Annotated in this window: 192 protein-coding genes, 2 tRNA genes, 2 pseudogenes and 1 other annotated feature (1 of these 197 cut by a window edge); of the genes and pseudogenes, 19 read left to right on the forward strand and 177 right to left on the reverse strand. The window is 41.5% G+C overall.

The window, feature by feature from the left end; genetic code table 11:
- Positions 1–151 precede the first annotated feature (151 nt).
- Positions 152–640 (reverse strand): 3-isopropylmalate dehydratase small subunit, encoded by a 489-nt coding sequence (gene leuD / locus ACDD58_RS15400; protein WP_118208795.1) that lies wholly within the window; start codon positions 638–640, stop codon positions 152–154.
- A 23-nt stretch (positions 641–663) separates the two neighbouring features.
- Positions 664–1,926, reverse strand: coding sequence for a 3-isopropylmalate dehydratase large subunit (gene leuC / locus ACDD58_RS15405; RefSeq protein ID WP_370778290.1), 1,263 nt, complete (start codon positions 1,924–1,926; stop codon positions 664–666).
- A 226-nt stretch (positions 1,927–2,152) separates the two neighbouring features.
- On the opposite strand from leuC, the gene ACDD58_RS15410 reads away from it, so the two are divergent.
- Positions 2,153–3,043: a LysR family transcriptional regulator gene (locus ACDD58_RS15410; protein ID WP_370778292.1), complete on the forward strand. Its 891-nt coding sequence runs from the start codon at positions 2,153–2,155 to the stop codon at positions 3,041–3,043.
- Between the two features lie 92 nt (positions 3,044–3,135).
- On the opposite strand, the gene ACDD58_RS15415 is transcribed toward ACDD58_RS15410, so the two are convergent.
- The 23 genes from ACDD58_RS15415 to ACDD58_RS15525 form a co-directional block, all read right to left on the reverse strand.
- Positions 3,136–4,479: an MATE family efflux transporter gene (locus ACDD58_RS15415; RefSeq protein WP_370778294.1), complete on the reverse strand. Its 1,344-nt coding sequence runs from the start codon at positions 4,477–4,479 to the stop codon at positions 3,136–3,138.
- A gap of 1 nt (position 4,480) precedes the next feature.
- Positions 4,481–6,898, reverse strand: a complete 2,418-nt coding sequence (gene leuS / locus ACDD58_RS15420; RefSeq protein WP_370778296.1) for a leucine--tRNA ligase — start codon at positions 6,896–6,898, stop codon at positions 4,481–4,483.
- Positions 6,899–7,015: 117 nt separating this feature from the next.
- Positions 7,016–7,262, reverse strand: a binding site (T-box leader).
- A 116-nt stretch (positions 7,263–7,378) separates the two neighbouring features.
- On the reverse strand, positions 7,379–8,401 hold the full coding sequence (gene ilvC, locus ACDD58_RS15425; protein WP_117918928.1) for a ketol-acid reductoisomerase: 1,023 nt from the start codon (positions 8,399–8,401) through the stop codon (positions 7,379–7,381).
- Positions 8,402–8,471: 70 nt separating this feature from the next.
- Positions 8,472–8,996 (reverse strand): acetolactate synthase small subunit, encoded by a 525-nt coding sequence (gene ilvN / locus ACDD58_RS15430; RefSeq protein WP_006858753.1) that lies wholly within the window; start codon positions 8,994–8,996, stop codon positions 8,472–8,474.
- Between the two features lie 115 nt (positions 8,997–9,111).
- Positions 9,112–9,288: a permease gene (locus tag ACDD58_RS15435; RefSeq protein WP_241070681.1), complete on the reverse strand. Its 177-nt coding sequence runs from the start codon at positions 9,286–9,288 to the stop codon at positions 9,112–9,114.
- Positions 9,289–9,461: 173 nt separating this feature from the next.
- Positions 9,462–11,609: a YhgE/Pip domain-containing protein gene (locus ACDD58_RS15440; protein WP_117918930.1), complete on the reverse strand. Its 2,148-nt coding sequence runs from the start codon at positions 11,607–11,609 to the stop codon at positions 9,462–9,464.
- Positions 11,606–12,028 (reverse strand): hypothetical protein, encoded by a 423-nt coding sequence (locus ACDD58_RS15445; protein ID WP_117918932.1) that lies wholly within the window; start codon positions 12,026–12,028, stop codon positions 11,606–11,608. Before ACDD58_RS15445 ends, ACDD58_RS15440 begins: the two co-directional genes overlap by 4 nt.
- A 55-nt stretch (positions 12,029–12,083) precedes the next feature.
- Positions 12,084–14,303, reverse strand: coding sequence for a YhgE/Pip domain-containing protein (locus ACDD58_RS15450; RefSeq protein WP_118208791.1), 2,220 nt, complete (start codon positions 14,301–14,303; stop codon positions 12,084–12,086).
- Positions 14,304–14,417: 114 nt separating this feature from the next.
- Complete coding sequence (locus ACDD58_RS15455; RefSeq protein WP_370778300.1) at positions 14,418–14,870, reverse strand: hypothetical protein; 453 nt, start codon at positions 14,868–14,870, stop codon at positions 14,418–14,420.
- On the reverse strand, positions 14,867–16,396 hold the full coding sequence (locus tag ACDD58_RS15460) for a DNA methylase (protein ID WP_370778301.1): 1,530 nt from the start codon (positions 16,394–16,396) through the stop codon (positions 14,867–14,869). Before ACDD58_RS15460 ends, ACDD58_RS15455 begins: the two co-directional genes overlap by 4 nt.
- Before the next feature lie 246 nt (positions 16,397–16,642).
- On the reverse strand, positions 16,643–17,077 hold the full coding sequence (locus ACDD58_RS15465) for an HI0074 family nucleotidyltransferase substrate-binding subunit (RefSeq protein WP_118208789.1): 435 nt from the start codon (positions 17,075–17,077) through the stop codon (positions 16,643–16,645).
- Positions 17,058–17,339, reverse strand: coding sequence for a nucleotidyltransferase family protein (locus ACDD58_RS15470; protein ID WP_117918942.1), 282 nt, complete (start codon positions 17,337–17,339; stop codon positions 17,058–17,060). The genes ACDD58_RS15465 and ACDD58_RS15470 overlap by 20 nt, the downstream gene beginning before the upstream one ends.
- Positions 17,340–17,483: 144 nt before the next feature.
- Positions 17,484–18,494: a GGGtGRT protein gene (locus tag ACDD58_RS15475; RefSeq protein ID WP_006858744.1), complete on the reverse strand. Its 1,011-nt coding sequence runs from the start codon at positions 18,492–18,494 to the stop codon at positions 17,484–17,486.
- An 18-nt stretch (positions 18,495–18,512) separates the two neighbouring features.
- On the reverse strand, positions 18,513–19,205 hold the full coding sequence (locus ACDD58_RS15480; RefSeq protein WP_006858743.1) for an iron-sulfur cluster assembly scaffold protein: 693 nt from the start codon (positions 19,203–19,205) through the stop codon (positions 18,513–18,515).
- Positions 19,206–19,352: 147 nt separating this feature from the next.
- Positions 19,353–20,915 (reverse strand): YARHG domain-containing protein, encoded by a 1,563-nt coding sequence (locus ACDD58_RS15485; RefSeq protein WP_370778303.1) that lies wholly within the window; start codon positions 20,913–20,915, stop codon positions 19,353–19,355.
- Between the two features lie 21 nt (positions 20,916–20,936).
- The gene (locus tag ACDD58_RS15490; protein ID WP_117918944.1) at positions 20,937–22,433 is read right to left on the reverse strand and encodes a methyl-accepting chemotaxis protein; all 1,497 of its coding nucleotides are present in this window, start codon (positions 22,431–22,433) and stop codon (positions 20,937–20,939) included.
- A gap of 85 nt (positions 22,434–22,518) precedes the next feature.
- A complete protein-coding gene (locus ACDD58_RS15495) occupies positions 22,519–23,190 on the reverse strand; it encodes a UDP-N-acetylglucosamine pyrophosphorylase (RefSeq protein ID WP_182384816.1) in 672 nt (223 codons plus the stop codon).
- Positions 23,191–23,366: 176 nt separating this feature from the next.
- A complete protein-coding gene (locus tag ACDD58_RS15500) occupies positions 23,367–27,353 on the reverse strand; it encodes a type IA DNA topoisomerase (protein ID WP_117918950.1) in 3,987 nt (1,328 codons plus the stop codon).
- Positions 27,354–27,486: 133 nt separating this feature from the next.
- The gene (asd, locus tag ACDD58_RS15505) at positions 27,487–28,578 is read right to left on the reverse strand and encodes an aspartate-semialdehyde dehydrogenase (RefSeq protein WP_118208787.1); all 1,092 of its coding nucleotides are present in this window, start codon (positions 28,576–28,578) and stop codon (positions 27,487–27,489) included.
- Between the two features lie 181 nt (positions 28,579–28,759).
- Positions 28,760–30,145 (reverse strand): argininosuccinate lyase, encoded by a 1,386-nt coding sequence (gene argH / locus ACDD58_RS15510; protein ID WP_118209024.1) that lies wholly within the window; start codon positions 30,143–30,145, stop codon positions 28,760–28,762.
- Positions 30,146–30,249: 104 nt separating this feature from the next.
- On the reverse strand, positions 30,250–30,915 hold the full coding sequence (locus tag ACDD58_RS15515; protein WP_117918954.1) for an epoxyqueuosine reductase QueH: 666 nt from the start codon (positions 30,913–30,915) through the stop codon (positions 30,250–30,252).
- Positions 30,897–32,069 carry a glycosyltransferase gene (locus ACDD58_RS15520; protein ID WP_370778306.1) on the reverse strand — a complete coding sequence of 391 codons (1,173 nt, stop codon included), beginning with the start codon at positions 32,067–32,069 and terminating at the stop codon, positions 30,897–30,899. The genes ACDD58_RS15515 and ACDD58_RS15520 overlap by 19 nt, the downstream gene beginning before the upstream one ends.
- 80 nt (positions 32,070–32,149) lie before the next feature.
- Positions 32,150–32,536, reverse strand: coding sequence for a hypothetical protein (locus ACDD58_RS15525; protein WP_117918958.1), 387 nt, complete (start codon positions 32,534–32,536; stop codon positions 32,150–32,152).
- 190 nt (positions 32,537–32,726) lie between these two features.
- On the opposite strand from ACDD58_RS15525, the gene ACDD58_RS15530 reads away from it, so the two are divergent.
- Complete coding sequence (locus ACDD58_RS15530) at positions 32,727–33,929, forward strand: GDSL-type esterase/lipase family protein (protein ID WP_370778308.1); 1,203 nt, start codon at positions 32,727–32,729, stop codon at positions 33,927–33,929.
- On the opposite strand, the gene udk is transcribed toward ACDD58_RS15530, so the two are convergent.
- Positions 33,915–34,544, reverse strand: coding sequence for a uridine kinase (udk, locus tag ACDD58_RS15535; protein WP_186898705.1), 630 nt, complete (start codon positions 34,542–34,544; stop codon positions 33,915–33,917). The genes ACDD58_RS15530 and udk overlap by 15 nt on opposite strands.
- 117 nt (positions 34,545–34,661) lie before the next feature.
- A tRNA-Thr gene (locus ACDD58_RS15540) sits at positions 34,662–34,734 on the reverse strand.
- Positions 34,735–34,955: 221 nt separating this feature from the next.
- Here ACDD58_RS15540 and ACDD58_RS15545 point away from each other — a divergent pair.
- From ACDD58_RS15545 to ACDD58_RS15570, 6 genes are all read left to right on the forward strand, one after another.
- Complete coding sequence (locus ACDD58_RS15545; protein WP_186898704.1) at positions 34,956–35,495, forward strand: cupin domain-containing protein; 540 nt, start codon at positions 34,956–34,958, stop codon at positions 35,493–35,495.
- A 71-nt stretch (positions 35,496–35,566) separates the two neighbouring features.
- On the forward strand, positions 35,567–36,640 hold the full coding sequence (locus ACDD58_RS15550) for an ABC transporter ATP-binding protein (RefSeq protein ID WP_117918966.1): 1,074 nt from the start codon (positions 35,567–35,569) through the stop codon (positions 36,638–36,640).
- Positions 36,633–37,457 (forward strand): ABC transporter permease, encoded by an 825-nt coding sequence (locus tag ACDD58_RS15555; RefSeq protein WP_118208784.1) that lies wholly within the window; start codon positions 36,633–36,635, stop codon positions 37,455–37,457. Before ACDD58_RS15550 ends, ACDD58_RS15555 begins: the two co-directional genes overlap by 8 nt.
- Positions 37,451–38,218, forward strand: a complete 768-nt coding sequence (locus ACDD58_RS15560) for an ABC transporter permease (RefSeq protein WP_118208783.1) — start codon at positions 37,451–37,453, stop codon at positions 38,216–38,218. Before ACDD58_RS15555 ends, ACDD58_RS15560 begins: the two co-directional genes overlap by 7 nt.
- Before the next feature lie 79 nt (positions 38,219–38,297).
- Positions 38,298–39,353, forward strand: coding sequence for a PotD/PotF family extracellular solute-binding protein (locus ACDD58_RS15565; protein WP_118208782.1), 1,056 nt, complete (start codon positions 38,298–38,300; stop codon positions 39,351–39,353).
- Between the two features lie 151 nt (positions 39,354–39,504).
- The gene (locus ACDD58_RS15570) at positions 39,505–40,518 is read left to right on the forward strand and encodes a DUF5688 family protein (protein WP_118208781.1); all 1,014 of its coding nucleotides are present in this window, start codon (positions 39,505–39,507) and stop codon (positions 40,516–40,518) included.
- On the opposite strand, the gene glgA is transcribed toward ACDD58_RS15570, so the two are convergent.
- The 26 genes from glgA to aroD form a co-directional block, all read right to left on the reverse strand.
- Positions 40,508–41,965, reverse strand: coding sequence for a glycogen synthase GlgA (gene glgA, locus ACDD58_RS15575; protein WP_117918976.1), 1,458 nt, complete (start codon positions 41,963–41,965; stop codon positions 40,508–40,510). The genes ACDD58_RS15570 and glgA overlap by 11 nt on opposite strands.
- 93 nt (positions 41,966–42,058) lie before the next feature.
- Positions 42,059–42,853, reverse strand: a complete 795-nt coding sequence (gene spo0A / locus ACDD58_RS15580; protein ID WP_015520632.1) for a sporulation transcription factor Spo0A — start codon at positions 42,851–42,853, stop codon at positions 42,059–42,061.
- Between the two features lie 115 nt (positions 42,854–42,968).
- Positions 42,969–44,435 carry a tetratricopeptide repeat-containing diguanylate cyclase gene (locus tag ACDD58_RS15585; RefSeq protein WP_243102823.1) on the reverse strand — a complete coding sequence of 489 codons (1,467 nt, stop codon included), beginning with the start codon at positions 44,433–44,435 and terminating at the stop codon, positions 42,969–42,971.
- A 49-nt stretch (positions 44,436–44,484) separates the two neighbouring features.
- Positions 44,485–45,711, reverse strand: a complete 1,227-nt coding sequence (gene spoIVB, locus ACDD58_RS15590) for a SpoIVB peptidase (protein ID WP_118208780.1) — start codon at positions 45,709–45,711, stop codon at positions 44,485–44,487.
- Positions 45,712–45,865: 154 nt separating this feature from the next.
- A complete protein-coding gene (gene recN, locus ACDD58_RS15595) occupies positions 45,866–47,536 on the reverse strand; it encodes a DNA repair protein RecN (RefSeq protein ID WP_370778312.1) in 1,671 nt (556 codons plus the stop codon).
- Positions 47,537–47,603: 67 nt separating this feature from the next.
- Complete coding sequence (gene argR, locus ACDD58_RS15600) at positions 47,604–48,056, reverse strand: arginine repressor (RefSeq protein ID WP_117918982.1); 453 nt, start codon at positions 48,054–48,056, stop codon at positions 47,604–47,606.
- Positions 48,057–48,087: 31 nt separating this feature from the next.
- Positions 48,088–48,948: an NAD(+)/NADH kinase gene (locus ACDD58_RS15605; protein WP_117918984.1), complete on the reverse strand. Its 861-nt coding sequence runs from the start codon at positions 48,946–48,948 to the stop codon at positions 48,088–48,090.
- Positions 48,949–49,761, reverse strand: coding sequence for a TlyA family RNA methyltransferase (locus tag ACDD58_RS15610; protein WP_117918986.1), 813 nt, complete (start codon positions 49,759–49,761; stop codon positions 48,949–48,951).
- A gap of 21 nt (positions 49,762–49,782) precedes the next feature.
- On the reverse strand, positions 49,783–51,648 hold the full coding sequence (gene dxs / locus ACDD58_RS15615; protein ID WP_370778315.1) for a 1-deoxy-D-xylulose-5-phosphate synthase: 1,866 nt from the start codon (positions 51,646–51,648) through the stop codon (positions 49,783–49,785).
- 82 nt (positions 51,649–51,730) lie between these two features.
- Positions 51,731–52,621, reverse strand: a complete 891-nt coding sequence (locus tag ACDD58_RS15620; protein WP_370778317.1) for a polyprenyl synthetase family protein — start codon at positions 52,619–52,621, stop codon at positions 51,731–51,733.
- 29 nt (positions 52,622–52,650) lie between these two features.
- Positions 52,651–52,869, reverse strand: a complete 219-nt coding sequence (gene xseB, locus ACDD58_RS15625; protein WP_006857649.1) for an exodeoxyribonuclease VII small subunit — start codon at positions 52,867–52,869, stop codon at positions 52,651–52,653.
- The gene (xseA, locus tag ACDD58_RS15630) at positions 52,862–54,064 is read right to left on the reverse strand and encodes an exodeoxyribonuclease VII large subunit (protein ID WP_117918995.1); all 1,203 of its coding nucleotides are present in this window, start codon (positions 54,062–54,064) and stop codon (positions 52,862–52,864) included. Before xseA ends, xseB begins: the two co-directional genes overlap by 8 nt.
- On the reverse strand, positions 54,061–54,456 hold the full coding sequence (gene nusB / locus ACDD58_RS15635; protein ID WP_186898694.1) for a transcription antitermination factor NusB: 396 nt from the start codon (positions 54,454–54,456) through the stop codon (positions 54,061–54,063). The genes xseA and nusB overlap by 4 nt, the downstream gene beginning before the upstream one ends.
- A gap of 92 nt (positions 54,457–54,548) precedes the next feature.
- Entirely contained in the window at positions 54,549–54,926 is a 378-nt protein-coding gene (locus ACDD58_RS15640; RefSeq protein WP_006857647.1) for an Asp23/Gls24 family envelope stress response protein, read from the reverse strand.
- A gap of 123 nt (positions 54,927–55,049) precedes the next feature.
- A complete protein-coding gene (locus ACDD58_RS15645; protein ID WP_370778320.1) occupies positions 55,050–55,778 on the reverse strand; it encodes a Fic family protein in 729 nt (242 codons plus the stop codon).
- A 424-nt stretch (positions 55,779–56,202) separates the two neighbouring features.
- Entirely contained in the window at positions 56,203–57,138 is a 936-nt protein-coding gene (gene metA / locus ACDD58_RS15650) for a homoserine O-succinyltransferase (RefSeq protein ID WP_118208772.1), read from the reverse strand.
- A 130-nt stretch (positions 57,139–57,268) separates the two neighbouring features.
- Positions 57,269–59,293, reverse strand: a complete 2,025-nt coding sequence (ligA, locus tag ACDD58_RS15655; protein WP_118208771.1) for an NAD-dependent DNA ligase LigA — start codon at positions 59,291–59,293, stop codon at positions 57,269–57,271.
- Positions 59,290–60,045, reverse strand: coding sequence for a 23S rRNA pseudouridine(2604) synthase RluF (gene rluF / locus ACDD58_RS15660; RefSeq protein ID WP_370778323.1), 756 nt, complete (start codon positions 60,043–60,045; stop codon positions 59,290–59,292). The genes ligA and rluF overlap by 4 nt, the downstream gene beginning before the upstream one ends.
- A gap of 115 nt (positions 60,046–60,160) precedes the next feature.
- Positions 60,161–61,540, reverse strand: a complete 1,380-nt coding sequence (locus tag ACDD58_RS15665; RefSeq protein WP_370778324.1) for an SH3 domain-containing protein — start codon at positions 61,538–61,540, stop codon at positions 60,161–60,163.
- Between the two features lie 85 nt (positions 61,541–61,625).
- A tRNA-Arg gene (locus tag ACDD58_RS15670) sits at positions 61,626–61,697 on the reverse strand.
- Positions 61,698–61,860: 163 nt separating this feature from the next.
- Positions 61,861–62,973, reverse strand: coding sequence for a DUF4422 domain-containing protein (locus ACDD58_RS15675; RefSeq protein ID WP_186900437.1), 1,113 nt, complete (start codon positions 62,971–62,973; stop codon positions 61,861–61,863).
- Positions 62,974–63,039: 66 nt separating this feature from the next.
- Positions 63,040–64,005 (reverse strand): L-lactate dehydrogenase, encoded by a 966-nt coding sequence (locus ACDD58_RS15680; RefSeq protein ID WP_117919008.1) that lies wholly within the window; start codon positions 64,003–64,005, stop codon positions 63,040–63,042.
- A gap of 155 nt (positions 64,006–64,160) precedes the next feature.
- Positions 64,161–66,014 carry an ABC transporter ATP-binding protein gene (locus ACDD58_RS15685; protein WP_186900438.1) on the reverse strand — a complete coding sequence of 618 codons (1,854 nt, stop codon included), beginning with the start codon at positions 66,012–66,014 and terminating at the stop codon, positions 64,161–64,163.
- Complete coding sequence (locus ACDD58_RS15690; protein WP_186900439.1) at positions 66,007–68,328, reverse strand: ABC transporter ATP-binding protein; 2,322 nt, start codon at positions 68,326–68,328, stop codon at positions 66,007–66,009. The genes ACDD58_RS15685 and ACDD58_RS15690 overlap by 8 nt, the downstream gene beginning before the upstream one ends.
- 3 nt (positions 68,329–68,331) lie before the next feature.
- Complete coding sequence (locus ACDD58_RS15695; RefSeq protein ID WP_117919014.1) at positions 68,332–68,826, reverse strand: MarR family winged helix-turn-helix transcriptional regulator; 495 nt, start codon at positions 68,824–68,826, stop codon at positions 68,332–68,334.
- Positions 68,827–68,950: 124 nt separating this feature from the next.
- A complete protein-coding gene (gene aroD / locus ACDD58_RS15700; protein ID WP_186900440.1) occupies positions 68,951–69,703 on the reverse strand; it encodes a type I 3-dehydroquinate dehydratase in 753 nt (250 codons plus the stop codon).
- A gap of 171 nt (positions 69,704–69,874) precedes the next feature.
- Here aroD and ACDD58_RS15705 point away from each other — a divergent pair, with 171 nt between their 5' ends.
- The gene (locus ACDD58_RS15705) at positions 69,875–70,906 is read left to right on the forward strand and encodes a 3-deoxy-7-phosphoheptulonate synthase (RefSeq protein ID WP_370778328.1); all 1,032 of its coding nucleotides are present in this window, start codon (positions 69,875–69,877) and stop codon (positions 70,904–70,906) included.
- A 91-nt stretch (positions 70,907–70,997) separates the two neighbouring features.
- On the opposite strand, the gene xerD is transcribed toward ACDD58_RS15705, so the two are convergent.
- The 23 genes from xerD to ACDD58_RS15820 all read right to left on the reverse strand — a co-directional run bounded on the left by xerD (position 70,998) and on the right by ACDD58_RS15820 (position 101,561).
- On the reverse strand, positions 70,998–71,882 hold the full coding sequence (gene xerD / locus ACDD58_RS15710) for a site-specific tyrosine recombinase XerD (RefSeq protein WP_117919020.1): 885 nt from the start codon (positions 71,880–71,882) through the stop codon (positions 70,998–71,000).
- A gap of 73 nt (positions 71,883–71,955) precedes the next feature.
- Entirely contained in the window at positions 71,956–72,519 is a 564-nt protein-coding gene (locus tag ACDD58_RS15715) for a hypothetical protein (RefSeq protein WP_370778331.1), read from the reverse strand.
- Between the two features lie 27 nt (positions 72,520–72,546).
- The gene (locus ACDD58_RS15720; protein ID WP_117919024.1) at positions 72,547–73,101 is read right to left on the reverse strand and encodes an NUDIX hydrolase; all 555 of its coding nucleotides are present in this window, start codon (positions 73,099–73,101) and stop codon (positions 72,547–72,549) included.
- A gap of 493 nt (positions 73,102–73,594) precedes the next feature.
- On the reverse strand, positions 73,595–74,329 hold the full coding sequence (locus tag ACDD58_RS15725) for a response regulator transcription factor (protein WP_117919026.1): 735 nt from the start codon (positions 74,327–74,329) through the stop codon (positions 73,595–73,597).
- Positions 74,330–74,355: 26 nt separating this feature from the next.
- The gene (locus tag ACDD58_RS15730; RefSeq protein ID WP_117919028.1) at positions 74,356–74,829 is read right to left on the reverse strand and encodes a hypothetical protein; all 474 of its coding nucleotides are present in this window, start codon (positions 74,827–74,829) and stop codon (positions 74,356–74,358) included.
- 328 nt (positions 74,830–75,157) lie between these two features.
- Positions 75,158–76,696: a ribonuclease Y gene (gene rny / locus ACDD58_RS15735; protein WP_006857696.1), complete on the reverse strand. Its 1,539-nt coding sequence runs from the start codon at positions 76,694–76,696 to the stop codon at positions 75,158–75,160.
- A gap of 209 nt (positions 76,697–76,905) precedes the next feature.
- Positions 76,906–77,529: a regulatory protein RecX gene (locus ACDD58_RS15740; RefSeq protein WP_117919030.1), complete on the reverse strand. Its 624-nt coding sequence runs from the start codon at positions 77,527–77,529 to the stop codon at positions 76,906–76,908.
- Positions 77,530–77,532: 3 nt separating this feature from the next.
- Positions 77,533–78,684: a recombinase RecA gene (gene recA / locus ACDD58_RS15745; RefSeq protein ID WP_117919032.1), complete on the reverse strand. Its 1,152-nt coding sequence runs from the start codon at positions 78,682–78,684 to the stop codon at positions 77,533–77,535.
- Between the two features lie 1,317 nt (positions 78,685–80,001).
- Positions 80,002–80,388 carry an NAD(P)H-dependent oxidoreductase gene (locus ACDD58_RS15750; RefSeq protein ID WP_370778335.1) on the reverse strand — a complete coding sequence of 129 codons (387 nt, stop codon included), beginning with the start codon at positions 80,386–80,388 and terminating at the stop codon, positions 80,002–80,004.
- A gap of 228 nt (positions 80,389–80,616) precedes the next feature.
- Entirely contained in the window at positions 80,617–81,453 is an 837-nt protein-coding gene (locus tag ACDD58_RS15755; RefSeq protein ID WP_370778337.1) for a LysR family transcriptional regulator, read from the reverse strand.
- Positions 81,454–81,533: 80 nt separating this feature from the next.
- Entirely contained in the window at positions 81,534–82,304 is a 771-nt protein-coding gene (locus ACDD58_RS15760) for an adenosylcobinamide-GDP ribazoletransferase (RefSeq protein WP_370778339.1), read from the reverse strand.
- A 19-nt stretch (positions 82,305–82,323) separates the two neighbouring features.
- Positions 82,324–83,040, reverse strand: coding sequence for a bifunctional adenosylcobinamide kinase/adenosylcobinamide-phosphate guanylyltransferase (locus ACDD58_RS15765; protein ID WP_370778341.1), 717 nt, complete (start codon positions 83,038–83,040; stop codon positions 82,324–82,326).
- On the reverse strand, positions 83,037–84,104 hold the full coding sequence (gene cobT / locus ACDD58_RS15770; protein ID WP_370778343.1) for a nicotinate-nucleotide--dimethylbenzimidazole phosphoribosyltransferase: 1,068 nt from the start codon (positions 84,102–84,104) through the stop codon (positions 83,037–83,039). The genes ACDD58_RS15765 and cobT overlap by 4 nt, the downstream gene beginning before the upstream one ends.
- A 1,153-nt stretch (positions 84,105–85,257) precedes the next feature.
- The gene (locus ACDD58_RS15775; protein ID WP_370778345.1) at positions 85,258–86,886 is read right to left on the reverse strand and encodes a cobyric acid synthase; all 1,629 of its coding nucleotides are present in this window, start codon (positions 86,884–86,886) and stop codon (positions 85,258–85,260) included.
- A gap of 78 nt (positions 86,887–86,964) precedes the next feature.
- Positions 86,965–88,707 carry an ABC transporter substrate-binding protein gene (locus ACDD58_RS15780; RefSeq protein ID WP_370778347.1) on the reverse strand — a complete coding sequence of 581 codons (1,743 nt, stop codon included), beginning with the start codon at positions 88,705–88,707 and terminating at the stop codon, positions 86,965–86,967.
- 50 nt (positions 88,708–88,757) lie between these two features.
- On the reverse strand, positions 88,758–90,548 hold the full coding sequence (locus ACDD58_RS15785; protein WP_118209148.1) for a sensor histidine kinase: 1,791 nt from the start codon (positions 90,546–90,548) through the stop codon (positions 88,758–88,760).
- A gap of 50 nt (positions 90,549–90,598) precedes the next feature.
- Positions 90,599–92,080, reverse strand: coding sequence for an alpha-L-fucosidase (locus ACDD58_RS15790; RefSeq protein WP_370778349.1), 1,482 nt, complete (start codon positions 92,078–92,080; stop codon positions 90,599–90,601).
- A 30-nt stretch (positions 92,081–92,110) separates the two neighbouring features.
- Positions 92,111–94,141, reverse strand: a complete 2,031-nt coding sequence (locus tag ACDD58_RS15795) for a beta-galactosidase (protein WP_117922535.1) — start codon at positions 94,139–94,141, stop codon at positions 92,111–92,113.
- 97 nt (positions 94,142–94,238) lie between these two features.
- Positions 94,239–94,862 carry a YesL family protein gene (locus ACDD58_RS15800; protein ID WP_370778351.1) on the reverse strand — a complete coding sequence of 208 codons (624 nt, stop codon included), beginning with the start codon at positions 94,860–94,862 and terminating at the stop codon, positions 94,239–94,241.
- Positions 94,863–95,083: 221 nt separating this feature from the next.
- Positions 95,084–96,877, reverse strand: a complete 1,794-nt coding sequence (locus ACDD58_RS15805; protein ID WP_118209219.1) for a hypothetical protein — start codon at positions 96,875–96,877, stop codon at positions 95,084–95,086.
- Positions 96,878–97,036: 159 nt separating this feature from the next.
- Positions 97,037–98,002 (reverse strand): carbohydrate ABC transporter permease, encoded by a 966-nt coding sequence (locus tag ACDD58_RS15810; RefSeq protein ID WP_117922533.1) that lies wholly within the window; start codon positions 98,000–98,002, stop codon positions 97,037–97,039.
- A gap of 13 nt (positions 98,003–98,015) precedes the next feature.
- Positions 98,016–99,485, reverse strand: a complete 1,470-nt coding sequence (locus tag ACDD58_RS15815; RefSeq protein ID WP_370778353.1) for an ABC transporter permease — start codon at positions 99,483–99,485, stop codon at positions 98,016–98,018.
- A gap of 300 nt (positions 99,486–99,785) precedes the next feature.
- Positions 99,786–101,561 carry an ASKHA domain-containing protein gene (locus ACDD58_RS15820; protein WP_370778355.1) on the reverse strand — a complete coding sequence of 592 codons (1,776 nt, stop codon included), beginning with the start codon at positions 101,559–101,561 and terminating at the stop codon, positions 99,786–99,788.
- 230 nt (positions 101,562–101,791) lie between these two features.
- Here ACDD58_RS15820 and ACDD58_RS15825 point away from each other — a divergent pair, with 230 nt between their 5' ends.
- Positions 101,792–102,547 (forward strand): exodeoxyribonuclease III, encoded by a 756-nt coding sequence (locus tag ACDD58_RS15825; protein WP_117922531.1) that lies wholly within the window; start codon positions 101,792–101,794, stop codon positions 102,545–102,547.
- A 1,062-nt stretch (positions 102,548–103,609) separates the two neighbouring features.
- Here ACDD58_RS15825 and ACDD58_RS15830 read toward each other — a convergent pair.
- The 20 genes from ACDD58_RS15830 to ACDD58_RS15925 all read right to left on the reverse strand — a co-directional run bounded on the left by ACDD58_RS15830 (position 103,610) and on the right by ACDD58_RS15925 (position 127,324).
- The gene (locus tag ACDD58_RS15830; protein ID WP_370778357.1) at positions 103,610–104,797 is read right to left on the reverse strand and encodes a MalY/PatB family protein; all 1,188 of its coding nucleotides are present in this window, start codon (positions 104,795–104,797) and stop codon (positions 103,610–103,612) included.
- Positions 104,798–105,005: 208 nt separating this feature from the next.
- Positions 105,006–105,281: a cell division topological specificity factor MinE gene (gene minE / locus ACDD58_RS15835; RefSeq protein ID WP_006857669.1), complete on the reverse strand. Its 276-nt coding sequence runs from the start codon at positions 105,279–105,281 to the stop codon at positions 105,006–105,008.
- An 11-nt stretch (positions 105,282–105,292) separates the two neighbouring features.
- The gene (gene minD / locus ACDD58_RS15840; protein ID WP_118210614.1) at positions 105,293–106,084 is read right to left on the reverse strand and encodes a septum site-determining protein MinD; all 792 of its coding nucleotides are present in this window, start codon (positions 106,082–106,084) and stop codon (positions 105,293–105,295) included.
- A 21-nt stretch (positions 106,085–106,105) separates the two neighbouring features.
- Positions 106,106–106,804 (reverse strand): septum site-determining protein MinC, encoded by a 699-nt coding sequence (gene minC, locus ACDD58_RS15845; protein WP_117922303.1) that lies wholly within the window; start codon positions 106,802–106,804, stop codon positions 106,106–106,108.
- A gap of 100 nt (positions 106,805–106,904) precedes the next feature.
- Complete coding sequence (locus tag ACDD58_RS15850) at positions 106,905–107,516, reverse strand: thiamine phosphate synthase (protein ID WP_370778360.1); 612 nt, start codon at positions 107,514–107,516, stop codon at positions 106,905–106,907.
- On the reverse strand, positions 107,509–108,717 hold the full coding sequence (thiH, locus tag ACDD58_RS15855) for a 2-iminoacetate synthase ThiH (RefSeq protein WP_370778362.1): 1,209 nt from the start codon (positions 108,715–108,717) through the stop codon (positions 107,509–107,511). The genes ACDD58_RS15850 and thiH overlap by 8 nt, the downstream gene beginning before the upstream one ends.
- Positions 108,718–108,876: 159 nt before the next feature.
- A complete protein-coding gene (locus ACDD58_RS15860) occupies positions 108,877–109,656 on the reverse strand; it encodes a thiazole synthase (protein WP_117922300.1) in 780 nt (259 codons plus the stop codon).
- Between the two features lie 117 nt (positions 109,657–109,773).
- On the reverse strand, positions 109,774–109,983 hold the full coding sequence (gene thiS / locus ACDD58_RS15865) for a sulfur carrier protein ThiS (protein WP_241070691.1): 210 nt from the start codon (positions 109,981–109,983) through the stop codon (positions 109,774–109,776).
- A gap of 285 nt (positions 109,984–110,268) precedes the next feature.
- Positions 110,269–114,081, reverse strand: a complete 3,813-nt coding sequence (locus tag ACDD58_RS15870; protein WP_370778364.1) for an AAA family ATPase — start codon at positions 114,079–114,081, stop codon at positions 110,269–110,271.
- A 65-nt stretch (positions 114,082–114,146) separates the two neighbouring features.
- Entirely contained in the window at positions 114,147–115,343 is a 1,197-nt protein-coding gene (locus ACDD58_RS15875; RefSeq protein WP_117922298.1) for an exonuclease SbcCD subunit D, read from the reverse strand.
- Between the two features lie 87 nt (positions 115,344–115,430).
- Positions 115,431–116,675 carry an erythromycin esterase family protein gene (locus ACDD58_RS15880; protein ID WP_370778366.1) on the reverse strand — a complete coding sequence of 415 codons (1,245 nt, stop codon included), beginning with the start codon at positions 116,673–116,675 and terminating at the stop codon, positions 115,431–115,433.
- Between the two features lie 106 nt (positions 116,676–116,781).
- Positions 116,782–117,555: an EFR1 family ferrodoxin gene (locus tag ACDD58_RS15885; protein WP_370778367.1), complete on the reverse strand. Its 774-nt coding sequence runs from the start codon at positions 117,553–117,555 to the stop codon at positions 116,782–116,784.
- A 25-nt stretch (positions 117,556–117,580) separates the two neighbouring features.
- Positions 117,581–117,685, reverse strand: coding sequence for an FMN-binding protein (locus tag ACDD58_RS15890; RefSeq protein ID WP_334294428.1), 105 nt, complete (start codon positions 117,683–117,685; stop codon positions 117,581–117,583).
- A 6-nt stretch (positions 117,686–117,691) separates the two neighbouring features.
- Positions 117,692–117,871: a hypothetical protein gene (locus ACDD58_RS15895; protein ID WP_241070692.1), complete on the reverse strand. Its 180-nt coding sequence runs from the start codon at positions 117,869–117,871 to the stop codon at positions 117,692–117,694.
- Positions 117,872–117,908: 37 nt separating this feature from the next.
- Positions 117,909–118,544 (reverse strand): TetR/AcrR family transcriptional regulator, encoded by a 636-nt coding sequence (locus ACDD58_RS15900; protein WP_117922296.1) that lies wholly within the window; start codon positions 118,542–118,544, stop codon positions 117,909–117,911.
- Positions 118,545–118,790: 246 nt separating this feature from the next.
- Complete coding sequence (ppdK, locus tag ACDD58_RS15905; RefSeq protein WP_117922295.1) at positions 118,791–121,427, reverse strand: pyruvate, phosphate dikinase; 2,637 nt, start codon at positions 121,425–121,427, stop codon at positions 118,791–118,793.
- Positions 121,428–121,643: 216 nt separating this feature from the next.
- Positions 121,644–121,805 carry a hypothetical protein gene (locus ACDD58_RS15910; protein ID WP_117922294.1) on the reverse strand — a complete coding sequence of 54 codons (162 nt, stop codon included), beginning with the start codon at positions 121,803–121,805 and terminating at the stop codon, positions 121,644–121,646.
- A 223-nt stretch (positions 121,806–122,028) separates the two neighbouring features.
- Positions 122,029–123,246, reverse strand: a complete 1,218-nt coding sequence (locus ACDD58_RS15915) for an iron-containing alcohol dehydrogenase (protein ID WP_117922293.1) — start codon at positions 123,244–123,246, stop codon at positions 122,029–122,031.
- A gap of 196 nt (positions 123,247–123,442) precedes the next feature.
- Positions 123,443–126,283 (reverse strand): hypothetical protein, encoded by a 2,841-nt coding sequence (locus ACDD58_RS15920; RefSeq protein ID WP_243103006.1) that lies wholly within the window; start codon positions 126,281–126,283, stop codon positions 123,443–123,445.
- Between the two features lie 12 nt (positions 126,284–126,295).
- Entirely contained in the window at positions 126,296–127,324 is a 1,029-nt protein-coding gene (locus tag ACDD58_RS15925; protein WP_243006924.1) for a stealth family protein, read from the reverse strand.
- A 302-nt stretch (positions 127,325–127,626) separates the two neighbouring features.
- Here ACDD58_RS15925 and htpG point away from each other — a divergent pair, with 302 nt between their 5' ends.
- Positions 127,627–129,732, forward strand: a complete 2,106-nt coding sequence (htpG, locus tag ACDD58_RS15930) for a molecular chaperone HtpG (RefSeq protein ID WP_370778370.1) — start codon at positions 127,627–127,629, stop codon at positions 129,730–129,732.
- 121 nt (positions 129,733–129,853) lie between these two features.
- On the opposite strand, the gene hydF is transcribed toward htpG, so the two are convergent.
- The 7 genes from hydF to hypB form a co-directional block, all read right to left on the reverse strand.
- Positions 129,854–131,062, reverse strand: a complete 1,209-nt coding sequence (gene hydF, locus ACDD58_RS15935; RefSeq protein ID WP_370778372.1) for a [FeFe] hydrogenase H-cluster maturation GTPase HydF — start codon at positions 131,060–131,062, stop codon at positions 129,854–129,856.
- A 78-nt stretch (positions 131,063–131,140) separates the two neighbouring features.
- Positions 131,141–132,562, reverse strand: coding sequence for a [FeFe] hydrogenase H-cluster radical SAM maturase HydG (gene hydG, locus ACDD58_RS15940; RefSeq protein WP_370778374.1), 1,422 nt, complete (start codon positions 132,560–132,562; stop codon positions 131,141–131,143).
- 179 nt (positions 132,563–132,741) lie between these two features.
- Positions 132,742–133,860, reverse strand: a complete 1,119-nt coding sequence (gene hydE, locus ACDD58_RS15945; RefSeq protein ID WP_118210620.1) for a [FeFe] hydrogenase H-cluster radical SAM maturase HydE — start codon at positions 133,858–133,860, stop codon at positions 132,742–132,744.
- A gap of 81 nt (positions 133,861–133,941) precedes the next feature.
- A complete protein-coding gene (locus ACDD58_RS15950; RefSeq protein ID WP_117922287.1) occupies positions 133,942–134,196 on the reverse strand; it encodes a TM1266 family iron-only hydrogenase system putative regulator in 255 nt (84 codons plus the stop codon).
- Between the two features lie 421 nt (positions 134,197–134,617).
- Complete coding sequence (locus ACDD58_RS15955; protein ID WP_370778377.1) at positions 134,618–134,980, reverse strand: hydrogenase maturation nickel metallochaperone HypA; 363 nt, start codon at positions 134,978–134,980, stop codon at positions 134,618–134,620.
- 5 nt (positions 134,981–134,985) lie between these two features.
- Positions 134,986–137,715 (reverse strand): FAD-dependent oxidoreductase, encoded by a 2,730-nt coding sequence (locus tag ACDD58_RS15960; protein ID WP_370778378.1) that lies wholly within the window; start codon positions 137,713–137,715, stop codon positions 134,986–134,988.
- On the reverse strand, positions 137,712–138,392 hold the full coding sequence (hypB, locus tag ACDD58_RS15965; protein ID WP_118210622.1) for a hydrogenase nickel incorporation protein HypB: 681 nt from the start codon (positions 138,390–138,392) through the stop codon (positions 137,712–137,714). Before hypB ends, ACDD58_RS15960 begins: the two co-directional genes overlap by 4 nt.
- A 247-nt stretch (positions 138,393–138,639) precedes the next feature.
- Here hypB and ACDD58_RS15970 point away from each other — a divergent pair, with 247 nt between their 5' ends.
- Positions 138,640–139,572 (forward strand): site-specific integrase, encoded by a 933-nt coding sequence (locus tag ACDD58_RS15970; RefSeq protein ID WP_118210623.1) that lies wholly within the window; start codon positions 138,640–138,642, stop codon positions 139,570–139,572.
- Between the two features lie 125 nt (positions 139,573–139,697).
- Here ACDD58_RS15970 and ACDD58_RS15975 read toward each other — a convergent pair whose 3' ends face one another.
- The 10 genes from ACDD58_RS15975 to ACDD58_RS16020 all read right to left on the reverse strand — a co-directional run bounded on the left by ACDD58_RS15975 (position 139,698) and on the right by ACDD58_RS16020 (position 149,058).
- Positions 139,698–142,652 carry an HsdR family type I site-specific deoxyribonuclease gene (locus ACDD58_RS15975; RefSeq protein ID WP_118210624.1) on the reverse strand — a complete coding sequence of 985 codons (2,955 nt, stop codon included), beginning with the start codon at positions 142,650–142,652 and terminating at the stop codon, positions 139,698–139,700.
- A gap of 16 nt (positions 142,653–142,668) precedes the next feature.
- Positions 142,669–142,902 carry a hypothetical protein gene (locus ACDD58_RS15980; RefSeq protein WP_147403020.1) on the reverse strand — a complete coding sequence of 78 codons (234 nt, stop codon included), beginning with the start codon at positions 142,900–142,902 and terminating at the stop codon, positions 142,669–142,671.
- Positions 142,903–143,001: 99 nt separating this feature from the next.
- Entirely contained in the window at positions 143,002–143,565 is a 564-nt protein-coding gene (locus ACDD58_RS15985) for a restriction endonuclease subunit S (protein ID WP_243103007.1), read from the reverse strand.
- A 35-nt stretch (positions 143,566–143,600) separates the two neighbouring features.
- Positions 143,601–144,074, reverse strand: a complete 474-nt coding sequence (locus ACDD58_RS15990) for an NADAR family protein (RefSeq protein ID WP_118210627.1) — start codon at positions 144,072–144,074, stop codon at positions 143,601–143,603.
- A 1-nt stretch (position 144,075) separates the two neighbouring features.
- Entirely contained in the window at positions 144,076–144,492 is a 417-nt protein-coding gene (locus tag ACDD58_RS15995) for a hypothetical protein (RefSeq protein ID WP_118210628.1), read from the reverse strand.
- 10 nt (positions 144,493–144,502) lie between these two features.
- Positions 144,503–145,150, reverse strand: coding sequence for a DUF3990 domain-containing protein (locus ACDD58_RS16000; protein WP_118210629.1), 648 nt, complete (start codon positions 145,148–145,150; stop codon positions 144,503–144,505).
- A 14-nt stretch (positions 145,151–145,164) separates the two neighbouring features.
- Positions 145,165–146,409, reverse strand: a complete 1,245-nt coding sequence (locus ACDD58_RS16005; RefSeq protein ID WP_370778382.1) for a restriction endonuclease subunit S — start codon at positions 146,407–146,409, stop codon at positions 145,165–145,167.
- A 2-nt stretch (positions 146,410–146,411) separates the two neighbouring features.
- Positions 146,412–148,007, reverse strand: coding sequence for a type I restriction-modification system subunit M (locus tag ACDD58_RS16010; protein WP_118210785.1), 1,596 nt, complete (start codon positions 148,005–148,007; stop codon positions 146,412–146,414).
- Positions 148,008–148,010: 3 nt separating this feature from the next.
- Positions 148,011–148,535 (reverse strand): hypothetical protein, encoded by a 525-nt coding sequence (locus ACDD58_RS16015; protein WP_118210784.1) that lies wholly within the window; start codon positions 148,533–148,535, stop codon positions 148,011–148,013.
- A gap of 97 nt (positions 148,536–148,632) precedes the next feature.
- Positions 148,633–149,058, reverse strand: coding sequence for a pyridoxamine 5'-phosphate oxidase family protein (locus ACDD58_RS16020; RefSeq protein WP_118210783.1), 426 nt, complete (start codon positions 149,056–149,058; stop codon positions 148,633–148,635).
- 121 nt (positions 149,059–149,179) lie between these two features.
- On the opposite strand from ACDD58_RS16020, the gene ACDD58_RS16025 reads away from it, so the two are divergent.
- Positions 149,180–149,644: a TspO/MBR family protein gene (locus ACDD58_RS16025; protein WP_118210788.1), complete on the forward strand. Its 465-nt coding sequence runs from the start codon at positions 149,180–149,182 to the stop codon at positions 149,642–149,644.
- A gap of 93 nt (positions 149,645–149,737) precedes the next feature.
- Here ACDD58_RS16025 and ACDD58_RS16030 read toward each other — a convergent pair whose 3' ends face one another.
- From ACDD58_RS16030 to ACDD58_RS16040, 3 genes are all read right to left on the reverse strand, one after another.
- On the reverse strand, positions 149,738–150,598 hold the full coding sequence (locus tag ACDD58_RS16030) for a carbohydrate ABC transporter permease (protein WP_118210787.1): 861 nt from the start codon (positions 150,596–150,598) through the stop codon (positions 149,738–149,740).
- A gap of 5 nt (positions 150,599–150,603) precedes the next feature.
- Positions 150,604–151,518: a carbohydrate ABC transporter permease gene (locus ACDD58_RS16035; protein WP_118210782.1), complete on the reverse strand. Its 915-nt coding sequence runs from the start codon at positions 151,516–151,518 to the stop codon at positions 150,604–150,606.
- A 260-nt stretch (positions 151,519–151,778) separates the two neighbouring features.
- Positions 151,779–153,227, reverse strand: a complete 1,449-nt coding sequence (locus tag ACDD58_RS16040; RefSeq protein WP_118210781.1) for a carbohydrate ABC transporter substrate-binding protein — start codon at positions 153,225–153,227, stop codon at positions 151,779–151,781.
- A gap of 223 nt (positions 153,228–153,450) precedes the next feature.
- Between ACDD58_RS16040 and ACDD58_RS16045 the strand changes: the two genes are divergently transcribed.
- The gene (locus ACDD58_RS16045; RefSeq protein WP_117922621.1) at positions 153,451–154,191 is read left to right on the forward strand and encodes a helix-turn-helix domain-containing protein; all 741 of its coding nucleotides are present in this window, start codon (positions 153,451–153,453) and stop codon (positions 154,189–154,191) included.
- Between the two features lie 16 nt (positions 154,192–154,207).
- On the opposite strand, the gene ACDD58_RS16050 is transcribed toward ACDD58_RS16045, so the two are convergent.
- The 14 genes from ACDD58_RS16050 to ACDD58_RS16115 all read right to left on the reverse strand — a co-directional run bounded on the left by ACDD58_RS16050 (position 154,208) and on the right by ACDD58_RS16115 (position 172,713).
- A complete protein-coding gene (locus tag ACDD58_RS16050) occupies positions 154,208–156,916 on the reverse strand; it encodes a GH36-type glycosyl hydrolase domain-containing protein (protein ID WP_370778386.1) in 2,709 nt (902 codons plus the stop codon).
- Positions 156,917–156,964: 48 nt separating this feature from the next.
- Complete coding sequence (locus ACDD58_RS16055) at positions 156,965–159,379, reverse strand: GH36-type glycosyl hydrolase domain-containing protein (RefSeq protein ID WP_370778388.1); 2,415 nt, start codon at positions 159,377–159,379, stop codon at positions 156,965–156,967.
- A gap of 149 nt (positions 159,380–159,528) precedes the next feature.
- Positions 159,529–160,428 carry an AraC family transcriptional regulator gene (locus ACDD58_RS16060; protein ID WP_370778390.1) on the reverse strand — a complete coding sequence of 300 codons (900 nt, stop codon included), beginning with the start codon at positions 160,426–160,428 and terminating at the stop codon, positions 159,529–159,531.
- A 44-nt stretch (positions 160,429–160,472) separates the two neighbouring features.
- Complete coding sequence (locus ACDD58_RS16065; protein WP_370778392.1) at positions 160,473–161,792, reverse strand: MATE family efflux transporter; 1,320 nt, start codon at positions 161,790–161,792, stop codon at positions 160,473–160,475.
- A 1,369-nt stretch (positions 161,793–163,161) separates the two neighbouring features.
- Complete coding sequence (locus ACDD58_RS16070; RefSeq protein WP_117922134.1) at positions 163,162–163,416, reverse strand: heavy-metal-associated domain-containing protein; 255 nt, start codon at positions 163,414–163,416, stop codon at positions 163,162–163,164.
- 18 nt (positions 163,417–163,434) lie between these two features.
- Positions 163,435–163,917: a Fur family transcriptional regulator gene (locus ACDD58_RS16075; RefSeq protein ID WP_118210562.1), complete on the reverse strand. Its 483-nt coding sequence runs from the start codon at positions 163,915–163,917 to the stop codon at positions 163,435–163,437.
- Between the two features lie 14 nt (positions 163,918–163,931).
- Positions 163,932–164,069, reverse strand: a complete 138-nt coding sequence (locus tag ACDD58_RS16080; protein WP_117922132.1) for a FeoB-associated Cys-rich membrane protein — start codon at positions 164,067–164,069, stop codon at positions 163,932–163,934.
- Between the two features lie 134 nt (positions 164,070–164,203).
- Entirely contained in the window at positions 164,204–166,396 is a 2,193-nt protein-coding gene (gene feoB, locus ACDD58_RS16085; protein ID WP_117922131.1) for a ferrous iron transport protein B, read from the reverse strand.
- A 133-nt stretch (positions 166,397–166,529) separates the two neighbouring features.
- Positions 166,530–166,751 (reverse strand): ferrous iron transport protein A, encoded by a 222-nt coding sequence (locus tag ACDD58_RS16090; protein WP_117922130.1) that lies wholly within the window; start codon positions 166,749–166,751, stop codon positions 166,530–166,532.
- A 53-nt stretch (positions 166,752–166,804) separates the two neighbouring features.
- Positions 166,805–167,017: a FeoA family protein gene (locus ACDD58_RS16095; protein WP_117922129.1), complete on the reverse strand. Its 213-nt coding sequence runs from the start codon at positions 167,015–167,017 to the stop codon at positions 166,805–166,807.
- A 269-nt stretch (positions 167,018–167,286) separates the two neighbouring features.
- Positions 167,287–169,638, reverse strand: coding sequence for a sensor histidine kinase (locus ACDD58_RS16100; RefSeq protein ID WP_370778396.1), 2,352 nt, complete (start codon positions 169,636–169,638; stop codon positions 167,287–167,289).
- Positions 169,607–170,311 carry a response regulator transcription factor gene (locus tag ACDD58_RS16105; protein ID WP_117922127.1) on the reverse strand — a complete coding sequence of 235 codons (705 nt, stop codon included), beginning with the start codon at positions 170,309–170,311 and terminating at the stop codon, positions 169,607–169,609. Before ACDD58_RS16105 ends, ACDD58_RS16100 begins: the two co-directional genes overlap by 32 nt.
- Before the next feature lie 319 nt (positions 170,312–170,630).
- The gene (locus tag ACDD58_RS16110; RefSeq protein ID WP_370778397.1) at positions 170,631–171,824 is read right to left on the reverse strand and encodes an ATP-binding protein; all 1,194 of its coding nucleotides are present in this window, start codon (positions 171,822–171,824) and stop codon (positions 170,631–170,633) included.
- A 307-nt stretch (positions 171,825–172,131) separates the two neighbouring features.
- A complete protein-coding gene (locus ACDD58_RS16115) occupies positions 172,132–172,713 on the reverse strand; it encodes an isoprenylcysteine carboxylmethyltransferase family protein (RefSeq protein ID WP_186900172.1) in 582 nt (193 codons plus the stop codon).
- Positions 172,714–173,004: 291 nt separating this feature from the next.
- On the opposite strand from ACDD58_RS16115, the gene ACDD58_RS16120 reads away from it, so the two are divergent.
- A complete protein-coding gene (locus ACDD58_RS16120) occupies positions 173,005–173,241 on the forward strand; it encodes a DUF6061 family protein (protein WP_186900171.1) in 237 nt (78 codons plus the stop codon).
- Between the two features lie 159 nt (positions 173,242–173,400).
- Here ACDD58_RS16120 and ACDD58_RS16125 read toward each other — a convergent pair whose 3' ends face one another.
- From ACDD58_RS16125 to ACDD58_RS16165, 9 genes are all read right to left on the reverse strand, one after another.
- Positions 173,401–175,845: an ABC transporter permease gene (locus ACDD58_RS16125; protein ID WP_370778400.1), complete on the reverse strand. Its 2,445-nt coding sequence runs from the start codon at positions 175,843–175,845 to the stop codon at positions 173,401–173,403.
- Entirely contained in the window at positions 175,842–176,516 is a 675-nt protein-coding gene (locus tag ACDD58_RS16130) for an ABC transporter ATP-binding protein (protein WP_008368866.1), read from the reverse strand. Before ACDD58_RS16130 ends, ACDD58_RS16125 begins: the two co-directional genes overlap by 4 nt.
- Positions 176,517–176,689: 173 nt before the next feature.
- Positions 176,690–177,955 carry a sensor histidine kinase KdpD gene (locus tag ACDD58_RS16135; protein ID WP_118210568.1) on the reverse strand — a complete coding sequence of 422 codons (1,266 nt, stop codon included), beginning with the start codon at positions 177,953–177,955 and terminating at the stop codon, positions 176,690–176,692.
- On the reverse strand, positions 177,931–178,620 hold the full coding sequence (locus ACDD58_RS16140) for a response regulator transcription factor (protein ID WP_005427500.1): 690 nt from the start codon (positions 178,618–178,620) through the stop codon (positions 177,931–177,933). Before ACDD58_RS16140 ends, ACDD58_RS16135 begins: the two co-directional genes overlap by 25 nt.
- 67 nt (positions 178,621–178,687) lie before the next feature.
- Positions 178,688–179,557, reverse strand: coding sequence for a radical SAM protein (locus ACDD58_RS16145; RefSeq protein WP_370778404.1), 870 nt, complete (start codon positions 179,555–179,557; stop codon positions 178,688–178,690).
- 113 nt (positions 179,558–179,670) lie between these two features.
- Positions 179,671–180,966 (reverse strand): group II intron reverse transcriptase/maturase, encoded by a 1,296-nt coding sequence (gene ltrA / locus ACDD58_RS16150; RefSeq protein ID WP_370778405.1) that lies wholly within the window; start codon positions 180,964–180,966, stop codon positions 179,671–179,673.
- A 490-nt stretch (positions 180,967–181,456) separates the two neighbouring features.
- Positions 181,457–181,900, reverse strand: a complete 444-nt coding sequence (locus ACDD58_RS16155; RefSeq protein WP_370778406.1) for a GNAT family N-acetyltransferase — start codon at positions 181,898–181,900, stop codon at positions 181,457–181,459.
- A 151-nt stretch (positions 181,901–182,051) separates the two neighbouring features.
- Positions 182,052–182,429, reverse strand: coding sequence for a hypothetical protein (locus tag ACDD58_RS16160; protein WP_055039029.1), 378 nt, complete (start codon positions 182,427–182,429; stop codon positions 182,052–182,054).
- Positions 182,430–182,575: 146 nt separating this feature from the next.
- Positions 182,576–182,971, reverse strand: coding sequence for a hypothetical protein (locus ACDD58_RS16165; RefSeq protein WP_370778407.1), 396 nt, complete (start codon positions 182,969–182,971; stop codon positions 182,576–182,578).
- Positions 182,972–183,152: 181 nt separating this feature from the next.
- Between ACDD58_RS16165 and ACDD58_RS16170 the strand changes: the two genes are divergently transcribed.
- Positions 183,153–184,052 carry a DegV family protein gene (locus tag ACDD58_RS16170; protein WP_370778408.1) on the forward strand — a complete coding sequence of 300 codons (900 nt, stop codon included), beginning with the start codon at positions 183,153–183,155 and terminating at the stop codon, positions 184,050–184,052.
- A gap of 39 nt (positions 184,053–184,091) precedes the next feature.
- On the opposite strand, the gene ACDD58_RS16175 is transcribed toward ACDD58_RS16170, so the two are convergent.
- The 31 genes and pseudogenes from ACDD58_RS16175 to ACDD58_RS16325 all read right to left on the reverse strand — a co-directional run bounded on the left by ACDD58_RS16175 (position 184,092) and on the right by ACDD58_RS16325 (position 216,048).
- Positions 184,092–185,459 (reverse strand): GNAT family N-acetyltransferase, encoded by a 1,368-nt coding sequence (locus ACDD58_RS16175; protein WP_370778409.1) that lies wholly within the window; start codon positions 185,457–185,459, stop codon positions 184,092–184,094.
- 34 nt (positions 185,460–185,493) lie between these two features.
- A pseudogene (locus ACDD58_RS16180) lies at positions 185,494–185,682 on the reverse strand (YbaK/EbsC family protein); the annotation flags it as partial.
- 56 nt (positions 185,683–185,738) lie between these two features.
- On the reverse strand, positions 185,739–186,041 hold the full coding sequence (locus tag ACDD58_RS16185) for a Dabb family protein (protein WP_117922115.1): 303 nt from the start codon (positions 186,039–186,041) through the stop codon (positions 185,739–185,741).
- Between the two features lie 123 nt (positions 186,042–186,164).
- A complete protein-coding gene (locus ACDD58_RS16190) occupies positions 186,165–187,817 on the reverse strand; it encodes a Na+/H+ antiporter NhaC family protein (RefSeq protein ID WP_370778410.1) in 1,653 nt (550 codons plus the stop codon).
- Between the two features lie 238 nt (positions 187,818–188,055).
- On the reverse strand, positions 188,056–189,735 hold the full coding sequence (locus ACDD58_RS16195) for an amino acid ABC transporter ATP-binding/permease protein (RefSeq protein WP_370778411.1): 1,680 nt from the start codon (positions 189,733–189,735) through the stop codon (positions 188,056–188,058).
- Complete coding sequence (locus ACDD58_RS16200; protein ID WP_370778762.1) at positions 189,735–191,480, reverse strand: ABC transporter ATP-binding protein/permease; 1,746 nt, start codon at positions 191,478–191,480, stop codon at positions 189,735–189,737. The genes ACDD58_RS16195 and ACDD58_RS16200 overlap by 1 nt, the downstream gene beginning before the upstream one ends.
- A gap of 74 nt (positions 191,481–191,554) precedes the next feature.
- Positions 191,555–191,905: a nitrous oxide-stimulated promoter family protein gene (locus ACDD58_RS16205; protein ID WP_370778412.1), complete on the reverse strand. Its 351-nt coding sequence runs from the start codon at positions 191,903–191,905 to the stop codon at positions 191,555–191,557.
- A gap of 200 nt (positions 191,906–192,105) precedes the next feature.
- Positions 192,106–192,378 (reverse strand): spore coat protein, encoded by a 273-nt coding sequence (locus ACDD58_RS16210; RefSeq protein WP_006856858.1) that lies wholly within the window; start codon positions 192,376–192,378, stop codon positions 192,106–192,108.
- 23 nt (positions 192,379–192,401) lie between these two features.
- On the reverse strand, positions 192,402–192,587 hold the full coding sequence (locus tag ACDD58_RS16215; RefSeq protein ID WP_117922111.1) for a hypothetical protein: 186 nt from the start codon (positions 192,585–192,587) through the stop codon (positions 192,402–192,404).
- Positions 192,588–192,721: 134 nt separating this feature from the next.
- Positions 192,722–194,311: an ATP-binding protein gene (locus ACDD58_RS16220; RefSeq protein WP_370778413.1), complete on the reverse strand. Its 1,590-nt coding sequence runs from the start codon at positions 194,309–194,311 to the stop codon at positions 192,722–192,724.
- A 124-nt stretch (positions 194,312–194,435) separates the two neighbouring features.
- The gene (locus ACDD58_RS16225) at positions 194,436–195,140 is read right to left on the reverse strand and encodes an ATPase (protein WP_370778414.1); all 705 of its coding nucleotides are present in this window, start codon (positions 195,138–195,140) and stop codon (positions 194,436–194,438) included.
- A 175-nt stretch (positions 195,141–195,315) separates the two neighbouring features.
- Entirely contained in the window at positions 195,316–196,008 is a 693-nt protein-coding gene (locus tag ACDD58_RS16230; RefSeq protein WP_370778415.1) for a cell wall hydrolase, read from the reverse strand.
- A gap of 321 nt (positions 196,009–196,329) precedes the next feature.
- Complete coding sequence (locus tag ACDD58_RS16235; RefSeq protein ID WP_370778416.1) at positions 196,330–196,953, reverse strand: hypothetical protein; 624 nt, start codon at positions 196,951–196,953, stop codon at positions 196,330–196,332.
- Complete coding sequence (locus ACDD58_RS16240) at positions 196,954–197,211, reverse strand: cysteine-rich small domain-containing protein (RefSeq protein WP_117922106.1); 258 nt, start codon at positions 197,209–197,211, stop codon at positions 196,954–196,956.
- 2 nt (positions 197,212–197,213) lie between these two features.
- Positions 197,214–197,951 carry a precorrin-2 C(20)-methyltransferase gene (gene cobI, locus ACDD58_RS16245; protein ID WP_370778417.1) on the reverse strand — a complete coding sequence of 246 codons (738 nt, stop codon included), beginning with the start codon at positions 197,949–197,951 and terminating at the stop codon, positions 197,214–197,216.
- A gap of 39 nt (positions 197,952–197,990) precedes the next feature.
- Entirely contained in the window at positions 197,991–199,457 is a 1,467-nt protein-coding gene (locus ACDD58_RS16250; protein ID WP_370778419.1) for a cobyrinate a,c-diamide synthase, read from the reverse strand.
- Positions 199,454–201,496, reverse strand: coding sequence for a precorrin-6A reductase (gene cobK, locus ACDD58_RS16255; RefSeq protein WP_370778420.1), 2,043 nt, complete (start codon positions 201,494–201,496; stop codon positions 199,454–199,456). Before cobK ends, ACDD58_RS16250 begins: the two co-directional genes overlap by 4 nt.
- The gene (gene cobJ, locus ACDD58_RS16260; protein ID WP_117922103.1) at positions 201,493–202,224 is read right to left on the reverse strand and encodes a precorrin-3B C(17)-methyltransferase; all 732 of its coding nucleotides are present in this window, start codon (positions 202,222–202,224) and stop codon (positions 201,493–201,495) included. Before cobJ ends, cobK begins: the two co-directional genes overlap by 4 nt.
- Positions 202,214–203,464 (reverse strand): cobalt-precorrin 5A hydrolase, encoded by a 1,251-nt coding sequence (locus ACDD58_RS16265; RefSeq protein WP_370778421.1) that lies wholly within the window; start codon positions 203,462–203,464, stop codon positions 202,214–202,216. Before ACDD58_RS16265 ends, cobJ begins: the two co-directional genes overlap by 11 nt.
- Before the next feature lie 3 nt (positions 203,465–203,467).
- The gene (gene cobM / locus ACDD58_RS16270) at positions 203,468–204,226 is read right to left on the reverse strand and encodes a precorrin-4 C(11)-methyltransferase (RefSeq protein WP_370778422.1); all 759 of its coding nucleotides are present in this window, start codon (positions 204,224–204,226) and stop codon (positions 203,468–203,470) included.
- Complete coding sequence (gene cbiD, locus ACDD58_RS16275; protein ID WP_370778423.1) at positions 204,223–205,359, reverse strand: cobalt-precorrin-5B (C(1))-methyltransferase CbiD; 1,137 nt, start codon at positions 205,357–205,359, stop codon at positions 204,223–204,225. The genes cobM and cbiD overlap by 4 nt, the downstream gene beginning before the upstream one ends.
- A gap of 53 nt (positions 205,360–205,412) precedes the next feature.
- Positions 205,413–207,221, reverse strand: a complete 1,809-nt coding sequence (locus ACDD58_RS16280) for a precorrin-8X methylmutase (RefSeq protein WP_186900156.1) — start codon at positions 207,219–207,221, stop codon at positions 205,413–205,415.
- Between the two features lie 301 nt (positions 207,222–207,522).
- The gene (locus ACDD58_RS16285; protein WP_117922098.1) at positions 207,523–207,876 is read right to left on the reverse strand and encodes a cupin domain-containing protein; all 354 of its coding nucleotides are present in this window, start codon (positions 207,874–207,876) and stop codon (positions 207,523–207,525) included.
- A gap of 21 nt (positions 207,877–207,897) precedes the next feature.
- Positions 207,898–209,076 (reverse strand): sugar MFS transporter, encoded by a 1,179-nt coding sequence (locus ACDD58_RS16290; RefSeq protein ID WP_207724057.1) that lies wholly within the window; start codon positions 209,074–209,076, stop codon positions 207,898–207,900.
- A 10-nt stretch (positions 209,077–209,086) separates the two neighbouring features.
- On the reverse strand, positions 209,087–210,094 hold the full coding sequence (locus tag ACDD58_RS16295; RefSeq protein WP_370778424.1) for a TRAP transporter substrate-binding protein: 1,008 nt from the start codon (positions 210,092–210,094) through the stop codon (positions 209,087–209,089).
- Positions 210,095–210,922, reverse strand: coding sequence for a response regulator (locus ACDD58_RS16300; RefSeq protein ID WP_370778425.1), 828 nt, complete (start codon positions 210,920–210,922; stop codon positions 210,095–210,097).
- The gene (locus ACDD58_RS16305) at positions 210,894–212,411 is read right to left on the reverse strand and encodes a sensor histidine kinase (protein ID WP_370778426.1); all 1,518 of its coding nucleotides are present in this window, start codon (positions 212,409–212,411) and stop codon (positions 210,894–210,896) included. The genes ACDD58_RS16300 and ACDD58_RS16305 overlap by 29 nt, the downstream gene beginning before the upstream one ends.
- Before the next feature lie 57 nt (positions 212,412–212,468).
- Complete coding sequence (locus ACDD58_RS16310; protein WP_117922094.1) at positions 212,469–212,942, reverse strand: YcxB family protein; 474 nt, start codon at positions 212,940–212,942, stop codon at positions 212,469–212,471.
- 24 nt (positions 212,943–212,966) lie between these two features.
- Complete coding sequence (locus ACDD58_RS16315; protein ID WP_117922093.1) at positions 212,967–214,271, reverse strand: TRAP transporter large permease; 1,305 nt, start codon at positions 214,269–214,271, stop codon at positions 212,967–212,969.
- Positions 214,271–214,792 carry a TRAP transporter small permease gene (locus ACDD58_RS16320; RefSeq protein WP_118210591.1) on the reverse strand — a complete coding sequence of 174 codons (522 nt, stop codon included), beginning with the start codon at positions 214,790–214,792 and terminating at the stop codon, positions 214,271–214,273. The genes ACDD58_RS16315 and ACDD58_RS16320 overlap by 1 nt, the downstream gene beginning before the upstream one ends.
- Before the next feature lie 125 nt (positions 214,793–214,917).
- Positions 214,918–216,048, reverse strand: a complete 1,131-nt coding sequence (locus ACDD58_RS16325; protein WP_117922091.1) for a TRAP transporter substrate-binding protein — start codon at positions 216,046–216,048, stop codon at positions 214,918–214,920.
- A gap of 306 nt (positions 216,049–216,354) precedes the next feature.
- Between ACDD58_RS16325 and ACDD58_RS16330 the strand changes: the two genes are divergently transcribed.
- Together ACDD58_RS16330 and ACDD58_RS16335 are read left to right on the forward strand one after the other, a co-directional pair.
- A complete protein-coding gene (locus ACDD58_RS16330; protein ID WP_117922090.1) occupies positions 216,355–217,170 on the forward strand; it encodes a MerR family transcriptional regulator in 816 nt (271 codons plus the stop codon).
- A gap of 75 nt (positions 217,171–217,245) precedes the next feature.
- Positions 217,246–218,538 (forward strand): MATE family efflux transporter, encoded by a 1,293-nt coding sequence (locus ACDD58_RS16335; RefSeq protein ID WP_118210593.1) that lies wholly within the window; start codon positions 217,246–217,248, stop codon positions 218,536–218,538.
- 1,046 nt (positions 218,539–219,584) lie between these two features.
- On the opposite strand, the gene ACDD58_RS16340 is transcribed toward ACDD58_RS16335, so the two are convergent.
- From ACDD58_RS16340 to ACDD58_RS16360, 5 genes and pseudogenes are all read right to left on the reverse strand, one after another.
- The gene (locus tag ACDD58_RS16340) at positions 219,585–221,246 is read right to left on the reverse strand and encodes an ABC transporter ATP-binding protein (RefSeq protein ID WP_370778427.1); all 1,662 of its coding nucleotides are present in this window, start codon (positions 221,244–221,246) and stop codon (positions 219,585–219,587) included.
- Positions 221,239–223,146 carry an ABC transporter ATP-binding protein gene (locus tag ACDD58_RS16345; RefSeq protein ID WP_370778428.1) on the reverse strand — a complete coding sequence of 636 codons (1,908 nt, stop codon included), beginning with the start codon at positions 223,144–223,146 and terminating at the stop codon, positions 221,239–221,241. The genes ACDD58_RS16340 and ACDD58_RS16345 overlap by 8 nt, the downstream gene beginning before the upstream one ends.
- Positions 223,136–223,639, reverse strand: a complete 504-nt coding sequence (locus tag ACDD58_RS16350; protein WP_370778429.1) for a MarR family winged helix-turn-helix transcriptional regulator — start codon at positions 223,637–223,639, stop codon at positions 223,136–223,138. Before ACDD58_RS16350 ends, ACDD58_RS16345 begins: the two co-directional genes overlap by 11 nt.
- Before the next feature lie 1,178 nt (positions 223,640–224,817).
- The gene (locus ACDD58_RS16355; RefSeq protein WP_370778430.1) at positions 224,818–225,684 is read right to left on the reverse strand and encodes a carbohydrate kinase family protein; all 867 of its coding nucleotides are present in this window, start codon (positions 225,682–225,684) and stop codon (positions 224,818–224,820) included.
- Positions 225,668–226,288: pseudogene (locus ACDD58_RS16360) on the reverse strand (MFS transporter); the annotation flags it as partial. The pseudogene ACDD58_RS16360 and the gene ACDD58_RS16355, both read right to left, overlap by 17 nt.
- A gap of 53 nt (positions 226,289–226,341) precedes the next feature.
- On the opposite strand from ACDD58_RS16360, the gene ACDD58_RS16365 reads away from it, so the two are divergent.
- The gene (locus ACDD58_RS16365) at positions 226,342–227,355 is read left to right on the forward strand and encodes a GGDEF domain-containing protein (RefSeq protein ID WP_117922671.1); all 1,014 of its coding nucleotides are present in this window, start codon (positions 226,342–226,344) and stop codon (positions 227,353–227,355) included.
- 69 nt (positions 227,356–227,424) lie between these two features.
- On the opposite strand, the gene ACDD58_RS16370 is transcribed toward ACDD58_RS16365, so the two are convergent.
- Together ACDD58_RS16370 and ACDD58_RS16375 are read right to left on the reverse strand one after the other, a co-directional pair.
- The gene (locus ACDD58_RS16370; protein ID WP_370778431.1) at positions 227,425–228,414 is read right to left on the reverse strand and encodes a hypothetical protein; all 990 of its coding nucleotides are present in this window, start codon (positions 228,412–228,414) and stop codon (positions 227,425–227,427) included.
- Between the two features lie 511 nt (positions 228,415–228,925).
- Positions 228,926–230,686: the 3' portion of a leucine-rich repeat protein gene (locus ACDD58_RS16375; RefSeq protein ID WP_370778432.1), read on the reverse strand. The gene runs 3,672 nt beyond the window's last position; only the last 1,761 of its 5,433 coding nucleotides appear in the window; its start codon lies beyond the right edge, outside the window; it ends in the stop codon at positions 228,926–228,928.

Raw genomic sequence — 230,686 nt, forward strand, 5'->3', positions numbered from 1 at the left:
TATAGAAACATATAGACTTAATTGATCATTTCATGCACAAAATGATACACATTTTCTTTATTACGACAAAACAAAAAAATCCGCCAAAGCCCCACTGCATAGAAATGCAGTCCCAGTCTTTGACGGATTTTCTTATTCATTGATTTTCATTTTATTTCTGGTTAATATAGTTGACCAGTCCCTCACAGTCAATAATTTTCTGCATGAATGGCGGGAATGCCTGTCCCTGGTATGAGGTACCTTTTGTCACATCCGTGATCACTCCTGTGTCAAAGTTGACTTCCACTTCGTCTCCGGCTTCGATCTCCTTTGCCGCCTGCGGACATTCAATGATCGGAAGTCCGATGTTGATCGAATTGCGGTAAAAAATACGCGCAAATGTCTCTGCGATGACACAGCTCACACCAGCTGCCTTGATAGCGATCGGCGCATGCTCTCTGGATGAACCGCATCCAAAGTTTTTATTTGCCACCATGATATCTCCTGCTTTGACATTCTTTACGAAATCTTTATCGATATCTTCCATGCAATGCAATGCCAGTTCCTTCGGATCAGAAGAATTTAAGTATCTTGCCGGAATGATGACATCGGTATCTACGTTGTCTCCGTATTTGAATACATGACCTTTTGCTGCTTTCATGTTTACTCTCCTTTTTCTTAAACCTATGCTACTTCATCCGGTCCGGAAAGTTTTCCGGTGATCGCACTTGCTGCCGCTACTGCCGGGCTGGCAAGATAAATCTCAGACTCCACATGTCCCATTCTTCCTACGAAGTTACGATTTGTGGTGGAAACGCAGCGCTCATGCTCTGCAAGGATTCCCATATAACCACCAAGGCAAGGTCCGCAGGTCGGTGTACTTACAACTGCACCAGCCTCGATAAAGATCTTAAGCAGCCCTTCTTCCATCGCATCAAGGTAAATCTGCTGTGTTGCCGGGATCACGATCACACGCAGTCCTTTTGCTACTTTTTTGCCTTTTAAGATAGAAGCTGCCACACGCAGGTCATCCATTCTTCCGTTTGTACAGGAACCGATCACTACCTGGTCGATCTTGATGTCGCCGACCTCGTCGATCGTCTTTGTGTTCTCCGGAAGGTGTGGGAATGCAACGGTAGGTTTTAAAGTACTGAGGTCGATCGTATAAGTCTCCTCGTACTCTGCATCCTCATCTGCCTCATAGACAACATATGGACGTTTGGAATGTGCTTCCATATATTCTTTTGCAAGATCATCTACCGGGAAAATACCATTTTTTCCGCCTGCTTCAATTGCCATGTTTGCGATCGTAAAACGGTCATCCATTGAAAGGTAAGAAATGCCATCTCCAACAAATTCCATTGATTTGTAGAGTGCACCATCCACACCGATCATTCCAATGATATGTAAAATGATATCTTTTCCGCTGATCCATTTTGCCGGTTTGCCGGTCAGGACAATTTTGATCGCTGCCGGAACTTTAAACCATGCTTTTCCGGTTGCCATACCAGCCGCCATATCGGTACTGCCGACTCCGGTGGAAAATGCACCCAGCGCACCGTAGGTACAGGTGTGGGAATCCGCACCGATAATGACATCGCCTGCCACGGTAAGACCTTTCTCCGGCAGCAGTGCATGCTCTATTCCCATCTCTCCTACATCAAAATAATTTGTAATATCATGCCGGCAGGCAAACTCTCTGACGCATTTACAATGCTGTGCAGATTTGATATCTTTATTTGGCACAAAATGATCTAACACAAGTGCGATCTTATCCTTATCAAAGACACCGTCCACCTTCATTTTATCCATTTCATGAATCGCCACCGGTGAAGTAATGTCATTGCCTAAAACCAGATCCAAATCTGCCTCAATAAGCTGTCCGGCACTGACTGATGGAAGTCCTGCATGTGCTGCAAGGATTTTCTGTGTCATCGTCATCCCCATGGGTATATCCTCCTAAAAAATTAAAATCTGTGTCAGGAATGGTGTGTGCCCGTTCCTTTTTTGTGTGATGTGTGTGTAGAACAACACTCGCTGTCCTATCTGTATGTTATTCTAACACAGGTATTACTATAATAAAAATACATATTAAATATATTTACCATAACTAAACTTCATGGTATAATAAGAAAAATTATCGATGTATCAAGTATCAGAAAGGAATTTTATCATGAACCAGAATTTATCATCTTACCGGATTTTTTATACCGTTGCAAATACCGGCAACATTTCAAAGGCTGCAAAAGAACTCTACATCAGCCAGCCTGCCATCAGTAAATCCATCCAGAAATTAGAGGAAGGTGTCGGCTGCAAGCTATTTTCTAGAAGTTCCCGCGGCGTTGTCTTAACCGATGAGGGAAAACTGCTCTACGACCATGTGAGCAACGCCTTTGAGACTTTAACCCTCGGTGAGGAAAAATTAAAACGCTCCATTGAACTCGGTGTCGGCCACTTAAAGATCGGTGTCAGCGCAACCCTCTGTAAATATCTGCTGCTTCCTTATTTGCAGGAATTTATAAGACAGAACCCGCATGTCTCTATCTCCATCACCTGCCAGTCGACCAACGAGACACTTGAACTGCTCGATGACAATAAGATCGATATCGGTCTGGTCGGAAAACCGGATAATTTAAAAAATATCCATTTTGATTTTCTCGAGGAGATCGAAGATATCTTTGTCTGCACCAAAGACTATCTGCGGAATTTGCGCGCGCGCGGTGTCCACAAGGATCAGATTCTGACAAACTCAACACTGATGCTGCTCGATAAAAACAATATGACACGCCAGTATATCGACGACTATCTTTCCGACAACCAGATTCAGGTCAAAGAATCCATCGATATCTCCAGCATGGATCTTTTGATCGACTTTGCCCGTATCGGAGTCGGCGTTGCATGCGTCATCAAAAGTTTTGTAAAAGAGGATCTTGCCTCCGGCGCCTTAGTGGAGATTCCTCTTGGAATCCCGATCCATAAGCGTGAGGTCGGTTTTGCCTATAAGACAACAACAAAACCTTCCAAAACACTCGGGGAATTTATCCGGTTTTATAAAAACTTTTAACAGATACAATATAATAGAATGCACGCTCCGCGAACATTCTATTATCATGAACTATACAGCCAGGTTGGCAAAGCGAATTGGCGCAACAAACTTTACTTTTTCTCAAAACTATACAGCCAATTCGCTTTTAAGAAGTAAATTAAAAAGATGACTGAGCTGATCGACCAGGTCAGCGGGTACGCCCAGAAGATGACCTGGATCTTCGGAATAAAATGCACAGTAACCGTGATGTATGTGATCCTTATGATGCACCAGGATGCAAGCATGACGAACATCGGCACGGCAGATTTTCCCGCACCGCGCATGATACCTGCAATGCAGTGGGAAAATGCTAGGAAACAATAGAAAAAAGCCTCTATATGTGCCTGTTTGGTTGCAAATTCAACGACCTGTGTTTCACTGTTGAACGCTGCAGCAAGCTGCGGTATCGTAAAAAATACGATCACACCAACCACTTCCGCAAGCAGTGTCGAACAGGTAATGCCAAAATATGCACCCCTCTTAGCTCTGTCATACTGTCTTGCACCGAGATTCTGTCCGATAAACGTTGTGAGTGACATAGCAAAACAGGTGATCGGCAGAAATGCAAAGCCTTCTATTTTCGAATAAACACCACATCCTGCAACCGCCATCACTCCAAATTTGTTAATATTCGTCTGTACAATAATATTTGCAAATGAAATGATGGAATTCTGCATACCGGACGGCAGTCCGATCCCTATGATCTGTCCTAACATTCCCTTATGAAAACGTATCTGCGAGATCTGCACCTGATAAACATCTTTGGTCCGCATCAGACGCATCATACATAAAAATGCACTGGAAAACTGTGAAATAATCGTTGCAAGTGCTGCAGCACCGACACCAAATCCTAACAATCCGACAAATAATAAATCCAGTATAATATTAACGATGGATGAAAAAATCAGATAATAAAGCGGATGTCTGCTGTCTCCGACTGCCTGCAAAATCCCCATCACGATATTGTACATAACAAAAGCGATCGATCCGGCAAAATATACCCTGAAGTATACAATAGAATTTGGCAGTACCGACTCCGGCGTTCCCATCAGAACAAGGATCTGGGGAGCTAGGATCATCCCGATCGCGGTCAGAATACAGCCGGACACCAGACCAAATGCAATATTGGTATGTACCGCTTTTTTCAATCCTTCATAATCTGCTGCTCCAAAATATTTCGAAATGACAACGCCGGCACCAACTGCAATTCCATTAAAAAAGCCGACCATCAGAAATATCAGACTACCGGAAGAACTGACAGCTGCAAGAGCATCACTGCCAAGAAAATTACCGACGATCAGAGAATCGGCGGTATTGTATAACTGCTGAAACAGGTTTCCCAAAAAGAGGGGGATTGCAAATGACACAATCCCCTTCCAGATGGAACCCTCTAATAAGTTTGTTCCTTTTTTCATCTTATTTCATTACAATATTGACAATTCTTCCCGGAACGTAAATCTCTTTTACAATGTTTCCAGTCAGCTTATCTGCAATTGATTCTTTTGCTTTTGCAATAACATCATCTTTTGCGTCATTTCTGCCGATTGCCAATGTTCCTTTCGTTTTTCCATTGATCTGTACTGCGATCTCAACCGTATTTTCAACTGTTTTTGCCTCGTCAAATTCCGGCCATCTCTGCTGGTATACATAACCTGTTCCGCCAATGATCTGCCAGAGTTCCTCTGTGATATGCGGAGCAACCGGGTTTAACAGAATTAAGAGTGTCTCATACTCGCCCTTAGTCACAGCATTTTTCTTATAGAACTCATTAATCAAAGCCATCATTGCAGCGATCGCGGTATTGTATTTCAGATTCTCATAATCGCTGCTGACTTTCTTGATGGTCTGATGCATCTTTGTCTCAAGTTCTTTGGAATATCCGGTTTCTTCTGTCATGATGTCCTGTAACTTCCATACACGCTCTAAGAAACGACGGCAGCCTTTTACACCATCTTCAGACCAGGATGCACTTAAATCAAATGCTCCGATAAACATTTCATATGTTCTTAATGTATCTGCACCATACTCTCTTACGATATCATCCGGATTTACAACATTTCCTCTGGATTTTGACATCTTCTCTCCGTTCTCACCAAGGATCATACCATGGGATGTACGTTTCTGGTAAGGCTCCGGACATGGAACTACTTTCTCATCATACAGGAATTTGTGCCAGAATCTGGAATATAACAGATGAAGTGTTGTATGCTCCATACCTCCATTGTACCAGTCAACCGGCATCCAGTATTTTAATGCTTCCGGACTTGCAAGCGCCTCATCATTGTGCGGATCGGTATATCTTAAGAAATACCAGGAAGATCCAGCCCACTGTGGCATGGTATCTGTCTCTCTCTTTGCAGGACCACCACAGCAAGGACAGGTTGTATTTACCCAGTCTGTCATCGCAGCAAGTGGAGACTCTCCATTATCCGTCGGCATATAACTTTCTACCTCTGGAAGCATCAATGGCAGTTCACTCTCATCGATCGGCACATAACCACATTTATCACAGTGAACGATCGGAATCGGCTCACCCCAGTAACGCTGACGTGAGAATACCCAGTCTCTTAATTTATAGTTGGTCTTTGCTGTACCAATGCCTTTTTCCTCTAAAAATGCAATCATTTTTGCCTTTGCATCTTTTACTTCCAGTCCGTTTAAGAACTCAGAATTGATCAGAACACCGGTTGCAACATCTGTAAATGCCGCTTCGTTGATGTCAACTTCCTCACCATTTTTTGCAACAACCTGTACCATTGGAATATTGAACTTTTTGGCAAATTCCCAGTCCCTCTCATCATGTGCCGGTACTGCCATGATCGCGCCTGTTCCGTAAGACATTAATACATAATCGGAAATCCAGATCGGGATTTCTTTTCCGGTTACCGGATTGACTGCCATAAGACCGTCAATCTCCACACCCGTCTTATCTTTTGCAAGTTCTGAACGTTCAAAATCGGATTTCTTTGCAGCTTCCTCACGGTATGCAGCAATCGCATCCCAGTTCTTTAACTCGTCTTTATATTTATCAATGATCGGATGCTCCGGGGATACAACCATGTAAGTAGCACCAAATAATGTATCACAACGTGTCGTATAAACACGGAGTTTGTCCTCTTTTCCGGCGATCGCAAAATCTACCTCTGCACCCTGTGATTTACCGATCCAGTTTTTCTGGGAAACCTTGACACGCTCGATATAATCTACATCATTTAAGCCCTCTAACAGTTTCTCAGCATAATCAGTGATCTTTAACATCCACTCGCTCTTTACCTTGCGGACAACCGGAGCACCACAACGCTCGCAGACACCGTTCACAACTTCCTCGTTTGCCAGGCCTACTTTACAGGAAGTACACCAGTTGATCGGCATCTCTTTTTTGTAAGCAAGTCCTGCTTTAAATAGTTTTAAGAAAATCCACTGTGTCCATTTGTAATAACTCGGATCTGTAGTGTTGATCTCTCTGTCCCAGTCGAAAGAATAGCCTAAAGAATGAAGCTGCTCTTTGAAACGTTTTACATTGTTTTCAGTTACGATCTTCGGATGAATCTTATTTTTGATCGCATAGTTCTCAGTCGGAAGTCCGAATGCGTCCCATCCCATCGGATAAAGTACGTTATAGCCCTGCATTCTACGCTTTCTTGCAACAATATCAAGTGCTGTATAAGGTCTCGGATGACCTACATGAAGTCCCTGTCCTGACGGATACGGAAATTCTACCAATGCGTAATATTTTGGTTTGCTGTAGTCGTCTGTCGCAGCAAAAGCCTTATTATCATCCCAGACTTTCTGCCATTTTTTCTCAACGACTTTGTGATTGTAAAGTTCTGACATATAATCCTCCTTGTTTTGCGGAGCAAAATGCGACTGCCTTTGCAGGAGCAGAGGATTTTCCTCCTTGTTTTGCGAAAAAAAACTTCGTCTCGGAAGATATTTTCAAATAAAAATATCTTTAGAGACGAAGTCTGTCTTACTCCGTGGTACCACTCTAATTCGTATTCTTATGATTTCATAGAAAATAAAAATACGCTCTTATGATCCTTAACGCGGACAACACGCTTTTGCTTACTCACTGTAACTGGCAGCTTGGGCAAAAGGACTCAAAGGTGAGTTGGGAATTTCACTTTACTGCCTCACAGCATCCGGCAGCTCTCTGAGAAAGCAAAAAATTCTTACTATTCCTTATCAAAGTCTGATGTATTTTATTCACAACATGATTTATTTTATCATATACCCTGTTTTTGTCAAGTATTGAAACAAAAAAGAGCCACCACAAACAGTAACTATGTGATGACTCTTTCAATCGATTCAAAATTAGTTGTTGATTAATTTATCTTCTTCATTGTTCCAGCTATACAGTTTACGGATCTCTTTACCAACCTGCTCTGATGGATGCTCTGCAGCTTTCTTTCTCATAGCTTTGAAGTGAACCTGACGTCCTGCCGGAGACATATCCAGTAAGAAGTCTTTTGCAAATGTACCATCCTGAATATCGGAAAGGATCTGTTTCATTGCCTTCTTTGTATCCTCTGTGATGATCTTCGGTCCTGTAATGTAATCACCATACTCTGCTGTGTTGGAGATAGAATATCTCATTCCCTCGAAACCTGACTGGTAGATTAAGTCTACGATCAGTTTCATCTCATGGATACACTCGAAGTATGCATTTCTTGGATCATAACCAGCTTCGCATAATGTCTCGAAACCTGCCTGCATTAATGCACAGACACCACCGCAAAGAACTGCCTGCTCACCAAAAAGGTCTGTCTCTGTCTCGGTACGGAATGTTGTCTCAAGAACACCGGCTCTTGCTCCACCGATACCAAGTGCATATGCTAATGCAAGATCCTGTGCTTTTCCTGTTGCATCCTGCTCAACAGCGATCAGACAAGGTGTTCCTTTTCCAGCCTGATACTCAGAACGTACGGTATGTCCCGGAGCTTTTGGAGCGATCATGGTAACATCTACATCCTTTGGAGGTACGATACATCCGAAATGAATGTTGAAACCATGTGCGAACATTAACATGTTGCCTGCCTCAAGGTTTGGCTCGATATCTTTTTTGTACATATCTGCCTGTTTCTCATCGTTGATTAAGATCATGATGATGTCGGCTTTCTTTGCTGCCTCTGCTGTTGTATATACTTCAAATCCCTGCTTCTCAGCTTTTGCCCAGGATTTGCTTCCTTCATAAAGACCAATGATAACATGGCATCCGGAATCTTTTAAGTTCAATGCATGTGCATGTCCCTGACTGCCGTAGCCGATAATTGCGATCGTCTTTCCGTCTAAAAGTGAAAGGTTACAGTCTTCCTGATAAAATATTTTTGCTGCCATAATTAATTTCCTCCAGTTTTGGTTTCTTAATAAAAAATATGCATTTGCATATTCTTATCTGCTTATTTTGTTATAATGATACTCTTTTGCCGTCTTCGTCTAACATAACGACATCGGAAATGCCTCTCGACAATCCGGTCAGTCCGGTACGTGCAAGCTCTAATATCTCATATCCGGACAAAAGATCAAGGAAAGCATCTAACTTATCCTGATGTCCTGTCAGCTCGATCACCATCGAATCATGGGTCACATCTACAACTTTCCCATGAAAGATCTCCGTTACATTTAAGATTGGCTGGCGTTCTGTATCTTTCGCACGAATCTTAACCAAGATCAGTTCTCTTGTCACTGACGAGCCATTTTCAAGTTTTTTGATATCAACAACATCTTCCAACTTTGCAAGCTGTTTCTCAATCTGCTCTAAGATCTGCTCATCACCGGTCGCAACGATCGTAATCCTTGTATATCTCGGATCTGCGGTCACACCGGAAGAAAAACTGTCAATGTTGTAACCTCTTCTGCTGAAAAGTCCTGAAATATGACTTGTCACACCCGGGTTATTCTCCACTAATAGAGATAATACCTGTTTTCTCATTCTGCATCTCCAATAGTTTAATACTTTAATCACACATCACACTAAAGCTATGATATCACATCGAAATTTTTTGTCAATAAACAATTTTTGTCCAGTCAAAATCTTAGTCTCATTTTCAGATAAATTTTGCGGTAATGATCCATATAACCGCAGCAGCAACAAACCAGACACCAATCTGTCTGATCCGCTTTTCGGCATTCAGATCACCCCTCTGGTCTTTTCTTGTACATACTCCTGGCACGATTGCCATAAGAAGTCCTGTAAAAAGTAATACCATCCGAATCAATAACATTTTTTACTCCCTATATCTTATATCACAAAACTTTAGATTGCAGTGCACGTCCAAAAAATCAATGATTTTCCGGACTGACGGGCATTTGCCCTATCACATGAAAATAAAGCAAAAAAATGTCTGCAAGCAGCCATTTTTTGCTTTACTTTCATGTGGCACTGCTCATTGCTTACTCATATCATAATCTCTGTATTTTCTTTGCTCTTCTCAATGATATGGTTCAATTTGCGGAACGGTATCGCTACAAGAAGTCCAATGACCAGTGAAATAACCAGATAAATTGCAAGTTTTCCGACATAGATCCAGTAATTCATCTGATAGATTCCGCCAATTGTCTCTCTCATGGCATTCATTCCATATGGGAACGGCAGGTATTTATAAAGCGACTGGTAAACCTGCGGCAGCGTCTCAATCGGGAATGTTCCACCCGCACCGGCTACCTGAATAACCATGACAACAATTGCAAGTGCCTCACCGACATTTCCAAATGCAACCGTGAGTGAATAAATAAACAGTGTGAAAACAAAACTGCTGACTGCAGCAGCAACCCAGAATAAAAACGGATTATGACACTGTATCCTTACATAAAACAGATCTCCAAGTACTGTGATCAGCGTCTGCACCTGCCCTACCAGGAAAAAGAGAATATAACGCCCGAAATATGCCTGGTATGGTTTGATATCTGTGATTCCTTCTTCCGGTTCTACTTTTACATGAATGATCGCCACCAGGATCAGAGCCCCTACCCACAGTGCCAGTATCGTATAAAATGGAGCCATGGCAGATCCATAATTTTCAATCTCATAAATTCCAACCGTATCAAGGTTTACCGGAGATGAGATAAAGTTTCCAAGCTGCTGCGGATCTGTCTCGAGTATCTCCATAAACTGTTTGTACTGTTCATCCTGACGCAGTGTCGTAAAATCTGTGATGATCTGCGTAAGTTTATTAAATAATTCCTGTGCCATTTCCAGTGATTCATACAAATCTGCACTTCCGTTTGCAAGTGTATCTTCGTATTTTGAAAGTACTTTTTCCACATCACCAAAATCTGCATTGATACCATTTAAAATCGATGTTGTCGCAATCATGGAATTCTGCATTGCATTCATTGTAGAGTCAAGCTGCGGTTTTACAGAATACTCAAATGCATGCTGCAATGCATCCAGCGCTGTCTTACAGTTTTCGATCTCTGTTGTTATCTGACTCTTTAAGGTACTGATATCTTCCGCTGTTGCAGTTCCATTTTCTGCAAGTCCGTTCAGTTCAAGTTCGATCATCTTTAACCTGTCACGGACATTCTGAATCTGCATCCTCGTTTCATCATCGGCTGTGCCTTCCCAGCTTGAAACTGAATCATTAAACATTTTTTCCAGATAAGGTACCACGGATATTGTTGCATTCAGTCCATTTCCTGCTGCATCCTCGTATTTTTGCAGTTTTTCCATGTCATTTAACACAACCATTGACACATTGTTTAAGCTGTTCTCAACCAGATCAAAACTGTATGTAACCATCTGCGTCACCGTATCTGTCGTCGCATTTCCGGCAAGGATCAGACTTTCCATGCTGTTTACTGTATCCTGACCGGTGGAAACCATTGAATCAAGTCCCGGAAGCATGACCTGACTGGTTGCAACAATACTCTGTGCAGAATTTAAAATACTTGCAAATGAATTCAGGATATTAATGTAACTCTGCAGATCACCACTTACGTCATTCAGCCGCTGCGTAATCGTATCTGCAAGAGAACCTCCGTCAACATCCGTCCCTGCAACTGCATCCCCAACCTGCATCATTGCCTCTGCAAGTGTGCTCACAAAACTTGAATTCACCTGTTCCTGAACCGAAGTTTTTGCTTTTGATGTAATTTTAGGAGCTATTGCATTTTTCTTTTCATTTTCATAATAGATGATGTCCGGATGTTCAATCTGCCCGCCAAGAAAACTGATCATTTCCTCAGTAAAGTCGTCCGGGATAACAAGAGCTGCATAATATTCGCCACTGTAAACGCCATCTACCGCCTCATCAGATGTGTCGGTAAATACCCAGCCCATAGCTTTGTTTTCCTGTAACGCTTCGACAACAGATGAACCAATGTTGACAGAAATACCAGCCACACTCACACCTTCATCTTCGGATACCACTGCAACTTTCAGGTTTGAAGTTGCACTTGGTCCGTATGGATCCCAGTTTGAAAGTATATTAAACCATGCATAAAGGCATGGAATCACACAAAGTCCCATGATAACCACAACAGCAACCACGTTCTGAAAGATCCTTTTCATATCGGAGATAAAGATTTTAAATATATTTTTCATTCCGTTTTCTCCTCGTTCTCTGCTATCTTCTGAATCTCTGCCTCAGAATTAAACTTTTCGTCCAATTTCTGAATGGCATTTTTAATATTTTCCTCAACTTCATCAAGCTGTTTTCCCATAAGAACATCCACAGATTTATCCTCTTCATCCCGCAGCTCATTTAATTTTTCCTGCAGGTTATAATCTACATACTCGACAAGGATCAGATAAGTTGCAAGTGCAAATAATGATACGATCCATAAGATCAGGAAAACTACCTTGTTACTGTCTGTCCAGAATAAAAGGATCAAAAATATAGGCGGAATGATTGCAATACATTTAAGACCGATCTTGATCCGTTTTTGATTCTGTAAATGGATATTCTGTTCGTACGCAACGAGTTTTCCGTACATTTCCTCGTATCTGCTTTTTTCTTCCATTCTTTTTTCTCCAATTCTGCTATCTATAACAAAATTATTTTTCGTTATGCTTCTGTTACATCATTTTTGTATCTTCCATTCGTTTTTCCACAAAATGATTCAGTTTCACAAATGGAATACGGATCACCAGTCCGATCAAGAGACCTACGACGGCAAAGATCATCAATTCTGACAGATTCTTCATATAGTCGCTGCCATACATACCACCGATCGTTTCACGCATCGCATTGATTGCATACGGGAACGGGAAAAATATGTATATATTCCGGTAAACCGCCGGCAAAAGTTCAATTGGGAATGTTCCTCCTGAACCCGCGATCTGGATTACCATGATCACAACCGCAAGGGCTTTTCCCACATCACCAAACGAAAGTGCAAGGGAATAGATCAGTAATGTAAACGTAACACTGGCAAGTGAAGCAACCAGCCAGAACCATCCCGGATACAAAATCTGACAGTGCAGGATATAGATATCTCCTAATACTATGATCAGCGCCTGTAACTGTCCCATCACAAAAAACAACAGATATCTTCCGAAAAAGAGCTGATATGATTTTACATTCTCTAAATCTTTTGGTTCTGCTTTTACCTTGATCAGGGCAACAAGGATTGTTCCTCCAACCCAGATTGCAAGAATTGAGTAAAACGGTGTCATTGCTGAACCATAATTTGGAATCGGATAAACTTCCTCCGTTGTAACCAGCACCGGCTGTGAGAAGAATTCTCCATAGCCTTCCGGGTCACCCTTCATAAACTCGATAAACGCCTGTACCTTTTCGTCATCCTCAACCGAATTCAGACGTTCTAACAATTTCGTTAATTTTTCACTTACCCCGTCAATAACAGTCTGAATCTGCTCTAAACTGTCATTTGCACCTGTCACAGTTGTCTCAATTCCGGAAAATACAGAATTCATATCTCCTAAAGTGTCATCTAATCTGGTCAGAATATCTGATACATTATTTAACATCTGACTCATACTGTCGATCACATTATTTAACTGTGGGACAAGACTTGTCGTATACATCTCCTGCATATTTGCGATTGCCTGGGAACAGGTAGTTAAAACCTGTGTCATATCCGACAAAGACTGATTGATCGCATCTGCAACCATACTTCCTGACACCTGCGTATTGATCGCATCCGTCTGGGAATCTCCTGAAAATCCCATTGCGATCTGGTTAATGCTGCTGATTGCCTTCTCAATATCCGTTGCGCCACCATTGATCGACTCTATCGTCTCAATGATCTTCTGAATGACAGCACGGTCATCATCCGACACGCTCTCCTCAACAATCACCTTTTTTAAATGTTCCTGCAGACGGTTCAGTTCCCGTTGCAATTCCACTGCGTCCAATGCCGCCTGATTCAGACTGTCCGCCGTCTGCTGTGCATCTCCTGCAAGATTCGTTGCATTAATGCTGTCCCGAATCCTGTTCATAGAGTCATTGATACTTGTCATTGTCTGATTTACATTTTCACTGAACGAATTTAATGACGTTTTTGTATCATCCAGACTGCTTCTTGCCGTACCAAAACTCTTTGCGCCATCTGATACTTTATTACTGAGACCCGGAATACTGCCTTTTGCCTCTGCAACTGCCTGTGAAAGTTCTCCGTTGCCGGCAATAAATGTGTCGATCATCTTACTATACCCGATCAGATTTTCATTCAGGTTCTCTAGTTTACTCTGAAAATAGGCAAACTTATCATTTTCTTCCATCTGTTCTGAAATATGATTTGTCTGCTCAAATATATTGCTTGCAAGCACTTCTATAAACTGTTCATTGATACTCTGTTTTAAGGTTGATACTGCAGAATCCGTGATCTTTGTTGCTACGGCATTCTTTTTTTCGTTCTCATAATAAGAAATAGTCGGCCCCTTAAAATCTTCCCGGAACACGTTATACATACTATATGTAAAATCAGAACTGATGATGACTGCCGCATAATATTCGCCACTATAGACGCCTTCTAAAGCCGCATCTTTCGTGTCTGTAAATACCCATCCGATCTTATCATTTTCCTTTAAGCTCTCAATGACCGAATCACCCATATTCACAGTGGTTCCATCATCCATCTGATATCCTGCATCTTCCGTAGCTACCGCAATTTTGATATTTTTTGTATTCGCATACGGATCCCAGTTCGAGTAAATATTAAACCATGCATATAGCGATGGTATGATACAAAGACCTATTGCGATTATCAGTGCAAAAGGATTGCGCACCAGTCTCTTCATATCCCCGCTAAAAATATGCCATATATTTTTCATGCCTCACAAGCTCCTTAACTTTTCCATATTCTTCTTCAATAGCGCAAAAATCCCTATTATCGGGAAATTATACCATCCGGAATATCGATTGTCAAATTTACCGCTCTTATCCCTTCACTCTGCATCTTTAAATATTTCACCGTCTATTTCAAAAATAAATTGCAGGGGAACTTCCGTTCTATCCTCAAATATAAGTCTGTGATGACAGGTATCTATTTTCCGCACTCTGCCACAGTGTGTAACATAGGCCCCGCCGTCTTTCTTTTCATCCGGCACAAAATAAGTAAGCGTAATCTCCGGTTTTTCCGTAAAATGTTCCAGTAAACAGCGCATTTTTTCATCAAGCTGTTCTTTTTTATCCTCATCAAGTTCTAAAAAATCTTCTGTCCGTCTTGCCGTCTCACGGATTGAATCCTCATGTCCCGTCAGTGCTGCAAAAGGAGAAAATTGCGCTGCTCTGTCTAACAATGCCATCTGCGGATGTTTTACAGAAACATGGTGTGGCAGATTGATGATATCATCATATTTGTGTGTTTCTTTTTCTTTAAACAGATTTTGTTCCCTCATGCTTTGTGTCCCCCGATCTGCCTGTTACGTTCCATGCTTGTAGCGCCTTCCTGAAGATTCATCCCCTTTAACATGGCATTTTTCCCATATTTCTTTTTTACACTGAGAACTGCCTCCTGAAGTTTTCTCTCTTTTTCCATTTTTTCCTTTTCCGCCTGCTTTTTTTCTTCTAATGCCGCATAATCCGTAAACAGATCCAACTGTTCAAATGTATCATCCTGTTTTGCTGAAGTTTCATCCGACAGTCTGCAGGCGACAACATAAATCCGGCGGATCAGAAGATCTGGATCTACGATACGGTCATATAACTCCATAACAGCATCCATAATCTGTTTGGTCGATGAAGTCCGGCTTTTCAGATTGATCGTACCGTGAGCGTGTTTTGGCACTTTTCTTCCATAACGGTCAATGGTCACTTCCCCATGATATGCATTTTTACGCTTCGGATCAGTCAGATTATCGATATCATAACCGATGGTAAGTACCATCTGATCTGTAACCAGATGTTTGTCCACAAGATCCAGTACAAGCAGATCCGTCATTTCCCGGACGATCAGCTTTCCCTTTTCAAATTCATATGGACACTGTAATACCTGCCCGGAACTAATGCTGTTTGTCTCCGGCTTGTACGCCTTGATCAGATCGATCGTGGTCGGCTCATACCCCCATGCATGATCGATCAGAAGTTCTGCATTGATGCCAAACATCCTGTATAGCAGATCTTCGTTATAAAAATCCTGTTCCCTCCCCAATGAACAGCGGGCAATATCTCCCATTGTATACAGTCCTGCCGCCTCTAATTTTTTCCGGTATCCACCGCCAACCCTCCAGAAATCTGTCAGCGGTCTGTGATCCCACAGCAGCCGGCGGTAACTCATCTCATCAAGCTCTGCGATCCGCACTCCATTTGCATCCGGTGTCACATGTTTTGCAACAACATCCATCGCAACCTTGCACAGATAAAGATTCGTACCGATACCGGCGGTTGCCGTAACACCGGTTTCTTTTAAAACATCCTGAATCATTTTCTCTGCAAGCTCCCTTGCACTCATCTGATATGTTTTCAGATAATGCGTTACATCCATAAATACTTCATCCACGGAATAAACATGCATATCTTCCGGTGCTACATATTTTAAATAAATATCATAGATCCGGTTACTTTCTTCCATATAAAGCGCCATGCGCGGTGGTGCTGTAATATAAGTCAGTTCCAGTGCCGGATTATTTTTCAGTTCCTTGTCATCTGCTGATTTTCCTGTAAACATTCCACCGGCAATCCGGCTTCTCCGCTCCTTATTGACCTGTTTTACTTTCTGCACCACTTCAAATAATCTTGCACGTCCCGGAATACCGTATGCCTTTAATGACGGTGATACCGCAAGGCAGATCGTTTTCTCCGTTCTGCTCTCGTCTGCCACGACAAGATTTGTCGTCAGCGGATCATATCCTAATTTTACACATTCTACAGATGCATAAAAAGATTTCAGATCGATTGCAATATAAATATGGGATGAATCATTCATGTCCGGACGCCGCCTCTCTTTCTGCTTCTGGTTATAGATATTATTATAGCAGAAAATATGTTCGATTATCACCCTGTTTTGGAAAAAATTGAAAATATCGGACTATATTAAAATAATGGTACTGATTCTAATAAATCATCCAAAAATAGCCACCTGGATAGTTAGTCCAAATGGCTTATAAAAAATATATCACTTTAATCTATAGATAATCTTTTTCTACAAAATACCCCTCTTCGAAACGTCCTATCAGGCTTTAAAACTGTCTTCTTCCTGCATTCCCTTTTCAAAATACTCTTCTGCTATCATTTTAAATTTATAAAAAACATCATAATACACTGTTGTTATCTTTTCAAAATTTTCTCTTGCAACTGCACCATCATAATCATGAGCAAGCAGATTTCTTGTTCTCAACATTTGCAGCCAAACATCATCATCAATCAATTTGTTTGAAAATGCCGCCTGTAAATTCGCTCTTGGCGATCCAAGCGCTATATCATTAATACCCAATACTTTGACTAAAATATCCTTCATCACTTTCCATGATAAATCAAATGTTAAATTATAATTTTGAGCAGTACCTTCTAACACAAAATCAGCATCCGGGTCTGCTGTTTTACTTTTTTTTAAATTATTCAAACTTCTGCAAAAATTTTTATATCTGTTAATATATTTGTTTTCCATACTTTGCGATATCCTCCAAAAGATACTGGTTTCGAATTGTTTTATATTCCAAAATATCTATCTTACGTAAAGTTTCTATTTTTTCTAGATCCTGTTCAAGTTTATCCATATCCACATCGCCATAAACTACAAAATCAATATCACTATATGGAGTTGCTGTATCTGTTGCGAATGAACCTATAAGAACCAATTTTTTTACACCATTTTTTTTACATATTTCTGCAACTTTTGTAATTAATATATTTACGGGCATTACATTCATGATTCTAAACTAACCCTCCCGTTTCTCAAAACATTTAGAATTCTGATAAAAGTATAAATCATATTCAAATAAATTTATACAGAAAAAGAAACGGGATTCTTGCAAATACAAAAATCTCGTTTCTTTCTATGCTTTAAATTTATCTTAGAACTTACCAGCCTTATGAGCTTCCTCAACGGAAACTGCAACTGCTACAGTAGCACCAACCATTGGGTTGTTACCCATTCCGATCAGACCCATCATCTCAACGTGAGCCGGTACAGAAGAGGAACCTGCGAACTGTGCATCAGAGTGCATACGTCCCATAGTATCTGTCATACCGTAGGAAGCAGGACCTGCTGCCATGTTGTCCGGATGAAGTGTACGTCCTGTACCACCGCCGGAAGCAACTGAGAAGTATTTCTTACCCTGCTCGATACATTCTTTTTTGTATGTACCTGCAACCGGGTGCTGGAAACGTGTTGGGTTTGTAGAGTTACCAGTGATGGAAACACCTACGTTCTCATGATGCATGATTGCAACACCTTCCTGAACGTCATCTGCACCGTAGCATTTTACAGTTGCACGAAGTCCGTTAGAATATGCTTTCTCATATACAACATTTAATTTTGCAGCTTTGTAATCATACTGTGTCTCAACAAATGTGAATCCGTTGATACGGGAGATGATCTGAGCAGCATCTTTTCCAAGTCCGTTTAAGATAACACGTAATGGTTTCTGACGTACTTTGTTTGCTTTCTCAGCGATACCGATTGCACCCTCAGCAGCTGCAAATGACTCATGTCCTGCTAAGAAGCAGAAGCACTCTGTCTCTTCCTCTAATAACATTTTACCAAGGTTACCATGTCCTAAACCTACTTTTCTGTGGTCTGCAACAGAACCCGGAATACAGAATGCCTGAAGTCCCTCACCGATTGCTGCAGCAGCATCAGCAGCTCTTGTACATCCTTTTTTGATTGCGATTGCAGCACCTACAGTGTAAGCCCAGCAAGCGTTCTCGAAACAGATTGGCTGGATTTTCTTTACCTGATCGTAAACATCAAGTCCAGCATCTTTTGTAATTTTTTCAGCTTCTTCGATAGAGCTGATACCATAGCTGTTTAACACAGCGTTGATCTGGTCAATTCTTCTTTCATATCCTTCAAATAATGCCATTTTCGTCCGTCTCCTTTCCTACTCTTCTCTCGGGTCGATGATTTTAACAGCATCTGCCACACGGCCGTACTGTCCTTTTGCTTTTTCCCATGCAGTGTTAGGATCATCGCCTTTTTTAATGAAGTCAGTCATTTTTCCAAGAGAAACGAACTGATATCCGATAACTTCGTTATTCTCGTCAAGAGCAATACCGGTTACATAACCTTCTGCCATCTCTAAGTAACGAACACCTTTCTCTTTGGTAGCGTACATTGTACCAACCTGGGAACGAAGTCCTTTACCTAAATCCTCAAGACCAGCACCGATTGCAAGACCGTCATCAGAGAATGCACTCTGTGTACGACCATAAACGATCTGTAAGAATAACTCTCTCATTGCTGTATTGATTGCATCACAAACAAGGTCTGTGTTTAATGCTTCAAGAATTGTTTTGCCCTGTAATACCTCTGCTGCCATAGCTGCGGAATGTGTCATACCAGAGCATCCGATTGTCTCAACTAAAGCTTCTTCGATTACACCATTTTTTACATTTAATGAAAGCTTGCAGGCACCCTGCTGAGGAGCACACCAGCCAACACCGTGTGTAAAACCTGAAATATCTTCAATTTTTTTAGAATGAACCCATTTGCCTTCTTCCGGAATTGGAGCTGGTTCATGTTTTGCGCCCTTTGCTACAGGACACATGTTTTCGACTTCCTTAGTGTAAATCATTTTAAGACTCCTTTCACTTAATAGAACTGTATGTATCAGACTTTGTTATACATTTAACATACCTTACTTATTTTCGCACATTTTGTTGAAATCTACAAGTCCTAATCGAAAAAAATTATCTTTATTCCGTGTATTTGTTTTTATACACTAGTCAAAGTAATTTAACTCCGAAAAAACTTCCGTGCCGGGTCTGCCGACGTTGCTGACATTTTCACCATCCACATGGATGTACCCTTCTGTTCCGTCTTTTGCACGCACATAGATCCATTCCTTTGCATCAGAGCTGATAAAGAACACATCCTGCCCGGACGAAACCGTTACCTGTTCCGAATTCTGATCCATAGCTTTCCACAACGGAAGATCCACATATAATCTGTGCGGTGTGAAATACTTGTATTGATGCATACCGCCATCCATATATTCCAGTTTCCGTGCATTGCTGTCATACCACCAGTATCCATTAAGATATGCGGTTTCAAGAATATCTGTACGGATTGTTCCATTGATTCCGTTTTGCCCGGTAAAACCATTGATTCCGCCATTCTGCTCCTTAAAAGGGAAACCATCCACTTCCCCGATAAACGCCAGCGCACTTCCGTCATACCGGTAAAAATAAGTCGCATAATCGGCACTTGGTCCATCGTCTAATACCGCGATTTCCAGAGAATTATCATATTCATCCATGTCTGTAACATAAAAGCTTTCCGTTTCTGGTGTCACCATAGCTGCATATTCACACAGTTCATATGCTGTTCCATTAACCGTAAGGACACAGGAATAACCTGAATAATCACTACTCTCTTTCACATCATAACGGATCTCTTCTTCGCTGCCATCTCCATTAAGATCCACCATAATATTCTGTCCTGTTTTATATTCTTTCGGATACGGATGCTCCTGTTCATATGCTGTTTCAGCTTCCTGTATTACCTTTAAGTTGTCTTTTTCTGTCTGGCTCAGCACAGATTCATCAAATGCATCTGCTTCTTCACTTTTTTCATACCAGGAACATGCATTAAAATAACTCTGCAGATATTCATTGGTAAAACCCCGTCCATGTCTTGCATAGATTTCATTGCGTGCTAACCATAAATCATTGTCCGACATATTGATAAGACTGTCTGCCGAAATTGTCTGTGTCATACTGACCGGAATGATATACTGGTCAGCATCTTTGTGCAGGTTCTGTGTATCAATGACCGCATTCTGTACTACCGTATCTGACTGCTGCAGCATCCCTTGATATTCATTTAAAGTATCCTCATTTTCCACATCGCAGCTCACATCCGTAGGCCTCACAACCTCATATAACACTCCATCATCGGTATATCCTAAAATACTTACACCGGCAGCATCCGGATACCATTCCGTGTCTTTGGTAATTCCAAAAAGAAACCCCGTCCCACTTTCTTTCTCATAGGATTTTTTCTGAAAAACAGAAAAACCGGTATCATCTTCTAAAATTACATACTTATCTTCCCAGCTCTCCGGGAACTGCAGCGTGATCTCTTTCCAGATATATTTTTCTTCGGCTGCTTCCATTTTTTCAGACGCACTGCTGTCTATTTCGGATTCTGTTTCATCTGTATCTGAAATTCCTGCTGTTTTCTGCTCATTGCTGTTTATTTTATTTTGTGCCATATCTGGCTCACCACACCCTGCTGTAAAAAGCAAAAGTGCGGCTGTAAACAACCACACTTTATTTTTCATATAATTATGCACTCCTTTCTGTCAGTGCAAAAACTTTTTTATATCATCTGCCGTACTGTGAATTTTCTCTACCGCATTCTGAACCTGTTTTGCAACATCAAGATTTTCTTCACTGAGTGTATGTACCTGTTCTGCACTCGCCGTAACTTCCTCAGTCGCTGCCGAAAGCTGCGAGCAGTTTACCACAATCTTATTGTTGGAATCTGAAAGTCCGCTTACCTTTTTATTGACCTCTTCAATATGGGCAACCAGCTCACCTATATTTTTATTAAGCAGATTAAATGTTTCTGACGCAGCAAGAATCTTTTCTTTCTGATCTTCCGTTGCCTGTACAGAACCTTCTACTGATACAACCACATCATTTGCATTTGCATTCAGTTCGTTTGTAATTCTCGTGATCTCTTCCGTCGAATTTTTTGTCTGTTCCGCAAGCTGTCTGATCTGCTCTGCTACAACCGCAAAACCTCTTCCGGCTTCTCCGGCACGTGCACTCTCAATAGATGCATTTAACGCCAGCAGGTTTGTCTGACTTGAAATATTTAAGATCATACCTGCAATCTCTTCTACTTCTTTTGTCTTATCCTGAAGTTTGGTCATTGCCTCAGTAACATCATGATTTGTATTTGTGATCTGCTCTGCCTGATCTTTCAACGCATCCATCACACGCATATTTTCCTGAATGCTGTCATTTGAATTCATTGCGATATCCACCATCTGTTTTGATCGCTCACTTGTTTCCTCGATCGCATCCTGGATCGTTGCAGTCATGGTATTCTGTTCTTCGATGCTGTTTGCATTCATTCCGGAAGCCGTTGTAATCTCCTGCATACTGCCAGTTACAGAATTGGTCGTCTCGACCAGTTTTCCGATCAGGCTGCTGCTCTTAACTGATTCTTCCTGAACAGTTTTGGAAATCTCAAGCACTCCCTGTAAAATTTCATTCTGCTTTTTGTGTTCCTCATCTATGGATCCAAGTGCATCTGCGTTAAACAATAATGTGATCTTTCCAATTCTTGAAACCATAAATAAAACGCCAAGCACGCCGACCACAGAACATATTGTATCCACGTTCAATACAGTAATACCCTTTATTCCCTGAACAATCGTAACGATCACGTAGAGAATACTCACTCCCACACAGGTTCTTTTTAATCCACCTTCATCATAGTACGGAATCTGTAACGCAACTAAAACGATCAGTACATACGTAATAAAATGTGCATCTGTCTGTACTCCGACTAACAGATACTCTAATCCCATCTCAAGCGTAGCAATCACTTTTAATTTTGCTGTTACATGATCTTTATGATAAATAATCGTGTTCAAAACTGATGCGCCTATTATTAATGCAGTATTCCCATATACTACTGCATTTACCAGATTCTGATTTGCCATGCGGAGCCACAGATACAGTAAAAACAATATTCCAAGAAATATGGTTGCACCTATATAGAACCGGTTCATCTTTCTGATCCGTTCCGCTTTATCATTATAAATATATTTCTTTTCTTCTTCCATATATTTTATCTCCCTGTACTTAAAATATGATCAATATTTTCTGCCATAACTTATCCGACCTGTCCGGATCTTAAGTTTAAGAATATCATGCTTCTTTTTTCTGTACAACCTCGCCCGGTTTCTTAAAAATTGAGTTTGCCGGGATCACTCCCCTGACACTTGAAAGCGGATATACATTTGTATGTCTGCCGATCACCGTTCCAGGATTTAATACAGAATTGCATCCAACTTCAACAAAATCTCCAAGCATTGCACCAAATTTCTTTAATCCGGTTTCAATTTTTTCATCACCATCTTTTACCACAACCAGTGTCTTATCTGATTTCACATTTGATGTGATTGATCCTGCACCCATGTGTGACTTATAACCCAGAATAGAATCACCAACATAATTGTAATGCGGCACCTGAACGGAATTGAAAATAATATCATTTTTCAGTTCTGTGGAATTGCCGACAACAGAACCCTTTCCTACGATCGCACTGCCGCGGACAAATGCGCAGTGACGGATTTCTGCATCCTCATCAATGATCAGCGGACCGTTTAAACATGCTGTCGGTGCCACTTTTGCACTCTTTGCAACCCAGATATCCTCGCCTCTTTTTTCAAACTTTTCCGGATCTAATGTTGGTCCAAGCTTTTTTATGAACTCACTGATCCCTTTTAAAGCCTCCCATGGATATGTAAACTGTTCTAAATATTCTTTTGCGATTGTTTCATCCAAATCATATAAATTGCTGATTTTTGCGTTTTCCATCTTTTCCTCCATCCCAGAATGTCTCTGTCACATGGATATGAATCCAGTGTGATCCTTGCATTTCTGTTTGCATACTGGTTCTATTGTAAAACGTTTTCACAGATCTGTCAAAATAATATTCGAACACTGCAAAAAAATCTCCGGACAGACAAGAATTTCTGTCTGCCGGAGATCGCTTACGGCATAAACTCATCTAAAAAATTGCTTCCTGCGATCCATTCCTGCTCTTCTTCCTCCTGGAACGCCGCAGCCTCATTTGCCATAGCGGCATAGAAATCATCTGCACCATCCGGTTCAGAGTCCGTCCGTTGTGACTGCTGTGTCTCTGTGCCACCCTGTTCTGCCTGCTGCATCTGCTGTGCCCCATTCTCCTGCACAGCCGTCTGCACTTCTGACTGCCCCTCTGTCTCCTGTTTTTGCAGAGACTGGCTTCCCGGATTGTCAAAATCAAAACTGATCCGCTCATCCTCATATTTTAAACATGCATCAAATACATTTCCTGCTTTCGAGTTAAATCCAGTCACTTTTTCCTTTGTCTTTCCGGTTTCCAACAGTTCTTTTATGATTGCTTCCGAAAGCGGCACTTTCGCAACCGTATGCCCTACCTTAAAACCGCAGTCACACTCATAATACCATTGGCTTTTCTTTAAGAGTTCCCCACATTTCGGACACTTTACCGTCGTCTCGACCGGCTTTGGTTTCTCCGGGAAATCAAAGGTGATCTGCCCCTCTTTGGTCAGTTTTAACGGCGCATCAAATTTCATTCCGGTCTTTGCGATAAATCCTTCGATCACACCGGTTTTTCCATTGGTTAAAAGTTCTTTGACCTGTGCTTCTTTTAATTTTACTCCTGCGATCTGTCCAACCGAAAAACGACAGCTTTCCGGATCATCTTTTTTATAATTCGCACAGCCATAGCCGAACGGCGTTTTTACCATATCCCCACCGCAGACCGGACATTTCACATCTTTTAATTTTGGCGCTTCCACATCCGAGAAATCGTATTTCAGTCCGATCACCTTGCCGGATTCGTCTCTATTTAAAGCAATCCTTGCATCAAACTTCTTTCCTGTCTTTGACTTAAAACCGCGAATCGTTGCTGTCCGGCCTTCTGTCAGAAGCTGTTTCACCTGTGCCTCATTTAACGTTTTTTCTCCCATCTTTCCAATGGAAAAACGGCAGCTTTCCGGGTCATCTTTTTTATAATTCGCACATCCGTAGCCAAACGCTGTCTGTACGATATCACCACCGCAGAGCGGGCAGACTACATCTTTTATCTTCTTTGCCTCCACATGGTCAAAGTCAAATTTTAAATACTTCCGACCGGTTTCATCCGTCTCTAACGCCACACAGGCATCAAATTTTTTCCCGGTCTTCGACTTAAAACCGCGGATTGTCTCCGTTCTGCCGTCGGTCAGAAGTGCTTTCACCTGAGTCTCTGTCAGGTCACGTCCCGCAAGTGTACCGATGGCAAAGCGGCAGCTCTGCGGATTTTGCTGGTCGTAATTCATACAGCCATAACCAAATGATGTTTTCTGGATCTGTCCGCCGCACATCGGGCAGACTACATCTTCTAATATCTCTGCCTCATTCTTTGAAAAATCAAATTCGACTGTTTTTCTGCCATCCTCTCCTGTTTTCAAAAGCAATGCCGCCGAAAACTTCTTTTTATTTTTTGCGGTAAACCCTTTTAAGACCTCCGTCTCTCCTTTTTGCAGCAGATCAGTCAGGTCATCCACACTAAGGGATTTTCCCGCGATTTTTCCAATGGAGAAATAACAGCTTTTCGGATCTTCACGGTGTTTCACACAACTGTAACCAAAAGAAGTGATTTCCATATCAGAACCGCAGACCGGACATTTCACCCCTTCTAATATTTCAGGTTCATTTTTGGAAAAGTCAAAATTGACTGATGCTTTTCCATTCTCATCTTTTTCAAGTACCAGTGCAGCAGAAAAGCGTTTTCTGGACTTTGAGATAAAGCCGGACAATACCTCTGTGTGTCCTTTGGTCAGAAGCTCCACCACTTCGTCTTTCTCTAAGTCTCTTCCTGCTATGGTTCCGATGGCAAACTTGCATCCGCTTCCATCTTTTTTATAATTACTGCATCCATAACCGAATGGTGTCGTTTCCATATCCCCGCCGCAGACCGGACAGACCGCCTCTATTTTTTTTCTGGCTGCAAGTCCTCTTCCACCTTTTCCGACAAATGGATGTATCCTTGCAGCAAGATTTCCGGTCAGATCATGCTCGATCATGGAAACCGTTTCTTTCCGGATAAAATCCTCCAGTTTCCCGCGATAATCTTCCATAACGACTGTTCCGCGCGTAATACCGTCAAGTCCTTTTTCCCAGGAAGCTGTCATTTTCGGATTCAAAAGCGCAGGCACAGTCATACTTACCACCTCAAACACCATCTCACCGATTGCTTCCGGACTTAATACCTGTGTCTTTTTATTCAGGTTAAGATACCCGATGCGCACCAGTTTACGGATGATCTCAGCTCTTGTCGCAGACGTTCCAATCCCTGATCCCTTGATCTGTTCTCTTAACTCTTCCTCCTCAATAAGCTGTCCGGCATTTTCCATTGCAAGCACCATGGAACCGGACGTGTAACGTTTTGGCGGTGCCGTTTTCCCCTCTTTGATCTCGTAACCATCCACATTCAGCGGATCGCCGGTCTTTAACTGTCCCGCCAGTTTTAAAAGTCCCGCACTCTCTTCTTCCTTATTGTCTTCATTTGCCGGTCTTCCCATAATTTCAAGGAATCCCGGATTTTTAAGTGCCTTTGCAGATGCAAAAAACTGCTCTGCTTCCACCTGTACCACAAGTTTGACTGTCTCATACTCTGCCGCCGGATAAAAAATACTTAAAAAGCGGCGTACGATAAGATCGTATACTCTTCGCTGCAGGTCATTTAACGAATGAAGTTCCGTAAGCTGCCCGGTCGGAATGATCGCATAGTGGTCTGTGATCTTTGAGTCGTCGGTATACTGTGTACGTGCAATATTCCGGTAGCTGCCTTCTTTTAGAATATGTTCCGTATAAGTTTTGGTCGGCTCATAAGTTTTCAGGCGGTTTAAATTTTTACCGATTTCCTTTGCTACCGCTGTTGACAGAACTCTCGCATCTGTTCTTGGATAAGTCGTGAGTTTTCTCTCATATAAATCCTGTGCCACCTGCAATGTCTCGTCCGGACTGATCTTGTATCGTTTGGAGCACTCTGCCTGCAACTCTGCAAGATTAAATAACAGTGGTGCTTTCTTTCTGGATGTACCGCGCTCCATAGATTTTACAAACGCCATTTTCCCGTCAAGTTCACCGATCAGTTTTTCTGCACTCTCACGCTTTTTGAATCCATTTTCCTTATATAAAAGCGGCGATTCAAAATATCCAGAACCCTCAACCGCTTTCCACTCTGCAGCAACTGACACCTCATTTTCAGCACCTTCCGGTAAAAAGTCTCCCACCACACGATAAAATGGAGTCTCAGTAAAATTGCGTATCTCACGCTCACGGATCACAACCATCCCAAGTACACACGTCATGACACGTCCCACAGCGATCGCTGTGTAACTCTTTGTCGCCGCGGCATCATTTAATAATTTCCCGTATTTTACCGACATGGCTCTGGAAAAATTGATTCCCATCGCATAATCTTCAATCGTACGCATGATACCGGATTTTGCCAGATTGTCATACTCTGACATCGGCTTTGCCTCGCGGATTCCGCGCAGGATTTCTTCCTCGGTCTGGGAATCGATCCAGACACGAAGTTCTTTCATTCCTTCCCTGACACCACCGAAACGTCTGATATTCTCCTCGATCGTCTGTCCTTCTTTTCCGGCATCACCTGCCCAGTAGACGGTCTCTATATCCTCTCTGAAAAGCATTCTGTGCACGGTATCATACTGCTTGCTGACATCTGGTATTACATTATATTTATATTCTTCCGGCAGAAATGGCAGATCCTCCAACCGCCATCTTTTGTACTTTTCATCATATGCTTCCGGATAGACCATTTCCACTAAATGTCCGACGCACCATGTGATGACATAGTCATCATTTTCAATGTATCCGTCTTTTCTCCCGTTCACGCCAAGAATCCTTGCAAACTCCTGCGCCACGCTTGGTTTCTCCGTTATTATCAAAGACTTTGCCACTAAAATATTTCTCCGTTTCTGATTACTTAACCTTTATTTCGCATAAGAGAAATTATAACATTTTTAAATTTTTTAGGCAATATAAAACGCCATCGGAAATCCTCCGATGACGTTTCTATCATCCATGTTTTATTTATTTCTTTGTAATATATCCCTGTGCTTTCAGCAGTTCTGCGCAAAGTACTGCACCGCCTGCTGCACCACGGACTGTGTTATGGGAAAGTCCGACAAATTTCCAGTCGTATACGGTATCCTCTCTTAATCTGCCGACTGAGATACCCATTCCGTTCTCGTAATTAACATCTAAGGAGACCTGCGGTCTGTTGTCTTCCTCTAAGTACTGGATAAACTGCTTTGGTGCGCTCGGAAGACCTAACTCCTGCGGAACACCGCTGAAGTTCTTCAAAGCCTCGATCAGCTGCTCTTTTGTCGGGTTTTTCTTAAATTTAACAAATACTGCTGCTGTATGTCCGTTTAATACCGGAACACGGATACACTGACAGGTAATGACCGGTGATTCTGCCGGAACGATCGCTTTTTTCTCGTCATCAACATAACCCCAGATACGAAGCGGCTCTTTCTCAGATTTTTCTTCCTCACCACCGATGTAAGGAATGATGTTTCCTACCATCTCAGGCCAGTCTTTAAATGTCTTTCCGGCACCTGAGATTGCCTGATAGGTTGTAGCAACCACTTCATACGGCTCGAACTCTTTCCATGCAGTAAGTACCGGTGCATAGCTCTGGATGGAGCAGTTTGGTTTTACAGCAACGAAACCGCGTTTTGTACCAAGACGCTCTTTCTGGTACTTGATGACTTCCATATGCTCCGGGTTTACTTCCGGCACTACCATAGGAACATCCGGTGTCCAGCGGTGTGCACTGTTATTGGAAACAACAGGTGTCTCTGTCTTTGCGTAATCTTCCTCGATCTTTTTGATCTCCTCTTTGGTCATATCCACTGCGGAAAATACGAAATCAACCTCTGCTGCTACCTTCTCCACTTCATTGACATTCATGACAACGATATTTTTTACTGCCTCCGGCATCGGTGTATCCATTTTCCAACGTTCACCAACTGCCTGCTCATAAGTCTTTCCGGCGCTTCTAGGACTTGCTGCAATGGTTGTCACCTCAAACCATGGGTGATTTTCCAGAAGAGAGATAAATCTCTGTCCTACCATACCTGTTCCGCCAAGAATACCAACTTTTAACTTTTCGCTCATTTTGCTCTAATCTCCTCGTCCCTTATTCTCTGTTTGTCCGTCTGTCGCAAACATGTGTCTTTCATAGTAAATATATTATGCTATTTTCCCGAAAAAAGCAATGCTTATTTTGTCAAAGTTTCCTGTATTTTTAGCAAAAACTTGTACATTTGTCACAACAACACGTCAGTGTACAAAAGTGTTACATCCATTCTTTGCTCAGATATTCGCGCTCTTTTTCAATGACTTTCTCCATTGCTTCCCTGCCAGGTGCGCCAATCGTCAGACGTTTATTGACACATGTTTCCATGGAGATCGCATCATAGATGTCCTCCTCGAATACCGGACTGATCGCTTTTAATTCTTCCAGACTCATGTCATCGATCGGAATCTTTTTATCAAGGCAGTAAAGTACGATACGACCAACGATTCCATGTGCATCACGGAATGGAACGCCATGATTTACCAGATAATCTGCTGCATCTGTTGCGTTTGTAAATCCATGATTTGCAGACTGACGCATTCTTTCTTTATTAAAACGCATGGTTGCAAGCATTCCATTGAATAATGCAACACATCCCTTTACTGTGTCCATCGCATCAAAAGAAAGCTCCTTATCTTCCTGCATATCTTTATTGTATGCAAGCGGGATTCCTTTCATTGTCGTAAACAAAGACATCAGCGCACCATAGACACGTCCGGTCTTACCACGAACCAGTTCTGCGATATCCGGGTTTTTCTTCTGTGGCATGATACTGCTTCCGGTACTGTACGCATCATCGATTTCAACAAACTGATATTCGTTGGAGTTCCAGATGATCACTTCCTCAGAAAAACGGGAAAGATGCATCATGATCGTTGCACACGCAGATAAAAACTCGATCAGATAATCGCGGTCTGAAACGCCGTCCATACTGTTTAAAGTTGGTCCATAAAAGCCAAGCAGTTCCGCAGTATACTCGCGGTCTAACGGATAAGTTGTACCGGCAAGCGCCCCGGAACCGAGCGGGCAGTAATTCATACGCTCGTAAATATCATGCAGACGCAGACGGTCACGCTTGAACATTTCAAAATAAGCACCCATATGATGTGCCAGCGTGATCGGCTGTGCTTTCTGCAAATGGGTAAAGCCCGGCATGATCGTCTCTGTATTTTCTTCCATAATATGTAAGATCGTGGTCAGAAGTTCTTTTAACAGTCCATCCACTGCGAGCACCTCGTCTCTGGTGTAAAGACGCATATCAAGTGCCACCTGGTCATTACGGCTGCGTCCGGTATGAAGCTTTTTACCGGTATCACCGAGACGGTCGATTAAATTTGCCTCCACAAAACTGTGAATATCTTCGTATTCTGATGTGATCTCTAATTTTCCGCTCTCCACATCTTCTTTGATCTCCTGCAGTGTCGTGACGATATCGTTCATTTCCTGTTCTGTTAAAATACCCTGTTTTCCAAGCATTTTTACATGTGCGATACTGCCCTCGATATCCTGTTTATAAAATTTCTGATCAAATGCGATAGACGCATTGAAATTATATACAAGCTGATCTGTTGCCTTTGTGAAACGTCCTCCCCATAACTGTGCCATATCTAAATCCTCACTTTCGTTGTCATAATTACATTTCATTCTACATGAAGTGCTGCATCCCTGCAAGTCCCTGTTGTATTTTTATGCACCGGCTATACATGCTGTCATGCATGCTTCTCCGCTTCCTTCGCCGCGATCTGCGCATCCCTTTCCTTTTTTGAAAAAACACAGCCGCAGTAATACTGGCGGTACATGCCATATTCTTCGGAAAGCTCCACGGAACGCTTGTATCCGTTTTTCTTTTTAAAATCAGAATTTAAGTATGAAATCCCATATTCCTCAGATAAACGATCCCCGATCTCATTTAATTTTTCTGCATTTTTAAGCGGACTGATGGATAATGTCGTTGTAAAATAATCCATATGAAGTTTATTTGCAATCTCTGCCGATTCCCGGAGCCGCAGTTCATAGCAGCGGAAACACCTCTCACCGCCCTCTTTCACGTCCTCTAGTCCCTGCGCCATCTGATAAAAACGTTCTTTATCATAATTTCCTTCCACAAAGGAAACCGGATATTTTGCCGGCAGTCTCTCGATAAAGCGCTGCTGCTCTTTTACACGCTTGAAATATTCCTCTTCCGGATAAATATTCGGATTATAATAAAAAACCGTGATTTTAAAATACTGTGACAGATACTCTAAGCAGTAAGAACTGCAGGGTGCACAACAACTGTGTAACAGCAGGGTGGGCACTTTGTTCTCACTCTGGTTTTTCGCTATGGTCTCCTCAAGCATTTTCTGATAATTCTGTTTCAATTTTCTGCCTCCCATGACAATATTTCTTCTGCCCGCGCCCTCCAGGTATGCCCGGTACAGAATGTCTGATATGCATTGTCCCGGATCTTTTCCCGAAGTCTGTCATTTTCCATCAGTTCTCCGGCAGCTTCCGACAGCGAACCTATTTCTGACAGCGAATAAAACATCAGATCCTCCCTGTTTTTAAAATGCGAACTCCTGTACGGATTCTCGTCTGTCAGCACCACAGTACGGTTTGCCATCCCGGCGATCGCCCTGTCATGGATGCCCCGGTTAAAAATCGGCGAAACATCAAGCATGATCTGGTCTCTTGCAATTTTCTCAAAAGAAAGATCAAAGGTAACCGGCTTTTCGATCGTCAGATATTTCTCATAGGGAGTCTGATATTTTTCCCATCCCTCACCGACTAACCGTACCGGTATCTTTCTTTTTAAAAGCTCATCAAGTGCCGCTTTCCTGAAATAATCCCTGATATAGGCATCCGATGCATACATCGTATTCATAAAAAGAGCAAACTGCGCACTGTCAAGTTCCATGTCATTTTCTTTCAGACATGCCCGAAATGCTTCCTCCATCGGAAGTTCCGGCGTCCCGATCCGCATTTCTATGATCCTTTTCATCATTCCGCAAAAAGGCTCCGGTGCTGCTTTCACAATATCATATACCTTATCCGGTGCATCATAAGTTCCTATAAAAAGGATCCGATCCGCAGGATTTTTTTCCCCGTCAAATAATGCAACCGTCGCTCCAAGCGGGAGCATATGCACGCTCTTTACATTTGGATGATATTTTCTGACATAATCAGCCTGTCCTTCATCCAGCACGATTACATGAAAATTTTTTGCCTGTGTCATCAGACAGTTATAATGAAATAATGGATGATCCAAAATATAATCGTAAAATGGACCATCGATCAGGTCTGTCACCGGTGTCCCGTCATCCATCGCAAGTCTTGGAAGCAAAGAGTTAAAGTCAAAAACTGCACGATATTTTTTTCCAAAAAATGGAGAAAGTACCTTATCAAGATCATCTTTGGATGTAAACTCACATACTGTCGTCTCATAGCCTGCTTCTTCAAACGCACCTGCAAGCTGATGGGCAAAAAAGTTTCCCGACAAATAACAGATTTCCCTGGAACAGAATACTAAAATCTTTTCCTGTGCTTTCATCCGTTTTTCCTCCCGTAAAATACAAACGGACTCCTGCTAAAAGTCTCCCCAAAGCAAAAGTCCGTTTTCATTCTCATTCCTTACTCTCTTACATAACGCAGGCACAAAATTCCAACTAAATATTCTACCACGCAAAGCACCATAAAAACAGTTGCTCCGGCGAAAACCCCTGCTACGATCTGAGCGATCACAGCAATCGCATGCAGCCAGACCGGTACATCATGCAGGCAGCAGGCAATCCCTGCTTCTAACAATACGATCAGACAAACCGGAACAACCGGCATATGCAGAGCAATAATTCCTGCCAGAATAACCGCAAGTGCTGCAACAATGACTGCAAACAGCATCAGCATACTCTGATTCTCTGCAAATAACGTTCCAAGGATACCCCCTATACTCTTTTTTCTGCGCTGCTTTATGGATACGCGTGGCTCCTCTTTTTTTACATAATTTTCAGGTTCACTCATACCTTAATACCTCTCCTCTTTCTGCTATAATGTCATCCGGTCAAATGATCTGCTTACCGGAAAACACGTCATCTTTCTGCATTATATCAATTTATATAAAAAAGAACAAGTAGTTTTCACTTTACCCTCTTTCAAAAAGGATGTATACTGATACAACGAAAATAATTATCTGACAGAAATGGAGAACCCGATGAATCATACAACGATCAACAAACCTGATACATGGTGTTCCATGTGGGGAAATGCAGTTTCAATCGCAGAACACCGGCCGGAAAGCTATGCAAAAGATATTACACTCCGCTATCCGGTCTATGCGCCATTTGACGGAACATCTTTAAGATTTACCTTTGACAATTACTGTGGAAGCGAACCTGTCTCTATCACAAAGGCAACCGTCTCCGTCGCGGACTTCAATACCAACAGCGATTCTGCCCCCAAAATTAATCTGTCCTGCCCGCAGAAGAAATCGACAACAACACAGATTACTTTTTGGGGCAATCCTTCTGTGACACTTGATGCACACAAGCGTATTGTAAGCGATGAAGTTTCCTTTCAGGTTCAGGCAGGACAGACACTTTGTGTCAATCTTTATTTTGCAGACTTTACGCTGATGCAGTCCGCTGTTCTGATCACAGGTCCTCTCTCGAAAGGATTTTTCTCACTGGGTGATCAGACATTAACAGAAGATCTTCCTCTTGATACAAGCAAAACGACAAGCTGGTTTTATTTTTTAAGCAATATCGATATTTTAACATCATCCGACAACCATGCTGTGATCTGCTATGGTGACTCCATTACCGCACAGGCATGGCCGGATGAACTAACGCTACGTTTAAGACGTGAGGGCAGAAAACACACTTCCATCATCCGACGCGCTGCAAGCGGTACCAGAATCCTGCGCCAGTATGACTGCATTACCTATGATTCCTACGGTTTAAAAGGAAGCAACCGCTTTTTGCATGAAATACCGACCGCCGGTGCCGATACTATCATTATCCAACAGGGGATCAATGATATCATTCACCCGGTTGGAACAGATATCAATCCGTTCCGTCCCATGAGCGATCTTCCAACAGCAGAAGAACTCATAGACGGTCTCAAATGGTACACTGACCAGGCACACTCTCTTGGATTGTCTGTCTATATCGGAACACTGCTTCCGATCGAAGGCTGGCGTACCTATGCCCCGTTCCGTGAAGAACTGAAAAATAAAGTCAATGAATGGATCCGCCAGGCGGACGGCTTTGAAGGCTGCATTGATTTTGACCTTGCCGTACGTGACAGCACCAATCCTGCTGCATTCAAAGCAGGCTATGATAGTGGCGACCATCTTCACCCAAGCAGTGCCGGTTACAAGGCAATGGCTGATGCTGTATCTTTACGCTTCCTCTAAATGCTTTCTTACTCTCTGGATCAGCATCTCCAATGCAACCGCATTTTCGCCCCCCTCCGGGATTATGATATCTGCACGGCGTTTACTCGGTTCCACAAACTGTTCATGCATCGGTTTTACAGTCGTTAAATACTGATTTATGACACTGTCTAAGGAGCGTCCACGGTCTTTTACATCTCTTACGATCCTTCTTAGAATACGCACATCCGCATCCGTATCTACAAATACACGGATATCCATCAGTTCACACAAGGCCGGCTCGGCAAAGATCAAAATACCCTCAAGTACGATCACCGGTGCCGGCTCCACAAGGATCGTCCTGTCGGAACGGTTGTGAACCGTATAATCATAGACCGGCATCTGCACGGCATTGCCCTTTTTCAGCTCTTTGATATGTTCACATAACAGTTCTGTATCAAATGCATCCGGATGATCATAATTTAACTTTGAGCGGTCTTCATAACTCATCTCATCATGGCGTTTATAATAATTATCATGACGCAGAATACTGACTTCATCACGTCCAAAGCTGTCAACCACTTTATCTGCCAGCGTCGTTTTCCCGCTTCCTGTTCCTCCTGCAATTCCAATTAAAATCGTATTTTTCTCTGCCATAATACCGTTTCCTTTCACATTCTGATATATAAAAAAGAATTTTCTTATTACAAAAAAAGCAAGCGGAACTTTTCAGAAACCACTTGCTCTTATCTGTCCGGACTTCCGGAAGTTATAAGCCAATAGTCGGACTCGAACCGACGACCTACGCATTACGAATGCGTTGCTCTACCAACTGAGCCATATTGGCAATTAATGTGGACTGTCTTTTGACTTGCGCCACACTCGATTAGTATATACATATATTATAAAAAATGCAATACCTTTTTTATATTTTTTTCTAAATTTTTGCAATATTTTATTTTCTATTGACTTTTCCTATGAAATGCATAAAATAATCTTGTTTACTTATTGTAAACAAAACATATATTTTTACAGTTACTATAAAACATCGCAGAAATGAGGATTATTATGGATATCGGAAAGCGTATGAAAGAACTGCGTATCCAGTATGGCCTGACACAGCAGGAACTCGCCGACCGCTCCGAACTGACCAAGGGATTTATTTCCCAGTTGGAACGTAACCAGAACTCTCCGTCTATTGGTACACTGCTCGATATCATACAGTGTCTCGGCACAACACCTGCCGAATTCTTTACGGACGAAGAACCGGAACAGATCGTATTTGAAAAAGATGACTATTTTGAAAAAATCAGTGAAGATGGAAATAAAATGATCGAATGGATCATTCCAAATGCACAGAAAAACAGTATGGAACCGGTACGCCTTACCTTAAAACCCGGCGGCTCCTCCGACACACACCTGCCACATACAGGGGAAGAATTTGGCTATGTATTAAAAGGAACTGTGCGTGTACTATATGGTGGAAGGGCTTATACCGTCCGCGCTGGCGAATCTTTTTATTTCCAGGCCGGTAAAAAACATCGTCTGGAAAATAATGGAAACCGCGATGCCATCTTAATCTGGGTATCTACGCCGCCGAGTTTTTAATTTTATCATGTAACCACTTAGAAAGGGATCATGTTTCTTCTGCTACCAATTAAGAAACGTTTTGAACACAAATGAGCAAAAAACTAATTAATCTGACAGGTATTTCAAAATCTTACGGCGACCATGTCGTATTAGATGATTTAAATTTATATATCCGTGAAAATGAATTTATCACACTTCTCGGTCCATCCGGCTGTGGAAAAACAACCACCCTTCGTATCATCGGCGGTTTTGAGACACCGGATGCCGGCAGTGTCATTTTTGACGGCAAAGATATCACATCATTACCTCCAAATGAGCGCAATTTAAATACTGTTTTCCAGAAATACGCACTTTTCCCGCATATGTCGATTGCAGAAAATATTGCATTCGGACTGCGTATTAAGAAAAAAAGCAAAGAATATATCAATGATAAGATCCGTTACGCCTTGAAGCTGGTAAATCTTGAAGGATTTGAAAACCGCTCTATCGACTCATTAAGCGGCGGTCAGCAGCAGCGTATCGCGATCGCGCGTGCCATTGTAAATGAGCCAAAAGTTCTTCTTTTAGATGAACCGCTCGGTGCTCTCGACCTAAAGCTCCGTCAGGACATGCAGTACGAACTGATCCGTCTGAAAAATGAGCTTGGCATTACATTCGTATTTGTTACCCACGATCAGGAAGAAGCACTTACCATATCTGATACGATTGTCGTTATGAATCAGGGTTACATCCAGCAGATCGGCACCCCCGAAATGATCTACAACGAACCTGTCAATGCATTTGTGGCTGATTTTATCGGTGACAGCAACATTATAAACGGAACCATGATCAAAGATAAGGTCGTGGAAATTTTAGGTGTAAAGATTCCATGTGTTGACGAAGGTTTCGGATGCAATACTCCGGTTGATGTCGTGATCCGTCCGGAAGATGTTGAGATCACGGAACCTGGCGCCGGTTTTATGGATGGTGACATTGTCTCTATTATATTTAAAGGTGTACACTATGAGATCAGTATCATGGCAAATGGTTATGAATGGCTTGTCCACACGACGAAAATGTATCCGGTCGGCACACATGTCGGCATCAACGTGATCCCGTTTAATATCCAGATCATGAACAAACCGGAATCTGAGGACGAGGAGGCTGTAGAGATCGATGCGTAAATTAGGCAGACAGCTTTTAGCAGGACCTTATCTTGTATGGATGATCGGATTTATCCTGCTGCCGATCGTTATTATCTTATATTATGCTTTTACAAACGCTTCCGGTACATTTACCTGGGATAATATTGCAGCGATCGCAGATCCGGTGCATGTAAAATCCATCCTGCTTTCCCTGAAACTCGGATTTTTCTGTACAATAGTCTGCCTGCTGCTTGCCTATCCGCTCGCCATGATCCTAAACAGTTTTCATTTTAAGCATCAGAGTTTCGTTGTATTTTTATTTGTACTTCCAATGTGGATGAACTTTATGCTGCGCATCCTTGCCTGGAGACTTTTACTTTCTAACAACGGTATCGTAAATGCCCTGTTTGGTTTCTTCGGTTTCGGTCCGGTAAAAATGTTAAACACACCGACTGCCGTTGTTTTCGGTATGGTATACGATTTTCTGCCGTTTATGATCCTGCCGATCTATAACTCCATGGTGCGCATCAAACCGGATGTCATTGAAGCTGCAAAAGACTTAGGAGCTGATTCAAAAATCGTACTGCTCCGTATTATTTTTCCGCTGACTCTCTCTGGTGTCATCAGTGGGATCGTAATGGTCTTTGTTCCGGCTCTCACATCTTTCGTGATCTCCGATCTGCTCGGTGGCGGTAAAGTGCTCTTGATCGGAAATGTCATTGAACAGGAATTTATGCAGGGAAGTAACTGGAACTTAGGTTCCGGGCTTTCCGTAGTACTTATGATTTTCGTCATCGCAAGTATGGCGGTCATGAATATCTTCGATAAAGATCAGGGAGGAACTGCTGTATGGTAAAGAAGGCTGCATCCCGCATTTATCTTGCGGTCATCTTTTTATTTTTATATCTTCCGATTCTTGTTTTGGTCATTTTGTCTTTCAATAATTCCAAATCAAGAGTTGTATGGGGTGGATTCACTTTAAAATGGTACGCTTCCTGTTTTACAGACGAAACGATCATGAATGCACTGACCATGACACTTCAGATCACATTCACTGCCGCAGTACTCTCAACCCTGATCGGCACACTTGCTGCCATCGGGATCAGTGCCATGAAAAAACGTGGCACAACCCTGATGCTCGGTGCAACCAATATCCCGCTGTTAAACGCAGACATTGTGACCGGAATATCCCTCATGCTGCTTTTTGTAAAATTTTTAAATCTTGGATTTGTGACAGTACTCATCGCACATATTACATTTGATATTCCATATGTAATTTTGAATGTACTTCCAAAATTAAAGCAGATAAACAGAAACACATATGAAGCTGCCTTAGATCTTGGTGCCTCCCCGCTTTATGCCTTTTATAAAGTAACCTGGCCTGACATCAAATCCGGTGTATTTTCCGGATTTTTAATGGCAGTTACCATGTCGCTGGATGATTTTTCCATCACCTTTTTCACGAAAGGAGCCGGTGTAAATACGCTTTCTACTATGCTCTATACAGAACTTCGGAAAGGTGTACGTCCGGAACTTTATGCACTTTCCACACTGTTGTTTTTTGCTGCATTTCTGCTGCTTCTTATTATGAACCGCAGATCTGATAAGACAAACTGATATCTTTTTGGTGTGGCAATCTCTGCAAATATATTTTATTACTGATACGCCGTATTATCCGGCAGAACGCGAGGCTTTCATGAAAAAATATATTATTTTTCCGTTATTATTTTTGAGCACCCTTTTTATGGCAGGATGTGGAAATAAAGACACCACTGATGACAATTCGCTGGTTGTTTTAAATTATGGAAAATATATGGACAGTTCTGTTTTAAAATTGTTCGAACAGGAAACAGGCATTCACGTCAAATTAGAGGAATACGAAAGTCCGGAAGAAATGTATACCAAATATAAAGCCGGTTCCATCGGTTATGACTTAATCTGCACTTCCGACTACATGGTAGAACGTCTGATCTCCGAAGGAGAGGCAAACAAAATCGACTTTGATCACTTTTCTTATTACCAGAATATAGATCCGTCGATCATTAATGCTGCAAGGATTTTTGACCCGGATGCATCCTATTCCATGCCATATTTTTATGGAACTCTTGGTATCCTCTACAATACCACAATGGTCACAGATGACGAAGTATCGTCCTGGAACATTCTGTGGGATGAAAAGTACAAAGATTCCATTATCATGCAGAATTCTGTCCGCGATTCGTTTGTACCGGCTCTTCGTCTGTTAAATTATGACATCAACACAGAAAATGAAACGGAACTAAATAACGCAGTAGATCTTTTGATCAGGCAAAAACCGCTTGTCTACGCCTACTACGTAGATGAGACCGCTGATGAGATGGCCGCCGGCAATGCAGCAATGGCGCTGGTTTATTCCGGGGAAGCTGCCACTGCGATGGAATTAAACGATGATCTCTCCTATACAGTTCCAAAAGAGGGTTCAAACCTATGGATCGATTCCTGGTTTATGCCAAAGAGCTGCAAGAATCAGGAAAATGCCGAAAAATTTCTTGATTTTCTGTGCCGCGAGGATGTAGCTATGACTAATTTTGATTATGTCTGCTATGCCACACCCAATCTCGCCGTGATTGATGCGCTAGATGATGAAACCTTAAGTGATACCACGATTTTTCCACCACAGGAAACTTTAGATAACTGTACTGTGTACAAACAGTTTGACGAATCTACAATCTCTCTTTACAGTTATCTCTGGAAAAAATTAAAATCCGAATAATTTTTTCTTGCATTTGTAGTATGTATATGATATAGTAAGTCCACGCAGTTTTTTGCGTGGACTTTCCCCATTTATAGGCAGTAATATCTTCTCCTGCACCACAGGTATATCTCATATAACTCAGACATATCTGTATTTACAGGAGGTCATTATGACATATCAGACATTTAAACAGCAGATCAGACAATCTTTACAGGACGCATTCGGTTCTGATGTTTCCATTATCCTGCAGGATATTTTAAAAAATAACAATACCCACTTAGACGGTCTGACCGTTTTAACTCCGGGCTGTAATATTTCACCAACCATTTATCTGAATGACTACTTCCGCGAATATGAAAAAGGCCGATCTTTTCCTGATATCTGCGCCGAAATTCAAACGATCTATCAGCAGAACAAGCCTTCCCACAGTGTTGACATTTCCTTTTTCACATGCTATGAGAAAGTACAGTCCCGCATTATCTTTAAGCTGATCAATTACGAGCGCAACAAAGCACTGTTATCTGACGTTCCCCATTTCCGCTTTCTCGATTTAGCGATCGTGTTCAGCTGTCTGATCAGTATTTATCCCGACGATATCATCGAGTCTTTTTCGGAAGAAAATAACCCTGCCACTGACTCTTTCACACACGCAGGGAGCTCTGCCACGATTCTGATCCACAACCATCATCTTTCTTTCTGGAATATCACAAAAGATGATCTTTATGCACTCGCATGTAAAAACACACCGGATCTTTTGCATTATGAACTTCGAAATATGAGTGACGTACTAAAAGAACTTCTTTCCGGTGACGACAGTGCTGCTCTCCTCGCTCCGCCGGCGCCTTTTCCCATGTATGTGCTTTCCAACCATACAAAATTAAACGGCTCTGCCTGCATTCTGTATCAGGATCTGTTAAAAAACTTCGCAGACCGCTTAAGAAGTGATCTCTACATCCTTCCAAGCAGTATCCACGAAGTTCTTATCATTCCTGTCAGTTCTTTTTCCTTACCATCTGATCCTCTGCTTTCATCCGGGAATAAAACCAGGGATACCACACAGGAATCCTACCGGGAGCTTTCGGAAATGGTATGTGAGGTCAATTCCACCCAGCTATCTGTGGAAGATATTCTCTCTGACCATGTATATTATTATTCAAGAGAAAGCAGCCGTATTACCATGTAAATTTCGTCATCAGACCATCATATAGTTTTTCATACTCTACAACCGATGCATTCCAGGAGAAATCCTGACTCATGCCATGTTTTACCAGTATATCCCAGTCGTTTTTATGCTGATAAAATACAGATATCGCATAGCGGATCGTTTCTAACATCTCGTGCGCATTATAATTTGCAAAAGAAAATCCTGTTCCCTCTTTTGTATATTCATTGTACGGAATGACGGTATCCTTAAGTCCTCCCGTTTCACGTACGATAGGAACAGTACCATAACGAAGACTCATTAACTGGCTTAAACCACACGGTTCAAACAAGGACGGCATCAAAAATGCATCACAGGAGGCATAAATCTGATGTGCGAGTTCTTCTGAATATCCGATATGTACTTTCATCTTATCCGGATATTTTCCTGCGAAATAAGACAGCATATCCTGATAGCGTGCCTCCCCGGTCCCCGCCACAACAAACTGAACACGCTCCGTACTGAGCAGCTCATCCATGATATATGCGATCAGATCAAAGCCTTTCTGATCTGTCATACGCGATACCATGCCGATCAGAAATACATCTCCATCCACAGGTAAGGAGTCATTTTTCTGCAGACGCGCCTTGTTGAGCGCTTTTCCTTCTTTATAATTCATTTCATTATAATGATTGGACAGATAGATATCTTTCTGTGGATCATACTCAGTATAGTCAAGACCATTCAATATGCCGGAAAGTTTGTTTCTGCACGCATACATAAGCCCTTCTAATCCTTCGCCTCCCTCCGGCGTAGTGATCTCATAGGCATAGGTCGGACTGACGGTAGTGACCGCATCTGCATAGACCACACCGCCTTTTAAGTAATTTGCCTCACCGTAAGACTCTAACTTATCCGATGTAAAAATCTGCTCCGGCAATCCGGTAATATCCATAACAGCAGGCAGTTTCCATCTTCCCTGAAACTTCAGATTATGAATCGAAAATACCGTCTTTATACCTGTATAGTATTCCTCATCCCCATATAAAGTCCGCAAAAATACCGGGATCAGTCCTGTCTGCCAGTCATGACAATGTATAACATCCGGACAGAAATCCAGATACGGCAATGCCTCCAACACTGCCTTTGAGAAAAATGCAAACTTTTCTACATCCTCATAAATATTATTATATGGTGCATTTCCGGCAAAATAAAATTCATTGTCTACCAGATAATAGGTAATTCCATCGTACGTTGTTTCAAAAATGCCGACATATTGTTTTCTCCAGCTTAAATTCACATAAAAATGGCATAAAAAATGAAGCTGTCCTTTCCACCGTTCATCCATGCAGACATATTTTGGAAGAATAACCCTTACATCATAATTCGTCTTATCAAAATATTTCGGCAATGAGCCTGTTACATCTGCAAGTCCACCGGTTTTCATAAAAGGCACAGCTTCTGAAGCCGTAAATAATATTTTTTTCATGTCATAAACCCTCCAGCCCCAAAAATTTATTTTTCTATAAACTTTTGAAAATCTAAAGAATATTATAACTCTTTTTCGCTTTTCTGAAAAGTATTAATACATTTTATGTTCCAGTCTGATACGATCCGTGATCAGTGCAATAAACTCTGAATTGGTCGGTTTTCCCTTTCCATTGTGGATCGTATAGCCAAACATCTCATCAATTGTATCCATTTTCCCCCTGCTCCATGCAACTTCAATCGCATGGCGGATTGCTCTCTCCACTCTGCTTGACGTCGTCTGATACTTCTTTGCAATGGTCGGATAAAGGATCTTTGTGATAGAATTCAGCATCTCCATATCATTTACGGACATAACGATAGCATCCCTTAAATACTGATATCCTTTGATATGTGCCGGAACACCGATCTCATGGATGATCTCCGTTACGTCTGCTTCAAGACTGCGTTCACTGACCGGTTCTGCTTTCTCATATGCGTTTATCTTGCGTTTTTCCATTCCCGGTACACTGCGGTTTTTGATCCGTTTGATCCGGTCAATGATCATATCATTGTCAAATGGCTTCATAATGTAATAAGATGCCCCCATATTGATCGCATCTTCCGTGATACGATCCTGTCCGATCGCACTGATCATGATAAATGCAGGGTGTTTTTTTATTGTTTTATCCTTGTTCACACGGCTAAGTACTCCAAGTCCATCCAACTTTGGCATCACAATATCGAGAAGTACGATATCAGGTTCTTTTGTTTTTATCACACGATAAGCTTCCTCACCGTCTTTTGCTGTCCCCACCACATTCAATTCGTCATCACTTTCGATAATATCTCCTAATAACTGTAACATTATCTCATTATCATCAGCAATTGCTACACTTAATTTTTCCATTTCAAGCCCTCCTGTGACAAAAATCATAAATTATTTGCAATTTGATGATACTTATTTCCGGTCAGATTATTTGTCGAATGTAGTCGTCAAGCGCAAAAAACACATAAAATATGGATTATTCTACAATAATACGGAATCCATCTCTTCCATTTTCTTTTACTTCATACAATGCTTTATCTGCATGTTCGATCAGGCTGTTCCTGTTCTCCTGTTTGTCCGGCAAAAAGCTGGCATATCCCTGGGAAATCGTGACCGTCACCTGTCTGCCTGAACCCTTATCTTCTATATGTAACTGTTGTAAATTTTCTTTGATCGTCCGGGCAATTCCTGTAATTGCATCTTCCTCGCCATTCTGGATCATTAAGACAAACTCATCTCCGCCATATCTGTATGCCTTCCCGCATCCTGCCACGGCTGCTTTCAATACATCTGCAACCAGCTGCAGACAACGATCCCCCTGAATATGTCCATATGTATCATTGTGCTGTTTAAAACAATCAATGTCAAGTATGCCTACCGCAATCTTTTTGCCTGTCTTTATTGCCTGACCGATCACATCCACAGCATCTTTCTCTAACATGTACCGGTTGCCCAGTCCGGTCAGCGCATCCTGATTCGAACGTATCTCTGCATGTCTACGCTGTTCTTCTTTTTCCTGAAGTTCAATCTTTAAATCGATCGCGCGTGCACGTTCCTCATTATCCGCTTTTTTCTGCTGCTGTGACACTTCTACGTAATGAATACACAGCTTCACATATTGCTCTGTGTCACCGAGTTCTTTATAGTACTCTAACCACATTTCTGTAAGCAGCATTTCATAATAAACGCTGTGCTGCTTTTTAACATACTGTTCAAACACCAGAATAACTTTCTTCCACTTGTCAAACTCACGCATATCCTTTAACAATGCACACAAATCACTCATGTCTTCAATATAATCTGCTGCATTTGAATCATCAATGCCGCCTTTGATCAATTCGTCCAGATGCTCATATACATATTCTTTTCTTCCAATGCTCCAGTAAAGTCTTGATTTCAATGTCAGATACGAGTAATAATACATCCCATCCATAACATCTTTGCTGCATTTTTCTAATTTAACAAGCTCCTCACATGCATCATCCAGCCTGTCAAGCTCTCCATATGATTTCATCAGATTCATATGTGTAATCAGATATCTTATCTGAAAATTTTCATTCTCCGTATCCGTAACTTTTTCAAGTTCATCAGCAGACTTTTCAAAATAATCAATCGCTTTCCCATGCTGCTGCAGTTCCTGATATCTCGATCCTATGTTATTATAGGCTAATGCCAGAACTGACGTTACGCCATGTCTTTTCGAACATTCCAGTACTTCCAGATAACAATCCATTGCTGCTGATTCATTGCCAAGCGAAATATAGATAACGCCCATCATATTCTGCGCATATGCGTACTGTTCGTAATTCTTTTCTGTCCGATATATATCAATCGCATTCTGCGTTAACGCTGCTGCCTTATTTAATTCTTTTGAAAAGAAGGCAGTCCGGCCTTTTTCCATATATTCTGCTGCTAATTTCTCTGTTTCACTCTCTGAATACATGTGTCCACCTACTTATGCAAACTGTTAATTTGCTTTAATAATATCATATTTAATTATGATAGGAAAGCATTTTCTCAACGAATATCCCATATCCCCTGGTCGGATCATTCACGAGCACATGAGTCACTGCTCCGATCAGTTTTCCATCCTGTATGATCGGGCTTCCACTCATTCCCTGTACGATTCCTCCCGTCAATTCCAATAGCACAGGATCCGTAACCCGGATCAGAATTCCTTTATTTTCATCATTCCCCTTATAATCAACGCTTTCCACCATTACTTCATACTTTTTACTTTCCCCGGAAACAGATGATACAATAAATGCGCTTCCAATCCTGATATCCTGTTTATAACGCACTTCATAGCACTCACCTGTTTCTAACCACTTCAAGTTTCCGTTCAGGATGCCATGAATGCCAAGATCTGTATTTTGCATGATCGATCCTATTTTTGTATTGTCTCCATACTGGATAATACCGGAAAGTTCTCCGGGAGTTCCCACTTTTCCCTTTTTTATGCCTACAATGTCCGTATGGTAAAGATATCCCTCCGACATATTCATGATCGTTCCGGTATCACTGTCACTTACCGCATGTCCAAGTGCCGCATAAGTTCCATCCGGCTTATAATACGTAAGTGTACCCACTCCCGCAAGATCATCCCTGACCCAGATACCAAGCATGTATTTTCCGCTGACACTTTTAACCGGATCTAAGGAAACTTCAATGTATTCTTCGCCACGCATGATTCCAAGAACATCTTTTCCCCCACCTGCCTCATTCACTGCTGCTGCAAGATCTTCCTTCTCATTAACTGCCTTTCCGTTTACACTTACAATATAATCCCCGCTTTTTACAAGATTTTCTGATGGTTTTACCTCACGTCCATCTATCTTTTCAACTTCTCCATTTCCTATTACAAGAACACCCTTTGTTTTTGCATAAATCCCAACCGGCATTCCACTTGCATAAACGGTTTCCGGCTCCACCAGCATGACCGTGATGTCCTTAACAGGAAAAATTCCAAATAATCTACAGTTCACACGATACGTAAGCGTTGAATCTTCTGTCAGATAATCAAATACCTCCGTGCCATCCTGCTTTAATACAATGCTGACCGGTACTTTAAAATCATACGATACTGTTTCTCCTGCCCTCACATATATCTCATCCGGAACAGCATTCTGAAATGATCTCACAGCAAAAATCAGCGTCAAAAAGAATCCCATACAGGTAAGATTTTGTATAATTTTATAATAAACACTTATTTTTTTCATTTTTTCTCTCCTGTTTTACCCATATTTCGCAAAAAAAGAAGATATCCTGTTTTTGATATCTCCTTTTTATTATATGTGCTTTTTTCTTTTTCACGCTGTTATTTATCCAAACTGTACTGCCACTTCTTTACAATCCAGCCTCTTTTTGGAATTTTTATTTTTTCTTTTTTAAAGCAAGCTCTTTCATTTCTTTCGCACTCTCTCTTACCTTATCCGTGATCTCGACACCTCCAAGCATACGTGAGAGTTCATCCACGGTCTCTGCAGGATCAAGCATTCTGATCTTCGATACTGTTGAACCGTTTGAGACAGCTTTTTCGATCAGATAATGTGCATCTGCCATCGCGGCGATCTGCGGAAGATGTGTGATACAGATGATCTGGTGTGTACGTCCTAAAAGGTTCATCTTCTCAGAAACCATCTGTGCAGTACGCCCGCTGATCCCGCTGTCAATCTCATCAAAGATCAGTGTCTCAACCTCATCCTGATCGGCAAGCACTGTTTTTATTGCGAGCATGATCCTCGAAAGTTCTCCACCGGATGCTACTTTTCCGAGAGGACGCACCGGCTCACCCGGATTGGTAGAGATCATAAACTCTGCGTCATCATACCCGTTGGCAGTATAACTTGATAACACACCAAACCGCATTTCAAACACAACATCCAAAAAATTCAGATCTTTCAATGCGTCTGTCACTGCAGCAACCAGTTTATCTGCATGTTTTTTACGGACAGCAGACACTGTCTCACATTTTTTCTGCAGATTTTTCTCTGCACTCTTTACTTTTTCTTTCAGATCAGCCAGATACGTATCATAATCCTTTAAATGAAGCAGACGTTCCTGTTTTGCTTCGCATGCGTTTAAGATTTCCTCAATGGAACTGCCATATTTTGACTTTAAATGGTTGATCTCATCTAAACGCTTTTCCAGCTGATAAAATGTTTCTTCGTCAAAATCCGTATCTTCCAGATAATCTGCGATCTCACGATTAAAATCGTTGAGCAGATTGTCGATCTGTGTCAGCATCTCTTCCATATCAGCAATTTTATCATCATATGCAGATACACCTGATATTTCCCTTAATGCCCGTCCGGTCAGTTCCGATGCCTGATCATTTCCTCCGGTATACTGATATGCCTGATTCAGTGCTTCCACGATCTTTTTTCCATTGATGAAACGCTTATACTGTGTCTCTAATTCTTCATCTTCGCCTATGGTAAGCCCTGCTTCTTCAATCTCACCAACTTCATATTCCAGAAAAGAGACCTCCCTTAAGCGTTCTTCTTCATCCACATCCGCTTCGTTTAACTCTGCTACAAGTCTTTTATATTCCTTGTACGCGTCTGCAAGCTCCTTTTTCGGCCGTTCGATCTCTTCCTTTGCATAACTGTCAAGAATCTCTAAATGCTTTTTTTTCGATAAAAGAGACTGGTGCTCGTGCTGTCCATGAATATCGATCAGAACTGAGGCGATCTCTTTTACTTTTGAAACAGGCACACTTTCTCCATTAATCTTTGAAACACCTCGTCCACCAGTGATCTTACGGCTTAAGATAACCTCATCGTCCTCAATCTCCACCTCAAGCTGTTCTAAAAGCATTTTCTGTTTTTCTGTAACAGAAAAAATAAGCTCCACAAGTGCTGTTTTTTCCGGATCACGCAGCATCTCTTTTGAAACCTTTCCTCCAAGTGCAAGATTGATCGATCCGATGATAATGGACTTTCCGGCTCCCGTCTCACCGGATAAAATATTTAACCCCTCTTCAAAATCGACCTCCGATTCATCAATCAGTGCTAAATTTTTCACATGTAGATTTTGTAACATAGAATCTCCTTCCTGCGCTCTCACGCGCATTCTCTCCCGGAAGTATCTCCTTTTTTCTGATAGCCTGTTATTCTTCTACAATCTTGCGCAACCGTCCCATTACTTCAACAGTTTCCTGTACACTTCTGACTGCACACATAATCGTATCATCCCCTGCGATGCATCCCACCACTTCATGCAGATGCATAGCGTCTAATGCCGCAGCCACCGCCATTGCCATTCCTGAAACGGTCTTTATCACAAGGATATTCTGTGCCATATCCATGGAAACAAATCCATCACGGAATACCCTTGTATATTTCTCGGACAGATCTTCATTTGCCTCCATCAGCGCAACATACTTCTGCCTGCCCCCGTTGATTGCGACTTTCGTCAGCTTTAACTCCCGAATATCCCTTGAAACCGTTGCCTGAGTTACCTGATACCCTTCTCTCTCTAAGTAATCTGATAATTCCTCCTGGGTTTCAATGTTATTCTTTTTTATCAGTTCAAGTATTTTTTCCTGTCTTTTTGTCTTCATACTTTCTCCTGTTCTAAAGATAGATCCACTATTATGTATAAGCACTCATCTTTCTGCGCAGTATTTCAAGAAAACTCTCACTGCTTAATTTGCAGATCTTAGCCGTATCTTCTGCCCTGCGCACCACAAAACGGTCACCAACTTCCAAACGCACTTTGCTGTCTCCGTCAAAGCTGACTTCTACCATCTCGTCTTTCTGCGACCGGCGCTTTCCAAGTTCTACGGTAACCTCCTCATCTGCACTGATCACAATACTTTTTGAACTTAGATTATGATCATTGATCGGTGTGATCAGCATCATCTGTGCCTTCGGATCCACGATCGGGCCACCCGCAGACATATTATACCCGGTTGAACCGGTCGGCGTCGATATAATAATTCCATCAGCGCGGAATGTATTCAGATACTCCCCATTGACATAAACGATCAGATTTACTACCGAGAGTGCCCCGGTTCGGTGAATTACCACATCATTGAGTGCAATATCCGCAGACAGGATCTCTCCGTTTTTGATTCCATATCCACCAAGCATCATCCGCTCCTCGACCATGTAATCATCTTTCATGAGTTTGTCAACTGCCTCAAATACATCCTTTTCTTCAAGTTCGCACAAATATCCTAATGTTCCAAGATTGACACCGATCAAAGGCAGCCTGCTCTTTACCAAAGCTGCTGCAGCCCGGATCAGCGTGCCATCCCCGCCAAGCACTAAAACGCCCTGTGTGTCCGCAGGAATGTTTTCTTTATGTGGTGCCGCCTCCCCCGGTGTCTCTCCATTACTGAAAAAAACACTGCAGAAACCACCTTTATTTTCGATATATTCTTTGATGCGGTTCGTCAGTCTTGCCTCTGCGTCCTTATAATAGTTTGTAATGATCAGAAAATTTTTCATTTATTTATCCAGTTCCCCATGTGCAGCTTCTACCACTTTTTGTACATCGACGTTTTCTTCCATGCCTGCCTGTTCCACATCCTGTTCTTTCTTTAAATGCACCAGATATTCAATATTTCCCTCCGGTCCCTTAATCGGCGAATATTCAAGATGAAGAACCGAAAATCCGATTGAAATGGCAAACAAAATAACCTTATCGATTACTTCCTCATGAACGGATTTGTCACGTACAACACCTTTTTTTCCTACTTTTTCTCTTCCTGCTTCAAACTGTGGTTTGATAAGACAGACCATCTCACCGCCATCTGCAAGCAGTTCTCTTGCCGGTCCAAGCACCTTTGTCAGTGAAATAAATGAGACATCAACCGATGCAAAATCCAACACATCATCAATATCCTGTGGTGTCACATAACGGATATTTGTTTTTTCCATACAGACTACTCTCGGATCCTGCCTTAACTTCCATGCAAACTGACCATATCCGACATCAACAGAATATACCTTTTTTGCGCCATTTTGAAGCATACAGTCTGTAAATCCTCCGGTCGATGCCCCGATGTCCATACAGACCTTATCATTTAACTCTATATCAAAATGTGTCATTGCTTTTTCAAGTTTCAGACCACCTCTGCTCACATACTTTAACGTATTTCCTTTTATCTCGATCTTTGCTTCCGTATCAAACATGGAACCAGCCTTGTCCTCGCGCTCATTCTCTACGAACACATTGCCTTCCATGATCATTGTCTTCGCTTTCTCCCTGGACGGTGCCAGTCCTCTGTTTACCAACAGTAAATCCAATCTTTCTTTCAATGAATCTGTATCCTTTCTGCCTTATAATGGATGATAAACTTCTTTGATCCGTTTTAATATAGTATCCGCATCAATACAAACTTCGTGGTAGAGAATATCAACATTTCCATGCTCCACATACTCATCCGGAATCGCAATGTTGAGTACATTCACATAAATCCCCTGTTCATTATAGAACCTTGTAATATGTTCTCCAAAGCCGCCATTTATGACATTCTCTTCCATAGTGACTATAAGTGTATGTTTTGATGCAGCTTCCATTAACATCTGTGTATCTAATGGTTTCGCAAAACGGGCATTGATAAGACTTGCCGGAATCCCTTCTTCCTTTAATGCCGCATGCACAGTCTCGGCCGTCTTAACCATTGATCCTAATGCCACAAGTGCAATCTCCGATTCGCGGTAAATCCATTCGCTTCTGCCAACGGATATCGGCTGCCTGTATTCTTTCAGTCCGTCATATGCCTCTCCCCGCGGATATCTTACCGCAACCGGCGTTGGAAAATCAACGGCATATTTGATCATATCAGAAAGCTCCCATTTGTTTTTTGGCGCCATGATCGTCATATTCGGAATCGTAGACAGGTAAGATATATCAAAAATACCCTGATGCGTCTCTCCATCACTGCCTACAAGCCCTGCCCGGTCAATTGCAAAAACAACCGGCAGATTCTGAATACACACATCATGCAGAATCTGATCATAGGCACGCTGCAGGAAAGATGAATATACCGCAAATATCGGTTTCAATCCCGCTGCTGCAAGTCCGGCAGCAAATGTGACTGCATGCTCCTCCGCAATTCCGACATCAAAGAAACGATCCGGGAACATATTATGAAACCGTTTCAGACCCGTACCATCCGTCATTGCCGCCGTAATAGCTACTACTTTTTCATCGCGGTCACCGAGTTTGCGCATCACAGTCGAAAAAATATCTGTGTAATTTGCTTTTACTCTCGGTCGGCTTGGCAATCCGGTTTCAATATCAAACGGCTCTGTCCCATGAAATCTTGCCGGATGACGTTCTGCCGGCAGATACCCTGCACCTTTATGCGTCAGGACATGCACCATAACCGGTCCTTCAATATTAGATGCTTCTTTCAGCAGCCGCAATATTCCCTTCATATCACTGCCATCAACAGGGCCTAAATAAATAATTCCCATCTCTTCAAAAAGCATGCCCGGAATAAACAGTTGTTTGATCCCGCTTTTCGTCTTCCGGATTCTCTCTACCATTTTATTTCCATAAACCGGAATCTTATTCAGGGAATTCATGACACCCATTTTCAGATCCAGATAAGCGTCTGCTGTACGGAAACCGGATAAATAGGTTGAAAGTCCTCCGACATTTTCAGAAATAGACATATTGTTGTCATTCAGCACAATAATAAAATTTGATTTTAGCTGTGCTGCATTATTTAAAGCCTCAAAAGCCATACCTCCGGTCAGTGCCCCATCTCCGATTACAGATACTACTTTGTAGTCCTCGCCCGAAATTTCTCTGGCATGGGCATAGCCAAGTCCTGCCGAAATCGAAGTAGAACTGTGTCCCGTATCAAAACAGTCACAATCACTCTCTTTTCTTTTGGGGAAACCGCTCATCCCGCCATATTTGCGGAGTGTATCAAAGTTATCCTTCCTCCCTGTCAGAAGTTTATGGGTGTAAGACTGATGACCAACATCCCAGATCAGCTTGTCCTTTGGCAGATCTAAAAACAGATGAAGTGCCATGGTAAGCTCTACAACCCCCAGATTCGATGCTAAATGTCCACCGGTAACCGATATTTTCTGAATTAAAAATTCGCGGATCTCATCCGCTAATATCGCCAACTCTTCCTCACTGAGTTCTTTGATATCATTTTCTTTTTTTATTTTTTCCAATATCATACTGACTTCCTCTGTTTCCCGGTTCTCTTTTCGTACCGACTATTATTCCTGACAATAGAATGTTCACAGAGCGGACATTCTATTATTTCTCACGCGAGATCAGATAACGCAATAATTCTGTCAGGAATTCATTTTTTACAACAAGTGTTTCCATCTGTGCAATCGCCTGTTCTGAAAGGTCTGCAACGTCCCTTCCTGCTTTCTCGATACCCTCATACGTCGCATACGTACTCTTGTGATTTTTTTCATCACTGCCGATCGGTTTTCCAAGTACTTCCATCGTACTTGTCACATCAAGAATATCGTCCTGTATCTGAAATGCCAGACCGACTTTAGATGCCACTTCTTCCACGATCTTTTGCTCATTTCCGGTTGCTCCTGCAAGAACGGCTCCGATCATCATAGATGCCTCGATCAGTGCACTCGTCTTGAGACGATAGATAAAATCAAGTTTCTCTTTTGTCATATCGCAGGTGTTTTCCGACTCTACATCCACAGTCTGACCGCCAACCATTCCATAAATTCCCGCTTTTGCAGATAAAATACGGATTGCTTTTCCAATTCCCGGATTCTGTGGTTCGATGTCAAGTGCCTTTGTTGCTGTCTCAAATGCATATGTTAAAAGGGCATCCCCGGCGAGGATCGCCATCGCCTCCCCATACACCACATGTGTTGTCTTCTTGCCGCGGCGGTATTCGTCATTGTCCATCGCCGGCAGATCATCATGCACCAGTGAGTATGTATGTATCATCTCGATCGCTGCCATAAACGGCTCGATCACTTTTGACCTTCCGCCAAACAGCCGGTAAGTCTCTAACATCAGAATCGGCCGTAATCTTTTTCCTCCTGCAAGAAAACTGTAATTCATAGCTTCGATCACCGTTTTCTGATATCCTTCCTCTTTTGGCAGATAGGAACTTATGATCTGTTCTGCCTCATCCGTATGTCTGCCTATTTCCGCTTTGATATCCATATCTGCTCCTCCATATGCACCGTCTGTATTTAAAAATCTTCCAGTTCACCTTTTGCGTTTAAAATCTGCATCTTTTTCTCTACAGTGTCTAACATCACATTACATTCTTTTAATTTCTCCACACCGCTCTGATACAGTAAAAATGACTGTTCCAATGAAATTTCCGGCTGTTCCATCTGTTTTAAAATATCCTCAAGCTCTGCAAAATTATCTTCAAGTGCAGGCTTGTTTTTTGTCTCATCACTCATGCAAAACCTCCGTTACCTCTGCTTCTAATGCACCTTTTAAAAGACGGATCTTTACGTGATCACCTGTTTTTATACCTTCTGTATCTGTCAGCGTATGCCCATCTTCATCCGTCACATAAGAATATCCCTGTGCAAGTTTTTTGACCGGCGATACGCCTTCTAATCTTTCTGAAAGTAATGCCAGTCTGTGCCTGCGCAGTTCGATCATATGTTCCATACAGTTTCTTAACTGTTCTTCCAGATCCATGGCATATTTTCGTTTTTCACGCAGCTGCCCCTCCGGGCTCAGATAAGAAAGTCTGTCTGATGCATGTTTTAATTCTTTTCGCATCTGCTGCACACGCTGCATATTTAAAAGGAACATTCTGTCTTTTATTTCATCCAGCCTTCCTGCCACTGCTGCATAGTCAAACACCGCAAGTTCTGCAGCCGCTGACGGTGTCGGTGCACGAAGATCTGCCACAAAGTCTGCGATCGTCCAGTCTGTCTCATGACCAACCGCTGAGATAATTGGTGTTTTACACTCAAAGATAGCACGCGCCACCTCTTCCTCATTGAATGCCCACAGATCCTCAATCGAGCCACCGCCCCTGCCGACGATCATAACATCCACACCAAGTGCATCTAAGGCATGGATGCCATTTATAATGCTTTCGGCTGCACCATCTCCCTGCACCAGTGCAGGATATAAAATAAGCTGAACGAACGGGTTGCGCCTCGCAGAAATATTGCGGATATCCTGCACGGCTGCACCGGTCGGTGCTGTCACCACACCGATCTTCATTGCGTATGATGGGATTGGCTGTTTATATTCGGCAGCAAACATTCCCATCTCTTCTAATTCCTGTTTTAATGCTTCAAACTTCTGATAAAGGTTTCCGGCTCCATCCAGTTCGATCTCTCTAGCATAGATCTGATACTTTCCATCGCGCTCATACACTTCCACCGAACCGGTCACTACAACCTGGTCGCCCTCTTTCATCTGAAACTTCAGACCTTTTCTGCTTCCTGCAAACATTACCGCATTCAGTGTTCCAGCTGCGTCCTTGATCGTAAAATAAATGTGCCCGGAGGTATGATATTTGCAATTCGACACCTCACCTTTTACACTAATCCTCTGTAACATAAAATCCTGGGCAAACATATTCTTGATATATGTATTGACCTGCCCTACGGAATATACGTTTTTCATCATACCAGTTTTGCCAGTACACCATTTACAAATGAAGGTGAATTATCTGTACCATACATTTTTGCAAGTTCCACAGCCTCATTGATCGCAACTTTTGCAGGAACATCTTCCTCATACAGCATCTCATACACAGCAAGACGGATCAGTGTCAGATCTACTTTCCCCATTCTTCCTGTCTTCCAGCCTTCGGAGACCTCATTGATCTTTGCATCGATCTCCCCGATCTTTTCGGAAATCTTTTCTACTTTATCAAAAATATATGTCTTGTCTTTTTCTTTCCAGTCACAGGCATCATCCTCGCACAGCGAAAGCTGCTCTGACATTTCCTCCTGATTATAAAATTCCACACGGAACAGCATTTTAAAAACCTGCTCTCTTATCTCTCTTCTGGTCATATTGTTTTCTTCTGTCATCCTTTCTAATTATAATTTTTACGCATAAGGAAAAAGGATGTCGCTTAAGACACCCTCTTTTCCTTAGAATAGCATTATTTATTATTGCCCATGTCCACGCTTGCGATACGGATGTTCACTACGGATACTTCAAGTCCTGTCATATTTTCAATCGCATTTTTTACTCTGTCCTGTACTTTGGCTGATACTTCCGGAATTGAATAACCATAAGAGATATTCAGCGCAACGTCTACATTGACGGTTCCCTCAAGCACCTCTACGCGAATGCCTTTGGAAAGATTCTTCATGCCAAGCTTACTAACAAGTTCATTTGTAATGTTGCCAGCCATGGAACCTACCCCTTCAACCTCAGTAGCGGCAAGCCCTGCAATGATGGCAACTACCTCATCTGCTATCTTCACTTCTCCCAAATTACCATCCTTTATTTTAAATGTTTTTCTATCCTCACCCATCGCTAATTGCCTCCTAAGTGATATTATGAGTCTATTATAACAGACTATTCTTATTTTGGAAACTAAAATTTGTATAAAACTGTGGAGTGAACTGTGAAGTAGTTTTATCAGCCTCTCCTTCTTTTAAATCAGTTTGATATATGCATCTAGCTGCTCTTCTTCCAATTCAGCCACTAAATCTGTGAATCGTTCAAGTTCTCCCTGTACCGCATAAGATTCTAAAGCGTTATAATAATCCAATCGATTTTCTTTTGCTATAGATACTGGCAAAAACCCTGCCGACATAAGCTGATAAATCATCAGCAACCTTGAAATTCTGCCATTTCCTTCAATAAATGGATGAATGCGCACAAATTCCGCATGTGTCCATGCTGCATATTCAACAGGATTCAATGCATCCTTTTTCCGTCCTAAATCATCATAAAAATTTTTAATTTGAATAAACATATCATTTCCAACTGGTGGAACGTGCACCGCGCCACTGATCCGTACCTCCTGATTCCGGTAAATACCGCCCACTATAATATTTTCTGTCAGAATTGCATGAATATCCTTTACAATATGCTCATCCAAGGCTTTTCCTTCTGCTATACACTTTTTAACATACTGATATGCCTTCTTATGATTGACAACCTCATATATTTCCCGCAGTTCTTTTCCACCTACAGCAATTCCATCTTCTAAGACTACCTTTGTTTCCATCAACGTCAATGTATTTCCTTCTATAGCCGTGGAATTATGCGTAAAAGTCAGTTCAAAGTCCTTTTCATAGGAAGATAATGTGACTGTATCTATCTTATCTTTTCCCTGACTATATATTTTTTGTTTTTCTAAAATTCTATTCAGATTCATAATAGACCTCTTTGATTTGCATTCATGCATTTCTCATATATATTATTGTATCGCAAACTAATTTTTACATTTCATCATAGTCATCTCCAAGATTTTTCATTTTTCCAAAAAATAAAACACCTCAATATAATAATTATACCAACGCCCCTGCCTTTTGTAAAATCAAAGTTTCGTATTCAAAAATACTGTTAAATTTTAAAACTCCCTTTTCGGAAATGTGTTCCATATGTTTGCCAAATAATGTAACAGCTCCTTATTTACTCACAAATAAAACAAATCCTATAATTATATGAATCCTGTACAATATATCGCACAAAAAAGGCGGAAAATAAGGCATATCAGATAACCTAATATCTAGTATGCCCTAACTGCCTGATTTGTATCATTTTATACAATTTTATAACTTTCTGAAACCCAGGTAAAATCAGCGTGAAGCCAGTATTTCCGCCGTATCAATAAACTCATACGGTGTCGTCTGGTACACATAATAATTCAGCCAGTTTGAATAGAGGGTATTTCCATGTGACCGCCACTCTAATCTAGGTTTCTTCGTATCATCATCATCCGGATAATAGTTGACCGGGAGATCGATCGGCAGTCCCTTTGCTTTATCACGTTTGTATTCCTTATCAAGTGTGACACGGTCATATTCCGGATGTCCCATGACAAAAATACGTCTGCCTTCATCTGCGATTGCAAGGAAAACGCCTGCTTCATCTGACTCAGCAAGGATCGTCAGATCCGGTATTTTCCGGATATCTTCTGCACGGACTTCCGTGTGTCTTGAATGAGGCGCCATAAAATAATCATCAAAGCCACGGACTAACGGCACTTTACGGTTCATGACATGATGTTCAAACACACCAAATACTTTTTTATCCAGCAGATGCTTTTTTAGTCCATAATGATAATAAAGTCCTGCCTGTGCACCCCAGCACAGATGCATTGTGGATGTTACATGTGTCTTTGTCCATTCAAAAATATCACACATTTCCTTCCAGTAATCCACTTCCTCAAACTCCATCTGTTCCACCGGAGCACCTGTAATGATCAGTCCATCAAAATAACGGTTCTTCACTCCATCAAATGTCTCATAAAACTTGTTTAAATGACTCATGGATGTATTTTTTGACTCATGGGATGATACCGTAATAAATGTCACATTGATCTGTAACGGTGTGTTAGACAATGAACGCAGAAGCTGCAGCTCTGTGTCTTCTTTTAACGGCATTAAATTCAGGATTCCGATCTCAATGACACGGATATCCTGGTGTGTTGCACGACTTTCATCCATAACAAATATATTTTCCTTTTCCAATATCTCTTTTGCCGGTAAATCACTCTGTGTCTTAATTGGCATAATTACACTCCATTCTCTGAGCAATTTGTTGGGAAGCGGCGACGCAAATGTCAGATTTGTGTCTGCCATAAAAAGTATTTGTTTTGCCCAGAAACAAATACCTGTGTGATAAATAAGCTATCGAACTTATTTATCGCACTGTACTCCCATTCTCTGTATTAATTCCAAGCAGGGCAAACAGTTCTGCTTCCGTAAGCACGGTTATTCCAAGTTCCTGTGCTTTTGTCAGTTTACTGCCCGCACTTTCTCCCGCAACAACATAATCTGTCTTTTTTGATACGGAACCGGATACTTTTCCGCCGTATTTTTCCACCAGCTCTGCTGCTTCTTTTCTTCCCAGTGTCGGCAAAGTACCTGTAATAACTACTGTTTTTCCGCTGACTGCCGAATCGATCGTCTCTGTTTCTTCCGCTTCCATATTTACACCTAACGACTTTAAACGATTGATCATCGCTCTGTTTTTTTCGTCATGGAAGAAACGGAAAATGCAGTCTGCACTCACTTCTCCGACATCATCCACCTCCATTAGAGTTTCCCGATCGGCTTCCTCTAAATCTGTGATCGAGGAAAAACGTTTCATGATCGTCTTTGCTGCCGCTTTCCCAACATTTGGAATACCAAATCCGGTAAGAAGCATATACGCATCATTTTCCTTTGCCTTTTCGATCGTATCTAAAAGTTTGTCCGTATTCTTTTCTTTTCCGATAATTCCCTGTTCGATCAGTTCTTCTCTGTGATCTTTCAGTTCAAATATGTCAGCAATATCTCTAATATACCCCAAACGCACAAGTTCTTCAATATAAACCGTACCAAATCCCTTGATATCCATGGCATCTCTGCCGACAAAGTTAATGATATGACGTTCTAACTGCGCCGGGCAGTTTGGCGACGTACATTTGATATCTGCTGTATCTTTTTCGCGTTCCGTCTTTGCACCGCAGACCGGACAGACATCCGGAATCATAAAACGCTTCCAGCCGTCCGGTCTTTTTTCCTTGCGGACTTCTTTGACCTTTGGAATGATCTCTCCGGACTTATAAACAACGATCGTATCACCAATTCCCACATCAAGATCATCAATAAAATCCTGATTATGCAATGTTGCTCTTGAAACAGAAGTTCCACACAGGCGCACCGGTTCAAAAACCGCTGTCGGCGTGATTCTTCCTGTTCTTCCAACGGAAAGCTCAATATCAAGCAGTTTCGTTTCTTTTTCTTCCGGCGGATATTTGTATGCGATCGCCCATTTCGGGACTTTCGAGGTATTTCCCAGCAGTTCCCTGTCTGAATAACGGTTGATCTTAATGACTGCCCCGTCAATATCATAGCCAAGATTTCCACGATTCTCTCCGATTGCCGTGATGGCATCCCAGACTTCGTCTGCAGTCTTACATACTTTGTAATCTTCGATGATCGGAATCCCCTGTTTCTTTAAAAATTCATATCCTTCGGTATGCGTTGCAATCTCCATGCCACGCACCTGCTGGATATTAAATACAAACATGGACAGTTTTCTTTCTTTTGTCACACGGCTGTCAAGCTGGCGCAGCGTTCCTGCAGCGCAGTTTCTTGGATTTGCAAAAATCTTTTTACCGAGCAGTTCCTGTTGTTCATTGACTCTGTCAAAGTCCTCATTTTTCATATAGACTTCACCACGGATCTCCAGATATTCCGGGTGGTCTTTCAGTTTCTTTTTAACATCTGAGATCACTTTTGCATTTGCTGTCACATCTTCGCCAAAGTTCACCCCATCACCACGCGTCAGCGCAAGGGCAAGTTCGCCATTTTCGTAGCGGAGCGCCATAGATAATCCGTCAATCTTATATTCCACCACAAACTCAGGATCATCTAACTGCTCTTTCATCTGCTCCACAAAATCAACGACTTCCTCCTTCGAAAATACATCCTGAAGACTTAACATCGGGACATTATGGTGCACCAGAATACCTGCTGTACGCTTTGCCGTACCACCGACATGCTGTGTCGGCGAGTCTTCAGTTACAAGCTCCGGATGTTCTTTTTCCAGCCGTTTTAACTGCTGCATCAACATGTCAAATTCATAATCTGAGATTTCAGGATTATCCTGATTATAATATCTGTCGCTATGATAATTGATCTTATCTCTTAATTCTTTGATCTGTTCTTCCGGTGTCATCTGTCTCCTCCATCCCGTCTGTGAATCACTGTCGTGTTTGATGAATCTTTTACAAGCCGCATCAGTTCATCATATTCCTGTGATGTTACTTCGCGGTAATTCCCGGCTTTTAAATCTCCCAGTTCGATATTCATAATACGGGTTCTTACCAGTTTTTCCACTCTGTATCCAAAATATTCGCACATACGGCGGATCTGCCGGTTCAATCCCTGTGTCAGGATGATGCCAAACTGCCTTTTTCCTGTCCGCCAGACTTTACATTTACGTGTGGTAGCATTCAATTCCACCAGCGGCACGCCACCTGCAAGTCCCCGCAGAAAACTGTCCGTCACAGGTTTATTAACGGTAACAATATATTCTTTTTCATGCATATTTCCGGCACGCATAATGCGGTTTACAATATCACCATTGTTTGTCATAAGCAATAATCCTTCGGAATCTTTGTCCAGTCTTCCAATTGGATAAATCCGTTTGGGATAGTTGATATAATCCACCACATTATTTTTTTCTCTCTTTTCTGCGGTACACACTACTCCTGTCGGTTTATGAAATGCCAGAAGTATCATTTCATCTTCTTTTTTTACCGGCTTTCCACAAAAAAGAACCGTCTGTCCCGGCAATACTTTTGCCCCCATGGATGCAGCCACACCGTCTATTGTCACATTTCCGGCTTCCACCTGGCGGTCTGCCTCTCTTCTGGAACACACTCCTGCCTCGCTGAGATATTTATTGATTCTGACTGCCTCCTGCATTTTTCACCTTTCTCTTTCTGCACAAAAGCGGAGACTTCTTTTTAAAGTCTCCGCCATTTTTACTATGACAACAAGTCTGTTGCTGGAATCCTGCTACACATCATATATTCAGTAGTTACTGCAACAGGGAAGTTTTAATATATCCGGTCTGACCATTCCATGTCACCTTTGTCCAGCCTTCTGCATAACTCATGACCACCGTTACTTTCTCGCCTGTAAATGCGGTTCCTATCTTGCTGTCTGACTCACTCATTCCAGAACGTACATTTACAGAATCCTTTAATGTAATAACTGTTCCCTCTGCTATGAAATCACCTGCAGATGTCTGTTCATCATTACCACCATTATCTGTTTGTCCATTGTCTGCTTCAGAATCAGCATTCTTTGTAGTCAGATATTCTGTTTTGATATATCCGGTCTGACCGTTATAATTAACAATACTCCACTCACCATCTGTACCTGTTCTTGTAAGTGCTGTACCCTGCTCTAACGTACCAAGTTTTTCTGATTCGGTATCTGCTGCTGCCCTTACATTTACCGTATCTACTGCATAAACTGTATCCGGTTCGCTCTGCGTCGGTCCATTTTCCTCAGGCTGGTCTGTATTCTCTTCCGGCGTTTCAGTCTGCTCTGCCTCCGTTGTTTCTTCCGGTACCTGCTGCTCAGTACTTTCTGTTTCGGTATTCTGGCTTACAATCGTACCTGCCCACTCAGTGATTGCATTCGGAATTGTCGTCTGGATCATCTCGCTCAGCTTATCATCTGACGCAACTGCCGTGTCATATTTGTCCTGGACTTCTTTCTGGAGTGAATTGACATCTTCACTTCCCTCATACTCACTGATCAGGTTCTGGATGCTTGTATCTAACGCATTTTCTTTTATCTTTAAATTGTACTGGCTGTAAAGGTTATCAATATATACACTGCCATCATCATTCGTGCGCACATAGAAGAAATCCAGTCCCGGTGCAACTGTATCTACATCCTTAAATTTTACTTCCACATAAACAGACACAAGATATGAAGATGCATCAAGCCCCTGTTTGGTATAACATTTGATATTCTGGTATGCATCAACATACTGACTGAATACAGAAATATAGCTTTTCTCATTTTCTGACAATGGAGTGGCGATTGTCTGAAGAGTATCCGTATCTCCTGCTGCATATGCGGTGTAATACTGGTTGATTAATGTATTTACATCCTCATATGCATCCACTTCAAATTCCTGCACTGCATCATTCGATGCCTCTGACGTAACTTCTGTTGCCGCAACATCCTGTCCGTTCTGTGACTGTTTCGGTGATCCGGCTTTCACTAAAATAAGCACAAGTGCAAGGAATAATACACCTGCTGTGATATACCGGACATTCTGTTTTATGAACATAAGGATCTTATTTGTCCCACTATTTTCTGTTTTATTACCTGTCTCTTTATTTTCTGTATCATTTTTTAATTTATCATCAACATTCGAAGAAGCCATTGTATTTTCCATCCCTTTCCATTTGTTATATAAAACTTCACAAAAATATGTAACAGGCGAAACATATAGTATGCCGCCTGCTATCTGACTGTCAAAATGCACCCGGCGGGAATCGAACCCGCATTGCCGGAGTCGGAGTCCGGTGTTCTATCCATTAGACTACGGTTGCCTGCTCTTACTATTCATATAAGGGATCTACAACGCAAAAACACTTTTTCACGCACGTTTTATCATAACAGACCCTAAAATAATTGTCAACAAAAAATGCCGGCACAGGTTACCGTGTCATTCCGCACGCTTGTATTTTCCTGTTCTCCGGCATTTCTTAAAATTTAATGAAGATCTTTTAATATACGATTCAGAAGATCCTTTTTTTCACTATCCGATTCTTTTCCTATCATAACTGCCACCCAGACGGCAGTCCCCGATATTTTTTCTTTTTTCAGGAAACAGATATCCTCTGTGCTCTGACTGTCTTCGCGGTACCTGCTTACAATCCGGTTTAATTCTGAGAAAATTTCTATCAGCCTGTCGAAATCATTTTCCCTCTCCAGGATCATTGTTTCTCCATGGCACCTTTCCTCCCCTGCGGTTGCAATGATCTGCATACAAAGATGCAATTCACCTGTGATATCCGACGCCTCCATCAATACATCCGGCCGCATTTCTCTTGTTTCCAGAAAAATCTTTTTTGCCAGATCAACATCACGTTTTCTGAAACATTCGGCAAGTCTTTGTTTTAATTCACCTGTTTCTGCCTTTTCTCCAAGCATTCCCACCTTACATTCATACACACGCAATTTCTTAACGGTAACCCAAACAAGCAATAGAAATTCAGAAATAAATCCAAATACTCTTTTATGGTAGGCATCTTCTCCCGTCTCCAGTTCAATCCGCTCTGCCACTTCAAAAAAAATGGAAAACAGCCAGGACGCATATTCATCAAATAATTTTTTTGATGTGACAAGAATATTTCCAAAATAAGTCTGTCTGCCATTTACCAGCGTGTCAAACGCATCTGCATATTCCGGGTATTTCTCTGCTATGACTTTTCCTGTCATTTCAAGCGCCCGTATATTATGATTTGCCGAAAATCCATCATAGTAAGAATTATTTAACTGAACCTTTTTCGTTGTGACCAGGTCATATTTCTTTAACAGTTCCCGGTATTCCGCCTCCGTATAAATCTGTTCCTTTTCATTGATCAGATATCTTCTGTAATGGCAGGTACCGACATAATCCACATCATGACAATTTTTCCAGATCCAGTAAAATCCTGTCAGTTCACTGTAATAACAGTTCAATGCCGAGATCTGTTCTCCTGTATCATCTCCCTGATATCCAAAATCTTCCCCACATGCCCTTCCGACATGGAGCGGTACATACAGTTTATCCGACAGCGGCGTGAATTTTTTGTGTGTCATGGTATATATGCGCATGGACATGATATGTCCCTCCTCTTTTGTGTTGTGCTCTGCATAAATAAACTATAACACAATTATCCTTCTTTTTTAACCGATCCCATGTTCTTTTTTTATCATCTCTTTCATTTCATTCAAAATGTCTGCCGAATTTTTTAACTGGATTTTTTCTTCATCATCCAGCGAGATCGGTATCACATCCTCCACTCCGTCTTTTCCAACAATGGCAGGCATACTGATCACGACGTCCTCCATCCCATAAATGCCACGCATCATGGATGATACCGGCAGGATCGACTGTTCATTTCTTATGATACATTCACAGATCCTCTTTACCGCCATTGCGATTCCATAATACGTGGCGTGTTTCCGTTCAATGATCTCGTAAGCACTGTTTCTTACTTTTTCATAGATACGGTTTTCTGATTCTTCATGCATAAAATGTCCCCGCATTTCACAGAAATCGCTAAGTCTCACACCTGAAATATTTGCATTTGACCATGCTGCAAGTTCACTGTCTCCATGTTCGCCGATGATAAACGCATGTACACTGCGGTTGTCCACCCCTAAATGCTCCCCGATCAGATATTTTAACCGGGCAGTATCAAGCACCGTTCCCGAGCCGATCACACGGTGTTCCGGAAAACCAGAGAGCTTTAATGCCGTATAGGTAAGAATGTCTACCGGATTTGACACGATAAGGAGGATTCCCTCACAGTCTCTCTTTGCAATTTCCGGAATGATCTGTTTATAAATTTCTACATTTTTGTGGATCAGATCAAGCCTCGTCTCATCCGGCTTCTGGTTTGCTCCTGCCGTGATGATAATGATCCCTGCATCTGTGATATCATCATAATCCCCGGCATATATTTTTACCGGTCTTGCAAATGGAAGTCCATGGCTTAAATCCATTGCTTCTCCCTCTGCCTTTGCATGATCTGCATCGATCATAACCATTTCTGAAAAAATACCGCTCTGCATCAGCGCAAATGCCGATGATGCACCTACAAATCCGCAGCCGATCATCGCTGCTTTTCTGATATTCATTTTTCCCATATGATTTTCCTGCTTTCTGCCATGTAAACATGGCTTTTTTTATAATATTTCCTGATCGCAGAAAAATTTATACATAAAAAGGGATGCCGCCATATGACGACATCCCTTTATGATCCATGACAATAAAATGTTTACGGATCATTCATTCTATTATTTCAGGCAACAACATCCTCAAACTGTGAATTATAAAGATTTGCATAAAATCCGTTTTTCGCAAGCAGTTCTTCATGATTTCCCTGTTCCACGATATCCCCATCCTTCATGACAAGGATCAGATCTGCATTACGGATCGTTGATAATCTGTGTGCAATGACAAAACTGGTTCTGCCACGCATCAGGTTATCCATTGCCTTCTGGATCGTAACCTCAGTTCTCGTATCAACCGAAGAAGTTGCCTCATCGAGGATCAAAATCTTATTATCTGCAAGAATTGCCCTTGCGATCGTAAGGAGCTGTTTCTGTCCCTGTGAAACATTGCTTGCATCCTCATTTAATTCCATCTGATAACCACCCGGAAGCGTCTTGATAAAGTGATCGGCATGTGCTGCTTTCGCTGCCGCGATCACTTCCTCATCCGTGGCATCTAAACGACCGTAACGGATATTTTCCATGATCGTTCCTTTAAACAGCCATGTATCCTGCAATACCATTCCAAACGCATCCCTTAATTCCCTGCGGTTAAACTCTCTTACATCATGACCGTCTAATTTGATAGAACCGCTGTTTACATCATAAAAACGCATTAAAAGTTTTACCATCGTGGTCTTTCCTGCTCCGGTCGGACCTACAATAGCGATCTTCTGTCCCGGTTTTACATGAGCACTGAAATCTTTGATGATCGTCTGATCCGGATTATAGCCAAACTGTACATGATCAAAATCAACCGTTCCTGTCACTGTACTCACATCTGCCGGATTTTCTGCAGTCTGATCTTCCTCTTCCTCATTTAAAAAATCAAACACACGCTCGGATGCTGCCGCCATCGACTGCACCTGGTTGATGACCTGTGCTATCTGCTGGATCGGCTGCGTAAAGTTTTTTACATACTGGATAAATGCCTGGATATCACCGATTGTGATCGTTCCACGGATCGCAAACAGTCCACCGGATAATGCCACGGCTGCATAGCCAAGGTTTCCGACAAACATCATGATCGGCTGCATCATTCCGGACAAAAACTGGGATTTCCATGCTGACTGATACAGAATTTCATTTGTACGGTTAAATTCATCGATCGTATCTTTTTCACGGTTAAATGCTTTGATAACTAAATGTCCGCCATAAACTTCCTCGACCTGTCCGTTGATGTGGCCTAAATATTCCTGCTGGTCTTTGAAGTATTTCTGGGAATTCTTAACCACAAATGAGATCAGTGCCATGGAGATTGGCAGGATCACGATCGCGATCAGTGTCATCAGCGGAGAAATACTGAGCATCATGATCAGTACACCGATCAAAGTAGCAACCGATGTAATGATCGTTGTGATACTCTGGTTTAATCCCTGACCTAAAGTATCGACATCATTGGTGATCCTTGATAAAACCTCTCCATAAGTACGGCTCTCAAAATATTTCATCGGCATGCGGTTGATCTTTTCAGAGATTTCTTTACGCATCCGGTAACAGATCTTCTGTGTCACACCTGTCATGATCCAGCCCTGGATAAAGTTAAAAGCTGCACTACACACATAAAGTCCAAGCACAAACAAAAGAATCTGTCCGATATAAGTAAAATCAATGCCTCCAGTGCCCTGAATCTTTGCCATCAGTCCTTCAGAAAGCGCTGTTGTTGCTTTTCCTAGAATTTTAGGGCCGATTACATTAAATACCGTAGAAGCTGCCGCAAAAATCATGACCACAATAATCGCTGCTTTAAAACTTCCAATATAAGATAACAGTTTTCCTAAAGAACCTTTTAAATCTTTTGGTTTTTCTCCCGGCTGCATGCCATGTCCCATCGGTCCTCTGCCACGGCGCTGCATTCCTGTTCTTTCTCTTTCATTACTCATTGACAGACACCTCACTTTCCTCGATTCCAAGTTCTTTTGCAGAAAGCTGTGAACGTGCGATCTGCCGATAGGTCTCACAATTTTTCAGCAATTCCTCATGTGTACCTTTTCCGACGATTCTGCCATCATCCAGTACAAGGATCTGTTCTGCATGCAGGATCGTACTGATTCTCTGTGCCACAATGATTACCGTACTGTCCTTAACTTTTGATGCAAGTGCCTTTCGAAGTGCTGCATCCGTCTTTAGATCAAGTGCAGAAAAACTGTCGTCAAACACATAGATCTTTGGCTGTTTTGCAATCGCACGTGCAATGGCAAGACGCTGTTTCTGTCCTCCGGAGACATTGCTTCCACCCTGTGCGATATCGCTGTCATATTTTTCCTGTTTTTCTTCGATAAAATCTGTTGCCTGCGCGATTGCTGCTGCTTCTTTGATTTCCTCATCCGTAGCATCCCGCTTTCCAAAACGCAGGTTCGAAGCAATCGTACCGGAAAACAATACACCTTTCTGCGGTACAAAACCAATCTCTTCTCTCAAATCTTCCATGCGGATATTCCGGATATCCTGACCATCTAGTGTAACACTTCCGTCCGTAACATCATAAAGCCGCGGGATCAGATTGACCAGTGTAGATTTTCCGCATCCGGTACTTCCGATGATCGCCGTTGTCTTACCTGGCTCTGCAGTAAAATCAATATCTTCAAGTACATCTGCCTCTGCACCCGGATAACGGAAGCTGACATGTGAAAAACGGATCACTCCTTTATGTTCTTTTAACTCTTCCGGAGTCTTTGCATCCTCTATGGAAGATTCTGTATTGATAACCTCATCGATGCGCTCTGCTGCGACTGCTGCACGCGGAAGCATGATAGACATTGCTGTCAGCATCAAAAATGCCATAACGATCATCATCGCATACGTAATAAATGCTGTCATCGATCCAACCTGCATAGAACCTGCATCAATCTTATGAGCTCCTACCCATACGATACCTACGGTCAGAAGATTCATGATCAGCATCATTCCAGGCATCATAAATGTCATGACACGGTTCGTAAACAGCATTGTTTTTGTCAGGTCTTTATTCGCATCATCAAAACGCTTTTCTTCCTCTGTCTCCCTGCCGAATGCACGGATAACAGAAAGTCCTGTCAAAATCTCCCTTGATACCAGATTGATCTTATCCACAAGTTTCTGCATCAGTTTAAAACGAGGCATCGTAACTGCCATCAATACCATAACATATCCGAGGATCACAAGGATTGCAAGAATAATGATCCATCCCATTCCTGCTCCCGTCTGGATGATTTTTAAGACACCACCGATACCAAGGATCGGCGCATATGCAACCATACGGATCATCACGGCAGAAACCATCTGGATCTGCTGGATATCATTGGTACTTCTTGTGATCAGGGATGCCGTGGAAAAACGATCCATCTCCGCATTCGAAAAACGTACCACACGTCCGAATATTTTTCCTCTGAGGTCACGTCCGATCCCTGCACCGATACGTGCACCAACAAATCCTACCAGAACCGTTGCAACCCCCATAAGCAGCGCCATCGCAACCATTCTTCCTCCGGCTGACCAGAGGTAAGATGTCTGTATCTTATCAATATCCAACCCTGCCTGCGTATCGCAGTTAACCGCATAAGCAATTCCCATTGATTTTACCAGGGAGCTTCCCATCGTATCAATCGTATCGGAAACGGTATCACGCATAGATAAGATCTGGTCTTCTGTCATTGCCCCGGATGCTTTCATGGCCGAAAAAATCGTGCGCATATCCACGCAATTTGTGGCTACGGTATTTCCATCATCATCCTCTATCTCTTTTTCAAAAGAAGTAAGCGGCACGCCCATGGACTCCCCGATCTGTTCAATGCTCATATTATCAAGCATTGCCTGATCCATTCCGGTCTGTTTTGCCACACTCTCTTTAAAGGTCTGCTCATCCACCGATGACATCTGATAATTCATCAGGAGTGGTAAAAGCAGTGCATCATCCAGCTCCTCTAACTGTTTTTTATCTGTAACAGTCAGACGGTAAACCTCTCCATCCTGTTCGTAGCTGTTCTCCCAGCTTTCTTTTTCCTCATCTGTCATAAAAAGCTGTACTAATGTAAATTCATCTTCTGTTACTGCTTCCGGCAGTACATGCTCCACACCTTTGTTCTGGATACCGACATCAATAATATCCGATGTATATGCCGGAAGTGACAGATCACACCATGCCTGAACAATCAACAGCGCGATTACTATGATCAATCCCTTCCAGTATGGGAGCATATTTTTAAATATTTTGCTCATATTCTACTCTCCTTTTTGTCTCATTTTCCGGTCTGCAATTTCTTCTTTGGCTGCCTCATACAGTTCGTTCAGACAGTCTATCATACCTTCCATATCATCCCTGTCCATTTTTGAAATAACCGCATGTGCAAAATTACTCATGATCTGCTCGCACTCCTCTGTTTTCTTTTTCCCGGAATCTGTCAGTTTCACATACGTATTTCGTCTGTCCGCCTTATTGACATCACGCTCAATATATCCTTTATCCTCTAATGTCTTTAAGGTACGTGAAACTGCGGGTCCCTTCGCTTTCAACTTCGCAGTCAGTTCAGATACCGTCAGTTCTTCCTTTCCCATTTCCCCGTTGCAATGCCTGATCGCCAACATCGTCATACCTTCAATTTTGGTGATATCCGGCACAAGATCGCCCATATGCAGTTTATGGAACTGATACAGTGCAGAGAAAAATCTTGTAAATAAATCATCCATTTTTGTTTTTCTCACCTCGTTATTTAACATTGTTATGTATTCTCCTTGTTATTTATTTACAGTGGCATATATTAACACAGGGAAGATACTACGTCAAGTATCTTCCCTGCACTTTATCCATTCTTTATATTTTCTTTATATTCTTTTTTTATTTTTACTCACACACCTGATGCATCATATCAATTGTCCGTCTCATTTCTTCGAGATCAAACTGCCCCGGTGCACTTTTCTTTTTATGTGATGCAAACGTCACGCAGGAGCCAAATGTCTCCCCGCTTACTCTGCTGATCTCACCTAATTTTCCCATTGCCACAGTGATAATCGGAGTTTCTTTGTTTTCACAGTGAAATTCAGATGTGACCGCAAGAAGTCTTAAAACATCCTCCGGCGTTTTGGGAGTTACAACCAGTTTGACAATATCCGCTCCGCCTTCACACATACGGTCCAGCAGCATCCGCATAACTTCCATCTGTGGTGTTTCTTCCAGGTCATGATGTGATGCTACGATTTTCTTCCCTTTTTTCTGAATTTTCCGGATCTGCCTTGCAGTGTGTTCCTCCTCAAAAAATTCCAGATCGATCAGATCCACACATTCTGATTCTGTCGCAAGATCATGCAGATCTGTTAATGTTTCCCGGTCAACCGATGCCATTCCACCCTGTTTTGCAGTACGAAATGTATATAAAAACAATTTTTTCTTTAGCAAAGGCGCTGCCTGCTGCAATATCTCCCGCACTTCATTATAATCCGTAAAATGTTCAAATGCATCCAGCCGCCATTCGATCATGTCTGCAGCGGATTCTGCAAGATATTCTATTTCATTTATAACTTCCTCTTTTGTTTTTTCAAGCACCGGAACACAGACCAGCGGACGCCCCGTTCCAACTTCGGTTTCTCTTATTTTCATGCCTGACACCTCCCATTACCTCTTACGTCATTGCTATAATTTTCATTATAACCATCACTTCTCTGTTATGCAAATATTTGACATCTTCTGCAATATCATTTAATATATTTTTGATTTTATCAAATACAAGAGACAGCGCATGTACTTTGGCGCTTAGAATGGAGTTTTATTATGAGTTTTATATTTTTAAACCAGCTTCCTTCTCCGGCAGAGATCAAACATGATTTTCCGCTGTCAGAAGAATTAAAACAGTTAAAAAAAGAACGCGATGCCATGATCTCTGACGTCATCACAGGAAAAGATGACCGGTTTTTAGTTATCATCGGACCTTGTTCTGCTGACAGGGAAGACGCAGTCTGCGATTATGTCAGCCGCCTCACAAAAATTCAGGAGGATGTTGCTGACCGCCTGATCATCATTCCACGCGTTTATACAAATAAGCCCCGTACTACCGGCGAAGGCTACAAAGGTATCGCATCCCAGCCAGATCCTGAAAAAGCACCGGATATGATCGAAGGTCTGATCGCCATGCGAAAAATGCACATCCGTGCGATCAAAGAGAGCGGTTTAACCTGTGCAGATGAGATGCTTTATCCGGAAAACTGGGGATATGTAGAAGATCTTCTCTCCTATGTCGCTATCGGCGCACGTTCTGTTGAAGACCAGCAGCATCGTCTGACCGTCAGCGGTTTTGATGTTGCATCAGGTATGAAGAACCCGACCAGTGGTGATTTCTCCGTTATGCTCAACTCCGTATATGCAGCGCAGCACCCACATCATTTTGTATACCGTGGCTATGAAGTCGAGACAAGCGGTAACCCTCTTACGCATGTTGTTCTGCGCGGTGCAGTCAGCAAACACGGCAACTCCACACAAAATTATCATTATGAGGATCTGATCCGTCTGTGCGACATGTATGAGAAAATGGATCTTGTAAATCCGGCAGCCGTTGTGGATGTAAACCATTCCAACTCCGGCAAAAAACACAAAGAACAGATCCGTATTGTAAAAGAAGTCATGCACAACCGTCAGGTTTCTTCTGAGATCAGAAAAATGGTCAAAGGTGTCATGATCGAAAGTTATATTGAGGAAGGTTCCCAGAAGATTGGCGAACATATCTACGGAAAATCTATCACAGATCCATGCCTTGGCTGGAAAGATTCCAAAAATCTCATTTACACGATCGCAGATATGTGCAATTAATTGATACCTTCTGATAGTATAAATACTACATAAAAAAGAGGAACTCCAAATCTGTGGGTTCCTCTTTTATAGTCTGCATCTTTTTTAACTGTTATCCTCTTGGATGTGCTTTTAAATATACCTCTCTTATTCTTCCCTGTCCCATCTGCGAATAAATCTGTGTCGTTGAGATATCAGAATGACCTAACATCTCCTGGACAGATTTTAAATCCGCTCCATTGCTGATCATATGTGCCGCAAATGAATGTCTTAATGTATGAGGTGTGATCTCCGATTCGATCCCCGCCTTTTTCCCATAAAACTTGATCAGCTTCCAAAAACCCTGACGGCTCATGGCACCACCGGTACAGTTTGTAAACAGCCACGGACAGTCTTCCTGGCTGACCAGATGTTCTCTTCCATCCTGTATATATTTTGCTAATGCTTCCTTTGCAACATTTCCAAAGGGAATAATACGTTCTTTGTGGGTGTCCGTACAGATCACATACTCCATCTGAAGATTCAGATCCGAAATCTTCAGTGATATCAGCTCCGACACGCGTATCCCTGTTGCATAAAGCAGTTCCAACATCGCTTTATCCCGCAGTTCCTTCGGAGTATTGCCGGATGGCTGCTCCAGTAAGAGTGTCACCTCTTCCGTGGTCAGAATGCGTGGCATTGTTTTTTCAATCTTAGGTGCTTTCAACCTCCATGCCGGATCTGCTTCAATTCTCCGCTCCCGCTCAAGGAAATGAAAAAAAGCCTTCATTGATGCTATACTTCTCGAAACAGTCGCTGGTTTCCGTCCCTCGCGCTCTAAAAACATAACATATGCATTCAGATTTGTCTCTGTAACAGCAGCTGCATCACATATATTCTGCCCTGCCAGATATTCATTCAGTTTACGAAGATCACGCTCATAAGAAACCTCTGTATTCTTCGATGTCTGTTTTTCATTGTGAATATATTCTATAAAATCCATAATGTCACGTGTCATGTTTTTTCCTGACTTTCTTTTTATCCTGTGTATTTTTTCATTATAATAACAAGCAAACTAAAAAGCAATCTTTTCAAAATTTTTTTACAAGCATCTTAAGGATCGGATTATTGATATAAGTTTCCGCAAAAACACCGCCAACCATCAGTGCAACTGCTACTCCATAAAACGAGACAGATTCAAATATTTTTTTCATGCGGCTTTTCAGATCACAGTTAAATGATCGATGCGGAATTTCGCTTTTTCCACAGAACCTGCACCATAGCACCGCTGCCACATATAAAAATGCATGCGGGAAAACACTGACGAACGCAAATGCAACACCCCGGATTCCAAGATCTGCAATCGCCATTGTAAGGAAAAACCCAAAAGTTCCTGTCAGCAGGCACAAACATGCTGTTGATGCCACCACGTATCCACACCATTCTCCAAGCAAAAAAGAGAAAAAAGCAAACTTTCCCCTTTTCCAAAACAACTGCCAGAATAGTCTTTCCAGCGAAATACTGCTATATGCAAACTGTTCTAAAATCCATATGTTTAATATCCGGCAAAGATTCCCTTCTTTGTACTTTAACAGGTTTGCAAGAAAAACACCTGCAAAAAACACCGCAAAAAACAGGAATCCTTCTTTTTTCATGCACACCGCACATCCTTTTTCTTTAGTTTATGCGTTTTTCTCCTGATTCAGAAGATTTTTGTATGCAAGAAGTGCAGAAACTGTTTTCGCATCCTGTAATTTTCCATCATAGATCATCTGACACAATTCATCTATCTCATATGCCTCAACATCTATAAACTCTCCCTCATCTAAATGCTGATGACCCGGTTTTAAATTGCGTGCCAGATACACATCAATGAACTCATTGCAAAATGCTACTGTGGTCTTAAGGGATAAAAGACGCGTGAGATCATCACTGCGATATCCTGTCTCCTCTTCTAATTCCCTTGCTGCACATACTTTTGTGTCTTCTGTGACACTATCTCTCGATCCTGCCGGTATCTCAAGTGTCATTCGGTCGATCGCATTCCGGTACTGACGTACCATCAGAATCTTTCCATCTTCTCTCACCGGTACAACTGCTGCTGCACCTTTTCTGTGCGAGATAAAATCCCATTCCTCAAGTTTTCCGTCCGGAAGCTGCATGGTATCCGTATATATATCCAGAATTGCTCCATTTTTTACCAGTTCTCTTTTTATTCTCTTGACCTGTTTATCCATAATGATATTCCTCCACAAATCCTGTCTTCTTTTGTTCTTATTCTTTCTGCTGTTATTTTACCACCCGCTTCGTCTATTTTCCATCAGTTTTTTATATCCTGACATCAGATAAATAAAGTGTTAAAACTTTCCCATTCTCTTTTCAAAAAGGATTAAAGAATGCGCAAATATCTCCTCCATATAACGAATACTGTTATACTGATAACATCTTATCTACAGGGAGGAGACCAGCTATGACAATTGCTGAAATTATTTTTTCTATTATCGGTATTGGCATTATGATCGGAGGTTTTGTTTACGGAATTTATGATTCCTACTGTCAGTCGAAAAAATATCGTACATCCAAATAATAGAATGACATTATATTATCCAAGAAAGAATCCTGCCCGGAGGGCTTTTTATGTAATAGGTAATTTCAACGAATTTACCTATTACATAAAAAACAGACCGCACATATCTGTGTGCAGTCTGTTTTTTCAACCTTCTTTTGCTGTTATGCCATCATCTGCATGCCATTTACACTCGTCTGGCTCTCTAACATCCGGTATCCTACCCTCGGGATCGTTGTTATATACTCCGGTTCCAATGGAGATCTTTCGATTTTTTTTCGGATATTTGTCATATTAACACGAAGTATCCTGCTGTTCTGCTCTGCATACGGTCCCCATATTTTTTCCAAAAGCATCTGGTATGTTACAACCGTGCCAGCATTTAACGCAAGACTTTCTATGATCCGATACTCCACTGGCGAAAAATGAATTTCCATACCTCCAAGCAGAACTTGTCTTTTTGTGAAATCAACTTTAAGATTTCCTGCCTCATAGTATGTATGTGCACCTGTCGAAATTCTTCTTCTCAATGCCGAAAAAATCCGTGCTGCCAGTTCCTTTTCATGAAACGGCTTTACCATATAATCATCTGCTCCGGCATATAATGCCTCTACTTTATCAAGATAGCTGTTCTGTTCAGATAAAACAATAATCGGAGCATCCGTCCACTCCCTAAACCATTGAATTAATGCCAGTCCCTCCATATCAGAAAATTTATTATCCATCAGGATCAGATCCGGGCAGATACCGGTACTCATCTCCATCCCCTGTTTTCCTTTTCCCGCAGTATATATCTTATAATTTTCTTTTTCCATTGCCCTGCGGATCAAATAGGAAATACTCGCATCTTCATCAATCAGTAATATTTTTGCTCTGTCACTTATTCTGTTTTCATTCACGTTAAAACGCCTCCTGTAATATATTTTTATTTGATTACAGGAAAATGTTTTGCCTTCTTTCCATCTACCAGATGGATATATTTGATATTCTGCCACAGCATGATCATATGGCTGCCAAAACGCTTCAATGCCATATGCAAAATAACAGCCGGTATCACAATAAGTACGTATACTTCTACAAGAAAACGTAAAATCTGAAACCTGCTCTGTCCCTGTTCTCCAAGAACGGCATCGCTCTGCGTTGTTCGCGCAAATGCGGATGCCGGTATATTTTCAGGAACGTTACACGCCTGATGTTCCGCTATCCCCGGCTCCATCAGCCAGTCTGTCTGATATTGCTCTATTCTGCCATCAGGCAGTATATCTGCAGCCAGCTTTAAACTCTGTGATGTCTTTTCCAAATGCAGTGTGTCTGTCTGTGGTAAAAACTGAAAGAAAGATATGATCATAAATCCGATCAGAAGGAATAAAATCCACTTATGTTTTTTCACACTCTGCATTTGCCACACCACCTTTCTTTCGCTCTTTTTCAGATGTATTTTAACATATATTTTACATTCTGGCACTATTTTTTTAGGATTTTATCTTCATGGATATGGAATTATGGATTGCAATTTCCATATATACAAGAAAGAATCCTGCCCGGAGTTTTTTTGATTCATAGGACATGAGATTTCCTATGAATCAAAAAACTGCCGTACCGGTCATTTCTGACTCTGGTACGACAGTCTCTTTATTTTTTTCCAATAATAAAATGCACGTTCTGTAAACATTCTATTACCATGAACAATGGCCTGCACGCTTCGCGAGCAAAACTATTGTCACGAATCATTTCGCATAATCCGTTACTCTTGATTCTCGAATAACATTTACCTTAATCTGTCCCGGATATTCCAATTCAGCCTCGATCTGTTTTGAAATATCACGTGCAAGCAATACCATATCGGCATCGCTGATCTGTTCCGGAACAACCATGATTCGAATCTCCCTGCCCGCCTGAATAGCAAAGGATTTTTCTACACCCTTAAATCCGTTAGAAATATCTTCTAACTGTTTCAGTCTGTTTGAATATGTTTCAAGTGTCTCTCTTCTGGCACCTGGTCTTGCTGCACTGATCGTATCTGCAGCCTGAATGATACATGCAATTAATGACTCCGGTTCTACATCACCATGATGCGCTTCTACCGCATTGATGATAATTGGTGATTCCTTGTATTTTCTACATAAATCCACACCGATCTGAATATGGGAACCTTCCATATCATGGTCGACAGATTTACCGATATCATGCAATAATCCTGCCCGTTTTGCAGTTCTTACATCTACACCAATCTCAGCAGCAAGTAATCCGGAAAGCTGTGCTACTTCAATAGAATGTTTGAGAGCATTTTGTCCGTAGCTCGTCCGGAATTTCATTCGTCCTAAAAGACGTACAAGTTCTGGATGAATTCCATGAACACCAACCTCTAAAGTTGCCGCCTCACCTTCCTCACGAATCATTGTCTCGACTTCTTTCTGAGCCTTCTCAACCATTTCTTCGATTCTTGCCGGATGAATACGTCCATCCACAATCAGTTTTTCCAAAGCAATTCTGGCAACTTCTCGACGAATCGGATCAAAACCTGATAAAATTACCGCCTCAGGAGTATCATCAATGATCAGGTCAACACCTGTCAACGTTTCTAAGGTACGGATATTACGTCCCTCACGTCCGATGATTCTTCCTTTCATTTCGTCATTTGGAAGCTGAACAACAGAAATCGTCGTCTCGGCAACATGATCTGCAGCACACTTCTGAATTGCAGTGACTACATACTCTTTTGCCTTCTTATCAGCTTCTTCCTTTGCCTTGTGTTCCATTTCTTTGATCAATTTTGCAGTATCAATTTTAACGTCTTCTTCAACAGTCTTTAAGAGATAATCCTTTGCCTGTTCGGAGGTTAAACCGGAGATCCTTTCCAGTTCTTTCACACGCTCTTCATTGAGCTTTGCGACCTGCGCTTTCTGTCTGTTGATCTCTTCTTCCTTGGCTGCAAATCCCGCCTCACGTTTTTCGATCGCTTCTAACTTTTTGTCCAGATTTTCCTCTTTCTGAACAATGCGTCGTTCACTGCGTCCGATCTCTGCTCTCCGCTCTTTTACCTCCTTGTCTAAGTCATTCTTGACACGGATGGATTCTTCCTTCGCTTCAAGCATTGCTTCACGCTTCTTGGTCTCTGCCGTCTTTACCGCTTCATCAATGATCTCACGCGCTTTTTCATCTGCATTTCCAATCTTAGCCTCTGTTACTTTTTTATAGTAAGCAGTTGTGACGAAATATACAACGACCGCGGTAACCAGTAGAGTGATCACAACAGCGATAATCACACTTCCCACAGGAGCACCTCCTTTATTAAATTTTCATTGTACATATAACATTAAAACATGGATTGTTATCTGTCATAATTACAACATATAAATTTTATTCTATTTTAATATTTATGTCAAGTAGATAACTGTTCAATGTGCATAATATTGCATTTTTATTTTGCTCCAATACAACATATTGTACCAAAAATCCAGGTTTTACTGCATTCTTATTCCTCGTATCCGTCCCAGATCTTCATAACATGTAAAATATCGCTGCCCTTAAATCCACGACGCATCAGATACTGGTATGTTTTTTGCTTTTCTTTGCGATCACATTCCTTTGGATCATAATGCTTCTTCTCTAAAAGCTGACGGATCTTTATCTGTTCATCACTGTCAAACGCTTCATCCAGCGCCTGTTCTATCACGTTTTTATCAATTCCTTTTGTTAAAAGATCTATTTTTAATTTCTGACGGCTCTTCCTCTTCTGCTGATATGAAATATAATTTGTTGCATAACGCAGATCATCAATATAATGATATTTTTTTACATAATCTATTGCAAGATCCACACAGACAGCAGGATATCCATTCTGCATCAGTTTATCTCTCAGCTGATGCTCTGTCCTGTCCATTCGTTCCAACAGAAACATTGCGCGTTTCTTTGCCCTTGTTCCAAGTATTTCATAAATGATCTCATCATATTTTTCCCGGGATATGACAGTTTGCTCCTGTAAACCTAATTTTCTTACCTCACCTTTATATAAAAGGACTTCCATCCCGTTGTCAAAACGAATGGAAGTCCTTCCTTTTTCCCGGGGAATTACTTCAGTGACAAGTAACTCCTGCATCTTTTATTCCTCCGCTTCTGATGACGCAGCCTTCTCGATCGCCTCAGCTTTTTTTGCAATCGCTTCAGCAGCCTTTATACTCTGTGCCTCAGTCTCGTTTTCCTTTGCTTCTTCAGATTCTTCGGTTCCGTCAACCTTTAACATCTCTCTGACTTTTGCCTCAATCTCCTCACAGATCAGTGGGTTATCTTTCAGATACTGCTTTGCATTCTCACGTCCCTGGCCAATCTTATCTCCATTATATGCATACCATGCTCCGGACTTGTTAACAACCCCTTTATCTGCCGCAAGGTCTAAGATATCACCTTCTCTTGAAATACCCTGTCCAAACATGATATCAAACTCTGCTTCACGGAATGGTGGTGCCACCTTATTCTTAACGATCTTTACTCTGGTACGGTTTCCAACAACCTCCCCGCCCTGCTTTAATGCCTCAATCCTTCTGACATCCATACGGACAGAGGAATAAAACTTTAACGCACGTCCACCGGTCGTTGTCTCTGGGTTACCGAACATTACACCTACTTTTTCACGTAGCTGGTTGATAAAGATAACCACACAGTTTGACTTGCTGATAACAGAAGTCAGCTTACGAAGTGCCTGGCTCATCAGTCGTGCCTGAAGTCCTACATGTGAATCACCCATATCTCCATCAATCTCTGCCTTTGGAACAAGTGCTGCCACGGAGTCAACGATCACAATATCTACCGCACCGGAACGCACCATGGTCTCAGTGATCTCAAGTGCCTGTTCTCCGCAGTCCGGCTGTGATATGTACAAATTATCAATATCAACGCCGATATTCTTTGCATAGACCGGATCTAAGGCATGCTCTGCGTCAATGAATCCAGCAATGCCTCCTCTTTTCTGTACCTCTGCAACCGCATGCAGTGCAACTGTCGTCTTACCACTAGACTCCGGTCCATAGATCTCAATGATTCTTCCCTTCGGGAGTCCGCCTAAACCTAATGCAATATCAAGACTTAAAGAACCGGTAGGGATCGTCTCCACATTCATATGTGCGGAATTATCTCCGAGCTTCATTATAGATCCCTTGCCATACTGCTTCTCAATCTGTGAAATTGCAGCATCTAATGCTTTTAGTTTATCATTTTTTACTGCATTGATCTCTTTATATTTATCTTCCTTTGCCATTTCTTTCCTCCGTGCGAACTTATGTTCGTTTTTCTGTTCTAATAGTATTATATTTTTTCTGAAATGTCAACCATAAAATTGTCTGTATTCCCCCACACGCTCTACGACAGGTTTATGGCTGCCTGCAAAACACATTTTCCCCAACAGCACTTATTTTTATTTACAGGATTACCGGCAGATTGATGCCCGTGGATCGCCTCTTCAGGCGGTATAGATTTATATCTGACAACCTCATCGGAAATGAACTTCCTTGTCGACAAGTGTATCATAGTATACTTTCAATTACAAGTGCTTTCTTTTATTAAACAAACGCCCCGATAAATGCTGGTTTGCGGGTGACATGAGTTTCCTCGTGTAGGGTGGTTCCGGGGGTTTTCGATTGGCAAATTGCATCAAGCCGGGACTCGTTTTGTTCCGTTGTACGAAAATAAGAAAGTCTAAGTATGCCTGATTTATATTGTGGCGGAGTGACGTGTGCGTCTTAAATGTGCCATCCGGGCACATTAAGACTTGTGCTGCCGTCCGTGGCAGCACAACACTGTATTGTGAACAGGCATACAAAGACTTTCTAATTTTCTCCCAAAGTCACAAAACGAATCCTGGCTTGATGCGATTTGCCAGCCACTAAGTTGTGAACCACCCTTCGCCGGAAAACTCATTTTACAACCTTGGGGGCGTAAATTTTTAGTGTTTTGTGTCTGAATCTGATTAAAAAAGATTTCCAAATAACTATATTCAATGGTTTATTATTTGTTTGACAACACTGGCAAAAACCTCGATATATACCACTATGCCCATATTTATTGCTATACACATTTGAAAAAATATTCTGCGTTATTAATCTGGCAATTTACGAAAAATTTCATGTAATACAATGCAGCAGCTGAAAATTTTGGAAAGTCATCAGGCTAAATATTAATGATACAGCACCTTAGGATTTTAAGCATATTCTCATTCGTGCGAATATCAAAAATCCGCACTTACGCCCCCAGATTTTGAGATGAACCGCCCACCCAAATGGTGTTCACAACCTGAAGACTGGCATCTTGCGCAAAGCCGGAGCTAATTTTGTGACTTTGGGAGAAAATTAGAAAATCTTGGTGTGCCTGTCTGCACATAGTGATGTTCTGCCACGGATGGCAGAACAAGGCAGCATCGAGTCATGGATGACTCGTTGTTGCCGTTCACGTCACTCCGCGAAAATCTAATTCAGGCATACCTAGACTTTTCTTATTTTCGGACAACGGAACAAAAATTACTCCGGCTTTGCGCAAGACGCCACTCACAGACCTGCGACACACCATTTGGACGAGCGATTTATTTCATAAACAAACCAGCAATTACTGTTTTCACTTGTGCTGACATTCCATAATAATATAAAGGAGTTACTATTACTAACATATCTGCTTCGAAAAGTTCTTTTCCAATCCTATATTTTTCTTCATAGTCTTTGTCCTCTCTTTCTTTATTGCTCAAAATGAATATCATGCAGCCTGTGCACTTTCTATTTTTCTCATCCAATAACATGACTCCCTGCTCCGGGTTTTTATCAATTGCTCCGATGACTGGATGTGGCACATACATTTCTTCCAGATAAGCAACGTCCTCATCCGCTAAATGTATGTCAAGTGCACCCACTGCATCATCAATATATTTCACCTTCGTTTCCCCGATAATCGGAGACTCCACGCCTTTTGCTGCCATCTGCAGCCTCCTGCTTTGTCATCCTCTTATCCTCTCATAGTCCCATATTTCTTCTAATATAACCCCCTGACTAAGGAGTATTATACGAAACAAAGAGTCGCCTGCGACTCTTTCGTGCCCGAGTGGTGCTGTTTACAGCTAATTAAAAAGATGCTCCTTTCGGAACACCTTCATTTTACTTTCATATATATGTTATGTCTAATACCCATTATAAATTGTGAGCAATGCTTATAAGGCATTTTTAACAAACTGTAAAAATAACCGCAGTGTGTCAGCATGCGCCTGATTTTTCTTCCATACCAGAACTGAGCCCGTTTCCAGTTGTGGGGTAAACGGAATGAATCGTAACTCTCCATACATCATCCCAAGATCAAAACAAACCGCTGTCCCCACGCCTTCCTTTACCATACTGGCTGCATTCAGAATAAGATTATAAGTAGCTGCCACATCTAATTGTTCATAAATATCGCCAAACCAGTTTGCCAGTTCATTTTTTACAGAATTTCTCTGTACCATGATAAGCGGAATACCTGATAAGTCAGCAGGTGATACACTTTCTTTTACATACAACGGAGAATCCGGATTTACTAACACGCCCCATCTTTCTTTGCCCGGCATACGAATAAATTCATACTTTGATATATCAACAGGCTCTGTTAAAAGTCCAATATCGAGCAATCCTTTCTCTATACGCTCTTTAATGTCATCCGCTGTGGCACTGTATATATGAAACTGTACCAGAGGATAGATTTCTCGAAAATTTCTGATATTTTCGGATAAAATCGCCATACTTCCCGTTTCGCCGCACCCAATAAATATCTCCCCTGAAAGCATATCACCTTTATTTTTCAATTCTGAAATCGTTTTCTCTGATAATGCTGCAATCTCCTGTGCCTGCCTGCGAAGTAACATGCCATCTTCTGTCAAGGTTACGCTATGTTTTCCTATGTGAAAAAGCTGCACTCCCAATTCCTCTTCCAACTGCATGAGCTGACGGGAAAGTGTCGGCTGCGTTACATGAAGCAGTTGTGCTGCTTTTGTAATATTTTCTTCTCTGGCAACCATTAAAAAAATTTAATACTCTAAGTTCCACGCTACACCTCCGGATTTATATGCTCTTAGTATAGCAAAATCAAACGTATTTTTTAAATTAATACAATTTTACATACCGCAGCAGCCAAAACGATCACACCCTCGCACACTGTCACAAAATACCCTTCGGTATCCCCGGTAATACCGCCGAGTTCCTTTTTGCATTTTTTATAATAATACCAAAAAGTAATGCCGGCACCCACTAAAACGGCTGCACCGGTAATGCCGTCTATATATAGCATCAACACTGCTGCCGACAGTGTCTGCAAAAAAAGTGCTGCCTTTACTGTCCGTTCATGTGCCCTGCTCGTAAACATATATAAAAGTCCCTCTTTTTTAGCGCCTGGAAAGGTCACTGCTGCTATACCGCTTAGACATCTCGATAAAAAGAATCCGACTGCTGCAATTTCTATCTGCCGCACAGCATTTATTTCTGAATAAGCTCCGATATAAATCAGTTCATAAAGCACCAGACAGATCACGGAAAAAGCACCTATGTGGGAATCTTTTAAGATCTCAAGTTTCCGCTCTCTCGGCTGATAGGAATGGAATGCGTCCATCGTATCCATAAAACCATCCACATGAAATCCACCGGTAACTGCAAGCGGGATTGCTGCACCTATCATGGCAAATGCCATATTTCCAACCGAAAACTTTCCGCAGAACCACCACCAGAACATCGTGATTCCACCGATCGTTGCTCCCACCCATGGAAAAAAACAAAATGCATATTTCATTTCTTTTTCCTGCCAGGTAAACTGCGGCATTGGGATCTGCGAATACATGGAAAATGCAATGATAAATGCTTTTAATGCTGTTGTCATAATCGTCTCCATTTCCGGGTTATTTTATAAGAAGCGGGATTCCCGCAACAACCTCAACAACTGAATCTGCCATTTCTGCCAGCAACTGATTGATCTGCCCAAGATTTCTGATATATTCCGTCGTCCCCGGCTCATAAGTGATTCCGTCCTCAAAAATCTGGTTGGTTACGACCACTAAATGAGTGGTCTGATCTCTCAGATGCCTGATCTGACTGATTATATTTTGGGCACAGCTATTTGTCTCTTTCTGTTGTTTTTTTGTTATATATACATCATTTTGTTCTGCAGGATTTTCTTCCTCCATACAGCCTCTCTCCTGCTCATCTCCAGGCTCCGGAAACATCTCGTTTGCGACAAGATTGGACATACACTCCAGCAAAGCCACCGGCATGGATGATTTTCTGCCGGATTCATCCCCCACGCACATAAGAATTTCTGAAAATGCTTCGTCCACATTTATGGGACACTCCACTGTATAAAATCCCTTTCCTGCGCGCAATTTTCTGTGCCTCTCCACCCGGCGCATGCCCTCTTCTCCATACACACGCATCGTCGCAAGATAATACAACTTATGACTTTCCGCTGACAGATATCCATCACAGATTTCTGATGCGTGGTCAGCATCCGGGATTTTATTTCCAGTATCCTGATTCTTTTTCCCTGCCAGTTTCCCTGCCAGACTTTCCGCGTATTCCGACTTTCCGCTGCCGCTTGCACCTGTTACCAATATCATCATGCTTCCGTAAACCTCCGGTATGCTTCCACCCTGATATCTGAAAAAGTTGTCCTGTTGTCGTAGACAGCATGTACCGTATCCAGAAGTCCAAACATCAGAACTGCTCCTGTTCCCTCACCGAGTGCTAAAGCACCATCAATGACCGGATGTACTCCAAGTTCCTGTAAGATCAATGCCGCAGCAGGCTCTCTGCTTTTATGGGAGGCGATCAAAAAATCTTTTACCCCCGGCACCAGCCGTTCTGCAACAAGCGCAGAAACTGCGCTGATCACACCGTCTAACACAACAGGAACACCATAAACTGCTCCTCCGATACACACACCACATAAGCCGGCAATATCAAGTCCTCCAACCGAACACAGAATCCGGAATGTCTCTTTGGAATCAAACTGATATTTTTCCCGTGCTGCATTGATGACTTCTATCTTGTGCTGTAATCCCTCATCACTTAACCCTGCACCTTTTCCGGTAATATCTGCAGTCCCACAGTCCAGCAGTGCCGCAGCCACAGCACTGCTGGTTGTTGTATTTCCAATTCCCATCTCACCGGTTGCAAACAGCATCACGCCATCTTCTTTACATTTTTTGACGCTTTTAATCCCTGCTTCAATCGCAGCTAGTGCTTCCTGCTCTGTCATCGCAGGCTGTTTTAAGAAGTTTTTGGTACCAGGGCATACTTTTTTGTTCCAGACACCCTCCGGTGTTTTTTCTGCTGCGATACCAATATCGATTGGAATCACCTCGGCATTCACCTGTGCTGCCATAAGACAGACAGAACTTTTTCTTTTTCCCATGGATTCTGCAACCTGATACGTGACCTCCTGTCCGGACTGGCTGATGCCCTCCTCGACGATTCCATTGTCTGCACACATCACGATAACTGCCTTTTTCTGTATCGGAACACTCTCATCGCCCGTCACTACACCGATCTGCGTAAATATCTTTTCAAAAATTCCCAGACCGTCTAATGGTTTCGCCAGGGAATCCCAGTTTTCCTGCACTTTTTTCCGTATGTTCTCATCTGGTTTTCTGATTTTGATTTGCTTAAGCTGCTGGTTTGTCATGTATTTTTTTGTCCATTTCTATAATATCTATATTTTTATAAGCTCCCAACAAATGCTGGTTTGTTTATGAAATAAATCGCCCGCCCAAATGGTGTGTTGTAGGTCTGTGAGCGGCATCTTGCGCAAAGCCGAATTAATTTTGGTTCCGTTGTACGAAAATAAGAAAAGTCTAAGTGTGTCTGAGTTAGATTTTCGCGGAGTGACGTGAACGGCAACAACGAGTCATCCATGACTCGATGCTGCCTTGTTCTGCCATCCGTGGCAGAACATCACTGTGTATCTACAGACACACTAAGATTTTCTAATTTTCTCCCAAAGTCACAAAATTAGCTTCGGCTTTGCGCAAGATGCCAGCCTCCAGGTTATGAAACACCATTTGGGTGGGCGGTTCATCTCAGAATTGGGGGCGCGGGTGTGGATTTTTGATATTCGCACGAATAAAAATATGCTTAAAATTCTAATGTGCTGTATCATTAATATTTAGCCTGATGACTTTCCAAAATTTTCAGCTGCTGCATTGTATTACATGAAATTTTTCGTAAATTGCCAGATTAATAACGCAGAATATTTTTTCAAATGTGTATGGCAATAAATATGGGCATAGTGGTATATATCGAGGTTTTTGCCAGTGTTGTCAAACAAATAATAAACCATTGAATATAGTTATTTGGAAATCTTTTTTTAATCAGATTCAGACACAAAACACTAAAAATTTACGCACCCCCAAGGTTGTGATGTGAGTTCCCCGGCGAAGGGTGGTTCACAACTTAGTGGCTGGCAAATTGCATCAAGCCGGGATTCGTTTTGTGACTTTGGGAGAAAATTAGGCAATCTTAGTCTGCCTGTTCGTAACACAGTGTTGTGCTGCCACGGACGGCAGCACAAGTCTTAATGCCCCCGGACGGGGCGTTTAAGACGCACACGTCACTCCGAGAAACATTAAATCAGGCTGACTTAGACTTGCCTTATTTTCGTACAACGGAACAAAACAGTCCCGGCTTGATGCAATTTGCCAATCGAAAACCTCCGGAACCACCCTACACGAGGAAACTCATGTCACCCGCAAACCAGCATTTTTATTTATTTCTGCTATCGTTTATTATAGGACAGTTTCCTGTATTCAGCAACAAACAAATTTTCTCTGTCAGATAATTTACCGTTCCATTCCCATCATCTGATACACCGCATCCATATCCAAATATTCCCGCAGTGTATCAGCAAGTTTATCATACTGCGTTTCCTTAAATTCCTGATAACTCTGCAGTGTTGCTGTCTCCATGGAAATTCCTTTTTTTGCTGCCAGTGCTTCCACGATCTTTGCAGCGATACCGTCTGCATCGAATACACCGTGGACATACGTACCATAGATGTTTCCTTTGCATATTCCATCTGTCTTTTTCATTCCATTCTGATCTGTAATATAGCACAGATTTTCATTGTGATATCTCCGCAATTTGGTTTTCCGGCTTTGCATTTCCTGCTGTTTTTGTGATTTCTGCAGAATTTCAGCTCTCGCTCTCTGACACGGATCTGCAGCAGCCATATCCATCTCATTTTCCGTAAAATCCTTTCTGCTGCTCGCTCCCATATGAATCTCATACCCCGTCAGCTTCATGCCGGACAGTACAGACAGCACACCGGAAAGTTTTTCAAATTCCCCGTCCACCTGTGTTCTTGTCTTTTCCTGTTCCATCTCTGTTACCATCGGCAAAAGTTCCATGCCGCGCAGCATACCGCCCTCCTCAACACCATAAGGATCTGCAATACACTCTCCTAACATCTGGTAGCCGCCGCAGATTCCAAAGATCACGGCATCCTGATTTTTCGCATGCTTTTTTATGGCAGTTTCCAGACCATTCTGACGCATCCATTTTAAATCACCCATCGTATTTTTGCTGCCCGGCAGAATGATCATGTCAGGCTGATGCAGCTTTTCCGGTGTATCTATATAGCGGACAGAAACACCTTCGATCGATTCAAATACCATGAAATCCGTAAAATTGGAAATACGCGGAAAACGGATAACTGCAATATCAACTGCCTTTTCCTCGTGATCCGTAAACCGGTCTGACAGACTGTCCTCATCTTCAAGTACTAAATGCATATAAGGCACGACTCCGGTAACCGGAATCCCGCCTTTTTCCTCTAACATCTGTATACCAGGATCTAAGATCGACACATCCCCGCGGAACTTATTGATGATAAGTCCTTTAATGCGTTCCCGTTCTTTTTCTTCTAACAAAACTAATGTACCGATCAGCTGTGCAAATACACCCCCACGGTCAATATCCCCGACGAGCAGTACCGGTGCGTCTAATAACTCTGCAAGCCCCATGTTTACAATATCGTTTTCTTTGAGATTGATCTCTGCCGGACTGCCGGCTCCTTCGACCACTATGATATCAGCCTGCTGCTCTAACGTCTGATATGCTTTTAAAATATCCGGGATCAGTTTCTTTTTATACGCAAAATAATCCCGTGCCTTCATATTTTTAAGCACTTCGCCGTTTACGATCACCTGGGAGCCTATATCATTCGTTGGTTTTAAAAGAATCGGATTCATGCAGACCTGCGGTTTTATCCCTGCTGCCTCTGCCTGCATGACCTGCGCACGCCCCATCTCAAGTCCCTCTTCGGTAATATAAGAGTTGAGTGCCATATTTTGGGATTTGAATGGTGCCACACGGTAACCGTCCTGCTTAAAAATGCGGCATAAACCTGCTACAAGCAGGCTTTTCCCAGCATTTGACATTGTTCCCTGAATCATGATTCTTTTTGCCATAAATTTATTTCTCTTTCCTATCCCTGTATTTTCTTTTTAGAGCAAAGAGTCGATTGCGACTCTTTCGCATTTACCCATCTACTCTCTGCGGCTGATCTCTTCCCGCAGTAATGCGGTCATTTCCTGATCTGCTTTTTTTAGGCCGACAGCTTTTAATTTTTGCTGCATCTCATCCCATTTTGCATCAAAATCCTCCGGTTTGCAGACAATGCAGTCGATCAGTCCCTTCCATGCGATATCATCCAGTTTATTTAATATCTGATTCAACTCATCCGGCAGTGTCAAAGACCAGAGCGGTGAATAATTTTCTTTTTCAAATTCTTCTTTCTGTGGGAAAATATCGATTAGCATATCTGCATTCCATGCTTTTAATGCCTCTTTTTCCATCTCATCATAACTTTCCTTTACCACATTTCTTGAACTCTTGCTGTATGAATTGCCGGTAGAATCAACTGCCTCATTTCCATAACTTGGAAACGGATATACACGGAAGCCAACTCCTGTGCGTTCCGAATAATTCGTATCACTTTTCGATGCTTCAAGGTCTTCCTCTGTAATACAGCGTTTCCCATTTTCATCATAATAGTAGTTAACTCCTTCGATTCCCCAGTTCAGAAGGATCTGTCCCTCATCACTGCATATCCAGTCCAGAAATTTGACCGCCCGTACAGGATCTTTACAGCTTTTCGTAATACCGATTCCCCAGCCGACTGCCAGACTTCTCTGCTTTAAAGACGGGCATTTTACAGATTCATCAATCGTAACCGGAAGTCCCGCATAAGTCCGCTCGTCCTGTCCTTCCGATCTTAAAGATACCTCCGCATTTGCATAATCCCAGTCTTTATCCAGCAGTCCAAGCACCCTGCCATCTGCAATCTTCATAATATAATCTTCGTGTGTCTGTGTGGCAAATTCCGGATCTAAAATTCCTTCATTATATATTTCGTTCAGCCATTCATAATATTCTTTCTGTCCATCCGCTGCATGCTTATAATATACTTCTTCCTTGTCCTCATCCACGATCCACTGACCATTATCCGGCGAACCATTTGCGATAAACCCGGACGGATTAGACAGCATCGTATACCAGTGCCAGTCAGAACATGCAATGGAAATACCGATGGTCGGTTTTTCATTAATAGTGGGATATTTTACCATATAGTCACGGATCATCTGTGTATATTCATCTAATGTATATGGTATCTGATACCCGTTTTCCTGCAATACCGCCCACTGGAGCTGGGCTGTCCCTGATGTTTCCAATATTTCTTCCTGCACCTTGTCACTGCATAACTGGTAAATAGATGGATCATCACTGGAATAACGCAGATTTTCGTACTCATCTCCATACAATTTTTTAATATTAGGACCATACTCATCGATCAGATCTGACATATCAATCAATGCATCATTCTGGATCAATGTCGGAGCATCCCCTTTTGCAAACACAAGATCCGGATATTCCCCGGTTGCAACCATCAGCGCAATACGGTTATCACTGGCATCCGCAGGGTAATCCATCTTTAGCGTAACACCTGTCTTTTCTGTTATTTTCTGTGCGACAGGATCTGTCCATGTGTCCTCCATCCCGTCCGCATTATAAAATGTAAATGTAACCGGTTCTAAATCTTCCTGACTGCTCTCCTGCTTTTGTGTGTCTGAAACAGTTGTATTTTCTGTGGCACCACAGCCATATAACCCCATCAGCAGACTGCCTGTGATAAGACCACTTACGATCCTGCTGCACACTGTTCTATTGCATGCAAAATATTTACATACAAAAGTTTTACCTATACCTTTGTATAAAAAACTCCTTCCCATATATCCTGCCCCTTTAAATTATTTTCTCATTTTCAGAATGTAATATTTCATTACTCAATTTCCGACGTCAGAACCGGAAGTTTGATACTGACTTTCGTTCCTGCTCCTGTCTTACTCTCAAATTCTACTCCGTAATTCTCCCCATACTGAAGTTTAATTCTCTGATTGACATTACAGATTCCGATATGCGTCCGGTCAAGATTGTCAAAATCATTCAACGCCTTACGCACTTCGTCTAGTTTTTCCATGGACATTCCGCATCCATTATCTGATACTGTAATCCACAGATGGGATCTCACTTCAACCCTGATCACGATTTCTCCCCCGCTTTCCTTTGCCTCAAGTCCATGCACAAATGCATTTTCCACAAAGGGCTGGATCAATAGCGGCATAACCTTCAGTGAACTGATATCTCCCTCCGTCTCAATACTGTAATGAATCCTGTCATGGAAACGGTAATCCTGTATTTTCAGATAATACTCGACTAACTTCAATTCTGATTTTAACGGCTGTAATGTATTGCTTACCTGAATATTTCTCCGCATGATCTTTGCAAGCATTTTTGCTAATTCTTCGATATCCGGCTGATTGTGAATCCTTGCCTGCATGCGGATCGTCTCCAACGTATTATACAAAAAATGCGGATTAATCTGGCTTGCAAGCATCTTAAATTCCACTTCTTTCTGCCTTGCATTGACCTGTTCTTTCTGCACACGCTCCTTGATCACATTATTCATCAGTTCCTGGATAGAATCGATCATAACCTTCAGGTCACGATAAAGATCTGTGATTTCATCCTCACCGCCGATATCTTCTGTAATATTAAAATCTCCGGTTGCCGCCTTGTGCATCTGGAGGCGGAACGTATTTACCCTTGCACTGAACTGATTGGAAAATGCTAAAATGATTCCAAGTCCAAATGCCACACATACAAGCTGCGGCACAAGACTTCCCAACGCACTGCGTGCTGCTGATCCGGCAATCTCCTCATACGGACATACACTTACTAACGTATAATAATCATCAGAATAATCCGGTTTTACCCGCACTGTCGATAAAAGACAGGTATCTTCGCCCTGAAAACGTACTTTTCCGGAATAAGTATCATCTTTGATCTGCTTTAATAACAGAATCATCTCATCTGTATCACGGTTATTTTCATTGCGATGTAAAACCACAGTATCATCATACACTAAATAAGTATCCTGTGTCCGCTCCTGCACCGGCAGTTCTGTACGCTTATACTGCATGGTTATCGCAAGTACACCGACCGGCTCCATATCCTTTGTATATAAAAGTCTTGACATCCGAAGGGAATCTTTGCGTTTGAGCGAATCATACGAATAAGACCAGTAAGGCTTTCCATCCAGATCTAATGTATTCTGGTACCATGGTTTCTCTGCGATCTCCTGGTCTACATGTACAAAATATTCATTATTGGAAATTGTATCATTATTAAGATACAATGTGATACTTGAAATTTCATGATAATAATATTTCAGATAATCAGAAATGGTATCATAGTCTCTGTAATCTGCAAGAATCTCTGAATAATTTTCATATTGATGAAATGCGATATGCTCGATCTTTTCATCAAAGTACATCTGTTTGGAAATATCAGAGATGACGGACATACTTTCGCTCATGGAATCTGCGATCATATTCAGTCCATCCATCTCGCTTTCCTTTGCTTTCTGGATCAGTACCGTTCTTGTATTCTGATAAGTATAAATATCCAATAACAAGATCGGCAGAATTCCTCCGGCAATATATATAAAGAGCATTCTCTCCCGCAGTCTTAAGTTACCTATAAACGTTTTTATCCGGGCAAACAAACTCATATTTCTACACCTTTCGTTTGTCTTTCAGTCAGACCGGCATTTCCCACTATTTATTCCGGGCAAACACGTACTATAACCGGAAATCTGCTGTTTATTCCGGGTGCTGTGACATGAAGTCCCTCCCCGTCAACAGACCACTGCAGCTTACCGTCATATCCTAAAATGTCCACCGAATCAATGATGCCATGAAACTCCGGTACATTCTGGTCACTGCTGTCTGCAAGTGAATGGATACAGAAAACACCATCTTTAGGACATTGTAACGCAATCGCGTAAATATTTCCATGATTAATCGTAAAACGATAATCTCTGTCTGTAAATTTCAGTTCTTTCTGATCCTGAAACTGCCCTTCTGCCGTTACAGTAGGTCCTTCCTTGGATTTTCTCCATACCTTTGCCCCCGTGATGGCTTCACTGTTTACTTTCATCCATCCTGCAAGGTCTTCTAAGATCGCACGGTCGCCATCCGGTATGGTTCCGTCCGCTTTTGGACCGATATTCAGTAAAAGATTTCCGTTTTTGCTGACCACATCAACAAGTGTACAGATGATCTCATTGCTGCTCTTATAATCTAACGTATCTGTATAGCACCAGGAATTTCTTGCTACCGCCGTATCTGTCTGCCATTCATACGGCTTTGCCTCCGCAAAACCACCTCGTTCTACTTCTACAATACCGCTGCCAAACATCATTGCATCATGTTTATAACAGATTTTTACATCTTTGCCCCATTTTATGCCACAGTTGTAATAAAATGCTGCAATCTTCTTTAAATATGGCTTAAATGCCTGATGCTGTACCCACCAGTCAAAATAAAGCAGCGATGGTTGATAATTTAAGATCAGTTCTGCGGTGCGTGCTAACCAGTCATTTAAAAATTCTTCCGTCGGATATGGTTCTCCATAAAGATCTTCCGCATCCGGTTCCGGCATAGACGGCCAGTACAGATCTCCTTTTTGCAGAGGTTCTCTGATATCACTGTCAAATTCTTTTCCATGCCCTAAGAAAAACCAGTGTTCTGCACGGTGGGAAGATGCACAAAACATCATACCCTGTTTTTCAATCTCTTCTTTCAGTTCCCCAAGCACATCCCTCTTTGGTCCCATCTCTGCGGCATTCCAGTGGGACAGTCCGCTTTTGTACATCTGAAATCCATCATGATGTTCCGCAACCGGAAATACATAACCGGCACCAGCCTCTTTAAATAATTTTACCCATTCTGCAGGGTTAAATTTTTCAGCACAAAACATTGGAATAAAATCTTTGTAACCAAAATTTTTCTGGCTTCCGTAAGTTTTTACATGGTGTTCATATGCAGGCATTCCTTCGATGTACATGTTCCTCGGATACCATTCATTAGAGTTTGCAGGAACGCTGTAAACACCCCAGTGGATGAAGATTCCAAAGTGGTTTTGTTTAAACCAGTCCGGGGTTTTTGCCTGCATCAGGGAGGACCAGGTGGGTTGATACGGTCCTTCTGCAATGATGCGGTCTACGGTTTCAAGAAGTTGTTGTTCTTTCTGCTCTGACATGATATACTTTCCTTTTCTTTTTGAAAAAATCTACTTACTCTGGATGATCGCAACTGCTTTAGGTTCAAGCACAATATTTTCTCCTGCCTGGTAATCTGCTTTACCGAGCAGGTCGGTTCCGGCTTTTTTCAGCGTTACTTCCTGTGGTTCATCCGTTGGATTTAAGAGGAATAAGAAGCTGCCATTTTTGTTCTCGCGGAGGGTGATTTCTACTTTTTCGCTGCCTGAAGCGAGAGCCTCGACACCGGCATCTTTCAGGATATCCGTCAGGAAGGTACGGTAAAACTCTCCGTCTGAACGGGTTGCAACGTAGCAGGCTTTTCCTGTTCCAAAGGAATTGCAGGTCAGTACCGGCATTCCGGCATAAAAATCATTGTCATAAACGGCAAGCGTTTCTGCACCTTCGGTGTGTAAGAGGTCACAGAGTACTTCAGCCGGGTAAGTGACATCTTTGTATGCAAAAGTGTGTTTCATTCCGACATTCCCCTCCGGGATGGCATCGGATTCTTCCACCCAGATGCCTAAGATATCGCGCAGTCTGCCCGGGTATCCGCCTGTAATAACAAGATCATGATCTTCCACATAACCACTGAAATAGGAAGTTACAAATGTACCTCCTTCTTTGACATATGCACGGATTTTTTCATCATAACCGTCTTTACACATGTATAACATCGGTGCGATCACAACTTTATAACCGGACAGTTCATCATCCACACCAACAAAATCCATCGGAATATGAAGATTCAACAATGCTTTATAATACTGATAGATTTCTTCATAATAATTGATGCATCGGCTTGGTCCTGCGGACAGCACGGTTGCCCACCAGTTATCCCAGTCAAACACCATTGCCACTTTTGCCGGAGTACGTGCGCCAAGCAATGTATCCGAAAGTCCTTCAAGTTCTTCCCCAAGCGCCGTAATCTCACGGAATACCCTTGTATTTTCATTACCAACATGGTCGATCACTGCACCATGATATTTTTCACAGGCACCTATGCTTCTGCGCATCTGGAAAAACATGACCGTGTCTGCTCCATGCGCTGCTGCCTGATAGCTGTATAAACGCATCACACCCGGACGTTTCAGGGCACAATAAGTATGCCAGTTGCTCACACTCGGTGTCTGCTCCATCAGTGCAAACGGTTTTCCGCCCTTTAACCCGCGCATCAGATCATGCGCCATCGCATTGTTTTCTGTTTCTGCCCCAAATGACGGATAGCTGTCCCAGGAAATAAAATCCATCTCTTTTGCCCATTTCTGGTAGTCTAATGACGGATAAAATCCCATCAGATTCGTGGTAACCGGAACGTCCGGTGTATATGCTTTTACCGTATCACGCTCTAACTTATAACAGTCTAAAATACTGTCTGAATTAAATCTGCGGTAATCGAGCGAAATTCCCTGGAAGTTTGTGCGGATACCATCCCAGTTAAATTCTTCCGAACGCATATCCGGCAGAACGACATCATCCCAGTCATAAAATGTATGGCTCCAGAAACAAGTATTCCACACACGGTTTAACTCATCGATCGTCTTATATTTTTTGCGCAGCCATACACGGAATGCTTTTTCACAGTTTTCACAATAACATTCTCCGCCATATTCGTTGGAAATATGCCATGCAACGATATTGTCATAATCTTTATAACGCTCTGCAAGTTTTCCAGCCAGTGCCACGGAATATTTCCGGTAGGTCGGACTGTTTGGGCAGGAATTATGACGTGCTCCAAACTTACGTTTCATACCGTTATGCTCCACACGCAGGATATCCGGATATTTTCTTGCCATCCATGCCGGATGCGCACCTGTTGAGGTTGCAAAGCAGACTTTTAATCCGTTTTCTTTTACATATTTCATGATCTTATCCAGTTTGGAAAAATCATAGGTAACTTCATCCGGCTGCAATGCTGCCCAGCTAAACACATTTAAAGTCACAACATCTATATGCGCCAGTTTAAACATGCGCATATCCTCTTTCCAGATCTCTTCCGGCCACTGCTCCGGATTATAGTCTCCGCCGTATAAAATTTTATGTACTTTGCTGCTCTCGATCATCTCTTTACTCCTCTTGCCTTTTTATATTTTTTCATTGCCTATAAATATATTTTATCTGCTTTTTTAAATAGTGAACTGTCCAAAAATTGACAATCTCTTATTCACCCTCACGATTCACACGCTCGATCTGCAGAAAAATACGTTTACTCACTGCTGCAACCGTATAAATGATAAATCCAGGGCCAAATAAGATTCCAAGGAATATCATCGTGGAATTATACTGGAAAATCAGCACTTCCGCAGCAACAAGTATCACTAAGATCAGCGTTTTTCCAAAATATTTTCTTGAAATATCCATAGAGTTCTGAATGGTACGGATCACTGTATTTTCGTATCTTGCCAACAGCGGAAATGCATAGATCATCGCAATGATTACAAGAAATACGGAGACCATACCAATGATCAGCAAAATGACCGGATTGTTTTTCACCGCTCCAAAAAGCTGGAAATCAAGATACACCGCATACCACGCAATCAGAAAGATCAGTCCCATCGGAACTCCCTGCTTAAAGTTTGCCTTGTATGCCTCAAAATAAGATTTTGCAATATAACCTTCCTCATCATCCGCTAATTTTAGTGCAACTGACATTGCTGCTGTCGTTGATACACCGATCGTAAAAATTGGTATACTTCCTAGAATCCACCAAAAATTTAATTTTAAAATATCTAACAATCTGCTCAAAAAACGGTATAACGGACTGTCCACACTGAAAAATTTCATCTTTTCCTCCGATCCAGAGTGCTGTAAATACACTTCTCTCTTTTATTTATTTTTTCTGTCTGATCTGCTTTCATCATACAGGATTTTTACAAATATATCCAGTATGATGAAAACAGACCGGGGCGATCCGGACGTTTTGTCCGGATCCTTTGCTCAGGTCTGTCTTTTCAAACAACAGACGTCTTTACATAACATGCCATCTATTGTTTTTCATCACATCGTTATTTGATTGTCTCTTTTACTGCGTCCTCAGCTGCTTTTCTAAGTGATGCTTCATTCTCCTGGAATGCGATACACTCATCATAGCCGTAATCTTTTGCCTGAGAGATCATATCAGAAACGATCTGGTCGTATTCAGCATCTGTCTTAGCATAGATTGCTTTCCATGAATTTGTCTTGATGCACTCAGCAACCTGTGTCCATAATACATTTAACTCATCAGATTTTACAGACTCAGAGTATGTTGTACCAAGAGAAAGTTTGTAAGGTCTTGATCCCATGTACTCATCTGCTGTTGCAAAACCGGTCTTATCTCTCCAATCCTGCTCAATGTCAGAATTTGCATCTGTTGCAAAACTAGCCCATTTACGATAGTTGTATGTCTCACCGTTTGAATCAGGATTTAAGGAATCAAGTGCCCATGTTGTGTTGTTCATTTTAAAGGAACCATCATCAAATGTTCCGCTGTAACCATCAGACATCTGTGTGCTGATATCTGTCTTAGCTGCACGTCCTAAATCTGTAAACTGTGTTTTTCCATTTTCATCATAGTACCAGCAGACATCCTTTGGACCATACTCAGCTGTCATACGTCCTTCCGGAGTAGATAACCAGTTTAAGATAGCCATACACAATTCCGGATACTCTGTCTTAGCACCGATAGACCAGATACGGTTTCCACCATAGATATTCTGACCATAGCAGATCGGGGTTGCATCTTCCGGTGGGCAAGGATACATTGCTTTTCCTTCCTGTGCATGTGAATCTGAGTTGTAGAAAGTAGAACCTAAGAAGTTGAATACATTTAAGAATGCTCCACCGTTCTGGTAATCTTCCTGCATACCATCATATCCCTGTGTCTGTGAGTCAGGATCAAGTAATCCTTTCTGAAACAGATTGTTATAGAATTTTAAGCATGTAAGATAAGGTCCATTCTCCTCTAACACCGGATGGAATACCTGCTCCTCCGGATCATAAAGACCAAAACCGAATTCATCATATCCATAATAAGCAGTTGCTGTTGATTTTACGAACATTACCATATTTCCATCCCAATCGTTAAATAAGGAAACACCGTAAGTTGTTTTTCCATTATCATCTGTCGGGCAGATTTCTTTCATCTGACCCAATACATCTACCATATCATCTAATGTTTTGATCTCAGGATATCCTAACTCTTTGTAAAGATCCCATCTTAAATCCCAGGTATACATGAAATCCTGACGTGCTGTTGCATCTCTTGCAACATCAAATCCGAATCCATAAACCGTACCGCCGGAAAGGTCTGCATTTTTCTGTAATGCATACGGCATGTTCTGTTTGATGTATGGACCATAATCGCTTAAGATATCATCCTCATTCCAGTCAAAGAGCATTCCTTTGCTCACTGCCTGCTGATACTCATCGGAGTCATTTCCCCAGAGAACCAGGTCTCCAAGATTTCCTGACTCCATACGTGTCTCATATACACCGTCGGAATCCGGAATGATATTTAATTTTACATTGAATTTGTCTAACATGATCTGACCGAACCAGCCGATCTGCTCTCCGGAATAGTTTGCTAACTGGTCGAATACATCAAGAGTTACTGTCTCCTCCGGAATGATGTCTGCCAGATCCTCAGCATCCGCCTCATCGGAAGAAGCGTCTCCAGCCTCTGTGCCAGCTTCGTCCACAGCATTATCTGCTGCTGTGTCATTTTTTGTGTTGCTTGCCTGATCATTTCCCCCACAGGCTGCCATGGAAACTGTCATCGCAGCTACCAAAAGCAGTGATACAATTTTTTTAGCTTTCATATAATCCTCCTTGTTTTGCGAAGCAAAATCCGAACCCTTTGGTGAGGAGAGGATTTTACTCCTTGTTTTGCGAAGCAAAATCCGAGTCCTTTGGTGAGGAGAGGATTTTACTCCTTGTTTTGTGTTATATTGATTCCGCACCACGCGGTTAACACCTCTTTAACCTTTTACGGCACCTAACATGATACCTTTCTCAAAGTAACGCTGCATGAATGGATATACGACTAAGATCGGAATTACGGTTACCATGGAAATCGTATATTTGATAACTTTTCCACTCATTGCTGATTTAAGAACAGCCTCGCTGACAGCTCCACCGGACTCCATCAATGCACTTAAGTTGGATGCCTGATTTAAGTAAATGTAAAGTCTGTGCTGTAACGTATATAATTTCGGAGCAGATGTCATTAAAATCAGGGAATCCGTAAAGGAGTTCCAGTGGCCAACTGCACCAAAGATCGCAATCGTTGCAAGGATCGGTTTGCTGAGCGGCCAGATGATCTTACGAAATACGGTAAAGAAACTTGCTCCGTCGATCTGTGCGCTCTCTTCGAGTTCTGCCGGAATAGACTCTATGTACGTCTTTACCAAAATGATGTTATATGGTGCCACAATACCAGGAATGATGTATGCCCAGAATGTATTGGTCAGTCCTAACATCTGCATGTTTAAGAACCATGGGATCAGACCTGCATTAAAATACATGGTGATCACAAGGAATCTGTACCAGAATTTTCTGCCCCACATTTCATCTTTTGTTACCAGATAACCGATAAATCCTGATGCTGCAACCATAAGTGCTGTACCAAGTACTGTTCTTGACAATGATACGATCAATGCACTTGAAAGGTCACTTACGTTTAACAGAGCTGTATAGTTATCCAGATGGATTCCTCTCGGTACGAAGTTGATCACACCCCTGATTACCAGATCGTTATCACTGATCGTATTGATGAACAGGTAATAAAACGGGAATATACATGCGATTGTAAATAATGTAAAAAACAGGTAGTTTAAAATGTTAAATACGACATCGCCGGGTTTTAAGCGATATTTGCGTTTATGTGTTTTTTCATAAAGCTTTTCGGCTTTTAAATCAGCCTTTTCCTGTGCTGTTTTTGCCATGTCTTATGCCTCCTTATACAATACTCTCGCCACGAATCAGTTTTGAAATACCGTTTGCACCAAACAGTAAGGTTACACTGACAAGTGATTTTACCATACCAATTACTGTTGATAATGGGATCTGTCCCTGTCCGATACCAAGTTTGTATACATACAGGTCAAGTACCATAATAGCGTTTGTATTGGTAGAGTTTTCAAATACTAAATACTGATCCATACCGTTGCTTAAGATATTGGCGATTGACATTAACAGTAATACACAGAATGTCGGGATCAGGCTTGGCACTGTGATATTCCACATTCTCTGGAAGCGGCCTGCGCCATCCACCGTTGCTGCTTCATAAAGCTGCTGGTCAATACCGGAAATCGCTGCGATATAAATGATTGCACTCCAGCCGATTCCTTTCCATAAGCCCCATGCTAACATCTGCAGCCATACATGGCTGCCTCCCATCAGCATGTTCACACCCTCTGACCAGATTCCTGCATTTACCATCAAACTGCTGATAAATCCGTCTGTTGAGAAGATGCAGAAAGCGATTGCATATACAAGTACCCAGCTGATGAAGTTTGGCACCGTCGTAAGTGTCTGTACAACGCGGCGGAACTTCATATTTTTAATCTCACAAAGGAAAATTGCAAATGCCATTGGAAGCCAGCTTGTCAAAATTCCAAGTCCACTCATTGCAAGTGTGTTTTTCAGAACACGAATGATATCTCTTACGGTAGCCGGATTCTTAAATAACTGTGTGAACCATTTGAATCCAACAAAGTTAGCCCTGCTTAAGGTATCACCAACTTTGTAATCGAAGAATGCATATCTCCAACCCCATAATGGCAGATAACAGAACACACCAGCCAGTGCTAAAAACGGCATCAACATCAGAAACAGACGATACTTTGTTTCCATCTCATATTTTGCGCCTGCCTCAACTTTCGGCTGTTTTACCATCACAATCAATGTAACTGCTAAAAGTATGATCGCAACGATTAAGATTGCATAGAAGCCATTGGAAAAGATCGGTTCTATCTTACCAGGTTTTTCCGTTTTGCTGATCTGGCTGTATGCAAGTGCGATACCACCAAGTCCGAGGATCATCACTGCACTTCCTGCCGCTGTGAAGATGTTGCTCAGTTTTTTCATTTTCAGATTACCAAGTGATAAACATCCTCCCGCTGCAACCGCTGCTGTTCCAAGACAGGTAACCAGAGCAGATACAGAGTCAAGCCGTAATGTTGACTTCATGACCCATCCTTTTCGGAATGCACGTCCAAACTCTGATGCCAGTGATGAGTATGAGATACCGGAAGTAAACAAGGATAAGTTTCTTCCGATCATTCCACTGATTCGCGCTGGGTTAATTCCAGGTATGAACATAAATAAGACTGCAAACAGAACTGCGATCCGAAGTACAAGATATAACTTATCTGTAACGCCGGTGCCATCTGCTTTTTTGTTTTTTGAAATGCCCGTTTCTTTCATTTCTCCCTTTCCCTTCTTTTTGGTTTTCTCCAGCATCCGGAGGTTTTCGAAAACGTTTAAGTTTTGCCTTAAAAAAAATATTTCCGAACTGCTTTTGTTGTATTTATTATATAAAAGGGAAGAAAATTAAAATACCGTAAATAATTGATAAAATATACCTTGATTTTTGGTCATTGAAAATCAGATGTAAAAAAATAGAGGTATTTTTTTCTAATAAATACCCCTGTCCTTTTGATCATCTTCTGACGTACCTGAATTTTATGATGTTATAACCAATCCCCCTCACACTCTATTCTCACTTCAGTAAAATGGAAACTGCATATGCTTTACATACAGCTTCTGAAATTCTTCTGTGTCTGCAAGATTGATTTCATTCGATAACGTTGTAATTTTTTCTGGCTTCAGCCCATTTTTTTCTTTTTTGCCAGTCAGGCAACAGACAGCGCCCTCTAAGGCGCTGTTTCCGACAGGAATCAGCTTTCCTCGTAGTCCTGACGGCAGAAGTCCGATCCCAACTGCCTTTTCCATATCAAGACCTGTACCAAATCCGCCTGCCACATATACCCGATTGATCTGTTCATATGGTATGTGTGCTTTCTGCAGCAGAACTTCCACACCTGCGCAGATAGCTGCCTTCGCCATCTGTATCTGTCTGATATCCTCCTGTGTAAAATAGATTTTACCGGGTACGACCGGAAACCCTTTGGTAAACCATGGCTCTTTCAGGGTTCCATATGTATCAACGATACGATGGCGCACTAATTCGTACATCACGTCAATAATTCCTGTTCCGCACAACCCGATCGCGGTTTTGCCACCAATCATTTTCGTCACCATATTTTCTTTTCCGAACAGAACTGCACGGCAGACAGCCCCCGGTACTCCCGGCACTCCACAGGATATGTTTCCACCCTCGAATGCAGGTCCTGCTGCAACGGATGATACAAGGAAATGATCCCCCGCAGATAAGACCATCTCACCGTTTGTTCCGATATCGATCAGCATCTCACACTGATCCGGACGCATATCGCATCCGATCATACCTGCTGTAATATCACCTCCGACAAAAGCAGAGATTCCCGGAACGATGTATACTTCCGCACACTGGTTTATTCCGATATTCCCACTATTTCTGACATCTCCATACTCTCCAGTGCTTCTGATGTTTCCTCCATCTCCATATTCTCCAATACTTATGCCTTTCTTTACATCTTCACACTCTCCGGTTAATTCGCTCCAAGTCATCTTCTCCGGCGCAAGATTTACCGGTGTAAACGGCGCAATTCCAAGTCCCGCACAGGAATACCCAAGCAGCAAATGGCACATAGTTGTATTTCCAGCAATCACGATCTTACTGACACTTTGTGTGCTTTGTTCATCCATTTTCTGCCCAGCAAGCAATATTCCTACCAGATCTTTTATATCTTTTAAAATGCTCTGTCTTAAATTTTCTGCGTCACCAGACGCTGCCGCCCGGATTCTTGATATCACGTCTGCTCCATATGCTCTCTGATGATTGACGCACACTGCTGTATTTATGCATTTTCCATCCGTAAGTGAAATCAGCTCGCCTGCCAGCGTGGTCGTTCCGATATCGATTGCAATGCCATATGTAGAGTTTTCTGTATCTACGCTCTCTAATGGCATTTCCAAAGCCAGTGATATCTGCTGGTTATCTTCTGTTCTCTTTTTTTCGATAAATTCCGGCTGCCTGTCCCCTGCATCTTCCTTTTCCCATACAGATACTCCTTGCCCATCACCTGCTTCCTTTTTTCCACGGATAAATTCAGTCTGCACATGCATCTGCTCCCCACCTTCTTCTGGAATGCGCACATACATATCGCCTGATGGAATCGTCATACAGGAAAGACGCCATCCTTCTTCTAACTCCTTCTCTGTAAACACTTCTTTTTCCCGTGGTTTGGGTGGATCTGCTTTTTGTATTTCTTCTATTATAATGCAACATTTTCCACAGGTACCTTTTCCATTGCAGGGTGCATCTAAATATTCCCCCTGTGCTCTCAATAGTTCCAGCACTGTCCTGTTCTGGTTTTGTTGTAAAAAAACTCGTTTCATCAATTCCTACCTGCCATGAACTTACTTATTGAAATAAATTATACCATTCTCCCTACAATATGGAAACACCACTTCTTTCTGTTATCAACAATATACATACACTGTTTTGTCAGCAGCAATTGCATATTTTCCTTGTTTAGCACAAAATATAATGCTATGATATTTTGCAGAAAAAAGAAATAGAGATTCGTGTAAAAAAGATATTTTTCACACGTAGAATGGAGATTACTATGAAACTGATATCCTGGAATGTCAACGGGCTGCGTGCCTGTATTCAAAAAGGTTTTCTTGATTTTTTTCATGAAATAGATGCAGATATTTTCTGTATTCAGGAATCGAAACTACAGGAAGGACAGATTGACCTTCCACTGCCCGGTTATTTTTCGTACTGGAATTACGCAGAGAAAAAAGGTTATTCCGGCACCGCAATTTTTACCAGAAAAGAACCTTTAAATGTGACCTACGGCATCGGTATCGAAGAACACGACAAAGAAGGACGTGTCATCACTTTGGAATACCCTGATTTTTATATGGTTACCTGTTATACACCAAATTCACAGAATGAACTGGCACGTCTTCCTTACCGTATGCAGTGGGAAGATGATTTCCGTACTTATTTAAAGAAACTTGATGACGTAAAACCCGTCATTCTCTGTGGAGATTTAAATGTAGCACACAAGGAAATTGACCTAAAGAATCCAAAAACGAACCGGAAAAATGCCGGTTTTTCAGATGAAGAACGTGCAAAAATGACAGAACTTTTAGGCGCCGGTTTTACAGACACTTTCCGTTATTTTTATCCGGATATGGAACAGATCTATTCCTGGTGGTCTTATCGTTTTAAGGCACGTGAAAAGAATGCCGGATGGCGTATTGACTATTTTATCACATCAAACCGGCTCAAAAACAAACTCACCGGTGCAAAGATCCATACAGATATTTTCGGCTCAGACCACTGCCCGGTAGAATTAGATATCGACTTATAAAATGAATTGCCCCTATAAATACTGGTTTGTTGGACTATGAGTTCCCCGGCAAAGGGTGATATCGCAGTTTTGTGATTGGCAAATTGCATCAAGCCGGGACTGTTTTGTTTCCGTTGTCCGAAAATAAGAAACTCTAAGCATGCCTGATTCAGGTTGGGGCGGAGTGACGTGTGCGTCCTAAATGTGCCGTCCGGGCACATTAGGACTTGTGCTGCCGTCCGTGGCAGCACAACACTGTGTTACGGACAGGCATCCTAAGAGTTTCTAATTTTCTCCCAAAGTCACAAAAGCAATCCCGGCTTGATGCGATTTGCCAGCCGTAAGGCTGTGAACCACCCTTCGTCGGGGAACTCATTTTACAACCTTGGGGGTGCGTAAATTTTTAGTGTTTTGTGTCTGAATCTGATTAAAAAATATTTCTAAATAACTATATTCAATAATTTATTATTTGTTTGATAACGCTGGCAAAAACCTCAATATATTCCACTATGCTCATGTTTATTGCCATACACATTTGAAGAATATTTTGTGTTATTGGTCTGACAATTTACGAAACAATTCATGTAGTACAATGTAGCAGATGGAAATTCTGGGAAGTCACTAGGCTGAATATCAATGATACAACACCTTAGGATTTTAAGCATATTTCCATTCGTGCGAATATCAAAAATCCGCACTTACGCCCCCAATTCTGAGATGAACCGCCAACCCAAATGGTGTTCACAACCTGACGGCTGGCATCTTGCGCAAAGCCGGAGCTAATTTTGTGACTTTGGGAGAAAATTAGAAAATCTTGGTGTGCCTGTCTATACATAGTGATGTTCTGCCACGGATGGCAGAACAAGGCAGCATCGAGTCATGGATGACTCGTTGTTGCCGTTCACGTCACTCCGAGAAAATCTAACTCAGACACACTTAGACTTTTCTTATTTTCGTACAACGGAACAAAAATTACTTCGGCTTTGCGCAAGATGCCACTCACAAACCTACGAAATACTATTTGAGCGGACGATTTATTTCATAAACAAACCAGCATTTGGCAGGCAACGCATTTATCCCATACTACTTCAACTGATCCACCACTTTTTTCAGTTGCACAAACGCCTGCTCTAATGTTCTTCTCGGACATGCAATATTAATGCGCTCAAATCCTATTCCTGTTTTTCCAAAAATAGCTCCGGCATCCAGCCACAGTCCGGCTTTGTCGATCAGAGCCTCTAGTTCTTTTCTTTCCAGTCCAAGCGCTTCAAAATCCAGCCAGATCAGATACGTTCCTTCCGGCTCGATCAATTTGACTTCTGGCAGATTTTCTTTCAGATATTCACGTACAAAGGAAAGATTTCCAAGCAGATATTCTTTTAACTGCAAAAGCCATTCTGCTCCTTCTTCATAAGCAGCCTGACACGCGACAAGTCCCATCAGGTTTACCTGACTGTACCCCGCCTGATCCACCGCACGGATAAATTTTTTACGCAATCCTTCGTCAGCAATAAAAATATTTGACACCTGAAGTCCGGCAAGATTGAATGTTTTGCTTGGTGCTGTACAGATCACGGATATCTTCTCAAATTCCGGTTCTATAGACGCAAATACATAATGTTTATTTCCCGGATACACAAAATCACTATGGATCTCATCGCTGACAACAACAACCTGATATTTCAGACATATTTCTCCGATCTTTCTTAATTCCCATTCTTTCCAGACACGTCCTACCGGATTATGCGGACTGCAGAGTAAAAACAAATGAATCTGATGTTCCTTTATTTTTGCCTCAAAATCTTCAAAATCAATCTCATAATGACCATCCCGCAAGACGAGATCACTGCTGACTAACTTTCTGTCATTTGATTCGATCACCTGACGGAATGGATAGTATACCGGCTGCTGAATCAGTACGGCATCGCCTTTTTCTGTATAAGCACGTACTGCTGCCGCAAGTGCAAAAACGACCCCTGGAGTTTTTATCATCCATTCCTGCTTTGTGTTCCAGTCAAAATGATCACGGTACCATCCTGACACTGCTGCAAAATAATCTTCCTTACTGTCACTGTACCCATAAATCCCATGTTCCACTGCTTTCTGCAGTCTTTTTGTTACCGCCGGCACAGTCTTAAAATCCATATCAGCAACCCACAGTGGCAATACATCTTCTTTTTTTCCACGCTCTTTTGCGAAATCATATTTTAAACATCCGGTTCCTCTTCGCTCTACTACTTCATCAAAATCGTACTTCATGACATACTCCATTCCGGGATACTGCTCCTTTGCTCATCCTTTGTATTTCTGTTATCAGTTGCCGCATCCTTTTTCTCTTTTATCATTTAATTCATATCAAATTAGTATGATATTAGCATTTTCAATATCATATGTCAATAGTACTAAAAAAGACTGTTCAAACGAAAATCTGTATTCTCCTTCGAACAGTCTATGATCTCTTATATATAATGATAAGTTTTTATGAATTTCCGTGTCTGATATCACGGATTGGAATATTAACAAACAATGCCGGTACAGTTCCATTGTTTGACTCTGACTCTGTCTGTGTGATCTGGATGTCAAGGCCTTCCATATCAATATCCATATGTTTTGAAATTACCTGAATGATCTCGTTTTTGATCTGCTCCATCATTTCCGGGGAACAGCTTGCGCGGTCAGTCACCAGCAAAAGTTTTAAACGGTCTTTTGCAACATCACCGGAACTTTTCTTTTTAAATAAGTCCATCAATCCCATGACTGTTCCTCCTAATTTTTCTTAAATAAATCTTTTAATTTTGAAAATACTCCCTGTTTTGCCTCAAGATCAAGGAATGCGACTTCCTCGCCAAGAATACGATGGCAGATATTTTGATATGCCTGTCCTGCAAGACAGTTGCTGCCAACTAACGGCTCACCCTGATTCGTAGAAATTACGATATTCTCATCATCCGGTACTGCACCGATCAGATTGATCGCTAAAATATCGCACACATCTTCTACATTCATCATATCGCCACGTCTTACCATGTCCATACGCAGACGGTTTACGATAAGATCAACCTTTTGGATCTGGTTTGCCTGAAGCAGTCCGATGATACGATCTGCATCACGCACTGCGGAAACCTCAGGTGTTGTAACTACAAGTGCTCTGTCTGCACCTGCAATGGCATTCTTAAATCCCTGCTCGATTCCTGCCGGGCAGTCTAATAAAATATAATCGAAATCCTGTCTTAAATCTTCGATCAGCGCCTGCATCTGCTCCGGAGATACTGCTGACTTATCTCTCGTCTGTGCTGACGGTAAAAGACATAAATTCGGATATTTTTTGTCTTTGATCAATGCCTGCTCAACACGGCAGTTTCCTTCTACAACGTCTACCAGGTTGTAAACAATGCGGTTTTCAAGTCCCATTACAACATCCAGGTTACGAAGTCCGATATCGGTATCGATCAGCACTACTTTTTTATTTAACTGTGCCAGACCTGTTCCAACATTTGCGGTTGTAGTCGTTTTACCAACTCCGCCCTTTCCGGACGTAATTACAATAACTTCACTCATTTCAAAAAATTCCTCCTGCCGTTAAATATCGCTTAATAGTTCTTTTGTCAGCGGTTCAATACAGATTGTTCCATCTTTTAAATACGCAATCTGCGGAGACGTGGTCGTTTCCTTGACCTTTTTTCTTATTTTACGCCTGCCAAAAGGTTTGTCCGGACTCTTTGCCAGAACATTTCCAATGCGGATCTGAATCGGGTCCATATCCAGTGCAACGATAAATGCACTGTCATCTCCACCAAGTCCTGCATAGACACTTCCTTTTACCGCTCCAAGTACAACGATACTGCCGTTTGCCATGACTGCTGCGCCCGGATTGACATCACCTACCACTACAATACCTGTTTCGCTCTCAAGTGTCTGACCTGAGCGAAGCGTTCCGCGGTAAAACTGAGTCCCTCCATCCACATACGGCTGCTGCACAGATGCCTGATATTCTTCGATCTGCTGCTTGACGTATGCTTCACGGTCCGGATCATGATCTACAATGCACAATATCTCGATACTTGTATTAGATGTCACTGCATCAATGATAGCCATTTCTTCATCATGTGTCAGCTTTCTTCCCTCGAAAGAAATCGCCAGTTTTGCCCCTTTAAAGAACTTCTCTGACTCTTTGAACTTCTCGACGATGGCATCTAAAAGTGCTTTAAAAGATATCTCATTGCTTAATACAAGATGTATCCCGTATTTATTACTTTTTATAACAACTGCCTGTGACATATCGTCCCTCCACTTTACTATCCGATTTAGTATAGCAGATTCTTGAAACAGGTGCAATGCGACATGAGAAATTTGATTGAAATTTTTATATTTTTTTATGTTATATTGTCATAAACGCTGACATGATACATGCTCCCTCTGCCCCACATTCACACACAAGGTCAACTTTTCCATCACCAAACCCGATTCCACCGATAGCGTATACCGGTATATGCACGGATTTACACACCTGCTTTAAAAATTCTGTTCCACGCGGCGGAAGCCCCTTCTTACAATCTGTGGCAAAAATATGACCTGCGGTCAGATAAGATGCACCTAGTTTTTCCGCCTCGATAGCATCCTCCACAGAATGAACGGAACAGCCTAAGATCATTTTAACTTTTGTCTCTGTCTGCTTTTTCTCATTTTCCGTTTTTTCCATATAAACTCTTAATAATGGAAGCGGCAGATGAATGTACCTGCTCCCTAACCGCTCTGCGACTTCCAGATAACTGTGCAGAATACAGATCACCCCATATTCTGCACAAATTTTTAAAACCTGTATTGCCAGACTTTCATATTCTGTTTGCGGCAGATTTTTTTCCCTTAATATCAGCGCCGCTGGTTTCTTTTCACATACTCTTTTAACCTGTTCTAAAAATGGGCGGTCACAAAGTGTGCGATTTGTAACCGCAATTATTTTTCCCGGAATTGGATTTTCTTTTTTATACATAAATATAGTCACTCATAACAGGCTGCAGTCCTTCTTCAAGCAATGCATCATACACCTGTTTTACTGTCCTTCCATCCGAAATTTCAAACTGCTCATCTCCCTGATCCTCAAGTCCCTTTGCATGGCTTCCGATACCGGTGCTGACTCCCGCAGAAATCTTTGTTGCAGCGATCTCCATCAGACTGTCTCTTACCCTCGCACACTCTCTGGTAGAAACCGTGATACTTGCAAATGGCATAAACAGACGGTACGCCGTCACAACCTGCAGAAGCTGTTTTTCATGCACATCCATCGGGTTAATCTTGTCATTATTGATAATCGGACGAAGTCTCGGACAGGAAAAAGCAATCTCTGCATGCGGGTATTTTCTCTGCAGCAGATAAGCATGCATTCCTGTCGCAAACGCATCTTTTCTGAAATCATCCAGCCCTAACAGTGCTGCAAATCCCACACCTCTCATACCGCCGCGGATTGCACGCTCCTGTGCCTCCATACGGTATGGAAAAATACGTTTGTGTCCTGCTAAATGAAGTGTCTCGTATTTATCTGAATTATAGGTTTCCTGAAAAACGGTCACATAATCTGCACCGCATTTGTGCAGATATGCATATTCATCAGAATTCATCGGATAAACTTCAAGTCCTATGACTTTAAAATATTTTCTTGCAATTTTGCATGCTTCTCCAATATATTCCACATCCGACATTTTTCTGCTCTCACCTGTCAGAATCAATATTTCCTGCAGACCTGATTTTGCGATCTCAGCCATTTCTGCTTCAATTTCCTCTGTATTCAGCTTTGCCCTGCGGATGCGGTTATGACAGTTGAATCCACAGTAAATACAGTAGTTTTCACAATAATTTGCAATATAAAGTGGTGTAAAAAAGCAGACAGAATTACCAAAATGATTTTCTTTTTCCACCTTTGCGCACTGTGCCATTTCTTCAATAAAAGGCTCTGCCGCAGGTGACAGCAACGCTGCAAAATCTTCTGGTGTACGGTTTCTTTTTGTAAGTGCCCTCCGTACATCTTCCGCTGTGTAACTGTCATAATCATATGCCTGCATTACTTCAACCACCTGTTTTGTGATATCGGATTTCAACGCTTCCATCCCCGGCAAATATGTCATATGATCGATTCTCGCTTCTTTCTGGTGTTCCTTTATCTCGTCGCTTAAAATACTTTCATTGATATGTTCCATGATTTTTTATCCCCTGTGCTTATTTTGAACCCGAAACTTTTTATATTCATTTTTCTGTTCAAATCAAATTATAAAAAATGCATTATATTTTCTGATTCAAAATTTCCATAAAACTAATTTTTATTCTGCTCCCATATTTGCCACTCTGATTCTTCTGAATTATTCAGAGAGAAAACCCGTCAGTGGAGAAGATGCACTTGCCCCACCCATCTTGACACGTCCACAACCCGACAGGTATGCTTTTCTTCCGGCTTCGATAGCCTCACGGAAAGCAGATGCCATTGCCGGAATATCACCTGCTGTCGCAATCGCAGTATTTGCCATAACCGCTGCTGCTCCCATTTCCATAACTTCACATGCCTGGGATGGTTTTCCAATGCCAGCGTCCACGATAATCGGCAGGTCGATCTCATCGATCAATATCTGGATAAAATCTTTTGTACATACTCCACGGTTTGAACCGATCGGCGCCGCAAGCGGCATGATACAGGCTGCACCTGCGTTTTGCATATCACGTGCTGCGTTGAGATCCGGATACATATATGGCATTACAACAAATCCTTCTTTTGCTAACACTTCTACTGCTTTCGCTGTCTCATAATTGTCCGGCAGCAGATATTTTGAATCATGAATGACCTCGATTTTCACAAAATCACTGCCGCTGATCTGTCTTGACAGTCTTGCAATACGGACTGCCTCCTCTGCATTTCGTGCCCCGGATGTATTTGGCAGCAATGTCACATTCTTTGGAATATAATCTAAGATATTTGCCACACCACCCTCATTTGCACGTCGCAGTGCCATCGTCACGATCTCTGCTTTTGCTTCTTTTACTGCTGCATCAATCAGCTCTAAGGAATATTTTCCGGAACCTAATATAAATCTGGAGGTAAACTCATGTCCTCCTAATGTCCATGTATCTTTCGTCATTTCACTCATTTTTTTCCTCTTTTCTGTTATGTCTGTACTGTTATATCTTTTCTGATAACACAGCTATCAACTCTTTTTTCTTTTACAATTTTCTTTATTTCTGCCAGATATTCCGCTTATGCCAGCTTAACAGCCGCCACCCATAAAACTGACAATTTCTAAAATGTCATCATCCTTTAAAACAACTTTCGCATAATCTTCCCTGTCTAAAATCACATAATTGTGCTCAACTGCAATCTGTGCTAACACGTAATGATTCTGCTCTAAGTAATCAAGTATCGTTGTCCCTTCCGGCAACGTTGCATGCTTTCCATTGATCTCCATAAATCCTTTCATTTTCCTCCTTTTGTTTTTTCAGGCAAAAACAAAGAGTCGCTTGCGACTCTTTCGCACTCGAGCAGTGCTATTTACAGCTAACTTCTTCTCCGCGAGATGCGCATCCTGCCCGGAGGGCTTTTTGATTCATAGGACGTAATTTCCTATGAATCAAAAAAAGCGTTCACAAAGAAATACACCCAAGGTGGTGTACCCCTTCATGAACGCTCTGCTCACTCTATTTCAGATGATAGCACTATACAGTGGTGAAGTCAAGAAAAAAAGTTTATACTAATTCACTATATTTTACTCCACTTGTGCAGCACTGCTGACACCTTCCGGCGTCCGATGCTTCGTTACAATGATTTTTTTGTCAATCTGGTCTTTTAGTTCCGATACATGTGAAATGATGCCTACCAGACGATTACCCTCTGTAAGCTGTAACAATGCCTTTAATGCCTGCTCTAGGGCATCCTCATCAAGCGAGCCAAACCCTTCATCCACAAACATGGAATCCATACGGATTCCGCCTGCATAAGACTGTATCTCATCCGACAATCCAAGTGCAAGCGACAATGATGCCTGAAATGACTCTCCGCCGGAAAGTGTCTTGACACTGCGCTTTGTTCCGTTATAATGGTCTACCACACAAAGTTCCAATCCTGCTTTTTCCTTGCGGCTTCCTGTCTCCTCCTCACGCTGCAGTTCATACTGCCCACTGCTCATCGTAAGCATTCTCCTGTTTGCACGGATCAATATCCGGTCAAAGTAAGCCATCTGCACGTAAGTTTCTAATTCGATCTTTGCCTTTCCGGTCAACATACCGCTTGCTGTATCGGAAAGCGACTTCATCCAGACATATTTCTGTTCAGTCTGTGCAATCTCCTCTTGTTTTTTACTGACATTTTCACAGATATTCATATTCGCATGATAAGAAGTATATTTTGATGCCCTGTTTTCTTCGATCTCACTTCTTTTTGTCCGCAGTTCTTCCGCCTGTTTTTCGATTTCTTCTTCCGGAAGTGCTATCAACTTTTCTGTCTCCCTAATCTGACCAAGAAGTACCTGAATGGCACCTTTTTCACTCTCCGTATTTTTTTCGTAATTATTATAGGTTTCCCTCGTCTTTTCCCTGTTCTCTTCAAGATTTTTCTTTTGTTCCGTACATTTTTCTATCTGTGACTGTACTTCCTCTTTTGTAATATCTTCTACCTGCTCTTTCAGTTCTTTTAAACCTTTTTCTTCGTTTACATACTCTGTCTGTAAACGTATTATCTCATTTTCTGCCGCACCGATCTGACTGGTAAGTTCTTTTATTTCTGTTTCATCAAGCGGAATCTGCTTTTCTAATGCAGCCTTTTTTCGTTCTTTCTCCTGCTTTTTGGATAATTCCACCTGTTTTTCACTGGCTGCATTTTGCATCATGACAATCACATCCTCTGCGAAAGCCATCTGTTCGTGCTCTGCTTCCTGTATTTTCTGCACGATAGTAGTGCCGGTATTTCCGAAGATATCTGCCTGACTGCATACAGACTGCATGTCTGTTCTCATCTGCTTTTCGACAGTCTCTTTATTTCCTGTCAGTTTTGCGATTTCTTCCTGGATGCTGCTGATCGTTACACGTATTTTTTGCTTTGATTCTTCACTTTCTTTTAATTCACCTGCAATCTGTTCCACACGCTCCCTGTCTTTTTTTGCCTGCAAAAACTGCATATTTCGTTCTCTTTCAATTTGGGAAAGCTGTGATAAAACAATCTGGGAATCTTCTGTATTTTCCAGCATAAAGCCACAGTCAGCAATATTTTTCTCCCACTGCTGTTTCTGCTGTGTATAACGTTCCTTTGCCGTAGCATTCTTCTGTCCAAGGGCATTCTTCTTTTCACTTAACAGCGTCAGTTCATTCTGCGTATCCTGCATCTTTTGTTCTAACAGATTCTTTGTGTCCAAATCATTCTTTGCCTTTTCTTTTTGACTTTTATATTCTTGTCTTTGTACCTCATTCGCATTCTTTTGTTTTTGATTCTCCAGCCTGATCTCTGCTAAAGACATTTTGTCATCAGATATTCCCAATAATTCCTTTGCATCTTTTAATACAGCAGATATTTTTTCTTCTTCCTGTACCATAAGCTGATGTGCCTTTTCACTCAGCCTGCTGACTTTTTCCCTTGATTTTGCATCCTCCGCTTTCGCATTCTCTAACTCATCCCTCTCCGGAGTCTCCTGTGGTATAACTGCCGGCAGGGGATGATGCACTGAGCCACAGACCGGGCACGGTTCTTCTTCTTTCAGTCCCTGTGCCAATATTCCTGCCTGTGCATCCCAGAATTGCTGCTCCATCTTCCTGTAATGCTCACTTATCTGTTTTTGCGCTGTGACCTCTTTTTGATACTCTTTTTGTGCCTTTTCCCTGTTTTTACTGATTTTTTCCCAATCTTCTAACTTATCTTCCAGTTCATCCTGTCTGCGTATCGCTTCCGATACCTTAATACTCTCTGTTTCAGCCTGTTTTTCCCTTCTTTCTGCGTCGGAAACCTGCTCTAACATTTCTTTTTGCTGCTGCAGTTCGCTGCTTTTCGTATCATACTTCTTCTGTGCATTATCCTGTTCCATGCCCAGTCTTTTCACTTCTTTTGCTGCCGTTTCCAACTGTTCCGTAATCTCTGCCAGATTTCTTATTTTCTGTCGGATATCATTTAATGCGTTCTTACAGACAATTTCACAGCCTGCAGCATCTTTCTTCTGTTCCTGTTCTTCTTTTAGTTTTTGTTCCTGCATTAACAGATGATCTTCTGTTTTCTTTTGTAAACTTAAACTTTCCTTTCTGACTGAAAGTGCCGTTTCCAGTTCAACAATCTTTTTTTTCTGATTTTCTAACGAATCTCTTTTTTCTGTAATTGTGTGGATTTCCCGTTCCACACGCTGTTTTTCTACAGTAGCACCCTCATATGATTTTAAATTTTCTTTCTCCTGCTGCAGTTTTTCCTCCAGCCTGATTTTTCTCTGTTCCTCCTGCTGCTTTTTTTGAACTTTCTCTTCTATATTCTGCTGTTTTGTCCGCTGTGCCAGGTCAAGTTTCTGGATTTTTTCATATAGTGTCAGCTTCTTTTCATATTCCTCCACTGCCCTGTCTAATCTTTCGCAGTCTTTTGCTGCTTCTTGGGCGTACAACATATCTTCTTTTGCCTTTATAAGTAGTGGTTCTAATTCCTTTAATCTTTGCTTTTTCTCTTCTAATAACTGCTTTCTTTTTGTATTTTCCCGTACTTTTCCACTGAGTTCATCCGCACTTCTGATCTTTTCATCAAGTGTCTGTTTCTCATTCTGTAAATATTCTAATGACTCTTTCTGTACCTGGCAGAGCTGCTCTAAAAGCAAAATTCCCTCTTCCACCCTGCCATCAAACTTTTCTTTTTTGAGCAGGCTCATTTTTTCAGCGATTGCTGCCCCTTCTTCATTCAATGAATCACTATCACAAACAATTCCATCCATATACTGATTGATACTGCGCCGCAGTTCATCATATTCCCTCCACTGCTTTTTCACAGCATCTTTCAGCCGTTCCTGCAGCACACGGTAAATATCTGTACCGAATATCTGTCGAAAGATCTTTCCTCTCTCCTCCGTATTTGCAAACAATACTTTCTGAAAATCTCCCTGTGCGATCATCGCTATCTGGGTAAACTGTTTGCAGTCTAAGCCAATCAGTTCTGTGATGGCACGTGTAACCTCTCTGCTTTTTGTCACCGGTTCCCTGTCATCCGGATACTCTAACGTAGCATTCGCTTTTTCCATTGTCATTCCGGTTCCGCGTCCTTTTGGACGCATGTATTCCGGATTGCGTTCTACGATATACCGCTTATTTGCATACTCAAACGTCAGACGCACAAATGTTTTCACATCCGCTTTGGCGTATTTACTGCGGAACATATCCGCTTTGCGTACATCACCGCTGGCTTCCCCGTACAATGCAAATGTGATCGCATCAAAAATTGTAGTCTTTCCTGCTCCGGTATCTCCTGTAATCAGGAATAATCCCTGTGATCCAAGCCGTTCAAAATCTATGGTCTGTTCTCCCGCATATGGTCCAAATGCACTTATTGTAAGACTGACTGGTTTCATAACCGCTCCTTTTTCCTGTTTTATGAAAACATAATAATATTGAGATCAAATAGTTATTTACAATATTAATGTAATTCCTCTAATAGTTTTTTTACAAAATTCTGCTGTTCTTCATTCATCGGCTGATTATTTTGTATCTCGTAAAATTCTTCAAACAATTCTATCTCTGACTTTTGCTCCACATGCTCCGTCACTTCAACCTGCCTGCTCTGTCTGGTTCTGCTATTATCATAGACAAGCTGCATCAGATTGGGATATACCGTCCGAAGTTTCGCCATTCCATCCGGGACATCTTCCTCATCAGTCAGCGTGATCTGCAGATAATCGTCCGTTTCTGTGCCCTCATAAAAATCTTTTGCCATCAGTTCCATGTAGGTTCCACGAATCTTACGCAGATCACGAAGAGGTTTCAATGGAACCTTTTCAATACAGATATCCCCCTTCTCCTTTATCTCCATAACAACAACAGACTTTTCCTGTTCTGCCTCTGAAAAAGAATACTTGAGCGGTGTTCCGCAATAACGCAGTGTCTCCCGGCTGATATACTGTGGACTGTGAATGTGCCCCAGTGCAACGTAATCAAAAATATTAAATACTCCCGCCTCGATCTGGTCTAATCCGCCAACAGAAACTTCTTCCGACTCACAACGGGCTGCACCTGTCACAAACTGATGTGCCACTAATATATTACGCTTTGATATGTCTACCGGCATGTGTGATACGACATACTGCAGTGCATCCTGATATGTTTCCACTGTCTCCACGTTATCTTCTTTCGCAAGATCCTGTTTTGTCCCGGCATCATTTTTCCCAATAGATATCCCCTCTGTCACATTTCTCCACGCATGGCGCACAACCGCAGGACGTATAAACGGAAGCAGCCAGATACACAGTTCTCCGTATTCATCCTGACAGGTAACGCATCTTACCTCTCCATCATAAACCGGAGAAACATAAACTTCCCGGCTGCTCATAAGCTGCGCACCAAATGCAATGCGTTCCGCTGAATCATGGTTTCCACTGACTGCAAATACCTTTTTCCCGCAATCTGCAAGTTCTGTCAGAAACTTGTCAAACAACTGTACCGCCTCTGCAGACGGAACTGGCTTATCATAAATATCCCCCGCGATCATAACTGCATCCACCTGCTGCTCCAATGCAATTTTTTTGATCTGCCGTAAAATATATTTCTGATCTTCGATCATGGAAAACTCATTGACACGTTTCCCAATATGTAAATCTGAGATATGAAGAAATTTCATGTTCTCCCCCTGTACTATATCAATCGTAATATTTGATTTAAATGTACCACATAACACCGCGCAATGCAAACATATGTTTTGTTTTTGTTACTTTTTCACAAAAATCATTCCATCATACAATTTTTCCGGCGATTGTGATATGCGGTAACTTTGAGGGAAAATACTCATAAAAAACGCACTGTAACCCTCTCCTAATGATCCCATAGAAACATGATCTGTAATCTGTTCTTTCAGTTTTGAATTTTCCGGAACCTTTGAAAAATCCAGCCAGCACATATCATAACCGGCTTTCTTCGCGGCTTTTGCAAGAGGATCATACGAATAAAACGTGTGCGTGATACGCTTTCCATCACTTTTCGGAAGATTGCAGTTTGTCTTGTAAAAATCTGTTCCTATTGCAAAATATCCTTCTCCAAGTTCATCCGATAAAATATTTCCCATAACCCTGTTATCCGTGCCATAATTTCCAGACCGCTCTATATGTCCATTGTGACCGGAAATAAAAATACATGCATTCCCCCGTTGTTCTTCCATAGAAAGAATCCACATCACATTTTCTGCCATCCGTTGATCTCTGAGCGCATTTCCTTCTACGGCAGAATCGATCACTTTTCCAAGAGAAATATTCTGCAGCAGCGTATCTGCCAGATGATCTGCCTGTTTAATGTCTTTCGCATCTGATTCCTGCAATTCTTTTTTTATCTCCATTATAATCCTGGTCTGTTCCTCAATATCATAGCCGCCGTCTGCCTCGTCATTGTCTTCTAATTTTTTCAGTTCAGTTACGTCGATTCCTGACGCTTTACATGCCTCGGTCAGATACTGCAGATTATAGGACCAGTTTTGCATGTCAAACCCATAAAATCTTAAGTCATCTCCAGCCTTTGCAGTCTCATTGTATTTTCGCATATAAGAAATCAGATCTGCCATCTCATCGGTTCTGTATATTGCAAAGCCAATCGCCGCGGCAGCCTGCTCTGCCGTTCCTTCCCCGCCGTGAATGTAACGGTTCACATACTCACATCCGCCATAGTCTCCCTCCAGTGCAAATGCCCTTATCCCGGCATTTTCCACCAGATTTTGAAATACGGAAAGTTTTAACTGCTGAAACTCTACATTTCCATGGGATGCTTCCCCTAATGCCACAATCTTTGTTTTCTCCGGTATTTTTATATTATCCACCTGGTCTGCGTATTGCATAAATTCCGTTTCATCAGCACATGGTCCGGTACCAAATCCTCCAAAATGAGAATATATACTGCCGACAGCAACTATACCCAGCAGGATTATACCTACGACAACCCAGATTCGCGAATGTTTTTTCTTTTTCATAAATTTCCCTCCCCAAAAATTATCTGCTTTACTTAATTCACGACTTTATCTTAACAAAAAAGGAAATGTACCGCCATTTTATTAGCTTACATTTCCCTGATAAATCTTACATTTTTGTAAGATTGGAAGAATCTTCAAATTTATATTGCAAGATAACTTTACTTCCCAAAAGTGTGATCGCCTTTTGTGGACAATTACATATACAGCGGTAACACATCGTACATTTGCCACCTGGATGAGGTCTTCCATTCTCCATCGTGATATTTTTCATGGGGCAGATTTTTGCACACTTACCACATCCCACGCAATCCTGATTTATTTTTAGCTGGTCGGTATATCCCGCCGTTTTTTTATAAAACCAGAGCCTTTGTCCAATAAGTCCTGCTATATGGGCGAAAATTGTCAGTCCCTCCGCAGGATAATCCCCCTGCCTGATCCGTTCTGCAGCTTCTTTCACTTTTTCATCCGCTTTCCTGATGATCTTTTCATTTTCTTCCACTGATTTTTTCAACATTTTACTGTCACATATGGAATCCGGCATTTTAATATGTACGCCGCCTAAGATTACTGCTCCGTATTTTTTCAGAAGTCTCGCCGCACATCCGGCGCCGTCCCCGCTAAATGCTCCCATGGTCGCGACACATATCATTTTCTTGCCCTTCCATAAAGAGGCATGCGTTTGGATAAAATCTCTGATCATATATGGTGCATTCGAAAACTGCGTCGGATATCCCAGGATAATCGTTTCATTCCTTTTTATTTTATCAGTAACAGATTCATCCTCTAATGGAACCACATCGGCTGACGCATCAATTAATTTCACCAGTCTTGTAACACAATGTTTCGTATTGCCTGTACCACTCAAATAGATTCCTAACATACACTTACTCACTCCCAATAAAATTTTATGCAGCTCCTTTAAGTGCAACCTCAACCGCCTTCTTAATAACAATACTCGAATTCGTCGCACCTGAAACGGTATCGACGTCTATTCTCTGTTCATCAACGATCTCATTTTATTCTCCGATATAAACTCCATCCGGAATATCCGAAATATTTACTTCTTCAATAGTCGTTTCCTTTACAGCCCGCTTATACTCTCCAACACGATCTATATAAGCAGTTCCAAAAATTAATGCTAAAAGAAGAAACAACATAATAAGAATCATCACTATCTTTTTTCTGGATATACTCATTTCAAACTCCTCCTTTTTCTATTATTCTGGTATTTTTCTATAGAATATTTTCTATGGAATGATACAGCATGCAAAACCCATCCTCTAAAAATTCGCTCTTCGATAAATCCATCGACATTTTGATATATTCTTCCTTATTCGCCGCAAGCTGTATCAGTCCTGCTAACATTCCCCAAAGCTGAAAGATCGTAGGCATTATTTTTAAATCTTCACGCAAATCGCCTTTTTGAATGCCTGCCGCTAAAAATTCTTTCATTTTTTCATTGATTTCTTCCCCTACCTGATAGGTAGCTTTCTCTTCCGGCAGATAATCATGATCTTTAAAATCAACATTAATTTTGTCTAACACCATTTTAAAATAAAACGGAAATTCCTCCTGATACTGTATTAAACCTTTACAGATCATATCGTATCTCGCCCTTGTTGTCTGCTGCTCTTCTAACGCAGCAACTATATATCCATATAATTTTTGCATGCTCTCTAAAACCAGCAGACCAACGATCTCCTCTTTGTTTTCAAAATATACATATAACGTAGCTTTGCTGTACCCGGCAGCTTTTGCTATATCGCTCATGGAAGTTGCCGTAATTCCATTTTCCATAAACAATACCGATGCCGCTGACGCAATATTTTCTCTATGTACTGCCCTCGGTTCTTTTTTTCTTCGTCCCATATACCTCTCCTTTTTTATTAATTAAACTCTCAGTTTAATTATATTGACAAATATATGGATTGTCAATCCTTACCCTTACACACAAAAAAACCCGCACAAACCTTTCGGTTCATGCGGGTCTTCTCTCTATATATTACCTTCTCCCAAAAATAACATATCCCCTTTTTAATTTATGCAATACACATTATTTGTTTGCAATTGCTGCACTGTGCATGCAGCACAGGCAGCATTTTACCTTACAACAAATTATTTATTTGCAATAGCAGCCTGTGCTGCAGCTAAACGAGCGATCGGCACACGGAATGGTGAACAGGATACATAATCCAGACCAATCTTGTGGCAGAACTCAACAGATGAAGGATCTCCACCGTGCTCACCACAGATACCAACATGGAGTTTCGGATTAACCGGTTTTCCAAGTTTAATAGCTGTCTCCATTAACTTACCAACACCTGTCTGGTCAAGTTTTGCAAATGGATCGTTCTCGAAGATTTTCTTATCATAGTAAGCATTTAAGAACTTACCAGCATCGTCACGAGAGAATCCATATGTCATCTGTGTTAAGTCGTTTGTACCGAAGCAGAAGAAGTCAGCCTCTTTAGCGATCTCATCAGCTGTAAGAGCAGCTCTTGGGATCTCGATCATAGTACCTACTTCATAATCAAGTTTGATACCTGCTGCTGCGATCTCAGCATCTGCTGTCTCAACAACAACCTGTTTTACATATTTTAACTCTTTTACTTCGCAAACCAATGGGATCATGATCTCAGGTTTTACAGTCCAGTCAGAATGTTTCTTCTGAACGTTGATTGCTGCACGGATAACAGCTTTTGTCTGCATCTTTGCAATTTCCGGATAAGTAACTGCAAGACGGCATCCTCTGTGTCCCATCATTGGGTTGAACTCATGTAAAGAAGCGATGATGTTCTTAATTGTCTCAACAGATTTACCCTGAGCTTTTGCAAGTTTCTCAATGTCAGCTTCCTCAGTAGGAACGAACTCATGAAGAGGCGGATCAAGGAAACGGATAGTAACTGGGTTGCCTTCCAGAGCTTCATATAATGCTTCGAAGTCTCCCTGCTGATATGGCAGGATCTTCTCTAATGCAGCTTCTCTCTCTTCTACTGTATCGGAGCAGATCATTTCACGGAAAGCAGCGATTCTGTCTTCCTCGAAGAACATATGCTCTGTACGGCAGAGACCGATACCTTCTGCACCAAGCTCACGAGCTTTCTTAGCATCTGCAGGAGTATCTGCATTTGTACGAACCTTAAGAGTTCTGAACTGATCAGCCCATGCCATAACACGTCCGAACTCACCAGCGATCGTAGCGTCAACTGTCTTGATAGCTCCATCGTAAATGTTACCGGTTGTACCATCGATAGAGATATAATCTCCCTCATGGAACTCTTTGCCAGCTAATGTGAATTTCTTATTCTCTTCGTCCATAGCGATATCGCCACATCCGGATACACAGCAGGTACCCATACCACGTGCAACTACGGCTGCGTGAGATGTCATACCACCACGAACTGTTAAGATACCCTGGGAAGCTTTCATACCAGTAATATCTTCCGGAGAAGTTTCAAGACGCACCAATACGACTTTCTCTCCTCTTGCATTCCACTCTTCAGCATCCTCTGCTGTGAATACGATCTTACCGCAGGCAGCACCCGGAGAAGCACCAAGTCCTTTTCCGATCGGTGTAGCAGCTTTTAATGCAGCAGCATCGAACTGTGGATGAAGTAATGTATCAAGGTTACGAGGATCGATCATAGCGACTGCCTCTTCCGGAGTCTTATGTCCCTCGTCTACTAAATCACAAGCGATCTTAAGTGCAGCTGGAGCTGTTCTCTTACCGTTACGGCACTGAAGCATGTATAACTTCTTGTTCTCAACGGTGAACTCCATATCCTGCATATCATGATAGTGATTCTCAAGAGTCTCACAAACTTTAAGGAAGTCTGCATATGCCTCCGGGAACTCTTTCTCCATCTGAGCGATCGGCATAGGTGTACGAACACCGGCAACTACGTCCTCACCCTGTGCATTGATTAAGAACTCACCCATCAGTTTGTTCTCACCAGTTGCAGGATCACGTGTAAATGCAACACCTGTACCAGATTCGTTATTTAAGTTACCGAATACCATAGGCATTACGTTAACTGCAGTACCCCAGGAATATGGGATATCGTTATCACGACGATATACGTTCGCACGTGGGTTGTCCCATGAACGGAATACAGCCTCGATAGCAAGTTTTAACTGCTCAACAGGATCTGAAGGGAAATCTGTTCCTAACTGATTCTTGTACTCAGCCTTGAACTGCTCTGCTAACTCTTTTAAGTCAGCTGCTGTGAGGTCGATATCGAATTTAACGCCTCTTTCTTCTTTCATCTTGTCGATGAGCTGCTCGAAGTATTTTTTACCAACTTCCATAACTACATCTGAGAACATCTGAATGAAACGTCTATATGAGTCATATACGAAACGCTCGAATGCAGGATCCGGATTACCTTTGATCATAGCAGCAACTACTTCGTCATTTAAACCAAGATTTAAGATGGTATCCATCATACCTGGCATGGAAGCTCTTGCTCCTGAACGAACAGATACTAACAATGGATTCTCAAGATCGCCGAATTTCTTTCCGTTGATCTCTTCCATTTTCTTAACGCCTTCCATAGCCTGAGCCATGATCTCGTCGTTGATCTTACGACCATCTTCATAGTACTGTGTACAAGCCTCTGTTGTGATTGTGAATCCCTGTGGTACAGGAAGTCCGATGCTTGTCATCTCTGCAAGGTTGGCACCTTTACCGCCAAGCAGGTTACGCATGGTCATGTCGCCTTCGCTAAACATATACACCCATTTGTTTGCCATTTTGATAATTCCTCCTAAATTATATTACTATGTAATTATGGACACTGTATTTGTTTCCATAATCAAGCCATGTCATGTACATTTCTAAAACGCACATATTCATTCTATCATATTTTGTCTAAATAGCAACATTTTTTTTGCTATTTATCCCTGTTTTTTTGTTACATTTTCACAATGTAAAACTTTGTTTCGTGATGTGGAACATTTTGTAAGTATTTATTTCTTTTTCCACTTCGCATACAGCGTCATTTTCCCTGTGCTGCCTTTTTTAATTGAGGTTACCTTTTTGGTACATTTTTTATCACGGTACCATGTGGTGTCAACTTTTATGATCCACGCAGAACCAGCACAAGTTGGAAACAGTAGCTGCCGGTGCATCTGGAATCTCAGATAAACCAGAAAAGGACCCACAACCACAGGGCACAAAGTTCAAAGTCGTAAGTCCAAAGGATAAAATAAGCCCACAGCAAGTCCACGAGAATGACTTAAGCCCATGCATCGGCTTCGCTGAACGCACATAAAAACAGACGGATCATTCCCTCCCAACCGGAAAATCCGTCTGTCTTTTTCTTTTCCTTTTTATTCTCAGACTCTAAAAATCCTAGAAATCTACTTCCGTATCATAGTAGCAGCACTTCAGCAGTTTCTCCATCTCCTCCTGACTCGGCTGACGCGGATTCGATCCGGTACAAGCATCTAAGATGGCATTGGCTGCGATTTCCGGCAGTCTCTCTAAGAATACCTCTTCCGGCACAAATCCCTGCTCCACCGGATAACTGTCTGCGCCATAATTTTTGATGCAGTGCGGAATCTTTAAGTCATCATTCATGCCGCGCAGATATCTGATCAGCAGATCAACTTTCTCATCTAAAGAATCTCCGCCAAGTCCCATAAAATCAGCGATCTCACCATAGCGTTTCTTTGCCGTCTCATCTTTTGCATTGAACGCGATAACTTTTGGCAGATACATTGCATTTGCTGCACCGTGGATGATATGTGCACCGTAATCTGCAAATGCTGCACCCGTCTTGTGTGCCATGGAATGAACGATACCAAGCAGTGCATTGGAAAATGCCATACCTGCAAGGCACTGTGCATTGTGCATGTTATCCCTCTTTTCCATATCCCCGTTATAAGATCCTACCAGATCTCTCTGGATCATCTTGATCGCATGCAGTGCAAGCGGGTCTGTGAAATCACAGTTTGCAGTAGATACATATGCCTCGATCGCATGTGTCATTGCATCCATTCCGGTGTGTGCAACAAGTTTCTGCGGCATCGTCTCTGCAAGTTCAGGATCTACGATCGCAACATCCGGTGTGATCTCAAAATCAGCGATCGGATATTTGATACCTTTCTGATAATCTGTAATAATAGAGAATGCTGTTACCTCTGTTGCAGTTCCTGAAGTGGAAGAAATTGCACAGAAATGCGCTTTTTTGCGAAGTTTCGGAATGCCGAACACTTTGCACATATCCTCAAATGTGATATCCGGATACTCGTATTTAATCCACATTGCCTTCGCTGCATCGATCGGTGAACCTCCTCCGATCGCAACGATCCAGTCTGGTTCAAACTCCTCCATCGCTTTTGCACCCTTCATTACAGTCTCCACAGATGGATCCGGCTCAATTCCCTCAAAAAGCTGTACTTCCATACCGGCTTCTTCCAGATACTGTTTTGCACGGTCTAAGAAGCCAAAACGTTTCATGGAACCACCGCCTACACAGATGATCGCCTTTTTGCCTTCAAACGTCTTTAATGCTTCTAATGCCCCTTTTCCATGATACAAATCGCGTGGTAATGTAAATCTTGCCATCTTTCCTCCAATCTGCTGCCATCCTCTGGCTGCCCCCTGACACAATACTGTATTTTATGTGTCCTTAACTGTGTGCAATTTTTATGTAACTGTCACATATTTTGTTAATTAAATAACAATATGTATAGTAATATTATATCACACTTTTCAAAAATAAGAAGCTATTTTATGCATTTTTAATAATTCTTAATATTTTCTAAGCATTGTTCTTAAATCCACATTTCGGGCAGACATTTCCTCCCTTATATACATAACCACAGCGGAAACAGCAGATCGTATCATGTTTTTCTTTCGCCAGATAAGAAATATTTCTCGAATCCGGTTTTTCCTGCAGGTAATGTATAAATTCGTTTAACACTCCCGCATATGCCGTCAGCTGCTTATTGTCCACCGCATACGGAATTTTCGTCTTTTTTCCATTTTTTTCAGTCACATAAACTCCACGGTTTAAAAGTCCTGTGGATGCACTGATCTCCAGAACAGATGACACATCGATCCGGTAGGATGTCATAAGAGTACTGTAATAAAGATGTTCCGGCGTCAGAATGATTCCCTCTTTTCCACTGTTATTCCGCGATGTATCCACCACAAAGATCGGGTATTCGAACAGACCGTTTCCTGCGGCATAGGATGCCATGGCATAATCGATAACCTCTGTTTCCTGCGGTGCTGCCTGTTTTAACAGCACTTTTCTTGCCGGATAAAAATAGTGTTTCTGATTTTCAGCGATACCCGCTTCTTTCAGTTCATTTTTGAGTTTATTTACCAGCTGTTCACATTCATCCGTCTTGATCTTTGAGAGACGCCTGCTTAAAAGTTCTAATGCATTATCTTTCAGATCTGGTAAATAAGGTCCGTCTGCTATCTTCTGATATGCATCCATTCCCTCCTCAAAGGACATATGCACCGGATCACCGGCAATCTCTGCAATCTCATTTTCATCCATCTGGCGGATTTTGTTCTCGATCTGCTCAAAATACGGCAAAACCAGCCCCGGCTCAAACTCCTTTTCTTTCAGACGCTCCTTAAGCTCTGTCAGATCATCTCTGGTGATTTTTCTCGACTGGCGGATCATATTTTTTATTTCCTGCTGTTCGGCAAGATTTTTCTGCGATTCTAACCGTTCCTGATATGGGGTTAAATCTACTCCTTCGTATTCTTTTAATTTCTCCCGAAGTGCATGGTAACGTGCCCTGTCCATATTAGGCGGCATTTTTCCAACCAGCTCTGCGACTTCCCGCTCTGCCTGTGTCTGCATTTTCTGTTTCAGATTTAAAAGCAGATTCTGTTTTTTCTCCTGCGGCAGCTTTTCCTCTGCAATCTCGTCATAGACACGGCGCATCACGGCATAATTTTTATCTGCGCAGCTCTCTGCCTTTTTATTTAACGCGGTAAGCTTTCTGTCCTGTTCTTTTTCCTCTAACATATCCAGGTATTGTTTCCGCTCTTCGGGCGAAATTCTTGTTTCATGCATGAGCTGGTGTTTTAATTCGGAAAGCTGGCGCTCTGACATACGGTCTGCGACTCCAAATTTAGCCTGATAAGTCTCGCGGACTTTCTGTGCCTCCGCATTATTTACCTGTGCATATTTTTCATCGGACGATTCCCCGCTGATCTGCCCAGCTTCGTGCGGCTGCCTGCTGTCACTCTCATATCGGGAACCTTTCACATGGCGTCGTTCGGTTTCATCCTGACGTGCATCTGCATACAGCCTTTCGTTCTCATTCCGTGAAATATTTCCCTCACGTCTTTCATTCTCACTCTGTCGTGCATTTACATGCAGACTTTTCTCCTCATTCCGGCGTGCATCTGCCTGCTTTTCTTCCCGCTCGTTCCGCTTCCATCCACTTTCACCCGCGCTTTCATTTCCATGCTGTTTTTCTTCGTGCCGGTTCTTGCTCTCATCCTGCTCTTCTTCATCATCTGTGACTTCGTCCTGATCTGATGCAGGCGTACTCTTTAACTTTTTACGACGCTTTTTTTCCTCCTGTATGGCAGGTTCGCAGGCTGCAATACTGCTTTCCGGGAAAAATCCCTCTTCTATCTTATTTAATAATTCCTCAAAGTCTGCATCTGAATATTCCGGCAGATCCTCGCACAGTTCCTCAAGTGGCTGCTGCTCATCCTCGACACCCGCCGGCTTTCTGCCGTCCTCATATTCATTATAACGACTGTTTGCCTCATGCTCGCCGTTACGCCCCATCAGCTCAAGATAATCTTCGTATGCCTTTTTATCCTCCTCAAAATCCATCAGATAAATATCGCCGTCTCCAAGAAGTTTCCATGGGCGCGGCGTATAAAATCTGTGACACGCCGCACAGGTACATGCTTTTGCCAAAAGGACTACTCCCTCAGGCGTCTCAATCCGAAACTCTTTTCCTTTCGGATACATGATCATATGCAGATTTCCTTTGCATTTTGGGCAGCGGTAACCAACTTTATAAAAGTTATTGCCAATCCTGCCTTTTGCTCTTTCTGACAGTGAAAGTTCTGTTCTCTCAAAAACAGTATGCGCCATCTTCCATTCAACTTTATGCCAGAGTCCCTGTTCCTCGTCTGCTTCCTCTTCCTTCTGCACTGCTTCTTTTGCCTCAAGTGCCGCCTGTATCACATCTTCATAGGTAATACGCTTTCCTGCATGATAAAAACGGAAATACTGCGTGGTATATTCCGGTTCAATATAGATTCCTGCAAGCACATGCCCGAAAAGAGTATTCAGCTGCTCCGTATTTTTTTCCACACGAAGTCCCTGGATCGTCCCCCATTTTCCAAATGCATACAGGATCATATTGATCACATCCCGTACTGCTGCCTCATCGGTATCTTTGATCTCATCTTCTTTGATCGGCAGATCTACAATATTTTCCGCCACTTTTCTGCTGTCAAAATGAAAAAACAGGGAGCGCACTTCCCCCTGTAAAATGAGATAATTATCAAGTGCCACAAAAAGACCTGTCCAGTTTACATTTGCATGCATGGTCTTTATCAGCCGTTCAAATGTCATTTTTAATTCGCTATCTGCTTTTAATACGATCACTTTTTTCACCTCTTACTTTTCAAATGCAGATTTTTCCTTCAAGATCTGTGCAAATCCCATATGAAGTTCTTTTTTTGCCCATTCAAAATCAATCTCCTGATTGCTGTCATTCAAACAGACGCTTCCACTCTTCTGATGACCTATATCAGCCACAATCCTGCTGTTATCATTTGAGACATCATAATACCGGCAGAGTTTTCTTACATTGCCGGGAACAAAACCGCCTGTCAGTTTCTGATACTCCCTGAGCACATACTGGCTGACATCCTCTTTCTGACGAAATTTATGGCTGCACACCTCGTTTAACAACTCCGGTTCTAATTCCCACATTTTCACAAAAGTACTCTTTTTAAAAGAAGACGGCCCATGAACCGTGTAAAATCCTGTAAACAATGGGAACGCCAGTTCTAACATATTATAAATAAAATACATAAACGGATAACCGGGATGGAAATATGCTCCCGGCTGTTTTTTCATATTTTCACGTTTGTCAAAATATTTTGCCAGAAGCATGGTATTATTCAGGTAAATATATGGCATGACCTGATCTTTTGTATTTGCCACATCAGGCTGAAGAGCCAGCATATCCACCGGAAGATCATTTTTAAAATACTGTTCCGGTCTGACCTTTTTTATCAGAAACATATCATCATTAAAATATACAAAATTCTCTGCCAGACCTGGGATTCTGTGCATATTCCACTCAATGGCATGTGAATTAAATGTCGGCAGATATTTTTCCGGAATAAAATCTTTATGATTTACAATATTTAACTTCGGATGTTCTTTATTTAACCAGGATGGCAGATGCCCCCATGTAACAAAGTGTATCCTGCGCACCCATGGTGCAAAACGCTCCACACCACGAAACCAGTACCTCAGCAGATCCCAGTCTCTGTATCTCTCTTTTCTGTCATCCTGTTTCTGCGACAGATCCGGCTGCATACTGTACTCCATTTTCTGTTTCTGCCAGTCCGGATCATTGCCATCTACCCATGTGATCACAAAATCAATTTCCGGAATGTTATTGTCGCGTGTCATAATAATCTCCATTTCTGCCCAGCAAACATCTTTTTCATCTGCATGATAATTTTTACTTCTATCATGATAAAACAAATCCCGCAAAATGAAAATCCCATTTATCTGCTTAATTTATATTTTTTTAAGAAATCCTGTTTTTCCCGATTTTAAAGCATTTTCGTTGTTTTTGTTAGCACTCATTTAAAAAGAGTGCTGATTTTCTATTGACTTTTAAAATTTACGGTTATAATATTAGATTCAGGCAGCAGCGAAGCGGATCTGCTCCGCTGCATTTTATAACGATCATAAAGGAGTGTTTGAATATGGCAGAGAAACATGGAAATCTTTCAATTAACAGTGATAATCTGTTTCCGATTATCAAAAAATGGTTATATTCCGATCACGATATTTTCTTCCGTGAGCTGATCAGTAACGGCTGTGATGCTATCACGAAATTAAAAAAACTTGAGATGATGGGCGAATATACATTACCGGCAGACTACAAACCGGAAATTCACGTTGTCGTAAATCCGGAGGAAAAGACCTTAAAATTCATCGATAACGGTCTTGGTATGACTGCAGACGAAGTTGAGGAATATATCAACCAGATCGCATTTTCCGGTGCAACTGATTTTATTGAAAAATATAAGGACAAAGCAAACGACGATCAGATCATCGGTCACTTCGGACTTGGTTTTTACTCCGCATTCATGGTAGCCGATCAGGTAACGATCGATACTTTATCTTACAAAGACGGTGCAACAGCTGTTCACTGGTCCTGCGATGGCGGTACAGAATTTAATATGGCTGACGGCAATAAAGAAGGCGTCGGTACTGAGATCACCCTTTTCTTAAATGAAGATGCTGTTGAGTTCTCCAACGAGTACCGTGCAAGAGAAGTCATCGAAAAGTACTGCTCTTTCATGCCTACCCCGATCTTCCTTGAAAAAGCAAATGCCGAGACCGAATATGAGACGATCGACGCTGCTGATAAATTAGACACTGATACCGTTGTGGAGACGATCCATGAAGAAGCAAAAACAGAGGAAAAAGAAAATGAGAACGGCGAAAAAGAAGTCGTTGAAGTTTCCCCTGCAAAAGATAAATTAAAGATCGTAAAACGTCCGGTTCCACTTAACGATATAAACCCGCTCTGGGCAAAAAATCCAAACGAGTGTACGGATGAAGAATACAAGGCATTTTACCGTAAAGTATTCTTAGACTACAAGGAGCCGCTGTTCTGGATCCACTTAAATATGGATTATCCATTCAACTTAAAAGGTATCCTGTACTTCCCGAAGATCAATACGGAATATGATTCTATCGAGGGAACCATCAAACTTTACAATAATCAGGTATTTATCGCTGACAACATCAAAGAGGTCATTCCTGAGTTCTTAATGCTCTTAAAAGGTGTGATCGACTGCCCGGATCTGCCGCTTAACGTATCCAGAAGCGCATTACAGAATGATGGCTTTGTAAAGAAAATTTCCGAGTACATCACCAAGAAAGTTGCAGACAAACTGATCGGCATGTGCAAGACGGATAAAGAAAACTATGAGAAATACTGGGATGACATCAGCCCATTTATCAAATTCGGCTGCTTAAAAGATACCAAATTCTGTGACAAGATGAACGATTACATCCTGTTTAAGAATCTCGATGACAAATATCTTACTCTTCCGGAACTCTTAGTCAAAGAGGAAGAAAAGAAAGACGAAGCGAAAAAAGCTGAAGCTGAAGTATTAGACGCTGATGGCAATCCGATCAAATCCGAAAACGCTGATGCTGCAAATGAAAATGCAGAGGAAAAAGACGAGCGCAAGGTAATCTACTATGTAACTGACAAACTTCAACAGGGTCAGTACATCAAGATGTTCAAAGAGCAGAACATGGACGCTGTCATCTTAGACCACAACATTGATACTTCCTTCATTTCACAGTTGGAACAGCGCAACGAGCATTATAAATTCATGCGTATCGATGCAGATGTGACAGAATCCTTAAAGGACGAGATTTCTGCTGAGGACTTAAGGGCTGAGACAGATACCCTGACGGATGTATTCAAAAAAGCCTTAAACAATGACAAGCTGACTGTCAAAGTCGAGAAACTGAAAAATGCTGATATTGCTTCTGTCATCACTCTCTCCGAGGAAGGCAGACGTATGCAGGATATGATGAAGATGTACGCAATGAACGGCATGGGCGGTATGGACCCGAACATGTTTGCAGCAGATCAGACCCTGACGTTAAATGCAAATAACGAACTTGTAAAATACATTTTCGAGCACAAGGATTCTGAGCATGTTCCGATGTTCTGCGAACAGTTATACGATCTTGCAATGCTTTCAAACCAGCCTCTGTCTGTTGATGCAATGTCCAAATTTGTACAGCGCAGCAACCAGATCATGATGCTTTTAGCAAAATAAATATGAGTCATCCAGTTTATTAGATCAAAAAAAGCGATGCCACCGGTTAAAACCGTGCATCGCTTTTTTCATTTAATTCTAATTTTACAGGAAAACGCAATCCTGCTTTTTAATTCTATTGTTACATTGAAATCTTATCTAAAATTCCGGTCAGATGGGCGATCGTCACACCATAATTAGTCATCGGAACCTGCTGTTTTTTTGCTCGGTCGATCCGGGACAGCACATATTTACGGTTAAACATACATGCACCGCACTGGATGACCAGATCATAATCTGATAAATCCTCCGGGAAATCCGTTCCGCTTACAATATCTACCGTAAGCCCCTCCCCGGCACGTTTTTTTAACATGCGCGGGATCTTGACTCTTCCGATGTCTTCCTGCAACGGTGCATGGCTGCAGCACTCTGCAATCAGAACGTGTGATTCATTCGTCAGGGAGTCTAACATCTTCGCACCTTCCACATAATAAGGAAGATCCCCTTTATAGGCTGCAAATAAAACGGAAAATGAAGTCAGCATGCTCTCTTTGGGTTTGTGCTCATACACATAGCCAAACACCTGTGAGTCTGTAATGATCAGTTTCGGCGGTTCTTTTAAGGCTGCAAGTGCCGGCACCAGTTTGTCTGTTGTCACACTCATGACCAGACATTTTTTATCTAAAAGCTCCCGCAGCGTCTGCACCTGCGGCAGGATCAGGCGTCCTTTCGGTGCCTGAATATCCTGCGGCATAACCAGCAGGACAAGATCTTCCTCTGTGACAAGTTCTCCCGTGATCTTTCTTTCCCCGAAGTTTTCCGGTACAAGGCGGGCTAATTCTTCTCTTACCGCATCGATTCCTGCCCCGGTTTCTGCACTGATTGCAAGCGCTTTCTTTCCGGTTTTTTCTTTGATATATGAAATAAGTTCTTCTGTGTGCGGATCAATATCTGATTTTCCGACGAGGAACAAGACCGGTGTGTTTTTCTCTTTCAAAAACTGATACCACTTTAATTCTTCTGTGATATCCCATTCATTATCCGGCTGTGATACCACGATCACTGCAATATCTGCCTTTTCTGCCGCCAGTTTTGTCTTCTCCACACGACGTTCACCAAGCTCGCTTGTATCATCAAATCCTGCCGTGTCAATGATCACACAGGGACCAAGCGGGCTGATCTCCATCGGCTTATAGACCGGATCTGTCGTCGTTCCGGCAATATCCGCAACAATGGAAACTTCCTGATGTGTGAACGCATTGATAAAAGAAGATTTTCCACTGTTTGTTTTTCCAAACACACCGATATGCAGACGGTTGCTGCCCGGTGTGTCATTTAGTGTTCCTGCCATAGTACTCCTTTCGAACAGCCTGCGGGCATAATTTATCTGCCTTTGGTTTGTTCATTCCGAATATGCATCACGTTTTTCTTAGAATCTGAAATCACGTTTTCCTTCTGCAATATCATGAATATGCTCGTATGCAGTCTGTTTTACTTTCGGATTCGGAATCTTTTCGAGTTCTCTGTCGATCAGCTCCATACCAAGTTTTTTAGTCTCCTCGCTCGCATAATCCTCTAAGTATTCTTTTAACGTCATCAGCGCATTCGGGTGACAGCAGTTTAAGATCTGCATGTTTTTACAAAGTGCCATAAAACGGTCACCGGTTCTTCCCTCACGGTAACATGCCGTACAGAAACTTGGGATATAACCAAGTTTGATCAGCCAGTTTACAACCTCATCTAACGTTCTCTGGTCACTGACATCAAACTGCTCACTGGTCACTTCGTCCTCTTTTTCCGGCTCTGCATATCCTCCTACACTTGTCTTTGATGCGCCGCTGATCTGAGATACACCAAGCGGAAGTACTTTATTTCTCACTTCCTGGCTCTCTCTGGTTGAGATAATCATTCCGGTATATGGAACGGAAACACGGATCAGTGCACAGATTTTTGCAAATGTATCATCGGAAATACCGTTATCGAATGCATCCGGATCAATATCATCTGCATGTTTTACTCTTGGAACACTGATCGTATGAGGTCCCACTCCATGTACTGCCTCTAAATGCTCTGCATGCATTAAAAGTCCTGCAAACTCATAGCGGTACAGGTCAAGTCCGAATAATACACCAAGTCCCACATCATCAATGCCGCCCTCCATTGCACGGTCCATTGCTTCCGTATGATATGCATAATCATGTTTCGGTCCGGTCGGATGCAGTTTTTCATAGCTGTCTTTGTGGTAAGTCTCCTGAAACAGGATGTAAGTTCCGATTCCTGCCTCTTTTAATTTGCGGTAATTTTCTACGGTCGTTGCTGCAATGTTGACATTGACACGGCGGATCGCACCATTTTTATGTTTGATACTGTAGATGGTTTTGATACACTCTAAAATATATTCGATCGGATTGTTGACCGGATCTTCCCCAGCCTCTATCGCAAGACGTTTATGTCCCATATCCTGCAGTGCAGTAACTTCTTTTACGATATCTTCCTGTGTCAGTTTCTTTCTTGCAATGTGTTTGTTTTTCAGATGATACGGACAGTATACACAGCCGTTTACACAGTAGTTTGACAGGTAAAGCGGTGCAAATAATACGATACGGTTTCCGTAAAAGTCTTTTTTGATCTGCTCTGCAAGTTCATAAACTTCCTGGATCTTTTCCGGGATCTCACATGCTAAAAGGACAGATGCCTCCCCGTGATTTAAACCTTTTCTTAATTTTGCCTTTTCGATGATCTCATCGATCAGTGCCACATTGTCTTTGTTGGCATCTGCATAGGCAAGTGTCTCTTTGATCTCCTCGTCTGAAATAAACTCTTCTGCTTTTAATGATTTTGCGTTGTACATACATGCTTCCTTTCTTTCCGGTCAGTCTGCACCCGCTGTTACTGTTCACTCATACCGTGTGAGCAGTAACCACCCGCTTACTTTCCGGTTAGTATTTTTTATATGGTATGACAGTTTTTCTGTCACCTAAAACCGGCAATGCTATTTTAGAACTGCCAGTTCTTTATCTGTTTTCTCTGTTATGCCAAAAAATCTCCCCTGTTTACAACTACCTGATAACCAATGCTTTCCATGCGCCGCTGCATGCAGAAACGGCACTCTGCCGCCTCATCGCCGGTACAGATCTTATTGTCATATAATTTATATTTTTCACGCACGGCAACCGGAGACAAATTTGGCATGACAACATTCGCTCCTGCTAAGATTCCGAGCTCCCTGCCCTTTGGATGGATCGTTCCAAGTGCCGTGGTTGCCGGGAGCAGCACATGCGGATGGATCAGCCTTATGACCGACAGCAGCCGCAGTGTCATCTCCATCGTACCCGCCGTCTCATTGCCAAACGGCGTATCCTTCTGCGGGATAAATGGCCCGATACCGACCATCTGCGGTTTTAATCTGCGGATAAACTGCAGATCCTCCCACAAAGTATCTACGGTCTGATATGGCGAACCCACCATAAATCCACAGCCGGTCTGATATCCAATTTCTTTTAAATCTCTAAGACATCGCATCCGGTTCTGATAGGACATCTCCGCCGGGTGCAGCTTTTTATAATGTGCCTCATCTGCCGTCTCGTGGCGCAGCAGATACCGGTCTGCCCCGGCGTCAAAATATGCCTGATAACTCTCCTTTGATTTTTCACCGATGGAAAGTGTCACCGCACAGTCCGGATATTCCTCCTTGATCTTTGAAACAAGATGACAGATTTTTTCATCTGAATAAAATCCATCCTCTCCCCCCTGTAATACAAAAGTCCGGAATCCCAGTTCATATCCGTTCTTACAGCAAGAAAGGATTTCCTCCTCCGTCAGCCTGTAACGGTCTGCGTGGCAGTTACTTCTGCGGATTCCACAGTAAAGGCAGTCATTTTTGCAGTAATTGGTAAACTCGATCAGTCCGCGGATATAAATATTTTTTCCATAGATGCGGTCACCCACATTTCGCGCACGTTGTTTTAAGTCCTGTATCATTGCATTGTCCTCTGTGGAAAGAAGAAATGCAAGCTGTTCTTTTGTGATATCTGCTGTCTTTTCTATTGTCTCCGGCAGATTTTTAAGTTCACGCTCTGGCATGCCGTAGGTGCTCTGTGTGCTCTGTGTATTTTTGTTTTGATCTTGTATTATCTGGTTTTGTAACATAAATTCCTCATTTTTTAATTAATTAGTAATTTCAATTACATCTGCACTGGTGTACTGTATCACTAACAATAATAGCGTACACTAGCTTATGCCAACATTAGAATACACTGTCTTTGCCGTGATTCCGTTAAGTCTGCCAATTTTGCCGGAAAGTGCATTAATGATATCCTGCGGCGCATCGATCGCAACACTGATGATATGTACATTCCGCTCGCGGTATGGTAAACCCATACGTCCGATGATATACGAACCATATTCATGCAAAAGATTATTTAATTCTGGTGTGGAATCCATGTTTTCTACAATGATCCCTATCAAAGCTACTCTTGTTTCCATTCATTTTCTCCCTGATTACCAAATTTATATTATTTTCATACACGAATCTATGATGCAGCTTTTGGAACCAAAAAAGCTGTACCCCTAATTCCAGGTACAGCCCAAAAAGAGTCACAATGCGCCTCTTATATTTTACTCTATGCCGTACCTTTCATCTCAGATAATTCTTTCAATGTCAGTGTCTTTTCTTTTTCCATTTAAAATCTTACGCAAAAAGGACTTTAAATGTGCTCTTTGCAAAGATTTACAATATTACTTCACAAAAATACCCTCTGTATACATGAAAATTATACGGGCAAAATATTTTGCATATAAGTATTATGTATACAAAGGGTATCATGATTTTTTAAGAAATGCAATTATGTTTCTGTTCTGTATGCCATAAAATACAAAGCATCCCCTGCAAAAATCTGTCACACTTTTACGGCACCAGCTCTTCCTCCGGCACCTCGATCTCTTTGATCATCGTTTCATTTCCACATAAAAGCCAGGTATGTTCACCACCACACTCCGGGCAGATCTTACCGTGCTCTACGGTATCATATTCACAGCCACAGTCGTCACAATGTGTTACCGCATGGATCATATCAATTTTTAACTCACTGCCGGATAAGATCTCTGTACGGTCTGCTGCCCAGCGCCAGCAGTCTGTAAGATAGGACGGCACAATGCCGGACACTTCCCCAATGGAAAGTGTCACAGCCGAAACCTTTGTCAGATCATTTTCCTGTGCGATCTCCTCTACGCTTTTGATCACATGAAATACGATTCCAAGTTCATGCATTCGCTTTATTTCTCCTTTTTCCCAAAACGGATCTTCACTTCACGTTTTAACATATAAGGAAGAATTGCCTTCATCTTATCCTCTGCTTTTACCATGCGGCTGCACTCCGGCAGTTCACGGTGCAGATGGATCGCATCAAACTCACATTTTGTTGTGCAGACACCGCATCCGATACACTTGTTCGGATCCACCACGGAAGCACCACAGCCAAGACAACGCGCTGTCTCGATCTTCACCTGCTCCTCGGTCAGTGTCTTATGTGCATCACGGAAGGATCTGTGTGCATCAATCTTATCATCCATTGCAGGACTCTGTCTCTTTGCATTGTCATATCCTTCGAGCGCAAGATTTTCCTTATCCAGTTCGATAAACTGACGGCGGTTTCTTCCGATCGTCATGCTCGCATTTTCATGGACAAAACGGTGAATGGACTCTGCACCTTCTTTTCCGGCTGCGATTGCATTGATTGCAAAGCTCGGTCCGGTATAGACATCTCCACCAACAAAAATATCCGGTTCTGCAGTCTGATAAGTAAGCGGATCTGCCACAGCTCCGTTTCCTCTTCCAAGTTCCACTTTTGAACCTGCTAAAAGGTCACCCCAGAGGATACTCTGTCCGATACTTAAGTAAACATGCTCACATTCCACAGTCATCGTATCATTCTCATCAAACTGAGGGTTAAAGCGGCCTGTCTCATCTTTAACAGAAATACATTTTTTCAGCACGATGCCGCGTACTTTGCCATTTTCTGTTAGAATTTCTTTCGGACCCCAGCCACAATGAACGGCTGCGCCCTCTTCTTTAACTTCCGCCACCTCATCTTTTGATGCCGGCATCTCTTTTTCGGACTCCAGGCAGAACATGGAAACTTCATTTGAACCACAGCGTGCTGCTGTACGTGCCACGTCAATTGCAACATTACCGCCACCGATGACAACGGATCTGCCATCCACACGGTAATCTTCATTTCCACCGGATACGATATGTAAGAAATCAACTGCACTCATCACACCGTCCGCATCCTCACCCGGAATACCTGCTTTACGGCTTCCCTGACATCCGATTGCGATATAAAATACCTGATATCCCTGTGCACGCAGCTCATCTAATGAAATATCTTTTCCAACTTCCACGCCGCATTTAATATCTACGCCAAGTTCACGCATTACTTCAATCTCAGCATCCACAACATTTTTCTCTAATTTGAAGGAAGGAATACCGTAAACGAGCATTCCACCCGGACGTTCATTTTTCTCAAATACAGTCGGTTTGTAACCTCTGGCAGCCAGATAAAATGCACAGCTTAAACCTGCAGGGCCACCACCGATGATCGCGATCTTCTGTGGGAAAGTTCCACGGTTTGACGGCTGTACGACTGGTGGAATATAACGCGTTTCTGCCTTTAAATCAAGTTCTGCGATAAATTTCTTAACATCATCGATCGCAACCGCCTGATCTACGGTACCTCTTGTACATGCATCCTCACAACGATGGTTGCAGACACGGCCGCAGACTGCCGGAAATGGATTCTCCTTTTTGATCAGGGCAAGCGCATCCGTATAACGTCCCTGTGCTGCCATTTTTAAATATCCCTGTACTGCGATATGTGCCGGGCAGGCAGTCTTACACGGTGCTGTTCCGGTATCATAGCAGTTGATACGGTTATTATCACGGTAATCCATATCCCATTTTTCCGGTCCCCATTTGGTATTATCCGGCAGTTCGTGTTTCGGATATGTGATAGCTCCGTCTTTCGTACAAAGCTTCTGACCAAGTTTTACGGCACCTGCCGGGCAGTACTCTACGCAGCGTCCACATGCAACACAATCCTTCGTCTCAACCTTTGCCACATAAGCAGAACGCGACATATTCGGCGTGTTAAATAACTGTGAAGTACGAAGCGCATTACAGATATTTACATTACAGTTACAGATAGCAAAAATCTTGTCCTCGCCGTCAATATTTGTGATCTGATGGACAAAACCGTTGTCCTCTGCACGCTGTAAGATCTCCATTACCTTTTCACGTGTGATATAATGTCCCTTATTTGTCTCAACCAGATAATCAGCCATATCGCCGACACCGATACACCAGTCTTCCGGATCATCCGCACATCCCTCGCCTAAAACACCGCGTGAATAACGGCAGGAACATGGACCTGCTGCGTATTTTCCGTCATATTTATCCAGCCAGTGGGAAATATGCTCGACACTGACAGACTCATTCTCTGTCTCGATCGCTTTCTCAACCGGAATAACATGCATACCGATTCCTGCGCCTCCTGGCGGTACCATCGGTGTTACTTTCTGCAAAGGTAAAAATGCCATACGCTCAAAGAATGACGCTACCTCTGGGTGCTCTTTGATCTGGTCTAACTTCATATTAAAGAACTCTGCACTTCCCGGTACATACATCGGAAGAACATACTGTTTCTCATGCTTTGGATTTTCCCAGTTATATTCCAAAAGACCGATATTGCTCATCTCCTGCAGCAATTCTTCGAGTGCTTTCTCTTCTTTTCCGGTTGCTTTTACGATCTGCGCTAATGTCATCGGCTTACGCACTTTCATTTTCAGTGCAACCTCTGCCATCTCATCGGTCACAAGTGCCTCTAAACCATAATATTCCGGATCTTCTGCTGTCACCGTATGACCGATGCGGTCAGTGATCTTCTGGCCTAATTTTAAGATCAGCTCTCTCGGCTGTTCCGGTGGTGTGTACTCAAACTTTTTCATGCGTGTTCCTCCTCTTTCCATGCAGCTGTTTCTGTTTTCAGCCAGTCTGCCCATTCTTCAATACCCTCTCCGGTCTTTGCACAGATCGGGATGATCTTTGCATTCGGATTGCGCATTAAGATATTCTTTTTACACTGTTCCAGATCAAAATCAAAATAAGGCATCACATCTATTTTGTTGATCAGTACAACATCGCAGATAGAAAACATCAGCGGATATTTTAAAGGCTTATCATGTCCTTCCGGCACAGATAAGATCATTGCATTTTTAACAGCACCTGTGTCAAACTCTGCTGGACATACCAGATTGCCGACATTCTCTAAAATAACCAGTTCCACATCATCTGTCCCAAGTCCTTTTAATCCCTGTCCCGTCATATCTGCATCCAGATGACACATGCCGCCTGTATGAAGCTGGATCGCTTTTGCTCCGGTCTTTAAAATCGTCTCTGCATCCACATCTGAATCAATATCTGCTTCCATGACACCGATCTTTAAATCATCTTTCAGTGCCTCGATCGTGCGTGTTAACGTCGTTGTTTTGCCCGATCCAGGTGATGACATAAGGTTCAGTAAGAACACACCATCTTTTTTCAGTTCTTCGCGGAGCAATGCTGCCTGCTTGTCATTGCTCTCGAAAATACTCTGTTTTACTTCCAGAATCCGTACATTTCCCATTGATAATCTCCATTTCTGATGTAACATTTTTGTTTCGTCTGTTATTTATAGATAAATTCTATCATTTAATAGTGGTGATGTCAATAAATTCTGGTCATACCAGTGTGCCAATTATTTATATTTTGTTTAGAAACACGTAATATTTCATAAATATGTTCCTAAAAATCAGATACAATATGCTTATTCATAAAACTTATAACACCACGTGTGCAATCGGCGTATACAAAATGGATAAAGGAGATTATTTATGAATACAACACAAACGAACAGCACCGTCTTATTCTGCGACTATTACAAACAATGGATCACCGTATACAAAGAAGGTGCCATAAGAGCTGTAACTATGCAAAAATATCTGATGGCCCATCACTGGCTTGAGAAACTTGTTCCTGATTTAATCATCAGCGATCTTGACCGGATTTCTTACCAGAAACTGCTCAATGATTACGCTTCCACACACGAGCATCAGACAACTCTCGATTTTCATCATCATATAAAATGTGCTGTACTTGATGCCGTTGATGAAGGACTTATTTCCAGAGATCCCACCCGAAAAGCCATTATTAAGGGAAAACAACCCGGTGATAAAAAGATTAAATATCTCAATCAGTTTGAATTGCATAAATTAATCGAAGATTTAACATTGGAACAGAATATTTCCTGGGACTGGTTCATTCTTTTGGTTGCCAAAACAGGTATGCGATTTTCCGAGGCACTTGCTTTAACACCAAAAGATTTTGATTTTGCCCACCAGTCACTCTCCATTTCTAAGACCTGGGACTATAAAGGTGACGGCGGTTTCCTTCCCACGAAAAACACTTCCTCTGTGAGAAAAATCCAGATTGACTGGCAAACGGTTATGCAATTCTCAAATTTATTAAAAAATCTTCCAGAGGATGAACCCATCTTCGTAAATGGAACCAAAGTATATAACTCCACTCTAAATGGCATATTAGCGCGCCACTGTAGAAATGCCGGCATACCTGTCATTGCAGTACATGGTCTTCGCCATACACATGCCTCTTTACTTTTGTTTGCCGGAGTTTCTATTGCAAGTGTTGCACGCCGGTTAGGACATTCAAGCATGACAACAACCCAAAAAACATATCTGCATATCATACAGGAACTTGAAAGCAAAGATGTAGATATCATCATGCGCTCATTGTCAAATTTAAACTAAAATCAAAACCCTTGTCTGCATGCTCTACAGACAAACACATTGTCACAAATTTATAATACGCCGATTCTAAAAATAGCTGCCGCATTTTTCAGCTCAGCGGCAGCTATTTTGCATACTTTATCCGATCAGGCAAGTAATGGAAGAACGCTTTCCATCAGATTATTTTTAAAATCTTCTATCATTTCTTTTCTGAATTTAAATTTTGGCATTGGTTCATTTTCATTATTTTTATACGATGTATAATCTGCCTTTTCCTTTAAATTATTTTCATTTGCAAGCTCTCCATCCTTGAAATTATATACCTCATATCGTACCGTTTCAAAATCTACATACCACTGACGGGCAAAATCTTCTATCTCTTTGTCAATGGCTGCGTATCTCATTTCATTAATAATCACGGAAATATCCTGTCCTATATACTTTGTTTTATCTTTCTCAATCTGATCGACCACTGACTCTAACAGGGCACTGAGTTTTGGATTATCTTTCGAAAAATCCTGAATCAGACCACGGATCATACTCATATCATGTTCAAAATCTGCTTCTTTAAAATTATCCTCCGATTGATCTAAAGATTCGACAACTCCCTGCAGCAACTCAATAATATACTCAAAGTCCACTCGCAGTTTACTGTAAGCAATCAGATCATAATCATCCATAACCGGATTATCCTCATCCTGCTTATCTTCTTCTGCCTTCTTTAATTCTTCCATCACATTATGATACATTGCTGCATAATCTTCATATTCTGCTTCCGAAAACTCATAATCTGCAAGAATTTCATCACTGTAATTCGAAAATGCCTTTAAATGTGCAAAATCATGATCTAACGCACGAAACATATGTACAAAGGCTTTTTTCTGTTTTTTTGACAATCCTGCAACATCCATTGGTGTACTTGCAAGCGTATGTATTGTTTTTACTGAAATTGCAAATGAACTTAATACATCATCCCAGTCTTCTGCAATCGGGCTTCCATCGCCGCCTCTGGAATACAATTTTAATGCATAATTGATCGCATTTTTAAAATCTCCGGGAGATTGAAATGTTACAACCTGACCATATTGCTTATTTGGATCAAATAAACGATTTGTCCTGGAAAATGCCTGTATCAGATCCTGCGGGCTCATCGGCTGACGATCCATAAACAACGTTGACAGACACGGTGCATCAAAGCCTGTCAGCAGCCGGTCGACTACGATCACAAGATCCAACTGCTGGCTTCTTTCCAGATACCGCTTCTCTTTTCTTGCAAGCCGGTCATTCAAATTGCTGTTATATGCGTTGATTCCCTCAATTTTATAAGTAGTTCCAAACATTTCATTATAATCGTCCATGGACTCCTTCATCTTTTCCTGATAAATACTGGATGTCTCTTCATTTTCTGATAACGAATACGTAATAGCAAATTTCGGGAAATCCGGCATTGCACGGCTGATATCTTCGTGAATCTTTAATTTATCCTGTCCCGCTTTTACTTTTTTCAGCAGCTCATAATATTTCTGCGCTTTTGGAATCGAATTAACTGTCAAAATTCCCTCGTATGTTTTGCCTTTGACATTCTGCATACCAAACTTTGTATAGGACTGATTCAATATGACATCCAGTACTCTGCGCATATGATCTTCCGTCTCAAATGCGGATAAATCAACATTGGCATTTTTCGGTCCAAGATTTTCGATCATAAATCCCAGAACTGCCTCATCATGAATCGCTTCTTTTATGGTATAACTGTGCAGACATTTTCCATACAACTGCTCTGTCGTCTGTGGCAAATCTCCTTTTTGTTCATACTTATTCTCTTCAAAAATTGGCGTCCCTGTAAAACCATACCACAAGGAATTATTAAAAAAACGTTCCAGCAATCTCTTTGTCTCCGGAGTAACTGCCCTATGACATTCATCCACTACAAAAGCGACTCTCAGACTTTTTATTTTCTGGTATTCTTTTGTACCTTCCTGCAGACGTTTATTGACCATCGTCTGCATCTTCTGCCTTGTTGTTACAATCATCTGGCGATTTCCATCTGCCAGCTTTTTGATCAAAGTATCCACATAATCTGTATCATCTACGTCTATCGTATCATTGTCCGCATAAGACTGAAATGCCATCTTTGTCTGTAAATCAAGATCTTTCCTGTCGATCAAAAAAATTGTCTTTTCTATGGATGGGATATCCATCAGCAAATTTCGCGTTGCCTTATAAGATGTCATTGTCTTTCCCGAACCTGTGGTATGCCAGATAAATCCCGATTCGCCCCTCTTTGAAGCAGCTCTCATAGCTTCAATCGCATGTATCTGGTACGGACGCAGGATCAATAACTTCTTCTTATCATTATCCAATACCGTATATTTTGTTACCATCTCATGTGCTTCCGGTATTTTCAGCACCGCTTCGGCAAAATCAATATAATCACATACTGATAAATTTTCTTTATCAATCCACCCGGTTATAAATTTTTTGTTTAATTCCGTGTCTCTTGCCGCTGAAAAATACTTTGTATCAACCGCATTACTTACCACAAACATCTGCACATTCGAGAAAATCCCATGAAATTTCCCCTCTGCTATATACTTTTTGATCTGCCGGTATGCATCCATATAAGAATGTTCTTTATTTTTCAATTCAATATGGATCATTGGTATACCGTTAATCAGAAGCGTCACATCAAATCTCCGGTCACGATTATCATTTTCCTCACCCGTTGCAAACGCCTGATACTGATTGATCACTTCATATACACTGGTTCCCCCTGCGATATGCTCATTGTTCATCACAAGTAAATGCAGTGTCTCATTTCCACGCTGCACATGCACATATACTTTGCCGTTCTCACCAACCAGCCACTTTCCGGCATCATAGAAGGAGGCATGTGAAAGATCATTCTTCACCTTTGCAAATTCGGAGTCAGATAATGGCGTATCATTTAATTTTGCCTTATTGTTCTGCTCTAAAATATATTTAAAATTGCTCCAAAGCTGCTCTTCTGTTCTGATATCCGGCCGGTATGTCCACTGTGATTCACCACTGCATAACTTATCGATCAGTCTTTTTTCGATGACTGCTTCTAATTCTGCCATAATTTTTCCTTTCTCATTAGTTCAAAACGTATCCTTCTTCATAGGAACAACGCAGGTAATCCTCGATCCATTCATCACAGACTTGTTCCATAGAAAGACAGTGATTCACAGGTGCCGCTTTTATCTGATGCGCAACATCATCATCAGATAGTCTATTTACAATATCTCGGACATGATTATGTGTACTTCTTGCAACAAATTCTATTACTATGCATACATAAAACAAATCATCCGTTACTAAATTTTTCATGTATTTTGTCACTCCTTTCATATTTCAGGCAGGAAAGTGCCTGAATACTCCTTATAACGTTTAAGGCATCTACCATTTATGTAATTTTATCATATATTTTCACTTGTGTCGTAGAAACATGCGCTGTAGCATATACTTTTTTATTTTTCTTAGTAACTTATACTTACGCTGATGAAGAGTGATAAGATGGTCGAGGTTTTTCAAATATGCAGAAATCATACATTGTTCTTCTTTTGAGGAAGGCATGGATATTGTAACCTCATCAAAAAATGCTTTTGTATCAACATTTAATAATCCATGATTTCTAGCACCTTCTGCACATATCATTGTAATGTCAGAATACCATTTAAGAGTATCAAAAAAACATTCCAAATAATCTGAATCCACATCATCTGATGTTATCCCAAAACATATATACAATGTCGATAAACAACCCTGTTCATAGGCATTTAGTCGCTTTATAGAACCATAATCAAATCCCTTAGAATAACTTTTGTTATATGCAAATTCTCCTTTTTTCAAAAGATAATAATTTGACATGTCCTTTGCCGCAACAATCTTATTAAAAAAATCTCTTTGATCAATTAATCCATATTGAGATGCTATTGTCAGGGGCAAATCTGATTCGTTATTTATATTTTTCCTAGTGATTCTTTCACACACTTTCCCCAACTTACGCTGTTCCCAAGTAATAACATTTACAGCCTGTCTCTAACCATCATTAACGTATATCCCAATAAATTTTGTCCTCTCCATTTTCCCATATCCAGACGATCCGGATCATTCATAGACAATCCAATTCCCCAAATCCTATCTTTTACTGCACATTCCGCAAGAATTTTGTCATTTGTAACCAGCAATGTCTCCCTCAATTTATCATTTTGAGAAAATTTTTCTATAAGTCCCTCATAAACTACAATCTGCCGTATTCCATTCCAGTAATTCTCACTATATCCCGACACCATACGTCCTAATTCTTTGATTGTTCCAACGCTTTCTGTTTCTAATATCTTTTGGGCAATCACATGATCTTTAAAACAAACTGCCTTTTGATACATCATATATTGTTCCATGGATGAAAACGTGATTCCATTTATCGTAAATTTTGACATATACCAGTTGCTCAGATATCCATTTTCTTCGTCCGGATTATGAAAACATATCATGTCCATTTTAAGCCGCACCTACCTTTTTTACTGCCAGATCGAGTTCTAAGTCATGCAGTCCGTGATATGCTTTCATCAAAAAATTTAATGGCACTTTTTCTATCACTTCTGCACTTGGAATATTGTAATACCATTGATAATATGCATAAAACTCACCGATCCAGTCCGGCATAAATCCTTCTAAAGCCTTACCTTCCTTTAATTTATACTTTTCTGTATCCAAGAAGTATTTCCACAATTCTTTGGCATCCATGGTATTTACATACGCCTTTGACTCATCGATATACTTTCTGGTTTTGCTTTTCATATATGTTTTTATAAAATCTGCCGTATCATTTTGGGGAAATGTCTGTGCCACAAAATCAAACAATTTTCCCTGACTTTCTACCACATCATCTAAATATGTTTCTGAATATGCCTGCATCTTTCTTACCTCACAAAAGTGTACTAAACACGTTGGTTACTTTATTCGCATCCGAATCAATCAGTTCTTTCATCCTTTTTCTCGCTGTCACGTCACGCTCATTATACTTTTCATTAAATTCATTGTAGTCCACCGCGGCAAGTTCTTCTTTTCTCTCATGTAATCTTGAATATGCCAATTCTGATTTGATGCAATACTGTATCCCCAGTCCTCCGAGCAACAACAATTCTTCTAAAATTTCCACATCAATTTCATCTCTGACAAATGCTTTTGCAATATAAAAATATGATGCATCCGCTCTCCATCCTTTTATCACATCAAAACTGCCTGTTTCTATTCCATATTTCGCAATGAATTTCTGGGATAACATTCTATATCGTTTCGAATCAGCTGCATCTCTGTGTTTCATTAATTCTGCCAGCCACGATAAAATACTATGTTTCTGAAAATCAAGTACTTTTAAGCCCTCCATATCCAGTTCATATTTATGAACCCAACCATTTGATTCATCCGGTCTGCAAACCGCCCACTCTTTCGCAAGATCAACACTTTCTGTCAAATAAAATCCTTTTCCGTAATCATGGCGCTCTTCTCCCAATCCCAAAGTCGGTTTTATTTCTTTGTCAGGACTCCCATGATATAAGATAATCTTCCCCATATCCGTTATTCTCCCTATACAAACATATTTTGAAGCATATATTTCTTTAAATTTTTCAAATTATCTGCTTTACGCTGATGAAGAGTGATAAGATGGTCGAGGTTTTTCAAATATGCAGAAATCATACATTGTTCTTCTTTTGAGGAAGGCATGGATATTGTAACCTCATCAAAAAATGCTTTTGTATCAACATTTAATAATCCATGATTTCTAGCACCTTCTGCACATATCATTGTAATGTCAGAATACCATTTAAGAGTATCAAAAAAACATTCCAAATAATCTGAATCCACATCATCTGATGTTATCCCAAAACATATATACAATGTCGATAAACAACCCTGTTCATAGGCATTTAGTCGCTTTATAGAACCATAATCAAATCCCTTAGAATAACTTTTGTTATATGCAAATTCTCCTTTTTTCAAAAGATAATAATTTGACATGTCCTTTGCCGCAACAATCTTATTAAAAAAATCTCTTTGATCAATTAATCCATATTGAGATGCTATTGTCAGGGGCAAATCTGATTCGTTATTTATATTTTTCCTAGTGATTCTTTCACACACTTTCCCCAACTTACGCTGTTCCCAATCATCAGTAAATCCATCAAACCGAATCTCCGGATTTTTTGCTCCATTTTTCGGAAACATTTTTTGAAGCATAAATTTTTTCATTTTTTTCATTTCATCACACTTACGCTGATGAAGGGTGATAAGGTTATCGAGGTTACAGAAATAACCCGCAATCACTTTCTGTTCTTCATATTTTGGAACATCAACTACAAATTCCTGCATATCTGACGCAAGGATATGTTTTATGGTATTACCAGTCGTAATGTTTTCTATTTTCTTCTTAGCTTTATCAGTTTGATATTCATAATTCAAAAAGTAAGGCTCAATTTCTTCTTTTGGATTTCTAAACATGATTAAGGCATGAGCCGCTGTATTGTCCAATTCTTCAGGGATTACAGCTGCATGTCCAACATGACCAGACTGAACCATAACCATATCTCCGGTATGTAACCATTTGTCTTTTTGCTTTTCATAGAATTCGTCATTTATGAAAATCTCAGAGTTATGATTTATCTGTCCATCTTTTACATTATTAGATTCCAAATAAAAATGTCCTTGTTCTGCATAGTATGGAGTAGCTGTTCCTACAAATGCATTTCCAATCGAACCATATATATCTTCCAGCTTACGCTGTTCCCAATCATCCGTGAACCCTTGAAACCTGATATTTGGTGTATTTGCCATAGTTACACCTCCTCTAACACACGGATAAATTCTTCAACCGCTGCTTTTGCATCGTCATTGTTAAAACTAAGTTCTTTTAACATCCCTAATAATGCTTTATTTCCCTCTTTGATCGCCTCATCTGTCTCTTTGATATTCTGTGTCAGTTCTCTGAGGTCTATTTCCGGCTCTTCTTCGGTTGTATCAACATATCTTGGTATATTAAGATTGAAATCATTTGCCACAATATCATCATAAGATGCCAGATATGCCTCTTTTTCTACTGTCTTGCGATTATTATACAGTTCAAGCACATGATCAATGTGCTCCTCTTTCATTTCATTCTGTTTTTTTTCTTTTTCATATTGTTTTGATGCATCAATAAATAAAACATCTCTTCCTTCACGGTGTTTTTTCAGAACGATAATACAGGTCGGTATGGATGTATTATAAAACATATTTGATGGAAGTCCGATCACTGCATAGATAGAACCATTCTGCAAAAGCGTTTCCCTTATCGTTCCCTCTGCTGCACCTCGGAATAATACACCATGCGGCAGCACAATCGCCATCGTTCCGCTCTGCTTTAAATGATAAAATCCATGTAACAGAAATGCATAGTCTGCCTTAGACTTCGGAGCCAGTTTTCCTCCATAATCCATAAACCGCTCATCCTGTTTAAATCCTTCTGCCGCTGACCATTTTGCAGAATAAGGCGGATTCATTGTCACAACATCAAATTCTGTCTCTTCGTCTGTCGGCCAGTCCGCGTCTAATGTATCACCGTTTCTTAAATGCTGATTTTCCGGCAGCACTCCATGCAGGAACATATTCATCCTTGCAAGATTATAAGTAGATGGCATCAATTCCTGTCCATAATATTTAATGTACTTTGGTTCTGTGGAATAATTTCTGCAGCTTAACATCAAAGAACCGGAACCCATGCATGGATCATAAACCTGCAATCCTTTTTTATTTTCCTGTCCCGACATTGCAATGCGGCAAAGGATCTGTGCCGGACCATGCGGCGTATAAAATTCGCCTGCTTTCTTACCTGTTTCTGAAGCAAACTGTCCAATCAGATATTCATATGCATTTCCAAGCACATCTCCTTTTGTATGAATGAGATCTGCTGCTTCGAGCACCTTTATCAGATCAGAAATTGTAGTGCTTTGTTTCTGATCTCCCGTTCCAAGACGATTTGAATATAAATCAACATCATCAAACAGTCCATTAAACAACTCATCCGATTCCTGTATCCGGTTAAATGCAGCCTGCAATTTTTCCCGGTGGAAACTATTATTTTTTGCATCTTTCAATATACTGATGTATGTCATATCCGGTGTTAAAGTATAATATAAGGATTCCTGCAGCTCTTCTAACAAATCCTTTGCATCCTCCCCTTCCATCGCCTCTTCATATGCGGTCTGTGCTTCTTCTATGCTTTCCGGCACACCATCATAAAGCAGATCATAAACTTTTGATAAATAAGAATCTGATAAATATTTATAAAATACCAGTCCAAGCAAATATGTCTTATACTCATTTGCATCCATTTTTCCTCTTAGAACATCTGCTCCACTCCATAGTACCTGTAATAATTCTTTTGACTCTGCCATGTGTTAATTCTCCTCCATTTTTCTGATTGTCTCAATCATCAGTCTATTAATATTTGCAGCCTGCCGTTCCAGTAAATCTTTCTGGATAATCGACTGCCTGTATAATCTTCCTATCTGTCTTTGCTTTTCTATATCCAGTACCGGTATTTTTAATTCACCAATACTTTTTATATTTAATTTTTTTACACTTACGGTACTGCCCTGATGATATCTGCCAATCTGCTGTTCAAGGCTTTTTCCCTCATTAAATTGATAACAAAAATACCAGGGATCTAATTCATTCTGATCAAACATGCACAGCAGAAAATTTGATGTAATATATTTTTCCTGTATCCCGGTTGATATCGGTGATGCTTTGGATCGAATCAGATTAATAATGCACCCACATATCTCGTTTGCATCACTTAAGCTATGTAAGTCGTTTTCAAAATCCTCCGGTGTATAAATATTTTCATCCTGTTTTTTCAATCTGGAAATATTTTTACCCAAAGTAAACTTTATCAATTCATCCAAACATTTTTGTTCCATAAATCCTCCTTTAGGAGTAATTTAATTAAATTACTATTTCATAGTAATTCATCTATCTTCAAATGTCAATTTGTAATTTAGATAAATTACAAATTCTTTAATAAAACATTTTCTGTCTGCTCGCAAACCTATCCTTCTTAAATTCTGAATTTAACATCTCTGCTTTCACCGGCGTCACACGGATCAAATGCATCGGCTGCGGTAATTTTTTCAGTGCATCTATCGGAATCTTTTTAAATTCTGCTGCCGCAACATATTCGTCCGAAAATGGCTCTACGAGCTGTGCCATGCCTGTCATCTGCAATCCTTTTAATCTGCCGAATCCCTCATATTTATCATAAATGGCAATACATACATTTTTGTTATTCTCCAGTGCATGAAATTTTTCCCCGCCTTCAGAAAACATCCATACTGTACCGTCATGATAGCTATATTCAATCGGCGTACATCTCACAAATTCACCAGAACCGGTTGCAAGTGTACAGGTGTTATTTGCTGCATTTTCATATTCTTCATGATTCATGATCCTATTCTCCCTTCAGACATATTTTCTCATATTTTCCACCCCGGCATCATAACTTATCAAGAGAAGGCAATATGTAAAAAAATAGAGATTCGTGTGAAAAATGGGAAAGGACGGATTTATGAAAATTCAATGGAAAAACCTGATTACCTGCATTGCCATACCACTTGCTGTCGGTGCCCTGGCATCTCTTCTTACCAAAAACAGCATGGAAAACTTTGCAATGTTAAACAAACCTGCTTTTGCTCCACCGGGTTTTCTGTTTCCGGTAGTCTGGACAATTCTGTATGTTCTGATGGGATTCGCATCTTATCTGGTGGTCACATCACAAAAGCCCACTGGTAACGCTCTGACCGTATACGGCATCCAGCTTGTGTTTAACTTTTTCTGGTCCATTTTCTTTTTTAATTTTGGGCTATGTCTGTTTGCTTTTATCTGGCTCGTGCTGCTGTGGCTTCTGATCTTATTGACAGCAATTCTGTTTTACCCGATTTCAAAGCCAGCCGGATATCTGATGATCCCCTATCTGCTTTGGGTGACTTTTGCAGGATACTTAAATCTGGGGATCTGTCTGCTGAACGGATAAGCGCAACAAAAAAGCCTGCTGGCTTTTTTTAAGTCAGCAGGCTCTTGCATCATTCATATCCTGTTTTTTATTTCGTGTCTTATTTTTTATCACTTACCCCTTTACACTACCAAGAGCAACACCCTGTACGATATGTTTTGATAAAAACAGATATACAATAATAACCGGGAAGATGGAGAATGCGATCATCACATATACCTGCCCCATATCAAATTTAAGCCAGTCAGCTCCACGTAACTGCGCGATCAAGATAGGCAGTGTCTTTTTCTTGTCATCGTGCAGGATCAATGCCGGTGTGAAGTAGTTATTCCAGCTGCTTACAAAAGTAAAGATCATCTGTACGGCGATTGCCGGCTTCATTAATGGCATTACGATAGAATTAAATGTACGAAACTCCCCGGAGCCATCAATGCGGGCTGCCTCGATCAGTGACAACGGCAGTGTGCTCTCCATATACTGTTTCATATAGAAAAAAGTAACCGGAGCTGCAATTGCAGGCACGATCAGAGGAATAAAGGAATCTTCCAGATGCATACCAGATACAAGTTTGATAAATCCAAGTGCAGTTACCTGTGTCGGGATCATCATAACCATTAAAATAAATGGATAAATATATTTTTTCAGTTTAAAATCATACGCATGGATCGCATAAGCTGTCATCGTTGAAAAATACACACCAAGTACTGCACTGCATGCTGAAATGATCAGGCTGTTGAACATACCATTCCAAACCGGAAGTGTTCCGTTTCTTAAGTTCTTCCAGTTTTCCCACAAATGACTGCTTGGAACCAGTGTAAAGCCGGACTGCATCTCACCATTTGATCTGGTTGCATTGATAAATAATACATAAAACCAGAATAAACACAAAACAGAAACAATCGCCAATACAACATATGCAATAAATCTTCTTGCATGAATACCTACGCCTTTTTTCAAATTACGATTTTCATTCATGAGTTTCACCCCTTCCTCTTATCATTGCCGGTAATCTTAAATACGATCAAACTTAAAATACCTGTAATGATAAACAGAATAACTGACAATGCACCAGCCATACCATAGTTCTTACTATAGAGATGTTTATTTAAGAACATGATCAGTGTCATAGTAGAACGCATCGGATCACCGGTTCCATTGGTTAAGATCTGCGGAACATCGAATAACTGTAAACCACCGATCAGAGATGTGATGACTACATATACAAGGATCGGACGTAACAGCGGTAACGTGATCTGCCAGAATACCTGGGAAGAAGTTGCTCCATCGACTTCTGCTGCCTCAAATAAAGAAGTATCGATACCCATCATACCAGCCATCAGAAGGATCGTTGTATTACCAAACCACATCAGGCAGTTCATCAGTGCGATCAGTCCTCTTGCACTTCCCGCATTTGATAAAAATTTATATGGTGTATCAATAAATCCGATCTGCATCAGCATTGAGTTGATCGGTCCTCCATCGGAGAACAAGGTAAAAAACAACATGGAAAATGCGGATGCCATGATCAGGTTTGGAAGATATACGACCGTTTTAAAGAAACGTGTTCCTTTTAATCTGAGACGCACATCTGAAAACCATGCCCCAAGTACAAGCGATAAAATAATCTGCGGTGCGAAGCACATGATCCACAATAACAGAGTATTTTTGGTATAAATCCAGATATCTCCATCGGAGAAGAGTTTTTGATAATTTTCAAATCCGACAAACCTTGGTCCAACCTGTGTTAATCCTGACATATAGTTTTCAAAGAAACTGTTGTAAATAGTGCTGACCAATGGGATCAACTGAAAAATAACATATACTACAATAAAAGGAATCAAAAAGATATATCCCCATTTATTGTATTTTACTACCTTTCCACTGCTTTTTTTCATAACAGCCCAACCTCCTTTTTCAGAGTACATTTTCTCATCCACAGAGCTCACAGCATCCCTCACTTTTCTTCTGTGTAAACATGCTGTCAGCTTTGCGCTAATGGTTTTACATAATAAACCGCACCTGCCTTCCTTACGATCTGGCAGGCGCAGTTTCATTCATAGTAACAGAACTTAGTGTGAAAAATACATTTTTCACACGCAAGATTTGTGCTTCGCACAAACTTGTGATGCGCTTAAAAACAGCGCAAGAATGGAGATTAATATGCCAATTCCGGATATTTCTCTAAAACTGATTTGTAGAACAGATCTAATGCTTCTTCTTTCGTTGCACTTCCTTCGAAGTAGTTCTTCATTGCATGCTGGAACTCTTCGTTACAACCCTGATCGTAGGAAGAAAGATTGCTTAAATCAAGTTTGGAAACTCCTGAGCTGTAAATACCAAGTGGATTCTGTCCGCCTAAGATCTTGCTTGAGTAAGAGCTGTCTGCCATCTCAGCAATTACGTCCTGATTGTTTACGAAGTCATCATCTTTCTCAATGATCTCTTTCATAACGTCATCATTGGTTGTCATCTGAAGCATGATATCTTTTACAAGGCTCTGGTTATCAGTTCCATTGGCTGCACAGATCCATGTACCACCCCAGAAGAAGCCCTGAGGTCCTTCCGTTGCGCCCCAGCCACCATTGTAACCGATACTGCCTTCTGTATCTGCTGCCATTGAGAAGTTTACTAACCATGCAGGTCCAAAGTAGCAGAATACATTTCCTTCCGGATAGAAACCTTTCTTCCAGTCATCACTCCACAGATCATATGTTCCTGTCTCACCTGCATCTACAAGCTCTTTGGAATCATCCACCCATTTCATAATGTTGTCATCAATATTGATCTTGCCGTCAACAACCCATTTTGAAGTGACGTTATTAGAATATACACGGAAAGTATCGTTTGCGGAAGATGTGATTGTGTAACCGGCATCTTTCATTTTCTTTGCTGTATCATTAAATGTATCCCAGTCTTTTACATAATTCTGAACCTCAGCAGGATCATCTGAACCTAATACTTCTTTTGCTGCATCTCTGTTATAGAATAATACGCCAGGGCAGCCCTGCCAGGAAAGACCTTTTAATACACCGTTGGAATCTGTAACAACATCTTTGGTGTACTGGTACTGTTTGGAAAGATCAGCATCGGTAATTCCAAGATCTGTAACTGCCATTGTGTAATCTGTATCAACATATTTTAATGCGTAATCGGCTTCTACCAGAAAGATATCGATCTTGTCATCTGCTGCTGCATCTGCCTGTTTTAATAAGGTTGCATCCAGATTGTTCTGATATGCCATATCATCACTTGGGGTAATGTTCCATTTTACAATTACATCACCGATCGTTCCTGTAGTTGCATCCACCTCTGTATATCCTGGATAATGATCTGTCAGACGACTCTTAAATTCCTCGTTCCAGCAGTAAATATTAAGTACCTTTCCTTCATCAGAAGTACCTGCCTGTGCATCTGTGTTTTCTGCTTCTGTTGCCGGAGCATTTTCATCTGTGGCTGTTGCATCGCTGCCAGTTGCTTCTGCAGCATTGCTCTTAGCATTGTCGCTCTTTGTGTCATTGCTGCCTGCTGCATTTCCGCCACAGCCTGCCAATAATGATGCTCCCATCGCTGCTACGAGCATCATACTTACAATTCTTCGTTTCATCTACTTTTCCTCCCTTTTCGAAATTCCTCTGGAACACTTATTTTCTTTTGTGTTCCTATCTCGTTTACAAGTGATATATTAACTGATTTTAATTTTGCATTATACTAAATCGCTTGAAAAAATGTCAGATTCATGACATAATGAGACAACCAGACGAAAGATGTACAAATCTGCAAATGAAATGATATTTTCATTTGAAAACAGTACAAGAATGGAGCTAATCATGGAACTTTCAAAAGAGTGGTATCACACAGAATTAGTCAACAGTGAATACGATATGCTGCACCGTTCCCCGACGGTAGAGTATTCTTTTTATAATGCGGTCAAAACAGGGGATATGGAAACTGTGATACGGAATTGCAAAGAAGATGCTTTTATTGACCTAAAAGGTACAGGAGTGCTTTCCCGCAATCCTCTTACGAATATCAAATATCATTTTGTTGTCACTACCGCCATGATCACACGCTATTGCATTGACGGTGGATTAGAACCGGAACAGGCTTACCGCCTGAGTGATTTTTATATTTTAAAAATGGATTCCTGTACCTCGATACGCCAGGTGGCAGACCTGCATCATGAAATGGTAAAAGATTTTACCGGAAAAATGGTTCTTCAGAAAAAAAGTGCAATTCTCTCAAAGCCTGTCATGCAGTGTGTCGACTACATCTACACGCACATCAAAGAACGCATTACCATCAATATTCTGGCTGAATATACCGGGCTGTCCGAGAGTTATCTGTCCCGTGTTTTTAAACAAAACCTTGGTATATCCATCAGTGACTATATCCGTGAAAAAAAGATTGAGAAAGCGACACATCTGCTGCGCTATTCCGATAAGCCGATCGTTGATATTGCAAATTATCTCTCCTTTTCCTCACAGAGCCATTTTATCCAGATTTTTGAAAACTATACCGGACTGACACCAAAGAAATACCGGGACGAATATTACAAATCCATGTGGTGACAGTCCGGTTTTTGCACTACTCACTTAAAACAACATCAATTCTGTGACATTTCCCAGAATCGAGTGTTTCGATCACTTTCTTACTAAGCCGTACCCCATATTCCGGCTCTGTTTCTAAAATGATCTGATCATCACACACTGCCTGTCTGATCTGACCATCTCTGCTGCTCTGTTTTTTGGGATTATGCAGTATGATATGGAATTTCTTACCTGCAAACTCCAGCTGCAGCCCTGCATCGCCTTTTTCGTCAAACTGCTCCGGCAGCAGGGACGGTGCGATCACAAGGTCGCCGAGTTTTCCTTTTACGCCAAAGACCTCCGTGATCATGGTTAACATATACCAGCTTGCCGCACCTGTCAGATATGCATAAAGTCCTCTTCCATCATTATCAAAATACTCCGGCAGTCCCGGATACATTTTACTGTTTTCAAAATTCATGGCTGCATCAAGCAGTGTCTGCAGTACTTTATGTCCCTCTGATACAAATCCCCTCTGATACAGTGCATTTGCATACATGACCGCCATATGTGAAAATACTGCCCCGTTTTCCTTTTCGCCATAGGCAAATCCAAACATTCTTCCAAGATCAAATTTTTCTTCTTTAAAGTCTGTATTCAGACGATAGCCACCGGCTTTTTTATCAAACAGATATCTGTCTGCACTCTTACATACTGCTTTTATCTGTTCCTCACCGGCGGTACCGCTCATGATCGCAAACACCTGTCCGGTCAGCATCATACGGACATCCCGATCTTTGCTGTACTCGACTGCATTTCCATGATTATCATAATATCCGTTAAACCAGCCCATACCATCTTCTGCACTGATCCATTCTTTTGATCTGATATGCTGCATCAGCCACTCTGCTTTTCCAAGCAGGTTTTTTCTGATCTGTTCCACTGAAATAAGGATCGTCCCGCCTTTTATGTTATGTGCACAAAGACTGGTGTATTTTTCTAACAATTCCTGTTTTTTATCCGGACTTTCATATAAATCTGTTCCGTCTGCAAGCAGATATTTCATCTCTTCCGCCACTTCGATCCTGCTGATGCCTGTCTCTGCTTCCAGATGTTTCAGGCACTCTGCAATATCTTTCAGATTTCCAGCGTATGCACAGGTAAATGCCACACTTTCGCCCCTTTCCCATGCCATATCAAGCGCATCGTTCCAGTCTGCACCGTGCAGTCTCATCTCATTATGATCCCCGACATCATAAAAAGCACACAGATTCTGAAGCAAAATATGTTCTAAGATCGTTCCAAAATAAACGTTGCCGCCCTCCGTGCGCTGTTTATTTCCATATGCATGATCCCACGCATTATCATGTGCAGTACCTCTCTTTGCCTGAAGATCTTTAAAATAAGTAACTTTTTCCAGTAAAATATTAAGATCTCCGGTCTGATCCAGATATAATTTCGTTGTTACAAACGGCCAGAACGCATGATCCATCCAGACACGGGTAATGTTATTACGGTCAGCAATAAATTCTCCCTGTCTGCTTCCAATGATCGTTGCATTTGTTCCATCTATCCGGACACCGCCATAATTGTCCACGATCATCTGACGCACCACAGACGGCTCCATGATAAGCAGGGCAAGACAGTCCTGCCAGAGATCTCTCCAGCCGCGTCCGCCTTTTCCATAATCATGATACGGTAAAAAAGAGCATCCAAAGATCCTTCTTAGAACCGGCTGAAAGCAGATCCATTTCAGATAATTATCAACTGCTGTATCACCTGTTGCAAAATCGACATTTACTTTGTCAGTCCAGTGCTTTTTTACCGTTTCAAGTGCTGCTTCCACCTGCTTTTTCGTACGGTAAGCTGCTGTCTGTTTTTCGATCTGCTCCCTTTCTTCCGAAATTCCTGCGAGAATCAGATACGCTGCTGATTCCTGTGGTTTTAAAGTAACCGACGCAAAACGCATTCCTCCTGCTGCCTCTTTTCCCTGCAGTTTCGTTCCAGCTGGCACGCCATCCTTCACAGTCCGCACAGTTTCCGGTATCAGATAACTTCCGCCCTCTCCGATAAACATTTCCGTTGTCGGATAAAATGTCTCCGGTGCCTCGCCTTCTCCTGTCGACCCATAGACAAAATATGTCGTCTGGTTCTTCTGGTGTCCTCTTTCATCAAAAGAAAGTACCGGACATACTTCCACGCCATACATCTTTGTCTCGATTCTATGTAAAAGTGATGTCACATGACGGTGATCCCTGATATTGTCTGCACTCCGTCCATAAACCGGAATCACCGCCATCGGTGTGATTTTCTGCTCATACTCTGCTGTATTGGTAAGTTCTACCATCATTACTTCCATTGCACCATCTAAAGTCACAAAGGAAGTCGTCTCTGCTTTTACCCCATACTCTTTCGATATTCTTGTCAGTTTCTGCCACATAAATCCGGCTTCTAAGGTGTTTTCATCCTGATCTTTCGTAAACTTTTCCGCTTCCTGTTTTGCAGAAGAACCACAGACAGACCAACAGCCTTTATCTTCGATCCGGCACCAGAAATTTCTTGTATTGCGGTTATTATGTAAGTTTTCAATACTGACCGGTTCTAATAAAAAATGATTCTGATCTGTCTTGCTGTCCCCTCCAAGATTCGGCGTAATGCTCGATTTCAATCCCGTCTCTCCTGCCAGCGGAAGGTACAGACCACTATAATTTTCCGGATTGTGAATACGGAAAGCTCCATTTTTATCTATAAATTCAACTTGTTTCATGATACTCCTCATTTCTGCGTATAAAAAGACTTCTTTACTTATTTTGTCTTATGACATGATCAGTTCCACTTCTGTTGTCTCTGTAAGTACAGACTGTGGAATATAATTGTCCTCCATTTCCTGACCATTAACGAATAGTTTTTTGTATCCGCTCTCTGCATGTCCCGGATTTTTTACTGTAATGTGCAGATGGCAGCCTCTGAAATCTTTATCGATTTCAAACATTTCCCATTCTTTCGAAACAGCCGGTGCAATGCGAAGCCCATAAAGATCCGGGCGCATGCCAAGGATTCCCTCTACACACCCTACCATAACCGTGGAAGCTGTTCCTGTCAGCCAGTGCACATGCGACCGTCCAAAATTCGGACTATCCTTTCCTTCGGTAAACTGACCATAACAGTATGGCTCTAATTTTCGGATCTCTGCCCTGTCATTCTGTGCTGCCGGTGCATTTTTCATAAAATAGGAAAATGCTCTCTCTCCATGTCCTCTCAATGCTTCCGCAAGGATGATCCACCCCTGTGACTGAGAAAAAATACCGGCATTTTCTTTGGTGCCAGCGTTATAAATAACTGCAAGCGCCCCATCAAATGCATGTGCATGATATGGCGGATCCATCAGAATTGCTCCATATTCCGTGTTTAACCTGTCATATACCTGCTGCAATGCACAGTCTGCCTGCTTTTCATCTGCAAGTCCGCTGATCACCGCCCAGCTCTGCGGATTTAACCACATGTTCGCTTCCGGATCGGTACGCTTTCCGATTGTCTTACCATCCTCTGTGAAACCACGGATAAATCTGTCCTCATCCCAGCAGAGTTTCTGAATCAGCTCTCCCAATTTTTTCTGCTCTTCATTCAGAAATGCAATATATGCCTCATCTTTCTTATATTCTGCAAAAATACGCAGGATCGTCATCGCATAATAAAACTGCAGGGCAACAAATGTTGATTCCCCATCTTTTCCAAGACGCAGGCAGTCATTCCAGTCTGCATAAAGCCCTGCCGGCAGTCCATGCCCTCCAAGATGTTTCATGGAAAAATCTATTGCACGCTTCAGATGCTCGTAAACCGTTCCCTCGTCTTTATTCGCAAACGGGATCACCTCATCGATAAACGCCACGTCACCGGTTTCCGAAACATATTTGTACACGGTTGGGAACAGCCAGAGTGCATCATCCGCACGATATGCAGGATGCCCTGTCTCCTGTACATAAGAGGCATCGTCCGGTGTATCCTCATGTCCCGGATTATGTGTAAATTTGACTAAGGGCAATCCGCCTCCATTGTCCACCTGGGCCGAGAGCATAAAGCGGATCTTTTCGACTGCCATCTCCGGTGCAAGATGGATCACGCCCTGAATATCCTGCACGGTATCACGGTAACCATACCCATTCCTCAGTCCACAATAAGTAAAGGATGCAGCCCTTGACCAGATAAATGTCATAAAACAGTTATACGCATTCCATGTATTGATCATGGTATTAAATTCTTCACTCGGTGTCTTTACCTGAAAATGAGAAAATTTTTCATGCCAGTATGCGGTCAGTTCCGCAAGTTCTTTTTTGCACACTTCTGCTGTATTCCTGTATCCTGCTATGATTTTTGCTGCCTCATCATCCTCTTTCATTCCGACTAAAAATGCGATATTCTTTGTCTCCCCCGGATTCAGATGCAATACCGTTGAAATAGCACCACAGCCGTTTTCATTGTAATTCCCTTTATTATTTAAAACACCATCTTCCACACCTTTGGGATTCCCATATCCATGATATCTGCCAAGGAACTCTTCCTTATCGCCACACCAGGATGTTACGGCTGTGCCCGCAAGTCCAAAGAACCGGCTCACCACGGTCTTATGGTCAATTTCTTTTCCTTTTTCAATCATATCAAGATTGGCATGGATCATCTGGCGCACACGGTTCTCACAAAAAACAGTCCTTGTGATGAACTGTGAATACTGCAGATTGACCTGATCCTGTTCATAATTGCTGTTATTCGTAAACTCTGCATAACCGGTCACAGTAAGTTTTCTTTCTTTTTCAGAATCATTGGTAACACTCAGATTCCAAACTTCATAAGACTGGTTTAACGGTACATAATAACATACCTCAGAACTGATCCCGGCATATGCCGCTTTCATTTTTGTGTAAGCAGTCCCATGATGGCACTCGCTCTTATAATGCTCTAAATCTTTTCCCACCGGCTGCCAGGAAGCTGACCAGTAATCTTTACTCTCATTGTCCCTGATGTAAATATATCTGCCCGGTTCATCAAACTGGTTAAATACATATCTTAAAATTCTTCCGTTTGCTCCGGATTTTGCAAAACTATATCCTCCCGCATTATTGGATATGATCGCTCCATACTCCGGTGATCCTAAATAATTTACCCATGGTGCCGGTGTATCCGGTCTTGTGATCACATATTCTTTTTTATTTTCATCAAAATATCCGTATTTCATAGTAACCTCCATTCTTGTCTCAGTCTTTTTTCTACTGCCATGTTATATTAACAATAAAGGTTCTATGAAAATGGTTATACAAAATACGTCCTTAAAATAACAGATTCATGACCTGTTCTTCCGAAAGTATATGAGATACAATTTTCGAATTAAATCTCGTTTCGATATTTCAACGGCGGATTTCCGTACATCTTTTTGAAGCTCCGGATAAAATAACTGACATTTTCATAACCGCACCGCATTGCAACCTCCGTAACAGGAAGTGTAGTCTCCTGCAGTAACTGTCTCGCATGCTCCATGCGTAAATGATTGATATACTGTGAAATAGTAATATGAAAATGTTCTTTAAAATAGCGGGAAATATATTTTTCAGACAAGTGAAACTGGTTTCCAAACTCCTTAAGCGATATTTTCCTGGTAAAGTTCTGCTGTATATACGAAATCATTTCTTTCTCGGTAGTATTTCTGCCACTGGTATTATTTTCTAATATAAAACCACTTTGCAGCACTCTCTTAAAAAACAAAAGCAATCTGCTTTTTATCTCAAACTGGATTATCAGGTTGTTCCTATTATCACTTGTATTCTCAGCAATTTCCTGCTCTTTCTGAGTTTCAGACAGTGTCAGATCTGAATGTTCCAAAGCGATCAGATTATCGCATATATCACTCAATCCAGCACCAAGCTGTGGTTTTATCATCCGCTTTCCACTTTTCAGCGGTGCCATTACCTCTTTCTCTAATAGATCATTTGATTGAAACGATACATACTCCAATGGGAAAAGTAACGTATAGTAGTCCACTTTTCCTGTCTGCGAACCCATAAAATGCAAATTACCCGGCGATACAACAAATACTTCTCCTGTACTTCCTGTGTAGTTTTCTCCTGATATATTCACATTTAAAACTCCACTTTTTACATATATAATCTCAAGTTCGTCATGCCAGTGCACCGGAATCTGAAAGGAATGGTGGATATTATATATATGATATAAACTGAAAGGATACTTTTGCGTACCATGTGGTCTGTTTTCTTTTAATTCAAAGTACATAATATCCTCCGCATAAATAATCATTCACAAACAACAGTTTCATCTTACTCCACCAGACGCTTCGTCTTCCATTTCCCTGTTTTCCAGCGGAGCACCATTCCAACCGCTCTGGCACATTCATCACCCGCCATGCCAATATATGCCCCCACAGCAAGCAGCCCTAACCGTATGCCCAAAAAATATGTGCCTCCAACTGCCACCAGATACATAAATATTGCACCCATGATCACAGGGAAAACAGCATCTCCGCTTGTTTTTAATGCCTGTCCATAGACCAGATTCGTTACACGTCCAAATTCGAGGAAAATGTCAACGACAAGCAATTTTACAACCAGATTTATCATCTGTGGATCGTCTGTGAAAATATGTACGATAAAATGTCCAGTCAATGCGAACGTCACAGAAAAACAGGTGGCTGTTATCACTCCATAAATAGCAGCCTTTTTCGTTCCTTTATCACACTCTTCAAATTCTTTTGCCCCAATCCGCCAGCCTGTCATGATGGCATTTGCCTGTGCTAAAGCAGCACCTACACAGTATGAAAAATTTGCAATCTGAAGCGTATAAGAGCGCGCGGTAACATTCATCCCGTCCGCATCCATCTGATTCATAAAACGAACAACAAGCGTCATTGCAATATTATAAAGAGCCGTCTCGCACGCGGATGGAAAACCTATTTTTATGATCTGTCCTAATATTTTGCGTGAGGACTCCCTCTCAGGAGCATTTTTTGCCTTTACCAGCACTGCTCCCATAGCCGCAACCATGATCAGATTTATAACACGCGATATCACTGTGGCGATGGCAACTCCCATAACTCCCCAGTTCATGACAAATAAAAATACAGAATTCAAAATAAAATTAATTATATTTCCTGTGATAGATGCAAAAAGCGACTGCCTGGTATAGCCAAACACCCGAAGATAGCTTGAAAATATAGGTATGAGCGCATTTAAAAAACACGCACCGCCTACGATTTTCAGATAAGTTTCAGCAGGCGTAAACAGAGCCGGTGCAATACTTACTATCTCTAAAATTTTTCCTGAAAAAACAGCTAAAAATACGGACATCATCACTCCGACAACCGCATTGAAAATAAGTCCAAGCTGTCTTGCCTGATATGCAACTCCCGGCTTTCCTGCCCCGATATTCTGTGTCATTACCGCAACCATGCCCGACGATATAACTCCAAACATGATGATAAAAACACCAATATATGTATTTGCCGTACCGACTGCACCAACTGCCTGATCGCTTACCGATGAAAGCATCAGGGTATCAACCATTCCGGAAAGCATATAAAAAAGTGTTTCGAAGCATATTGGTACAAAAAGCTGTGTTAAAGATTTTCTTTGGATTTCCATTTGAACTGCCCTCACATCTGCACTAAATATTTTTCGTTTTTATATTTTCAGCAATAAACTAGAGTTTTCGCGCCATACTAATAATATGACATTTTGCGCCATAATTCTTGTAGTTTTTCACATAATAATTGCACTATTTCTACTTTTTATACAGATAACCATATTAATTCTTTTTGCGGTTTTGTCAATCAAAAATTGAAATCTGCTGTTTGACTCTGACATCATCTAACATTGCCCGCCAAATGCTGGTTTGTTTATGAAGTAAATCGCCCGTCCCAATGGTGTGTCGCAGGTCTGTGAGTGGCATCTTGCGCAAAGCCGGAGTAATTTTGGTTCCGTTGTACGAAAATAAGAAAAGTCTAAGTGTGTCTGAGTTAGATTTTCTCGGAGTGACGTGACCGGCAACAACGAGTCATCCATGACTCGATGCTGCCTTGTTCTGCCATCCGTGGCAGAACATCACTATGTATAGACAGGCACACCAAGATTTTCTAATTTTCTCCCAAAGTCACAAAATTAGCTCCGGCTTTGCGCAAGATGCCCACCTCCAGGTTATGAAACACCATTTGGGTGGGCAGTTCATCTCAAAATGGGGGCGCGGGTGTGAATTTTTGATATTCGCACGAATGGAAATATGCTTAAAATCCTAAGGTGCTGTATCATTAATATTCAGCCTGATGACTTCCCAGAATTTCCATCTGCTACATTGTACTACATGAATTGTTTCGTAAATTGTCAGACCAATAACACAAAATATTCTTCAAATGTGTATGGCAATAAACATGAGCATAGTGGAATATATTGAGGTTCTTGCCAGCGTTATCAAACAAATAATAAATTATTGAATATAGTTATTTAGAAATATTTTTTAATCAGATTCAGACACAAAACACTAAAAATTTACGCACCCCCAAGGTTGTGATGTGAGTTCCCCGGCGAAGGGTGGTTCACAACCTTGCGGCTGGCAAATCGCATCAAGCCGGGATTTGTTTTGTGACTTTGGGAGAAAATTAGGCAATCTTAGTCTGCCTGTTCGTAACACAGTGTTGTGCTGCCACGGACGGCAGCACAAGTCTTAATGCCCCCGGACGGGGCGTTTAAGACGCACACGTCACTCCGAGAAACATTAAATCAGGCTGACTTAGACTTGCCTTATTTTCGTACAACGGAACAAAACGAGTCCCGGCTTGATGCAATTTGCCAATCGAAAACCCCCGGAACCACCCTACACGAGGAAACTCATGTCACCCGCAAACCAGCATTTATCGGAAATGTCATCAGCCTATAAAAAACAGGAATCCCACTTCTGGAATTCCTGCTTTTCGCGTAACCATTTTAAACCGTTACTTTTTTTCTATGCAATAGCTGTTTATTTCAAAAATCCAAACAACCCTTTTTTCTCATATGGCTCTTTTTTGACTGCCCCTGACTCATACCCTGTTCCGTCAATGACAGCCTTCAATTCCTGCTCATCGATATCCTGTTCCGTGATGATCACGGTCTGCTTTTTGCCATGAGAGGAAGATACTTTTTTGACCGGAAATGCCCCGCGAACTGCTTCATTTACATGATTTTCGCACATGCCGCACTGCATTCCGTCTACGTCCACCGTAATCTTTAACATAAATTTCTCCATTTCTTATCAGCCTGCTTCTTCACAGTCGCAGGACTGCACTACAACGCTTTTGATTCCCTGTTTGTCGACATAACCACATGCTTTTAAACCTGCAAGTACGACTGCATTCCAGCTTTTTGCGGATAATTCTTTTACAGTATCATCATCAAGTTCGATCGTACATGCCTTTTCTCTGTCACATACCGCCCCGCATGCGATCCGATACATATTTTTTCTGCTGATAGCCCCGATTTCTTCTAATAAATTGACCATGCGATAAACAGTTGCCGCGCCGATTCCCGGATCAACTTCTGCTGCTCTGTAATAAATTTCCTTGCAGCATGAACAATCTTCATTGAGAATCACGTCAAGCAGCATCAGACGCTGTTTGGTAATACGACAACCCTGTTCTCTCAATCTTTGAATGACAATTTCTTTCTGCATCTGGGTTCTATGGTAATTCGCCGTTTCATGATTTTTCTTTTTCTGACTGTTTACTCCTGCTGTCATGGTCTCCTCCTGTATTAATGACAGTGCCCTCCGCACTGACTGCAATCTCCTCCGCACTGAAGAGATTTTCCGTTTTTCTTATCGTGAACCATGCTGCGGATGATAAGCCCTACAATTACCACAACGACTGCTCCCGTTACAATTGTTCCCATAAGATAATCCTCCTTGTTTTCCGAAGGAAAATGCGACTGCCACTGCAGGAGCAGAGGATTTTCCTCCTTGTTTTCCTCCTTGTTATAAATATGGCTGCCGTGTCAACACACGGCAGCCACTTTAGAAGCAGTGCTTATCTTGCGCCTGCCATGCCTTTTACATTTACTTTTAATGTATCGCTCTCTTTATAAGGTCTGAATAACAGATATAACAGACAAGCAATTAGTATGAATGCAACAACTGTTCCAATGCCGAACGTACCTGTTGTGATCAATGTACCGATCTGATAGATACATAAGGATACTACGTATGCGAGACCGCACTGATATCCGATTGCAAACCAGAACCATTTTGCATTATTCATCTCTCTCTTGATTGCTCCCATTGCAGCGAAGCAAGGTGCACATAAGAGGTTGAATACCAGATAGCCATATGCAGCTACCGGAGTCATAACAGCTGCAAGATTGCCCCAGAACTCGGCACCATCTTCTGCAACTTCTGCAAAACCAAATAACATACCAAATGTTGCTACGACGTTTTCTTTTGCAATCAGACCGCTGACTGCTGCAACTGACATCTTCCAGCCGTTACCACTCTGTGTCCATCCAAGAGGTGCAAAAATCCATGCGATTGCGGAACCAACTTTTGCAAGAATACATTCTGCCTGTGCAGCCTCAAGTGTTGCACCTTCCAGACCATCAAAACTTAACATTCCAAAGCCAGCGTCTGTCCATCCAAAGTTCATTAAGAACCATAAGATGATTGTTGATAATGTGATAATTGTACCGGCTTTTTTGATGAAAGACCAGCCACGCTCCCACATACTTCTTAATACGTTTCCAACTGTTGGCCAGTGATATGCCGGAAGCTCCATAACAAATGGTGCCGGATCGCCAGCGAACATTTTTGTTTTCTTTAAAATAATACCGGAGCAGACGATTGCTGCCACACCTACGAAATAAGCACTCCATGCAACCCATCCGGCGTTGTTGAAGAAAGCACCTGCGATCAATGCGATGATCGGAAGTTTTGCTCCACAAGGGATGAACGTTGTTGTCATGATCGTCATTTTACGGTCACGGTCATTTTCGATCGTTCTTGAAGCCATGACACCAGGAACACCACATCCACTACCGATCAGCATCGGAATGAATGATTTTCCGGAAAGTCCGAATTTACGGAACACACGGTCCATGATGAATGCGACACGTGCCATGTAACCGCAGGACTCTAGGAATGCAAGGAACAAAAACAGTACAAGCATCTGTGGTACGAAACCAAGTACTGCACCAACACCGGAGATCACACCATCTACGATCAGACCTGTCAGCCAGTCAGCGCATCCGATATTTTCAAATAAGCTCTGTGCTCCCGGGATGATCCATTCACCGAAGAGTGTATCATTTGTCCAGTCTGTTAAAATAGCACCAACCGTCGTTACAGATACATAATATACCAAAAACATGACAACTGCAAAGATTGGGATTGCAAGCCAGCGGTTTGTTACGATACGGTCGATCTTATCGGACGTTGTAAGTTTTTCTTTATTGCTCTTTGTGATACATTCACCGATGATAGATGAAATGTATACATAACGCTCATTTGTGATAATACTTTCTGTATCATCATCAAATTTATCTTCCATTTCTTTGATCTCGTTTGATACATCCGGAACAGATTTCATCTGCTCTTTGATCTTGTCATCTTTCTCTAATAACTTGATTGCGAAGAAACGTTTCTGATCTTCTGCAACGATACCTGTCAGCTTGTTTTCAACTTCTGCAATCACTTCTTCAGCATCTTTGGAAAATTCATGTACCGGAACCATATTTTTCTTCTGCTGTGCAAGTGCTACTGCTTTCTCAGCAGCTTTCTGGATACCGGTTCCTTTTAATGCAGAGATCTCAACAACCTCACATCCAAGTTTTTTGCTTAACTTGTCAATATGTATCTTATCACCATTCTTTTCAACAAGATCCATCATGTTGACTGCCATGATAACCGGAATACCAAGTTCCATAAGCTGTGTGGACAGGTACAGGTTACGCTCGATATTGGTACCATCTACGATATTTAAGATAGCATCCGGTCTGTCGCTGATCAGGTAATTACGTGCAACGACTTCCTCAAGTGTGTACGGAGATAAGGAATAGATACCCGGTAAATCCATGATAACAACATCCTTATGTCCTTTTAATTTACCTTCTTTTTTTTCTACTGTTACTCCAGGCCAGTTACCCACGAATTGGTTGGAACCAGTCAAAGCATTAAATAAAGTTGTTTTTCCGCAGTTCGGGTTACCTGCAAGTGCAATTTTTACTGCCATAACTTTTCTCCTTTTATTTTAGTTTGCTACAACTTGCTTGTGTTTGTTTGTGCTGTCTTATGTTTGATTGTGCTGTCATGTGTTTGTTTTTTCTTCCTTTTGTTAGCACTTGCTAACATCAGGGTAAAAAAATTTACTCTACCTCGATCATCTCAGCATCTGCTTTTCTTAAAGATAACTCATATCCTCTTACAGTTACTTCGATCGGATCGCCAAGCGGTGCTACTTTTCTTACAAAAATATCAACACCCTTCGTGATGCCCATGTCCATGATTCTTCTTTTGACCGGACCCTCGCCAGTCAGTTTCTTGACCTTTACGGTACTGCCGCAGGCTACTTCTTTCAACGTCTTCATCGTTCTGCTCCTTTTTCATTTTTATATCATGAAACTGTGCTGTTGCAACAGTTTTATACCATAATTTTATTCGCCATATCTTTTCCGATCGCAACTCTTGAATCCTTGATGTTGACGATCATATTCCCGTCGATCTCTGATACGACTGTCACTTCTCCGCCTGGAACAAATCCAAGATTCTCTAAAAATCTTCTGGTTTCTTCTTTTCCACCGACTTTTTTAATAATACTCGGTTCTCCTGTGTTTAACATAGTAAGCGGCATCATTTCTTCCTCTTTTCTCCTACTGTATTGATAATGATTTTCATTTCTTACGTTGGTTAGTATATGCTAACGTTCATTAGATGTCAATAACATTATTGATATTTTTTCTCATTTATTTTCGTTTCATGTAAAAAAACGGATTGCAGGAACTACTTTATACACTATTATCATCAAATTACACAACATTTTGGAATATTTTTCCATTTTATGTGCCATTATAGACAACAACAGATTTTTCTCCCACAATCCGTTTTCTATTCTTATTTGACAAATTATTGCTGTCTCAACTCAAAACTGACCTTTACTGTAAAAAGATCCGCCATCGTTTCCACTTCAAATATTCCTCCGCAGGCCTCCGTAAAACTTTTCGCAATCGAAAGTCCCAGCCCGCTTCCGCCATCGGTACGGCTCTCATCCCCTCTTGTAAAACGTGCGGTAAAATCCACATCCTGTTTTAATTCACTGCGCGATGTATTGCGAATATCTGCAACTGCAGCATTTTTCTCTGTTTTTAATGAAATATAGATCCGTGAACCCTCCAGCGAATATTTGAGTGCATTACCGATCAGATTCTGGAATACCCGGTACATCCGGTCTCCGTCGGCATATACCATGACCGCCTCCTTAGGTATATCAATTTTGAATTTGTACGGGCTCTTTTGAATCTCACCGTCCATATCTGCAAGTGTCTGCCGCAGAAGCTTTCCAAAATCAATTTCTTCCACCTCGACCGCAAGCTGTCCGGATGCCGCTTTGCTGACAGAAAATACATCCTGCACCATATTTTTCAGCCGCTCCGATTTTTCTTCCAGAATCCGGATATAATCCTGAATCTCCGGTGACAGATTTTCCTCCTGTTTTAACAGCTCAATATAACTGATAATGGAGGTCAGCGGTGTTTTAATATCGTGGGATACATTTGCCACCAGTTCCACTTTCATGCGCTCGCTCTTGATACGCTCCTCTATCGCAGTTTCCATGCCCTGTCCGATCTGCTCTAACGTTTCTTCCATGGCGCGGATATCACTGTCTTGTGCTTTCACCATATCCGCCGGTTCATAATGTCCACTGCTGATCTCTGTAATCCGTTTTGAAAGCTGTTCTAAAGATCTTGCCAAATTCCGGTTTCTTTTCTGATAGAAATATTCCATACCAAGCAGGATACAAAATACCCCTGCAAACCCGGTCAGCAGTAACAGCCAGTAAATAAAATTTGCCAGTCTGTAATTTACGATCAGCAGCAAAATAAGCATCACACACGTTAACGCCAGCCCAAATACCGTAATTCCAATGATCCCATACAGAGCCCTTACCAGCCGTTTTGCAAATGGCAGGGACATATTTTTTGTCTCTGCCTGTGCGAGCAGTTTTCCGAAAAATCCATTTTGCCAGATTTTTTTATTATATTTTGCATCATTGATCCAGAAATAACAGAGCCAAAAAATCACCGGCAGTTCCACCAGACCCGGAAAATCATACTGTATCCTCAAGACAAGAAGCAGCACCAGAATCGTAGCTAAGATTTTCCATTCAAACCAGATTTTCGCACTCAGGGCGGCGATCACGCTATCTTCCTGTTTCTTTGCATCTTTGAAAAATCTGCTGGCACACAGACAAAGAATGCCTGCAATGATAAAATAAATTGCCTGTATATAGCGTTTATGCTGCTGCGTCCACCGTATGTTAAGATCGTAAAAAGAATTACAGATCCAGGAATTTCCGGCATCATCTTCTCCCATATACTGCACCGGATCTTTTGCTATGATGATCCGGATATCCGCTTTCTCCCAGGATTTTTTTCCCATCAGGTTTTGAAAACCCGGTACATACCAGTCCTCTCCCTCGCGGTAAATGCCATCTCCATAGACATCCTGCTCCACTCCGTCTTTTTCGATCGTCACTTTTTTCCCATCAAAATGAAATGCATAATTATACCCCTCCGGAAGATTTTTTAACAAAGCAGCCGTGTTGTTTTTCCCATCAGAGGATGCGCCATCTGATGATGTAGCATCTGTTACATCATCAGGCATATTTGAATACATTATTTTTCCGTCATAGCAGATCTCATAGAAAAAATTATGATCCTTATTAACGTCCGCAAAATATTCTTCTTCGCCTTTTTCCTGATAACCGGTACTGTCGTCAGACGCCATATAAATATGTTCCGTGTCTGACACCTCCTCATACGTCGTGGAAGAGTTCTCATCTGTGCCCGCAGTCTCTGCTGCATCCGGGTTTTCATAAATGTCCGACGTCGCAGCCGTGTCCACTACATACTCCGAAATTCTGTTATTTGTTCCAAACAGCCTATCAAAAAAATTTCCTCCCGATGACAGATAATCGTCAATATTTTCCTCAGTCACAGCACTGCCGCTATATCCGCTGTCCCCATGATAGTTTCCTGTCGCCACATCAAGAAACGTATAAAATCTGTTCAGCACGGTGTTTCTAAATTCTTTAGACTCCTGATAGTCCTTTTCTTTCAGTTCCGCACAGACCTCATCCACACCGATATAATAGCTCTCATATGCAAATCTGCCGATTCCTGCCATCAGCATACTGATTCCGATAAAGAACACTAAAAATACAATCCTATTTTTCCATTTTTTCGATTTTATAGCCAATTCCCCACACCACCTTTAAATATTCCGGCTCTTTTGGATTGAGTTCAATTTTTTCACGGATGCGCCTGATATGGACCATGACCGTATTTTCGCATGCATACCCCTGCTCATTCCAGACACGCTCGTAAATTTCCTCCGCCGGGAAAACGCGTCCCGGATGTTTCATCAAAAGCTCCATGATCTTTGTCTCCGTCGCAGTCAGTCTGACCGGCTCTTTGTCCACATAAAGCACTCGCTCATTCGTATGGAACTCCAGTCTGCCATTCGTGATACATCCATCATCATCTGCTTTATGAATATCCCCAAGACTTGTATACCTGCGGAGATGACTTTTCACACGCGCTGCTAACTCCTGTGGATTGTAAGGTTTTGCCACATAATCATCCGCTCCCATGGACAGTCCTAAGACTTTGTCTGTGTCCTCACTCTTTGCACTGAGCACAATGATCGGAATGTTTTTTCGCTCGCGTATTTTCAATACCGCAGATAATCCGTCGAGTTTTGGCATCATGACATCCATGATCACCAGATGTACCTTCTGCTCCGCTATGAGCTCTAATGCCTGCATGCCATCATACGCTTTTAATACCTGATATCCCTCCTTTTCCAAAAGTATTGCGATTGCCCTTACGATCTCGCGGTCGTCATCCACGACTAATATACATTCACTCATGCTGTATTTACTCCTCCTTAAAGCCTGTGTCTATCTTATCCGGGGCTTCTTACAAAAAAAGTGGGATATTTCTTACAGATTTCTTACAATTTTCCACCGTTCTTATTATTTTTCTCCCTTTTTGCTATTCATTTTGATTTCCGCTTTTTTTATTTCCATAGTAATATACTCCATTCAAACAACGATTTTAATTTCTTTGCCTCATCCCGCCAAATTTAAAATTATCAATTATACCATCACTCAAGTCGATTTTTCTATAATGAGCTTCCGCAGGCCGTGAAAATTCCTCATCTGTTGGAACAACATTTTCTTCACAATACTATTCTCGTAACCATCTACAGATATCAACCACTCGCACTCCTTTGTAATCATAAGTTTCGTGATGTGTTCTTGCAATTATCATCTTAGGATATGCATCTCTTATTGCAAGCAAAGGCGAATATTCTCTTTCAAATGTTTTTTCATCTGAAATATTATCGCTTACCTGAATATATATTTGAGCCTCACGTTTCTTAGCCACAAAATCCACTTCTTTTTTATAGAGTTTTCCAACATATACCTCATATCCTCTTCTGCGTAACTCCAGATAAACAATATTCTCATAAACTCTTCCAAAATCCATGTTTCGTGTACCATTGACTGCATAACGGAATGATGAATCGCAAAGATAATACTTACTATTGTTCGCTAAGTATTTTTTTCCCTTTAAATCATACCGTTTTGCTTCATAGAACAGAAAAGCATTTTCCAAGTAACCAATATACTTCGATACCGTCTTTCTGCTTATCTCACTTTGATCAATCTTTAAGGTTTTGCTGATATTATTTGGAGAAAGTAAGTTACCGATATTATCCATCATAAATTCTGATATATTGGTAAACTCTGATTTATTTCTTATCTTATACTTTTCCACCAAGTCTCTGATAAGAATAGTTGAATACACATCTCTAACATAGTCATACTGTCTATCCTCAGTCTTATATACATAAGCCCCCGGCATGCCACCAGTTCGGACATACTGATCAAATGCATCATCATATCCATCTGTAATTTTATAATAAGTTAGATATTCCACGAAAGAAAATGGATATACCTTTATTTCCATCGTTCTTCCAGTAAAAAGTGTTGCTAAATCTGAACTCAGCAAAAATGCATTTGAACCGGTAATGTAAATATCATAGATTCCTTTTGCGTAAATACTATTGATTGCAAGCTCAAACTGAGGACACAACTGAACCTCATCAATCAATAAAACATTAGCCATGCCCTCTTTGTGCTGATCCAAGATGTACTTATGCAATGCGTGATATTCTAACAAATAATCAAACTCTAATTCCTGAAGATTTATCATTACAATATTTATGGGGTTCTCTAATGACTGCAAGTATGTAACGAACTCTTGCAACAATACTGATTTGCCGCTTCGTCTGATACCCGTGATAACTTTTATATCTGGTGTTCCATACAATTCAATCAGTTCATCTAAATACTTTTTTCTCACTATAAGCTGCATGGTGCCATCTCCTATTCCCGCTTTTAGAATTTTTTTCATTTTTCGGTAATATGATTTTCAGACACATATTAACACAATCTGTGTCTTCTGTCATTATTCTATTCCCACTTTTAAAAAAATATTCATTTTTCGGTAATAAGCACCCACAAAAACCAATCTACAGTACTATCTAAAAAAAGAAGCCAGCATATTGCACAATGTCATTAGGTTAACATTGGCATATTACATGGCTTCCTACTTATCTTTTATAACCAATTTGTAAGATGAATTTTTATTTATCAAGTAACTTTACAATCTCCACAGGAAGTTATCTTTTTCTTCCTAAATATCGGCATACTTTTGATTTGTATTGCAGGTACTCATTTCCGAATGCTTCTATCAAAAAATCTTCCTCTACATTGACTACCTGTAAATGAAAAAATACCACTGCAAAACCTGTGGCAAAGCAAAGAATCCAATTAAAGAACGAAAACAATATTCCTATATACATTAAATCAAAACCCAAAAATGCAGGATTTCTGCTAATAGAATAGATGCCTGTTGTTACCAAATTGGTCTTTTCTTCTTTTTGCACACCTGCTCTCCAATTTTCCTTCATCTGTGTAACAGAAACAATAAAAGCAAGTACACCGAACATTGTTATTACAACTCCTGTAAATTGCAACACAATATATGCTGTTCCCGAATAAAACACAATACTGATAATCTGTATTACAGGAAGCAAATATGTGATTATTTTAAGAGCTACTTCTATAAATTTGACAAAACCCTCTTTTCCTTTCCCTAATTGGTCTGTCTTTATGCCTTGCTTTTTCTGACTAATCAGCTTTGCAAAATAGCAGATGTAGAACACTGCCATCAGTGAAATTGTAACAATTTTTATTATCATCGTGTACCTTCAACCTCCGATTGAGATTTCACCTGTTTTAAGAGATTTAACTGTTATATTTTGTTATTAAATTCTCCGCAAACCCTTGAAAACACTGGATTTGTTGCAGGTGAGCTTTCCCTTATTTTTTCCCTTGTGTTATATTTATGAACTCTGATAAGGGCAAATACAAGGGCAAAAAAATTATATAAAACAGTATAACACAAAATAAAAGTGACATGGTGAACTGATTGAAATGCTTCTTAATTTTTGCTACTAATGATTGATTAAATGATAAGGAGATGGGATACGATGAGAACAATATTTGCAGAATACAATCCACAACGAAACAGCATTGACATTTATACAAATGTTGGCTATATGCTTCGCATTGACTGCTGGGAAGCCGAAAAGGATTTAAAAACCACACCCGGATCAGACTGTGCATTGACTTCACTTGCAGTCGATGAACCACTTGAATATGCGAGATTATATCTTGAGTGCAATTTACAGATGTGGGTAGATACAGAAGATTCATTAGAGTTATAAAATGCAAGCAGCCTGTATGCTTCATTACACACAGGCTGCTTAATCAAATTTATTATAATTGATGAAAAATCGGTTGCATTTTGTCAAAAGTACAAAACTTTTTGAAACCAAGTGCTTTTAATTCCTGTTATGATACTGAGGATATCCCAGCAATACTTGCTATCCCTGATACCTTATTCTTTCTACCAGCGTTTCCTTTTTCAGATTACTGCTTAAAACGCAGGAAAGCACAATCTGCAAAAGGCTGACCAGCAAAATCATAGCAAGAATTGGTGTAATTGGAACATGATAGACATTCATTCCAAATATCCCATTATGCTTTGCATAGGCAAAGAGCACGTAGCCAAGTGGCAGACCAACGACAAGTGCTACACATATGGTACCAACCGTAAAAATCAGTCCCTGTAACTGCAGGCATAAATTTAATTGTTTATTTGTCATACCCACAGCCTGTAATATACCATATTCCTGCTTTTTTGTCGTAATATTCATGATCATGGTATTCGCCATATTCATAAACCCGATGAGTCCTACAACCGCCATAAACAGATAACAGCCAAGCTTCATCATACGGGCTGCGACTTCTGCATATTGTAACTGCGCATGATAAGTATCCATTTTTATATGTGAAGTATTAGAAATCAATGTATTCAGATTTTGCTCCACAGATGCCACATCTTTTTTGTCACAGTCCACCCACAGATAGCCATAGGCTGTTCCTCTCGGATTCATGGAACGGTATACACCTTCCGGAATGACAAGATAAGTGTCCGCATTTACAAAGGATCCTGCAATCTTCCCCTGATAGGTATAGGTTTCACTTCCATTCTCAAAGTCAAATGCAATGGATTCACCCGGAGCATATCCATCTTGTTCCATCCACGCCGACCAGCCAAAGAAAATATCACCATTCTTTACCGCCTGATCATAGTCCATAGAGCCAATATCCCCGTCCTGGCGCATAAAATCAAAATCCTTTTTACTCACAATATCAGCCGGAAATCTCGTTTCGTTCAAATTTATAGAGACAATCTCTCTCGTCATGACATCTGTCACTCCCGGAATGCTTTTGATTTCTTCAATCAGCGAATCATTCAATGGATTATCCGTCAGAATCGTATCCAGATTATTCTCCGGATATCTTTCATCATACTCAGCAGAATAGTCAAGCTGCAGTTCAAATTGTCCATGATTAACGGAAAGACGTGCTTCATGCTCCGTGTCAATATTTCCCACATAATTAGAGATAATCACAAACAATGTGCAGGAAAGCCCCATTGTGAGGATGGTACCAATGGTTCTTTTTGGGTTACCCATTACATTTGCCATTGCCATAGAAAACACGGTGACATTTTTTCTGCCATTTCGTTTTCCTTTTTTGTGTGTTTCTGCATTTTCTAAATACCGTGTTGCTTCGATAGGTGAAATCCGTGAAACAATTTTCATTGGTTTACGCAGTGCCAAAGCAACGGTAAGAAATGATACGAAAATACATAGAAGCATAACAGGCAGGGAAAACAGTGGCACCTGCTGATTTTGGACTCCCATAGAGCCAGTTTGGGTTGATACAAGGTTTCCCTGTTCTACCAGCCAGTTAAAACCGCATTTTGCAATCAGAAAACCAAGAAGCAATCCAACCGGCATTGAAAAAAAGGTCAAAAAAATGCCCTCTCTGAAGATCAGTTGTTTCATCTGCTTTTTTGTCGCTCCCAGAGCCTTGATTTTTCCATACTCCTGTATCTTGTTGACAATACCGACCTGAAAAATATTATAAATGACCACAACAGAGAAAAGTACAATTGCAAGAATCAGAATTCCACATACCGCAATCGTTTCATAACTCGGCTGCAAGACCCATTGCAAATAGAGATCATTGACTATAACGTTTTTTTCTTCGATTCCACAAGCTGCTGCAATCTGCTTTATAACCGGTTCAATATTATTCATAGATACATTTGCAGAATCATTTAAAGTAAAATAAATATTATACTGTCTGTCATTCTCTGCGACGTGCTCATCATAAAACTCCTGTGACCCGAAAGCAACATAAGATGCCTCTATGGTATACTCATCCCGATCATATAGGATTCCGCTGACAACAAATTCTTCCGGCTTATATTCTGACTGCATCCCTGCGCGGTAATCCAGTGTAACCGTATCTCCGACCTTTACATCATCATATCCCATTGCACGAAAAAATGCTCTTCCTGCGGCAATTTCCTGCGTTCCTCCCGGATACTTTCCTTCCTTTAACTCATATTCCTTATTATAGGGAAGCATTTTTCTTGCAGTCTCATCCATGCAGACAAAACCACCGTTTTCGTTGCCTTTTATGATACCTTCGGTGCACATAGTGCCTGTAGCATCTATTTCCGCACGGCGGTTTACTTCTTTTAACTGCGAGGCATCTGCTGCGACAAACAAACCATAATTGCTTCCATATGAGCCTGCCGCCTGACTTTTCTGTAAACGGATCATTCCATTTCCCACAGTACTGATAATCACAAGCAGCATCGTAGTCAGACATATGGACATCATAATCAGTATACTTCTTGTCCTGTTCTTTTTGTCATTGCTATATGCAATCCTGCTTATTGTCCTCATCTGAAATCCACCACCTGTCCGTCCTCAATTACCAGAATGCGGTCAGCGACCTGTGCGATTTCGTCATCATGGGTAATCATTACAATCGTCTGACCATATTTTTTTGCTGTCATTTTAAGCAGGGCAATCACCTCATCACTGGTCTTAGAATCAAGATTGCCTGTCGGCTCATCCGCAAATATAATTTCCGGACGATTCACCAGTGCTCTTGCAATCGCTACTCTCTGCTGCTGTCCTCCGGATAACTGATTTGGCAGATTATAAATCCGGTTTTCAATCCCCAGAGTTGCAATAATATCATTTACATACGCTTCATCCACTTTTCTTCCATCCAGCCCCAGTGGCAGTACAATATTTTCCCAGACATTAACAGATGAAACCAGATTAAATGCCTGAAAAACAAATCCTATTTTTCTTCTACGGAAAACAGCAAGGGCATCTTCTTTCATCCTGTATAAATCTTTCCCTGCTAAAGTAACACTGCCTTTTGTCGGGGTGTCTAGCCCTCCAAGCATATGAAGTAATGTACTTTTACCGGAACCTGACTTTCCGACAATTGCGACAAATTCTCCCTGCTCAATCTGAATGTCCACCTGATTGACCGCTTTGACCTGATTCTCACCTGCGCCATAAAACTTACAAAGCTGCCTGGTTTCTAATATCACACTCATGTGTTTACCTCCTTTTCAATTCTGTAAAGCGTACCTTTTCAGCACACTTTCTTTGCCTGTTTATATATCATTTTTCAACCTACATGCTGATTGTAGCAATATAATCTTTCATTTCACTTTCAAAAATTGGGCAGAAATCTTACAGAATTGTAAGATTTCTGCCCAATTAAAATTTAACCAACATATGGTAATTGAATCACAAACGTGCTTCCTTTTTTCTTTTTGCCGGAGATTACCGTGATCATACCTCCGTGTTTTTCGATAATTTCTCTCGATAGAAAAAGTCCGATTCCCGTGCCACTCTCTTCCCTGACCTCCCTGGAACCTCCTCTGTAAAATCGTTGAAAAATTTTGTGATACTCATTCTGCGGAATACCGATTCCCTGATCCTCAATTTCCATTCTTACAAGATCGTTTCTTTTTTGTAACCGGATAAATATTTTTGAACCACCCGGACTGTACTTGACCGCATTATCCAGAACGTTGATAAAAGCTTCACCAAGCCACCTTTTATCCTGCACAACCATGCATGTTTCCAGCTCTTTTGCATAGTCAAAAACGAATTCAATTTCTTTCCCATCCGCTTTTGGATAAGTACGGTTCACAGCAGATATGACAGTATCCATAAGCGGAAGTTTTTTCTTATTAATCTGAATCAGTCCGGTTTCCATCTTGGATATTTCAAGAAGCGACTGCAATAATGTCTCCAGTCCATCCAGAGCACTCCGACAACGAATACGAAACTCCTCCTGTTCTGTGGCACTTAAGTCATTCTGCATCAACACACTAAAACATGTATCCAAAGCTGCAACCGGTGTCTTTAACTGGTGAGAGATATCAGAAACCATTTCTTTCGTGCTCTCTTTTTCTTCCCGTGCTTCTTCCTTTAGCAACTGAATATGATGTCCGATTGCTTCAAGCTGGTCATTCAATTTTTCCAGTTCAGCGTGATTTTCCGTTTTCAGTAAATCATCAAATTTATTTTCACGGAATCTGATCAGAATTTCTTCTAACTGGTCTAAAATTTTCTGATGACACGCATCTTCTGTCTTCTTCCAATAAAATAAAATAATCAAAAGAAGCACGCATATCACAGTGCTTACAGCACCGGTCACCATAACCTGATGCCGGAATTGCGAATAAAACACATTCCCTTTATTTCCCCAGTATCCATATTGCTCCAATAATCGCCTTCCCTGTTCGTTGGTTTCAATATCCTTATCCTTAAGCAATTCCGAAACAGCATCCAGCCCGGAAAATTTTTCCTTTGCTGCAATTTCTGTCATAAGATTCATTTTATATTTATAATCTTCATAAAACACATACGTGGTAAAGCAATTTAATATTGCAAACAATAATATGACAGGTAATACCAAGGAGAGCACTACTGTAATCTTCTTGCGATATCTCTTTGTCACTGCCTTACCTCCTGATTCCATATATACCCAAGACCTCTGATATTCTTTATATAGACCGGTGCAGCCGGATTGTCTTCGATTTTCTCACGGAGTCTTCTGATATTGACAGCGATTGTATTTTCATCCACAAAATCCCCTTCCAGATCAAACACATTTTCCAATATTTGTGTTTTTGAAAGAATCTGTTTCGGATTCTGAAGAAAAAAAGTCAGCATTTTCAACTCCGTTTTTGTCAGACTGATTTCACGACTCTTTATCAGGACTTTCATTTCTCCTGCGATAAATACGATATCTCCCGAAATCATCTTTCCGGCTTCCGTTTTCTCCTGTCTGCGGCGGAAATGTGCTTCTATTTTCAAAAGAAGTACCGAAAGACTAAACGGCTTTGTAATATAATCATCTGCCCCTGCTTCATATCCCATGACCTGATCCATCTCCTGATCTAGTGCTGTAAGACAAATAATGTATGTATTATAATTGCATCTCATCCACCTTACAAATTCCAGTCCATTCCCATCCGGAAGATTCACATCACAAATGGTAACATCCACATTATTATCACTTGCAATTCTTTTCGCTTTTTTCATTGATTCTGCTGAAAAAACCTCATATCCGGATTTTTTCAGTGAGAATGTAATTCCACGATTTAAATTTTCATCATCTTCAACCACGAGTATACCTGGCATAGCATATGCACCTCTCTTTATTAACTATATATATCAGCTGGGAGATGACTCCCACCTCTGGCTGTTATTATGTCAAATTCAAAGACATCTGAACATATTTATCCGGTAACTCATGAAGATACCAAAAGCACTCATTTGGATCATAGATAATTCCATTTTCGGCACATCTTTTTCTGAACATATCCATAAGTTTCTCGTTATCAGGGCTTGCCAGGTCATATGCATTTCCATATGTATAGATGTATTTTTTCTTAAGCCCTGGAAAATATCTGTCCAATGCCTGATAAAAATATTCCCTGTCTCCATCCCTTAATGTAACTCCCATGTTGAAGCATATGATTCCTTTTACGCCAGCTTCCATACAGTAATCAAGAATACCATTGATGTTTTCCTTTGTATCATTTATAAAAGGTAATATAGGTGTCAGCCACACGACAGTTGGAATCCCTGCCTTTTTAAATTGCATAAGTGCTTCAAATCTCTCATGGGTTGTAGAAACATTCGGCTCTAAAATCCTGCAGAGTGTTTCGTCATAAGTAGTCATTGTCATCTGTACAACAGCTTTTGCCTTCGCGTTGATTGATTTTAAAATATCCATATCCCGCAATATTCTGGTAGATTTTGTCTGAATTGCAACACCATATTCATATTTGTCAATCAGCTCCAAACATCTTCTGGTCAGTTTTAATTTTTCTTCTGCTTGAAGATAAGGATCGCACATAGCACCGGTTCCTATCATACATTTTTTGCGTTTGGATTTTAATGCCTTTTCAAGAAGCTGTGGAGCATTTGCTTTTACCTCTATATCCTCAAATTCATGTGTAAATCCATAGCAGTTACTCCTGCTGTCGCAATAAATGCAGCCATGCGTACAGCCTCTGTATATATTCATTCCATTATTACTTGAAAGAATTCCCTTTGCTTCTACAAAATGCATATGTACTCTCCCCTAATTCTACAGTCGAGTAGACTAAGACCTCTCAATCTTAGCCCCTCACAGATCCGTACGTGCGGTTTTCCCGCATACGGCTCCTCATAGTAACATTCACTTTAATATAAGCAATAGTACGTTTTAGGCTTTGCTAATGGATAATACTTGAGCATTTCCACAAATCCATTCCATGTGTATGCCCGTCTACAACCTCTCCGATTCATGGCTTTAAACAGAAACTGCTGAACCCTATGTAAAAATGTTGTTATCTTTCGGAAATTCCATGTAACACCATAGTACCGATAGTGTCCGATTAGCTTCACATTCAATTCCTTGATTATCTCTCGCATCGGTCGATTTCGATTATCATAAATCCAGTTCTTATAGGCTCTGACCTTTTGCTCAAACTTCTTTCTTGAAGTCTGTACTTTTGGTGCGAAACCTCCTTTTCGATTTTTGCTGCAGTAGAAAGTAAATCCCAGAAAGTCAAATGTTTCCGGTTTATGTTCCCCTCTTGCCCTGCAACTCTGCTCTGCAAATCTTCCAAATTCAATCAGTCTGCTTTTACTACTCTCAAGTTCCAGACTAAACTTTTCCATTCGTTCTTTTAACTCTTTATAGTATCTTTCAGCTTCTGACTTATGTTGAAATCCTGCAACAAAATCATCCGCAAAGTTGACAAGAAAACACTCTCCCTGCATTTCCTTCTTCACTACAAGTTTGAACCACAGCGTCAACACATGATGCATGTATATATTCGCAAGCATCGGACTCATTACGGAGCCTTGTGCCGAACCTTCCTCTGTTGGTTCAAATTTACCTTGTTCCATTATTCCTGCTTTAAGATATTTACATATCAGCCACAGTAAGTTCTTATCCTGTATGTTCCATTCGAGAAACTTCATCATCCACTCATGGTCGATATGGTCAAAGAACCCTTTGATGTCAGCATCTACGATATAGCTGATTTTCCCATAACTTATCCGTTGATATACCTCTTTTATCGCTTCGTGACAACCTCTGTTCGGTCTGAATCCATACATACAGTTTAGGAATCTTGGCTCATAAATAGCACCCAATATTTTCTTCACTGCCATTTGTACAATCTTATCCTCATAAGAAGCTATCCCTAATGGTCTTTTCTTTCCATTTGCTTTAGGAATGTATACCCTCAGCGATGGAAGTGGCTTAAAGGATTTGTTTTTCAGCCTTTGTACTAAATCCTTGATATTTCTGTCAAGGTTCCTCCCATACTCATCTTTGGTTACCTTGTCGATTCCGACTGCTTTGCTCCCATCTAATTCCTTATGACATTGCTTTAGCATATCTTCATTTATCAAGTGGTACACTGATGTAAATATAGGATGTTTTGATTTTACCGATATCTCAGCTATTCTTACTAATTTCGTTTCCATTATTTCCTCCGTCCCTGAGTACGGATAATGTGTCCTCAGTAAGACCTTTACTATGCAATCCCCTTCCCTCCATCGGCATTACCCGATTTCTACAGTACTATGAGATTGTCCGACTACCTGTCATTCATTTGAAGTCCTCCGTTTTCAGTTGTGACTTCATACTCTTTTTCGAGAAACGGCAGGTTCTCCCCAGTTGATGTGTATTCACAATATAAAACATGATTGGTTCTCTGACTCCGCAGTGCCACATAACACTCGCCATATCGCATTATATGATATTGTCTTCCGCACCAGTTAAGACGTCGACCGACTGAAGTTAACGTTTCGAAGCTCAATCACTATTCAACCCTGCTTTCTTGCTGTCTACGCTTGTCAGATGCCGTTACCGGCATCATCCCAAGACTCGCTATTATCTGGTTGGCTAAACCTTGGATAAACCGGATTCCCACCGGCTTGACTACACACCCTTAGCTGGGCGCACAACTGGAAGTTATAAATATCTTTGCAAATATACCATATCTATTAACTGTACACCGCTCTCATAAATTGGGTGGTCATAATTGTCAGTAAAGAAATTGGGAATCTTGTGAGAACGGGCAAATCCACATTTTTCATAAAATGGTATCGTCAATGGACTGTCACCTGTTCCAACTTGCAAAACAGAATATTCATCTGCATATTTACTGACAAGAAAATCAATTAGTGCTTTGCCATAGCCCTTTCCCTGATTTTCCGGATCGACTGCGATATTCTTGATTTCAAGTATTCCGTTACCTTCATCGGTGACAACACATTCAGCTTTTACATTACCATCTTCAAGTGCATACATAGTACCTTTTTCAAGATAGCGATCAATCATATTTTCCTGCTCATCAGCTAATAGCAATAAGGATATAAACTGCTTTTTATTCTCATTCACTTCTCGTATTTTCATATCCATTACTCCATCAAATTGGAATTTTATCGTTCTTTCATACAATACACATAAGTCTGTACAATATTACGCATATAAATAAACTGATTATGTTTGCTCTATTTGTTTTATAGTTTGCATTTGTCGGATTTCATTTTTTTATTTTGTTATTTCAAGTAAAATCAAATACATGCAATGGGACAATAACAATAATAAGACTAAATAGTAAAGTCACTATCTTTAATATTTTACTTTTTTTCCAGAAAAAATAGTACATTGCAAACTGCAATATTATACTTATTGTAAAATAAAGTATCCACTTTAATTCCCATTGCACAATAGCTATTATTGATTCATAATCAAATTCAGTAAAAATTATGCATACAATAAATATCCAAAGAAAAAGTAAAAATACAATAAATTCGTATCCTGCTAATGCAAGTACTTTTTTTCTTATACTTGCATTTCGCATAAAAAAAACAACCCCAATAGATAATATACACAATAAAAATGTTCTATAATAATCCGAAAAAATTATTTCTGTTATCACATTCGTGTCTCCTATAAAAACTTCTGTTAAATCAGCACAATTTTTCAAATATTGATAGCAGCAATATTCCGATTTTACGCTCTCTGCAACTTCCCGACAAATTCCGATTTTTCGTTCTCTGTGACTTCCCAATAAACGGGAAGTTGTTATTCTTTTACGATTTTATCAATGCAGAAATAAACAGCTATCATAATTAAAGATATTACCAATCCAACATAAAACTCTGGAAAAGCAAATTCGATACTATTATGAATACTCATTTTCCCTGTTATATTCATTATGTGCCAAGTAAAGAAATTGTATATTTCAGAAATTACAATTCCTACTACTCCTAATCCACCAAAAATTTTATTGATTTTTTTATTTTTAAATGGAATCCATACACCTATAATAAAAAATAACACAGATATAATGCCTATTGGATTATACAAGCTAATTAAACCTCTAATCTCTTGTACACCTTTCATTCCACCATATTGATTTAATAACATTGATAATAAACTAATAACAAATGCTATTGTTAATATAATCTTCTTTTTCATAAAATACATCTCACTTTCAAATTACGATTTACTTAAATGCAGTATACCACATGGTCAACGTCAATGATACTATTATTCTCTTTTATGAAATAAAGAAGAAAACGTCCCAAAACCACTTGACATAGTTTTCAAAACCGCTTACACTGTACACTATAACTATTTAATAGGATTGGAGATCATCATGTTTCAGATTATCGTTGACTCTGCGGCAAATATTCCCGCAGAACTTGTAAAAAAATATAAGATCAAAGTTCTTTCTTTTATCAACTTTGTAAATGGAAAAGAAGTCACCTGTTTTGATCCGGAATTATCCCCGGAAGAGGAACGTCAGAAAGGTCATGAATATTACGATGCCGTACGCCAGGGTGCAGATGTAAAGACCGGTCTGATCAGCACTGCCATATTTGAAGATGCATTCCGCAGTGCCATGGAAAATAACGAAGATGTGCTGTATTTCTCGCTTAGCAAAAATATCAGCGGAAATTTCAACTCCGCAAGACTTGCCGCGGAGGATCTGATGCGTGATCCGGTAAACGGCAGAAAAATCCGTCTGATCGATTCACTCAATGCTTCTTTAGCACAGGGAATTTTAGCGATCTACGCAAGTGAAATGCGTGATAAAGGTATGGAGATTGATGAAGTAGCAGATATCTTAGAAACGTACCCTGCAAAGATGAACGGTGTATTTACCGTCGGAGACTTAAAATATCTTTCCAAAACCGGACGTTTAAGCGGAGCAACCGCCCTTGTCGGTAATCTTTTAAATATCAAACCGATCCTACGTGGAAACAAGGACGGTTTTATTGTCCAGTATAAAAAATGCCGTGGAAGAAAGGCTGCATTAAACGAGCTCGTCTCTCTCGTCTGTGACAATATCACAGAACCGGAAAAACAGATCATCGGTATCGCACATGCCGACGCTTACGAAGACTCCCTCTATGTCATGAATAAGATTCAGGAAAAAGTTTCCGTCCGCGATTTTATCAATACTTCTTATGATTTCTGTACCGGAAGCCATGTAGGGCCTGATACCATTGCATTGTTCTTTATGGCAAAAGACAGAGAATTAGGTGCAGACTAAAATTTTTATATGGGCAGGCAATTTCGCCTGCCCTTTTTTCTACAATGCCCTCTCCATGCAGATAAACTGCATATCATAGAGACTGCACTCTCCCACTTTCTCATATCCAAGATGCGCATAAGAACGCATTGCCACCTCATGCCCTTTTCGTACCAGTATGTGAACAGATTTCTTTCCCTGTTTCCGCAGGACATTTATGGCATATGCCATCATCATTCTTGCCAGTTTCTTATTCTGGTATTCTTTTCTGATACAGAGTCTCGCCAGTTCCGCTCCCGGAAGCAGCGCCTCATCCCAGCATTTTAAACTGTCTACGGCTTCGTCTGCATCTATGGAAATGGAAGCTATCAGTTTCCCCTTTTCATTTTCCATCACAAAAAGTGCATTCCTCGAAAGATCTGATTCTATCGTATCAATTCCCGGATAATATTCATTCCAGCCTGCCGCTCCGCCGATCATCGAATGATATAATTCTAACAGCTTTTCCGTATCTTCTATTACAGCCGGGCGGATATATCGCAAAAATGTATAATCCGGAATTTTCAAGGCATCTGCCGCCTTCGCAAAATATTTTTCTTCGATATGCGGCCAGACCTTTTCTTCTGCCTCATTTTCTTTCTGCAATTTTGCAGCCAGATTTACCAGTTCCGGTGTCAGATCCGTTCCTGTCAGAAAAATATGGAGATTATTATTCAAAAACCACGGTGCCATATCATAAAGTCCTGATTCAAAAATATCCTGTATCACCTGGTTGATATCATATGGAATACGCAAAAATTCCGGTTTCCATTCATTTTCCCATGACTCTAAGATCACAGCATGTGCATATCCCGGATCACCGATCGCAATTCCACAGGAACCGGTATTCATATAGGTTTTCCCATGATATCTCATCATTCCCGGATAATGCGTATGTGCTGCAAGCAGATAATCTGTATTGATTTCATCTAAAACTTCTTTTGTCCGCTCACTGTCAAGCTGAAGTAATTCCCTTGTATTGACAGGGGAACCATGACAGCAGATGATCGCAGGATACCCTTCCTTTTCATAACGGAACGTGATAGGAAGATTTTCAAAAAAGTCCAGATCTTTTGGGGTAAGCTGTTCATAAGTATATAAAAGATTACCACTGGCAGAATTTGCGATCCAGTATTTTTCTTCCTCTTCCTGTTCCCTGACTTTACGCTGTTCTGTCATATATTCTTCCCGGTTTCCCCGCAGAACATGACAGGGAAACTGCTCCATCAGTTCATAGAGAATCTCCATCGTCTTTTTTGCACCGGCAGTATCCGAAACAAAATCTCCCAGAAGCAGAAATTCCTCACACCCCGCCTTTATCATGTAGTCCACACATGCCCGAAATGCAATCTGGTTACTGTGGACATCTGCAATCACTCCAATTTTCATCCCAAAATATCGTTCCTTTCATGCTTTGGTCTGTCTAAACATTTTCTTCCTTACAGACATCAACCCAGCCTTTTGCACCGGCAACCTGCTCAAGCTCCGGGATTGTTAATTTTACGGCACTATGGTCATTTCCCGCTGCCGGATATACTGTCGTAAATTTTTTCAGGCTTTCATCGAGATAAACCTCCACACCATCATTGATTCCAAACGGGCACACTCCACCGCAGTGCGATCCTGCCCGGAGGGCTTTAAAACTATCTGTTTCTGTGTAACTCCCTCTTAAATCTCATAATCCATGCAGGATCTCACTGCTGTATATGGTCTTACTTTACTATCTGCCACTGCCACATGTTTCGGATGCACGCTGTATGCTTTCAGTGCTTCTGCGCTCTCAAATGTGGTATCTAACATCACATCCACAGTGGAACTCGGCAGACAGTCAATGCGCACTTTGATCTCTGTCATCCCCGGAATCTGACCGGCAAGTCCTTCTAACCCCTCCTTGATTCCTGCTTTGATCTGTTTTTTCTCCTCGTCCGAAAATTCCTCTTTCAGTTTCCATAAAATAACATGTTTTACCATTTCTCTGACGTCCTCTCTTTATTTTATTATTATTTTTATTACTGTTTTCTTTGCCGTCTGATTGCTTACTTTACTATTTGATTGTCAGCTTTGCCATCTTAAGCAGGCTTTTCTTTCTTATTCTTAAATTTCCTCTTTGCCACCGGTTTTTGCTCTTATCACACAAAGAACCGCACAAAGAATCACAATGCAGACCGGAAGTGTCAGCCAGACAACCGCAACCAGTCCAGCTGCCTTTAAAATACCGATCAGAAGATATCCGACCATACATACACTGCCAACAACCAACACATATGGAAGCTGTGTCACCACATGATTGACATGCTCACAGTGTCCTCCGGCAGATGCCATGATCGTGGTATCGGAAATCGGAGAACAGTGATCTCCACAGACCGCACCTGCCAGACAGGATGCGATGGAAATGACCATCATCTGTCCTTCCGGGAATACCCCGATCACGATCGGGATCAGGATACTGAATGTTCCCCAGGATGTTCCGGTTGCAAACGCTAAAAATGCGGCAACCAGGAAAATGATCATTGGAAGGAATCCCTGCATTGCGGATGCGGAATTTGCCACAAGATCTGCAACAAAATATTTCGCACCAAGCAGGTTTGTCATACCCGACAATGTCCACGCCATCGTAAGGATCAGGATCGGTGCGATCATTGACTGGAATCCATCCGGGATACATTTTGCAAATTCCTCAAAGGATAATACATCGCGCATCATATAATAGATAAATGTAAATACAAGCGTAACAGCACCGCCAAGTACCAATCCCACAGAAGCATCCGAAGCTGCGAATGCATCAACAAAAGAAGCTCCGTCAAAAAATCCTCCGGTATAAACCATCGCAACAATACAGCTTGCGATCAGTACTGCGACCGGGAGTATCAGATCCAGCACATGTGCCTTATCATTGACCACCTCTTCCTCATTCCCCTCATATGGTCTTCCCGGTGTTGTAAACAGATCACCTGCGATCGCATTCATCTCATGTTTTTTCATCGGTCCAAAATCAACCCGGAGTACTGTCACGAGCAATACCATAACCAACGTCAGGATTGCATACAGGTTATATGGGATTGTCTGCAAAAATACGGCAAATCCATTGATTCCCGCATCCTCAGGCACAGAAGATGTCACCGCTGCCGCCCAGGAACTGATCGGTGCAATGATACACACCGGTGCTGCCGTTGCATCAATGATATAGGATAATTTGGCACGCGATACTTTATGCCGGTCTGTGACCGGACGCATCACGCTTCCCACGGTAAGACAGTTAAAATAATCATCCACAAAAATCAGTATACCAAGGACCATGACAGAAATCTGTGCGCCGATCCTGGTTTTGATATGCTTTGACGCCCATTTTCCAAATGCCGCGGAACCGCCCGCTTTATTCAGCATCGAAACAAGTATTCCAAGCATGACTAAAAACACAAGAATACCGACATTCCATGCATCCGCGAGTTTATACACCATGCCTCCGTCTTCCTGAAAAAAGATCGTACCTATCATCAACTCCAGATTAAAATTGGAATATAACAGCCCTCCTGTGATGATTCCTGCTAAAAGTGATGTATATACCTCCTTTGTAATGAGTGCCAGACCGATTGCAATGACCGGTGGCAGTAATGCAAATACTGTCGCATATACGCTGCACTGATAATTTTCCGGATCAGTGACCACTCCGGGTGTATTTGCCGTTACAAACAGTAATACCACGATCACTGCAAGAAAAATAAGCATCCCTATCTGTTTTCTTTTCATATGTGTCCTCCAAACAAACGTTACTGATCTTTTGTCTGTCAACATTCAATCAGAACTTTCCATATTTCTGTATTTCCATACTTTTTATAGTGTAGCGTTTCTTCTGCAATTTTTCAAACATTTTATGCATAATCATGCAATATTACATAAAATAATAGAATACATGATCCGTGAACATTTTATTATCATGAATAAAAGAAGTATCATTCCACAGTAATTCATGAAATGATACTTTCTCCTACATTGCGACTATATCATCTGCGATCGCCATTGTTGATTTTCGATGAGATACTAAAAGAATTGTCTTATTTGCTTTTTCCTGATCAAGACTTCTTAAAATGATTCCTTCATTCAGACTGTCAATGTTACTGGTCGGCTCATCTAAAAATATCATATCTGCATCATGCAGAAATGCACGTGCAATCCCGATACGCTGACGTTCCCCACCAGAGACAGACTCTCCTGACTCCGCTAATTTCGTGTCATATCCATCCGGCAGTGACATAATAAACTCATGAAGTGCCGCCTTTTTCGCAGCCGCAATCACTTCTTCCCTGGTCGCATCCTCTTTCGCAACTTTGATATTATTTTCAATCGTATCCGCAAACAGAAATGTCTCCTGTGTGACATAGGAAATATTGTCACGCAATGCCGTGGTTGAAATTTCATCCACATTTGTTTTTCCGTACCGGATATCTCCTTCAGATGTCTCATAAAAACGCATCAGAAGTTTTAAAAGCGTTGATTTACCACATCCGCTCTTTCCTAAAATTCCATGGATCTTATGTTCTGTAAATACATGATCAAAGTTTTCTAAGACTTTGCCAGGTGTACGTTCTTCTGCTGCTGACTCATAGGCAAAAGATACATGCTCGCAGGAAATATCGCCGCCACACTCGTTATTTCCATCTATTACATCTTCCACAAGCGGCTGCTCCTCTAAAATATCAAGTACACGGTTTCCGCTTGCCAGTGTGTGCTGTAAATTATTAGAAAGTGCAGATAAAGCGGCTGTCGGGCCAAAGGAACTGATCATCGCGATCACAGCGACCATTGCTTCATCTATGCTCACAGCTCCCTGTACAGTAAGATGTCCGCATAAAGCTGCCATAAGGACTCCTGCGATCAGGATCACACCATCTGTTGCAATGCGCTGTGTATTCTCTGCCATTTTCAGCTTTTTATTTTTCAGCTCTAACTTTTCTGTCTGTTCATTCATTTCATGCAGACGTTTTTCCTGCTGTCCGTACTGTAAAATTTCATCCATTCCATACAGATTATCCAAAACAACGGTGTTTAATTTTCCAAAACTTTCGCGGTAAATGCGTCCGTTTTCTGCACCATGTTTTCCATTGATAACAGGGATTACCGCCCCGACGATCAGGTAAAATACTGCTGCTAAAGCCCCCGCTGCCGGATGTAACCTCCCAATAAACCATACCATAAAGCCCGATGTAAGTATGGCGATCGCAATTGGAGAGATCGTATGTGCATAAAACACTTCGAGAAGTTCAATATCACTTGTGATAATGGAAATCAGATTTCCTTTTTCACTGCCATCTAATTTTGCCGGGCAGAGTTTTCGCAATGCGGCAAATACCTTATGACGGATCTGTGCTAAAAGTTTGAATGCAATATAATGGTTGCTTGCCTGCTCTGCATAGCGCAGGATGCCCCTTAATACTGCAAACACCACGATCAGAATAAAAATATGTGAAAGTGTCATTCCCTGATACAATCCTAAAACCTGACGGACACCAAAACCTCCTAAGATCGTGATGAATGTCGCCATCAGATTTCCGGCACATCCCATTAAAATCGCAACAAACATAAACGGTAGCATCGGTCTTATCATACCGATCAGTCCTGCCATGACTTTTACACCACTGCGTGCCCCTTTATTCTCTTTTCCCTGCATCAGACTGCCTCCTTTGCATATTTTTCCAATTCCTGCTGTGCCTTATAAAGGCTGCTGTAATATCCATTCTTCTCCATCAGTTTTGCATGGACTCCCGATTCCTCGATCACACCATCTTTCATGACAAGAATCTGGTCTGCATCGGTCACATTCGCAAGACGGTGTGAGATCAGAATTACTGTTTTCTTCTGTGCAAGCTCACGGATAACCTCCATAATCTTATTTTCACTCTCCACATCCACATTTGAAGTTGCCTCGTCAAATATGTAGATATCACTGTCATGCAGCAATGCCTTAGCAAGCGCAAGACGCTGTTTTTGTCCACCGGACAGATTCGATGCCTTCTCTGTGATCTCCATGGATAAACCACCTTTTTCCGAAACCGTATCATAGAGGTCAACCGCTTTTAACGCTGCTTCCATCTCCTCTGTGGTTGCATCTGCACGCCCCATACAGAGATTTTCACGCACGGTTCCTGCAAACAGATAACTGTCGTGACGCACTCGTGTAATTTTTCTGTACAATGCATCCGGTGCGATTTCATGGATATTGACACCGCCGACCGTGATCGTGCCGGAAAATGCATCCTGCTCCTTCCCTTCTCCCATCATTAAAGACGCCGCTGTACTTTTTCCGCATCCAGACACTCCGACTAAAGCTGTAAATGCCCCCTCTTCTGCCGTAAAAGATATCCCTTTTAAAACAGGTTTTTCCGGTTCATAAGCAAACGATACATCAGAAAATACGATGTCATCGCCCCCGATCTTTGTATTCTTTCCACACTGCGGCAACGGCTCATCCAGTAATTTAAAGATCTTGTCTGCGGCAGCATTTCCATTCATCGCGATATGGAAAAAAGAGCCTAACAGGCGAAGCGGCAGGAAAAATTCCGCTGAGATCAGTATGATAAAAATACATTCCGCCAGTGTGATATGGGAAGCCCGAAGTTCTAATACACTTAAAATAATACCGATCCCCGCTCCTCCATATGCAACCAGATCCATGATACTGATCGAGTTAAGCTGCATGATCAGCACCCGCATCGTCACTCTGCGGAACTGTTCTGCCTCCTCATCCATCTTTTTTGCATAGCGCTCATCTGCCTGATAAATTTTTAAGGTAGTCAGTCCCTGTAAATTTTCCAGAAAAGAATCTCCAAGTTCTGTGTAACTGCCCCAGTACTTTGCCAGAAGTTTTTTTGCGAATTTCTGCACGGCAACGATGGATACCGGAATCAGCGGGACGCATAAAAGCAGCACAACCGCAATTTTAAGGCTCATGCTTCCAACGATCAAAAACAATGTCAGCGGTGCGAACAGGCTGTAAAAGAACTGCGGGACATACTTTCCAAAATAAATCTCCAACTGCTCCACGCCCTCAGTACTGATCTGGACGATCTCGGATGTGGCAAAATGAGCATGATAGGAACTTCCAAGTTTCATTAATTTTTCATAGACAAGCTCGCGCAGTTTTCTTTTCACCTGCGTTGAGGCGGCAAAGGATAAATGGCTTCCAATGCTTGTAAATACTGCACGCCCGATATAAACCGCCGCAAAAACAATAAATAACTTTGCGATATCTCCCTCTCCAACAGTTCTGTTATACAGAAGCAGTTTTTCCAGAAAAACACCAATGGCATACATCAGCGCCACATTACAGAGCAGCGAGCCCCACTGCGTGGCGACCATCCCTGCCACATACTTCTGATTCTCTTTAAATTCCTTCATTAGTCTCTTATGAAACATATTAATCTCCATTCTTGCGCTGTCTTTCAATGAAAACAACGTTTTCATTTGCATCTCAAGTTTGTGCGTAAGCACTAATCTGCCTGTTTCCTCTTATTCTGCATGGTCACCTTCGCGTGACTGATTGCAAGTACAGGATGCACAAATAACATTCTAGGTCCCGAGTAACGCATCACTTTTCGTATTTCCTCCTGCATTTCCTTCGAATAACAATGCACCTTACATGCACTGCAGAATGTCTTTGTTTCCATGAACGGACAATGCATGGTGCGTGCCGTCGTATATTCTTTTAATTTTTCACACTGCTCACACAGCGTTCCCCTTTTCGTCCCGTGGCTGCCATGACAATAAATTTCTATCATGGAAGACACTGTTTCTATCTCCCTTTTTCGTTTTTCCTGTATTTCTTTTGTTTCCGTTTTCATATCCGCTTATCTATTTTTTTCCTCTCTGTTCCATCCTTATTTCTGTGTTTTGCTATTAGGTTAGACTAACTTTGCTTCGTTAGTCTAACCTAATACATATTACTTTGTCAAGAAAAAGTGGCTGGCACAAAAAGGAAAAGCGCAGATCTCCGCCGGATCTACGCTTTTTCTTCTAAAAAATAATATACTTTGATTTTGTCCTACACAGTTTTCACACACTGTGAAAACTTCTGTTTTGCATTTTCAACTTTGTTTGCATCTGCATCCGGAGTCGGATAAAGACCTCTCTGATGCATCATGTTAAATACATCTTCCTGAATGCAGTGTTCCTGCTCTAAGCAGTGAAGAATTGCATCTCTCACACTGTCATGCACACATTCATTTGCAAATGCATTATAGTTATTCGTTGCTGCCTTCTCAGCCGTAAGTGCATCGGCTAAGATTTCTTTGTCCGTATAAATCTGCTCTGTCATGATCTTCCTCCCTCTCTCATTCCTTAGCTCAACTGTGCATACAGGGAATTAAAATGTCCCTGATGTTTCTGGGAAATCTCCGTAAATTTGGCACTGATTTCCTGATCCTTTGTGTGTTCTGCAAGCATCTGGAATTTTTTGATCAAAAGATCCTCCTCGGTCAGCAGATCATTCAAAACGGATAATTCTTTTTCTGATAACTGGCTCATGTTCCACCTCCATATTTTCATTCATGGCAATAGATCCGGTCTTTAAACATGCGGTCTATCGCTGGCATATCGTCTTTCACATTGACTCGCCTAAATCATAGTGTGGTCAGAACCTGTCAGATTATACATCTCATTTAAAGTAATCCGTCACCGTTTACCAGTTCGTCTAAAACAGCATACATCTGCTTAATATCCACCGGTTTGCTTAAGTGCGCATTCATTCCTGCATCAAAAGATTTCTTTACATCCTCCTCAAAAACATTCGCTGTCATCGCAACGATCGGTACTGTTCTGCTGTCCGGATGATCTGATTCACGGATACAGCGTGTGGCAGCAAGTCCATCCATGACCGGCATCCGGATATCCATCAGTATCACGTCATAATATCCCGGTTCATTCTTTAAAAACAGTTCCACACCTTCTTTTCCATTCTCAGCGATATCCACCATAAAATTCTTATGTATCAGAATATTTCTCGTGATCTCAATGTTGATCTCATTGTCCTCGACAAGCAACGCTCTTTTTCCGGAAAAATCATACTCCTGATATATTGTCCGCTCTGTTCTGCGCCTGTCCTCCTTTGCAGTCTTTAAAGGAACTGTTACAACAAACGCAGTGCCATTTCCTTTCTCACTGTACACATCGATCTTACCACCCATAAAATCAATAATATTCTTGGAAATAGTAAGTCCTAATCCGGTTCCACCGCTTAATGTTGTATTTCTGTTATCTTCCTGCGCAAATGCATCAAAAATGTGTGGCAGAAAACTCTGCTCCATTCCAATTCCATTGTCCCTGATCTCAAAACGGAAGATCGTTTCCTGTTCTTCCCGGTTAAAAAGCTCTATGATAAAAATAACTCTTCCTTCCGGTGGTGTATATTTTACGGCATTCTCTAAAATCGATGACAATGCCTCATTTAACTTTTCACGGTCAAACAGATATTTATCCGCAAATGAACCCCGTCTCTGCATGGAAAAAGAAATTCTCTTCTCCTTTGCCTTACTGGAAAATTTTTCCTCTATATGCGTAAGAAATTCTTCAAGATCTGTACTTTCTTCATTGAATGCAACACGACCGCTCTCTAAAAGCGAAAGGTTTAAAATATCATCCATACAGGAGCGTAAAAACTGCGCCGACATCTCAATCTTGTCAAAGTTTTCAAGAACTTTCTTCTCATCACTAAGATTTGCCCTGCTCAGATAGGAAAGACCAATGATCGAATTAAGCGGTGTACGGATCTCGTGACTCATGCGCTCTAAGAACTCACTCTTAGAACGGTCTGCACGCTTTGCCTCCATCATCGCATCATAAATTTCTCTCTGGTGCTTCTGTTCTTCCTCGTAACTGTCTGTAATATCCCTGCGCACAAAAACCAATGTTGTTCTGGTCTTATCATAATAGTAAATACTCATTGATTTCCGACGGTATTCCTCACCGCACAGCAAACGGTAGTTAATGACTAAACGCTCTTTTTTCTGTAAATTTTCCTTAAGTCGTTCCAGTCTGAACTCCCTCTCACACATTTCTCTGTCATCCGGATGTACATACTCCGGAATTGCCACATCATTGACTTTCTGGTAATTTCCATCTAAAGGCGGCATAACATCCGCTTCCTCATTGGTAACAATCGTATGTACCATTCCATCTGCCAGATCCACATATGAAATAAAATCAATTTCTTCTTTTATAACGCTTTCCAAAATTGCCCGCTGTTTTTCCATAGTAATCCTTTTCCGCTCCATTTTGCATCTCGTACTGCTCTGATTTTATGAAACCTGTCTATTTATTATAACAGTTTTCTTCCCTGTTTTAAATAGAAAACGAAAATAAACTGTGTCTAAAGTCCTATTTGTAATCTTTTAAAAAACTATGAAGCTCCGTATCTGTACGATATGCGATCACAGTATTCAAATTTACATTTTCCACACTTTTAAAAATATTTGCAGCAATTCCGGGATTGATACTTCCAAATTCTTCCAGCAGATGTTTTATTTCTTTCTGCTGATCCAAAAAGATCTCTGTCATTTCCGGCATCATTCCAAATTCTTCGTTCCATTCTGATAGATCCTGCTTATGCACCAGATAAAACGGGCGGATCAACTCTAAACGATCTCCACACTCTTTTTCTTTTGGCATCAGGGTACTGATCTCACCTTTATACAGTACCCCCGCAAGGATCGTCTCTATCACATCCTCATAACAGTCTGCCACCGCCACCTTGTTACAGCCAGCTTCTTTTATCTCTCCATAAGATCTGATCTTTCGCACCGGAATACCGGTCTCCTCTGCAATTGATACGATTTTTCCGTCATCCTCCCTGCAAAGTCCAAAAAAATCCACTTCAAAATCAATCTTTCTGTGACGTTTTATCTCCTGAAAACATTTTGCAAGGATCAGTTCATTTCTGCCCTGTTCCATGAAGACTGCGACATGATCGCCATTCTCCACTAACTGATAATGATTGATTGCCCTTGCAAAACGTGAAAATATTGTCTTATGATATTTTTTACGAAGACTAAGCTCAATTTCGTCTTTTCTCGTCTCTTCCATAGAAACTCCATTTCTATTTTCAAATTATATTATCATGATATGGTACCTGCTCCGCAGATATTGAAGCACTATGAATCAGTATAATTTTTTCAGAATAGGAAGTCAATTTCTAATATCAAAAAAAGAACCTCACAGCCCAGAAATTTTTAGACTGCTCAGTTCCCTTTTTGATGTTCTAATAGCAAAAATAATGCCCACCAATTTTGACTTCCACATGTTCCGTCAAAGGAAATGTAGAAAAATACATTGTATCATCTCTTAATAATCTTGTTTTTCCATCCAGTACCTGTTTAATGGATTCATATTCCTTCTGTGTCGGATTCGCTCTGTTCCTGTTTTTAAAAGAACAGAACTGTACCGGATTTTTCTGGCTTAAAACTTCATAAAGTGTATCCGGATACACTTCACTTCTCATACGGTTAAACACAACTTCCACAACTGCCTGCTGCCCCTCTACCGGTTCGCCCTGTGATTCTAACCAGACGATCCTCGCAAGCAGTTCCGTTTCTTCCGGCGTTAAAGTAATGTTCCAGCGGTTTTGCTGTGTTTCCTGCTCTATCGCCGTTTCCTGCACTACCTGACTTACCTGTGCAGTTTCTTCTGTCTGTATCTCTTTTGTGGTTCTTATTTTTTCCTGCATCAGATCATCATCATATGCAGATGTTACTATCATAGTTTCTTTTTTTTCGATTCCTGTTTTTTCATCTGATTCTGGCGTAAATGAATGTGCAAAACGTATTGATCCTGCTGCAAGCCCCTCCATTACCGGAAGTTCTCTGACCGCTGCGTCTTTTTTCATGTTGGATGCTGCAGTCAGACTGACGATAAAACAAAACAGCACTGCCGCGCCCAATATTCTTTTTCTCATTTTGCTCCTTTCCTCAAGAATGATACATATATGTCAACATGACGAAAGCCGTCATTTGATACAGGCACATATCATACTTAGGTTATATCCAAAAGTCAAATTTTTTATACATACTTTTCTGAAAAAAAATTTGCGAATTTTACTCAAAATTTTGATATGTGCCACATTTTTTATCAGCCATTCATCCATTCGAAACTATGTTCGAATAAAGTAGAACTGACCAGGTAAACAAAAAAACACCCGTTTTTTCGGATGTTTTTTGAGATAATTGCCAAATTTTCAACTACATTTTTCATCTGTTTTTTATAAAAAACAATCTTTTTACTTTCGATAGATACATTCTTTGTTGCTGCAGGAGGCACAGATTCCTGTATGTTTTTCGCTGCATTTTTCTTTTCCACCAGAAAGTTCCACTAAAAATACTGCACTTTTTTTCGGCTCCATGCAGTATGCCTGATTGCAGATAACCCTTTTTTGTTTCATTCCAGACAGGAGCTTTGCCATTTTTTCAAAAGAAAGTTCTTCTTCCGTACCAAAAAAGTGATAAGAACTAATCCTCTGTTTCAAATGTGCCTCTGCCCATCTCTGAAACAGATCATAACCTTTTCGCAAAAGCTCCCAGCAGATCGTCTCCACTGCATATGCTTCTCTTAGGCAATCTGTGCTGCTATAGCGGTTTTGAAGCTCATCGACCCTGCCCCCAAACGTAAATATTCCGATAGCATAGTTTTCTTCCCTGTGTAGACTGAGTATCTGCTCACACCTGTTCCTGCCCATGCAGTAAAATCCTTCCTCTCCGGCAAGACATTCGCGCAGTCTGTCAGCAACCGTCTCTAGCATTTCCATATCCTTTTTTTCATAATGATACTGCTTTATGATATCCATAAGGAAATTATATGTCAGTTCATTTTTCAGGTTTGTATAAATAAATTTTTCTTCTGTCACTTATCTTTCCGTCTCTGCTTTCTTTTTTAAGAACTGCATGATGATCTCATAATTTTCCGCTTTGTGTGGAAATGTACAGTTCATACAGGATTTGATGATTCTGCCTTTACTGTTAATATATTCCGGTTTCCCCGGACAGTGCTCTCTCTCATACAGAGGACAAAAACAGAACAGACAGTTCATCTCATCATTTTCTACTTCATGGCATGGATAATATCTGCACGCTCTGTTTTCAAAATAACGATAGGAATTTTCCAATTTTAATGCTCCTTTACGATCACAATGGTAAGATAACCTGATGTATCGTCTAACTGTCCGATCTCTCTGGTTACTTTTTCATTCATCATACCACAGTTTTCCACCGAATACACTTCCATCTGACCGCCTTTTTTCTGTTTTTGCAGCATCTGCTTTAATTCCCCTAATTTTTTTCCGGACTTCATATATATTCTGGTTCCTGAAAGTTCTGTCGTTTTTTCTATATCGTAGGAAGCCGGTATCACATGGATTTCTTCTTTGTTATCCGCTAACGATATTCCAAGTGCCCCTGCCGCCGCACAAAAAGATGGAACTCCGTTTATGATATGCGCCTCATAACCAACCTTTGCCACACGTTTATGGATATATTGGTAGGTAGAATAAATAGTCGGATCTCCGATTGTCAAAAAGGCTGCTTTTCTGCCCTCATCTAACAGTTTTTTTATTGTAAGATAAATCTGTTCATGTGCCGTGGCAAGCCTGTTCTCATCCTTTGTCATTGGAAACGGCATACATATAAGTTCTTTTTCTGCGATCTCCCTGCATGCCTCTTTCATGATCCCATAGGCAATACAATCCTCTTTGCTTTTTGCAGGAAGTATCACTGTATCGCACTCCCTGACAATCCGCACAGCCTTTAATGTGACAAGCTCCGGATCACCCGGACCGACACCAACGCCATAGAGAATACCTGTTTTTTCTGTATCTTTCACGGTTAAATCCCTCTCTTTTTCTTTCATTTTCCTATGACTGCTTTCACATGTATAACAATAATCACATTATGAACCGGTTACGCTGCCGGATGAGGACTTCTGTAATTTATAGTTTTTCGCTTTTTTCACAAAATTTTCTGCAAACTGCGGCGCAGACGGATAATAAAGATGTGGAAATCCCACAAAAATCGTTTTTTCATCAAAAATGCAATCATATTTTTTCCCGCTTACCGGTTTTAATGCCACACAGCCATCACCGTTTGCAGTGCTGTCGAAATAATGAAATTCATGCCCTTTTATATTGACATTTTCCGGCAGAAAATCTGCCTCTTTTTCTGTCAGTTCGATATATCCAAAGCGGACAAGTTTTCCTGTGTAAAAGCAGTCTCCCGGCACAACCCCCGCCATCTCATAAACATGGTGGGCTGTATCTTCCATTGTCCGGTGCAGATACATAAATCCGCCACATTCCGCAACGATCGGCATTTTACGTTCTGCCCTGTCTTTTATGTCTGCAAGCATCGTCTTGTTTTGCGATAATTCCTTTGCATAGAGCTCCGGATAACCACCTACAAGCAATAAAGCATCCGCTTCTTTCGGGACATAATCATCGTGCAATGGAGAAAAAAACACAATGTCAGCTCCAGCTCTTTCTAGTGTTTTTAAATTATCTTCATAATAAAAACAGAATGCCTCATCACGTGCCACCGCGATCACAGGTCTTTTCTCATTTTCCTGTGAACACGCTTTCTGATTACTGGAACTATTTTTTCCCAACATATCAGTTTCTGCTGATTCGGATGTTTTCTCTGTCAACGCCCTGAATTCAGCATCCGGCAATTCTTCTGCACTCTCTGCGATTGCTATAAGTCTTTCTATATCAACCGTCTTTTCTAATATATCCGCTGTTTTTGACAGTTTTTCAGCCATCCTGTCTATTTCTTCCGGACGTTTCAGCCCCAAATGTCTGCTTTCTAACAAAATATCTTTCTGATTGGGAAAATATCCGAGAACGGCTGCCGGAAAACTTTTTTCGATCTCCGGCCGGATCGTCTCAAAAAAAGCTCCGGATGTCCGGTTTAAAATAATCCCCTTTATCAGGTGATTTGTATCATAAGCTAAAAAACCTGCGATCAGCGGAAGGATACTTCTCCCCATCCCGTGCGCATCAATGACCAGAATGACAGGCGTATCTGTTACCGTTGCCAGATCATAAGCAGATCCTTCTTTCCGGATTCCCCCTAACCCATCATACAGTCCCATCACGCCTTCCATCACCGATATATCTGCATTTTTTGCAGACGTCATAAACAACTCTGCTGTCGTTTTATCCCCGGTAAAAAAAGTATCCAGATTTTTCGATGGTATTCCAAGTACCGTGCGGTGGAACATGGGATCGATATAATCCGGTCCACACTTAAATGCCTGCACTTTTTTTCCCTGTCTTTTTAAGATTTCAAGCAGTGCACAGGTGATCGTAGTCTTTCCGCTTCCACTCCCTGTTGCACCGATCAGTATTCTTGGTGCCCTCATTGCTCCGCTCCTCCTGCAAAATAAAATGACAGGATAAATACCGGATTTTCTGCCTGCATCAGATGATAACGCCCTGCCTTTTTCGCCCTGCCAACAGACATCTGAATGATTTCTTCCTGTTCCACCGGAAATTCATTTAATATAGAAGAAACAGCTCCAACCGTCTCTAATGTTATCGCTGTCACCACCACACGCATACGTGGATTTTTCTGGTATAAATCCGTTAATATAGCCATTAAACTGCCATTGCTTCCGCCAATAAAAACATGTGTCGGAACCGGAAGATCTGCAAGTACCAAAGGTGCCTCCCCTCGAATCACTTTTACATTGGAAAGTTCAAATTTTTCACAGTTCTTTTCGATCAATGAAGCTGCCTCCGGCTTTCGCTCGATCGCATAGACTGTAAGATTTTTCGATAACCTTGCCATTTCAACTGCGATCGAACCTGTCCCGCTTCCGATATCATAGACGACTGAATTTTCTTTCAGCCGCATTTTACAGATAGCGGTCTCTCTGACTTCCTCTTTTGTCATCGGAACCTTATCACGGCAGAATGCATCATCCGGCAGACCGTGAGTCAGGAATTTCCGGTCAGCGTCTTTTCCTGTTTCATGAATTTCTTTATTTTGGATCAGACAGGTAAAGAGTCCTTCGTCCGCAAGCTGTATACATTCTTCCGGCGATAAGGTTTTAATCTGTTCATCCGGATAAGAAAGTGCATACCCGACCGTCACAGCCGTTTCTTTTAATCCACAGTCCAAAAGTCTCTTTCCAATTTCACGGACGTCCAAAACACCTGATGTGATAACGAACACTTTCCGGTTCGTCCTGACAGTCTCCATCAGAAGTTCCATATGATCTGTTCCGTGCAGACTGATGATTTTTGCATCCTGCCAGCTGTTACCGCTTCTAGCAGCCAGATAGGAAACGGAAGAAATCCCCGGACAGACAGATACTTCCATATCGCATCTTTCCTGCAATGCCTGTACCATTTTTTCTGCCCCGCTGTAAAACCCGGTATCACCGGAAAACAAAATAACAGCCTGTGGAACAGATGTTTCCAGATATGGAAGAATATCTTTTGCCAGGTAATATGGCAGCCGTCTGGCAGATAAATTCCACTGCGCAGGCACAGCGTCCAACAGCCTTTTTGCCCCGAATAACAGATCTGCGCTTCTAATGCGCTCTGCCACTTCCTCCGTGATCAGTTTTGTATTCCCCATACCGATTCCGACGAGAGATACCTGCATCTTTTTTCTTCTGATCTCTTTCCCTGTCAGACGCTCAATCTCTTTTAAAATCTCCTCTAAATTTTCCTTCTGTTCTCCGTTTTCCGCCTCCGGGTTTTTGATCACATAAACGGAAACTCCTGCCTTTTTTGCAGCACTGATCTTCTCTGAAAATCCGCCTGTCGCTCCACTCTCTTTTGTAACCATATGTGCGATCTGATACTGATGAAAAAGTGCCAGATTCATTTCTTCCGAAAATGGTCCCTGCATGGCAATAATCTGTTTTCCGGTAATACCATTCCGGTGACAGATCTCTATACTCTCCATTCCCGGAAGGACACGGACAAACAGACGTTTTTTTAATGTCTCATTTTCGCAATAACAATGCAGTTCCTTGCTACCTGTGGTAAGTAAGATATTTCCGGTTGTCTGCTCAAGGGCACGGACACATTCCTGCTGCGACTTTGCATAGATCACATTGTTTTCTTCTCCGGCAGACTGTAATGTCCGTCTTAAACGGTAATACGGAAGTCTGACCTGTTCTGCCGCCTGCCTGATATTCGAAGAAACCAGAACCGCATAAGGATGTGTTGCATCAACTGCTGCAGTATAGTCTCCATTTTGCATAAATTCTTTCATTTCATCTTCCGCAAGCCGTCCGGTGTGAATATTCCGGTACTTTCCTTCGGTCATGACTTCATGCCCATATTCTGTGGCTACACAGACATCTGCACAGATTCCGGAAGCATCTAAAATGTCTGCTAACTGCCTTCCCTCTGTCGTACCGGAAAAAATCAAAATGCGTTTCATATGTGATATCCCCTTTTGGTGACGAGATGTCCGTCTATGATCTTTGTCTCCGAGTTGCCGATAAATACCGTTGTAAACATATTTACCTGACGTTCTCTCAATTCTTTTAACGTGCACAGTTCCATTTTTGACTCGTCTCTTCCGATATTTTCCACATACCCGCACGGACGTGTCTCCTCGACTGTCTCTAACAGAATGTCGCAGGCGCGCATCAGATAATCTGCCCTTTTTCTGCTCGACGGATTATAGACCGCAATCGCAAAATCTCCGTCTGCCGCCGCTCTTAATCGTTTTTCTATCTTTTCCCACGGTGTTAAAAGATCACTTAAACTGATCACACAAAAATCATGGTTTAACGGTGCACCAAGACATGCTGCGCCGCTTAACGCAGCGGTAACGCCCGGCACAACACAAAGTTCACAGTCCGGGTAGTTTTCCCCGATCTCATACATCAAAGATGCCATTCCGTAAACTCCGGCATCCCCACTGCAGATCAAGGCAACTTTTTTTCCTTCTTCTGCCTTTTCAAAACAAAGAATGCAGCGCTCACGTTCCTGTTTCATCGGTGTGGACAACTGCTCTTTTCCGGCAAATGCCTCTCCTAATAATTTTAAATAAACCTGATATCCGATGATCGTATCACAGGACATCAATGTCTCGTATGCCTGCATCGTCATCATAGACTCCTCACCTGGTCCCATTCCAACAATATATATTTTATGTTTCATCAAATCTTACACTCCATTCCCGCTCCGCTATTGCGAGCGTCATTCCGTCTTTTGCTTTCTTTCTGAGCAGTAATCTACCCCGTAATAGCACTTTTTTCTGATTTTCACTACTGTCACAGCATACCTTTGGTTCTTCTTTCTGGCATGCCGCAAGCGCTGCACGCTCACAGACATTGTCCACACCGACTGTCTGTGAAACAAATTCTGAACTGCTAAAAAAACCCGGTATTTCTTTTAAAACCTCTTTCGGATATGCCAGAAAATCCAACCCGTATTTTTCTGCAAATTGCAAAAAACCCGGTTCTTCTTTTTTCAGATCAATTGTGGCAAGCGCATTGACTGCCTGTATAGCTATCTGCTCCTGTTCTAATGTCTCTAATACAAACTGCTCAATCTCCTCACAGGATTTTCCCCTCTTGCAGCCCATACCAAGGATGATGGAACGTGGAACCAGCCAGAGTGGCTCTGTATGTGCTTTAACTTCCAACTGTTCATCCATAACCTGATTTAGGAGAAGTTTTTTTACCGGATATCTTGCAGATATTATAACATCCGGCACTATCAGATTTTCTTCCTCACATATTTTCATAGCCGGTAAAATGACCGAATCCGGTACATTTCCCTCGATTTTTCCATCTGTCAGCATCACGATCTTTTTTCCATCAAGCACCTTCGATGAGACTGCTGCGATCTGTGCTTTATTCTGTATCAAAAGCCCATTTTCTTTTGCAAAAACATCCACCGCAAATGCATGATTGACATCGGTTGCTGTCGTGATGACAGGCACTGCACCGATCCTATCTGCAAGCAGTCTTGCAAGATTATTTGCCCCACCGTAATGTCCGGATAAAACCGGGATAACAAACTGCCCTGCCTCATCTACGACCAGAACCGGAATATCCGTAAGTTTATCACGTAAAGACGGTGCCATGGCACGTACCGCAATTCCACATGCACCGATCCAGATGACCGCTGTTTTGTTTCCTTTTCTATTCTGTTCGAAGCGTGCACGCATCCAGTCGTAGATTGTTTCTTTGACGTAAACCTGATTTTTCCATCCGGCAGCATTTTGTTCCTGTTTTTGCCAGATCTTTCTCTCTGTATCTGCCAGATTCTGATATTTTCCATATTTTGTATACAAGTGGACTTCGTAATCTTCCTGCTCAACAAGAATTTCATCCCGTATCTTTTCCGAGAGTCTTATCCCGCGCCCGGTAAAACTCATGATATCGATCTGCATGTATTACTCCTTCTTTTTCCGGAATTCTGTTTCAAAATCCGGTGCATACAGTTTCGAACGTGTACACCGTTCTTTTGCAAGAATATCTCCAACCAAAACCAGTGCCGTTTTTGTGATATGATGCTCTTTCGCAACCTGCGGTAATGTCTCGACCGTACATAAATATGCTTCCTCTTCCGGCCAGCTTGCCTTATACACTAACGCTGCCGGGGTATCTTCCGTATACCCCCCCGCCACAAGACGTCTGGAAAGCTCCTCTAACATTCCGGTACTTAAGTAAATCGCCATGGATGCCTGATGTGCTGCAAAACTCTCAATGCTTTCTTTTTCCGGTACCGCTGTTTTTCCTGCCATACGGGTAATGATAAGACTCTGTGAAACCTCCGGCAGTGTATATTCAATCTGTAAGGATGCTGCAGCGCCAAAGCAGGCAGAAACTCCCGGACAGCTCTCATAAGGAATCCCCAGTTGATCCAGCCAGTCCATCTGCTCTCTGACTGCCCCATAAAGACTCGGCTCTCCGGTATGAAGACGCACCAGCATTTTTTCTTCTGCCTGTGCCTTTTTCATCACATCTATGACTTCCTCCAGTGTCATTTTTGCACTGTTATAAACCTCACACCCCTCCCCGGTATAGGAAAGTAACTCCGGGTTTACCAGTGATCCCGCATAGATCACTACATCTGCTTTTTTTAACAGCCGCATTCCACGCACTGTAATAAGGTCTGCTGCTCCACAGCCGGCACCTACAAAATATATCATTGCTTCTCCTCCTTCAGTCTCCCGATCAATTCTGCTGCTCCGTCACTTTCTCCAAGTCCTCCATGCTCGTTCGAATATAAAATACACTCAACCACGATCTTCCCTGCTGCTCTTTTATTCAGGTAAAACATGATCTTTTGCATGATAAGTTTCATCGTCTGTTCGCAAAGCCCAGCCTTTTTTAATACATTGACTGCCTCTTCCGTTGTCACGCAGGAAAGGATCTGACATGCTGTATCCGCATCCGCTCCTGCTAACAGGGCAGATGATGCGATCAGCTCCATCCGGCAGTCTCCTTCCCTTGAATGTGTATTCATGATTCCTCCGGCGACCTTTACCAGCTTGCCGATATGCCCGGTCAGAAGCATGGCTTTAAATCCATTTTCCACCGCCATATCAATCGTATCTCCGATAAAATTGCTGCATTTCACACTTTTATCCAGATCATAACCGTAAGTCCGTTTCATATAATCAAGTCCATAATTTCCCGGTGAGACTGCTACGATGGAATTTCCTAACGCACGTTTCTGTTTTAATTCCACACGGATCGTCTCAAGCAGCGCCCTGCTGCTCATCGGCTCCACAATGCCGCTCGTTCCAAGAATCGAGAGCCCTCCTGTGATGCCAAGTCTCGGATTAAATGTCTGCGACGCAAGTTCTTCCCCTTCCGGCACAGAAATTTCAACCAGAATATCTGCCCATTCATCCGTGAGCGCACAGACTTCCCTCACCTCTTTTTCGATCATCTCCCGCGGCACATGATTGATGGCTGCATTTCCGACCGGCTGGTCTAATCCCGGTTTTGTGACACGCCCGACACCGTATCCCCCATCGATCACGATCTTCTGTGAATGCGCAGACTTCCCTTTTTGCTGCATGTCACTGTCAATCCTTGAAACAGTTGCCACGATATGTGCCCCTGTCGTAATATCAGGATCGTCTCCACCATCCTTTATTACTGCACAGCTTACTTCTGTTTCACCTCGTCTTATGTCTGTGATCGCAGCATGATAACGGATTCCTTTTGGTGTCTCGATCTCTATCTCATTTTTTATTTTTCCGGTAAACAACATATATGCTGCCGCCTTTGCTGCTGCTGCCGCACAGCTTCCGGTTGTAAATCCATAGCGCATGGGGTTCTCCTTTTTCTTTTACAAGAATCTTCGTGATATCAGGCGAAAATCTATCAATCCACCTTTTTCACTGCATCCTCCCGCCGCACTTCATATAACAATGCATTACAGATCGCAGCAGCCACATTGCTGCCTCCTTTTCTTCCCCGGTTCACGATACACGGCACATTGGTGTGCAGGATCATTTCTTTTGCCACCTCCACATTGACGAATCCAACCGGAACTCCGATGATAAATGCAGGACGGTAAATTCCGTCACTGATCAGTTCATATAAACGTATCAGTGCTGTCGGGGCATTTCCCACAGCAAAAACGACCGGCTTGTCCAGTTTTGCCGCATGTTCCATGGAAATAACTGCCCGCGTCACCCTGCGCTCTTTTGCCTCTTTTGCAACCTCTTCATCTGCCATAAAACAATGTGCCATACCACCATATGTTTCAAGTACTTTTTTATTGATGCCGGATAATGCCATGTTTGTATCCGTCACGATATCCGCACCGTTTCGGATCAGGCTCTTTGCAACTGCAACCGCATTTTCTGAAAAGGTAAGTGTATCTGCATATCCGAAGTCCGCGCTCGTATGGATCACACGTTTGGTCACCGGCTCCTGTTCTTCCAGGATCACAATTCCCCGCTCCGCCAGTTCTTTTGTGATGATCGCAAAACTGCGACCCTCGATATCTCCGGGCAGCACAAATTCTACCGCGCCTGTTTTGTGCACCAGTTGGGCTGTTGCTCCGGTTTTGCCGATGCACTCCTGCCCTTTTACTCTGTCATTTCGTTCTTCTGACTTCTCTTTCATCAGGTCAATACGCTCTGCTGCCTGTGCATTTTCATGAATTTCCCTTAACACCTCTGCAAACATCCGGTTCTGTTCTTCTGATTTTACCGCGATCCGGTAATAACCTCTCTGTAACCCCCGGAAATTACTGCAGTCACGGATCAGAATACCGCGCTGTAAAAATAACTCATACAGCGGCATTTCACTGTAAAATAACAGATAGTCTGCATCGGAATCAAACACACTGCATCCCGCCGCCTGTAATTCTTCAAGCAAAAACTGCCGCTGCGTCTGAATACATACTACCGCACGCGCAATATATTCCTGCTCTTTTATTGCAGCGACTCCCGCTCTCTGGGCGAATACCGACAGATTCCACTCCGGTAACTGCAGCCGGATCTTTTCTGCTAAATTCTGCTCACAAACCAGATATCCCAGCCGCACCCCCGGTATCGCATATAATTTGGTAAATGCACGTATCACGACTACATTTGGAAATTCATCCAGCCGTTTTAAAAAAGAATATGTCTGTTCTTTCCCGGTCAGTTCCATAAAACATTCATCTAACACCAGCGTAATGTCACACTGTCTGCATTTTTCTGCAATTTGAAAAATCAGTTCCGGTTCAACGAGATTTCCGACCGGATTATTGGGATTTGCCAGAAATACCAGAGAAATATTCTCATCTAACACATCCAATATGCGGTCGGTCAGACAGAAATTTTCTTCTTTTTTCATCTCATAAAAGATAACTTCGCAGTCTATTGCTTTTGCTGCCTCTTCATATCCCAAAAAAGAAGGTACCGGGATCAGTATTTTTGATGGTTTTATGGCATGTAAAACGGCATGGAACAATTCTGATGCACCATTTCCAAACACAAGCTGTTCTTTTCGCACCTGTAACTGCTCTGTGACTGCAGCGCTAAGTGCCTGTGCTCTGATATCCGGGTAGTTTTCTGCTTCCTCCACTGCCTGATGAAGTGCTTCTTTCACCGGATCTGGCATTCCAAGCGGGTTGGTGTTCACCGAAAAATCCAGTCTTATCTGATTGCGGTATATGTCTCCTCCGTGGTACTGCATTCCTTTATTTCTCACTTTCTGTAGTCTGTTCTTTTATTTTCGGACATTAGATGATCTGTCATTTCAAAAATTCAGATATATCATTCGTATTCAGAGTATAACACAAAGTGCCGTCTGTACACAATTTTTTGTGTTACAGACGGCACCTGCTAATGATTTTTTATACATTCCATACACCTTAAATCATTTCTTTATTATAACTTCGTTTTCCGTTGATATATTCTGCATATGCTTTTTATTTCCATGACTACTATTTCACTTACTCATAGCAACCGTACTTAATCATTTTGTGTGCGGATTGTCAATCTTTATCCTGCACAAACTCTTCCCGCATCGGTGTAAAAATGTCTAAAAGGATTCCTTCTTTTAAACATACACAGCCATGCTCAATCGAATCTCTCTTTAGCAGTGCATCTCCCGGATTTACGATCTTCTTTTCACCATTGATCGTAAATTCAAACTGACCTGACACCACATATGTGATCTGGGTATGCGGATGATGATGCAGCGCACCAATGGCTCCTTTTTCAAAATGATTTTCCACACACATCAGCTCATCGGCATATGCTAATATTTTGCGCTTTACGCCTTCTCCACAAACTTCTGATTCAATTTCGCTGTTAAAGTTCCAGATCTGATTTTTTTTGGTTTTCATAGAAAAGTCCCCCTTTTTGATTTAAGAATTTGCTGATTTTTGTTTTTTTAAGTACCGCACCAGTGCTAAGATGCAGACCATATCAATAAATACAACCACCACGATCGAACCCATTCCATAAAAAATACCTGCTGTCTCTGCGATCTTACCAATGATAGACGGCATCACGATGGAACCGATACTTGCGGTTGTCAGAATAAAGCTCCATGCGATTGGATATTTTTCAATGAGATTTCCGGCAAAGGAAACGGTCGTCGGATAAATTCCTGCCATGCTGTAACCAAATCCCATAATACCGATCACGATCCATACCGTACTGCGGCTGAATAAAAGTAAAAAGAAAAAGCATACGAGTCCGATTCCCATAATTGGCAGCAGTTTTTCTTTTTGCATTCTGGTGGAAAGCCACGCTGTGGTCAGACGCCCTGCTAAAATCATCACCCATAACACGCTCGCTGTCATCTGGGATAAAGATGCCGGCAGGAATCCGGTATCTTTAAAATATGTGATCATCCATCCGATAACTCCCTGCTCTGCACAGAGATAGAAAAATAATGTTGCAACGCATAAATAAAACAGTGGTTCCGAAAAGAACCCAAAGTTTCCACCTTTTTTCTCTTTCTCCACCCGGTCATTTTCCATCGGGATCATCGCATACAAAATCCAGCTTAAAACGCCCATTGCAAGCATAAAATAACATGCCACGATCCAGCCGGATTCTCCGCTTCCTGTAAACAGTGTCAGAAGGATCGGGAACAAAAAAGCTCCGACAGAAAACATTGCATGCAGTCCATTGATCGTCCATGCTTTTCCCGGTGCCAGGCTGTTGATCGCCGTATTGCAGAAATTACTTGTCGCACCTCTGGCAACTCCGGTCAGGAAAAATGCCAGTGCAATGCACCAGTTATGATTTCCAAAAATGATCAAAAGATAGGAAAGTGCAAAAAATGCATTAAAAAATAAAATACTCTTTTTTCTTCCGATGGCAACCGGCAGTAATCCGGCTGCAAAACTTGAAACAAGATTTCCGACAGAATGCAGACTGACGATCAGACCACAAAATGCATAATCAAGTCCTCTTGCATCCCTGATAAAAGGAAGCAGTGAGCCGATGGAAAGTGCTAACATTCCATTCAGCAAAAATACACTATAATTGCATAAAAACTGTTTCTTTTTTATTTTATCCTGTAAAAAATCCATCCGTTCATCCTCACTTATTATTTTGTGCAATGATCTGTTCGATCACATCCATATAGTCTGCACAGTATTTTTCATACACTCCCATGACAGCTTCCTGAAAACGCTTTTTTTCTGCCGCAGATAGTTCTACTACTTCCACACCCTGTTTCAATGCCATCTCCTTTGAATCCGCTTCGCGTTCCGTCCAGAGTTTTCTCTCATACAATGCTGATTCTTTTGCACAATCTAAGATCATCTTCTGATCATCTTCCGAAAGTTTATTCCATGTATTTTTCGAACATATCTGCATTTCCGGCACCCGGTTGTGCTCATCAACCGTATAATATTTTGCCACCTCATAGTGATTCATCGCCTCATAGGAAGGCCAGTTATTCTCTGCCCCATCCACCGTTCCACGCTCTAATGCAGAATATACATCAGCATATGGGATCGGCAGTGCCGTTGCGCCAAGTGCCTCTACCATATCTACCATCACTTCCGATTCCTGTACACGGATACGCATGCCTGCCATATCCTCAAGACAGGTGATCGGTTTTTTTGAATTATAAAAATTTCTTGCACCCGCATCATACCAGGAAAGTCCGACCAGTTCATTTTCATCCGTCGCAGCAAGAAAAGCATCTCCGATCTCACCATCAAGAACTTTCCACATATGATCAGAATTTGTATACAGATATGGCATCTGCAAAACATTTAATTCTGGAATATATTCTGCCAGCTGCGAAAGGGATACTCGCGCAAAATCGATCCCACCATACTGTATCTGTGCGATCACATCGCTCTCTGTGCCAAGCGCCCCTTCCGCCTGAACTAAGATCTGTATTCTTCCATTACTTCTCTTTTCTACCAGCTTTGCAAACTCTTTCGCCCCCAGTGTTGTCGGATAATCCTCCGTCTGGTTCTCTGCATAAGAAAAAACAAATTCCGGTTCTCTCTCTTGTACCAGCATATGGCGGCACAACAATCCTGCTGCAAGAACCGCCGCCGCAGACAAAATAAAGATTCCTCTTTTTTTCATTTATCCTAATCCTCCGACAGCATTTCCCGTCTCCATCTGCTTTAAAATCTCCATACGGTACTCTGTAGGCGTGCTTCCCACGGCACGTTTAAACACTTTAGCAAAATAATTCGAATCCCGGTATCCGACATTCGTGCTGATATCTTTTACATTGATACGGACATCGGCAAGCAGCTGCTTTGCCTGCTCCATCCGGAACTCGGTCAGATATACAATAAAACTCTTATCGAAACACTGCTTGAATATCTTACAGAAATACGCATCAGAATAATTCATTTCTTCTGCAACACTCTGCAGGGAAATATCTTCTTTATAATGCATACTGATATACTGTCTGATATTTTCTGCCACAGCACTCATTCTGATATTGCCGCTTTCCGGCTGGATATCTTTCTTTTTTTCCTGTTTTTCCGTTAAAATCTCTTTTCTATCTTCCCGCAATCCGTCTGTTCTCTCATTTAACAGCCGTATCGCTTCCTCTAGCACTGTAACCAGTTCCTCTTCGGTTCCCGGTTTCAGCAGATAATCCAGGGCATGTACCGAAATTGCGCGTTTTGCATAATTAAATTCATCAAATGCTGTCAGGAAAATAATGCTGCAGTCCTTGTTTTTTTCCCGGATCTGCCCTGCTGCCTCTAAACCATTCACACCAGGCATCTCAATGTCAAGCAATGCGATCTGACAGTCTTTTTCTGTAAAAAACTTTGCTGCCTCCCTGCCATTTACTGCTTCCACAACTTCTAACTGTCCGGAAAAATATTTTTTTATCGTTCTTGCGACGATCATTCTCTCTATCGGTTCATCGTCCGCCACCAACACACGGTACATCTTCTTCTCCCACTTCCTTATGTCTGATCTGTATTTTTATGACAGTCCCGGCATCTTTCCTGCTGTAAACTTCCACATTTCCATCCTGATACATTGCATGTATCCTCCGGTAAATATTTCCAAGTCCGATTCCGGTCTTTCCATCTTCTTTTGCCAGTTCTCTGCGCAGATGCATAAGCAGCTCATCATCCATACCCAGTCCATCGTCTCCAATCGTAATGAATATAAATTCTCCCTGCTGCCAGATATGTATCCGCACGGTTCCGCCTTCTTCCTTTTTGGAAAGTCCATGAATAATAGCATTTTCCACAAGCGGCTGAAACGTAAATGCCGGAACAATGACTTTATCCGCATCCACACGGCAGATCTTCTGATACGAGATACGCTCTCCAAACCGCATCTGCTGCAGATACATATAATCTTCTACAATTTTTAATTCCTGCGACAGACACACTTCCGTTTCCTGATTTTTCAGGTTATACCGGAAAAGCGCAGATAATGCACGGATCATTTTTTCGGTCGTTGCAGCCTCTTCTAAACATGCCATTCCACCGATCACATTTAATGTATTAAACAGAAAATGCGGGTTAATCTGGCTTTTTAACAGTTCGAGTTTGGTCATCTCCAATCGCTTTTCTGTCTCTAGTTTTTCCAATTCTTCCTCATGTAAGAGATCTAACGTCTTTCGTTTTTCTTCCAGCGCCTGAATATATTCTCCTGTCGCATATTTCATTTTATTGAATGCATGAACCAACTCCCCAAGCTCATCTTTATTGTCTACTTTTACATCCTCTATAAAGAAATCATTTGCTGCGATTTTCTGTGATGCACGCACCAGCTTAAAAATGGGCGACATGATCGTTTCTTTCATCAACGAAGCCATTTCCGCAATTCCAAATAACAGCAAAAGTCCGGCAAATATAACTACCATCGGCACGCTGACTAATGTCGGTACTTTTTTCTGATAGGAAATATCCCCCTCCTCGATCGTACAGTTCATCAGTATCCCGGCATACTGTCCTAAGTATTTCTGCATATCATAAACTTCGTAGAGTCTGCTGACATAATCTGTCACATTGTCTTCCATGGAAAGAATCGCATCTCTTTTTGTACAGTAAACTTCATAACTGCTGCGGATCGACCATGTTTTTGCATAACGGAGCTCTCCGACCTTACGGTACTGAAATGGCAGATCATAAACAGCATTTTTTGTCCGTTTCATGGCACGGTCTAACTCTTCTTTTTTCTCTGCATCCGGATTTCTCATATAACTTTCAAACAGCGTACTCTCCTTCTCTAATGCCTGGATCAGTTCGCTGCACTTTGCATTATCCTGTAAAATACCGTTAAAATCGACCAGTGAAAAACGGACAACCCAGACATTAAAAACAACGGAAAGCAGGATGGTCAGACAGACCATCCCGGTAAACACTGCTATTTTCTTTTGAATGGTAAGCTCCTGCCACCATAATTTTATCCTTTTCTTCAAGCTGTTGTCCCATCCTGCTTTTTTATCCGCTTCGCTGCTATAGCAAGCCTGTATTTTTTAATTAGCTGCTGCGATCTTTTCTTTTGCAAATGTATAAAATTCTTCTTTCTGTGCTCCTAAAATACGGTTTGTAAGCATATATCCATGTCTTGCATCAGAAAAAACGATCATCATGCCAGGTTCTTTTGACACCCGCAGCTTTCTCCAGCCAATGCTCTCTTTCTCTTTTCCCACTGTCACATGGAGTCCTGCATCATCAAATGAAAGATTCACATCTTTTGGCATTGTTTTTGCCTGACCTTTCGCTTTCAGGTAGATTGCAATCGGCTGAACCACAGGAAACAGCAGACATCCAAAGAGCATCAGCATCTGCATCAGATCTCCGGAGCTTTTGAAAAATTTTGCTGTAAATAAAATCATCGCCACCGTAAAGACCATGTTACAGACTCCTGCCACCGAACGGTAAGTCCGGCTCATTGTTAATTTAAAGAAGTCTCCTGCAGTTACTTCGCTCTTAAACTGGTATGTCATGCCAATCCCCCTATCATTTCAAACTCATCCGCCGTAGCCGCCTAATACTCTCGGTAACAGAAGGCTGACTTCCGGAACGAATGTGAGTAACAGTAATACAATAATCATACATACATAGAATGGAAGTGTTGCCTTTACGACACGTTCCATTTTTACACCACTGACTGCGGAACCGATGAATAATACGGAACCAACCGGCGGTGTCAAAAGACCAATACCACAGTTTAATACCATGATAATACCGAACTGTACCGGATCAATACCGATGGAAGTTGCGATCGGCAGTAAGATCGGTGTTGCGATCAGGATGATCGGCGCCATATCCATGATACAGCCAAGGAATAAAAGAATCAAGTCAATCAACAGTGCAATTACGATCGGGTTTGTAGAAAATCCTACGATTGCATTTGCTACCATATCAGGTACATGTAATGTGGTCAGGCAGTAACCGAAGATACTGGAAGTTGAAATCAGGATCAATACGATCGATAACGTATCAATGCACTGCTCTAAACATTTCCATACACCCTTCCAGTTGAGGCCTTTATAAATATACACACTGACGATCAAACTATAGAATACAGCGATTGCTGCTGATTCTGTTGCAGTAAACCATCCGGCTACTACACCGACAACTACGATAACAACGGCTGCGAGAGCCCAGATAGAAACTCCGATCTGTTTTAATAATGCTTTAAAGCTGAATTTTTCTCCCTTCGGATAATGTCTCTTCTTAGAAATAATATAAGAACCTACCATCAGGGAAACTGCAAGCAATGCACCTGGCAGATAACCAGCAAGGAAAAGGCTTCCTACGGAAATACCACCTGCTGACATTGCATAGATAACCATGTTGTGACTTGGAGGAACTAAAAGTCCTTCACAGGAAGAAGTAATTGTTACTGCGGTAGAAAAATCATCATCATATCCCTGGTCTACCATCATAGGGATCATGATACTTCCGATGGAAGCGGTATCAGCCGATGCAGATCCGGAAATTCCACCAAAAAAATAAGATGCTACGATATTTACCATTGCCATACCGCCTGTCATCCATCCAACACAGGCATTGGCAAGTGCGATCAGTTTTTCTGAAATACCACCGGTACCCATCAGTACACCCATCGTGATAAAGAATGGTACTGCCATCAAACTGAAAGAACTGATTCCTTTTACCATCTGCTGACAGATCGTAGTAAGCGGTAATCCCTGTGTCAGTAAGCAAAGCAGTGATGACAATGCAACTGCATATGCAATTGGAAATCTAAGGAGTATCATTACTAAAAAGCTGATCAGCAATACTGCGATTGCAATTCCTTGTGCGCTCATTATTTATCCTCCTTTACAAAAATTCCTTTGATATGGTTATAAACTGCTTCAATCTCAAATACCACCATTGCAATTCCCGCAAGTGGAATCGGGAAATACATCCAGAATTTTGAAACACTTGGCATACTTACATAATTTCCTTTTGCACCGATCTGGACTGCATAGGAAAAGCCAACTGTGATCATTATCACACCAAGGATCAATACTGCTACATCTGCAAAAATATCCAGTGCACGGATCACAGATTTTGGCAGATACTGATCAAATGCTGTCATACGGATATGTGCATTTCTTCTTATTGCAAGTGCTGCAGATAATACTGCCATATAAGACATCAGTGTCAGAACGACTTCCTCACTCCATGCCGGATCCGGCACAAACGAAACGTATCTTCCGACAACGCAGACACTTGTGATCACAAGATCTGCCGTCAGCAATAATTTACATATGAATAAAACGACCTTATATGTAATGTCATATGCCGGTTTTATTTTATCAATGGTCTGAAAAAATTTTGGCATAAACTATCTTCCTCCTTTAAAATAATTCCTTTTTCTTTAGAAAAGGAGCACAGAGAGCAGGTATTCTCTCTGTGCTCCTTTGGTACATCACATCAGACTCTGTGTGTCCGATCACATTTTTTTAATTAGTTTGCCATATCAAGGATCTGCTGATATAACTCTTTGTTATCTTTTGTTGCTTCTTCAATAACATCTTTACAAGCATCCTGCCATGGTTTGATGTCATCTACTTCAATAACGTTGCATCCGTCTGCTTTTAACTCGTCTAAGATCTTATTCTCTGTCTCTTCAGAAATCTTACGGTTGTACTGGGACGCATACTCACCAGCCTCTGTTAATACATCCTGCTGTTCCGGTGTTAATTTATCCCATGCTTCATCTGTGATGACTACCTGGATTGCTCCTAATGTATGTCCGTCTAAGATAATGTTGTTTGCAACTTCCGGGAATGCATTTGCCTGATAGTTTGCGATCGGCTGTTCTGCTGCATCAACAACGCCTGTCTGTAATGCGGAGTATAACTCACCCATTGCAACAACGGTCGGGTTTGCTCCAAGTGCTTCAACCATACCTGTCATGATCGGGTCATTTGATACACGGATCTTCATTCCTGCAAGATCTTCCATTCCGGAGATCGGTTTCACGGTAAAGAAATGACGGAAACCTTCTTCTCCGTAGAACAGTCCGCGGATACCGCTTCCGTTCTCATGCGGCTCAAGCAAAAATTCCTGTGCCAGATCAGATGTTGCGAAGTTCCAGAAATGATCTCTGTTTACAAATGTGAATGGTACGGATAAAAGGCTGGATTTTTCTCCGCCATAGCTTGTCAGTGCGAATGCAGAGATACGAGCCATATCAATCGTGCCGCCTCCGCCAAGCATGGTATCTAAGACATCTGACTCAGCTCCTAATACACCGTTTGCCTGGATATCGATTGTGATGCTTCCGCCGGAAAGCTCTTCTACTTTGTCTTTGAATGCGGTAGCTGTCTGTCCAACAATGGTTCCCTCTAACGGGTTAACCTCAGCATATACAAGTGTCACTGCCGGTCCAACCGGTTCTGTTGCGCTATCGCCTGTGGATGCTGCTTCTGTCGTTGTGTCTGCTGCTTCTGCATCTGATGTACCTGCATCCGATGTTGCTGCATTTGTTGTTCCGCTGTTGCCTGTCGCTGTGTTCGGTGACTGTAAGCCACACGCTGTCATGGAAAATACCATTGCTGCACATACGATTGCAGATAAAACTTTTTTCTTCATAAGAAACCCTCCTGTAATTGGTTGATATATTTGCTGCGCTGCCCCTCTTTGCCGCTGCAACTTTATGTATTTATTATAAGGGGAATTTTTAACAAAGAAAACCGTATTATTTTTACATTGTTAGCACATTCTTAACATTCTTTAGAATTTATTAATATTTTTTTGATACTTTTGTACAGTATATATACATTTTTTCTATTTTTATATGTAGAACTAAACAAAAAAACCACAGTCCGCAGGTCGCCTTGCAGACACCTCATAATTTTGTTATGCTCCTTACAAACCATGCAGCATGGAGGTACAAAATTGAAAGAAGAATATTACCAGATCGGTGAGGTCAGCAAAATCACCGGTATTTCCAAAGATACGTTACATTTTTATACGAAGGCAGGTCTCGTGACACCCGACTATATCAACCCTGACAATCATTACCATTATTATTCCCGCTGGAACATGTATCAACTTGATATCATTACCACCTGCAGGAATCTTGGCATACCGCTCGATAAAGTACGACAGATCATTTCCTCGAAAGATAACGATAAAGTTGTTCATCTTCTGATGGAATACCGCAAAGAAGCCTTACGTTTAAGCGAATATTATGCGCAGGTTGCAGACGATATCCTCTGGTATGATTCCGAAAATGAACATATCAAAGCCCAGACCCCGTCACATAAAATCCAGGTCAGATATCTAGAACAGGAAACGGTCATCGCCGGAAGCCTGACACGCGAGGATTCTTCCTACCATGCCAATCTGCAGGAGGTCTTAAAGCAGGAATTTCAACAAACACATTTTGTCCGTAGAAAATACGGATACTTTCTGGATCCGGACCGTCTTTTACAAAATGATCTCCTCAAATGCCGGGAATACATGAAACTGCCGAACGGGGATTACTCTTCTATCAACCCCGAACACCTCTATACACTTCCCGCCGGGGATTATGCAGTATTTACCGTTCAGATTCAGGATGAGACTGCTGACTTTTCGCCACTGCTTGATTTTCTTTCATCAGAGGGCTTTACGACCGACATCGTGTTTGCCGAGGAAATCGGTTTTCAGCTTTTTAAATATATCCATAATTATTATTGTGAGATCAAAGCTCATCTGATAAAAAAATAATTTTTCTCTTGACCGTGTAGTTACTCCATGCTTTAGAATGTTCCTCGAAATACATGACATGCGAGGAACATTCCTATGGATATGGAACATACATCAATTCCAAAACTCTTATTAAAATTATCGCCACCGGTAATGCTGGCACTGCTGATACAGTCGATCTACAATATTGTGGACAGTTTTTTTGTGGCAAAATATTCTGCAGTCGGATTGACTGCTTTATCCATCATATATCCGATCCAGCTTTTAATGGTAGCACTCGCCACCGGAACAGGTGCCGGTGTCAATATTTTAATTTCAAGGTTAGACGGACTGGGAAGATCAAAAGAACAGCATCAGGTCATCAAAAGCGGACTTTTGCTTACGCTCTTTCATTTTCTTATTTTCGCTGTGGCCGGGACTATGCTAGCTGAATTTTATTTTCAGATTTCTACAGATAACCTTGCGGTTGCGAAGGATGGAATTATTTATACAAAAATTATTTTTATCGGTTCTCTCGGGCTTTTTGTTGAATCCATCTGTACCAAGATTTTACAGGCAAGAGGAAACATGGTCATCCCAATGATCGCCCAGATAACCGGTTCCCTGTTAAATATCATACTTGATCTTTTTCTTATTTTCGGACTTACCGGTTTTCCAGAACTTGGCATTGCAGGCGCTGCCATCGCAACCGTGATCGGACAGTGGGCAGCCATGTTTATTACACTGATCGCTGTTATACGGAAATATTCTCTTCGCGGCAGGTTTCAGATATCTGTCTGTAAACAGATCTACCAGAATGGCATTGGCTCCATTGTGACGCAGTCGCTTTTTACACTTTATATTGTAGGTCTTAATATGATTTTAAAGGGATTTACCGAAGATGCCGTGACGGTGCTTGGCATTTATTATAAGATACAGTCTTTCTTTTTTATTCCGCTGCTTGGATTTCAGCAGGTGCTGCTTCCGCTTATCAGCTACAATTACGGTGCCGGTAAAATATCACGCACAAAAGATATTTTGAAATTCGCATCCATCGTTTCCTGCTGCATTATGACGGTTGCAACTATGATCTTTTTTGCCTTTCCGCACCTTTTGATAGCAATTTTCTCCACCAGTCCTGCACTGTTAAACATCGGCAGTTATGCGCTGCGTGTTATCTCGATCAGCTTTATTTTTGCAGGACTTACTATTGTTATCACTTCATATCTGCAGGGAATTGCCCGTATGCAGGCAAGCATCTTTATCATTGTGCTGCGGCAGGTGTTTTTGCTGGTGCCATTGGCATGGGTGCTTCATTTTTGGGGACTTAACGCAGTCTGGTGGACATTTCCGCTGACGGAAGTGATCGCATGCGTGGCAGGGATCATCTGTGTGAAAATGTTTCGTTAACTGCCTGACAAATGCTGGTTTGCGGGTGACATGAGTTTCCTCGTGTAGGGTGGTTCCGGGGGTTTTCGATTGGCAAATTGCATCAAGCCGGGACTGTTTTGTTCCGTTGTACGAAAATAAGGCAAGTCTAAGTCAGCCTGATTTAATGTTTCTCGGAGTGACGTGTGCGTCTTAAACGCCCCGTCCGGGGGCATTAAGACTTGTGCTGCCGTCCGTGGCAGCACAACACTGTGTTACGAACAGGCAGACTAAGATTGCCTAATTTTCTCCCAAAGTCACAAAACGAATCCAGGCTTGATGCGATTTGCCAGCCGTAAGGTTGTGAACCACCCTTCGTCGGGGAACTCATTTTACAACCTGGAGGGACGTAAATTTTTAGTGTTTTGTGTCTGAATCTGATTAAAAAAAGATTTCCAAATAACTATATTTAATAGATTATTATTGGTTTGATAATACTGGAAAAACCTCAATGTATCCCGTTATGCCTACTTTTATTGCCATACACATTTGAAAAAATATTCTGTGTTATTTGGTCTGACAATTTACGAAACAATTCATGTAGTACAATGTAGCAGATGGAAATTCTGGGAAGTCATTAGGCTGAATATTAATGATACAGCACCTTAGGATTTTAAGCATATTCTCATTCGTGCGAATATCAAAAATTCACACCCGCGTCCCCAGTTTTGAGATGAACCGCCCACCCAAATGGTGTTCACAACCTGAAGACTGGCATCTTGCGCAAAGCCGGAGCTAATTTTGTGACTTTGGGAGAAAATTAGAAAATCTTGGTATGCCTGTCTACACACAGTGATGTTCTGCCACGGATGGCAGAACAAGGCGGCATCGAGTCATGGATGACTCGTTGTTGCCGTTCACGTCACTCCGCGAAAATCTAATTCAGGCATACCTAGACTTTTCTTATTTTCGTACAACGGAACAAAAATTACTCCGGCTTTGCGCAAGATGCCACTCACAAGCCTACGATACACCATTTGGGGAGATGATTTATTTCATAAACAAACCAGCATTGGGCGGGTTGTTTATCAGATTTCAATCACTCTGCCCGTTGTCGCATTCACTCTATGCGAGATAGATATCACAGTCCGGTTCTCACTGACACGTTTTAACGCCTGCAAAACCTCTTTTTCTGTCTGTGCATCCAGATTTGCTGTGATCTCATCTAAAAGAAGCAGTTTCGGTTTTGCCGCCGCTGCGCGGGCGATCGACAAAAGCTGCCATTGCCCCTGCGAGAAAATTCCATCCGAACACGGTGTATCATACCCATGTTCTAAGCTCATGATCGTATCATCAAGTCCTGTCATTTTTGCAGCCGCACGGACATCCTCCATGGTAATAGACGGATCATACAGTGTGATCTGCTCTTTTACAGTTCCCGGAACCATATGGAAAGACTGCTCTACATAGCCGAAAAGGTGACGTTTTTCTGTGTCCGGGATATCTTTTGCCGGCTTTCCCTGAATTTGTACACTGCCGGTCTTTGGTTCATATAGTCCTAACAGCAGCTTAAATATCGTACTTTTTCCTGCACCGGTGCGACCGGAAAGTGTGACCTGTTCTCCTTCTTTCACCTCAAAACTAAGGTTATCTATCACATTTTGTTCTTCATAGGCAAATGTTACATTTTCAAAACTTACAAAAGCCGTATCTGCTTTTTGCAGATTTTCTTTTATGTATCCTGTTTTGTCCGGAATTTCTTCCAGACTGAAAAATTCATTGATCCTGTGCACGCCTGCTATCGCGGACTGTATCGTCTGGATTTCCATACCAAGACTCTCCACCGGGGAAAATATCTGTGAAATATAATTCATGACAGCAACTGCTGTACCGGCTGACATTCCAAACAGATTTAATACGTTTGCATTGCCGGACGCTGAAAGTAACATAACAACTGCCACAACCACGGCATTTAAGATCAAAATAACCGGAGAATAGATCGCATCATAAAAATTTGTCCGCTCCATGGCACGGTAACTTTCCCCGATATAAGTATCATAACACTCTGCCATATAGTTTTCCCTGCCAAGATTACGGATTGTTCTTATATTGTGAAGCGTCTGAGGCACATGACCCGATGCACGGCTTACGGCACGCCGGTTCTCGATCTGCGCTGCCAGCATATTTTTCTGCACAATGCGCGTAAACCAGAACAGAAATGGCAGCAATACCACCAGTACAATGGCAAGTCCGCGGTTTTTAAACCAGATGACTGCAAGAATACTGATGATCTTGCACGCGTCCGCAAACATGCTGATGATCCCTGATGTAAACAGATTTTCTACCGTATCAACATCCCCTACAAACTGGGAAACCACTGCTCCAGGCTCCTGATGTGTCAGCGCATCCGCTGTCAGAACTGTATATTTATCCATCAGACTGCTTCTGAGTGCGTGCGTGATCTTTTGTCCAAACACAACTAACAGTCCCTCTCTTGCACTTTCCAGCAATCCTGTGAGCAAAGTAAAACCAAAATATAATAAAATAAGATAAAATGATACTGCATTTCCCGCTGTCATACTATCTATGATATTTCCAAGAATAAGCGGTGGCAGGAGTGCTGTCAGAATTGCACCAACAACTGCACACACAATTCCGATAGAAAGCCATTTTTGTTTTTTTATTGTCCGAAGCATCACACTTCCTACATTTTTACTGCCATGTGTTTTACTTTGTGTCTCGCTATGCATCCCGCATATCCCCTTTCTCCGCTGCATTTCTCTGCTCCGGCTCATTTCTGTCTATCGTTTTCTTTTTAAGTTGAAAATTTTTTTCACATACCTGTACTTGTTCTGTCAGAAGCTTTTCTTTTTCTGACTTTCCGTTTTCTACTGTACTGCTCTTCGTCTGCTCCTCATAAAGTTTTGCATATTCCGGATATTTTTTCATTATCTCTTCATGCATGCCAACCGCAGCATGCCCATGTTCCATCCAGATTACCTGATCCATTTCCGGGAACAGATAAAGTCTGTGTGATAACAGGATTACAATACTGTCTGAAGCCATCATCTTTAAGTTCGCATACACTTCCTGCTCTGTCTTCCGGTCAAGCGCAGAAAAGGGATCGTCTAAGATCAGCACTGGTCTCTTATGACACAGGGTTCTCGCAAGTGCCAGACGTTTCGCCTGACCACCGGAAAGTCTGACTCCTCCATTTCCCACAACTGTATCCATTCCCTGTTCCATCTCAGCCACTTCTTTATCAAAGCACACTGCCTTCAGATAAACGGCGGCATCCTTATCCTCCCCTAACAGAATATTATTTTTTATACTGTCATCAAATAATTCCGGATCATGACCTAAATATCCCACTGTCCCGGTCAGTACAGAATTTTCCATTTTACTTAACTCATCACCAGCAAAACGGATGCTTCCCTTATAAGGATATTCACACAGAAACGTCTTGCCAAATGTCGATTTGCCGGATGCAACTGCCCCGGTAACACCGATGATCTGTCCCGGCTGTGCCGAAAAAGTAATATCCTCATAGATATCTGTCCCACCCGGATATGCAAAACCCAAATGGGAAACTTCAAGTTTTCCCGGCTTTTGAACACTGCTTTCGCCATCATTTTCAACACATTTCATGAGAGGTTTGATCCGCTTCCAGGAGACCTGTGCCTTGTGGACTGCATTAAAAAGTTTTGCCGCACTTGATGATTTAACGGAAAGTTTGGTAAAACAGGTAAGAAAGGTGGTAAATGCTGCCACATCCCAGGATCTCCATCCGTTTCCAAGTACGTTTTTACTTCCAAAATATAAAATAAATAGAACACCTGCCATAGAAATAACACGGTAGACCGGTGGAAATGCCGCACTCCAGATATTTACCCGCACTGCAGATTTTTCATATGCTGACAGATTTTTTTCATAAGAATCTTTTCGCTCCTGCTCACAGCCATAAACACGGTAAGTAATCGCATTTGACGCCCGGTCTAAGGTAGCTGCACTTAAAATCCCGGACTGCTCCTTATAAGCCGCCCCTGTCCGCTGTACGATTTCTTTCATTTTTTCAGCCAGAAAATAAGAAACCGGGGGAAACAGCATACTTAAAACAGCAAGTCTAAAGTCATAAAAGAGTAACATTCCGGCATATGCAAGCAGCGCCACTCCGGTATCAAATATTTCCGTGGTAAATTTCCGCATACCCTCCGCACAGTCATCCACATCAAGGATTGCCTTTGTCATGACATTTCCGGCACCTTCCTCCTCAAGTTCTGCCCTGCTTTTATGCACAAGACTGTTATAGAGCACATGCTTCATGCGCCGGTTGACATTATTTGCAAAACGTCTCACATAAAAACGCTTGATATATCTCGAACTCTGTACTACCACAATCGCGATCACATATGCTGCAACCAGTTTTCCCATGTCAGGAAATCCTGCTCTGCCTCCAAGGATATCCACCAGACATCCCGCCATTTTTCCCTCAAACCATGGTCCTGCAAGAAGTCCTAAATTATAGATCAGTCCGGAAACTGTCACTGCAAGAAGAACCCTCCACTCCATTTTAAAATATGAAATAACACGATCCGCCTGAAATCCACTTATTTCTTTTCCATTGCTTTCTCTGCCACAATTATCGCTCATCCGTCTCACCATCCGTTTCTGCCATGTCACTTTCCCCTGTTTCCACAAGTTTTGACACATCTTTAAACTCTGCTCTCCGCTGCTCCTTAGATCTCCAGTAAATCTTATCTAACGTTTTCAGAAATGGTACTTTCTCGTCTTCCGGCAGCTCTGCTAACAGCCATTCATAAAACACACTCTCAATATGTGCCTTTGAATTTTTTAATTGTTCTGCTTTCTCTGTTGCATACAAAAGCTGACTTCTGCCATCCTTAGGGTTTGGTTTCCGATAAAGATAGCCTTTGCTCTCTAAACTTGCTGCGCGCCTTGCGGCTGCTCCTTTGTCAATCTTTAACTGTTCTATGACTTTTGCCTGTGTGACACCTGGATTGTGCCTGATAAAATGGATAAAATCAAATTCTGCCGTTCCGACTCCCTCTTCTTTCATCATTCTTAGTGTAAATTTAGATGCCTCACGCGCTATTTTTGTGATTTTTCTTCCTGTTTCATCCATTGCTGGTCTCCTTTTTCCAATTATCTGCAAAATTGAATTATCATCATATAAACTGCCCTGACAAATGTTGGTTTGTGGGTGACATGAGTTTCCTTGTGTAGGGTGGTTCTGGGGGTTTTCGATTGGCAAATTGCATCAAGCCGGGACTCGTTTTGTTCCGTTGTACGAAAATAAGAAAGTCTAAGTATGCCTGATTCAGGTTGGGGCGGAGTGACGTGTGCGTCTTAAATGTGCCATCCGGGCACATTAAGACTTGTGCTGCCGTCCGTGGCAGCACAACACTGTATTGTGAACAGGCATACAAAGACTTTCTAATTTTCTCCCAAAGTCACAAAACGGATCCCGGCTTGATGCGATTTGCCAGCCGTAAGGCTGTGAACCACCCTTCGCGTGGGAACTCATTTTACAACCTTGGGGGCGTAAATTTTTAGTGTTTTGTGTCTGAATCTGATTAAAAAAAGATTTCCAAATAACTATATTCAATGGTTTATTATTTGTTTGACAACACTGGCAAAAACCTCGATATATACCACTATGCCCATATTTATTGCCATACACATTTGAAAAAATATTCTGCGTTATTAATCTGGCAATTTACGAAAAATTTCATGTAATACAATGCAGCAGCTGAAAATTTTGGAAAGTCATCAGGCTAAATATTAATGATACAGCACATTAGAATTTTAAGCATATTTTTATTCGTGCGAATATCAAAAATCCACACCCGCGCCCCCAATTCTGAGATGAACCGCCCACCCAAATGGTGTTCACAACCTGAAGACTGGCATCTTGCGCAAAGCCGAAGCTAATTTTGTGACTTTGGGAGAAAATTAGAAAATCTTGGTCTGCCTGTCGATCAACAGTGATGTTCTGCCACGGATGGCAGAACAAGGCAGCATCGAGTCATGGATGACTCGTTGTTGCCGGTCACGTCACTCCGCCATAACCTAAATTAGGCAGACCTAGCTTTTCTTATTTTCGGACAACGGAACCAAAATTAATTCGGCTTTGCGCAAGATGCCGCTCACAGACCTACAACACACCATTTGGGCGGGCGATTTATTTCATAAACAAACCAGCATTTGGCGGACAGTTCATATTTATTTTTTACGCAAAAATAGATGTACCTACATCCAACTTGATGATAGTACATCTATTTTCATATGTCAATTATATTTTTAACACCCTGACTTCTGCATTAATGCCAGCACTTCTTCTTTTGACGGAATGGCAGGTATCCCACCTCTCTTTTGTACACACAATCCGGCAACCGCATTTCCCAAAACGGCACATTTTCTGATTTCTTCCCACTCCAGCTTCTCAATGGGTTTATTCAAAGAAAGAATCCCACATAAAACACCACCCCAGAACGAATCTCCTGCTCCGGTCGTGTCAACTGCCTTCGTTTTAAATGCTTTTATAATCTCTTTTCTATTTTGGGTTGCCATAAGCACACCCTTTTCTCCAAGTGTGACTGCAAACAGTTTTGGTCCCATGGCAAGCAGTCTGTCCGCTGCATCTTCATAACTTTCTGCACCGGTCAGGAGTATACTCTCTTCATCGGACACTTTCATGACATCTGCCAGTTCTATGACCGATCTCATTTTTTCAACTGCGATTTCTTTACTCTTCCACAAAGATGGACGGTAATTCGGATCGTATGAAATAAGTGCACCTGCTTCTTTTGCCATTTTCACTGCTTTGATCGTTGCACCTTCCGCCGGCTCATCGGTCAGCGACAGTGATCCAAAATGGAAAATCTTACAATCAGAAATAAATGTTTGATCCAGTTCTTCTTTTCTTAACTGTGTATCTGCTCCCGGTTTTCTTGCAAAAGAAAATTTCCGTTCTCCAGTTTCATCGTTTTCCACAAATGCCAGCGTTGTAAAATAAGCTGGATCTTCTATGACCGCATCTGTCAGCAGGTTTGCCGGTGCACCTCCTGGGTTTTGTTCAAACAGTTTTCTTCCATCCTGACTGTATCCTGCTTCCGTAAAATCGATCAGCAGTTCGCCTAATGCGGCAATATCAACCTTTTTTTCCATGTTTCAGTTCCTCCACAATCTCGTTATAACGTTTTTTATTTAACCGGTAGAAAAACAGTACGACCGCTGTCACGATCCAAAGTATTCCTGGAATTGTAGTAAATGCATGTTTTATAACAGAAAGTACTGCTGCATTTTGTGTCTGATTTGCAACATAACCGTATTTTCCAAGTAATCCTGCTAAAAGTGAGGTTCCGACCGCCATTCCGATCTTATTTTCCAGTGAAATAAACGCATACTGAAAGCCATCATTTCTAAGCCCTGTTTTCCTCTCCCCATATTCCACACAATCAGGAATGATCGCATAAATTGCAGTATTAAATCCAGAGAAGAAAAACTGTGTCAGACCGGATAAAGTATAAAAAACAACCGGTGATTCCTTTGCGTTAAAGAAAAACATTGTAAGCATTGCAATTCCTGTAAGTAATGCAAAAACAGATGCCGTTCTGCCTTTATTATTCAATTTGCGAAATACTGGCTGGAAACAGGCTGCCCCAATGATAGAAGGAATAATGATACACATGGAATACGTTGTATAATAAGAAGCATTCCCCTCCACGTATGTAAAATAATACAGAATGTCTGCGTTTCTTCCATATAAGGATTCGGGTGTCAAAAGGTGTTTTTTAATTTTTTGATTGGCAGATTGTTCTGCGCATGATGGGAATTACGGCTATTTCTAATGTTGCTGACTGCTGCGTTTTCTATCTTAACGGCAGTTATGGTATATTTTTAGAAATTCTTGTATTCGTAAGCGGCTCGTGGCTCTATTTAGGAAATGTACTGATTGGCTATTCGTGGGCACAATTTATAATGACGCACATGAATATCCCCTTTACAGATACACGTAAGAAAATGTACCGGATAGTTGCACTTGTTGCCTGTATTCTGCTAGTCATCAACATTTTCTATCCGCTGGTATTTAACAGTAAGGATGGCGTATATCAGAGGGGACCAGCGTATAGCATTTTCCTGTTCTTTGCATTTTTTTATATTTTGGACAGCCTGTATTTATATGGCAGGTGCCGCAAAAAAGTTGGTACGCTGAAACTGTTTCCTGTACGGGTATTTCTCGTTCCTATTATATTCGGGTTAGTTGTACAGGCACTTTTTGTAGAGATTGCCATTACATGGACATCCATTGCGATCGCGATCGCGGGAATCATGACAGCACTGAAAAATGAAATAATTTTTGTAGATCGTCTTACAGGATTGTATAACCGTGTGTATCTGGAGTTTCTGCAAAAACAGGCTTGTAAGAAAAAAGGCGTCTGGGTCTCAGGTATCATGATTGACTTAAACGGTTTCAAGCAGATTAACGATAACTACGGACATTCTGAGGGAGATGCTGCACTGATCATTGTTGCTGATCTGCTTCGGAAATCATTCAGCGAATATGGCATAGTAACCAGATATGCAGGCGATGAGTTTGTTGTAATGTTAAACACAACGGATGAGCAGTTTATCCCGGAACTGATTGAGCGCGCAAAAAAGAATTTTCAGGAAGAAAACCAGACAAATGACAAACCATATCAGTTATCAGCCTCTATGGGATATGCAGTCTCCAACCTGGTTGTCGAGACAATGGATGATTTTATGAACCGTATCGATAAGCAGATGTATCAGGATAAGCTGGTATATTATGAGAATCATAACCGCAGGAAAGGATAAATCATACTTAAACAAAACAGGAGAAAATCTTCACATAAAAGATTTTCTCCTGTTTTGTTATTACTACACTCATCTGTCCATTATCGATTGTATCTGTTCTGTACTTCTGCCGGTTATTTCGGCGATTTTATCTATGGAATAACCGCATTTCGCCATATTGTGAATCATTTCTGCTATAGCTTCTTCTCTGCCGATTTCAATTCCTTTACTTTTTCCAATTTCTTTACCAATTTTAATTCCTTCATTTTTGCCGATTTCAATTCCTTCGTTTTTGCCGATTTCGATTCCCTCATTTCTGCCATCCTCTTTACCAGCTTCATATTCTGCCTTTCGGAGTTTCTTTTCTTCCCACTCTTTATCATACTCTAATATACTCACCATCTTTACCTCCGAACGATTCTTCCGAAGAAATTCCACTAAAATTCCTTCTTTGATGCATTCCGTGATCGCCCTTTCAACTGCATCATTCAGATTCAGCTCTGATGCATATTTTCGGACTCTCGCAACATAAATGGCATATTCCTTCAATGTCTGGCACTGCTCCATCAGTTCTTTGTTGTGTCCTTCGTTCACATTTAACATCAGAACTTTTAACTCTAAATCCGGCTCTCCTGCCAGATGCTCATATGCTGATGAAAGTTTCAGTTCCATACGGTCTTCTACGTCATCGGTTCCATTGTAAAACACCATAAACTTCGGTGCCGGAATCTTCTGCAGTTTGGACGAATACAGTGACTTATCATTCAGATACTGCTGATACTCGATTCCAATATAGATCAGATCCCGCAATGGTATATTGGGATTGATCGTCGACTGATGCTCATAGAGATAAATATTCGTCTCTAACATAAATGCCAGATCATTTTTCATTCCCATATAGATCGCATTTTCCAATGTGACAATCTTAAGGGCTTCCGCATTCTGATAATGGCTTCCGGTCACTGCGTTGTACAGGGATAAGAGATTTTCTTTCTCTGAAAACAGCATGCGGAATACAGTGTCTTTGTACTGACGGTTGGCTGTCGGTATCTTTTCTGATACCTGCTCGCTCTTCTTCATATTCAGTTCCTCCTGTGTGCAGGAGGCTCATCCAGATCTCCTGCTTTTCATTTTTGTGGATAAAAAGCATAGATTTCTGAAATGTTTTTTGAAATTTAGACGGATGTATACATCCTGATAGTCATGCAGACAGAATTGCCGGATTCATAATTATGGCATCGGATAAATGTCCGCATCAATAGAAATATGCTTTGATTTATTTTATCATACGTCATCCTTAGTATGCAACCAATTTGAAATTTCTTGTGCAGGTTGTACAAAAACAAAGTTACTGTTCACAGGTTACCCTGCGGACTGTAACTTCGCAGCCCCATATAAAGTTTTGCTTCGCAAAAGGGGCTGCTCACCCTCACATCATGTTCATACGCGCCTGAACAGCAAAGTGTTCAAGTGATAAGTGAACAGTAACAAAACAAGCGGCTATTTTTAAAGAAAGACAGGGTCCGGCTGAATATCAATCCGGACACTGTCTTCCCTGTCATTTTCTGACAGTTGCACACTTTAAATTTTTCTATTTACTGACCTTAGCTTTTTTCACGGATGAATATTTTCCATACACTTTTTTGCCCGTGGAATCTATTTTATAAGCCCGGATGCGCACATAGTATATCTTTCCTTTTTTCAGTTTACTTATGGTATAGGATGTCTTCGCCGTATTTTTCTTTGTGACCGCCTTTTTAAATTTTTTATCCGTACTGTAAGAAATCTCGTAACCTTTTGCGCCGGATACTTTCTTATATTTCAGTAAGATCTGTTTACTCTTGCTGTTTTTTGCAGACGTAAGAGAAGCCTTCGCCACTTTTACTTTTGTCCACTTTGCATACAAAATGTAATCGGATTTTGCGCTGCTGCTGATACTTGTGATCTTCTTTTTAAATTTTGCATCCGTATACCAGCCTGCAAATGCGTATCCTTTGCGTGACGGATTTTTCAGCGTTACTTTCTTTCCATAATAAGTTGACGGATTCGAGGCATTGTTTTTACCTTTATTCAGTTTGTAGGTAATTTTATATGGTACTGTAACCGTACAGGATGCCTGATAACTACTATTTTCAGACGAAGTCACCGTGATCTTCGTTCTGCCCGGTGCCTTTGCTGTCACACTGCCGTTGGCATCCACGGTGGCAATCTTTGTATTTGCGGATTTCCAGACTACCTTTTTATTGGAGGCATAAGATGGTGATACGGTTGCATTTAAGGTGAGCTTCTCTCCTCTTTTTACCTCTGCTGATGTCCTGTCTAAAGTTATTCCTGTTACTTTCGCCTTTCCGGTAACAGTCACATAGCAGACTGCATATTCATCACTGCCATCCGTTGCCGCAGCCCGGATTTTTGCTTCGCCCTCCGATTTTGCAGTGACAAGTCCGCTTGCAGAAACCTCTGCCACTTTCGTATCAGAAGAAGTATATTTGAGTTTTTTATTTGTGGCATCCGAAGGTGAAATATATGGTTTCAACTGATAGGTTTGACCAGCTTTTAATTCGATCTCATCCTCATCAAATTCGATCCAGTCTATCAGCTGCGGTACGGTTATCTTACAGGCAGCTTTTACATTTCCAGCCGTTACCGTAATGACTGCTGTTCCAACACCACAGATCTCCACATATCCGGTATCCGAAACAGTAGCAACCTCTTCATTGGAACTTGTCCATACCACTGCATCTGTGAAATTCAAAGGTGCAATCGTCGCTGTCAGCTGGAAATCGTCATAGCGCTCCGCCGTTTTTTCTATAATATCCAGACTGACTGAGGTTGCATGAATATCCTGTGTGACGTACTTGATTCCTTTTCCGCTCGCATAGGTCTGGGCATAGCAATCAGACGGACCGTACATCGTCATTTTCTTTGGATAGGAAAATGCATTTGATGCGATCGAAGTCGTATTGCGCGGAACTGTGATCTGTGTCAGCTTCGTACAGTTGACAAACGCACTGTCGCCGATCGCGGTCACATTGTAAGGAAGCACGATGGATGGCAGAACTGTACAGCCGTAGAATGTCTGGCTCTCAATCTTCTTTAACTTGCTGCCTAATGTAATGTCGGTCAAGGCTTCACAGCCATAAAATGCAGAACTTCCAATGGATGAAACGGTATCCGGCACCACTGCCTTTTTCATGGCTTTACAGTTTTTAAATGCGTTGCTTTCTATTTTTTCTACCCCGGATGGAAGTATTGCTTCCGGCAGGGATTCACAGCCAGAGAATGCGGAGTTCCCGATCGTGGTCAGGGTGGATGGGAAGTTGATGGTGGTTAACTTTTTGCAGCCGGAAAA

Source organism: Roseburia sp. (genome assembly GCF_041325975.1).
Taxonomy (GTDB): Bacteria; Bacillota; Clostridia; order Lachnospirales; family Lachnospiraceae; genus Roseburia; species Roseburia rectibacter.

Bases quoted from the DNA above. Each gene is read 5' to 3' on its own strand.
- hydF (WP_370778372.1), bottom strand. From the start codon at position 131,062: ATGGCAGGAACACTAAATGACACACCGGGCAGCAACCGTCTGCATATC.
- ACDD58_RS15870 (WP_370778364.1), bottom strand. From the start codon at position 114,081: ATGAAACCAGTCAGTCTTACAATAAGTGCATTTGGACCATATGCGGGA.
- ACDD58_RS16265 (WP_370778421.1), bottom strand. From the start codon at position 203,464: ATGCAGATCGATATCATGAGTTTTACCGGGCGCGGGATAAGACTCTCG.
- ACDD58_RS16000 (WP_118210629.1), bottom strand. From the start codon at position 145,150: ATGGGGAAGATTATCTTATATCATGGGAGTCCTGACAAAGAAATAAAA.
- ACDD58_RS16345 (WP_370778428.1), bottom strand. From the start codon at position 223,146: ATGAGCGATAATTGTGGCAGAGAAAGCAATGGAAAAGAAATAAGTGGA.
- ACDD58_RS16130 (WP_008368866.1), bottom strand. From the start codon at position 176,516: ATGAGTGTGATATTAGAAACCAGGCAGCTTTGTAAGTTTTATGGCGCA.
- ACDD58_RS15815 (WP_370778353.1), bottom strand. From the start codon at position 99,485: ATGAAAGAAACGGGCATTTCAAAAAACAAAAAAGCAGATGGCACCGGC.
- ACDD58_RS15975 (WP_118210624.1), bottom strand. From the start codon at position 142,652: ATGGCAGAATTAGAAGCAGTCATCGAAAAAAGACTGATCGATAAGTTA.
- minC (WP_117922303.1), bottom strand. From the start codon at position 106,804: ATGTCACAGGCAGTTGTTATAAAAAGTAATAAATACGGGATACATCTT.
- ACDD58_RS15675 (WP_186900437.1), bottom strand. From the start codon at position 62,973: ATGTCCATGCGCATATATACCATGACACACAAAAAATTCACGCCGCTG.
- ACDD58_RS16135 (WP_118210568.1), bottom strand. From the start codon at position 177,955: ATGGAATCAGGAGGTAAGGCAGTGACAAAGAGATATCGCAAGAAGATT.
- ACDD58_RS15990 (WP_118210627.1), bottom strand. From the start codon at position 144,074: ATGGACATGATATGTTTTCATAATCCGGACGAAGAAAATGGATATCTG.
- ACDD58_RS15795 (WP_117922535.1), bottom strand. From the start codon at position 94,141: ATGATCGAGAGCAGCAAAGTACATAAAATTTTATACGGCGGAGACTAT.
- ACDD58_RS16050 (WP_370778386.1), bottom strand. From the start codon at position 156,916: ATGAAACAAGTTGAATTTATAGATAAAAATGGAGCTTTCCGTATTCAC.
- ACDD58_RS15605 (WP_117918984.1), bottom strand. From the start codon at position 48,948: ATGAAAAATTTTCTGATCATTACAAACTATTATAAGGACGCAGAGGCA.
- ACDD58_RS16365 (WP_117922671.1), top strand. From the start codon at position 226,342: ATGATGGGAATTACGGCTATTTCTAATGTTGCTGACTGCTGCGTTTTC.
- ACDD58_RS16250 (WP_370778419.1), bottom strand. From the start codon at position 199,457: ATGAGGGCACCAAGAATACTGATCGGTGCAACAGGGAGTGGAAGCGGA.
- cobM (WP_370778422.1), bottom strand. From the start codon at position 204,226: ATGATATATTTTGTAGGTGCCGGCTGTGGAGCAGCAGACCTTATTACA.
- ACDD58_RS15440 (WP_117918930.1), bottom strand. From the start codon at position 11,609: ATGAAAAATATATTTAAAATCTTTATCTCCGATATGAAAAGGATCTTT.
- ACDD58_RS16080 (WP_117922132.1), bottom strand. From the start codon at position 164,069: ATGGGAACAATTGTAACGGGAGCAGTCGTTGTGGTAATTGTAGGGCTT.
- ACDD58_RS16105 (WP_117922127.1), bottom strand. From the start codon at position 170,311: ATGAGTGAATGTATATTAGTCGTGGATGACGACCGCGAGATCGTAAGG.
- ACDD58_RS16210 (WP_006856858.1), bottom strand. From the start codon at position 192,378: ATGACAGAGCAGATTTATACGGACAAAGAAATCTTAGCCGATGCACTT.
- ACDD58_RS16015 (WP_118210784.1), bottom strand. From the start codon at position 148,535: ATGGAACAAAAATGTTTGGATGAATTGATAAAGTTTACTTTGGGTAAA.
- ACDD58_RS15830 (WP_370778357.1), bottom strand. From the start codon at position 104,797: ATGGAGTATGTCATGAAGTACGATTTTGATGAAGTAGTAGAGCGAAGA.
- ACDD58_RS16010 (WP_118210785.1), bottom strand. From the start codon at position 148,007: ATGGCAGAGTCAAAAGAATTATTACAGGTACTATGGAGTGGAGCAGAT.
- ACDD58_RS16145 (WP_370778404.1), bottom strand. From the start codon at position 179,557: ATGCATTTTGTAGAAGCAAAGGGAATTCTTTCAAGTAATAATGGAATG.
- ACDD58_RS15810 (WP_117922533.1), bottom strand. From the start codon at position 98,002: ATGGCAAAAACAGCACAGGAAAAGGCTGATTTAAAAGCCGAAAAGCTT.
- ilvN (WP_006858753.1), bottom strand. From the start codon at position 8,996: ATGAGAAAACAGGTATTATCTCTATTAGTGGAGAATAACCCGGGTGTG.
- metA (WP_118208772.1), bottom strand. From the start codon at position 57,138: ATGCCAATTAAGACACAGAGTGATTTACCGGCAAAAGAGATATTGGAA.
- ilvC (WP_117918928.1), bottom strand. From the start codon at position 8,401: ATGGCAGCAAAAATATTTTATCAGGAAGACTGTAACCTTTCACTTTTA.
- ACDD58_RS15495 (WP_182384816.1), bottom strand. From the start codon at position 23,190: ATGGAAAACGCAAAAATCAGCAATTTATATGATTTGGATGAAACAATC.
- argH (WP_118209024.1), bottom strand. From the start codon at position 30,145: ATGGCACAGTTATGGGGAGGACGTTTCACAAAGGCAACAGATCAGCTT.
- ACDD58_RS15530 (WP_370778308.1), top strand. From the start codon at position 32,727: ATGAATCATACAACGATCAACAAACCTGATACATGGTGTTCCATGTGG.
- hydE (WP_118210620.1), bottom strand. From the start codon at position 133,860: ATGTTACAAAACCAGATAATACAAGATCAAAACAAAAATACACAGAGC.
- ACDD58_RS15585 (WP_243102823.1), bottom strand. From the start codon at position 44,435: ATGTATTCAGAGAGTGAAACAGAGAAATTAGCAGCAGAATATATGGAA.
- ACDD58_RS15415 (WP_370778294.1), bottom strand. From the start codon at position 4,479: ATGAAAAAAGGAACAAACTTATTAGAGGGTTCCATCTGGAAGGGGATT.
- ACDD58_RS15900 (WP_117922296.1), bottom strand. From the start codon at position 118,544: ATGGGACGAAGAAAAAAAGAACCGAGGGCAGTACATAGAGAAAATATT.
- ACDD58_RS15925 (WP_243006924.1), bottom strand. From the start codon at position 127,324: ATGACACGCGACAATAACATTCCGGAAATTGATTTTGTGATCACATGG.
- ACDD58_RS16125 (WP_370778400.1), bottom strand. From the start codon at position 175,845: ATGAGGACAATAAGCAGGATTGCATATAGCAATGACAAAAAGAACAGG.
- ACDD58_RS16090 (WP_117922130.1), bottom strand. From the start codon at position 166,751: ATGAAGACGTTGAAAGAAGTAGCCTGCGGCAGTACCGTAAAGGTCAAG.
- ACDD58_RS15740 (WP_117919030.1), bottom strand. From the start codon at position 77,529: ATGCAGGAGTTACTTGTCACTGAAGTAATTCCCCGGGAAAAAGGAAGG.
- ACDD58_RS16195 (WP_370778411.1), bottom strand. From the start codon at position 189,735: ATGCAGGGAAAAGAGAATAAAGGGGCACGCAGTGGTGTAAAAGTCATG.
- leuC (WP_370778290.1), bottom strand. From the start codon at position 1,926: ATGGGGATGACGATGACACAGAAAATCCTTGCAGCACATGCAGGACTT.
- spoIVB (WP_118208780.1), bottom strand. From the start codon at position 45,711: ATGAAAAAAATAAGTGTTTATTATAAAATTATACAAAATCTTACCTGT.
- minD (WP_118210614.1), bottom strand. From the start codon at position 106,084: ATGAGTGAAGTTATTGTAATTACGTCCGGAAAGGGCGGAGTTGGTAAA.
- ACDD58_RS15875 (WP_117922298.1), bottom strand. From the start codon at position 115,343: ATGAAATTTCTTCATATCTCAGATTTACATATTGGGAAACGTGTCAAT.
- ACDD58_RS15515 (WP_117918954.1), bottom strand. From the start codon at position 30,915: ATGGGAGGCAGAAAATTGAAACAGAATTATCAGAAAATGCTTGAGGAG.
- ACDD58_RS15800 (WP_370778351.1), bottom strand. From the start codon at position 94,862: ATGAAATTTTTCAGTGTGGACAGTCCGTTATACCGTTTTTTGAGCAGA.
- ACDD58_RS15980 (WP_147403020.1), bottom strand. From the start codon at position 142,902: ATGAAAAATTTAGTAACGGATGATTTGTTTTATGTATGCATAGTAATA.
- ACDD58_RS16140 (WP_005427500.1), bottom strand. From the start codon at position 178,620: ATGCCAGGTATACTCGTGGTTGAAGATGATGAAAATTTAAATCGTGGA.
- ACDD58_RS15695 (WP_117919014.1), bottom strand. From the start codon at position 68,826: ATGTTAAATAACGAGGTGAGAAAAACAAAAATGGATGATTTATTTACA.
- ACDD58_RS16290 (WP_207724057.1), bottom strand. From the start codon at position 209,076: ATGGATTTTTTACAGGATAAAATAAAAAAGAAACAGTTTTTATGCAAT.
- minE (WP_006857669.1), bottom strand. From the start codon at position 105,281: ATGGGATTGATGGACTTATTTAAAAAGAAAAGTTCCGGTGATGTTGCA.
- recN (WP_370778312.1), bottom strand. From the start codon at position 47,536: ATGTTACAAAATCTACATGTGAAAAATTTAGCACTGATTGATGAATCG.
- hydG (WP_370778374.1), bottom strand. From the start codon at position 132,562: ATGTACAACGCAAAATCATTAAAAGCAGAAGAGTTTATTTCAGACGAG.
- ACDD58_RS15665 (WP_370778324.1), bottom strand. From the start codon at position 61,540: ATGGAAAATACAATGGCTTCTTCGAATGTTGATGATAAATTAAAAAAT.
- ACDD58_RS16075 (WP_118210562.1), bottom strand. From the start codon at position 163,917: ATGACAGCAGGAGTAAACAGTCAGAAAAAGAAAAATCATGAAACGGCG.
- ACDD58_RS15570 (WP_118208781.1), top strand. From the start codon at position 39,505: ATGACATATCAGACATTTAAACAGCAGATCAGACAATCTTTACAGGAC.
- ACDD58_RS16070 (WP_117922134.1), bottom strand. From the start codon at position 163,416: ATGTTAAAGATTACGGTGGACGTAGACGGAATGCAGTGCGGCATGTGC.
- udk (WP_186898705.1), bottom strand. From the start codon at position 34,544: ATGGCAGAGAAAAATACGATTTTAATTGGAATTGCAGGAGGAACAGGA.
- ACDD58_RS16120 (WP_186900171.1), top strand. From the start codon at position 173,005: ATGAGAACAATATTTGCAGAATACAATCCACAACGAAACAGCATTGAC.
- xseA (WP_117918995.1), bottom strand. From the start codon at position 54,064: ATGATGAAAAACGTATATTCCGTAGGGCAGGTCAATACATATATCAAG.
- ACDD58_RS15780 (WP_370778347.1), bottom strand. From the start codon at position 88,707: ATGGGAAGGAGTTTTTTATACAAAGGTATAGGTAAAACTTTTGTATGT.
- recA (WP_117919032.1), bottom strand. From the start codon at position 78,684: ATGGCAAAGGAAGATAAATATAAAGAGATCAATGCAGTAAAAAATGAT.
- feoB (WP_117922131.1), bottom strand. From the start codon at position 166,396: ATGGCAGTAAAAATTGCACTTGCAGGTAACCCGAACTGCGGAAAAACA.
- cbiD (WP_370778423.1), bottom strand. From the start codon at position 205,359: ATGCGCTATGGATTTACAACCGGAAGCTGTGCGGCAGCAGCAGCAAAG.
- ACDD58_RS15520 (WP_370778306.1), bottom strand. From the start codon at position 32,069: ATGAAAGCACAGGAAAAGATTTTAGTATTCTGTTCCAGGGAAATCTGT.
- ACDD58_RS16190 (WP_370778410.1), bottom strand. From the start codon at position 187,817: ATGAAAAGAAAACAGATAGGGATGCTTATTTTTCTTGCAGTGATCGTG.
- ACDD58_RS15805 (WP_118209219.1), bottom strand. From the start codon at position 96,877: ATGAAAGCTAAAAAAATTGTATCACTGCTTTTGGTAGCTGCGATGACA.
- ACDD58_RS16335 (WP_118210593.1), top strand. From the start codon at position 217,246: ATGGATATGGAACATACATCAATTCCAAAACTCTTATTAAAATTATCG.
- ACDD58_RS15785 (WP_118209148.1), bottom strand. From the start codon at position 90,548: ATGAGTTTGTTTGCCCGGATAAAAACGTTTATAGGTAACTTAAGACTG.
- cobJ (WP_117922103.1), bottom strand. From the start codon at position 202,224: ATGAAACATAAAATATATATTGTTGGAATGGGACCAGGTGAGGAGTCT.
- ACDD58_RS16295 (WP_370778424.1), bottom strand. From the start codon at position 210,094: ATGAAAAAAAGAGGAATCTTTATTTTGTCTGCGGCGGCGGTTCTTGCA.
- ACDD58_RS16230 (WP_370778415.1), bottom strand. From the start codon at position 196,008: ATGAGAAAAAGAATATTGGGCGCGGCAGTGCTGTTTTGTTTTATCGTC.
- ACDD58_RS15680 (WP_117919008.1), bottom strand. From the start codon at position 64,005: ATGGGAAAAATGAATATCAGAAAAGCAGCGATGATCGGCTGCGGATTT.
- glgA (WP_117918976.1), bottom strand. From the start codon at position 41,965: ATGAAAAAAATATTATTTACGGCTTCAGAAGCTGTGCCTTTTATGAAA.
- ACDD58_RS15410 (WP_370778292.1), top strand. From the start codon at position 2,153: ATGAACCAGAATTTATCATCTTACCGGATTTTTTATACCGTTGCAAAT.
- ACDD58_RS15950 (WP_117922287.1), bottom strand. From the start codon at position 134,196: ATGGAAACAAGAGTAGCTTTGATAGGGATCATTGTAGAAAACATGGAT.
- ACDD58_RS16095 (WP_117922129.1), bottom strand. From the start codon at position 167,017: ATGATGCCGCTTACTATGTTAAACACAGGAGAACCGAGTATTATTAAA.
- ACDD58_RS15760 (WP_370778339.1), bottom strand. From the start codon at position 82,304: ATGACAACAGCATTAAAAGCATTTATCATTGCATTTTCCATGTATTCG.
- ACDD58_RS16025 (WP_118210788.1), top strand. From the start codon at position 149,180: ATGAAAATTCAATGGAAAAACCTGATTACCTGCATTGCCATACCACTT.
- ACDD58_RS15640 (WP_006857647.1), bottom strand. From the start codon at position 54,926: ATGGGTGAGGATAGAAAAACATTTAAAATAAAGGATGGTAATTTGGGA.
- ligA (WP_118208771.1), bottom strand. From the start codon at position 59,293: ATGACACCGGAAGAACAGATCAAAGAATTAAGAGATAAGATCAATTAT.
- ACDD58_RS16280 (WP_186900156.1), bottom strand. From the start codon at position 207,221: ATGCAGTACCACGGAGGAGACATATACCGCAATCAGATAAGACTGGAT.
- ACDD58_RS15765 (WP_370778341.1), bottom strand. From the start codon at position 83,040: ATGATGATATTGGTAACAGGTGCAAGCGGCAGCGGAAAGTCGGAATAC.
- ACDD58_RS15470 (WP_117918942.1), bottom strand. From the start codon at position 17,339: ATGAATGTAATGCCCGTAAATATATTAATTACAAAAGTTGCAGAAATA.
- ACDD58_RS15775 (WP_370778345.1), bottom strand. From the start codon at position 86,886: ATGGCAAAAAGAATCATGATTCAGGGAACAATGTCAAATGCTGGGAAA.
- ACDD58_RS16020 (WP_118210783.1), bottom strand. From the start codon at position 149,058: ATGAATCATGAAGAATATGAAAATGCAGCAAATAACACCTGTACACTT.
- ACDD58_RS15545 (WP_186898704.1), top strand. From the start codon at position 34,956: ATGGATATCGGAAAGCGTATGAAAGAACTGCGTATCCAGTATGGCCTG.
- rluF (WP_370778323.1), bottom strand. From the start codon at position 60,045: ATGCAGGAGGCAGTCAGAATCAATAAATATCTCAGCGAGGCAGGAGTG.
- ACDD58_RS15910 (WP_117922294.1), bottom strand. From the start codon at position 121,805: ATGCACCGGCAGCTACTGTTTCCAACTTGTGCTGGTTCTGCGTGGATC.
- ACDD58_RS16350 (WP_370778429.1), bottom strand. From the start codon at position 223,639: ATGGATGAAACAGGAAGAAAAATCACAAAAATAGCGCGTGAGGCATCT.
- ACDD58_RS16110 (WP_370778397.1), bottom strand. From the start codon at position 171,824: ATGCAGCTTATAGTGAGAAAAAAGTATTTAGATGAACTGATTGAATTG.
- cobI (WP_370778417.1), bottom strand. From the start codon at position 197,951: ATGAAAGAAAAAGAGAGGGATTTAACCGTGAAAGATACAGAAAAAACA.
- ACDD58_RS15690 (WP_186900439.1), bottom strand. From the start codon at position 68,328: ATGAGCAAAATATTTAAAAATATGCTCCCATACTGGAAGGGATTGATC.
- ACDD58_RS16285 (WP_117922098.1), bottom strand. From the start codon at position 207,876: ATGAAAACCAAAAAAAATCAGATCTGGAACTTTAACAGCGAAATTGAA.
- ACDD58_RS16205 (WP_370778412.1), bottom strand. From the start codon at position 191,905: ATGAAAACGGAAACAAAAGAAATACAGGAAAAACGAAAAAGGGAGATA.
- ACDD58_RS16035 (WP_118210782.1), bottom strand. From the start codon at position 151,518: ATGAAAAAAAGCAGTGGAAAGGTAGTAAAATACAATAAATGGGGATAT.
- ACDD58_RS15755 (WP_370778337.1), bottom strand. From the start codon at position 81,453: ATGGTTGCCAGAGAAGAAAATATTACAAAAGCAGCACAACTGCTTCAT.
- ACDD58_RS16220 (WP_370778413.1), bottom strand. From the start codon at position 194,311: ATGGAAAAACAGCGGGCAATTTTGGAAAGCGTTATAAAAGAAGAAATT.
- ACDD58_RS16055 (WP_370778388.1), bottom strand. From the start codon at position 159,379: ATGAAATACGGATATTTTGATGAAAATAAAAAAGAATATGTGATCACA.
- ACDD58_RS16225 (WP_370778414.1), bottom strand. From the start codon at position 195,140: ATGGAAGAGACGAGAAAAGACGAAATTGAGCTTAGTCTTCGTAAAAAA.
- ACDD58_RS16310 (WP_117922094.1), bottom strand. From the start codon at position 212,942: ATGACATACCAGTTTAAGAGCGAAGTAACTGCAGGAGACTTCTTTAAA.
- ACDD58_RS15560 (WP_118208783.1), top strand. From the start codon at position 37,451: ATGGTAAAGAAGGCTGCATCCCGCATTTATCTTGCGGTCATCTTTTTA.
- ACDD58_RS15480 (WP_006858743.1), bottom strand. From the start codon at position 19,205: ATGATTTACACTAAGGAAGTCGAAAACATGTGTCCTGTAGCAAAGGGC.
- xerD (WP_117919020.1), bottom strand. From the start codon at position 71,882: ATGACACGTGACATTATGGATTTTATAGAATATATTCACAATGAAAAA.
- ACDD58_RS15825 (WP_117922531.1), top strand. From the start codon at position 101,792: ATGAAACTGATATCCTGGAATGTCAACGGGCTGCGTGCCTGTATTCAA.
- ACDD58_RS15445 (WP_117918932.1), bottom strand. From the start codon at position 12,028: ATGGAAGAAAAAAGCAGATACGAGGAAATGTACGGAAAACTCGTTGCG.
- asd (WP_118208787.1), bottom strand. From the start codon at position 28,578: ATGAGCGAAAAGTTAAAAGTTGGTATTCTTGGCGGAACAGGTATGGTA.
- ACDD58_RS15485 (WP_370778303.1), bottom strand. From the start codon at position 20,915: ATGAAAAATAAAGTGTGGTTGTTTACAGCCGCACTTTTGCTTTTTACA.
- ACDD58_RS15915 (WP_117922293.1), bottom strand. From the start codon at position 123,246: ATGGCAAGATTTACATTACCACGCGATTTGTATCATGGAAAAGGGGCA.
- spo0A (WP_015520632.1), bottom strand. From the start codon at position 42,853: ATGGAAAAATTAAGTGTAGCAATTGCTGATGATAATGAGATAATGTTA.
- ACDD58_RS15970 (WP_118210623.1), top strand. From the start codon at position 138,640: ATGAATACAACACAAACGAACAGCACCGTCTTATTCTGCGACTATTAC.
- ppdK (WP_117922295.1), bottom strand. From the start codon at position 121,427: ATGGCAAACAAATGGGTGTATATGTTTAGCGAAGGCGACATGACCATG.
- ACDD58_RS15880 (WP_370778366.1), bottom strand. From the start codon at position 116,675: ATGAAAAAGAAAAAACATTCGCGAATCTGGGTTGTCGTAGGTATAATC.
- ACDD58_RS16115 (WP_186900172.1), bottom strand. From the start codon at position 172,713: ATGATAATAAAAATTGTTACAATTTCACTGATGGCAGTGTTCTACATC.
- ACDD58_RS16325 (WP_117922091.1), bottom strand. From the start codon at position 216,048: ATGAAGAAAAAAGTTTTATCTGCAATCGTATGTGCAGCAATGGTATTT.
- ACDD58_RS15455 (WP_370778300.1), bottom strand. From the start codon at position 14,870: ATGAGGGAACAAAATCTGTTTAAAGAAAAAGAAACACACAAATATGAT.
- ACDD58_RS16045 (WP_117922621.1), top strand. From the start codon at position 153,451: ATGGAACTTTCAAAAGAGTGGTATCACACAGAATTAGTCAACAGTGAA.
- ACDD58_RS15450 (WP_118208791.1), bottom strand. From the start codon at position 14,303: ATGAAAAATATATGGCATATTTTTAGCGGGGATATGAAGAGACTGGTG.
- ACDD58_RS15705 (WP_370778328.1), top strand. From the start codon at position 69,875: ATGAGTTTTATATTTTTAAACCAGCTTCCTTCTCCGGCAGAGATCAAA.
- htpG (WP_370778370.1), top strand. From the start codon at position 127,627: ATGGCAGAGAAACATGGAAATCTTTCAATTAACAGTGATAATCTGTTT.
- ACDD58_RS16355 (WP_370778430.1), bottom strand. From the start codon at position 225,684: ATGGAAAAAAAGGTTGATATTGCCGCATTAGGCGAACTGCTGATCGAT.
- ACDD58_RS15820 (WP_370778355.1), bottom strand. From the start codon at position 101,561: ATGAAACGAGTTTTTTTACAACAAAACCAGAACAGGACAGTGCTGGAA.
- ACDD58_RS16320 (WP_118210591.1), bottom strand. From the start codon at position 214,792: ATGCCAAAATTTTTTCAGACCATTGATAAAATAAAACCGGCATATGAC.
- nusB (WP_186898694.1), bottom strand. From the start codon at position 54,456: ATGACCAGAAGAGAGATAAGAGAGCAGGTTTTTAAAATGCTGTTCCGT.
- ACDD58_RS16005 (WP_370778382.1), bottom strand. From the start codon at position 146,409: ATGGCAAATACACCAAATATCAGGTTTCAAGGGTTCACGGATGATTGG.
- ACDD58_RS16165 (WP_370778407.1), bottom strand. From the start codon at position 182,971: ATGAAAAAGAAGATTATATTAACAATAGCATTTGTTATTAGTTTATTA.
- ACDD58_RS15995 (WP_118210628.1), bottom strand. From the start codon at position 144,492: ATGCAGGCATATTCAGAAACATATTTAGATGATGTGGTAGAAAGTCAG.
- ACDD58_RS15475 (WP_006858744.1), bottom strand. From the start codon at position 18,494: ATGGCATTATTTGAAGGATATGAAAGAAGAATTGACCAGATCAACGCT.
- ACDD58_RS16060 (WP_370778390.1), bottom strand. From the start codon at position 160,428: ATGTACTTTGAATTAAAAGAAAACAGACCACATGGTACGCAAAAGTAT.
- ACDD58_RS15465 (WP_118208789.1), bottom strand. From the start codon at position 17,077: ATGGAAAACAAATATATTAACAGATATAAAAATTTTTGCAGAAGTTTG.
- xseB (WP_006857649.1), bottom strand. From the start codon at position 52,869: ATGAGTGATGAGACAAAAAACAAGCCTGCACTTGAAGATAATTTTGCA.
- ACDD58_RS15730 (WP_117919028.1), bottom strand. From the start codon at position 74,829: ATGCAGAGTGTGAAAAAACATAAGTGGATTTTATTCCTTCTGATCGGA.
- thiS (WP_241070691.1), bottom strand. From the start codon at position 109,983: ATGAAAGGATTTATGGAGATCAATGGAAAGCATGCAACGTTGCCGGAA.
- ACDD58_RS15790 (WP_370778349.1), bottom strand. From the start codon at position 92,080: ATGTCAGAGCAGAAAGAACAACAACTTCTTGAAACCGTAGACCGCATC.
- hypB (WP_118210622.1), bottom strand. From the start codon at position 138,392: ATGGGAAATGTACGGATTCTGGAAGTAAAACAGAGTATTTTCGAGAGC.
- ACDD58_RS16185 (WP_117922115.1), bottom strand. From the start codon at position 186,041: ATGGTAAAACATGTTATTTTATGGAAACTGAAAGAGGAATTTTCGGAC.
- ACDD58_RS15620 (WP_370778317.1), bottom strand. From the start codon at position 52,621: ATGGATATCAAAGCGGAAATAGGCAGACATACGGATGAGGCAGAACAG.
- ACDD58_RS15685 (WP_186900438.1), bottom strand. From the start codon at position 66,014: ATGAGTAATGAAAGAGAAAGAACAGGAATGCAGCGCCGTGGCAGAGGA.
- ACDD58_RS15550 (WP_117918966.1), top strand. From the start codon at position 35,567: ATGAGCAAAAAACTAATTAATCTGACAGGTATTTCAAAATCTTACGGC.
- ACDD58_RS15555 (WP_118208784.1), top strand. From the start codon at position 36,633: ATGCGTAAATTAGGCAGACAGCTTTTAGCAGGACCTTATCTTGTATGG.
- argR (WP_117918982.1), bottom strand. From the start codon at position 48,056: ATGAAGACAAAAAGACAGGAAAAAATACTTGAACTGATAAAAAAGAAT.
- ACDD58_RS15850 (WP_370778360.1), bottom strand. From the start codon at position 107,516: ATGTATAAAAAAGAAAATCCAATTCCGGGAAAAATAATTGCGGTTACA.
- leuS (WP_370778296.1), bottom strand. From the start codon at position 6,898: ATGTCAGAACTTTACAATCACAAAGTCGTTGAGAAAAAATGGCAGAAA.
- ACDD58_RS16065 (WP_370778392.1), bottom strand. From the start codon at position 161,792: ATGGAAATCCAAAGAAAATCTTTAACACAGCTTTTTGTACCAATATGC.
- ACDD58_RS15960 (WP_370778378.1), bottom strand. From the start codon at position 137,715: ATGAAAAAGTTTGAGTACACACCACCGGAACAGCCGAGAGAGCTGATC.
- aroD (WP_186900440.1), bottom strand. From the start codon at position 69,703: ATGAAAATAAGAGAAACCGAAGTTGGAACGGGGCGTCCGCTGGTCTGT.
- thiH (WP_370778362.1), bottom strand. From the start codon at position 108,717: ATGGAACATATCAATGAAAGTATTTTAAGCGACGAGATAAAGGAACAC.
- ACDD58_RS15645 (WP_370778320.1), bottom strand. From the start codon at position 55,778: ATGAATCTGAATAGAATTTTAGAAAAACAAAAAATATATAGTCAGGGA.
- ACDD58_RS16175 (WP_370778409.1), bottom strand. From the start codon at position 185,459: ATGAAAATTGGAGTGATTGCAGATGTCCACAGTAACCAGATTGCATTT.
- ACDD58_RS16040 (WP_118210781.1), bottom strand. From the start codon at position 153,227: ATGAAACGAAGAATTGTAAGTATGATGCTCGTAGCAGCGATGGGAGCA.
- ACDD58_RS16200 (WP_370778762.1), bottom strand. From the start codon at position 191,480: ATGTTTCATAAGAGACTAATGAAGGAATTTAAAGAGAATCAGAAGTAT.
- ACDD58_RS16315 (WP_117922093.1), bottom strand. From the start codon at position 214,271: ATGAGCGCACAAGGAATTGCAATCGCAGTATTGCTGATCAGCTTTTTA.
- ACDD58_RS15895 (WP_241070692.1), bottom strand. From the start codon at position 117,871: ATGAGTATATCCAGAAAAAAGATAGTGATGATTCTTATTATGTTGTTT.
- ACDD58_RS16340 (WP_370778427.1), bottom strand. From the start codon at position 221,246: ATGCATAGCGAGACACAAAGTAAAACACATGGCAGTAAAAATGTAGGA.
- ACDD58_RS16170 (WP_370778408.1), top strand. From the start codon at position 183,153: ATGTTTCAGATTATCGTTGACTCTGCGGCAAATATTCCCGCAGAACTT.
- ACDD58_RS15715 (WP_370778331.1), bottom strand. From the start codon at position 72,519: ATGAAAAAAGAAGGATTCCTGTTTTTTGCGGTGTTTTTTGCAGGTGTT.
- cobT (WP_370778343.1), bottom strand. From the start codon at position 84,104: ATGACAAACCAGCAGCTTAAGCAAATCAAAATCAGAAAACCAGATGAG.
- ACDD58_RS15955 (WP_370778377.1), bottom strand. From the start codon at position 134,980: ATGCATGAACTTGGAATCGTATTTCATGTGATCAAAAGCGTAGAGGAG.
- ACDD58_RS15720 (WP_117919024.1), bottom strand. From the start codon at position 73,101: ATGGATAAACAGGTCAAGAGAATAAAAAGAGAACTGGTAAAAAATGGA.
- cobK (WP_370778420.1), bottom strand. From the start codon at position 201,496: ATGAAACGCATTTTGATTTTTTCCGGTACGACAGAGGGAAGGCAGTTA.
- ACDD58_RS15460 (WP_370778301.1), bottom strand. From the start codon at position 16,396: ATGAATGATTCATCCCATATTTATATTGCAATCGATCTGAAATCTTTT.
- dxs (WP_370778315.1), bottom strand. From the start codon at position 51,648: ATGATATTGGAAAAAATAAAAAAAGAAAATGATATCAAAGAACTCAGT.
- ACDD58_RS15885 (WP_370778367.1), bottom strand. From the start codon at position 117,555: ATGTTAGGAATCTATTTGAGTGGTACAGGCAATACGAAACATTGTGTT.
- ACDD58_RS16370 (WP_370778431.1), bottom strand. From the start codon at position 228,414: ATGAAGAAGAGCGAGCAGGTATCAGAAAAGATACCGACAGCCAACCGT.
- ACDD58_RS16030 (WP_118210787.1), bottom strand. From the start codon at position 150,598: ATGAATGAAAATCGTAATTTGAAAAAAGGCGTAGGTATTCATGCAAGA.
- ACDD58_RS15435 (WP_241070681.1), bottom strand. From the start codon at position 9,288: ATGTTATTGATTCGGATGGTATTACTTTTTACAGGACTTCTTATGGCA.
- ACDD58_RS15565 (WP_118208782.1), top strand. From the start codon at position 38,298: ATGAAAAAATATATTATTTTTCCGTTATTATTTTTGAGCACCCTTTTT.
- ACDD58_RS15490 (WP_117918944.1), bottom strand. From the start codon at position 22,433: ATGGAAGAAGAAAAGAAATATATTTATAATGATAAAGCGGAACGGATC.
- ACDD58_RS16300 (WP_370778425.1), bottom strand. From the start codon at position 210,922: ATGTACCGTGTGTTGGTGGCGGACGATGAACCGATAGAGAGAATGATC.
- leuD (WP_118208795.1), bottom strand. From the start codon at position 640: ATGAAAGCAGCAAAAGGTCATGTATTCAAATACGGAGACAACGTAGAT.
- ACDD58_RS15525 (WP_117918958.1), bottom strand. From the start codon at position 32,536: ATGAGTGAACCTGAAAATTATGTAAAAAAAGAGGAGCCACGCGTATCC.
- ltrA (WP_370778405.1), bottom strand. From the start codon at position 180,966: ATGGAAACGAAATTAGTAAGAATAGCTGAGATATCGGTAAAATCAAAA.
- ACDD58_RS16215 (WP_117922111.1), bottom strand. From the start codon at position 192,587: ATGAGCCAGTTATCAGAAAAAGAATTATCCGTTTTGAATGATCTGCTG.
- ACDD58_RS15860 (WP_117922300.1), bottom strand. From the start codon at position 109,656: ATGAGTGAAATGACGAAAGATACATGGACATTAGGAGGACATGAGTTT.
- ACDD58_RS15750 (WP_370778335.1), bottom strand. From the start codon at position 80,388: ATGGCAGCAAAAGGCGTGGAGTCTCCGATTATCGGGGAAACGAAGGTG.
- ACDD58_RS16155 (WP_370778406.1), bottom strand. From the start codon at position 181,900: ATGAAAATACGAGAAGTGAATGAGAATAAAAAGCAGTTTATATCCTTA.